Here is a 230,686-nt window from a genome sequence, read left to right on the forward strand (position 1 = left end):
ATCAAACTCTCAAATAAAAGTTTATCAGGCTCAGATACTATTGTTATCAAAATATCTGGCTTTATGGTTTGTTTCTTGTTTTATAAATTAACCTACTGTTTAATTTTCAAAGTTCATTTTATTAAATCAATCATTTTGTACTCATTATTTTCTTGTTCCTTGTTGAGCACATTTATTATAATAACACCTTATCCTAATATGGTCAACTACTTTTTTACATTTTTTCTTAAATTTATTAATTATTCATATTTTATAATACTATTGCGACTTTATTTTCAAATATGTAACTATTATTAATAACAATTTCCAACTATAATAATACTATATATAATTACTATTAATTTAGAAGGGAGCTATAAAATGCTTAGAAAGATACTATACTTTTTGACAATACTTTCTATATCTATTTTTTTCATTGTTGGATGTTCAAACTCACAAAAAAAACAAAACACAGACCAGAATAAAGAAATATCAACGCAAGAAGATTCTCAAAATGTTGATGATAGTAAAGATACTTCCAATATAACTGTTTCAGATGGAACAGACAGTCTATCAAATAAAGATACTGTAAACAATGATAATGAAAAATTAGACGTGTCATCTTTGGATAATACCGCTCTTGATTGGTTTTATATACCAAATACTAAACATCAAACTCCAGAAGTAAATACTGATATCAAATTTAATTTTTCTGACTATAGTGCTATATATAATGGTCCCATCAAAGATGGTCAAAAAACATTATATCTTACATTTGATGAAGGTTATGAAAATGGATATACATCAAAGATACTAGATGTTTTAAAAAAAAATAAAGTAAAGGCTGTTTTTTTCGTTACATCTCCATACATAAAAGAAAATAAAGATTTGATAAAAAGAATGGTTGCAGAAGGTCACATAGTTGGAAGCCACAGTAAAACGCATCCTTCTATGCCAACAAAAACAAGCAATCTAAAAAGCTTTAATAATGAATTTGAAGATGTTGAAAAACTTTATAAAGATTTAACTGGAAAAAATATAGTTAAGTTTTTCAGACCTCCTATGGGTAAGTATTCAGAAAAAAGCTTAGCAATGACTAAAAATCTAGGCTATAAAACTATATTTTGGAGTTTCGCATATAGGGACTGGGACACTGAAAAACAACCATCACATGAGGAAGCCAAGAAAAAAATAATGGATAATTTACACGATGGTTCTATCTTATTACTACATGCTGTTTCTAAAACTAGTACAGAAATTCTAAGTGATTTTATATCAGATGCTAGAAAGCTAGGATACAATTTTGAACTTCTAAATTATTAACATTTAGAAGTATATTTAAAAGCTATACTTTAAGTATAATATTTATATATTAATTTACATAAACGATTTCAAATTAAATACTTCCAATAAAAAATAGATGTATAGTTTTTACATAAACAAAAGTCTTTTGATAGGTAATAACTGTGCATCTATTTTTAATTTATATAATCTTTTATTTTTAATTTATATATAAGTTTTGTTAATCTACAAGTAAAATAATATTAGTTTTTATTTGCTAAATAATGAATACTGCTACTATAGTTGTTACAATGAGTCCTGTTATAACAGGAATAAAATTCCTTTTTGCCAACTCAATAGGACTAACTCCACAAATTGCGGCTGCTGAAATAAGCCCCCAAGGAACTAGACATCCTCCACCAACCCAAATACCACTAATTTGACCTAATGCTGCTAATGCACCAACACTTGCATTAATAGCAGTTCCAAATACAGATGCAAGTGAACCAACTAATGAAATTCCAGAGAACCCAGAACCATCAAGCCCAGTTATTGCACCTACTACAGTTTCTATACCTGATACTGCAAATTTATTAAGTGGTATCGTTTGAGAAAGAGCTATCCCTATATCTGATAATAATCCTTGAGAACCAGGGGTTAATACCTTTCCAAATACACCAGTTAAAGGTGCAACTTCTCCCATGTAGAAAAACGCTGCTATTGGTATAATCGCACCAAATATCTTTATACCAAACACAAAACCATCTATTATATTTTCACACACATTTTCAAGACTATCTTTGCCGAAATTTATAGTATTTATAATAATTATTAGAAACACTGCTGTTCCTCCTAAAAGAGCTGATGCATCTCCTCCTTTTAGGTCAAACATATACATAGCAATTATATCAGCAAGAAATCCTAAAGCTACTAAAATAGTTGCTATCTTAGATTTTCCATTAAATTCTTTTACTTCTTCACTTTCAAAATCTTTAAGCTCTTCTCTAAACATTCCTTTATTGATATCCCTTTTTAATGTATAAAATGCCATCGATATCGTTACAATTCCCATTACCCAAAATAAAATCATACCATCATTTATGACATATGATACTGCTACTCCTGCTGCACCAGCTGTTATACTTGGAGCTCCCTGAATAACAAAGTCTGTAGATAAGGCAAGACCATGACCAAATAAGTTTAATGCTACTGCAACACCAATCGCTGGTAATCCAGCTCTAATAGCAACAGGTAAAAATACAGCCCCAACTAAGGCAACAGCTGGAGTTGGCCAGAAAAACCAAGAAAGAATCAACATTACAAATCCAGTTACAAAAAATGCTGTGTTAGAATTTCTTATAACTTTGGAAAATGGTCTTACCATATACTGTATGGCATTATTCGCTTCTAGAGCTTTAGATAAAGCTACCATAATTGCTATAATTAAAATAATCGGTCCCAACTCATTTAAAGATATAATAAACGAGTTAAACACTGCTGTTATAGCTCCAAAGATATTTTTTTCAAAGAATAACCCCATGAAGAAAACACCTAATATACATGGTACTATAGTATCTTTTTTCATAAGCATAGTAATTAAGATAATTACCATAAATACAATGTAAATATAATGCGCTCCTGTTAAAACCATATTATTATGTCCCCTTTTTTTAAGATAATAATATTATATGGTCTTACAAGTAAACTTGTTACTTGGTCATAGGTACATAACAATTAACATATGCAGTACTTAGCAGTACTTAATTGAGACATTTATGATTCATTTACTGGAATAGATATTTCAATAGAAAACTCTTTGTCACCTGAGTTTACATTTATACTTCCATTGTGATATGCAATTATCTTTTCACAGTTTTTTAAGCCAATTCCAAAACTTTCTACATTTTTATGAATGTTACTAACTTTGTTTTTTTGTATAATTAGCAACTTACCATCTTCAACTTTAATTAAAAATACTATTGGTCTATCCCTTCTTGCATACTTTATTATGTTAGAACATAAATTATCAAATATTCTTCTAAATTGTGTTACATCTACATAAATATGATATTGGTTATAAAGTTCATTCTCTATTTTTATATGAAACCCCTTTTCTTCCAATGTATATGAACTATCTAAAAGCAGTTGAAATATAAATTCATTTGCATTAATCTTTTCATACTTTTTAGACACTTCTTCTTCCGAATTAACAAAATGTGTAAAAAGGTCATCTGTCAAATCTTTTATCTGATATGCCTTTAATCTTACATTTTTTATATATTGCTCCAATTGCTCAGGGCTATTATACTTATGATCTTTAATTAAATCCAAATAGCAAATTACTGATGTCAATGGAGTTCTGACATCATGTGATATAGAAGTTACTATATCTTTATTTTTATTCTTCATTTCTCTTTCTTTTATAAGCTGATTATCAAGTGCTTGACTCATCTCATTAATACTAGATGCAAGTGATGATAATTCATCGTTCCCCTTAACAGGAATTCTATACTTTAAACTACCACTTTCTACTATCTTTATACCCATCTCTATTTTTCTTAGATATTTAATCTTTCTACTCAACAACAATAAAAATGTTACAATAAATGTAATTGCCATAAATGTGATAGAAACAGCATCTATAAAGTTTTGAAATCGAAATCTAAACAGTGCTACTATAACTACACTAGCTTTAATATCAGAAAATTGTATCTCATAATGTCTAGCCATAGAGCTACTATAAAATTCATTTTCTTCACTCTTATCAGGTAACTCATTTGGGTAGTACAATGTATCATAAAAAATCTTATCTCCTTCATATACTTTCATAGATACAAACCAATTGTCATTATTCCAATTTGATATATCTTCTACATCATTTGAACTTATATTTTTATCATTCACATAGATTTGAAAATCGTCCATTAACTGGTCTGCTTCTCTTTTAAAATATGTTTTACCTTCTGATACATCCTTTACTATTGACTCAACAGCAGAATAAAATGGTATATTTAAAATAAAAGCCACCCCAGCTGAGATTACTACATATACCAATAGTATGACACCCAACTTTGATGGCTTAATTTTGCTAATCAATATAGTACCCCTTTCCCCATGCAGTTTTTACATATTGTGGATTTTTCTGATCTTTCTCTAGTTTTTTTCTTAAATTTCTAATATGTACCATTATAGTATTATTTGCTGTATAAAAATATTGCTCATTCCAAATACTTTCATATATATTTTCAGACGAGAAAACTTTTTTTCTATTTTTTAGCATAAGAACTAATATGCTATATTCTATAGTTGTCAAAAATATAGTTTCTCCATCCAATATGACATCTTGAGTATCCAAATTTACACATAAACCTTTTGTTTGCAATATATTTGGCTCCTTATTCTTTTCCTTCCCCTGATATATATAATAACGTCTAAGTAGTGACTTAACTCTTGAAATTAACTCAGAATATGAAAAAGGCTTTGATAAATAGTCATCTCCTCCTGCTGAAAACCCAATAACCTTGTCGGAATCTTGAGTTTTCGCAGTTAGAAATAATATTGGAGCTGTTGTTTTTTCTCTAATCTCATTACATGCAACAAACCCTGTCTTTACTGGCATAACAACATCCAAAATAATCAAATCAATTGTACTGTCTACTAAATTTACGGCCTCTTCTCCGTTCGTCGCCATAACAACTTCATAACCTTCGCCAGTCAAAAGTATTTCTACAATTTCCCTAATTTCTGGATTATCATCAGCTACTAAAATTTTTTTTGGAATCTCTTTTATCATCGCTAAGCTCCTTTTTACTATATTTCTTAAATATTTAAAACTATATAAAATATTATACTTTATTAGTAAAAGCTTAGCAATGTCATACGTTTTAATACTTTCTACTATTGTAAGCGCTCTTAAAGTTTAATCAAAACGTATACACATATCACTTATATAAAAAATAAACTATACAATACTATCTTACATAAATAACTTCTTTTACTGACTTAACTTTTTCAGAAGACTTAACATGTGCTACAATACATACTAAACCACTTATAGCAACGAATGCATAAAAACTTATTCCTCTGCTAAGTAACATCGCTGGAACTAGTAAATGACCTGGGAAAAATATCTTAAATAATATCATAAAACTATTTTCAGATGCTCCAACAGCTCCTGGTAATGGTAAAGATGAAACAGCAATATTAAGTAATGATTGTATTGCTAATATTTCAAACACAGTATATGTTGATAGATGGAAAGCTTTGTATACAAAGAATGGTACTAAAAACATAGCTGTTATTTGCACAATAGTTATAAGTAAAATCTTAATTACTAACTTTGGATTTTGTTTTATATATTGAGCACCTTTAATATATTCTTCAATTTGAGAAGTTATCACTTTTCGTGAACCTTCAACATCTTTTATTATTCTTAGTTTTCCTAATAAATTTGTTATGGATATTATGAAGTTATTTACTAATTTTTTTGAAAATATAACTGCAATTACTCCAACAACAAGAGCAACATTCGTTATTACACCATATATCAATAAAATATTCATCCCTCTTACATTGTTTAGTATAAATTCACGTTCCATAATGAACATTATTCCGCTATATGCCAATACAACAACTTGGTGAATGACAACAATAACTAATAATATAAGTGAAGAGTAAGATATGTTTATATCATCCTTCTTCATGTAATAAACTTGTGCTGGTTGACCTCCAGATGCTGAAGGTGTAATTGAGCTAAAATAAAATCCAACAAACGCATATCCCATACATTTTAAAAAAGTAGTTTTTTGATTTAAAGCCTTCATACCTAAATATATATTTATACCTTCGCAAGCAACATATATAAACATCATTGCAAATCCAATTAATATAAACACAGGACTTGCACCTTTTAATGATTTTATTAACGATTCAATTGATTGACCTCTAAAAACAAAGTATCCAGTTATGCCCATTAGTAAAACTAAGAAGGCTACACTACCTAAGGATTTATTTCTCTTTTCAGTTTTACTTATCATAACTACATCCTTTCTGGTGTTACAAATTTGAAACCACTGGCTTTAAGTTTTGGAATAGCTATCTTTAATGCTTCAATAGTACGTTCAGGTGCTCCAACTGCCCCTCCTGAGTTTTCTCCTGCATCATGCAAACAAATTATAGAATTTTCTTTTGTTCTATCTATTAATTTATTTACTATAATCTCTACTGTGCTATCTTTACTCCAATCTTCTGCCATTACATCCCATAAGGTCATTTTTAAATTATATTTTTTAACAAATTGATTTGAAAATATATTAGTATGCCCCCATGGTGGACGATAGTAGTTTACGTCTACACCTAAATTTTTCATTATATCTGTACTTTCAATAAAATCTTTTTTAACATAATTATAACTATAAAGCCATGCATTCTTATGTTCTAGTGAATGTAAGCCAACTATGTGATTTTCTCTTAACATTCTTTTTATAATTTCAGGCTCTTTTTCAGCATTCTTTGCCACTACGAAAAACATGGCCTTTATATCATTTTCTTTTAGTACATCCAACAATTTTTCTGTATACCTTTTGTCTGGTCCATCATCAAATGTAAGAGCAATTTCATTCTTCTCAGTCATATTTTTCAATACATCTTTATTTAATAATTTATTATAATATGTAGGCATAATTGAATGGATTAAAAAAATCAAAGCAACAACTATAATTAAACCTACTACATACATTCTCTACACACTCCTTGTCCATCAAATGAAAATAAAATATTTTCTAATGTATTATTATCAAATTGTTTTTTAAGTTTTTTCATATTCAAACTCATTTCTTTAAGTTTAACATCATCATAGATTAAGTCTTTTATCTCATCTACATAGTATTTTTTATTTTTATCAAGTATTTTTCCAATTCCATTATTTAATATAAAATCAGCATTATTTATCTCTTGTTGCAAAAATGGATTGAATGCTAATATTGGAAGCTCTGAATAAATTGTTTCAAATAATGTTATTCCACCTGGTTTAGAAATAATAAGGTCAGCATTTTCCATATATTTGTATACTTCGTTAGTATAGCCTACAACCTCAATATTTTCATATCTATTGTACAATTTATAGTACATTTTTTTATTATTGCCAGTTATTACAGTAGTTTTTACTCCTTCTAAACTATTTAGCTCTTTATAAAATTGTTCTGACTTAGGTAATAAACCTAATCCTCCACCCATTATAAGGATGTTTTTTTTATCTAAATGATTTATATGTTCTATTTTTTTAAATTCTTTTTTTACAGGTATTCCATTAACTTTTATTTTATCTTCATCTATTCCTTTTAAAATAAGTTCTTCTTTAGTAGATTCACTAGCTACTAAGTAACAATCTGTATTTTTACTAATCCATTCTGAATGGCTACTTATATCTGTTATACATGTTATCAAAGGAAGATTTGAGTTATACTTTTCTTTATATCTTGATACTACTTGAGAACAAAATGGAAAAGTTGAAATAACTACTGTTGGTTGTATTTCATTAAGTAACTTGTCTAATTTAGTTAAGAAATAATCTGAAAAGGTAAATTTTATATCCTTTTTTCCATTTTCAGTACACTTGTAAAATAAATTATAAAGACTGCTTCCCCGATTTACAAGAATAGAAAAAGTTTTATACATTTTATCTGAGTAGTTAGGCATAATATATTCAAATATATCTTTAATTATTATTTCAGAATTATTAAATTTTGTTTTTATATCTTCACTTAAAGAGTTTGATGCTGAGTAATGACCCATACCAAATTTTCCTGTAAGAATTAATACTTTCATAAGATTCCCTCCTCATTAGAGCCTTTAAATACCTTTAATTACTATATTTATAAGTATAAACTTTAAATCTTTAGAAAAACCTAGTATAATTCTTAAGAAATCTTAAAGTTTTAATTAAAAAATACAAAACCCAATTAATATTGGAAGCTATCTCCTAATTAATTGGGTTTTATCTTTATATATATATTTAAATATAAATACTATTATTGTAATTATTTAAATATCTCTTATTTAATTATACTTTTAATTAATCCATAATATTATATTCTTCATATAGAGGATAATTTTCAGTTAAACCAACAACCAGTGTTCTTGCTTTAGATTCTTCATCATAAGTTAAACATAGGTCTATAGCCTCGGCAATTATTGCCATATCTTCCTCTTTCATGCCTCTAGTAGTTACAGCTGGAGTACCAAGTCTTATTCCACTTGTAACAAGTGCTCCATTTGGATCAAATGGTATTGTGTTTTTATTAGCAGTTATATAAGCATCATCTAATCTTTTTTCTGCTGCTTTACCAGTTATATTTTTATTAGTTAAATCTAATAATATTAAGTGATTATCTGTTCCTCCAGAAATCAATTTAAAATCTCTCTTAATAAGTTCTTCAGCTAAAGCTTTTGCATTTTTAGCAACCTGTTGTTGGTATGTTTTAAATTCATCACTTAAAGCTTCTTTAAAACATACTGCTTTAGATGCAATTATATGCTCAAGAGGTCCCCCTTGAATTCCAGGGAATATTGCTTTGTCTATAGCTTTAGCATATTTTTCTTTACAAAGGATAACTCCTCCACGAGGCCCTCTTAAAGTTTTATGAGTTGTTGTTGTAACAAAATCAGCTACTTCACATGGATTTTGATGAAGACCAGCAGCTACAAGACCTGCTATATGAGCCATATCTACCATAAGTAATGCTCCAACCTCATCAGCTATTTCTCTAAATTTTTTAAAATCTATCTCTCTAGGATATGCACTTGCTCCCGCAACTATCATTTTAGGTTTTACTTCGTGTGCTATTTTTCTAACATCATCAAAATCTATAAGTCCACTATCTCTATTTATTCCATATTCATAAAATTTATAATATTGACCAGAAATATTAACTGGAGCACCATGAGTTAAATGCCCACCTTGAGATAAGTTCATTCCCATAACAACATCACCTGGTTTTAGCATAGCAAAATATACACCAATATTTGCATTTGCTCCAGAATGAGGTTGAACATTAGCATGTTCTGCTCCAAATATCTTTTTAATTCTATCTATTGCAAGAGTTTCAACTTCATCTATGTACTCACATCCACCATAATATCTTTTGCCTGAGTAACCTTCTGCATACTTATTAGTAAGATGACTTCCCATAGTTTCCATTACTGGAACTGATACTATATTTTCAGATGCTATCAACTCAATATTCCTTTGTTGTCTTTTTAACTCTCTTTTCATACTTTCATAAATCTCAGGGTCCGCTTTTTTCAAGTTCTCAAACATATTACTCCTCCTAGTTATTATTTAAATTTTACTTTTACAGACATTTCATAATTTTCATTTTTATCAATATGATAATTTATTATTATAGTCTTTTATAAATTAATAGTCAAGTGTTTTACTACTTTTACATGTTTACTTTCTGTATTTTAAGTTAAAATATAATAAATAATATTGTCTAATTCTTTTAATTGGATATAATTTAAATGTGACTATTTTTAAATAAAAAAAAGATAATATAATTTATATATATATAAGGAATATTACTTAAAAATTTGATATAATTTCAATATTATGTTTTTTAATTTGGAGGTGTATTTATGAATCAAAATGAGGAACTTGAATATAAAAAAAATATTCTAAAATTAGCTCTATTTGTAGGGGAACTTATGATAAAAAATGGAGCTGAAACATCTAGGGTTGAAGACAGTGTCCTTAGAATCTGCAGGTCAAGAGGATTTTATCATGTAAATATTTTTACAACTCCTACAGTAATAATTATTTCAGATGAAAAATTTGACGGTTTTTCGTTTATGAAAACTATTCAATCAAGAGGTATAAACTTAAATAAGATTTCCTTATTAAACAGTTTTTCTCGAGAATTTGTAAATGATAAAGAGTATGATATTGATACTGCTATTGCACGTCTTTATGAAATACAAGAGGTAAAACCTTATCCTTTATGGTTGTTTTACTCTTGTACAGGAATTGCATCTGCTTGCTTTGCTTGCTTGCTTGGAGGGAATTATATATTAAATTTTATTCTTACATTTATAATAGCAATATTTGCTGCAATTACTTATGATAAAACCATGAAGATAAGTGCAATATCTGCATTTTCATGTTTAGTATCTTCTTTTTTAATAGCACTTTCAGGAGTTTTACTAGTTGAAATAGGTATTTTGAGTGACCCTAAAATGCTCATAGTTGGAGCAATAATGCCACTACTCCCAGGAGTTGCTTTTATAAAAGCCATCAGAGATTTAATATCAGGTAATTTAATATCAGGAATTTCTCGTGCTTTCGATGCTGCTATGATTATTATTGCAATTGCTTCTGGAGTCGGTTTTGTCCTTGATACATGGTATAGAATTGGAGGTTCTTTCTAATGACTGATATGTCGATGATTTTACATTTTTTATTTTCAGGCATTGCAACTGCTGGATTTGCTGTCTTTTTTAATGCACCACTTTATCTACTTCTTCCAGCTGGAATAACTGGTGGAGTTGGTTGGATTGTGTATGTATATTTATTTAATTTCACTACGAACTCAATTTTTGCGGGTTTTATAGCTGCTGCTTTGGTTTCAGCGTGTAGTGAGATATTGGCTAGAAAACTAAAGCAACCAGCTATTGTATTTGTAATTCCAGGGATTCTTCCTCTGATACCAGGAATTGGATTATACAATACAATGTTATCTTTAATTCAAAAAAATTATGATTTAGCGATGTCAAAAGGTACTGATGCACTATTTTTAAGCGCTGCAATATCGCTTGGTGTATTGGTTGTAACTTCTTTTGTAAGAACATTAAACCTTTTGAAAATACGAAAGAATTTTATTCCTCAAAGAAAATCAAAATAAAAATATAAAAATAGCAATGTACCTAAATCCTATAAATATACATTAAGCATTTATAAGAGTACATTGCTATTTTTAAATTGTAATCATTTTAAAGGTCAATTAATATTCTTGTGATTACTGGTATAAATTCTCTACTATCTCTAAATTTTTTATCATTTTTCTTTAAATACAAATAACAAATTACTGTAAGACAAATCCCAACTAATCCACTTATAGCTTCAACCCCAGAGGTCATGCCAATTGCTTCCAATATATAGTATGTTCCTATTGTTCCAACAAGAAGCGCTACAAGAGGTATTATATAAGCCATCGCAGCTGCTTTTAATACATTCATGTTATCCATACTCACTTCTACATGGTCACCAACCTTCGCACCAATTGTATTGTCTACCTCTACTAGTATCTCTTTTGACTCTGATGAGTCAGCAGTAGCACATTTTCCACAAGCAGCACAAGCTGAGTGTCTTTGCATTTTTAATTTTGCAGTTCTATCATCAACAATCTCCATAATAAATCCTTGTTGATTCATACCTAACCGCCCCCTTATTTTGTAAATTTATTTATGGTATCCATAAGTTCTTTTATCATCTCTTCAGTTTTTTCACTATCATCATGTTTGATACTTTCTGCTACACATCCTTTTATATGATTTTCCAAAATAATTGTGCCTACTCTATTTATAGCAGACCTTATAGCGGATATTTGAACTAATATATCAACACAATAACGCTCCTCTTCTACCATCTTTTGTATTCCTTTAACTTGACCTTCTATTCTTTTTAATCTTTTTATAAGAGCTTCTCGCTCATTGTTTGGTGCTAATTTTCTTTCTTCCATAAATTCACCTCATACTCTTATGATGTTCTATACAATTATGATTTACTTACCAATTTGCTTAAAATATAATACAGTTATTACTATTATAAATGCTAAAATTGATATTGCTATAGACCTGCTCTGATGCTTAGTTTGCTCCATACTTAATTTACCATTCATTTTAAACCCTGCTAATGGAAATAAAAATATAACTAATGCGTCAATTCCAAGTACAATTTGGGCTGCAATAGTCCATTTGCTCAAAAAGCAAAATATTCCACCTACACCTAAAAGAACCTCTAATATATTTATAAACTTATACGTAGGTTTTTTTATTATATATTCTTCAATTTTTTCCTTACATTCTGTACGACATGGATATATATCAGTATTGTCATCGTATTTTATAGCCAATTTATTATTTGGTGACTTTATATCCCTGTTACAGTAAAGACATTTTTTCATTTTATGTTCTCCTCATAGTATTCCTCTTAAGAAATTTTATCTAAATTATTATCGTTTCAATACTATTATACCAAATAGATACAAAAAACAAAAATAAAAGGACTCATTTTAGCTATTTCTTTTATATTACTACTTAATTTATAATAATAGTTAGACAAAATTATTTATATTTAGTTTAATTGTTATATAATCTAAAATAAGTCAAATTTGTATGAGAGGTTAAAATGAAACAAATAGAATTAGCTATTGTAAGCTTAAAAAAAGATGCTGGAAAAATTTACGAAGACCAAATAAGACAATTTCTAGGTAACAATATAAAAATAAACTTATACTCATTTGAAGAGGGAAATCTAAAATTTTTTAAAGAAAAACTAATCCTTTTATCTGCTTATTTAAAATATGATGAAATAGCAAAATTATCTCATCATGATGCTCAAATTATCGTTCCTAAGTTGACATTTGAAAAGAATAGTATAGATATGATATCTAAATTAGAAAAAAATAAAACTATTTATGTATATAATCTAAGCAAGGATATGTCTATAGAGACAATCTCTTTAATACATAGACTAGGAATAGATAATATCAATATCTTACCCTGTTATCCAGAAATAGAATTTACTCCTACAGATGCCATAATTCTAACTCCTGGAGAAAAAATCTTGCCTAATTTTAAAAATTGTGAAGTTATAGACTTAAAATATAGAATAATAGATTTAAGTTGTATTGTTGAAATTGCCACAAAAACTAAGTTAAAACATCTAATAAAAGATGACTTAATAAAAAAATATGTAGAAAAAATAATTCCTACAAGCTATAGTACAGGCGAATTATTGTTAGATGCAAATAAATTTGAAAGGCAATTTGATTTGTTGTTATCTATAATTGATGATGGAATTATATGCACAAATAATGATGGAATTATACAATTTTACAATCATATCGCTAGAAAAATTTTATCTATAAATGCAAATGAAATGATTGATGTATTTATTGGTGAATGTATAAAAGATATTAACTTTCAAAACATATTAAACAATAAAACTCTATTTTATGAGAAATTAATTAAGATAAATCATATTGACATAAATTTAGAGATTAAACATATACAATTGAATGTATTTGATGGTTTTATATTAAAGATGACTAAGTTTTCTCAATTAGAAAAAAAACAAGCTAAGCTAAGAGCACAACTAGTAAACTCTGGTAATATCAGTAAGTATACTTTTGATGACATATTAGGTTCTAGTATACAAACTATTAATACTAAAAAAATTGCCAATAAAATGGCTCAATCAAACTCATCAATCTTAATAATTGGCGAAAGTGGTACTGGTAAAGAATTATTTGCACAATCTATTCACAGTGCTTCTAAAAGAAATTGTGGACCTTTTGTAGCAGTAAATTGCAGCACTTTTCAAGAAAGTTTATTGCAAAGTGAATTATTTGGTTATGATGAAGGTGCCTTTACTGGAGCTAAAAAGGGCGGAAAAATGGGTTTATTTGAATTAGCAAACAATGGAACTATATTCTTAGATGAAATTGGTGAGATGGATTTAAATTCTCAATCTAAATTGCTCAGAGTTATACAGGAAAAACAAGTAAGGCGTATTAGTTCAAATAATGTTATTGACATTGATGTAAGAATAATTGCTGCTACTAATAGAAATTTAAAAGAACTTGTATCTAAAGGTAAATTTAGAAGAGATTTGTATTTTAGGTTAAATGTTCTTCCTCTTAAAATACATCCTCTTAGAGAAAGACCTGCTGATATATTTGAAATCTTCGAATCACTAACGTATGATATACCATGCAATTTTAATCTAAGTGACGAAGTTAAGGAAATCTTCAAAATATATAAATGGGAAGGAAATGTAAGAGAATTAAGAAACTTAGGAGAATATTTCTGTTATCTAGGAAAAGATGTTATAGAAATATGTGACTTACCTGAATATATATTAGATACTATAGATGAAAATTATAGCAAAACTGTTTGTAATAAAGTAACAGAAAAAATATCTAAATACCAATTTAATATTAATAAAGACAAAAACTTCATCAAACATGACTATAATTTTAAAAGACCATTAGATGAATATATCTTTATATTGGATAATTTAAATAAAGCTTACGATTTAAAAGAACGAATTGGTAGAAAAAGCTTATACAAAATAGCTTTAAACGAAAATAGATTTTTGACAGAACAACAAATTAGAAATATACTTTTGGAATTACAAGAATTTGGATTTGTAAATATACTTGTTGGTCGTGGTGGTTCAGTTATAACCCTTAAAGGAATCGAGTTTCTAAAAAAAATAAATGGGTTTAATAATTAAAACAGTTCAACCATTTAAACCTATTTAATTGTATTTTAATAAATTTAACAATTTTTTAAAATAACCTTTTCCAAATAAAATTAAATAAATTTAATAATTTCATATCTTCCAACCTCTGGTATTACTTAATATCACGAATTAATTTTTAATTAAATATTTTTAATATCTATTTTGGCATATTGCTTGCTAAATACTATAAGTATAAATTTAAAAATTACTGGAGGTATTTATAATGAATTACAATTTTAATGAAATTATTGATAGAGGTAATAATTTTTCAGCTAAATGGTCAGAGATGGATAAAAAATATGGTACTAATGATTTACTTCCTATGTGGGTAGCTGATATGGATTTTAAAGCTGCTCCGTGTATAATTGATGCCTTAAGACATAGGCTAGAACAAGAGATTTACGGTTATACAACAAGACCAGATTCTTACAATGAATCTATAGTGAATTGGTTGGATAAAAGACATAATTGGAAGATAAAAAGTGAATGGTTAGTTTATAGCCCAGGTGTTATCCCAGCAATAAGCCTTTTAATAAATGAGCTTACAAAAGAAAACGATAAAATAATGATACAGGAACCAGTTTACAGCCCTTTTAATAGTGTTGTAAAAAATAATAATAGAGAACTAGTTATAAGCCCACTACAAAAATTAGAAAATGGAAACTATATAATGGACTATGAAGACATTGAAAGTAAAATCAAAGATGTAAAATTGTTTATACTTTGCAATCCTCACAATCCAGTTGGAAGAGTATGGACAAAGGATGAATTAAAGAAACTAGGAGATATTTGCCTTAAATACGGTGTAAAGGTTATATCAGATGAAATACACAGTGATATTATATTTAAAAATCATAAACATATACCTATGGCATCTATATCTAAAGATTTTGAAAAAAATACAATTACTTGTATGGCACCAACTAAAACTTTTAATATAGCAGGTCTTCAATCTTCATATGTTGTACTACCTGATGAAAAAGATTATAAATTGTTAGATAATGCATTTACTAGAATTGATATAAAGAGAAATAACTGTTTTAGTTTAGTTGCAACAGAAGCTTCATATAACAATGGTGAGCCTTGGCTAGAGTCATTCTTAGAGTACTTAGAATCTAATATAGATTTTGCTATAAAATATATAAATGAAAATATGCCAAAACTTAAAGTCAGAAAACCAGAAGGTACTTATTTATTATGGGTAGATTTTAGCCAACTTGGATTAAGTGATGAAGAATTAGAAAATCTATTAGTAAAAAAAGGTAAAGTTGCCTTAAATCAAGGAAGTAGTTTTGGTATTGGAGGAAGCGGATATCAAAGAATAAACTTAGCTTGTCCAAGAAGCATGGTTGAAGAAGCTCTTATAAGAATAAAAAATGCAATTAACTAAAAACATTTAAGGAGAATTTGCGCTATGAAAATAGGTACAGAAAGAAAAAGACCTTCATTTAGATATTCGTTATTAGTAATGCTTGCGATAATAGCTTTAACATCGGTTGGTATAGTTCTATTTAAAGCTTCTATAACTACAATGTTTTTACTTTCATGGCTTATAGTAGTTCCAGCAGCTATGAGACTTGGTTATACTAATGAAGAAATAGAAGCTTTTGGATTTGAAGTTGGTAAAGATGCCTTTCAATCAAATTTAATTATACTTTCTGTTGGGGTACTAATAGCAGCTTGGATAGCTGCTGGTACAATCCCAACAGTAGTATATAGTGGTCTGACAATAATAACACCTAAGTATTTTTTACTTACAACATTAATAGTCTGTTCACTTACTTCTGTTGCTACTGGTACATCTTGGGGAACGCTTGGAACGTCTGGTATGGCAATGATGAGTATTGGTACTAGTATGGGTATTCCCCTTGGCTTAACAGCTGGTGCAGTCATATCCGGTGCTTTTTTTGGAGATAAAATGTCTCCTCTATCCGACTCTACAAATCTAGCTGCTGCGGTTTGTAAAACAGATGTAATTACTCATATGAAACACATGGTTTACACAACAGGACCTGCATATATAATATGTATCGTTTTGTACACTGTAATTGGGCTTAAGTATTCAAATAATACTATTGACTATGTTCAAATAAATCAAATCAAAGATGTATTAAATTCAAACTTTCATATTGGTTTAGTAGCAATGATTCCAATACTATTCTTATTATTACTTTTATTGTTACAAAAGCCTCCTATTATATCTATATTAAGTTCAGCTATTATGGGGCTTATTATAGCTGTAATTCAAGAAGGAGAAAAAATAGGTGATGTCTTAAATTACATGTTATCAGGATTTACTATAGACACAGGATTTATTTATGCTGATAAATTATTAAATCGTGGTGGAATAATGAGTATGGCTGAAACCGTTTTACTAGTCTTTGTAGTTTTCGTTATTGCTGGAATTCTCCAAAAAACTGGATTCTTAGAAGTATTACTTCAACCAATGATAAATAAAATAGGAAAATCAAGAACTAAGTTAGTTGGCTCTACTTTCATAGTAAGCTACTTTGCAAATGCATTTAGTTCATCCATGATGTTCACATCAGTATTTGTTGGAACTTTAATGTCCCCAATATATAAGGAATTTAGGCTAAAACCACAAAATTTATCTAGAATTATAGAAGATACAGCAACCCTTGGCGGTCCATTAATACCATGGAATTCAAATGCTGTTTTCTGTGCCCAAACTCTTGGCGTAAGTCCACTTGAATTTATTCCATACTGTTTTCTAAGTTGGATTACGCCTATAATTTCATTTATTTATGGTGTCACAGGTTTTACCATGCTTACATATACAGATGATGAAATAGAAGATTTAGAAATATCTACTACTATGCAGAGAAGAGTTGATTAAAATATGCATTTTAAATACTATTACTTAATCCAAGATATTATAGGTGTATTATTGGCATTTATAGGGCTTCGAATGACCATTCTCAGTTTTAAAATAATATCGATAAAGGGTATTTCAATAAATACAATTTTAATTCTAATTAAATACTGTTTATTTACAATTGCAGGGATAAATCTATTGATATTCAATTTTGGCATTAAACATTGGATTTTAAGTATTTGTATATTAATAATATCTACAATAATAACTCCTAGAATTAAGTTATCAAAATAGAAATCATTATTAAAATCAACATTTCATAATAATAAAGAGACTGCCATTAATATTAAGACAGTCTCTTTATTATTTATTATCTATAAGTTTAGATAACTGGTGTATCAGATAGGTAATCATTACTTACATAGCCATATCCACCATTATATTTTATTTTTACCCATCCAGTAGCAAACATTTCTACAGTTTCTACCTTACTTCCATATGGAAGTTGTCCTATTTTTTCATCTTCCGTACTTGGTCCTTTTCTAACATTTAGACCATCTTTTTCTTTTACATATTTTATCTTAACATTTTCACTATTATTATTAGGTTTATTATTTGTTAGATAAGACCCACTGACATATCCAATATCGTCATTGTATTTTATCTTAACCCATCCCGTTTTTAGTACTTCTAAAACTTCTACTTCATCACCATTATTTAGATAACCTACTACAGAAGCTTCTATTGTAGCATCACTTCTTACATTTACTTTATCTGTATTAGCTACATACATTACTTTCTTACCAATACTACTTCCTTGTAAAGCTTTTAGCTCTGTAAATGCATTTTCATTTCCACCACTACCAACCTGAGTTATAGCAGTCGCCTTTTTATTTGTAAACATACTCTTTTGAGTTGCACTCAATTTATCTCCTACTATAAGTACTGGAGAATTTTCTTTTGATGCTAATACACCTACTGCTAGAGCATCTATAAGTTGATTTTGTTTTTTCATTCCATCTTTAGCTACAAATACATTATCTAAATTATTTGATGTATAAAATTTTTCTATTACTTTTCCATTTGTTTCATTTCTATCTGCTCCACCTATTCTTTCTGAATTTGGCAGACTTTGTTTTATTTTATCTGATACAGCATTAGTAGAGCCTATTATGTATGACTTACTTATATTTTTAGAGGCTATAAAATCCTTAAAACTAGACACTCCAGATGCATCAGAAACTGGAAGTATAACCATACCATTAGTAGCAGCTACAGAAGCTATACTAACTGCATCTGCAAGACCTGTATATCCATTTATAACAGCTATTTCTGATATGTCTTTTAAACCTTCTATCTTTTTAGCTATGTTCAAAGCTGTCTGATGTCTGTCACTACCACCAATTCTATCAACTGTTAGGTTATTAGATTCTAGTTGTTTTTGTACATTGTCTGATACAGAGCCAGATAGTCCAATTATATAAACTTTTTTAACACCTAATCTTTCTAATTCTTTCTTAGTTTGCAAATTTAAATTATTTTTTTCTGTAAGTAGTATTGGAGCGTTCTTTAATTTAGCAAATGGTGTAACAGATAATGCGTCTACAATAGATTCACTATTAACTATTACAGCCTCATTTGCACTACTCCAACCTTCTTTACTTACTTCAATAGCTGTCTGATATCTATCCTTTCCTATTAAAGTATTTTCTGTTGCCGTTCTTCCCATTTCATTTGCATATGATATTGATGATAAACTTAAAACTAGAGATAAACACAATACTGATGATATTGATTTTGTTAATTTCATATTAACTCCCCCTAAAATTATTGTATCTACAATTTTTATTTACTCTAAATATTATATCACAATAATTTAACCTATATCATCTATTCTAAAGCATCAATAAAATACAACTTTATTATTCTCCAAAAGTTTGAAACTTATCTAGGCTTCCATATCTATTCATTAGAATATCCCATTCATGCTCATCATAAAACTCACAATTTCCACTGCTATAGTATTTTGCTACTTCAACAACAAATCTTCCTGCACTTTCTAAATCAGAATAATTACTTGCTCCAGTTGCACATCCAGCAACTGTTGTCTCAGTTGTTATAGCAACTCCTACTACAGGTGCTTTTGTAGCTACAGCTGGCTGAAGAATACTATTTATATGATATAAACCATTTCCATATGGAGTTATATCTTGTATTGACACAGGAAATACATAAGGAAGTCTTCCTGTAGTAGTCTGCATTATATCTAATAAATCATTACTTGTTTTTAGAATATATCCTTCTTTTATTGTAGGAGATATAGCAAATCCTCTTGTATTTATAACTCTATTACCTTTAGTTGTATCTATTGATAATATAGCATCACAACTTAAATCAACTTCGTTTTCATTCATAGTTCTCATGTCAATTGGAGAATCCATAAATGGAACTGGTTTATGTTCTTTAGTAGGTGCATCTGGACATATGTGAGTTGAAACTATTACATCTCCATCAATAAAATCTCCCTTATTATGCATGTCCAATAATTTTGCTCCTACTGCTATTGCTACTAAAGCTCCATCAGCATCAGAAACCATACCTATCATTTCTGGTCTCGCTCCAATACCTCCTAGTCTTCCTAAGACACCTAATGTCTTAGCTGTTCCTCCTGATGATTTTCCATTTTTACCTTGTATTGTAAACTTTACTAAATCAGTAGACCCTTTTTCCGTACTTAAAGTTTTTACTAATATATTCTTCCCACCATAGCTTTCCAAATATTTTTTTACACATTCTCCATCTACTTCTGCGCTATCAATAATATCATAAACTTCCAAAATTTGTTTTAACATCATATTTGCTCACCATCCAATTTTATTTCTTTTATTTATAATTTTTGTGTAAATATTTTTCCTTTTATTTTTATAAATATTACAGCATTTTTTTCTTTTATTTATATCTTTATAAACTTTTTCCTATTGTTTCACTTATTTTATTTGAGCTCTTATAAACTTTTTCTTATAATCTTTCATATCTTATTTATTTTTATAAACTTCTTCCTAAGTATTTGTTTTATTTATAATTTTATAGGTATTGTATTGCTCTTTAAATTTAATTAATTTTAATTCTTCAATCAATTAAATTACTACACATCCTAATTAACTCCAATTATTTTTTTATTTAATATATCTTCTATATCTTTTAATAATTCTTCTTGTGTCATTGTTATTGAAAGTTTTAAATTTTCTTTAGAAGTTTTTATTAAAACTATCTCTTGCCCTTCTCTGATTTCTGCTGATGTAACAGGCATACTTGTGTTTTTATCAAAAGTCATAATTAAATCTGGAAACGTTGCTATTCTATTATTGTCTTTATCTATTGTCATATATTCATTCCAAAAAGTTACCTCATAACCATTTACAATCAATTTACCTACATCAAATCCACCTGTAGTTTCTAACTCTAAAGTTTCTATTGTTCCTTCTGAAACTACCTCTCCATTCAAAAATTCGACAACGTTGTTTATTGCTTTATCTTTTGATATTTCTAGACCTAAGTAGAACTCTTTACCCAAATCTATTGCATGACTTATGCCTCCTATAGCAGCATTTTCTTTTACAACAGAAGCTTTTACAGGATTTCTAGCTACAGCAACTAGTCCTTCTGCTGCTACAGCACACTGTCTAACAAGTCCTGCTGTCTTATTTAAAGAACCCTCTACAAATCCCTCTATATGATTATCAAGTTCTGGATTTCCACCAGACACAGCTTGATAAGACTTATATGTTTTATCTCTATGTAATCCAAGGCTTCCCATCAGGCCTGTTGGATGGGCTCTACCATTACAAGGTGCATCTATTAGTGGTATTTTAAGCACAGAAGACTGAAGCCATCCATTTATTGTTGCACACCCTCCATTTTCATTAGTAATAATACCTTGTATATCTAATCCTAGTTTATCAATAAATATTTTGACTGTGTTTATATAATCATCATTATCAGCATACTTAAGTGGTGCTGCTGGAGCTCCTACTGCAGATACATTTAAAACAATTTCGTCATCATGTAATTCATCTATACTTATTAGCTCTGGAAACCCATATTGTAAGGCATATTCCCCCATATCTCTTCCACTTTCCTTTGCACCGCCACCTCCTCCACCTAAAATTGTACCTCCTATTAAAGCATATTCTAATATTTCCTTAGTTAACTTCATATTAAATATCTCCTTTATTAGTTAGATTATGTAAATATATTAGTAACTATTTAAATAACTTTATGATATATTATAGTTTATTATACAAGCTTTGTATTATAATGTATAATATATAATTAATTATCAAATTTATATAATTCAAGTTATATTAAAAGAGGTGTATTTTATATTATGGATTTATTGCATCTTAAGTATTTTCAAACTGTCGCTAGAATGGAACACATAACAAAAGCATCACAAAAACTAAACATAGCACAACCAGCTTTAAGTAAAACCATATCTTCTTTAGAAAAAGAACTTGGAGTTCAGTTATTCGATAGAAAAGGAAGATATATTGTACTAAATGAGTACGGTAGATTATTTCTAAAAAGGGTGGATAGTATTTTAGATTTAGTAGAAATGTCAAAGAAAGAATTACAAGATATTTCCTTAGAAAACTCTGGTGAAGTAAAAATATTAGCTACAGCAGCTGCTAATGTATTACCACCACTTTTGAGTAACTTTAGAAAACTATATCCTAATATTACCTTTAATGTTTCACATACTCTACCATCTTCTTATAAGAAAAGTGATTTTGATTTGTATATATCTTCTTCATTTACAAAATTAAACTCAGAAAATAATATAACATTAACCTGTGAGGAAATATTATTAGGAGTTTCAATAAACCACTCTCTATCCTTAAAGGATGGGGTTTATCTAAATGAAGTTTCAGACGAAAACTTTATCGTTATAACTAAAGGTGAAAATTACAGAGAAATAATAGATATATTATGTGAATCAGCTAATTTCAAGCCAAAAATAGCCTTTGAATCCGATTCTCCATATACAATCTATGCTCTTATAAAATCACTTCAAGGAGTTGGATTTATATGTGGAAAATCATGGGGCTTATCTCGAGACCCTGAAATTAAACTATTACATATAAAAGATATTGAATTTAAAAGATATTTAAATCTTTCATGGTTTAGTGAGAATTATGCATCTAAAGCAGTCTTATTATTTAAAGACTTTCTTATAAACTATTTCAAAAATCTTTAAACCAAAGCTGGTATTATTAAAGAGGATATATCAAACAGAGTTAATAACTTTATCTTTAACGTTTGACATATCCTCCTATTTTTATTTTTTATCGAAATTGTACCTTAACATATAATGTAAAATTATATATTGTAACTATTTTTTCTGTCCTTTAAGTAGGGAATATCATTCCTATATTTTTCTATTTCATCTAGGTCAATCTCTTCTAATATATATTTTTCTCTATATGTATCTAATTGATTTATTATAGTTCCTCTAGGATTACATATTTTACTCTTTCCAAACAGTATCAAATTAGGGTCATTACTTACTAAGTTCACTCCTACTGTATAGACAGTATTTTCTAAAGCTCTTTGAGATACGTTTAAATCCCACATATCTTCATCTTGTATTCTCCATGCAGAAGGTATAAATATTATTTCAGAGCCTTTTAATGTCAATTCTCTAGCAACTTCTGGGAATCCTGCATCATAGCATATCATCACACCAAATTTACCAAAGTCTGCATCATATACATTTACTTTTTCCCCTGCTTTAAAGTATACTGCTTCCAATGACCATAGGTGATTTTTACAGTATTCCCCCATCAGATTACCCTGTCTATCGAATATAACAGCTGAGTTGAAAACATGTGTAGAGTCCTTTTCTAAAGTTCCATATGGAGATATTAGGTATACATTATTTCTTTTAGCTGCTTCTGACATTGATTCTTCTATGTATTTGTTATGTTCTCTTATTAGGTCTAATGTTTTAATTCCGCCTAAATATTCTAAGTTATATCCTGTAGCAAATAATTCTGGCAAACAAATAATATCTGCACCTTGATTTCCTAAATCATCTATCATATCTACTGCTTTTTCTATATTTTTTTTAACATCTCCAAGTACACTATGTTGTTGAATTATACCTATTTTCACTTTGCGACTCATACAAATTCCCCCTTTATTTATCTTTACTTCCAAAACATTTCATTAGTATATAATAAAGAATCATACTCACTACGATTCCATTTATTGGTGGTATTAAGAAACTTATTTTTGAAGTATAATATGATGCTGCAAAACCAATCAACCAACTTATTACTGCAATCCAATTTATTCCTTCTCTGTGTTTATAAGTTCTTCCTTGTATAAAATAATATTCACACCACATAATTCCTGCTATAGCTGGAACTGCTATTCCTAAGAAAGATAAGAATGATTGGAATTTGAATATTATACCAGTAGCTGCTATTGTTGTACCTATTAGACCTGCAACCAAAGTTAATACATTTCTCTTTACATTTGGAAAAATAGTTTTTAGTGCCAATCCACCAGAATAGGCATTTGATACATTGGTTGACCAAGATGCAAGTATTAAAATAACAAATGCTATCCATCCAAACCCTAAATTAGCCAATACTTCTGTTATATCCCAAGTAGGAGCACCCATAGACATTACACCTGCTGCAACTTGTTGGAACAATGAAATAATACCTAATCCTAAAAAACCAATTATCCAAATATCTTTTACTCCTCTTGTATATCTTAATTGGTCAGGTGATATAATCGCACCGACTATGATAAGACCAACAACCATATTTAATCCTTCAACCATGCTCATTGTTGTCTGAGGAGTGTAATTGTAAATGGCTTCAACTCCATAAGTAGAAAAAGCTTTAAAAACTCCCCAAGCCATTAATATTATAAGTGGTGGTATAACTAAGTAATTAAACTTAGCCATTGCCTTAAAACCATACAAAGCAAAAACTACCATTAATAATCCAAGTATAACTGTGACTAGTGTTAAGTTTACACTTGGAAATATTTTTTGTACTGATAATCCAGCAACTCCTGCTTGTACACCAAACCAACCAAAGCTAGTTATTCCAAGCAATAGAGATATAAGATATTTTCCACCTATCTCTCCAAATGCCCCCTTAGCTAATACATATGTATTTAACCCTTCTTTGCAACCAATATAACCTTGTATCATAATAATTGCGACTAATATTAAGTTCCCTATAATTGATGTAATAATCATATTGGAAAGAGTCATTCCTAAAATTAAGGTTCCTCCAACCATTAATTCTGATATGGCTATATTAGAGCCAAGCATATTAAATAATGGAGCTAACCATCCAACTCTTTCCTCTTTTGGAACTGGATTTAAAACTAATTCTTCTCTCTCTTGCAAGATTATCCCTCCCTTTCTTTGTAAAAGAATCTTTTCTACTTTTTTCTACATTTTTTTCATGCTTGATAGTTTTTTTTCTTTCTATAATTATAATTCTACTCTACAAAAAAGTATAATATATAGTTTATTATCAATTTGATATAATTTAAGTTATAGATAGATAAATGGTCTAAAATTATTATTTAAATTTAGACTATTCACACATAATTTAAATTTATTTCAGTTTTATTAGAATTATACTTTTTTTATTAAAATTTTATAACATATAATTTATTCTCAAATATTTTTTATAAACGCTTATAAATACTTCTAATTTCACCTATTCTAACTTATTTTTAGTGAATTTATTACAACTTTACTAATGAAATTTAGTCTAAATTTTCTGATTATTACTATAAAAATAGTTTTTCAAACAAAATTTACTTAAAAACAAATTCACGATAAAATTTTTAAATATAGTATTTTTGTTATAGTGAATATAAATATAAAGAAGGATGTGTAAGATTATGGTTAAAAGACCAAAGATAAAGATAACTTTAATAGATAAAAAAGAAAAAGGTGCTTGCCATTATGGGCATAAAATTAGTAATTCTTTTAGATTTATTTTTTATTCAAAAAGGGAGTCGCCTATTTTTTAGTGCGACATCCCCCTTTATAGGTTTCAATTGTAGAAAAGATTATCAAAAATCATATTCATAATTTTATTTATACTACCCCAACTGCAGCTAATATTATACAAATAACCATAACTGAAATTAATATCGTAGTTGTCTTGACTTTTTTTCCTAATAACCAATACATAATTCCAAATATCATAGCTGGAAGCATACATGGCATTATTTGGTCTAAGTAAGTTTGAATAGGTTCTGCCCATTCTCCACTACCTACATTAACACTAAGTTTTAGTATTACATTAGATGCAGTCATACCTCCAATTACCATAAGCCCTAGCATTGATGCTGCTTCCATAACTTTTGAGACTATATTTGAGCCACTTACATCTTTAAAAAATTGAGTTCCATACTTAAATCCTTTATCTAGACATATATAACGAATAATAAAGTGAGGAACATTTATTATTAGAAGAAATAAAATTGGACCCATTATATTCCCCTGAGAAGCTAAAGCTATACCAACTCCAGCTGCTATAAGCTTTAATGTTCCCCAGAAAAATGAATCTCCTATTCCAGAAACTGGTCCCATTAAACTTGACTTAACAGCATTTATACTCTTTGCATCAAATTCTTCATTCTTTGCATTTTCTTCTTCCATAGCTCCAGATATACCAACTAAAAGAGTACTTATATGAGGTGTAACTGACATAAATTCAAGATGTCTTTTTAAAGCTTGAGATTTTTTTTCTTTATCATCTTTATATAATCTACGGATTATTGGTGCCATCATATATGCATATGCTATATTTTGCATACGTTCGTAGTTCCAAGATGAATCTAATGTTAGAGATCTTCTAAAACATTTCCAAAAGTCTTTTCTTGTTATTTTGCTATCTGGAGAAATTGTTTCTAATTTTTTAGAATTCGTTGTCATCCACTACTACCTCCTTTTCTCCTACAAAGTTAACATATATTAGAGCTACTGCTAATCCAAATAATGCAACTCCTGTTACTGTTATTTTTAAATAAGCAACCATTATAAATCCTAATAATAAGAATGCTATCGTTTTCTTGTTAAGCATCATTCTAGCTAACATGGCAAAACCTATTGCTGGTATCACGCCTGCTGCAACATCCATACCATGAATTACATATGATGGTATAAATGAAAGTATCTTTTCTATTACTGGAACACCTAATGAGAATCCTATACCTACTATTACTGCTAGTATTAATTTATTACCTATACCAAATAATAATTGTATACGTTCTACACCTTCAATGTTACCATCTTCTGCATAACGGTCAGCAAGATGAGCTCCCCATGTAAGTACTACTGTCATTAAGAAGTTGTCTATAAGTAATACTAAAGTTGCTATAGGAACTGCAAGTACAACTGCTGCGGATACATCTTGACCAGTTAATATTACAAATGCTGTAGCAATAATAGAACCAGATACAAAGTCAGGAGGATTACTTGCTCCAACTGGGAATGCACCCATAAATACTAGTTCTAATGTTGACCCTATTACTATACCTGTACGTAAATCTCCTAGTGCTAAACCAACAAGCGGTGCAACCACTATAGGTCTATTATGCATTGTAGAACCTACAAAACAATGCATATATGCAAAGAATGCAATTAGAGTTATTAGAATAACTTGTGTAAATTCCATTTTTATCCCCCTAAAAATTATATTAATTTCATTACATTTGTAGCATCATCATCAGGAACTAATTGTACGAATACATTTACACCTTCTGAATCTAATTCTTTAATCATGTTTATATCATCCTTTGATACATGAACTGCCTTAGATATATTTTCACGATTATCATCTGATTTTGTTCCACCAAGGTTTATTGATTTAATAGATTTAACTTCTTTAGATAGTCTATAAACATCTTCTACAGATTCGCAAAGTATCAAAAGATTGTATTTATCAGTAACACCTGAATTAAGTGCTTTTATAGAATCTGCTATACTTTTCATTACAAGTTTGACATTAGATGGCTTAGCCATTTTAAGCCCTGCCATTCTTAAATCATCCTTTAATAATTCATCACTTGCTATTAGTATGCAATCTGTATTTAAAAACTTTGTCCATGTAAATGCTACTTGTCCATGTATAAGTCTGTGGTCTACCCTTACTAATTTAATCATTATAATTCCTCCCTAATTCTTTTTATTTCATCCATAAATGTTTTTACGTGTTCTGCACTAACATCTCCAAAGTCTTGGTAATTATCTTTGAAGTAACTTCCTATTATTGCCATATCCCCTATTTCAAGTTGCTTTTTTGCGTTTTCTAATGTAACTCCAGCTGCAATAACTAAAGGGAAATCTCCTACATTTTTACGGAATAATTCTATTTTTTCCATTGATGTTTCTTGCCCTGTGGCATTTTCTGTAACTGCTATAGCATCACATCTTGTCATCCCTATTTTTAAATCTTCTTCAACAGTATTTTCTGATAAAACTGGTTGGTACTTAAAACGTACCCCTCCAATTAAATAAGCTTGACATTTTGAGCGGTGTAATTTGAAAAATTCTTCTAAAGTAGCCTCATCTCTAGGTTTAACATGACCTACTACAGAATCAACTTGTACATATCTTGCATTATATCTTGTTGCTAGTTCAAATCCCATAGTATCAATGTTTAAGCAGTTTACTCCATATGGTATTGATAAATTGGCTTTTGATACATATTCAAGTATTCTTTCTAAATCATAATAATTGCCGTAGTAATTTTCTAACATTATTCCATCTACACCATTTTCTTCTAAGATACTAATTTCTTTTTTAGCTCTTTCAAAAATATCATCTGAAGTATCTCCCTTTAAGTGTATCATTGCTATAATTGGTTTTTTGTTTTTAAAAACTGATAATATTCCTTTATTGTCCATAAACTAAAATACCTCTTCTTCTTCATTTATTTGTAATGTTACATTTTGTATTCCCATTCTAGATTCTTTTGCTAACTGTTCTGCATCTTCAGTTGTTAATTTATCAGAAAATCTTGTAAGAAGCTCTAATACCATATTTAAGTTCATTCCTGAAAATAACTTAACATTATGTAACTTAGTTAACCTTAACATAGCAGTACATACACTTGCTCCGTATAAATCAGATAAAATTATATATTCACATTCTTTATCTTCTACTATTGTTTTTTCTAACTCTAAAGCAAAATCTGAAGCGCTTTGTCCAGGATATAAACTGTATGAATTAACGCAATTTGCTAAATCTCCTACTATCATTTTCACTGAATCTAAAAGCCCTTTTGAAAAGTCTCCATGAGACGCTAATATTATTTTTCTCATATTTATTCCTCTCCTAAGTGTAAATTATATTTCTGCTGATACTGCATATTTATACTTATCACTTCTTATAAATTGTTCATTGTAATATAAAACATCATTATTCTCTGTATATACTAATTGTCTTACTTTTAATAATGGCATATTGCTTGCACATTTAAGGTGGTCAGAATATTCTTTGTTTGAGTGTTTTACTTCAAATATATTTTCCACACGATTAGGCAATGTACTTATATTGTTGGATATAACTTCCATTAAAGACTTATCTTCCAGCTCTTCTTTTAATAAAAACATGTAATCTATTCTAAAGAAATCAACTTCAAAAATAACAGGTACTTCATCTATTAATCGAAGTCTTTTAATACATATTATCTTCTCTTCTAGTTCAATATTTAAAGCTTCAGCCACCTGCTTATCAGCTTTTTTTATTAAAATAGAGATTATCTTAGTACTTGGTTTTGCATTAATACGATGACAAGAATTAGTGAAACTATTTCCCGCACATGTTGCTTCTATTCTCTCTGGTATAGTTACATAAGTTCCTTTTCCACGCTTTTTACATAATATATCTTCTTTTACAAGTTCATTAAGCGCATTTCTCACAGTTATACGACTTATATTAAACTCCTTACATAAGTCTACTTCAGATGGAAGTTTATCTCCTGGTTTATATATACCAGCTGCTATTTGTTTTTTTATATTGTCATATAGTTGTTGGTACAAAGGAATAAATGAATTTACCTCTAAGTCCATTTCTTTTTTATGCTTTTTTTCATCCATTTTAGTCACCTCCTCATGTAGTATTTTTATAACATTATATAACAAGTTCTTTATTACATATTATAACAACTTGAAATCGTTGTCAATTTATTTTTAAATAATTTTTAATTTGGTAATTTTTTGATTTTTTTGTCTAATATGATATTTTATTGTTTGTAGTATCAGGTAGGAATAGTTTGACTTTTACTAATCTAACAGAATTCTTTTTTAGGATTGTGTAAACAATAGTTAATGGTACTTTTAATTGACAATTATTACTATTAGATAGTATAAAAAAAAGACGTCGCCCTATTTTTTAGTGCGACAGTCTTTTATATATTATTTCTTATTCATATATTACTCTTTATCTTTTATATCAACTTTTATACTTAATTCATCCAATTGCTCATCATCTGCTACTGTAGGAGCATTTGTCATAGGACAAACAGCATTTTGATTTTTAGGGAATGCAATAACTTCTCTTATATTTTCCGCTCCTGCAAGCAACATAACAAGTCTATCAAGCCCAAAAGCTAGTCCAGCATGAGGAGGAGTTCCATATTTGAATGCTTCTAATAAGTAACCAAACTTCTCATTAGCTCTTTCTTCTGTAAAACCAAGTGCTTTAAACATTCTTGATTGAACATCTGAATTTGATATTCTAACACTTCCTCCACCTATTTCATATCCATTTAATACAATATCATAAGCTTTAGCTCTTAAAGATGATTTATCTCCATCTTCTAGTTTATCTAAATCTTCATCCATAGGTGATGTAAATGGGTGATGCATTGCTGCAAACTTACCTGTTTCTTCATCTTCTTCAAAAACCGGGAATTCAGTTACCCATAATAAGTTATATACATTCTTATCTAGTATATTAAGTCTATTTGCCACTTCAAGTCTAACTTGTCCTAAAGCATCAAATACTACTGAGTTTTTATCAGCTACAAATAAAAGTAAATCTCCTACTTCTGCATTCATTCTTGTAAGTATAGCATTCATTTCCTCTTCACTAAAGAATTTTGCTATCGGAGAAGTTACTCCATCTTGACCTACTTTCATCCAAGCAAGTCCTTTTGCTCTATATGTTTTAGCATGTTCTTCTAATGAAGATATTTGTTTTCTAGTAAAATCGTCAGCTTTTCCTTTTACATTTATACCTCTCACACTTTTTCCTGGTTGTGTAGCATCAGCAAACACCTTAAATCCACAATTACAAACAACATCAGATATATCTGTTAGCTCATAACCAAATCTAGTGTCTGGTTTGTCTGAACCATATCTAGCCATAGCTTCTGCATAAGTCATTTTAGGAAGTGGAAGTGTCAATTCTACATTTAAAACTTCTTTAAATATAACTTCAAGCAAACCTTCAATCATACTCATAACATCTTCTTGTTCAACAAAAGACATTTCACAGTCTATTTGTGTAAATTCTGGTTGTCTATCAGCTCTTAGGTCTTCATCTCTAAAACACTTAACTATTTGGAAATATCTATCCATTCCACTTACCATTAATAATTGTTTGTATAATTGTGGTGATTGTGGTAATGCATAAAATTTCCCTGGATTAACTCTACTTGGTACAAGATAATCTCTTGCTCCTTCTGGTGTTGGAGCAATTAAAAATGGTGTTTCTATTTCACAAAATCTATTATTTGATAAGTAATTTCTTGTAATATTCATTACTTTGTGTCTTAATTTTAAATTTCTTTGCATAGATGACTTTCTAAGGTCTAAGTATCTATATTTTAGTCTTAGTGCTTCTGAAACATCATCATCATCTTTTATATAAATAGGTGGAGTTTCTGATTTATTTAAAAGTCTAAGTTCAGTTGCAAATATCTCTATATCCCCAGTTGGCATGTTAGGGTTTTTAGACTGTCTTTCACATACTTTTCCTTTTACTGCTATTACAAACTCAGCACCTAATTTTTCAGCTTTTTCAAAAGCTTCTTTATCTACATCTGTGTCAAAAACTATTTGGCATAATCCACTTGTATCTCTTAAATCAACAAATACAAGTCCTCCTAAGTTTCTTTTTTTCTGTACCCATCCCATAAGTACAACTTCTTCATTTATGTTTTTTTCTCTCAACTCTCCACAGTAGTGAGTTCTCTTTAAACCCTTTAAAGTTTCCAAGATACTACCTCCATTTTATTTAATTTTAATGCTATATATTTATCTAATACACAAAACATCATACTTTCTTATTTTACAGCTTTTGCTTTAATTCTTCAACTAATGTACTTAATTTTACAGTAGTTTGCTCTGATGTTTTCATATTTTTTAATGTTGCAGTGTCATTTTTTAACTCGTCATCACCAATTACTATTGTAAATTTTGAATTTATTTTATCTGAATACTTAAATTGTGCTTTTACACTTCTTTCTATATGGTCTTTATCCGCACTTATATGATTTTGTCTCAAATCTTTCAACAATTTAAAGCTTCTTGTATTTGCTTCTTCACCTATAGTTACTATAAATATGTCTGTAGATTGAGGGTTTTCTATTTCAATTCCATTGCCTTCAAGTGTAAGTAAAAGTCTTTCAATACCTAGTCCAAATCCAATTCCACTTATACCTTTTGGACCCCCTAGTTGTTCAACAAGACCATCATATCTACCTCCACCACATACAGTACTTTGAGCACCTATATCATTAGATATAATTTCAAAAGCAGTTTTTCTATAGTAATCTAATCCTCTAACTATTGTTTTGTCAATTACAAAGTTTATATTCATTTCCTTTAAGTATTCTTGAAGTTTATCAAAGTGAGCTTTACAATCATCACACAAATGGTCTGCAATAAATGGTATATCTTTGATATTTTCTTTACATGTAGGGTTTTTACAGTCTATAACCCTCATTGGATTTTTTTCTCTTCTCTCATTACAAGTCTCACATAATATATCTGCTTTTGAATCAAGATATTCTTTTAATAAAGCATTGTACTCTTTTCTACAAACTGGACAACCCACTGAATTTATACTCACTACCAAATCATTTAATCCAACTTCATTAAAAAATTGAACAGCTAGTGCTATTATTTCAGCATCCATTGAAGGAGTATCACTTCCAAGTGCTTCTATACCAAATTGATGAAATTGTCTCTGTCTACCAGCTTGTGGTCTTTCGTATCTAAAACAAGGTGTAACATAAAATAATTTTGTTGGTTGAGTATCTGCATATAATTTATTCTCTATAAATGCTCTGACTACACCAGCTGTACCCTCTGGCTTTAGAGTAATTTCTCTATCCCCTTTATCTTTAAAAGAATACATTTCTTTTTGAACTATATCTGTAGTATCTCCAACACTTCTCTTAAAAAGTTCTGTATGTTCAAATATAGGAGTTACCATTTCCTCATACCCATATAAAGCACATATTTCTCTAAATTTATTTTCTACATAACGCCATTTATAAGCCTCTTTTGGAGTTATGTCTTTAGTTCCTCTGGGAGCTTTAGTCAACATTTTTATATACCTCTTCTTTCTTCCTTTTTATCATTTCATCTACTCTATCAATGTATTGTTCAACATTCTTTACATTTTCTACTCTTTCAATTCTATCTTCATCTACATAAACAAATTTTGATATAGCACCTGCACCCAAGGCATAGTTGCTTTGTTTTTCCTCCATAATTTGTATATTGTAAATACACTCATATCCTTCTTTAGCATAACCTATATTTTCTAAGTTACCTAGCATATGTTTTTGTCTGTACATATAATATGGATTAAGTCCCATATCCTTAGCATATTTCATTGATAAATCTATCATTTTTATCATTTCTTCATACTGAGTTAAATGTTCTTTGTACTTATCCATATTTATATTTAGGTTAGAAGCTCTTTTTATAGCTAATGTATGAACTGTAAGACTTTCAGGAGAAAGTTTTTTTATTTCCTCTAATGTATTTCTTACCATGTCTAAGTCTTCATCTATAAGTCCTAAAATTATATCCATATTTATATTGTCAAATCCCATATTTCGAGCCATAATAAAACAATCTGCTAAATCAGAAACTTTATGTTCTCTTCCAATTTTAACCAAAGTCTCATCATTCATAGTTTGAGGATTTATACTAATTCTACTTACATTGTGTTTTTTTAATACACTTAATTTTTCTTTGGTAATAGTATCTGGTCTACCTGCTTCTACCGTAAACTCTTTAATTTTGCTTAAATCCAATTCTCTAAATAGAGCATTTATAAGTAAATCCAATTCTTCCTCATCCAATGTAGTAGGAGTTCCACCACCGATATATAGAGTTTCAATTTCTTTATTAGTATCCTCAATAACCTTGGCAAATCCTTTAATTTCTTCAATCAATTTATAAACATATTCTCTTTTTAAATGGCCAAATTGCTTTAATGAGTTTGAGGGAAATGAACAGTATACACATCTAGTTGGGCAGAATGGAATACTTACATAAAGAGAAATTTTATTTTTATCTATTGGATACATAAATAAGCGTTCTCTTTTAGCTATTTCAAGAGCTAAATCTATTTTCTCATCCATTATAAAATAGTTATCTTTTAAAATAGTTCTTATACTATTATCATCTAGTTTTTCATCCATCAGATTGTGGACAATTTTGACTGGTCTGATACCAGTCAAAATGCCCCATGGAACATAAGAATTAAATATTTGTTTAAGTACTATAAACATACTTTTTTTAATACTTTCTTTGCATAATTTTCTAATCTTTCTCTTACTTTCATTATCTAGTCTATCTAAAAACTCTTCAATCGTCTTATTATTACAAAATCCATTTAAAAACTCAGTATTTATATCTTTAATATTTTGCATTGATTCATACTTTAAGTTACCACCTTCATAATACTCAGTAATTGAAAGTAAAGTATCATTTTCATAAACCAATCTATTTATTAAGTATCTTGACTCCATACTATTGCTACAATCAGCAAAGTCATTAAATTTAAATTCACTAGTAAACAATTTTATAAGTTCTGCTACTTCATACTTATAATCATGTCCTTTTAAAAAAACATCCAACATCAACTTAACTCCTTCTATTAAACACTAGAAGAACCCCCTCACTGATACAGTTATTAAATATTTGATACTATTTTTAAATATTAATATAAAATTACATGTAAGGATTTGTCTTCTTTTCAACACCTAGAGTACTAGTTGGTCCATGACCAGGGTATACTCTAACAGCATCTTCATATTTACATAATTTTTTAAGTGATTTCTCCATTTGGTGGAAATCTCCACTATATAAATCAGTTCTACCAATACTTCCAGCAAACAACGTATCTCCTGTGAACATGTCATCTTCAACTCTTATACACATACACCCTTGTGTATGACCTGGAGTATGCAAGAAAGTCATTTTTAGTTCACCAAGTTCAAGCTTATCTTTATCATTTACATATATATCTGCATCAAATTCTTGTGCACCACATCTCATTGTATAACTTAAGTTTTTATTTTTATCATTTAATAATTCTTTTTCATCAATATGTGCAACTACCTTAGCACCAGTCTTCTCTTTAATATCTTTAACATACCCTATATGGTCACCATGTCCATGAGTAAGAATTATATATTCAACATTCAATCCATTTTCTTTTACAAAGCTTAATGTATCTACTAAACTTCCTCCTGGGTCTATAACTACACATTTTTTAGTTTTTTCATCACCTAATACATAAGTGTTTACTCCAAAATAACTATCTACAAATTTTTTTATAACCATTAAAGTTTTCCCCCTTAAAAAGATTTACTTGAGTCTAATAGTATTGTTACTGGTCCATCATTAGTTAATTCTACCATCATATGAGCTCCAAATTGACCTGTACCTACTGTTACACCTTTATCTTTGGCTTTTTTTACAAATTCTTCATACAAATCATTTGCAAGCTCTGGTCTAGCTGCGTTACTAAATCCAGGTCTTCTTCCTTTTCTACAGTCTCCATATAAAGTAAATTGAGATACTACTAAAAGTTCTCCACCTATGTCCATTAGAGATAAATTCATCTTATCATTTTCATCTTCAAAAATTCTTAGGTTTAATATTTTATCAATCATGTAGTCTACATCACTTGATTTATCATCATGAGTTACTCCCAACAGTACTAGCAACCCCTTATTTACTTGACCTATAATGTTTTCATCTACTGTAACTTTAGATGAAGATACTCTTTGTACTACTGCTCTCATATTTTCCTCCCTATTATTTTAACTCTAATTTGTCATTCTATAAATACTTTCTACACCAGGAATTGCTTTTAATTTTTTCATTAGAATTTTCAATTCCTCCGTGTCATTAACTTCTACAAGTAGATTTATACTTACAATACTATCTTTTCCTTTTCTTGCATTTATTCCATTTAAGCTAAGTTTATCCATTGCAACAATATGAGTTATTTCATTAACAATTCCTCTTCTGTCAGCAGCCTTTATTTGAATCTCAGCTTCAAACTTGCCTTTACCTGCTGAACTCCATGAAACTTCCACTAATCTATTTTGGAAGAAATCTCCATTATTATTTGCATTTGGACAATCCGCTCTGTGTATAGCTACACCTCTACCTTTAGTGATATACCCCACAATCTCATCTCCTGGAAGTGGATTACAACATTTAGCAAACCTTACTAAGATATTATCAAGTCCTTTTACTATAATACCTTGTGATGAATTTTTCTTTCTCTTTTTGCTGTATTCTGTTTCACTCATATTGTGTTTATTTAAATCTTCTTCTTGCATCTGTTGTTCTTTTTTTACTTTTTTAATTTCTTTTAAATACAAATCTTTTACTTTAGATACAACTTGAGATGACATTATACCACCATAACCTACAGTTGCAACTAAATCTTCAACACTTGGCTGATTAAATTTCTTGGCAACTAGTGCCATGTATTTTTCAACAAGAGGGTCTTTCTGTGGTATATCATGTTTCTTAAATTCTCTTTCTAATATGGTATTCCCACGGTCAACATTTTCTTCTCTTCTTTCTTTCTTGAAAAATTGTCTAATTCTACTCTTTGCATTTGGTGTTTTTACTATGTTAAGCCAGTCTCGACTTGGACCATTAGAATTAGATGATGTAAGTACTTCAACAATATTACCATTTTGAAGCTTATAATCAATAGGTACTATTCTTCCGTCAATTTTTGCTCCAACACATTTATTTCCTACATTTGTATGAACTCTATAGGCAAAATCTATAGGAGTTGATTCTGCTGGTAATTCAATTACATCTCCTCGTGGAGTAAATACATAAACCTGACTATTAAATACATCTTCTTTAAGTGCATCCATAAATTCTTGTGGGTCTTTTAAATCTTTTTCCCACTCCATCATTTGTCTTAACCACTGAAGTTTCTCTTCAACTTTTACTTCTTTGCCAGAAATACCTTCTTTATATTTCCAGTGTGCTGCAATACCATTTTCTGCTATATTATGCATTTCATGAGTCCTTATTTGTATCTCTAAAGGCTCTCCATCAGGCCCTACAACAGTAGTGTGTAATGATTGGTACATATTTGGCTTTGGCATTGCTATATAGTCTTTAAATCTACCTGGAATAGGTCTCCATAATGTATGAACTATACCAAGTACAGCATAACAGTCTTTTACATTATCTACTAGTATTCTTACGGCTGTTAAATCAAAAATTTCTTCAAAAGTCTTGTGTTTTTTCTGCATTTTTCTATAAATGCTGTAAAAATGCTTTGGTCTACCATATACATCACATGGTATACTTAAATCTTTAAACTTATCTTTAAGAAGCTCAACAATCCCTTGTATATAGTCTTCTCTTTGACTTCTCTTCATTGACACTCTATCAACTAATTCATAGTACCCTTCTGGGTCCATAAACCTTAATGCTCTGTCTTCTAGTTCCCACTTTATCTTAGATATACCTAATCTGTGGGCTATACCTCCATAAATCTCTAGTGTTTCTTTTGCTTTATACTTTGCTTTTTCTGGAGGCATGTATTTTAATGTTCTCATATTATGCAATCTATCAGCAAGCTTTATAAGTATAACCCTTATATCTTTTGCCATTGCTAGAAACATTTTTCTTAAATTTTCAGATTGAGTTTCTTCTTTTGAACGATATTTTATCTGACCAAGTTTTGTTACTCCATCAACTAAATCCGCTACTTCTTTCCCAAATTCTTTTGTTATGTCTTCATAGGTATATTCTGTATCTTCTACAACATCGTGAAGCAAACCTGCTGTTATAGTTTCAATATCTAATTCCATCTCTATTAAAATATTTGCCACTGCCAATGGATGAATAAAGTATGGTTCCCCAGATTTTCTATATTGTCCATCATGCGCTTTTTTTGCAAGATTGTAGGCTTTTTCAACCTTTTCAAAATTTGCATTAGGTGCATAAACTTTTATCTTTTCAATTATTTCTTGTAATTCTTTATCATGCATATAACCACCTATTTTGTATAAAATTTTAATATATATGAAAATAGTTGGTGCTATACCAACTATTGTAAAAGTACTAGTATTTTATAAGAGAATTAACATCATAGTTAGATAACTTTTCTCTCCCATTTAAGAATTCTAGCTCAATTAAAAATTGCATAGAAACTACTTCTCCACCTAATTTTTCTACAAGCTTAGCAGCAGCTTCCATAGTTCCACCAGTAGCCAATAAATCGTCTACTATTGCCACTTTTTGACCTTTTTTAATTGCATCTTTATGTATTTCTAAAGTATCCGTACCATACTCTAATCCATACTCATAACTCTCAACTTCTCCAGGTAACTTTCCAGGTTTTCTAATTGGAATAAATCCTACTCCTAATGCATATGCTACAGGTGTACCCATCAAAAATCCTCTTGCTTCTGGCCCTACTACTAAATCCACACCTTTGCTTTTCAATTCTCCAGCCATAGAATCTACTGCATATTTAAATGCCTCTCCATCTTTAAATAGAGTTGTAACATCTTTAAAATCTATACCTGGCTTTGGGAAATCATCAATATTCCTTATAAAGTTTTTTAAATCCATGGGAAACGCCTCCTAATAACTGCTATTGTATTGTTTTTCTAATTTTTTTAGATTATTGAGTATTAAACTCTCATTTAAATCTAATTTTTTCTGTGGTTTTGGCAATATTCTTATGAATACAGAATTTTTTTCATAATTTAAATTAAAGTCAAGTAAATTTAATTCTCTAAACACATTCAATATCGTAAAAAACTTTAATGGAATTACATTAAAAGTTCCCTTTATATTTACCATATCTAAATCAATTTCTTTTTTTATAAGTGCTTGTTTATAAATTGTTATAAATTCATCTCTTGATGGAACTATATTACTAACTACATTCTTTAAATATAATAGGTCTGTTTTATTATAATATTTTATAATTTCACTTTCTTCTCTTTTATTCTCATATATATACGAATATTCGCCTTTATTGTATAAATAATCATAAAGAATAATATTATTATATCTTTTTAAGTCTATTTTATCAATATTAGGAGAAAATATAAGCTCTAATTTATCAGTATTTTTGTTAATATCTTCAATAATATTGTAATTTATGTTAAAATCCAAGTCTATGAGTGATACATCTGATATGGCTCTATAGAATCCATTTATAGAATTAGATATTATCAATGTCTCTTGTTCAAAATAATCAAATATATTTATATCTGTATTTCCATCAAACAATTCAAAACCAGACTCAGATATATTATACAAGCTTTGTGAATCTTTTGGTATTATTTTTGACATTAATTTTAGCGAAAGTTTGTCATTACTTGCACTTTTAGGTCGAGCTAATCTAATATCTTTAAGTAAAAACTGCACTTTCCTATTTCCCATATAGTTATTTTCATCTAGTTGGAACAATACATCGACTTTATCTCCTACCTTATACAATGATTTTAAATGACTCATATTGAACCCTATACATTCATAGCACTTTTCATTTTCTACGCTTAATTTCAAATGTTGTTGATTTTTACCTATGATTTTTAAATCTTTTAGAATATAATTTCTAACTATAAATCTAGGATTAGGATTATTTAATCCAAATGGTTCTAATTTATGTAATTCCTCCACAAGATTTAAACTTATTACATTTTCTTGTAGTTCAAATTCAACATTTACATTTTCTATCATATCATCTTCAGTCAAATTATAATCTGCAAACTTATTTATTTCATTAGCCAAAGCTTCCACATTTTCTGAATTTAAAGACAATCCCGCTGCTTGTTCATGCCCACCAAACTTAGTCATTAAGTCTTTGCACTTTACAAGAGCCTCAAATATATTAAATCCTTTTATTGACCTTGCTGAGCCAGTAGCTTCTCCATGTTCTACACCTAAAAGAATCGTTGGTTTGTAGTATTTTTCAGTCAACTTAGATGCTACAATTCCTATTATTCCATGTTGCCAACCTTCTTTAGCTAGAACTAATACTTTATCATCATTATATCTGCTATTAGACTTTAACATTTCCTCAGCTTCATGATACATCTGAGCCTCTATCATCTGTCTTTCGTTATTTTTTTCTTCCAATATATTAGCTATTTCAACAGCTTCATCTTTAGATTGAGTAGTAAATAACTCAACACCCAAATAAGAATATCCTAAACGTCCTGATGCATTTATTCTAGGCCCAATTGCAAAACCTATATGAGAAGAACCTATTTTATCACTTTCTACACCACAAACTTTTATAAGCTCTCTTAATCCAATATTTTTGCCTTCTTTCATTAATTTTAAACCATTTTTTACAATTATTCTATTTTCATCCACAAGTGGAACAATATCACAGATAGTTGCCAATGTTACTATTTCTAAATAATCGTACATGCTAGCCTTAAAATCTTCTTTTGGAGTAAGTGCTTGTATCATTTTAAATGCTACACCACATCCACATAGTGCATCAAATGGATAGTTACAATCTTCTTGCTTTGGATTTATTACTGCAAAAGCTGAGGGAATTTCATTTTGGCATTCATGATGGTCTGTTATTATAACATCTATACCCAAATTATTTGCTAGATTAACCTCAGATACTGATGTAATTCCACAATCAACACTTATAATCAAATCACATCCCCTAGAGCTTATAAGCTTTATAGCATCTTCATTTATACCATAGCCTTCTTCTAGTCTATTTGGAATATAGTAATCCACATGATATCCTATACTATTAAAATATAAGCATAAAATAGAAGTAGAAGATACGCCATCAACATCATAATCCCCATAAATCCAAATTTTTTCTTTTTTATCAATAGCTAACTTTATTCTATCTACAGCCTTTTGCATATCTTTCATTAATAAAGGGTCTCTTAAATAGTCTAAAGATGGATTCATGAATATTTCTGAATCTTTTTCAGTATATATACCTCTATTTTTTAAAATTTGGCAGATTTCCGGGGAAATATTAAGTTTTTTGCTAAATTCACTTTCCTCTATCTTCCCTTTGTATTTCAGTGTCCATTTTTTCAAATTTAATTCCCCCTAATCTTTTTTGTATTTTGACCTAATACTTCTTATAACTAAGCATAGCCCTATTATAAAAGAAATAAAGAACCCTGCTATAGCAGTAAATTTTATCCATATATTATTTTCTATATTTGGTGATGCAATTATAAGTGAAGAACCTACTATAATCGATGCTAACACTAAACTCAGTGATATTTGAGACGTTAACTCTAGTATACAATTTTCTAATCTTATCATTTTAACATCTTCAATTTGCATTTTTATATTATTTCTTTCTACATTTCTTAAGATTGCTTTTAACTGTTTTGGAATAGTTTTTACATCAAGTAATATCTCTTCTACATTTTGTCTTGAGTTTAAAACTACATTCTTTGGATTGAATTTATTTTTATAATGATGCTTCATAAATTCTTTTCCCATAGAGCCAAGAGAAAAATCTGTATTTAAAGTTCTACTTGTACCCTCTAATGTTATAATAGTCTTTGCAAGTGTTACAAACTGTGCAGGCATAATTATCTTATACTGTCTAAAAAATCTAAACAATTCATTTAATATATCTGTCACATTTATCTTTTCTATAGAGATATCATAATAGTAATGTATTAGATACAGTAAATCCTGTCTAAGACCTTTAACATCAGCTTCTCCATTTAATGCATCCATTTCTATTAACAAGTATATTATTTTATCAACATTTTTTTCTACACCAGCTAATGCAATTTCATTTAATTGGTTCAAAGTTTTGTTATCAATAATTCCAATCATTCCAAAGTCTATATATGCTATCTTGTTTTTACCAACTATAAATATATTACCTGGATGTGGGTCTGCATGAAAAAAACCATGTGACAATACCTGTATAAAAAAAGACCTAACACCTATTTCAACAATAGTTTTTGTATTGTAGCCTAATTTTCTTATTTTTTCTACATCACTTAACTTTGTACCTTTAACTTTCTCCATTACTAAGATTCTCTTACTGTTATATTCTGAATATACTTTTGGTATATATACTTCATCACTATTTTTAAATATCCTAGAAAATTTAGTTGCATTTATAGATTCAAAATTGTAGTCAAGTTCTCTCATTAATTGAGTTTGAAATTCTTCTATCATTTGTTCTAAATCTAAATTAAAGTCTTTTTTTAAGTCTTTTAATGTATGCGCAATAGTTCTAAGAATCTCCAAGTCAGATTTTATTATCTTCTCTATATTAGGTCTTTGAATTTTTACAATTACTTCTTCTCCTGTTTTAAGTATTCCTTCATAAACTTGACCAATTGAAGCTGCTGCTATTGGTTCTTCTTTAAATTCTGAGAATACTTCCTCTATGCTTAATCCTACTTCTTCTTTAAATATTTCAATGGCTATATTTGAATCAAACTTCTCTACATCATCTCTAAGCTTTGATATTTCATCAATTATATCTTGGTCTAACAAGTCTTTTCTTGTACTCAATATTTGACCTATTTTTACATATGTAGGTCCTAGTTCTTCTAAGACTCTTTTCATTCTCTCACCAGTTGTCATATTTTTTATTTCTTCTGGTGGGTCAAATAGTGGTATTTTATATGCTATGCCCTCTATATTTAATCTTTCTACAATAAAGCTAAAACCATACTTTATCAAAATATATCCAATTTCTCTATATCTCTTTAAATTCCTATAACTTATTCTCAAATTTTTTCACTCCTAGAATAGGTATACCCAAAAACTTACACCTTAATTTATCTATGCCTACGACATTATTTTACTAATTGATATACTAATATCTTATATCCTCTTTAATATTTAATTTTATCACATATACTAGTAATTTTATTAAATTTCTTTAACTCAGTTAATTTTTATTTTTGACATTTCATACCTATTCTAAACAACTGCTTTCTCAAAATTAAAATAAATTAGTGGTTGCCTCAAAACAAATTTAAGCATGTTTTGAAACAACCACTCTTTAATTATTATTTTTGATTCTGTGCTGCTTCTAAATACCATTGATATGACTCATCAATATATTTTTTATCTTCTTCAGTAAGTTCTCTAACTACTTTTCCAGGAGAACCCATTATTAAAACTCCTGGTGGAAACTTTTTATTAGATGTAATTAATGTACCTGCTCCTATTAAAGTGTATTCTCCTATTTCAGCATTATCTAGTATTATTGAACCCATTCCAATTAAAACATTATCACTAATCTTGCAACCATGAACTATTGACCTATGTCCTACTGTCACATTATTCCCAATTACAGTATTTTCATCTCCATGTACTATTGAACAATCTTGTATATTAGTATTTTCTCCAATAGTTATTGGCCCTTCATCTCCTCTAACTACTGCATTGTACCATACACTTGAATCTTTACCGATTTTAACATTTCCAATTATATCTGCTGATTTTGCTACAAAGACACTTTCATCAATTAAAGGTTTATCTTCTAAATAATCTCTAATCATATATAAACAACTCCTCTAAGATATAAATTTAATTATTTGCTCCTTCTAACATTAATTTTGCTTGTATCATAATAGAACATTCTGTACGCTTTCTTTGCATTTCACAGCCCAACTCATATGGTTTTGATATATCATTGTTGAAATTTATTGCATTGGCATGACATCCACCTGAACAATAGAACTTATTCCAACATTTTTTACACTCTTCCTTAGTATATACATGAGCTTCTCTAAATGTATTTTTTAACTTTTCTGGAAGTACAATTTCTTTATCCAATATATTTGCCATTTTAAATTCTTCATTTCCAACAAATTGATGACATGGGTATATGTCTCCACTTGGTGTTACAGAAAGATACTCATTTCCAGCACCACATCCAGTTATTCTCTTTATTACACATGGTCCTTGATTTAAATCTATCATAAAATGGAAAAATTTAAATCCATCTCCTTGTAATTGTCTATCTGCATACTCTACAGCAAATTTCTCATATTCATCAAATATCTTTGGTAAATCTTCCTCCCTAAGTGCATATGGATTACTTTCATCTCCAACAACTGGCTCTACAGATGTTAATTTAAATCCTAAATCTGCAAAATGCATAACATCTTTAGAAAAATCTAAGTTATCTCTTGTAAATGTACCTCTTATATAATAATACTTATCTTTTGCTCTTCCTTCTACAAGTTTTTTAAATCTTGGCAATGTAATATCATAACTACCTTTGTCATTTAAAGTTGGTCTCATATTATCATTGACTTCTTTTCTTCCATCTAAACTTAAAACTACATTATGCATATTTTCATTTATATAATCTATAATTTCATCATTTAACAGCACACCATTTGTAGTTATTGTAAATCTTATATTTTTATTATAATCCTTTTCAATACTTTTTCCATACTCAACTAATTGCTTTACAACTTCAAAGTTCATTAGAGGCTCTCCACCAAAGAAATCTATCTCTAAGTTTTTTCTACTTCCTGAATTGGCAATCAAATAATCTATTGCTGCTTTACCAACTTCAAAACTCATAAGTTCTTTTTCTCCACCGAAATCCCCTTGAGCAGCAAAACAATACTTACATTTCAAATTACAATCATGGGCTACATTTAAACATAGTGCTTTTACTACAGGCTCTCTATGTACAAAACTTGGATGATATTGATATGTATCTTCTGTATATAAAAGACCTTCTTTTTCTAAATTTAATATTTCTTCATATGCTTCATTTATTTTTTCTTCTTGATATTTAGATTTTAATATATCTAGCACTTCTTCTTTACTTTTGTCTTTATAAAAATCTAATAAATCGTATGCAACATCATCTAATACATGAACAGCTCCTCCATTCACATCTAAAACGATATTATATCCATTCATAGAAAATTTATGTATTATACTCATAACCTACCTCCTAAACTACTATCTATACTAAAGTTTTTTACTGTTTTAATTAAACTTTACCCTTCATTATATCATACAGTTTGCTTAAAATACATACAATACAAAAATGACTTACTACTAGTAAGTCATTTCAATGGATACACTATATCCCCCTAAATTAGCACACTTATACATTACAAAATAAAGTATATTATGTGCTCATAAAATAAAATATTTGTTCATAATTGCTTGTTTTATATTTATTAAAGTATAACAATTTCTTTTTTATAATAATTATATGTAAGTAATTTACTTGTTTTATATTTATTAAAGCATAATATTTTTTTATAATGATTTCATATGAATAATTGCTTGTTTTTAATTTATCTTTTTTAAATTCTTAATTTCTTTTGGTACCTTAGGTTGATGTATAATCCATGGACAAGTGCTATTTGCTGACAAAATTGCAGTACTCAGTGCTAATGAACTAGCACACTTCATAATTTTCACAATAAACTTTTTCATAATTTAATTCTCCCTCATACACATTTTACTTATACTTTTTTTAGATTTTAATTTACCTAATACTAGCATTATACAAATCCAAAACATTGCAAAAGCACTATATATAAAGTAATCCATAAACACATTTAATGAAAAACTTGAAACTGTCATTAACAAGACTACTGTAGATATAGATATAGCAATTTTTTTATAAGTTAACTTTTCTACCTCACTTATAGGATTACTTTTATGCTCTACTGGACACATAATACAAATTCCAATCCAACTAATACTAGCAATAATCATAATAATATTTTTAAATAAATCTACATTTAGATTTTCTATAATAAATATTGTAGATAAAATTATAAAAACAAAGGTTAATAGACATCTAAAATAGTTATTTGCATGATACCCTCCAGAAAATTGTCTTATTGGACAGTAACATATTAAAAAAAATAATATATATGTAAATTTCCCAAATAAAAAACCTAAGAGTAGTATGGTCGTTATATTAACTATAAAAGCAATTAATATTTCAAATCCATAAGAATACACCCTAGATTCATTGCTATCTATCATATTTTTATAAATTAAAACAGATGTCATTTTATCAGCATATCTCTTAAACATTATTACCTCCAGAAAAAAATTTTACATATATAGAATAGCGTCTTTTTTGAGAAAATTCAATATATTTTTCAAAACTAGTTATTGAAATTGTAAAACTGGTCAAAAAAAGACCTATATAATCATTTTGTTATTTTTTATATAATAAAAAAGTTATAATAAAAGAGTTTTATTAAGCTTTATATGCATAAAAGCACATAACTTATAGCGTATAAGTTGTGTGCTTTTATTTTTATTATAAATCTTTAATTTTATATTTATTTTTATGATATATCTTAGCTTTGCTTTTACTTTCATAATATATATGTTTAACTTTGTTTTTGCTTTACATATTGGAGTGCTTTTCTATTCTGTTTTACTGCCTCTAAACAAACTTTTTCTGTTTGATTTTCTACATATTCCAAAGCTCTGTAATTCTGTTTTACTGCTTCTAAGCATAGCTTTTCTGTTTGATTTTTAACATATTTCAGCATTCTATAGTCTTGTCTTACTGCTCTTAAACAAACATCCTCTGTTTGTTCTTTTACATATTTAAGTGCCTCAAAACTTTGATTTACTGCTTCCAAGCAAACTTTTTCTGTTTGCTCTTTTACATATTGTATAGCACTGTAATTTTCTTTTACTGCCTCTATACACATTAATTCTGTTTGCTCTTCTATATATTTAAGAATATTTCCATTTTGCTTTACTGCCTCTACACATATTTTTTCTGTTAGTACCTTTATATAGCTCAATATCTCTTTTATTTCAAAGTCTTTAAATGAGCCCCTTATAGCTTCTATACATATTTCTTCGGTCTGTTTCTTTACATATTGTAATACTTTTCCATTCTGTCTTACTGCCTCTAAGCAAATGTCCTCTGTCTGCTCTTTTACATATTGTAGTGATCTTCCATCATTTCTTACTGCCTCTAAACAGATTTCTTCTGTCTGCTTATTTACATATTGAAGAGCCATATAACTTCGTCTTACTGCTTCTATACATATTTTTTCTGTCTGTTCATTTACATAATACAAGGCAAAATCATTTTGCTTTACTGCTTCTATACATATTTCTTCTGTCTGTTCTTCTACACAAGGCAATGCACTATAGTTTTCCTTTACTGCTTCTAAACATATACTATCATTTTGTTCCTTAACATAAGCTAAAGACTTTCCATCTTTTTTTACTGCTTCTAAGCATATTGTTGGAGTTTGCTCTTTTATATCCTTTAATATTTCTGCCACATCATTTTTTGATGCCCTTTCTATTAATTCTAAGCATACTTCTTCTGTCTGCTCTTCTACAAATCTAAAAACTTCCATAACATCATGAGTTGATGCACTTCTTATAGCCTCAATTAATATATTTTCTGTCTTGTCATTTATGTAATATAAGGCTCTGTAATTCTGTTTTACTGCTTCTATACATATAGCTTCGGTTTGATTTGTTATGTATTTGAGAGCTTTATAAGTCTGTTTTACTGCCTCCATACATACCCTATCAGTCTTATCTTTTACAAATTCTATTATTGTACCATCTTGCCTTACTGCTAGTAAACACATTTCTTCAGTTTGATTTTCTATGTCTTTTAATTCTCTATAGTCATATTTCACTCTGCTTAAGTCATTTAAATGCACATTATTATCTTCTTCTGAATTATCCTCATTAATTTCTATATCATCCTCAAATTCTTCATCATCTAAATAGTCATCTTTTTCTGGCAAAAACATAGATTTAATTTTATTTTTTATATCCATAAAATTAACCTCCTTTAATACGATTTTATCATTAAAGTAAAGCATTTTTAAGTATTTATTTAATTAATTTTATATTAAGTTCTTTTAAAAGTCCATTCATTGTTGATAGATTCTATTTTATATTAATAATTTAATTATAAACATGCGGGGTAATAAAGTTAATAGTGGACATTTTCCATCCCATTAGTGTACACTATTTATATTTAATACTCATTTATAGTTATTTTTTTCAATTTTTTCATCATTTACTATATCATATTCATTTAATTTATGATATTATTTAAATATAATATAAGTTTTATAAAGTATATTAAATATATTATAAGATGGAGGTCGAGTAATTTTGAAAGGAAACATAGTACAATATAATTTTGCAGATATAGAGGAAGAAGTATATTCATTGGATTATGCTATAGCATGGAATACAGACGAGGAAAACGTAAACATTATACCATTTACAAATAAATTCTGTAAAGAATCTATAGAATCTTTTTGTTTAGGTAAAATTGACAACTTTGTTGAAATATTAAATGAAGGCTTTGTTGAAAATCATCATTATGTACATTTAGATAAGATGGTAAGTGTTCCTAAGAAAAAAGTTAATTTAGTATATCAACAAGACACATATGGTTCTCTTTTAAGAGATAGCAATAGTAATCTTATTCCTGTAAAAATAACTTCAGAACAATCTAAGTCTATATCAAATAAGGTTGATTTATTTTGTGCTGGTGAAGAAAAATGTTTAATTAATATATTACTAAAGGCTGACCCATCATATGTTTTGGATGTAGATAGCATAAAAGATAAGGACATCTTAAATTTAGGTTATAAATCTATTGATAGATACAAAGAATACAACTTTGATGATGATAAGATTTTAATATTTTTTATCAATAAAAAGCGTTATTCTGTAATTATGAAAAAAACAAATAATTCTAGTGGAGATTTAGCTACTAGAAACAATCTTATTAAGGAGTTATTTGCTAATAAAGCAGGAAATATCAACTAATCTTAGAATTTTAATGTGCTACTTTTTAATTAAATAATAATATACAAAGTGGGAGTAGAAAAATCTACTCCCACTTATTTATAATAAACAAATAAATCCATAAATCTATTGAGTGATTATAATTTTTAGATTGTACTAACTTACATTTTTAAATTTACATTTTAAAATTTAAGGTGCACTTTCTATTCTAAACTTTAATCTCTACATCAATATCATCAACTGTAACAACTTACAATTAAATCTTTAATAATCAAACCTTAGACCATATATATTAAAACTCAAATTAAATTTAGGATTTATTTGGATATCACATTAAAATTATACATTCATATTCAATATCTTAAGTTCTTAATTTATTTTACCCTTAATTCTATTATTAAATACTTTTAATTATTTTTCAATACAATATCAAATTTTAACATTAATAATTTTAAGTTTAAATTTATTTCGTAAATCCAGATACTTTCCACACTCCACCATCATTTATAACATCAATATTAATGTCAGAAAAACCTAATTTTCCACCAGCCTTTTCTACCCCATCATTAGCAAATATTACATTATAACTTTTTTTATCTTTTTCTTCTTCTTCTCCTAAATCCATTTTTTCTATATATACAATTGTATCGCTATTAATATAATCTGGTAAATTCATTTCAAATCTAGTATCATTAAAAAGTTTACGATTATCCAAATTAATAAATAAAGTACTTATCTGACTTTCTACATCCATAGTTGCTAACAACTCATTTGTATTATTTTCTTCCATAGCCTTAAGATGCATTCTTATTAAATCTTCATTACTCATTTTTGATATATCCTTATATAGAGAATTAGTTTTATCTATACAGTTATCAACTATCCACACATTTAAATCTTCTTTTTTTACTTCTTTAAAAGTATGTCTTTTTAAACTAATAGCCTTTCCTTCATGTCTGCCTGAATCAATGTATGCTCCTACAATCCTTCCATCATGTCTTATTACAATTCCTCTAGCATCTAATAAAGGTTCAAATGAGTCTGGTAATGGTTCAATTAAGCTATATATCTCAGCAGTAATGTCATTTGAATTTAAATTAGAAAAATCTAATCCTATATCTTTAGACAGTTCCATATTATAAGCCCAATATATTTTCTCTGTTGTATTTTCTGATGAATATTTAAAATTGTTGGGAAGTGTTTTTCTTTGAGACGATATAAGAAAACTTGGTGTCCAACTATACTTTTTAAAAAGTTCATTCACATCATTAGGAACTTTTGTATTTTGAGGTTTAAATTCATCAAGAGAGTTTATTAACCTGAAAAAATCATATGGTAAGTTAAATTTCTCATTATTGTATTTAATCTCTCCAAAATTATGTAGATTATCATATGAGTAGTTTATAATTTTTTGCTCATTATTGCTATTATAAAAACTTATCTTTTGATTCTTTACAGCTACCCCACTCATATCTCTATCCTCAAAATCAGTTACCTTACTCATAAAACTTAATATCTCATTTATTAATTTTTCATCTGTAACTACAATTGGTTCATAGTTTTTTTCAGCCTCTCTATTAAACTTATGATAAATTTCTATTCTCTTTGTATCTTTCAAATCTGAATATATTTTGTTGTACTGCTTATTATCTATTAAGCTACGTTCTGTACTTAAAAATAATATTACAAAAGCTAAGACAGGTAAAATTATGATAAATAGTTTTGTTTTTGTAATTTTCAAATTGTATACCTCCATTAAATATATACTCTTTAAACCATTCACCCTTAATATATATTACCATATTTCAAGAGTACATCCACATAACATTAATACATATTCAGGTGCAATTACCTAAAAAATAAGTCTACAAAAAACACAAACTATAATTAAGGTATTATAAATTTTAATTTATAATAATAAAAAAGCCATAGCGTATAAAATAAACTATGGCTTTTCTTTACTTATTGAGTTATTCATATTATTTATAACATATCTACATGGATATTTTATATAATATAAGTTTGTAAATTACATATTATATATTTTATAAATTACATGTTAAAAGTTGTTTCAATATATCTTTTTATTTCTTCAGCAGTACCCATATTAAGTACTTCATCAGCTAATTTTTTCATATCGGCTTCTTTAACTGAAGTTATTAATTTTCTAGCAGGAAGTATTGATATTGGAGACATAGAAAACTCGTCTAATCCCATACCTAAAAGTATTGGTATCATTTTTTGGTCTCCAGCAGATTCTCCACACATACCTGCCCACTTACCTTCTTTATGTGCATTATCTATAACTGTCTTTATAAGTCTTAAAACAGCTGGATTAAATTGATTGTAAAGATAGCTTATCTTTTGGTTCATTCTATCAACTGCACAAGTATATTGGATTAAATCATTAGTTCCTATTGAGAAGAAATCTACATGTTTAGCAAGTACATCAGATATTACAGCAGCAGATGGTACTTCTATCATCATACCGATTTCTACATCTTTAGCATAAGCTATACCTTCAGAATCAAGTTCTGCTAACACTTCTTTTACAACTTCTTTAGCTTGTAATAATTCTTCTAAAGATGAAATCATAGGGAACATTATTCTCAATCTTCCATGAACACTTGCTCTATATAACGCTCTTAATTGAGTCTTAAATATATCTGTTCTATCTAAACAAAGTCTTATTGCTCTGTAACCTAAAAATGGATTCATTTCAGGTTCCATAGTCAAGTAACTTAACTCTTTATCTCCACCTATATCTAATGTTCTTATAACTATAGGTTTACCTTCCATTCCTTCTAATACAGCTTTGTAAGCTTCATATTGTATTTCCTCAGTTGGGAAAGAATCTCTATCCATATATAAAAATTCTGTTCTATAAAGACCAACACCTTCAGCATCATTCTTTATTAGACCTTCTATATCATTAGGAGTTCCTATGTTACCAGCTAATTCCACATGCTTCCCATCAAGAGTTACTGATTGCTTTCCTTTTAATAATTGTAATGCTTTTCTTTCTTCTTCATATTTAGCTTTTAACTCAGTATATTTGTTTATAGTATCTTCATCTGGATTAACGATTACTTCACCAGTATCTCCATTGAAAACTACAAAATCTCCATCTTTAACGTTTGAAGTTATATCACTTAGTCCAACGATTGCAGCGATTTCTAAAGTTCTAGACATTATAGCTGTATGAGAAGTTCTTCCACCTATATCAGTTAAAAATCCTAAAACCATTTTTTTGTTCATAGTTGCTGTATCTGATGGAGTTAAATCATGTGCTATTAATACTACTTCTTCACTTAAAGCAGATAAATCAACAACTTTGATTCCTAATATATGTCTAAGTATTCTATTTGTAACGTCTTTTATGTCTGCTGCTCTTTCTTTCATGTATTCATTGTCCATAGACTCAAACATGCTAACAAACATTTCTTTTATTTCATTTAAAGCATATTCTGCATTTACATTTTCAGTTTTGATTTTATCAATTGCAGAACCAATTAATTCTGGGTCTTCTAAAACTAATAAATGTGCTTCAAATATTTCTGCTTCTTCTTCTCCTAATTCTTGAGAAGCCTTTTCCTTAACTTTTATTAATTCTTCTTTAGAAACTACAACTGCATTTTCTAATTTAGCAACTTCCGCTTCAACATTATCTATAGATTTTTTCTCAATTACTAATTCACTATGCTCTACTACTAACGCTTTCCCTAAAGCAATACCAGGAGAAGCTCCTATTCCTTTGTAAGCCATAACCCTACCTCCTAAAAATATCTTCTGTATTTTGATTACAAATTTATAATTAAAAATATCTTACTTATTTCATCATTTAAAATATTTGTATTTTCATACCCAATTAACAATAATCTTAATCTTCTGATTAAATAAACATGAAAGTAACAAAGAAACTAAATATTTACAAACTTTTGTCTGTATATTTTTAATGTTTCTCTGTTACTTTTACTCTAAGCAATGATTAGATTATAAATACCAAATTTTTAGAAACTATTATATCTACTCTCCAAATCCACTTTCAACTAATTCAACCATTGCTGCTAAAGCTACTGCTTCATCTTCTCCATTTACAACTAATTTTAATTCTTCTCCTTGAGCTAAACCTAAACTCATTATTCCCATGATTGATTTTGCATTTACAGTTTTGTCTTTTGCTACAACTTCTACTGTTGATTTAAACTCAGCAGCCTTCTTAACAAACATTCCTGCTGGTCTAGCATGTAATCCACTTGCATTTTTGATACTAACTACTTTTTCCATTTTTTAAATCCTCCTATAAACCTAACATTTTATATTTTTTAAAATTGTTTTCCTATTTTTTACTTTAATGGCACTTAGTGGTACTTTTTTGTCCTATGGTACTTTTTTGTTCCCACTAGTGCTACAAAAATATTATACTACTAATATACACTTTTTTCGAGTATAATTACAAATTTTTTTTTGTTTTTTATTTAACTTTGATTTTTTAAGTCTTTTATAATACAATTTGTCAATAATTTTGTGTTTTTGTTCTTTTTAATACTAATTTTAGGTCTAATTTCAAAATTTGATGCTAAATTCTTATTAGAATCAATATTTGTATTTACAACATCTATAACCTTGTTAAAATCATATAATTTTACCCTATTTATACTATTTTCTTCAAGTTTTTTCTCATATACACAGTAAAATAAATCTTTATATGAAAAATTTTTGGGTAAACCAAGTGTCTCACCAAGCTTTGGTATTACATTTTCCATAACAGTTCTAAGCGAAACATCTCTTTTTATATTCAATAAGTTACAAATACATTGTATTGTTTCATTACTCATTCTTCTAAATCTATCAAAACAATACTCTTCATCGTACTTATATTCTACATCAAAGTAATATTTAATACCATCGCATCTTTCATAAGCTTTCATAGTATCTAAATATCCTAATCGAATATTTTTTTCTACATTATCTCTATCTTTATTAAGAGAGCCACCTAAATATTCTGATGGTATTATGGTTTTTATATTTATATTCTGATGTTTGTTTAGGTTCATTTTTCCAAGAAAATCATCAATTAACCTAATTACAACAACATCTTCATATCCTTTATCTTCTAAAAGCCCTATTGGCATATTATCACAAAACATTCCATCCAAATACAATTTATCATCCATTACATTTGTTTGGAAAATAGGCAAACTAGAACTAGCAATTAAGTAGTCAACCAATCTCCCTTGTGGCATATCTTCTATATACAATGGATGAGGATTAATTTTTTTATCCCACCAAACCGTAACAAGTCCAAAGTCTTTTTTTGATTTTCTTATTATATCTTCATTTAATGTAGTTTCCATTAAGTGTCTTAATGGGCTTATATCTATACCTTCATTTTTTCTGGCTTTATTTATAAGTTCAAAAACTGCATTGATATTTTTCGTAGTGAAATCTACATTTTTAAATCTCTCATAGCTTTCTTTGTCAATATTCATAAAATGAGTATAATCATAGTTTAGCCAGATATCTTCCATTACCTCAATATCATTTTGAATTATATATGCTCCATTTAAAGCCCCAATTGATGTTCCTGTTACTCCTTGAAATTCTATACCAAGTTCTCTTAAAGCTTTATATGCGCCTATTTGATAAGCTCCTTTTGTTCCTCCACCTTCTAAAACTAATCCTTTCATATTATCACCTACTATTTAAAGCGTTCCTGATTTATATTCCTCAGCAAATATTAATTCAAAAAACTACTTTTAGTTATTGGAGAAAAATAAAATTGCACAAATTTATTTTTATTTTATCAAAAAAATATTCAAAAGTATATATTTTTAATATTTTTTATATGGTTAACTTTTTCTTTATAAATTTAGATAAATTATTAACATTCAACGTATTTTTTCATAGCCATATTTATTTATATACCCAAAGAATCTATTACTAATTTATCTATTTTTATCTGCAATTTTTCTACTTTTTCTTTATCTATTTTTTCATTTAATAAAATTGATATTATTTGTTTTGATAAATCCTCTATTTCTTCATAATTATTATCTCTAAAAATTCTTATCTTCATAACCTTATTAGGATAATAATCATATATATTTTTACTCATTTTTTTGGCTGTTATTTTAAAGTATTTATCATATACACTAGAATTTAAAATTCCAACTAAATATTCATATGAAAATTTATCTAAATACTCATCTTTTATGAAAAAAGAATATACATCTGCACTTGAAAAATTATTATCATAATCTATAGCAAATCTATTTTCTTTGGATTTATATGGATACATTATCTTTTTTCTTTCGAAAAAAAGCTTTTCTCTACCCCATTGAAGTTCATACCACTTTCTTATTCCACTTTTACATTCTCTTCTATTTTCTAATTTTGTCTTATATACTCCTATAATTTCATCAAGTATTTTCTTGTTTTTAACCTCATCATCTATATCATTTGAGTATATTAGCTTATATTCACTCTTCTCTACTACATACTTGTTTATATTTTTGCTTTTTATCCAATCTTTTAAAAGCTTCTCATCTACAAAATCTAATTTTGAATCCCCTTCACTTAAAATAAATGCTTTATCACATCCTGTAATTATACCTTGAAAGCTTACAGCTATATCTTCTAGGCTATATTTACCTTTTTCTTGTATTTTATTATAAAAAGATTCATTATCCTTATTTACAATTATCCATTCATCAGAAAGCAAGTTTTGATTTATATTAAAATATTCAAATTTACTACTGTTTAAAAGTTCTTCTAGTGTTTTAAATTTATTTATAGATACATCTTCATTCTTTATTCTAAATATATCTATAGGTGTATCATTCAATTTTTTTTTATTAAAAGTAAGAATGCAACTAGAAACACCTATGTTTTTAAATATATTTGCACCCAAAAAATCTACTATTTCTTTAATATTAACATTTGACTTAATATAATCTCTCAAATCTTTTCCCGATAAACTTTCTAAGAAATACCTTGGAGTTATAACACTTCCTGTTCCTCCACATTTTAAGATATCTATAATCTTTTTATAAAAACAAAAATATAAGTCAGCTTTATCTTTATAAACCTCACTGTATTTTTCTAAAAGAAATTTTTTATATTTTTTTTCAAGTTTTTTATGTCCAATATACGGAGGATTACCGACTATGTAATCAAACTTATATCGCCAGTTTTTCTTTAGACTATCACAACAAAATAGGTTGATTTTAATATCGTCATATTTTAAATCAGTTCTTGTCTTTTTGTTTTTTAAGCTATCTTTTAGTATATTTATAGCATTTTCATCAATATCAGCACCATATATACAATGGTTTAATATATGATTGTGTATATTATCAATCTTCCAATAATTTTCATCGTATTTATTTTTTAATTCATAAATATTTTTTTCAAATAAGTCATATAAAATATCATATACTTCTAAAAGAAAGTTTCCACATCCACAAGATATGTCAAGAATTCTCGGATATGGATTTTTAATTATATCGTGATTTCTCAAGGTTTTTTTAACAATATAATCGACAATGATTTTAGGTGTATAGTATATTCCACCTGCTTTTTTAGTATCTACATCTAAACTATTCTCATACTCTTTAGATAATAGAAAGTTATCTTGAGATATATCATCCATAACTGAAAACCTCCAACTATTAGCTAAGCTAAAAATTTATTATTCTAATATCTGTCTTATAGATTTTCTTGATAAAAGTTTATAGATTTCTTTTTCTATCTCTAGTAATTCCTGATTTACCTTGCAACCTTTTAAACAATTACTACAATTAGATACATATCTAGTACATTTATTTATATATATTTTCCCATCTATTATTTCTACAATCGTTCTCAAACTTATTGTATCCAATGATACATTTAACATGTATTTCTTTCCATCTTCTTTATTAAAAGTAAGTAAGTTATTTGCACAAAGTTTTCTAAGTAGTTTATATAATGTTAATATTGGTATATCTTCATTTTTTAATATTGTTTTGACATCTATTGGATTGTTTTCTCCATTATTAAATATAGCTCTTACAATTCTTATTGCATAATCTACGTCTTCTGAAATCATTATTCCACCTCCTCAACTGCCATATATTCTTTCAAAAGACTCTCTTCTAAACTTATATTACTTTTTCCAGTAAGAAGTTCCTTGTAACTACATTCATCTATTGGTTTAGAAAATACATAACCTTGTATAAAATTACATCCCATACCATTTAAAACTTTAACTTGTTCCATATCCTCTACACCTTCACATATAACAGTTAAATTTAAATCATGCGAAAGATTAACAATGGCTTTTATCATAACCTTTGTTTTTGAGTTAGTCACTATATCTAATATAAGTGACCTATCAATTTTTATAACATCTACTGGTATCCCCTTAAGATTGACAAAATTTGAGTTACCTATACCAAAGTCATCCAATGATATATTCATACCTAGAGATTTAATTTCATAAAGTCTCTCACTAATAAACTTTACATCATTTAAAGCTGTTGTTTCTGTTATTTCTATTTCTACAAGTTTTCTAGGAACATTATATGTATCAAACATTGACTTAAAAAAATCTACTAAATCATTCTTATAAAGTTCTACTCTAGATAAATTTATTGAAACTGGTAAAACATTTATCCCTTCTGAAATCCACTTATCAATAGTAATAAAAACTTCCTCAATCACCCATCTACCAATATTATTTATCAAACCACTTTTCTCAGCTATAGGTATAAAATTATTTGGAGCAACTATACCTAAAGTTGGATGAATCCATCTTATTAATGCTTCTGAACCTATAATTTTATTTGTTCTTGAATCAAATTTAGGCTGGTAGTGAATTATGAACTCTTTGTTTTTAATAGCTAAAAATAAATCTTGTTCTATTTTCATAAGTGATTTTATTTCTTTTTCCATAGCATCATCAAATTCCACATATTCTATATGCTTTAATCCTTTTGATTTAATTCTTGCCATATCAGCATTGTCTATAGCTTTTTTTATGTCAATTTCATTACTATTAAATTTATAAATACCAATAGAAGCTTCAATATTTATATTCATTTTAAAACTATCTATCTGACTCAAGGTCACAATTTTATTTTTAATAAGGTTTACCAAATTATGAATCTTTTCATCTCTATCTTCAAGTTTTATTATTAATACAAAAACATCGCTTTTTAACTTTCCATAAATAGCTTCATTTCCAAAATAATTTTTTAAGTTGTTTGAGATATTGTCTAATACTTCATCCCCTAGCTTATAACCATATATATCATTTATAAGTTTAAGTCTACATAAATCAAAGCATGCTAACACACAATTTTCTCTCTTATTAGCAAATATATAGCTTTGAATATGTTCTAAAAAATTATCATTCTTAGTAATGTTTATAAGTTTATCTGAATTACTTGTGACATCTAAATTAATTTCATCTTCATATGTCTTAACCTTAAGGTATGAAATAAACATACTTATGCTAAATAAGATTAATAAAATCAAAATTTGACTCTTAATGTCTATTCCAATATGCCTTGTAAGTAAAACTATTCCTAAAATCCCAATTATAATAAAAACTATTTTATTTAACCAACAAATTTTCATTATATTTTTTTTATTCATATAAATTCCCCTATATTATTTTTTAAATTATTTTATGAGCAAACTTTTTCTATATTCTATATTAATTATAAGGCACAATTGATAGTAAATCAATCTAACTTAAAATCACATATAAATAACTCTATTTCTACGATTTTATTTCTCTATTTTTTGCAAATATCAACTAATTTTGACAAAAAAACTATGAAATCAGACATATATAAAGTAGTCTGTAGTTTCATAGTTCTTAAATCTAAATAGTATTTTTAGTATGAAATCATACTTTTAATATAATTCACACCTTTGTATTTTTAATTTAATTTTTACATTCAGATAATAATTAAATTATTTATTTCCCTTAGAATCCAAATATGAAAGTATACCTTGAACAATTCCCTCTGTAAGTTGCTCTTGATATTTCTCATTTATTATTTTTTGCTCTTCTGAAGGCGTTGTTAAAAAACCACACTCTATTAATATAGCTGGCATATTTGATTCTCTAAGTACTTCAAAATTATTTTCAATTATTCCTCTATCCCTTACTTTAACATAAGATACTATTGTACTTTGAACTGTTTGTGCAAGTTCTTTTGAGCCATCTGTAGCTTTATTTCTATACCATGTTTCTATACCTGTTGCTGTATTTCCATTTTTTTCTGCATTTAAGTGTATAGAAACAAGTACATCCGCAGAGCTATTTTTTGCTAAGTTTACTCTATCCATCAATGATACATATGTATCATCAGTTCTAGATACAACTACTTGAATGTCTTTTTGCTTAGCTAATTTATTTGCTAATTTCTTTGAAATTTGTAAAGTGAGGTCTTTTTCATATCTGTTACTAGTTTTACTTTGAGTTCCTTTATCATTTCCTCCATGACCTGGATCTATAAATACAGTATATTTTTTGTTTTTATTTTCATTTTCATCACCAAGGTCAAATTGTTCTGAGTCAACTTTTTGTTGTTGATTTGTTTTATTATTTTTATCCATCCCTTTGACCAAAGCTACTACACCTTGAGTAGCCTTAAATGCAATAAATAAAAATAATACTGTAAAGCAAATCAGTAGTACTAACTTTTTTTTATTTATTTTTCTTTTTTTTCTGTTCAGATGGCTGGTATTTTTAGATTTGTTTCTTGAATTATTGTTATTATTGCTTTTTGACATTTCTTCACCCTTCTTGGTATAGATTTTTACATTTTTTCATATTATTAGTGTTATTTTACCACCAAGAAGTTTTTTTTTCAATAATTTAAAATACTCTACAATCTAAAAACTGAAATTTCTTAATTATCCGCCTAGAGTGACATCTTGTGTATCATACCAACTAAAGGCATCTTTTATATCATCACCTTTGAAATCTGGCCAATAATTATCTATAACATAAAAGTCTGCATAAATTGATTGCACAGGCAGGAAACCGCTTAATCTACGTCTTCCACCCCATCTAATTATCAAGTCCAGTCTTGACACATCAAATGACTGTATGTAATCCTGTATGTTATTCTTATTTACATTTTCTACTCCTGATATATTATTTAAATCCCAATACCATCCATAATTTACCAGTAAGTTTGCTCTTATCTGTCCGTCTTTAGCTTGAATTCGATTTGTATATGGTAATAATTCTTCTGGGAACATTGGAGATTTTGTGTTTCCAACAACTAGTAAGGCTGCACCTTCTTCTATTAGTATATTTGCTGCATCAATACATGCTTTTGTAAACGCTTTTGTCTGAACTGATGGACGTCTTGTATTATCAGTTGTAAACCCATAAAAAGTTACTTCTTCACAACCTAAATCTCTACATAATCTATAAGATTCTAGTCCAGGATCTATTCCACTTTCATATCCTCTATCCTTTGTCATTCCATTTTGACTTGCCCATCTTCTATTTCCATCTGGTATAATTCCTACATGTTTTGGTACTCTCATTTCTAATCACCTCTTAATAGGTATTATTATCAAAATATTACATTATTAATCAAAACTGTAACATTAAATACATTTATTTTTATATAATTATGTAGTAAACTAAATTAAGATAGAGTTAAAAAACTTGGAGGTTTCTCATGAAAAAAATTTTAATGTTGTTTTTTTCAATAATCTTATCCTTTGGAATGGTTAGTTGTTCTTCAAGTAGCGATTATAAAAACGTTTCTACATCAAAAATTGAAAAAGCATTAAAGTCTTCTGATTTACTTATAAAAGAATCAAAAATTTTTGATGCAAAAGAATTTAATTATTTTAATGATGTGGAAGAAGACATTACACAAGGTTTTGTAATCAATTCTTCTGAAAAATTATATCTAGAAGATATCATTGTCATAAAAACTGATGATGTAAATAAAATCTATAAAACTCTAGAAAATTATAAAAAAGACATGATTCAAGCACCTTTTGGAGAAGGACATGGAGAAAAAAGCAATTCTGAAATAGCAAACAATACTATCGTTGAAAAAGCAGGTAAATATGTTTATTTGATTTCTGCTGAAAATGCATCTCAAATAGAGGAAAAGATATTAAGTATTATAAAAAAATAGATATTAGTTATCTAATATCTACCAAATATCAATGTAATTTTCATTTTAATAATATTGTTTAATGAAAATTACATTGATATTTCTTTATTTCAATTCCTTTAAAATAATCTTTTTCATTTAGACCCCCATCATAGATGGCTATCCAATTTTTATGACTTCTTTTATCTTATCTACAACACCATTTTCAGTATTTCTTTTTGCTCTGAATCTAGCAATTTCTTTCAAATACTCATTGGCATTCTCCATGGCATAGCTATGATAAGCACTCTTCATCATTTCTACATCATTCAATTGGTCACCAAATACCATAGTTTCTTCATATTTTATATCTAACATTCTTTGTACTTTTTTTATGGCACTTCCTTTATTTGCACCTTTTGCAGTTAAATCAAGCCACTCTACCCCAGAAATACATACTTGAGCTCTATCAGAAAACTGGTCAAAGTAGATACTATTGTTATGTTCTGCACCTTTGAAATCAAATATAGCTATCTTTAATATATCACCTTCTACTTTAGTCAAGTCATCTACAACTTTAAACTTTGCATAGTAAGTACTAACTTCTTCTATAAACGCTTCATCTTTGCTCTCTATATAGGCGTATTGTTTACCACTCATTACAATTTTTTTCCCTTTTATACTTCTTGTTGTCTCTATGATTTCATTTACTAACTCTTTATCCAAAGGATTTGATAATATTTCTTTTCCTTTATATACTACTAATGTTCCATTTTCTGAGATAAACATCATATCATCTTTTATATCTTCAAATTTTTTTATAAGATTTTGATACTGCCTGCCACTTGCAGCAGAAAACATTATCCCCCTCTCTCTTAATTTTTTAAATACTTTATAAAACTCTGGATTTATTTCGCTCTTTTCATCTAACAAAGTTCCATCTAAGTCTGTTGCTATTAATTTTATCATACATTTCCTCCCCCAAATTATATAATTTATAATTATTTTTTATTAATTTTTATCAGTTTAATTTTTCAATTCCTATTATACACCAAAAATTCTAAATTACAATTTACACCTTTTGTAAGATAATATAACTACATTCAGGAAAATATTTTTTTCAATATATACATCAACTTATAAAAATTTAAATCTTTATGTAATTATATTCCAAGAAAATTAATAATAACTACACGCTTCCTTCTATAAAATATTATAAAAATAATTATATTATGACAATCTTATGCTAATTTATTGTGTTTTTTATTGCTTATGTAACAATTTTTTAATATAATTAACTATGTGTAATTAAAAAATTTAGAAAGTAGGGGATATTATTGTCAGGACTCAAAAAGTTCGTTATATTTCTAGCCCTTTTAGTCATAGCATTTCCTGTTAGTGTATACGGATATGTTTTTACTAAATTAAAAACTATCCAAGATGATAGTATAAATACAGAGGCTCTTAGCAGTAATGACTATAAAAATGAAGAAGATATTACAAATATATTATTATTAGGTACAGATGCAAGACCAGGTGAAGAAGTTTCTCGTTCTGATGCCATGATGATATTAACTATTGATAATAAAAATAAAAGTCTTAAATTAACTTCATTAAATAGAGATACGTATGTCAATATACCAGGACATGGAGAACAAAAATTAACACATGCTTATGTATATGGTCAAGCTAATTTATTAATAGAAACTATAGAAGAAAATTTCCAACTCGATATACAGAATTATGCTGTAGTTGACTTTTTTTCTTTTATGGATATAGTTGATGCTCTAGGAGGGGTTACTGTTACAGTTGATAAGAGTGAAATAAGAGAATTAAACAAATTTATACCTGAAACTTACAAATGGAATAAAAGCTCTGACAAAGGCTCTCTTGAGTATATAAGAAGTTCAGGCGAGCAAAAACTAAATGGATATCAAACACTTGCATTTTCTCGTATAAGAAAAAATGATAGTACAGATGAGAGAGATAGAAGACAAAGAAGTGTTATACAAAGTTTAATAAATGGTGTTAAGGATTTACCAGTTACCAAATATCCTAATCTAGTTAATACTATACTTCCATATGTTAAAACTAATATGAGTCCTAATGAAATAATTTCTCTAGGAACAAAACTTTTAAGTATTGGAAACTTAGACTTAAAATCAATGGAATTCCCTCTTTCTACTGAAAATGGTAGAAAAATTGGTAGTGCAGGCTATGTAATTCCTTTTGAAGAGTATGAATTAGATGCAATGCACGATTTCATATTTGAAGATATTATGGTTGAAGAGTAAAATATTTATTTAAAGTAATAAAAAATCATGTACAGAATTTGACAGTAAGTGCATACCTTTCAAGAAGCAAATTATTTTGTAATTGACAGGTGTGTACTTATTTTTATTGTAAAAAATATACAAACCCTATTTTTCTTTAAAATTTTAATTAATTTTTTACATGATATACTACACATACTTTTAATTATATATAAATTGACAAATTTTCTTATAAATTATATCATTGTCTTTTTTTTGTAACTGAAACAAGTATTGAATATATCTCAATACTTTAATATAATTAAGTGTATGCTATTAAAAAATATACAGGAAAAAGAAGAAAGAAGGGGTACTTTTGTCAAAATTAAAGAAATTTGTTATACTACTGGCTTTCTTGGTAGTAATATTCCCTATAAGCGTCTATGGATATTTTTATTATAAATTATCTACTATTCATGACTCGAGCATAAATAGTGATTTATTAAATAATAATGACCATAAAAATGAAAATGGAATAACTAACATACTACTTATGGGAACAGATGCTAGACCAGATGAAGATTCTTCAAGGTCAGATGCTATGATGATATTAACTATTGATAACAAACATAATGATATCAAACTTACATCATTGGCTCGTGATAGCTATGTAGACATCCCTGGTCATGGTAAACAAAAACTTACTCATGCCTATGCTTATGGACAAGCTGATTTGTTAATACAAACAATTGAAGAGAACTTTAATGTTGATATTCAAAATTATGCTTGTGTTAATTTCGAATCATTTATGTATATAATTGATGCTATTGGTGGCGTTGAAGTTACAATTGAAAAAGGAGAAATAAGTGAATTAAATAAATTTATTCCTGAAACTTATGGTTGGAATAAAAGTGATGATAAAGGTAGCATACAATATATTAGGAAATCTGGAGTACAAACTTTAAATGGATATCAAGCATTATCTTTTGCACGTATCAGACATAATGATACTGCCTTTGCAAGAGATGGAAGACAAAGAGAGATTATACAAGCTATAATCAAGAAAACAGAAACTTTACCTGTTACTAAATATCCAAGTTTATTAGATGCTGTTCTTCCATATGTTAAAACTAATATGAAGCCTAATGCAATACTTTCTCTAGGAGCTCAAGTTTTAAAAATGGGCGACTTAAATATTAAACAATTTGAATTCCCTATTGATGATGAAATTCATAGTACAGGTGGTATATATGGAAAAGCTGGTTGGGTTCTTAGATTTGACCCAGATACTTTAGATATATTACACGATTTTATATTTAATGATATAGAATTTAAACAATAATAACAATAAAAAACATTTAACGCAAATATTATTATAGAATATAAGATTAAATATATAAAAAGAACTATATTACATAATTATTTTCAAGTTATTATCCATGCTTGATTATAAAATGTATATAGTTCTTTTTTTACTTTCTACTTTAATTTAATACTTTTTAATTTAACATTTTCCAATTTGATACTTTTATTTTAATTTGCCTTTATAGCATTTATAATATAGTATCTTTATTAAATTCTTACTATTGAACTAGGTTTAATAAACTGTTTAATGCAGTTTGATTTATTCCATCTCCAGCTTCATATACTAGGCTTGTCTTTTTAGGCTCTAGAGCAGTTTTCTGAGCAGATGTTACACTATTTCCAAGCATAACTACTGGTGATTTTAATTTTGCTGCTAAAGGTCCTGATGTTAATGCATCTACTAACTGATTACTCTTACTTACAAACATTGATGAATATTCAGCATTTGGATAGAATTTCTGTATTACTTTTCCATTTGTTTCTTCTCTATTTTCTCCAGCTATTCTATTTTTAGATACATCATTTGTAATAACTTTATCTAATTTATTTATTACTGAATCAGATATACTTAAATTACCACCTATAAAATATGCATCTTTTACATTTAAATCTGATACCCAATTATAGATTTCATCACTTACATTATCTTTTGATACTAATACGATTGGCTGTTTTTCTTCTCCTGCTTTTGAAGCTATAGAAAGAGAATCTGCTTCACCTGTACCACTTGTTATATATAGTTTGTCTACTGGATTAGTCTTTGCTAATTCTTTTGCTATTAAAAGAGATGTGCTATATCTATCTGAGCCACCCACTCTGTTTATTGATACATTTGATAATGTATCTTTTATCTCACTTTCAACTTTATCTCCAATAGAATTATTTCCTCCTATTAAGATAACTTTACTTGGATTAAGTCTTTTTATTTCATTTTTAGTAGATGTTGGTATATCACCCTTATTTACTAATAATATAGGTGCATCATTTGCAGTAGCAAGTGGAGTTGATGTTATACCATCGACTATAGAATATCCATTTACTAATACTACTGTATCTGAATTTGTAGCCCATCCTTTTTTACTTATTGCAACTGCTGTATCATATCTTTCAGCACCTCTTAATTTTTCCACCTTGACATTAGATGGTGGAGTCACTGGCTGTTCATTACTGTCAGAGTACAAGCTCTTTAAATCATTTTGTATAGATGTACTATTTGCTATATCTTTAGCTGAAAAATACATACTACCCTTTATTTCACTATATTTTCTATTTAATGTTACTTGCTTCACTATTTCTTTTGCTATGTTTTGCCCATTATAACTTGATTGCCCTTGTTTATATATACCTTGTCCTATGTATAAGTCTACATTTGTTCCTTTTACTTCATTTGCCCACCATGAAACTAATTTAGAGTAGTCTGCGGCTTTAAGACCAATTGGCCAGTAAAGTTGTGGAACTACATAATCAACTAATCCTTGTTTTATCCATGCTCTTGTATCTGCATATGTACCTACATAACTTTCATTACCTGATGTATCTGAACCTGTTGGGTCACTACTCTTGTTTCTCCATATTCCAGCTGGACTCACACCAAATACAACTTCAGGCTTTATACTCTTTATAGATGCCTTTACATCTCTAAGTAGAGTATTTACATTTTCTCTTCTCCAATTGTCTTTGTTTTGTCCTTGTCCATATTTTTGATATGTAGCAGTATCGTTGAAACTTACTCCTGGATAGAAATAATCATCAAAATGAACACCATCTATATCATAATTTTGAACTACCTCTGCTATACTATCAACTATGTACTTTCTAACTTCTGGTAAACCTGGGTCATAGTAATACTTATTTCCATGTTTAACTACCCAACTTGGATTTTTCTTTGCTGGATGGTTTGCTGGCAATTTATCTATGCTCTCATCTGCCATAGTTATTCTGTATGGATTAAACCATGCATGGAATTCCATTCCTCTTTTATGTGCTTCTTCTATTAAAAATGGTAATGGGTCATATCCAGGGTCTTTACCTTGAGTACCTGTAAGATATTCAGACCATGTGTTTATCTTTGATTTATATAAAGCATCTGATTTTGGTCTTACTTGAACCACTGCTGTGTTTATTCCTGCACTTTTTAATTTGTCTAATAAGTCTGTGTATTCCTTTTTTTGCTTGGCTTCATTATTTTTAGTCTTAGGCCAATCTAAGTTATAAACTGTAGATATCCAAGCAGCTCTCATTTCCTTATCATTTGACGAATCAGCAAATGAACTTACACTACACATTGTAAGTGTCATTACCAACGATAATAGTAATATACTTGTCTTTTTCATTTCATCCCCCTTAATTTCTTAAATTTATTTTTTTCTACAATATACTCCTTACTAAGTATATCTAAAGTTCATATTATCTGTCAAATATTGAATAATATAGTTAATATTTATATTTAATATTTAATTATAATATGAAATAATTTATTATAAAAAAAACAGCAAAGAAATTTATATTCTTTGCTGTTTTTATAACGTTCATCACTATTTTAATATTAATTAATACTTCACTTTCTATGTAAAACATTAAACATAACTATATTTAATGTTAATATTCAATCCTATGTAAATTAAATCTATTATTATTGTAAAACACGTGTAGCAGTTATAAGTCTTCTAGCATAATTAGTTCCTGGAGCCATACTAGTAACTTTTACTACATCTCCTGTTTGTGGTGAATGTATAAATTTAGAATCTCCTATATACAACCCAACATGATTTATTGAACCACCTGAACCAAAGAAAACTAAATCTCCTGCTTTTAATTCTGCTCTAGATACTTTCTTTCCTACTGTTGCTTGTGATCTTGATACTCTTGGTAAATTAACTCCTGCTCCATTTTTGTAAACATACGAAGTGAACCCAGAACAATCAAAAGAGTTTGGTCCAGTTGCTCCCCATCTATATGGTTTACCTTGTTGCTTAAATGCTAAGTTTAAAACATTTTGTACCTTTGCGTCTACATTTCCACCTTCAATAGTTAAATAATCTCCATTTACCCATCCTGTAACATTGTCAACTGTTCTTATTTTTATCCATCCATTTGAATGTAGTTCTAAAACTTCAACTTTGTCACCTGTGTTTATCTTTCCTACTATTGCATCATTTGCACTAGCTCCACTTCTCATGTTTAAGAAATCACATTGATCTACTGTCGCATTCATAGGTGAATTAGATAACTCTGCTGCACTAGCTGTTATTGCTCCTGCCTCTACTGTAACAACTCCTGCTATTAACACCATTGCTATAAATTTTTTCAATATATGTTTTTTATTTTTAATATTCATCATAATCTCAAATACCTAATCCTTTCGAAAATTTAACATTTTGTTCCTTCGTTTCCAATTCCTAATTAACATTCTAACTTACATCAAAATAAATTGCAACCTTTTTTGTAATCTTTTTGTAATCTTTTTGTAATCTTTTGTTTCTTTTTAGTATCTATTTGTTTCTTTTTGCTCCCCCTGGTTACAAATTAGAAATATATTCTACTTCTCTCGAGTTGTTGCAATTTCTTTGATATTAGCATCTTCTGGTTTAATGTAAGTTGGTACTAATTTTCTCATGACACCATCTATTTTTTCAGTTTCTTCATTGTTTGTAATTTCTTTTAAAAGTTTTAAGTATTTTGTTATTTTTTCTCTATCAACATCTATTGGCCTACCAATAAAAATCTTTTTATGCTCTGTATCTAACAGACCTTCTTCTGACATAAGAAGTTCTTCATACAATTTTTCTCCTGGTCTAAGACCAGAAAATTCAATTTTTACATCAACATCTGGTTCAAGCCCACTAAATTTTATTAAATTTTTTGCTAAATCCAATATTTTTACAGGCTCTCCCATATCAAGTACAAATACTTCTCCACCTTTAGCCATAGCTCCAGCCTGTATAACAAGCCCTACAGCCTCTGGTATTGTCATAAAATATCTAATAATATCTGGATGTGTAACAGTTACTGGTCCACCATCTTCAATCTGCTTCTTAAAAAGGGGAATTACACTTCCATTACTTCCAAGTACATTTCCAAATCTAACTGCAACAAACTCAGTCTGACTTTCATCATTCATTGTCTGTATAATCATCTCGGCAGCTCTTTTAGTAGCTCCCATTATATTTGTCGGATTTACAGCTTTGTCTGTAGATATAAGGACAAACTTCTTAGCTCTATATTTTGAAGATAAACCTGCTATATTTAAAGTTCCAAATATATTATTCTTTATAGCCTCACCAGGGCTTGACTCCATAAGAGGAACATGTTTATGAGCTGCTGCATGGAATACCACTTCTGGCTTATATTTATTAAATATTTCATCCATTCTTTTTTCTTCTCTTATTGAAGCTATTATTGCTTTTAAATCCAACTTATTTTTATATTTTCTAAGCAATTCTTGCTGTATTGCATAAGCATTATTTTCATAATTATCAACTATAATAAGCTCTTTAGGATTAAACCCTGCAATCTGTCTGCAAAGCTCTGAACCAATTGAGCCTCCTCCTCCAGTTACAAGGATTACTTTTCCTTCAATATAGTTACTTATCTCTTTTAAATTTGTTCTTATAGGCTCTCTACCCAATAAGTCTTCTATTTCTACCTCTCTAATCTGTTTTATATCAACTTTTCCATCTATAATTTCATAAATTCCTGGTATTGTCTTTATTTTACAATTAGTATTCTTACACATATCAATAATTTCTTTTTTTCTGTGTTTTTCTATGTTGGCAATAGAAAAAATTATTTCATCTACTTTATATTCTTCAACTATATCATTTATCTTTGAAGTTGTTCCTACAATCTTTACATTATGAATTATTCTTCCGATTTTATTTTTATCATCATCGATTATAGCTACTGCTACTTTTTTAAGTTCTGGATTTCGCTTTAATTCTTGTATAACCATCTCTCCAGCATCTCCTGCTCCAATTATAAGAATGTTAGAAACCTTCCCTCTAGAGTATGTCTTATTCATGACTATTCTTATAGCCCTGTAGCCTATTCTCACTCCACTTGTAAACATTATAATAAATATCGTATTTAATACATAAAGCATTATAGGATAATCGAGTCCCAATATTCTATTTATCACATAAGCTGGAATTAGATAAGCTAAAGTTGCAATAAAAATCGAAATAATTTCTTCTTCTCCTGCATATCTCCACAATGTGTTGTAACACTTAAACAATCTAAATGACACTATATGGAGTCCAATATATATACAAACTGAAATTATTACATTATTAACATTGAATACATCTAAATTGCCTGTCAAACTCAAAGACATTCGAAATGCTACTAGCACGCTACAAATATCTAGAATTAATAATGATAGTTGTCTAAATTTATATTTTTTTAAAAGCTTATTAAAAAAGCTTTCTTTCTCTAAATCTATACTTTCTCGCATAACTAGAAGCCCTCCATTAAACAGCAAAAGCTACGCACCTAAGCATAGCCAACAACATCTATCTTTTGCTGTATTTTTCAATTCTTATTTTTTATATTTATCTAATATAGAGTCGTATATTTTTTCTATATCATTAAAATTTAAATTAACTTCATAATTTTCTCTAACAAACTTACGCCCTTTTTTACCCATATTAAGTCTAAGCTCATCATTTTCCATTAGTTTTATTATAGCATTTTTTATTTCTTCTGGTTGCTTTGGCTCTACAATTAGCCCCGTTTCATTTTCCAATACAGATTCTGGATGCCCACCTACATTTGTAACAATAACAGGAACTTCACAAGACTCTGATTCTATTGCAGCTACACCAAAACCCTCTCTCAAAGAAGGAAATACTGTTACATCAAAAGAATTAAAAGTCTTACTGACATCCTCTGGAGATATTCTACCTAAAAATTGAACATTATCTTCCACGCCTAATTCCTTAGTCAGATTCACTAAGTTATCCATTTGACTTCCAGAACCACCTATTTTTAAAATTATTTTCTTTTCTTTATATTCATCTTTCAACATCTTAAATGCTTGTACTAAATATTCAATTCCATATTTTTTTTCCAAACTCTTTATAATTCCTATTACAAAAGCATCTTCTTTTTCTACTTCCATAGGTTTAAATCTATCCATATCTACTCCGAAAAAGGTTACATCTACATGCTTAGTTGTATATTTATTAGCTTCTTTAGCCATGTCTCTACTATTTGAAAATATATAATCTGCTTTTCTAAAGTTATGTTTTATAATTTGTTTTTGTATAAAACCATTGTTTGGGAAATCATAAATATCAGTACCCCAAACAGAAATAATATATGGATGATACCCAAGTAAACTACCTATAAATCCATAACTACTTGCATATTGTGCATGAAGTATATCTGGCTTTATTTCATTTACTAGTTTCTTTATTTGTTTTATTGAACCTAAGTATCCTGTTTTTTTAGAAATATTTTCATTTTTCAGTTCTTCTACATTAGAACCAAAGTCATAAATTTTAATTCCTTCCATGTGACCTCCATTTAAAGAGATAACATGAATGTTGTATCCTTTATTTTTAAAAAAACTACACCATTTTAAAGTATGAGGATTTGACCCATCAGCCAAATAACAAACAGTCTTCATAATATTTACCTTCCTATCGAATAATACTCAATACCTAGTTCTTTCATATCTTCAAGCTTGTAACAATTTCTTCCATCTAGAACTAAAGGATTTTTCATCTTTTCCTTATACTTATGTATATCATAATTTAAGACATCTTTCCACTCTGTCATTATAAAACATATCTCTGCATCTTCTATTGTATCATCTATAGATTTAGCATAAAGTATAGAATCCCCAAATATTTTCTTAGTATTTTCAACTCCTATTGGGTCAAATGCAGTAACTTTTGCTCCTCTTTCAAGTAAATATTTTATATTTGGAATAGATGGGGCTTCTCTTATATCATCAGTATCTGGCTTAAATGTTAATCCTAAAACAGCAACTTTCATATCTTGAAAGCTCTCTACTAGTTTAGATGCCTTTCTAACTAATTTAAGTTTTTGACTTTCATTCACTTCTATAGCAGCCTTTACTGTTTTTAATTCATAACCGTTATGCTCAGACAGCCAATGAAGGGCTTTTGTATCTTTAGGGAAACAAGAACCTCCATAACCTATACCTGCTTTTAAGAATTTACTTCCTATTCTATCATCATAACTCATTCCTAAAGCGACATCTTCCACATTAGCACCTGCTATCTCACAAAGATTTGCAATATCATTCATAAAAGATATCTTAAGTGCTAAAAAGTTATTTGATGCATATTTTATCATTTCAGCACTATTTCTATTAGTTACTATTATAGGTTGATTAAAAGGTTTATAAATTTCTTCCAGTATTCCTCTTGCCCACTCACTTTCCACTCCTATAACAATTCTTGAAGCATGTAAAGTATCTCTTACTGCACTACCTTGTGATAAAAACTCTGGATTAGATGCAAGTTCAACTTTTACATCATTTTTTAAGTTTTTATTTATATAATCTTCTATTTCTTCATTTGTTCCAATTGGTACTGTAGATTTTATTACTACTAAAGTATCTTTTGTTACAGTTTCAGCTATTTGCTTTGCAACTGCCTTTATATAATCTAAATTAGCTGAACCATCACTTCTTTCTGGAGTTCCTACAGCTATTAGTATTATATCTACATCTTCATAAGCTTTTTTATAATCTGTAGTATAATCTATTCTTCCTTTTTCATAATTTCTAACCATAAGTTCTTCTAGGCCTTCTTCATATATAGGTGCTATCCCAAGTTGCATTGATTTAACTTTATGTTCATCTATATCAACACAAATTACATTTTCATTGCCTACCTCTGCTAGACAAACACCTGTTACTAGCCCTACATATCCAGTCCCAGCTATAGCTATTTTCATTTTTTTACCTCCAAGTATATAAAACTTATACTCTTTTTTTAATGGCATTAAAAACATAGAAACAAAATACATATAGGCTTTTTGGTAAACTTAAATTTTCAACATTTCTATAGGTATTCCAAGTTCGTTTTAATGCTTTTATCTTATTGCTTGATATAGAATTTCCAACTAGCCTATAATTCACTAAATCTTCCTGAATTCCATATGCATATTTTTCCTTTTTAAGTAATTGTAACCAAGTTGCAGTATCTTGTCCTCTTCTTACTAAAGGCATACTAAATTCACCTATGACATCCCTATCAATGACTACAGTAGAACACCCTATTATAGTATTTTTAAGTAATCCTTCATAGTCAATCTTTTTAGGTGCTCTTGCAACTTTACTCGTTTTTGTTCCATCTTGTCTCATATATCTATAAGATGTAAAAGAAAACCCGATATTTTCTTTTAACATATATCCTATCTGAATTTCTAACTTTTTACTATCCCATAAATCATCACTATCTACAAATGCAATAAATCGACCTTCCGCATTTTCAATACCAACATTCCTAGATACTGCAGCTCCAGAATTTTTTTCAAGCTTTATATATTTTATTCTAGCATCTTCTTTTTGAAAACTTTTTATAATTTCACTTGAATTGTCCTTAGAACAATCATCCACTAATAAAAGCTGCCAATTTTTATAAGTTTGATTTTGGATTGACTTTATTGTCTCTGATAAAAACTCTTCTGAATTATATACAGGAGTAATTATCGATACTAAAGGCTCATTCATATTTTTACTCTCCTTATATAGCAACTAGCAGTACTATACCAACAAGTTTACTTAGATACTAACTTTCTTTGTCCAATATATTTGTAATATCCTAATGGGAACAACACTAAATACAATAATTTATCAGATATTTTTTTGATTTCGCCAAAATAATGACTGTCAGATAACAATGAGTATCTAGCTAAATTTATGTAATTCTTTATCCACATATATGGATATCTACCTAAAGGATATGTATTTTGATTTATTAAATATAAAAACTCTAATGCTCTACCTTTTAATGCATTTTTATTTAATATATTCTTAGTCAAACCATCATCCAAATAATCTCTTATTATCATAGGTTTGTTTACACATTTAACTTTATAGTATTTAGACATTTCATTCCATACTACACTTTCTGGTAAAAATCTCACTTCTTTTCTTTCTGGAAAAGGAAATTTTATAAGCTCATCAGTTACAAATACAATGCTTTTATCTCCCTTAACACCATATTTAAAATATAGGTCTGCAAAGTGACATATTTTTTTATCCTCAGGCATTTCTGTGCCTATTAAATCTCCGCTTGGGTATACACAAAGTCCAACAACCCCACTAAATCCTTCTTTATTTTCTACAGAATTCCATTCATCATTAGCAATTTCAAGAGAATCTTTAATTAAACCATCATCACTATCTACAATGAAAAATAGTTCTCCATCTGCATTTTTCACACCTAAATTTATTGCAGTATGTTTTCCTCCATTTTCTTTGTATATATATCTTATATTTAATTTATCTTCTGATATAAATTTTTCAACTAATTCTTTAGTACCGTCGCTACTTCCATCATCGACAATCAACCATTCAAAGTCGTTGAAATCATATGTTTGAGCTTTTAAATCATTGTACAAATTTTCAAGTAAATGAGCTCTATTGTATGTTGGAGTAAATACAGTAAATTTATATTTATACATTAATTAAATCTTCCTCTCTATCTAACTTTTTTTAATTCCATTTATTCCATAATTAATAAAGTAGTATATAGCTTTGTATAGAGGTATTTTTTCTATATTTCTATATATATTCCAAGTCCACATAGCAGCCTTTATCTTATTACCACTAAGGGAGTTACTAGATTTTCTATATAATGCTAAAACTTCATTTATTCCATGAGCGATATGTCCTCTTTTCAATATAGATAACCACAAGACATAATCTTCATGTCTTACACCACTCATCTTAATTTCAAAATCCAGTTTAGACTTATCAATTACAACAGTAAGACATCCCAAAATATTTCCCTTTAATAACCTTCTGTAATCCACATTAGGTGGCACTTTTATTACTTTATTTAACTTTTTATCATTTTCGTCCATCAGTTCATATGAAGTAAATGAGATTACATAGTCATTTTCTAACATAAAGTTTACTTGTTTTTCTAACTTACTACTATTCCACTGGTCATCACTATCTAAAAAAGCTATAAATTGTCCTGTCGCATTACTTAATGCTAGATTTCTAGCATTAGAGACACCCTTATTAGTCTCAGTCTTTATGCATTTTATTCTACTATCCTGTTGCATATAAGATTTGACTATATTAGGACTATTATCTGTTGAGCAATCATCAATAATTAACATTTCCCATTCTTGATAAGTTTGGTTTAATACTGATTTTATGGTTGCTTCAATAAATTTTTCAGAATTATACATGGGAGTAATTATAGATACTAAATTCTTCTTCATATTACCTTCCTCATCATTTATAAAATATTTATTTAATTTTACTTAATACACAATCATATATCCTCTTGCAGTTCTTATTGTCATTATATCTGAAAAACTTATTTCTTTCATTTTTTTGGTTATCCATAACCTCAAAATTATTTTCAATAATATCAATAAGTTTATTCACAGCTTCATCATTATTATAAGCCAAAGACCCAAACATTTCGCTTTTTAAATCTATATACGAATCAACTTTTTCCATATATTCATCTAAATCAAATTGATAAAATAAAATAGGTCTGTTCATATATAGAAAGTCTATGGCAACACTTGAATAATCAGTTATGTTTACAGCTGATTTTCTTATTTCATTTGCTAGAGTTACCCCTTTATCTAAAAATACAATTCGTTTACCAGTTATGTTTTCTTTTATGTCATCTATAAACTCATGCATAAGATGATGCATATAAATTTTTACATTTATATCTTTCTCATCTAATATTTTATTTAATTTATCATCATTCAAGAAATTCATTATATTTTTAAAATAATCTGTATCTGTAAATTTTCCTGAACTAAATTTTATCCAGTCTCTCCATGTAGGAGTATATAATATATCTCGTGTTTGTGCAACTTCATTTGTTGGTAAATTGTCATATCTTGCATTTCCAATTATATAAACTGAGTCATCTAACATTCCCCAATCATTTACCATGACATTTCTTTCAAACTCAGAACTTGCTGTAACTATATTATAGCTTTTATATAGGTTATCTATAATATTTTTGAACTTTTTATTCATTGGTTTTCTCTTTTTAAAACTTATAGTTCCATGATTTAAGAACACTTTTATCGTCTTTTTATGAAAATAATTAAGAACAGGTACAGCAAAGTTATAAGGTGCTATATCTGCTGATGGCGCATGTGAAAATACTATAGCTTTTGAATTGTAATAATATAGATAGTTTTTTACACTTCCTCTTATTAATTTTTTGCCTGGAATTTTATCAAATACTTTACTGTCTTTATTTACTACCCAATAAGTTTCTACATCATTATGCTCTTTCAACATATACTCATAAAAGAACTTGGAATTATCATTGTATATATCTCCTGAATGTCCACCTATAAGCCAGATATTTCTACCATTAAACTTATGCTTACTAAATGGATACATAAAAAAAGCCAAAAGCATATTTATTAAAAATTTAACCTTGTCCATAAACACCATCCTCATTATAACTTATACTGTCTAAATCCATTAATTCTTCCTTTTATAGTGGCACTATGATAATCTCTGTTGGAACTCAATATAAGACCGCCTATATTTCTTACAAGTTTTGATGCCATAACCTTTACAAACTTATAATTCTTTCTATAGACTATTTCTTTTTTGCAAATGGCTCCAAAACCTCTTCCATAGTTATAATCTTTTTGATACTTTTCTTTAGATTTAGAATGTTTTTTTGCAGGATGGTAAATTATATCATTCCCAAAGTATTTTCCTTTAAATCCTAAACTCAATAAGTTTAAAACATAATCTATCTCTTCACCAGCACCAAAATCTCCACCAACACCTAATTTTTCATCAAATCTTGTATATTCTTTCTCTCCATAATCAACAAAAAAAGTTATGGATGTTATAGTATTTAAAACGTTGGAACTTGTGATATCACAAGTTCCATCATACATTTTCTTAAATGCATCAATTTTATTTGCATCCATAGTTTTACAACTGTATATTTTATAATCTTTATTTTTATTAAAGAAGTTTATAACTTTTTCTAATGTATCATTTTCGTAGACACAGTCATCATCAGGAAAACCTATAATTTGCCCTTTAGCATTGTCTATTCCTACATTTCTATTATAACTTAATCCCATCTTATCGCTTTTTATATACTTTATATCTAACTTATCAACGTATTTATCAACTATCTCCCTAACTTTGCTATTATCGTTTTGATCTACTACTATAAGTTCAAAGTTTTTGTAAGTTTGATTTTCTAGGCTGTCCATAAGTAAATATATATCATCATATCTATTTAATGTTGGCATTATTAATGATATTAACATTACTACCTCCTACTTTTCACTTTCCACAAATCTACCTCTCTTTTATCGTTTAATATTACTTCTTTTATTAGTAATACTATTGCAAAACTAAATGAAGCTTCTAATAATAAATTTTCTGCAAAAGAGTATATTAAAAATAGAAATAAAGCTACTAAATACTCTTTTTTATCTTTTTCTATAAAGCTTTCTATACCTTTATACATCAAATACATAAATAATATGCAAGCAACTACTCCTAGTACACTAATTATATATATATAAGAACTATCTAATGGATTAGTTGCTTTTATAGCAGCGCTATATGAATTTCCAAAAGGTTTCATAAAATTTCCCTCTTGAGATAAGTATACATTCCAAAACTTAGGTCTACTTGCTAATAATCTATTTAGTACACTACTTTTAGAAAACATTATACCAATAAGTACACTAGATAAAGTAAGTATTATCGGCGATGTCTTTATAAGCATTGGTAGTCCTTTTACTTTTTTTAGGTCTATCAATCTTATTATTTCTACAAATATTAATCCTGCTAATATAGTAAAAAAACCAGTTCTACTATATGTAGTTTGATAAACAAAAAATGCAGATCCAAATAAAATTATTCTATCCCATTTATTATAGTTTTTATATCTTAAGAATATATATGCTGCATATATAGTAACCATATGATAAAATACCCCATTTGGATTACCAAGTCCAAAATCCATTCTTGTAACAAGCGTATCTAATTTTCCTATATATCTATAGTGGACTTCCTGATTAAATACTAATGAAGGAAATAAATTAAATAATAATATAGCTCCTATTAAAAAACATGCAGATATTATTAAATAACTTTTAACTATATATTTATCATCTATTTGTTTAGCTGATACAGCTAGCAAAACAATTAATAATATAGCCCCTTCTCTATTTAATATATAAAGTAATACACAGGCTCCAACTAGCACCATTTCTGTTATACTTTTTCTCTTATCAAATAAAAAAAGTAGCATTAGTATTCCTATTGAAGAATAAAATAACGCTGATTTAATCATCCCTATACTCATATCTGGGTCAATAAATGATATCATATACTTTCTAAGTAATATGATAAACAAAACAAATATATAAAGATATTTTTTAATCATAATATTTCTATCATCGTTTAAAGTCTTCATTTCACTTTCTCCCTTTTAGCTTCGTAAAGTATTACTTGCAAATATTTTACAACACTTCCATATCTTATTTACACCTGTTAAGTGCTTGCTTTCTAAGAAATAATTTCTTTTCTTAGCCCAACTTTTTCCCCACCAATGTATTCCATAAGTATTTTCTGTAATACATTCTGGTGTAAAGTCTTCTTTAAATCCAAAAGGATAAAAATATTCTTTATCATAGACACGGATGCCTTCTTCATAGTTATTTTGGTCAATCTTTTTATAATTTTTTTCCATAAGATAAGTCATAACCTTTGGTATTGTAAACAATGAAGAAGTAAGCACCTCTTTTTCGTAGTACTCTAATAAATCTTTAAAAAAAGGATGTCCTTTTTCTACACCTACTATGGCTGCATTCATGTATTCTCCATCATCTTCATATCCACATATAAGCCTATTATTTTCTAAAAGAGGAGTTATATCCTTTAATATTTGCATATCTGTATCCATATAAACTCCACCTTGTTCATAGAGTACTCTTATTCTTGTATAATCTGATATGAATGCCCAAAGCTTTCTTTTATAACATTCTTCCAAAAACTTATTTCCTTTTATTTCTTTCTCTATATCAAAGTTTTTTTCATTCCACTCTACTATCTCATATTCTGGAAGTTTCTCTTTCCAGGAATTTATACATATATTTTCTATATTTCCTTTTGGTCCACCAAACCATACATAATGTATTTTTTTAGGAATCAAATTAACACCTCCTACATATATTCTTGTCTATCTTCTTCTTTTAATTGCTCTACTATCTTTTTGACATCTTGAGCTTTATCTTTTCTACAAACCATAACTGCATCATTTGTAGATACTACTATTAAATCACTAATACCTATTGTCGATATTAATTTGTCATCTGAATATATAATTGAGTTTTTAGTATCTATAGTAATATTTTCACCTCTTTTGATGTTACCTTCATCATCAGTTGGATATATTGCACCTAGAGAGTCCCAAGAACCAACGTCATTCCACCCAAAATCACCAGGAACTACTATAACATCATTACTTCTTTCCATAATACCATAATCTATAGAAATTGATTGTATTGTTGGATATATTTCTTTTATTTTTCCTATTTCATCTTCTGTTCCTAAGTAATTACTGATTTCCTCTAATTTTTCATATACTTTTGGTAAGTATCTCTTAAAATCTTCCAATATCTTAGATACTTTCCATACGAACATTCCACTATTCCATACATATTTTTTAGAGTTTACATATTCTTTAGCAATTTCATAGTTTGGCTTTTCTACGAACTCCACTACCTCATATGCAACATTTTCTATTGTGTTTTCTCTATTAAAATTTATGTATCCATATCCTGTTGATGGAAATGTAGGAGTTATCCCAATAGTTACTAGTTTATCATTATTTTCTGCTATATAGATAGCTTTTTCTAAAATAGATTTAAATTCTTTTTCATCTTTTATATAATGGTCAGCTGGATATACACACATAACACCATCACCATATTTTTTCATTATGTTAAAGGCTGCAAAACCTATAGCTGCTGCCGTATTTCTGGCACATGGTTCTGGCAAGATATTGCTATCTAAACATTTATCTTTTACTGTATCCTTTAAAGCTTCCAATTGCTTCTCATTAGTTACTATAAATAAATCCTCTTTTTTTGCTAGAGAATCTATTCTATTTATAGTTTCATTTATTAAAGCATCTTCTCCACTTAAATTTATAAGCTGTTTAGGTACTTCTTGTCTACTAAGTGGCCAGAAACGAGTCCCTCCTCCACCAGCCATTATGACATTGTATGCTTTCATTATTTATCTCCCCTTAGCTCTTTATATAGAATCCACCACATTTAATATATAAGATATTAAATTATTCAACTTAGATTCTACATCTTCTTGGTTGTCTGAATTTGCTCCAAAGTAAAATTTAATTTTAGGTTCTGTACCTGAAGGTCTTATAGCTATCCAAGAACCATCTTCAAGTAAAAATTTAAGTACATCTGATTTAGGTAAATCATCGACCCCATCTTTATAATCTAAAATCTTATCTACTTTTACATCAGCCACATTATCTATTTTAACACTTCTAAAGTAAAGCATCATCTCTTTTATTTTTTTTATTCCATCTATGCCTTTTAAAGTAACTGACTTTAAGTCCTCTTTGTAGTATCCAAATTTATTATATGTATCTATCAAAGCTTCATACAAATTCATACCTTTTGAAAAATAATATGCTGCCATTTCACATATCATAAGTGAAGATACAACACCATCTTTGTCTCTAGCATGAGTTCCAATTAAGTAACCATAGCTTTCCTCATATCCCATTATAAAGCTTCTATCATTACTTTCTTTAAACGCTTTTATTTTTTCTCCAATAAATTTGAATCCTGTTAAAGTATTTAAACAATCTACATTATAAGCCTTTGCTATTTTTGCACCTAGTTCTGATGTAACTATAGTTTTTATTATTGTAGGATTGTTTTTAGGAAGTTTATTTTCTTCAACTAAACTCTCTAATATATATCTAACTAAAAGTGAGCCAACTTGGTTTCCATTTAATACTACATACTCACCACTAGAATCTTTTACAACAACACCTACTCTGTCACAATCAGGGTCTGTTCCTATTATCAAATCCGTACCATTACTCTTTGCCATTTCAATAGCTATATTAAATACTGACTTTTCTTCAGGATTAGGATACTTGACTGTTGAAAAATTAGAATCTGGCAATTCTTGCTCCTTAACCACCATTACATTTTCAAAGCCACATTCATTTAAGACTCTTCTTACTGGTTTATTTCCAGTTCCATGAATAGGTGTATATATTATTTTTAATTTTTTTCCATATTCACCTATTGTATTTTGTCTTAAAACTTGCTTCTTAACAGCCTTTATAAACTCATCATCTACTTCATTATCTAATATAGTTATTAAATTTTTAGATAAAGCTTCTTCAAAATCTGCACTTTTAATAATACTGTAATCATCAATCTTATTAACTTCTGCAATTATATCATTTGCCATATCTATACAGATTTGACCACCATCTGAGTCATATACCTTATATCCATTGTACTCTTTAGGATTATGGCTTGCTGTTATTACTATTCCCATAGCACACTTTAAATATCTAACAGCAAAAGAAAGTTCTGGTGTAGGTTTTAATTCTTCAAAAATATAAGCCTTTACACCATATGCACTTAAAGTTTTAGCTACTTCTATACAAAACTCTCTTGACATGTATCTACTATCATGTGCTATAATAATTCCTTTTTGCTTTCCTTCTTCACCTTGTGTCTTCATAATATAATTTAAAATTCCAAGTGTTGCACGTCTAACAGTATAAATATTTATTCTATTAGTTCCCGCTCCTATTATACCCCTTAGACCACCTGTCCCAAATTCTAAATTTTTATAGAATCTATCTTGTATTTCTTTTTCATCATCCTTTATATTTAATAGCTCTTCTTTGGTTTGTTCATCAAAATAAGGAGAATTTAACCACATCTCATAATTGTTTTTATAATCCATATTTTCATCCTTTCTGACTCTATTTTAATTTTTTAAGATAAATGTCTATCTTTTAAGTAGTTTTTGTTTTCCTTTTCTCAAAAACTCAAAAGCTAAATCCATTTCTTCTACCTTAAATAAAACTATCAATATTGTATATACAGAAGCCCCACCTAATACTCCAGCTCCAACTGATATAATTTCTTTAATTGTTCCTGCACCTATAAATGCATATAGATTGTTATATATCAATAAAGTGACTACTGCCATCACACCTGATGCTACCAAACTTTTAAGGCCAGTCTTTATGATTTTATCTCCTCCAAAATATCCATTTTTCTTTTTAAGAGATATAAACAATAATATAACTGTAATTATATTAGATGTACTAGTTGATATAGCAATACCTGCATGACCAAGTGGTCTTATCAATATTAAATTAAGAACTATATTTATTATTAAGGCTATACTTCCATTTATCATTGGTGTTTTTGTATCTGAAAGAGAATAGAAGGCTCTATATAAGACATCTCTTACCCCACAAGCCAATAATCCTAGCGAATATAATCTAAGAGCTATAGATGTAAGGTCTGTTGATAAGGCGTCAAACTTACCTCTTTGGAATAATATTCTAACAAGAGGTTCTGCCAATATAATAGCTCCTATAGATATCGGAAGCACCACCAATATAATACAATTTGATGATTTTACAATAGTACTTATAAATCCTTCTTTATTATCTTTACCTGACATTTTTGCCAGCTTAGGATATATAACGGTTATTATAGATGTAACAAATAATGCCATAACAAACTCATTCAGTCTATTTGCATAGTTAAGAGCGGACAACTTCCCATCCCCTAAAGTAGTTGCCAATAACCTGTCAACAAATATATTTAACTGTCCAACAGCTACACCTATTAACATAGGCAGGACTAGATTCACTAGTTCTTTTATGGACTCATCCTTTAAATTTATATATGGTTTATACTTGTAGGACTTCTTAAATGCAAATGGAAGTTGAAACAATAGCTGACTTGCCATAGCAACCAGTGCTCCTGCTGGTAGTATCCATATATTTTTTCCTGCACTTAGTGCTATTGCTACTATTATTATGATATTATATGGAATTCCTATAAGTCCAGGAATTACAAAACTGTCATTCACCTGTAAAAATGAACTAAATATTTTACTTCCACTCAAGAACAAAACTCCTGAAATCATTATTTTAGTAAATAATATTGCTGCTTGAAACTTAGCAGGGTCACTTCTAAATCCTGCTGCAAATACTGTAACAAATTGCTCTGTAAATAAAAGCCCAAAAATAGCTATTATTATAGCCATTATATAGCATATATTTAAAACATTATTAGTAAATTTTAAGGCACCTTCATCTCCGAGTCTTTTCTTCGTCTCAAAGTACATAGGTATATAAGTTGTAGCAATTGCAGAACCTATGACTGCTATGATTAAACCAGGTATATTTAGTGTTAATACAAATACATCTGCATACATACCTGTTCCATAGAAATTTGCAAGTACAAGTTCTCTAAGGAAACCTAATACTTTTGAAAACATAGTGGCGGCCATAATCCACAATGCTGCTTTAGCTGTTTTTGACATTTTATTTCTCCTTATCTAATTTAAACTCTAAAAGTAGAACTTTTAAAACTGCTTATAAACATTATTCTAATTAAGTAAATTTAACCTATGAAAAGCTTCCTTATAAATTAAATACTATATTGACTCATATCTAAGTGCCCTAAATGTAATCAATAGTAATAATAGTATTAATATTATACAAGATAAGAATGTTAGATTAAATATACTCTTAAGTAAACTATAATTACCTACTGTATACCCAACTTCAATTACATCACTTATGTTGTTATCTTTCAAGAATTTATCTTGTGCACGACTTAAATTATCACTACAAATCAGTATTGGCATATTTTCTTTAGCCGATACTACTCCCAAAGAAATATATTCGTTTACATCAGCTCTACTTCCAAAGTCTAATCTAGCAGTATAGATTTTATTTATATCTTTTACATCATAAAACTTCTTTATTAAATCGATATTTGTCGCTGACTTATTTATTTGCTTTATACCTTCTATATTCTTTAAGCTAGAATCAATATCTGCAATAAACTCTTTTGAATCACCTAAGGCATATATTTTTTCAAGGTTTTTACCTTTTAAGAAATCAATTTGTTCTTCAAAACCTTCATCTTGAGCCCATATTATTGGCATTCCACTTTTAGCTGCATAAGAATACACAGATATGGCATTTTCTAATCCTGTAGTTGAGCTAAGTAAAAATGCTTTATCGAATCCTACTGTTCTGTACATTTCTCTAGCTATCTTTAAAGATGTATCATATCTGTCTTTTCCTCTTATTCTTTCTACTTTCATTCCCATTTTTTCTATATTACGTTCAGCATCTTTAGATACTGCCTTTAAACCACCTATTATCGTAACCTTCTCTGGACCTAGTTCTTTTAGATAATTTCTTGTTACTCTACCAAGATTTTTACTCTTAGTTACAACTATTGGAGCATTTTTTGCATATGCTAAAGGTGTTGCACTTATACTATCTACAATTGACTCTTCATTTACAAGAATTACTTCTTTAGAATTCTTAAATGCTCTTTTATTTAATTCTGTTGAAATCTCTGGTATACTACCTTCTATCAACTCTTTTTTAGGATTTGCATCTGCAAATACTCCTATCGTACTAGAAATAGAGATTAGCAAAACTAACGATAATATAGTAGAAAATTTTTTAATCATAAGTTCTCATTCCTTTTCTTTTTTGTATTTTTTGACAATAAAAAAGCTCTTTTTAAAGAGCTTTTTCATTGATTAGTAATCTAATATTTTAAAATTATCTAGCTCCGTCTCCTGTCAATACTACTTTAACAGTTTTAAAGAGTATCTTAAAGTCAAGTAATATACTCCTATTTTTTATATAGTAAATATCTTCTTTAAGTTTTTCTTCAGGAGTGATTTCGTATCCACCATTTACTTGTGCCCAACCTGTAAGTCCAGGTTTTATAGCAAGCCTGTTGATAAATCCAGGTATTTCCTCATTAAATTGAACAGTAAAGTTTGGTCTCTCTGGTCTAGGGCCTATCAAGCCCATGTCCCCCTTTAATATATTAAACAGCTGTGGAATCTCATCAATTCTAGTTTTCCTAATAAACTTTCCAACCTTAGTTATTCTAGGATCATCTTTTTCAGCCCATTGTGCGCCAAATTTTTCTGCGTCTGTTCTCATAGATCTCAATTTATATATATAGAATCTTCTCCCGCATTTTCCTAGTCTTTCTTGCTTATAAGTTATTGGTCCTTTGTCCTCTATTTTAATAAGAATTCCAAATATTGCTATTAAAGGTAAACCTACTACAAGCCCTAATATCGATAAAACTAAATCCATAACTCTTTGGTACAAGTCAAATAAAACTGTCCCTTTTACTATGCTATAGTCAATCTCACTTGCAATTTCTTTATCTGCCCCTGGATAGCTTGTAACTTTAGGTATTTCACATTCATCATTAGTATATCCAGACATAGTTACCTCCATATTGGAATAAAAAATTTTTAAATTCTCAATTTCAACGTATTTCTATCTTATTTTTGACTTATTTCTATATTATACTCAATAATGAGCAGTTTATCAATACAATAAACGTCATTGTAAATAATTTGATTCTTTGCAAAAATATATCATCTCTTGCTATATTTTATATTATAACAGGAGATGATATATTTTGCTTTAATATTTTTTATTTTATTTTACTGTATCTTCTATTCCTATTCCAATTTGAGTTCCCATTGTTTTTACTTTTTCTGTTGTATTTAACTTATCCATGTCACTTTTGTTGTCTATAAATGCACATTCAACAAGTATTGCTGGATAATTATTGTTTCTTAAAACATATAGGTAATCATTTCCATTTGCAAGTGTTCTTGTTTTGATTCCTCTATTTTTCATGTTAAATTTTTCTAGTATTCTTTTTAAGATATTTGATGCAGCAGTCTTAGTTGTTCCACCATTTTTATCTTTTACTTTGTAAAAAATTTCCACACCATTACCTGCTCCATTAGATGCATTGTAATGTATACTTGTAAATAAATCTGGCTTTATAGTATTTGATAATGTTGTTCTTTCTCCTAAAGCCATCGTTTTATCTGTATCTCTTGTCATAACAACATTTATACCTTTTGAACGTAAGTATTCAGTAGTTGCTAAAGCTGTATTAAGAGTATATTTCTTTTCTTGAGCTCCACCATTTAGTCCACTAGTTGCACCTGAATCAGAACCCCCATGACCTGGGTCTATCACTACAGTCTTTCCTGCTGCTGAACCAGAATTATCTGGTTCTGTTGGTGCATTGTGTTTTGATAAACTAGATGCTATAGAGCTTATAACACTCTCTTTCATTCCATCACCAATTTGATATACTGTTCCTGCTGTTTTTTCTGATAAGTTTGTACTATGATATGCAGAAACGTAAGTTTTTGGAGTTATAAGTATTGGAGATTTCAACTTAGCTGCTAAAGGTCCTGCTGTTATTGAGTCAACTATTATGTCAGATTTTGCAACTAACATTGCACTCAACTCTTTATCTGGATAGAAAGTCTTAATTACCTTTGCATTAGTTTCATGTCTATCAGCTCCAGACACTCTGTTTTTTGAAGTTGCATTTTTTGCTATCTTAGATATTTGGTCTATAATTTTTGATGATAAACTTTGGTCTCCACCTATGTAGTAAGCTTCTTCTAAACCTTGTGAAGATAACCAATTATATGTACTTTCTGGTACAGAATCTTTATTAGCTAATATTATAGGTTGTTGGTCTTCACCTGCTTTTGATGAAATATTAAGAGCATCATACTCACCAGCATATCCATTTGCTATATATATCTTATTAACATCATGATACTTATCGATTTCTTTTGCTATAAGTAAAGATGTTTCATGTCTATCAACTCCACCAATACGAGTTACATTTACATCTACAGCAGATTTAATTTGAGATACTGCCTTCTGTGAAACTGAACCATCATCACCTATGATTATTACATCACTTGGATTTAGACGTTTTAATTCTGCCTTTGTGCTTTCTGGTATATCATCTTTGTTTGCAAGTAATATTGGTGCATCATATGTAGAAGCAAGTGGAGTAGCTGTTATTCCATCTGCTGCTAGTTCTCCATTAACTATTACAACCTTACTAGCTCCATCTTTCCATCCTTGTTTACTTATCTCAACAGCTGTCTCAAATCTAGTAGCTCCTGCAAGTTTTTTTACTGGTGCAGAAGTTTTTCTCATATATTCATTTACTGCTTTTGTCGAGTTAGCATCACTTATTATAAATTCTTGTGTAACATCATAATCTTTAAGATTTAATCCCATAGATTCTAAGTCTTCTTTGTTTAAAACTTTCTGTTCATCTTTACCATTTACTTTTATGCTTTGAAGTTCCCATACATTTAAATATTCTGGGTCTTTATTGTAATTTATTACACCTTCATATGCATCTGTCTTTTCATTGTAATTTAAAGTAGCTTCAAGTGGCATATCATAACACATAAAATTTAATGTTATTGAATCAGCGTTTAATTTTTCCTTAAATTTTACACTTGCATTCGATTTACTTCCTAACACTACACTTTTTCTTTGTAAATTTATATTAATATCTGAATTAGATTCTGTATTTGCAGTAGTATTTTCTGCTGCTAAAGCCACGTTTGGTGCCACCATTGCTATAGACAACATTCCTGTTGCTAATAATTTTGTTCTTTTTCTCATTGTATCCCCCCTAGATTTTTAGATCTTTAAATCTTATTTAATTCTTCTTGAACTTGTTTTATATTACATAAATTCAATATTATGTAAATCTTTTTTCATTATAGCACAAAAGATTACAAATTGTAATCTTTTTGTAATCTTTTATGGCATGTTTTTTTAATTTTCGCTAGGGAAAAACCGGATTATTCCTGAGAATTTCTGCATATTTGAACAAATTAAAGAAATATTTTTTTAAACAAAATACTACATTAAATTTTAATAAATATTTTCTTTTTATACATAAACGACATTATTATAACCCAAAACAATACATACAAGAGAGAAAATACAAGAGAATCCCACGTTGTACCTGCCCAAGGTGTTATAAGTTCATATGTAGTCCATTCCACCAAGGTAGTGGGATAATCTACTTTATCAGTAAGTTTTGGTAAATTCCAAAACACATGACTCAATATCTCAAGACACATATATGTAAAAATAGGGCTACTTCCAAGTGCTATTATTGGAGTAAATATTTTGCTTTTATTTTTGATGTCACATATAAAGTAAAATATTGCCAATAAAATACCATAACTTCCAGCCATTAAAAGTACAAATGAGCTTGACCATAATCTCTTATTAAATGGAAAATATTGATTAAAAGCAAAAGCACATGTAAGTAAAATGATACTCATAATTAATATTTTAAAGAATTTTTTATACTCTCCTATATTTTCTTTTAGAAGTACACATCCCATAGTACAGCCCAACATTCCTGAGGAAATAGCTACTATACTTGTTAAAAATCCGTCTGGTTCAAACTCTGGCTTGTACAAATGTCCTTTAAAAAAATGGAAATCCACTAATTGTGCAAGAGAACCTTCTAATTCAAATCCATAAGGTTTTGCAACTATGTAATACCCCACTATAATAAATGCAGATATACACAAGAAAGTAATTATAGTTGCAGTGCTTCCTACATTTAGCTTTTTTAGTAGTAAATACACTAAACTAGTTACAAGATACACTAGCCCCATACGTTGAAGCACTCCAAGTATTCTCACAGTACTTAAGTCATGATTTCCTAGGTAATTTAAGAAAAATCCAAACAACATTAGTAAAATACTTCTCTTAAATATACTTAGTATTATTCGTATTGTAGACTTATTATTCTTTAGTTTACTGTTTATTGATATTGGAATTGTAACACCTAAAGATATAACAAAGAAAGGGAATGCAAAATCTGCAAGTGTTACACCATGCCATATAGCATGTCTTAGTTGTGGATACATTCTCATCCAAGTCCCAGGATTATTGCAAACTATCATGAGGGCTATTGATAGCCCTCTTATTATATCTATTGATTTAACTCTACTTTTTATAGTTTTTGTATTTAATTTACCTTCAAATCCACTCTCCATATTACCTCCCCCAAGATTTAACTTTATATTTAGCTTTAGCTATGATTCTATCTAACTATATATCTTCATACATAAGTCTAAAATATAGTTCTCTTAAATATACATCTTTTTAGTTAAGAAATTTCTTTAGAAATCCAAGTTTATCTAGTATGTCTTGTATTTTATTGACTTTCTGACTTATAGAATCTATAGCTTTTTCAATAGAATCAACCTTAGCCTCTAAATCCTCGACCTGATTAACCTTTTTGTCTATAGTACCATGATTAGTTATATCACTATTAGATGAATTATCTATAAGTTTTCCTATATATCCATCATTAATCAATTTTGTATCATTAGCAGATGCTAATATCATCAACGTATCTATATCTGAATTTCTAGTATTTTCTATAACTCTACCATTTTTGTCACGAACTGACAATATAGATATTGTATCATGATTATTAAATCCACCTTCACCAATATTTCTCACTATAACATTTACTAAAGTAGCATAGTTATTTACCTCACCATTAGGCATATCAACAGTGATAGTCTTTGAACAATCCCCTTTTATATTCACAGTTATTGGTTTATTTGTTACCATTCTAAAAGCTTCATTTACAGTATCCTCTTTTGGATTAAAGTTAATAATGTCATTAGGACTTGCAATATTTATCATATTAGTTAATTCTTCAACAGTTTTAGCTTCAAAGATAGTCTTATCTTGTAAAGTCTTAATCTCATTAAAAGCTTCTTCATTTCCATTTCCACCAACTTGTGTTACAGTACTTAATTTTTTAGTACTAAGTACATCCCTTTGCTTTGTATTTAGTTTATCACCGACCAAAACAACAGGTGATTCATTTTTTGCTGCCAATACTCCAACTGCCAATGAATCAATAAGTTGATTTTCATTTTTACTTCCATCTTTGGTTACATATAGATTATTTAAATCTACATCAGAATAAAACTTTTCTATAACCTTAGCATTAGTCTCATTTCTATCTTTTCCACTCAATCTTTCTGCATTAGGGAGGCTCTTTTCTACAGCTCTTGAAACAGAATTTGTACCTCCAACTACATATGCTTTTATAACTTTCTCATCTTTTATAAATTTTTCAAATGGTTCTACTCCATCTTTAGGACTAGATAAAACTACAGGCATATTATTTTGAGCAGATGGTGCTCCAACACTTACAGCATCACTTAGCCCTTTTTCCCCATTCACAACAGCTATCTCCTTAACATCTTTAATATCTTTTAGTTTATTTGCTAAAAGTAATGAAGTCTCATATCTATCATTACCACTAATTCTTTCCACATTTAATCCATCATTTTTTAATTGATTCTCTATATCCTTATTTAACACAGCAGTCCCACCAATTAAATAAATATCCTTAGCTCCCAAACGCTTTAGCTCTGTTTTAGTTCTATCATCCAGTTTATTACTTTCTGTTAAAAGTATTGGAGCTCCTTTAGCTTTTGCAAATGGTGTAGCTGAAAGAGCATCAGCTAAAGAACTATCATTCACTAATACAGCATTATTACTTGAACTATATGCTTTTTGACTTATCTTTACAGCAGTTTCATATCTCCCTTCACCTATTAATTTTTCTTCTGTAAGTGCATATGACGAAGTTATAGAAATCCCACTTAAAGTAAGCGCTATTGTCAATATTGTTAAAATAGTTTTTGGTGCTTTCATTTTATTACCCCCTTATTTCGTTTAAAATCTTACTATCTTATATTATAGAGTATCTTTACACTATTTTACAGTTTAAAATTATTACATTTTTCTCTATAGAAAATTTCTCAAGAAATAAGCCCCAACCATATTAACGGTTAGGGCTTATTTCTTTTATATATCTTTAAAGCTATATTAAATATTTTTTAAATTACAAAATATCTAACATTATTATTTTCCTAAAAGACTATTTAATTCATTAAAAGCACTTTCATTTCCATTTCCACCAACTCTAATTGGAGTTTCAATCTTCTTAGATTTAAGTACAGTCTTTTGACTTTCATCTAATTTATTTCCAACCAAAACAACTGGAGAATCTGTCTTAGCACCCAATGCTCCTACTGCTAGTCCATCTATTAAGTCACCTTGACTTTTTGAACCATCTTTAACAACAAAAGCATATTTTAAATCTGAATTAGTATAGAACTTATCTATTATCTTAGCATTAGTTTCATTTCTATTACTTCCTGCAAGTCTTGTTGGATTTGAAAGCTTACTTTCTAAGTTTGATGATAAAGTAGCTGTACCACCAATTATATAAGTCTTACTTATTTTTGATGAATTTAAAAACTCATCAGCACCTTGTAACTCACTCTTTTCATTAGTAAGTATTATTGGCATATTGTTGTCAGCTGCTGCTGCACCAACACTTATTGCATCCGCAAGTCCATTGACACCATTTGCCACTGCAACTTGTGAAACTGATTTTATACTATTTAGCTTTTGAGCTAGTGATATACTAGTCTTGTATCTATCACTACCACTAATTCTCTCTATTGATATACCCATATTGCTAAGTTGAGTTTGTATATTCTTGCTTAAAGAGTTTTCTCCACCTATTAGATAAACTTTTTTAGTTCCTAATCTTTGTAATTCAGCTTTAGTTTTTGAATCTAAGTTATCTTTTCCTGTTAAAAGGATTGGAGAATCAATTGCTGCTGTAAATGGTGTAGCTGTTAAAGCATCCACTATTGCATTTCCATTTACTAATACTGCATTTTGTGAAGAATTCCATCCTTTTTGACTAACTTTAACTGCTGTTTCATATCTATCTGCTCCAGTTAAAGATTCTCCTGAAGTAGCTTGTCCAGAAGATGTTTTTGTTATAGCTTTTATAACAAAGTTACAAGGAGAGAACTCATTGTATGTATTTATATCTTCAAATTTATTATTTTGAAGTATGTAACTTTCACCTAAGTTTGCTTTAGCTTCATATAAATAATATGCATCTATATTAGTCTCATATGCTAAAGTAGACTTTTCTTTGTTAGGATTTGCTGTGTTGTCTATAACTACTACTATAGCTCCTTTTCCTTTTGGTAGGTTATAAGAGTTAGTAGCTACATTTATGTATCCAGAGTATGATACTGTTCCATTTGCAAGTTTTGTCATTGAGTTATTTTGAGGAACTCCATTTACTACTGGTGCATAGTATACTTCATATTTTGCTCCTACAGAGTCTGTTTCAAACATAACTGAGTCAAGTTTTTCAGAATCTCTACTAAAATCAAATACATTTGCTGCTGTTATCTTATTTGACATTATCTTGCTAAGACCAGCGTATTCAAGTTGGTACATTTTTTTGTCACTATCTGGTTTTGATACTGATTTCATTGCATAGTTATCTGTATCTGTAAGTAAAGTTTTATCTTCATAGGAAATCCAGAAGAATCCTTTCATAGAATTGAACTCTCCCCAGCTACTTTTTACTAACCATGCTCCATTTGATTCTGGTTTTACATCAGATGCAAAGTTATCCTTTGAATAATTGTCATCCCATCCTACTATTGCTACAGAATGGTTTAAAGGAGCTCTCTTATTTGTACAATTATATGCTGTTTCATCATCATTAAAATAATTTGAATAATGAGCATATCCTGATGTCACTGAGCCATATTGCATTATAGCATTTTTTACAGTTTCTTTATCTTTTCCAAGACGAATAACATCTGTCACATTAAACTGTGTAGGTGCAGTATCCATATTTGAAGGTCTAGTTGCACCTTGCTCTTCAGATTTAAGATTATATGGTATATCCTTATCTAATTTAGGCCCTGCCCATGCTGTCAAATATCCTATAGCTGTTACATTTGAACTACCTGTCATATCTGTTAAGTTCCATCCATGTGTTCCACCAGTTGACCACCATCTAAAGTGTTCTTCTGAAAGGTCATAAGTTCCATATCCTTTTAACTTTAAATATGATTCTAAAGTTGACATACCAGAAAATGCCCAGCATGTATTAAGGTCTCCCTGATTTTTTGCTGGTGTAGTCAATCCTAAATTCATTGGATTGTATGCTGCACTTGCTTTGTACGATGATGGAAGAGTGATTCTTCCCTTATTTTGAAGTATTGTACCTTCCATTTCATGTGGAACTGGTATTACTCCATTATATTTTGCTGTGTCTCCATTTTTGACATCTTCTAGGTATTGAAGATAGCTTTCAGAATACTCTGCAGTTTCTACTCCATCTAGAGTTTTATTGTTTTCTGCTGAGACAGGTATTGTTGACACTATTAAAAAGCAAACTGTCAACAATGCCAGTAGGCTTGACAATTTTTTTGATTTATACTTTCTCATATTTACCCCCTTGTATGTATTTAATTTTTATTATATCAGATTTCTAAATTTAGGTCATATTTTATTTTGATAAAATATAGATTCTTGCTGCATATTAGTTGAATAATATTATAATTTTATTTTTTATTATATTTTACAATATATTGATTGGTTAATGAATGTGTTATACTAAAATGTGTTAGTATCTTTAAAGATAGTTTTATATTTTGTTGATTTAGGAGGGTTATATTTGATTTTAAAAAAACATAAGGAGACAATATTATATTTATTTTTTGGAGCATTTACTACCCTTGTAAATATAGTTTCATATTTATTTTTTACTAGAGTTATTTCATTTAACTTTATGGTTGCAAATGCTTTGGCTTGGATAATTGCTGTTTTATTTGCTTATGTTACTAATAAGTTTTTTGTGTTTGAAAGTAAGAAAGTCGAGATAAAGTTTTTGTTTAAGGAGTTTTTGTCTTTTGTTAGTTTTAGGTTGATTTCTGGTATTATTGAAATGGTTATTATGTATATAATGATTGATTTGCTATTTGTAAATGATATTATAGTTAAAGTCTTTACTAATGTAGTTGTTATAGTTTTAAATTATTTATTTAGTAAAATGATAATTTTTAGAAAATAAAAAGTAGACTACTAGAAATAGTAATCTACTTTTAAAATTTTATTTAGTCTTTAAAATCCATCATCAGTTACATTTGATCTTCCCCATCTAGAAACTTTATTAGTTGAAGTATTTATTTCAACAATTTCTATATATGACCCATTTTTAGCCTTTTCTACAAATGAACCATCTGACTTTGATGCTAAATCCCAACTTCTTACACTAATCTTTTCTCCTACATACATAGCAGAAGGTTTGTCTTCTACAACTCTATAATAAATTTTATATCTTGAACTCTTAGGTTCACTGGATATTGTCACTCTTACATGGTCTTTTTCAGGTATTGAACAAGGTTTTGTACTAACAGACAATCCACGTGCTCTTTCATCATTATATTCAGTATCATTAGTTGTTGGTTTCTTTCCACTAATTGCAGGTTGCTCATTACCATTTACTAAATCAATCTTTCCAGAATTTTTTATTACAACACCTGGCGCATTATTTGATATTTTTGTTATATCTCCATCATTTTCTATATATACATCTTTAGCATCAGCATCTATAGTTATAATCCATACATCTCCATCACTTGTATTCTCTATCTTACATCCATTTTTAGAATAAATATCTATACCTTGTATACTACCTTCATTAATCAAAGTACCTTTTTTTATGTTATCTATTCTTATGTCGTCAGATATTTCACCAAAGTTCTTTACGTCTCCATTAGGCATATCTATAGTTATAGATTTTTTAAATACTCCATCAAATTCTATAGTTATAGCTTTATTTGTTTCTACTTTAAATGAATCAGTTATACTAGTATCTTTCTCAGGCTCAAATATTATTACATCATTAGCATCAGCCTTTTTTATAGCAACATTTAACTCATCTATTGTTTCTACAGTATATTTAGTCTTCTCTTGCATATCTATTATGTTTTTTACAGCATCTTCATTACCTAAACCACCAATTTGAGTAACTTTGTCTATAATCTTAGTATTTAAAACATCCTTTTGAGCAGTATCTAACTTATTTCCTGCTAATATTATTGGAGAACTATTTTTAGACGCTAAGACACCTACTGCTAAAGAATCTATTAAATCATTCTTATTCTTTGTACCATCTTTTGTCACATAAATATTTTTTATATCCGTATCTTTATAAAATTCTTCTATAATCTTTGCATTTGTCTCACTTCTACTACTACCTGCTATTCTCGTTGCATTTGGTAGATTTCTTTCTACAGAACTAGAAATAGAGTATGTACCACCTATAACATATGATTTTTCTATATCTTTACTATCTATAAAATTGTCAGCTACTTCAGTCCCATTATTTGAATCAGAAAGTATTATTGGCATATTTTCTTGAGCAGCTATAGCTCCAATACTTACTGCGTCAGCAAGCCCCTTCTCTCCATTTACTACAACTATTTTAGATATAGATTTTTCCTTATCTAGCTTTTCAGCTAATTTTAAAGAAGTATCGTATCTACTATTTCCTGATATTCTTTCAAAATTTATATTTTCTTCAGTCAACTGCTTTTCAATATTTGAACTTAATGCAATTGAACCACCTATCAAATATACATTTTTTACACCAAGTCTTTTTAATTCTGCTTTAGTTCTACTGTCTAATTTATTACTTTGAGTTAATAATATTGGTGCATCTTTTGCTTTTGCAAATGGAGTAGCTGATAAAGCATCTGCTATTGAATTATCATTTACTAGCACAGCGTTCTCAGATTTTGTCCATCCAGCTTGACTTATTTTTATTGCTGTTTCCCATCTTCCAGAACCTGTTAATGTATCTTTTGTAGATGCATTAGATGTATTTCCATACAATGTGACAGTTAAAAATGTTATAGTTAACAAAGAGACTATTTTTTTTGATATTTTCATTAATTCTTACCTCCTAATTCTTTCATAATATTTTATGGAGCATGTACATACTGTATTTTATTTGTAGCTAACTCATCAAAATGAGATTTTACTGAATGATATCCTATAGCATAATGCCCACTTTCAGGATTCCATTTTTTATATGCATTCATTGCACTTAATAACTTCTCCTCTTGACTAGGTAATACCTCCCATACTTCTACATTTGGATTAACTTTTTTAAAATCATTATAATCATATGGCTCTACATAAAATCTTAAGTCTTTTATTTTGCCTTCTTTATATAACTCTAATGTAGCTTCTCCTAATGCTCTATGGTCTTCATGTATACCACTAGCCTTAAAGGGAGTAACAGTCTTTACCTTTGCATCTGGATATTCTTTTAAGTACTTAAGAATTATTTCCCTTGCTTTTTCTTTATTTAGCTCACCATCATGAGCTCTATTATCTTCTATATGTATATTACTTTCTTTTACACCCATTGCTTCACAACTATCCTTAAATTCTTCATCTCTATCTTTTGAAAATTCACTTTCTGATAGAGAATACTTATGCACATCTTTAATATGATAAGAACAAGACCCTCCATCATCTAATACTTTTCTTATTATTGATTTGCTACCATCTGTACATAATATAACATGTGTATCACTTTTTTCAACATGTTCAATTATGGCACTACCCATACTTAAGGTTTCATCATCTTGATGTGGTGTAAAAAATAAAGTTGCATCTACCACTACTATATCCTCCTATTTCATAAAATGTTATAATTTACAATAAACAGCATAACTATAGAAAAAGATTCCTCTGTTTATTAAGGAATCTTTTCCACAGTATAAGTTATTACCAACCTAGTATCTTAGCTATCTTTTGTATTACTGTCAATTCAACTCCATTACCTATTTGAGTTACTTCTGCACCAAGATTTAATTTTTTATCAAGAGCATTTTTTTGTGAGTCTGTTATATCAGTTTTAGCTAGAAGTATTGGACCGTTACCTGCAGCTAGAGGTCCTGCTGCCAATGCATCTACTAGCATACCATTATTTCCATATCCATCTTTTGCTATATATAATTTATCTAATTTATCATAGTATGTCTCTATAACCTTAGCATTAGTATCATGTCTTGTTTCTCCTTCAACTCTTTGCACTTTTCTATCTTTATCAATATCAATAAGTTGATTTTCAATTTGGCTAGATATATTATTAGAACCACCAACTATGCCAATCTCTTTTCCATCCATCAACTTGATGGCTTCTGCTGAGAGATCATTCCAACCATTTACTATTATAGGAGCCTTAAGTTCAGCAGCTTTAGCAGCTATACTCATAGCATCAGCTTCACCTTTTGCACCTACTACAAATGCATCTTTAAAAGAACCCATAGCTTTTGCTACTGCTACTGAAGTTGTATGTCTATCATCTCCAGCTAATCTTTCAACATTCTTAGTTATTGATTCTAATTGCTTTTTAGCTGTGTTTGATACTGCTGACTCTCCTCCAACTATATATATTTTAGCTGATGGGCTTTTCTTAATTATATCTTTTATATAGTCTAAAGTTACTTTTGGTATTTCATTATCAGCTGCTAATAATATAGGAGCTTTTTTAGATTGAGCTAGTGGTGTAGCTGCTAACCCATCAACTAATTTATTTGAATTAACTATAACTACATTATCAGTGTATTTTGTTTGTTTTGCTATAGCTACTGCAGTCGCATATCTATCGTCTCCAGCTATTAATTTAACTTTTGAATTTCCTTCTAATGCTGATTTAGTGTCTTTTAACTCTTTTTCGTTAGTACTTTCTACAGTAAGTTCTATCGCTTTTCCAGATGCATCAGTATATTTAACAGTAAATTTATACTTTCCTGTTTCTGAATCTTTTGCTGAAATATCACTAATTGATTTTGATGTACCATTTACTACCATATTACCTTGAACAGTTAATCTATATCCATCATATAAATCTTGTGGTGAAACTGTATTTAAATCACTATTTTTTATAGTTATTTCAGCTAATTGAATATCATCAATATTTTTAGCTCCTGCTACACCTAATTTATTTATTTTATTTACTTTAAAACCTTCTGCAGAAGGATCTAAATTTATCCCAGTTGAATCAACTGGATTTACTGTTAAATCAACCTTTTCATCACCAACACCCACTGCTATAGTTTTAGAAGTTATTACATCTGTTTTATCTTTTAGAGTTATTACCAACTTATCTGTTGTACTATCATATGAAGCCTCTACAGTTGCTACTCCATAAAGCCCACTAACATTAGTTTTAGCTTTTTCTGTTATTGAATTAGCTTCAGCTGAAAGGTCTGCTGAATTTTCATACTTTTCAATTGCTTCTGCAACTACTTCATTTGCACTATTTATTGTATGACCTTTGTCTGTTATAGTTACAAGAAGCTCTTTATTTTCTCCCAAAGCATTTACTAATTTTTCTAATTCATCTATATTAGTTATTATTTTTAATTGTGATGAAGTTTCACCAACTTTTATTTCATATATTGGTTGTCCAACTTGAGAACCTCCAGTATATTTTTGAGACATTAGGTCTCTAACTTTTGAAACTAACTCTGTAGCTTCTTTTTTAGTTATTGTTTGTTTTTTTACCTGTGTAGTTTCCGCAGCAAAAACTGGAGCTACTGATGTACTTATAATTGCAGCTGCCATAACTACTGAAAGATTTTTTCTATTCATGGTGTTTTCCCCCTAAAAAATTCAGTTTTTTATCAATTTTTCCTTATTTACCAATTATAATATATATCTTACATTATTTCAATAAATAGGATGTATTGTAATAATTAACCATTTACTATAAAATTCATTTTAATACTTTATTTTATAGATATTTATGTATACAAAAAAGTAACAAAATTGTAATTTTTTTTTATAATCCAGTTTATAACTAATAGACTTTTCATCTTCTTTATAGTATAATATTAAATGGAAGAAAGAAATTTCAAGCATCTCTTTTTTCCGTATTTCTCACACAGAAAAAGAAGCTGATTTTCAGCTTCTTTTTCATTTATATAGATTTAATAATTTAATTGTAATTTCAATATATAAAATTCAAAATACTTGCTTAATCTTAATATTTAACAACAATTACACAAGTAATTTTTTAGTTGAATTTATATAAGTATTGTACTGTTGCTTCCCTTATATTTTTATTTAAATCTTCAAACATATCATATCCTTCTAAAGCATATTCTTTAAATGGGTCTTTTTGTGCATAAGTTTTAAGACCTATATACTGTCTTAACTGTTCCATAGCATCTATATGATCTATCCAGTATTGGTCGACTACTTTTAAAAGTACTGTCTTTTCTAACTCAACAACCTTATCAATACCAACCATCATCTTTTTCAAGTCATATACTCTTTTGGAAATTTCATAAGTACTATCAATTATTTCTTGAACACTTTTTTTATCTACACCAGGTATTAGTAACGTATCTGCTGGCATAAATGTACTATATAAATATTTAAAATATCCATAATAATCTCTTTTTCTTCCAATTAAATAAGTTTCTCCTGCTTCTTGTATGATATCCTTAACCATTTTTTGTATGTCTTCTTGGATATCCTCATCATTTAACACTTTATTTCTTTCATTATATATAACTTTTCTTTGTTCATTAATAGTATCATCATATTTAAGGACATTTTTTCTTATTTCAAAGTTTTTACCTTCTACCCCTTTTTGTGCTCTTTCTATAGCTCTTGTAAGTGCTTTACTTTCAATAGCTATATTTTCCTTTGAACTCGTTCTCTTCATAAGTTTCTCTATAGTTTTTCCACCATAAAGCTTTATTACATCATCTTCAAGACTTACAAAAAACTTTGATGTTCCAGGGTCTCCTTGACGACCAGAACGACCTCTAAGCTGATTATCAATTCTTCTTGATTCATGTCTTTCTGTCCCAATAACATAAAGACCACCTAAGTTTTTAACTTGTTGTTCTTCTTCTTTATCTCCTGCACCTAGAGAAATATCTGTACCTCTACCTGCCATATTTGTAGCAATAGTTATAGCATCTAACTTCCCAGCTTTAGAAATTATTTCGGCTTCTTTATCATGTTGCTTTGCATTTAGTACTTGATGCTTAATACCTTGCTTTTTAAGCATTTTAGATAACTTTTCAGACTTTTCAACAGAGACTGTTCCTACAAGTATTGGCTGTCTAGTTTTATGTATCCTTATTATTTCTTCTACAACAGCATTATACTTTTCTTCTTCTGTCTTAAACACCTTATCATGTAAATCTCCTCTAATAACGGGTTTATTAGTTGGTATTTGGACAACATTTAACTTATAAATTGACTCAAATTCCCCTTCTTCTGTCTTTGCAGTACCAGTCATACCAGAAAGTTTTTCATATAGTCTAAAGAAGTTTTGATAAGTAACAGTAGCCATAGTCTTAGATTCATTTTTTATCTCAACACCTTCTTTGGCTTCTATAGCTTGGTGAAGTCCATCTGTATATCTTCTTCCATCCATTACTCTTCCTGTAAATTCGTCAACTATCATTACTTCTCCATTTGAAATAACATAGTCAACATCTTTCTCCATAAGCTTATATCCTCTTAAAGCTTGGTTTATATGATGATATAATTCTATGTTCTTTATATCAGTAAGGTTTGTTATACCAAAAAATGACTCAGCTTTACTTATACCACTTGCTGTTAAAGCTATAGTTTTATCTTTTCTATCCATTTCAAAGTCTTCTTCTTTAACAGTTTTTATAAAGCTATTTGCCAATTCGTAAAGTTTTAAATCTTCATCACCATCTCCTGCAATAATAAGAGGAGTTCTAGCTTCATCTATTAATATTGAGTCTACCTCATCTACTATGGCAAAGTTTAGTTCTCTTTGTACTTTATAGGATAAATCTGGCACCATATTATCTCTTAAATAGTCAAATCCAAATTCACTATTTGTACCATAAGTTATATCACATTTATATTGTTGTTTTCTTATATTTGGGTCTTGGTTAGCTATAATTACTCCTACTGTCATACCAAGAGATTCATAAACTGGGCGCATAAGCTCTTTATCACGTTCTGCTAAATAATCATTTACTGTGATTACATGTACACCTTTACCTGTAAGTGCATTTAGATATACTGGTGCTACTTCAACTAGAGTTTTACCTTCACCAGTTTTCATCTCTGCTATCTTACCTTGATGTATTACTATGCCACCAATTAACTGCACTCTATATTGACGCATTCCTAATTTTCTTTTTGATACTTCTCTTACCACAGCAAATGCTTCTGGAAGTATATCATCTAAAGTTTCACCTTTTTCAAGCCTTCCTTTAAATATATCTGTCATATCTTTAAGTTTTTCATCTGATAGATTTTTCATACTATCTTCTAGTGCATCTATTTTATCTACTATAACATTTAATTTTTTTATTTCTTGTTCATCTGCTTTGTCAAGTATTGCATCTATAACTGACATATAAGTACCTCCTTTTCTATTGTCCAATTACTATTATACATTAAAAATCCATAATAGTAGACAATTATTTTGATTTATAGTATAATGATTTTACTTAAATAAATTAAACATCTTTTTATTTAGGTATTTCTCACATAAAATAGAGGCTATTTATAGCCTCTATTTTATTTTGTATTTATTTTTTATTGTAAAAAAGACTCCTCATAAGAGAAGTCTTTTTATATTTAAAGTTTTATTAAAACTTATATTACATATCTAATAAATCTTTCATTTTGCTTATTACTGAACTAGCTATACCTTTACCAACTTGAACTAAGTTCTTTCCACCATCATCATGAACTGATTTACTTACACCTACATTTTGGTCTGCAGATAAACTATCAGTAGCTAATACTATTGGAGCTGGAGAAACAGTTCCATTAGCGTTTTTACCATCATAAGTAGAACCAAAGTTAGCTGCAACTGGAGCTGCTGCTAAAGCATCTACTAATTGATCTTCTTTAGTAGAACCATCTTTTGCTACGAAGTAGTTTGTTACACTTCCTTTTTCAAAGTAATCAGTTTCCTTCATTACTTCTGCATTTGTAGCTTGTCTATCATCTCCACTCGTTCTATTAGGCTCTTTTCCAGTAGCATCATCTATAGATTTTTCTACATCTTTAGATACACTGTTTTCTCCACCTATTATATCAACTTGTGCATTATTTAAGAAATCTTCTGTTTCATTATTTATAGTCTTAGCTTTTCCATCTACAACTACGATTGGAGTAGCATCTCCATCTACAACATCTAAATCTCCATTAGATTTCTTTAATTGAGAAGCAACTGGAGCTATACTCATAGCATCTGCTAATCCAGTACCACCAACTACAAATGCTTTATCATTATCAAGACCTACTTCGTCAGCTATTGCTAAAGAAGTTTCATATCTGTCATCACCAGATAATCTTGTAACTTTAAGTCCCATATCTTTTAATTCATTTTCTACTTCTTTAGATATAGAGTTAACTCCACCAGCTAAATAAACTTTTTTAGAAGTGTTTATACCACTTGTAGATTTTAAATCCATAACTCTTTTTATTTCAGATTTAACATTTGAATCTAATTTATCTTTTGAAGTTAATAATAATGGAGCATGTTTTTCTGATGCTAAAGGTGATGCAACAAGACCATCAACTATAGCTTGAGAACCAACTAAAACTACTGTATCAGTTGCTGAATCAGTTATAGCATGCTTATCATCAGAATTATAGTATTTGTTACTTAACTCTATAGCTGTTTCTATTCTATCTTCTCCAGCTACAGTTACAACATTTGAGTAACTATTATTATATGTTCTTAAATCATCTATATAATCTTTCATATCTTTTATCTTATCTGATTTAAGAACTAATTTAACAGGAGTATTTTCTACATCTGTTGCTCCTTTAGTATCTAATCTCTTTCCTTCTGGATAAAGAGCTACTTGATATCTACCACTTACTAATTGTACTAAATTTCCATATCCCTCTTCACTAGTTAACTCTTTATATATATCATCTAATTTATCTTCATCAAATACATATTTTTTAGCTAAATCTTCAGCACTTGTACTAGTACTTGAATCTATATCTATTGTTGATTCTTTTGCATTTATAACTTTTACAACTGTATCACCTTTATCAGTTTGAGGATCAACAACTATATTAGATGCATTAACAGTAGAACCTGTTGTATCAAGTACAAGTGAACCTTTAGAAACATATTCTTTACCTGCATCAAGAACTACAGTACCTGTTGTAGCAGCAAAAGCTTTAGCCGCTGCCCATGTTCCTTTTGTATTAGCTGCATATTTATAATCATCTAAAGCTGTTATATCTGCTTTTGGAGTTGCTGTAAGTTTAAATCCTGCTCCATCTGCAGCTTTTGCAAAATCAATTAAATCTTTAGCATATACAGTTTTTGTTGTAACTTTTGTGTTAGTAGAATCTGCCTCTACCAAACCAGGCGTAGTTTCTGTTGCTGGCTTAGCAATTACTGTATTTTCAAACTTAGTTATTAATGCATCTATTTCTTCTTCAGTATGAACTTTCTTAGAAGCATCATATGATATATTAAATGACACTAAATCTCCATCACCTAAATTATCTAATTTTGAATCAACAAGATTGTATAAACTAGTTGCTGCTTCTTTTTTCTTGCTTGCTGTAGTATAATCATTTTCATAGTCATATGTTGCAATTGTCTTATCTTTATCATAGATTACACTTAAATCAGTTATTGATCCATTTATGATACCCGCTTGTATTTTTTTTAGCGTATCTTTGTAGTCTTTTTGAACAGTTATATACTCATTTTTTACCTCTGCAGCAAAAACAGGAGCAGCTGAAGCTAAAACTGTTAAACCTGACATAGCTATTGCTATATTTTTCTTATTCATTTCTTAAATTCCTCCCAACATTATATTAAATTACATCTCTTTATTATGTACATAGAATAATCATCCATATATTCCTAATATTTCTCACATCTCTATAATAATCCATTTTTATTCTTTTTGCAAGCTATTTTTTTAAATTATTATTTTCTCCATATATATGAATTTTTATACCCAAAACTTCAAGATGTAACAAACTAATAAATTTAATTTTATTTATTTAGAAATTCTTGAGTTGCATAAACTTGTCCATCTTGTAATATATATAATCCAAATCCAGTGTACACAAAGTTACTATTTAACATGTTCTCGTTATATTTATCAGACTTTTTCCAAACTGTAAATATTACATTTGCCACTTCTCTAGCATCTTTTGTTGTATAAGTACTCTTTGTAGTAAGTGGAACAAAAGCTATATTTTCTTCACTTCTCATCCCACTAGAAAATACTTCAGCAGCATTTTTACCATTTATTACATGTGCAAATTCTCCTTTATCAGCCATATATCTAGACCAATAATTTGCCATTCCTTGTAAGTTTTTAGATACTTGTAATGGTTCTTTACCTTTTTCTTTTCTATAAGAATTTACCAAATCATACATTTCACTAGAAACCATCATCTTAAACTCAGCACTATTCATGTCATTAGTCTTATATTCAAGTACATTTACCTCTACTGATATTGATGTAGTTTTTCCACCAATATCAGTAGCCTTTATAGTCACTTTATATTTACCAACCTTATCAGTATTAACTTCTCCTGTAAGTTCTGGTTTTAATCCATTCCCTTTGTTATCTTTCGCAACTATATTAAGTTTACTTATATCAAACTTATCTCCTTGATAAATATTTAAATTCCCAACTGTTATTGTTGGTGCACTTGCGTCTAATGATGATGCACTCAAACATTGTTCTAATGTCTTTTCATCTATACCACCTAATGCTGTAACTTTATCAGCACTTCTAAGTACAGACTTATCACTACTTTCATCAACTAATACAATAGGTGCATTTTTAGCTATAGAAGAACCAGCAACTGCGTCCACTAATTGGAAGCCTTTAGAAATATAAAATTCCTTTGCTGAGCTGTAAAAATGTTTTATGACTTTTTTATTAGTCTCAAATCTATCTTCGCCAGCCAATCTAACTGCATTAGTTTTTTTAACTAAATCATTACTTATTATCTCTTCTGAACCAAGAGCATAACATTGTACACCTTCCTTTATCTCAAATGGTACACTTTTCCCATCAGTTAAAATTATAGGCGCACCATCTCTTGATGCTACTGATGATGCACTCATAGCATCTGCTTCACCTGTATACCCGTTAGTTATAAACACCTTATCTATAGGCTTTATTGAAGCTATTTCTTTTGCTATAAGATAACTTGTTTCTATTCTATCATTACCACCTATTCTTTTAACTTCTATGCCTTTTTGCTTTAATTTGTTTTCAACTGATTTTCCTATCGAATCTTCAGTCCCTATTATATAAGCTTTCTTTACATCTTTTAACATTTTTTCTGTATCTGATGGTATATTATTTCTTTGTGATATTAATATAGGTGCTTTAACTGCTCCTGCTAATCCACTTGCACTAAGTCCATCTGCTAAAGTATTGTCTGTATTTACTAGTACTACATTTTCATATGTTTGCTTCTGTGCAATTTTGGCAGCTGTCTCATATCTATCTTTCCCTTGTATCTTCTCTATACTTGAAAGTGCATTGATATTTATTGCCCCTGCCATTATTAATGATACTGTCAATCCTATTGATAATATTCTCTTATTTACCTTCATAAAACTCCTCCTACCAATCTTTTAATAATTCAACTCATTATAAATTACATCCTCAGTAGTTATTCCCTTAAAATTTATAAATGTCTAAAATAAAAAACATCTAAAATACCATAATCTATAAAGCAATAACAAAATAGACTACAAAAAGTACTTTAGATGTGATTTTAAATTTTATGATACCAGTAAATTAATAAAAAAACAAGATTTATGGTAGTTTTTTACAAACTACCTTCGTTACCATTTAAAAATTCTTGAGTAGCATGTACCTGACCATCAGATAATATATAAAGTCCAAATCCAGTACTAGAAAAATCATCACTAAGCATATTTGCATTGTATTCTGATGACTTCTTCCACACTTCGAATACAGTCTTTGCCAAATCTTTTGCATCTTGAGTAGTTTGAACATTCTTAGAATTAATATAAATATATGCTATATTTTCCTCGCTTCTCATTCCAAACTCAGAAAATACTTGTGGAGCATTTTTACCATCTATATAATGTGCAAAAACTTTTTTATCCATCATATACTTAGACCATGCACTTGCCATTCCTTCTAGCCTACTAGATACTACTAAAGGTTCTTTACCTTTTTCTTTTCTATAAGAATTAATTAAGTTATACATTTCAGTAGACACCATCTTTTTAAATTCTAGACTATTATAATCATGAGTTTTATCATCTAGCACTTTTATTTCTATTCTTTTTTCTGTACTTTTTCCCCATTCATCTGTAGCCTTTAGTGTCAATATATATGTACCTACTCTATTTGTATCTATAAATCCATCAATTTCTATTGGTAAAACCTTCCCAGTGTTATCTTTAGCTACTATATTCAATTTACTACTATCAAATTTTTCACCTTTATATATCTCTGTAACTCCTATTGTAATTGTTGGATGTTGTCCATTTGACTTTGATGCGCTTATACATTGTTCTATTACCTTGTCACTTAACTCACCTATAGAAGTTATATGTTTAGCTCCTTCTAACACAACTTTGCTACTACCATCATTTACTAATACCATCGGAAAATCTTTAGTTAATGGTGCAGCTGCTATAGCATCTACTAATTGATAGCCATCTGATACATAGAATACATCTGAATTTTTATAAAAGTAGTCTATTACCTTCTCGTTAGTTTCAAATCGGTCAGTTCCTTCTATTCTTACTGAGTTTGTATTCTTAACTATAGCACTACTCATTATTTCTTCTGAGCCTATACAATATGATTGTATACTTTTAACATTAAAAGGCACACTCTTCCCATCTGTAAGTATGATTGGAACTCCATCTCTAGTAGCTACTGATGATACACTCATTGCATCTGCTTCTCCACTGTAGGCATTAGTTAATAGTACCTTATCCACTTTTTTTATAGTTGCTATTTCTTTAGCTATTAGATAACTTGTTTTTAGTCTATCTTCTCCACCAATTCTCTTGACTTCTATATTTTTAGAATTTAATTCTTTTTCTACTGATTTACTTATAGTATCTTCTGTACCTATTATGTATGCTTTTTTGATATTTTTTAAACATCTATTTGTATCTGTTGGTATCTTGTTTTTTTGTGTAAATAATATTGGTGCTTTTTTGGCACCTGACAACCCGCTTGCACTTAATCCATCTGCAAGCGATTTTTCTGTATTCACTAAAATTACTGTTTCATAAGTTTGTCTATCAGCTATCTTTGCTGCTGTTTCATATCTATCTTTACCATATATTTTTTCTACTGATGATGATGCATTTACATTTTTAAAGCTCACCAATATTAATGATACTGCTAGGCCTAATGATAATATTTTTTTGTTCATTTTCATATCCCCCTGATGATTTTTATATTTTATATTTATAAAAGAAGTACTGTTTCTTTATTTTTCCTTTATTTTCTATACATTATAAAGTATATCCTATATAAATATCTTTCGTCTAGATATTAATATCCTATTTCGTCAAAATTTATATAAATTATTTTTAGGTATATTTTTAATATTTTAAGACACAATCTATGTATAAAAACTATTTTATATAATAGTCTGAGGTTAAGATTATACTCTGTTTTAACTAGATTTTTACTAAAATAACTTAAACAAAAAATAAGAATGTACTTTAGGTATATAAATTTATATATCTAAATACATTCTTATTATAGTTATTCTTAATATAGTTATTTTGATTCGATTAGGCTCTTAATCTTATCTACTACTGATGAAGCTATTCCTCCACCCACTTCAAACAACTTAGATGAATTTTTATTTTTTAATGATGATTCTTGTGATTTATCTAACGTATTTGTAGCAAGTACAACTGGTGAATTATTCTTAGCTGCTAATGGACCAACTGCTAAAGCATCTATAAGCTTATCTTGATTAGCAACTATAACCCCATCCAATTTTGACTGAGAATAGAATTTATCTATTACTTTAGCATTTGTCTCTTGTCTATTTTGACCTGCAACTCTATTTTTTGATACATCTTTATTTGCTATTTTTCCGACTTGTTCAATAGCCTTGTTAGATATTTTCTCTACTCCACCAATAAAGTATACATTTGACACCTTGTTTGATTTAATAAATTGTTCTGCTTCATTATCTACACCATCTTTTTGTGTAAGTACTATTGGAGTTTTTTCCTTACCAGCTAATGATGCTATTGATAATGAATCTGCTTCTCCATTTCCTGCCCCTATATACAGCTTGCCTACATTATTCGTCTTATCAATTTCTTTTGCTATATTAATAGAAGTTTGATATCTTGTATCTCCACCTATTCTTTGCACTGATATTTTTGAATTTACGCTTTTAATAGCTTCAACAACTGAATTTGGCATTGAGTTATTTCCACCTATTACAATTACTTTTGATGGATTTAATCTTTTTAGTTCCTCTACAGTTTTTTGAGGAAGTTTATCATTTGAGGATAAAAGAATTGGTGAATTTTTTACACTGGCAAGTGGTGTAGCAGTAAGCCCATCCACCATACTTCTGTCTTCTCCATTTACTATCACAACTGTATCTGATTTTGTCCATCCACTTTGAGATATTTTAACAGCAGTCTCAAATCTATCAGCACCTTTTAATTTTTTTACTGTGACATTAGATGTAGAATCACTTGAACTTCCTCCGCCAGAGTTTCCACCACTAGATGAACCACCTGAATTGCTTCCTCCACCATTATTGCCACCACTATTATCTGGTGGTAATTCGTCTGGTTTAGATAATTCATTTTCAACTATATACTCTAAGCTTTTTGGAAGTGTAACCTCTACATATTTATTTACTGTAGCTGTTCTTCCTTTACTTGTTTTTTGTGATAATCCAAGTTTTAGTATTATATTTGAGCCACTTTCTTCTGTTTCTTTGCTTACAACAGAATATTTTACTCTAATATTGTTTAACAGGTACTCAAGTGCTTCACTTTTCTCAACCTTATACTTTTCAGGGTCGTTTTTACTAGCTCCAGTTCCTCCTATTGGTTTTACTTCATTCTCATTGATAAGAGTAAATATTAAACCTTCACCAGAATCTATACTTTCATAATCAATTGTTTTATTGTTGTAAGTTACAATTTTTAAAGCTGGCTTATCACCTGTTCCATTCCCCAAAACTTTATAGCCAGCATTTGAATTACTGCCAGATTTTTTTACAGATATTCTTCCTATGTTTAAGCTACTTTCATTTAGCAAATCTTCATTTGATGTAACATATATATCTAATGTTGTTATATTATTTGCTTTATCATATTTTGAAACACAATTAGCATTTGCATTTCCACTTTTTATCTGAGCGTCTATATTATCAGCCCACTTAATCTTTTGTCCTTGCTCGTTATCTGCTACTTCCACTTCACCTTGTACTTTTATACTAGCTTGAAATGAATATACTATATTTTCTACTGAATCCACAGATATATCTATAGTATTTACTTTTTCATATGTTTTTGCCCCTTGTAATACTGGAGCTGCATATGCACATGTAGCACTACCAGTTACAGCTACTGCCATAGTCGACACTGCTAAAGTTCTTATAAGAGATTTTCCTTTACTCATAACACCCTTCCTTATCTACCATTAGCTAGGTGGATACAATCAAATATCCACCCAGCCTTATTTATTTAATTTATACTATCTTAATTTTATATCTATATCCATGTACTATATTTACTTCATATTTTATATTTTATATTTAATTCTTCAAAATTTTATTAGCTATTAATATTAACTATTGAATTCCATCAGTATTATTTTGTTAGATTTAAACTTCTATTACCTATTTATCTCTAACAATATTACCTTTTACTTTATTATTTATAGATATAATCTTCTTGTTGCTAACATCAATAGTATTTTTTGTAGATTTTCTCGCTTTACTATTACTATCAGTAAGGCTTATAGCCTTTAACTCATCATAATTTTTAGCTTCTACAGATACATACATTGTATCACTTACAAATCTTTGACCTATTGGAGTATCTCCTTGAAGTTCATTATATCTATATAATTCTGCCTTAACCCTATCACTTAAAGAATCAAAGCTTTCTTTTGGCATATAGTAAACCCATGTACCTTTACTTATTTCACCTAATTCACCTTTTTCTGGTATCTCTGCAAATAAGAGTGCTTCTCCAGATATAGTTTTATTGTTTTTATCTATAAGTAATGGTAAATTAAATGCTGGATTTCCACTGTATTCTCCTGTAATTACTATTGAACCATCTGGAATCTTAGCTTCTTCATTTTCACTTGTATTAGGGTCATCACTTTGATATACATAATCTTCTACTAGTTTTCCAATTCCATTAGTACGAGTTTGGTCTACACTATTTACTGTTCCAATCTCTATATTGTCACCTGGAGGCCCAATTATATCCAACTCTGCAACTTCTATATTAGACTTATTGTTTGATATTAGTTTTACATATCTAGCTTGGTATGTCCAAAGTTTACCATCTTTATTAAATGTAACTCTAGCTTCATTATCTTGGTCTTTTCCTCCACCAACTAAGTCTTGTCCATATTCAAAAGTTCCTTGGCTAACATCTTCCCAATTCTTTTTATCATTACTTACTTGTATCTTGTAATTAGTTAAAGGGTTGTATGTTGTACTAGTATCTTTTCTAAGGTTGAATAATCCTTTTAATGAGAACTTTCTAGCTTCAGTTTTTGGCTTTGTATATTTTAACCCTACTATAGGCAATGTCTCTTTCATGTCTACTATTATATATGGATTTTCTTCTACATTTATATCTGGGTCTTTTTGTGGGTCTTTGTTCCACTCAGCTTTACTAATTCTCTTTCCTTTATATGTTGTACTTGCATCATTATCCTTTATATTATCAATTTCTGGATTTTGTAATGGTCCATGTGAGTCATTTTCAGTTCTAACATCACCATCAGAAACAGTGTTTGTTATAAATGACCATGCTGACTTGTTTATTTTTCCTTCATCTGATAATTTTACAGTCCCAACTTCAAACTCATCTGTTGGATTTAGATGATAATCGTACGCAACTACTTTATATGTAAATGCTCTATTATTAAGAGGAGATATATTATCAGTAAATTTAGCTTGACTATTTCCTTTTGCATCCACAAATCCTACTGTTCTGTATTTTACTTGAGTTCCATTCTCACCATCTAAATAGTTTCCATCACTTCTTATTATCTCATATCCTAATATCTTATCTTTGTCTTTATCAACATCTAGGTCTATAGATATTTTATTAGATTTAACTAGAGAACCACTTTGTACTCCATCAGCAAAGCCAGCACTTACTTTAGTATCTTCTGCCATACTTACTATATTTTCATTTAAAATCTTTCTTCTAGCTTCATCATTTATATATTGTATCTTTCTAGTCTCTTTTTCGTACTTTTTACTATCCATTATACTGTTTAGCTCTGGTGTAATTTCTACTCCCCATGCCTTAAAGTAATCTCTTAAATCTTTTTCAACAACACTTGATGCCATTGCCACTAACATTTGGTCTTTTGGTAAGTTGTTTATTGGGTCACCACTTGAAAGTGCTCTGTATTTTCTTGAAATTTTAGCATAGAATGTGTCATTGCTTAAATCAGCATCTGAGTTATTCTTTAACATTGAACCAGTAAAGTCATTGTCATAAGCTAAATGTAATTGCCACAACATTCCAAGTCTCTCAAATACATTACTCGGTATACCTAAACTGTTTGAAGTTACATGTTCATATATCTTGTCCATTGTTGAACCTTCAAGTCTTGAATGTGTCTTATCATCAAATGTTTGAGCAAGTAAAGCAAGTACATTATTACTAGTTTCGCTATATGTCATCTTACCAATGTCTGTAACATGTCCTATCTCATGACCTATTCCCCATCCAAATAAACTTCCTCCTGTAGCTTTTCCACTAGCATCTATTTGGAAAGGTACTCCATTCATAAGCCCTGGAACTGAACCATACTCTACTCCTACATGTAAACCAGAAGCATACATAAATGCTCCAATAAACATTCTTTGATATTTTATGTTCATACGAGATTTAGGAGCCATATCATTTTTAGTTATGTCAAATTCATTGTCATCTACAGTTCCATTACCATCTAAGTCTTGTGTCTTAAATACTCCTCTTTCAGAATATATTAAATCCATCATCTGTTCCCATGCAAGCATACTATTGTATAATCTATCTACTTGTGTATTTAAATCAGAATTTCCTTTTGATATTCCTTGATATACAGCTGTTGCTGGAACATTTAGTGTAACTTTATCACTTTCAATATCTGTAGTGTTTAATACACCAGTTGTTTCTGAATATCCATATGAATTACCAATATTCGTTCCTGGATAATATGGTTCTCCCTTTATATCATTCTTATATTTAGTTAATTCTTCTATATAGGCTCTTATCTTTTTCTTAGATTCAGAAACTCCTTCAGGACTCTTATCATTTATCATTCCATTTAAGTTAAGATGTGGTATCTTAGTAGCCCCTGCTACACGTACCTTTATATCTCCACCACTTTGAGTATCATAAGGGTATCTTATGTACAAGCTTCCTCCACACTCTACATCTAAACTATGAAGCTTACTTAACTGAATTACATTTTTACCAGTGTTAAGATTTATTTCTCCACTCTTATATGCACCAGACTCTCCATAGTATTGTGTATATATTAGTTTAGGAGTTCTACCACTTTTACTTCCAACATATATCGTGATTTCATCTCCAGCTCTAGCAGCTACACCCAATGCCTGCCAGTCATTTCCCATACCTAGATTATTAGACTTAACAGTATAGTTTCCGCTCTTATCTTTGTATTTTCCTGAAACATTTATATCTTGATTTACAGTTGTTATATCAGTAAGTGTAGCTCTATCATTATATAAGTCTTGTGCTAGCTTTAATTCTCTATCAATAATTGTCTTATATGGATGATATTCTCCACTAGCTTTATCTGGAGTATTAAGTCTATCTTTTAATTCAGTTATTTTTTCTTGAGTTACATCTTCTTTTAATTCAACTTGTAGGTCATCCATAAATAGATTTCTTACATCATCTTCTATACTGTCATATTCATAGAACTTAAGCTCTGATATATTAGACTTATATGAATATGATGAACAAACACTAACTTGTATTTTAGTAGCATTTATTGGTTCCTTTAATCTTACCATTACATATCTATTATTATTTACAGGGTCTGTCTTTGTTTCAAAAGGTACATCTCCCAGGTTATGTAATTGACCATTTTCATCCCAGTATTGTATTTCAAAGTCATTAATTGTCTTATCAGAAACATCAAAACGAGGTGTAGCCATAAAAGTATCCATAGTATAAGCTTTATCGAAAGTTATGATTGGTCCTCTATTCGTTCCTTCAGCTGCATTATATCTTGGGAATGTCCAGTGTGTTGTAAAGTCTCCATCTACTATATTAAATTTATTAAATGGATTTTTATCACTATATTCACTTTTGTCATATCCAGCTGGATAAGTAACATCTACTATATGATTTGTTGGTATTCCAGAACCTGCATCTAACTTAGGAGTATTAATTAGTCTATAGTTAGGTGTTGTTGGAGCATCCACACTTTCAGTTGTTCCTATATATGTTTTAGACATTCCACTAGTGCCTAAATGATTAGTAGCTGTCATTCTAACTTCATATGTTGTATTATCCTTAAGCCCTTCTATTTTTAAACTTGTTCCACGAATAAGTTTGTCATTATATTTTGTCCAAGAACCATTAGAATTTTTTTCTCTATAATATAAATCAAAGTCTTTAGCTTGTTTATGATTTTTCCAACTTACATCAAGAGCCTTAAATCTACCTTTGACATTTATACCTTCTGGTGGTTCTGGCTTTGTATCTGGAACAACTTGAAATTCTATTATACTATCTGGACTAAATTGTATAGGCTTATAGTTTGAGTCTACATTTTCTGGAACTCCATCCAAGTTTTCTGCTGTTGCATCTTTGTATCCACTACTCCAATCTCCATTTAAAGACTGTATGCTAACTCTATATAATCCATATGCTTGTATATCTCTAACATCTATAGTATTTTTACTAGTTTGTAATTTTTTAGTCGATAATACTTTTCCTTTACTGTCAATCGTATCTAATGTAAGTTCGTATGCAGATACGTTTGCTTCGTTATTCCAATAAAAAGATACCTTTTCATTTCCAACAGCAGTACTAGTAGATATTTTATTGATTTTAGGTATATTCATATCTGGTTTTGGTATTTCTTTATATACATTATTTAAAAATTCAACTTTAGATATTTCTGCAAGATTTCTATCATTTGCTGTTGTAGCTGTTATTTTTATTGTTATCTTTTTTACTGCTACTTGTTTACCAAGATTTATTACTATATCGCTATCTTGAACTTCTGCATATGTTTCTACTGCTGACCTACCGTATGTAGATGTTGTAGAACTATCATCTTTGCTGATATTGTCTTCTTGTTTTGATGTATCTTTGTCTGAATCAGACTTATCTGTTGATGAATTTTCTTTATCATTATTTTCTTTATCGTTATTTTCTTTATCAGTTGTATTTGAAGTTGAATCTTCTTTATCATTTTTTTCTTCTTGATTACTGTCTAAGTTATTATTATCAGGCTGCTCTATATTTTCATCTTTATTACTTGTTTCTTCTTGTTCATTGTTTACTTCTTCTTGCTTCTGTTCCTCTTTCAAAGTTTCCACATATTCTTTATTTTCATAAGGAACCTGTTGAACATTACCATCTTTATCTGTAACTTCAACTATTCCTTTTGCTGGAGCATTCCCTTCAGGTGCTTTTATATTTATGACTTCCATATTAAGTGCTTCTGATAAAGCTATATCCATTACTGCTGGTTTTTCTTCTGATATCTTATCACCTGCATTTGCTGGAGATATTTTAACTCCACTATTCTCTCCACTGAATAAATCCTCTACAGTACCCTGAATATTTGTATCACTGTTTTTTTCTAATGTTACTTTACTTGTATCTACTATAGGATTGGTAGATACTATACTCTCTAGGCTTTTTGCATCTTCACTTTGCCCTAAATTTTTCTGAACATAATCTAGGTCAGCAATATCTACCTTTCCATCTCTATTTAAATCATATTCACTTTTATTTGAATTTATATTTTTCAATACATCCTCATAATCACTCTTATCCACTTTTCCATCATTATTTACATCGCCCATCAAGAATAGTTCATAGTTTAAAGGTTGATTTTTATCATCTACACTTGCTCTATTGCTTAATAAAACTCTTTGTGAATAACTTGATATATCAATGTCTTTAATTTCCTTACTATTAAAGCCTCCTCCAGATACTTCTACATTGTATTTTCCAACAGGTAAATTATTAAATACAATATTATAATATGATATATTCTCATCTTTATTTTTTATTTCACTTCTACTTGCAGATAATTTTTTTATAGTATATTCTATGTTATCTGCCCCAATATTTAATATTCCTGAATCTTTTTCTCCAAGCTTTATTATTCCACTATTATTACTATCATCTTTTAATTCCAATTGTATATTGGTTATACTTTCTGATTCATTATTTTTTATTGGAAGTGAAAAATTTAAATCTACTTCAAGATTCCCCTTTAACTTCTCTGTAACTGATTTTTCAACTGCCCTTAACTTCCCCTCTAATATAGGTTCTGCAAAAACGTTTAGTGGTGCACTACACATTGATACTGCTAGCACACAAGATATTGCTTTTTTCATGAAACAACAATCCTCCCTCAATAAATTTCTAATCTCTCATGAATTTAAATACTATAGTTTCAGACAATAAAAAAAGACACTCAAAGAGAATCTTAATTATAAAATAAAAAGACTTTACTCTTTTTAGCAACTGGCTGATATGGCTTTAAAAGCTTTAATCCCTATAGTTTTGCGTCATTAGATTTCCCTAATTTTGCCATTTAATTTTCACTACTTTCTTACCCATTTTATACCATATTTAAACTTTTTGATACAATTTTTTTCTACTAAATTATAAAAAAATAACATTTATATTATTATATTAATATAAATGTTATTTTCCATTATAATTTTATTATTTATATATTATTTTATCACAACTATCATTTTGTATATATTTTTATTATTCTTTATATCTTCCATAAAACTCATGTGTTGCGTATATATTCTTATCTCCTGTTATGGCTATTCCAAATCCCATTATTTCATATCCTTTATGTAGCATATTGGTACCTTCTTCAGGATTTGTCTTCCACTCATTAAAAATAAAATTTCCTATATCATCTGCATCTCTATTTGTGTAAACAGGTTTATCTGGAATTTTATATTTAATTATATTTTCACCCTGAACTGCAACATATCCAGGCTTAATCGCGCTCCAGTCTAAGTACTTTAAAAAAGTAGAATATGAATTTTTCCCATTTATTGTATGAGATAAAGTCTTCTTATTTGCCATTAAATTAGACCAATCATTTGCTAATCCCTCTAATCTACTTGCTACAACTAACTCTTTTACTCCATTTTCTTTTCTGTATTGTTTTGTAAGAGCATATACTTTTCCCTTTATTCTGTCCTTAAATGCTCTATCATTTGGATTATAGTATAATCCTTGTTGATTTGGAGAAGCTTGATTTATACACTGTTTGATTATATTCTGATTTATTCCTCCAAGTACTGTAAGTTTGTCTGCTCCACTTAAAATACTTTTATTGCTACCATTTTCCACTAAGACTACAGGAGCATTTTTTGCTATTGTAGAAGCGACTAATGCATCTGTCAATTGTAGACCCTTGCTTAAGTAAAACTCTTTACTGTTTTTATAAAACTCTTGTATAACTCTCTTATTGGTGTCAAACCTATCTGTTCCACCTAGCCTAACGGAATTTGTACTTTTGACCAATTCATCACTTATTATCTCACTAGAACCAAGTGCATAACTCTTTAATCCTGTTGTATCAAATCCTACACTATTTCCATCTGTAAGTATTATAGGTACTCCATCTCTTGCAGCTACTGGCGATGCACTTATCGCATCTGCTTCTCCTGTAACTCCATTAGCTATAATTACTTTATCAATAGGCTTGATTTCTTTAATTTTCTCAGCTATTTTTACGCTCGTATCAAATCTATTCTCACCAAATATTCTTTGTACAGCCTTCTTTTTAGAAAGTAATTGATTTTCAATATTTTTACTTATTGTCGATTCTGAACCTATTATATATACAGTGTTTGCTTTGTTCAGTCTTTCCATAGTAGTACTTGGAATTTGATTTTGTTTTGTCATTAAAATAGGCGCATTTAAGGCTCCAGCTAAACCACTTGCACTAAGACCATCTGCCAAGCTATTATCTGAATTAATTAGTATTGCTGTATTATAGTTTTGTTTATCCGCTATTTTTGCCGCTGTTTCATACCTATCATTACCTTTTATTTGCTCAACTGATGTCAACGCATTTACTATAGGAGTATTTACCATTACTAAAGATAGTGTAAGTCCTATAGCTAATATCTTTCTACTATTCTTCATATTATTATTTACCCCCAATATATTTTTCATATTTTTTTATCAATATTTTTGTCTATTCTCAATAAAAAGTTACAGTTTTGTTACCATATTTTATATATAATACCATAGTTATCCATATAACTCAAACACTATAATTAAAGTTTTTATTCTCCATAAATTCAAAACATTATAACTTATTTTATTTAATTAAGTAATAAATTCAAAATAATATATGTTAATAAGGTGTTTAATCATTATAAACAATATCATTTATAATAATTTTTTTATAATATTAATTTTACAGTATTATAATCAAAAAATAAGAAAATAAGGTACCTCAAATCAATTCTAAATGAGATACCTTATTTTTATTATTTTTATTTCATTATTTGTATATATTTTATATTGTAGACATCATATCTTATCTAAGCATCTTGTATAATTTTATATTATAGACATTATATCTTATCTAAACACCTTGTATAATTTTATATTATAGACATTATATCTTATCTAAACACCTTGTATAATTTTATATTATCTAAACAAGCTTATAACATCAGATCTTATATATTATTAGTTCTTAGTAAATAAGTTTATTTTTTCTGCTATTTTTTCAATAGCATTTTTAGCTATTCCTTCACCTATTTGTACTAACTTAGTAGCATTTTTAAGTCTTAACTCAACTACTTCTTCTTGTGACTTAGAAAGTTCTTCTGTAGTTAATACTATTGGTGCTTTTGAACTAGCTGCAAGTGGTGCTGCTGTCAAGGCATCAATTAATGACATTTGCAGATGAAGATAGAAAAAAATATCTTTATCAGTAGATAATCCTAGAGAGGGTATAACTTAAGTAGAGATTAAAGATACTATGGATTTAGTCGTATCTAAAAATATAATAAGTATGAAATAGTAAACTAAACTGTATGTAAGTTTGTGTAAATAAAACTTACATACAACTTTAACTTATTATAAAAAATTAGGTACTGATTAATATAAATACCTAATCGTTAATTTAAGTATATGATATAATTTGCTAAAATCATACATTATATTTAAACCTCTACAATAATTGATTCATTTATAATTGCATCACAATTAGTGAAATACTTAATATTTTTATAGCTTTCATAATTAGTAATAGCCATGATAACAACATCTTGTAAACCACGTGATTTAATTAAATCTTTATCAAATGATATTAGCTTATCCCCTTTTTTTACTTTATCTCCTTTTTTGACAAAAAGGTCAAATCCTTCACCATTCAAAGAAACTGTCTCAATGCCAACATGAAGCAAAATATCCATACCGTTTGATAATTTCAATCCAACTGCATGCTTACTATCATCCATAGTCAAACTTATTTCACCATTACATGGTGAAACTATTAATCCATCATTAGGATATATAGCTAATCCATCCCCTAAAACTTTAGATGAGAAAACAGGATCATTTACCTCAACTATAGGTATTACTTTACCAGAAACAAATGCATGTATTGATGTCTTACTCCTATTTTTCTTGAAAATTGATAACATATTATTAAGCTCATCTCCCAACATAATATTAATCTTTTTTATATAGAACCATTGATTCATATGGCCTTAACTTCATAGAACTATTTAAAATACTATTACTATAGTTTGACAAAATATTTTTATATTTGTCTAAGTCTTTAACATCTAATACAACTTCGTTTTCTTCACCATAGAAATTATTTATAACAATCAGTGACTCATTTTCAAAAGTTCTTTCATATGCAAATATAGAATCGCTATCCTCTAACAATGGCTTGAAATCTCCATACGCTACTACATCTAGCTCTTTTCTTAAAGTAATCATTTTTTTATAATAATATAAAATCGAATCTTTATCTTTTAAATTTTTATCAACATTAATATCCCTATAATTATCAATTACTTGAATCCATGGAGTTCCACTACTAAATCCAGAATTAGTAGTATCATCCCACTGCACTGGAGTTCTAGAGTTATCCCTTGACCTTTCTTGTAAAATCTTATATATCTCTGCTTCATTAATATCTTTTGACCTTAATATTTCATAATAATTTAAACTTTCTACATCCACATATTGATTTATATCATTAAAATATGCGTTAGTCATACCTATTTCTTCACCCTGATAAACATATGGTGTTCCTCTTAAAAAGTGAATCATTGTTCCTAGCATCTTCGCTGACTCTTTATAATATTGTTTATCATCACCAAATCTGGATATAATACGTGGTTGATCATGGTTACTCCAGAAAACAGCTTGCCATCCATTATTATTTTGCATACCTAGTTGCCACTCATTTAAAAGATTTTTTAGCATCATAAAGTCACAATCTTGTAGATCCCATTTGTTTTGATTCTTATAATCTACTTTAAGATGATGGAAGTTAAAGCACATAGACAACTCTTTTTCATCTGGATTAGAATACTTGATACAGTTATCAATAGATGTAGATGACATCTCCCCTACAGTTAGCATATTTCTCTTTACCATTCCACTTTCTATACACATTTCTTTTAATAATTCATGTACCCTACGTCCATCAGTGTAGAAACGTCTTCCATCACCTTCATAATCATCCTCATATTTTTCAGGTTTAGATATTAGATTTACAACATCAAATCTAAATCCTTTAATTCCTTTATTCATCCAGAATTTTAATACATTAACCAATTCTTTTCTTACAGATGGGTTTTCCCAATTTAAATCTGCCTGTGTTTTGTCAAATAAGTGTAAATAATACTCATCGAATTTTTCAACATATTCCCATGCTGAACCACCAAACTTAGAAATCCAATTTGTAGGAGCCTTATGATCTACACCCTTTTTAAATATATAAAAATCCTTATAATATGGATCACCTTCAAGTGCTTTTTTAAACCATTGATGCTCTGTAGATGTATGGTTAAACACCATATCAAGCATTATTTTTATTTCTCTTTGGTCTGCTTCTTTTATTAAATTTTCTAGATCTTTCATAGTTCCATATGACGGATCTATATTATAATAATCAGCTACATCATATCCATTATCTTTTTGAGGTGATACAAAAAATGGTGTTATCCATACATAATCTACTCCTAAGTTTTTAAGATAATCCAATTTTTCTGTAATCCCATTTAAATCTCCAATACCATTACCATTAGTATCATTAAATGATTTTGGGTATATCTGATATACTGTACTTTTTTTAAAATCTAACATAACTCCCCCTTCTACTGTGCACATATTTATATTTAATAATTAATTTTTACTCCATTTAATACATTTAAAAATATTACAAAAACAACAATATATTGGTAAACTACCAATACTGTATCATCCTTTAAAGTTTTGCTCAGTTTTGCTCCTAGACTTCCACCTAGTATAGCCGCCGGAATTATAAATACTAACAAACTTAAATCATATCTTGCATATCCGACAGATAAACCTATTGAAGCTAACTTAGATAGTTGCGAAAATAATATTATAATTATAGAATATACTGTTGTTTCTTTTATAGGTATCCCAAAGAAAAGCATAATAATCGCAATATTAATTGGACCACCACCGATTCCAAGTAATGTAGATAATAAACCTAAAAACCCACCAACCAACACATACCATTTAATATCTTTAAGCTCTAAAGATTTCCACGATTTTTTAGTATACAAATATGCAAATCCTAAAGATATTATTGTTAATATTATTTGAATTCCCATAACTGTATTTTCTGAACTACATATCTTTAGCAAAGTTTGAAATAATGTATTTCCAATCCCCCCTCCAATTACTGATGCACTAGAAATCGCTATAGTTAACTTATAATTTATATTAATTCCGTTTTTTATTTGCTTAATTGTAGATACAATAGCCATTGTAAAGACAGCCACACTTGAATAAAATGATATTTCTGATAATGAGTGTACGCCAATAGCATCAAATAATGGTTTTATTATGACACCTCCTCCCATGCCAGATACAGCACCTACAGTATTAGCAAAAATAATAACAAAAAAATAAATTAATCCAATATGCAATATATTTCACTTCCTTCTTTGTATTAGATAATACGATTTAGTGAATTTAAGATATATGCTAAAACATCGTTATATCCACAATATGTATTATCCTTATTTATGTACATAGATTTTTGCATTCTTTTACATCCTCCATTACATAATCTGACATATTCACAATTTTTACAGATTTGCGTGAGTTCTTCTTTATTATTAATAAATTGTTGTGCCTTTTTATTATTGAATATCTCTTTAAGAGAATCTTTAGTTATATCTCCTATCTTATATTCATCTAACACATAAAAATCACATGGATATACCCCACCATCAGCTTCTATAACATACTGTATTTGACACTGTCCCGACATGCCACATGTTCCTGTTCTACCTCTTGTTAATAAATTAGCTATATTATCAATTAGTCCAATACTAATATAATTTCCTTTTTTATATTCTTCTTCCCATAATGGGTATATTTGTTTGTAAAAACTTGAAAATCTTTCAGGTTTTAATGCATGTTTTGACTCATTTGAACAATCTAAATCATTTAGACATGGTATAAATTGAATATATTTAATATTATTATCAATAATAAACGAGAATACTTTTTTAGGATATCTCGCAATATTATTAGTCAAAACACATAATATATTGTAGTCAATAGAATTTTTATCAAACATCTCCTTTGTTTTAATAACTTGATTAAATGTTCCTTTTTGATTAGCATCAACCCTATTTTCATTATGATTATTTGACATGCAATCAATAGATAGTCCCACAATAAATCTATTTTCTTTTAAAAATTGACACCACTCCTCATTAATTAAAGTTCCATTTGTTTGAATAACATATTGAACTTTAACCTTACTATTTTTAGTATTTACATATTCAACAAATAATCTAAAAAAGTCTATCCCAGCAAGAGTTGGTTCGCCTCCTTGAAAGGCGAATGTGATAATGTCATTCTCTTCTAGATCTCTATATACATTATCAATTAATTTTTTCATTGTACTATCATTCATTATTCCATAAGATTTAATTTTTCTTGCATCGCTTACATCAGCATAAAAACAATACTTGCATCTTAAATTGCATAATGATGATGCTGGTTTTATAAGTACTGATAAATGCTTCATATATTGTTCTACCCCCTCTTTTTCATCTATACTAATTTTAATATCATAAAATTTACTATAATTATTAAATTGCCTCTATATTAAATTAACTAAAATAGTTAATCACAATATAAAGGCGATTTATTTATCTACATATGTTACACTAATTCATAAGGATGTCTACGCTTTAATTCTTCTACCGCATCTCCACCACGACCTGTTACCTCTAACCTTTTTATGTATTCTTTTAAATGACCTTTGGCATGATGTGGACCACCTTCTCTTATTACAGTCCACAATGGATCTACTTGATTATCCATTGTCATCATCATTTCATCATGCCAATTACTCAATCTATAAACTGCTTCCTTACAAATCTCCGGATGCTCTTTTGCTATATTGTTAGTTTCATATGGATCTTTTTCTAGATCAAATAACATTTCTTTAGGGAATAGATAATATCCATCATGGTATGTTCTTATGTACATATAGTTCTCAAAACGAACTGCTCTCTGACAAACATGAGCCATTTGCCCTATTATCAATTCATCATGCCCTGTTTCAATATCTTCAAATATACTTGATGCATAACTTTCACCATCCCATATACATGGTTTGTCAACATCTACTATATCAGCTACTGTTGGGCATAAGTCAAGGTTATAGTGAAGACCTTTATCCTCCACACCTTTTCTAGAACCAGGCCATTTAATAATCATTGGAATATTCGTTGTTGCCTTATCAGCAGTAGCATGCTCTGCATAAATAGCAAGTTCTCCTAAATTCTCTCCATGGTCAGCAGTTACTATAATCGCTGTATCCTCATAGATACCATTTTCTTTTAGCTTTTCTATTATTTTACCAACATGATAGTCTGCATAATGAATACCAATGTCATATCCATCAATAAATGTTCTTAAATCCTCAAAGTTTGTTAATTTACCAAGTGCTCTTGGCATTTCTGGCTTTGGATTGTCATGGTAAGAATATAGTTCTTGTGATGTATGGGGCCCAACAGCCTTCATATGTTTCTCTAATAGTTCCTCTGTATAAAAATCTTTTAATGGTTCATTTTCAAAAGGATTTCCATACTCACTAGGTGCTCTATATGGTGTATGTGGATCCCAATAGTTCACATATAAAAACCAGTCATCATCATCTGCATTTCTATCTAACCAAGCTTGTATTGTTGGACTTATTTCTTCTGCTGACGCTCTTCCTCTTCTACCAGTATTGTATATTTCATCAAAACCAGCGTAGAATGACCAAGTTGAATGTCTCTCACCAAATGGGCTTATTAATGCTGTTTTCATTCCTTTTTTCCTAAATATTGCTGGTAAGCATTCTTTAGAAAGTCTGTCTTCCATATCTCTATTAATACCTTCGTATCTGAAATCGGCTGCAACACCGCCATGATTAACTACTCCAGTATGTATGCCAAAACGTCCAGTCATTAAAGCTGTTCTTGATGGTAAACATGGTGCGTCTGAACAGTGATAGTTGCTAAATCTTACACCCTCACTAGCTATTTCATCAATATTCGGTGATGTATTTCTATGATACCCATAGCACCCTAAATGATCTGGTCTTAATGAATCGATATCTATTAATAATACTCTCATGTCTAATTCTCCTTATTCCTCTTAACTATTTAATACCTCTGTAAATTCAAGTTCTCCTGATAATTCTTTCTTTTTATATACTGCTGCTGTAAGGAAGAATGGCACTATTATAGCTACAACCATCGCACCTGTAAATATCAGCCAATACTGAGGTTGGATACTTAAAATTGCAGGTAAACCTCCAACACCTATACTATTTGCCATTGTTCCAAAAGCATTGGCTACAGCACAAGCACATGCTGCACCTATCATAGAACAATAGAATGGGAACTTGTATCTTAAATTTACTCCATACATTGCTGGTTCAGTAACACCCAGGTATCCTGATATTGTTGATGGAATAGATATTTCTCTTTCTTCTGTGTTTTTATTCATAACTGCAATAGCTAAACTAGATGATGCTTGTGCAATATTACTTAGCGCTACTAGTGGGAATAATGGTGTAGCACCTAAAGTTGCTATAAGCTGTAAATTTACTGCATTAAATACATAATGTACCCCTGTAATTACAATAGGTGCATATAATAATCCAAACAAGAACGCAAATATTATACTATATGGACCTGTAATTGCAGAACCAACCATATTCCCTATACCATCACCAATAAAACGTCCTACTGGTCCAATAAATGCATGTGCTAATATTACTGATGTTAATAATGTTATAAACGGAACAAAAATCATTGATATAACACTTGGTATAACCTTTTTTAATCCTATTTCCATATAGCTCATTGTCAGAGCTGCTAATACTGCTGGAATAACTTGACTTTGATATCCTACTCTAGCTAGTTGAACAAATCCAAAATCCCAATATAATAATTCACCTGTAGCTAATTGAGCTGGTGGTAATAATTGAGGTGATATTAATGTTAATCCTAATACTATACCTAGTATTTGACTTGTACCCATCTTCTTAGATACTGACCATGTAATACCTACTGGTAAGAAGTGGAATATAGCTTGGGCTGGTAACCATAAAAACTGATACACACCATTCCAAAATACACTTTTTGAAGCTAATGTAGCCCCTCCAAACTGTATATCTCCAATAATATTTCTAAATCCTAATATTAGACCACCTGCTATTATAGCTGGTAATAATGGTATGAATATTTCAGCTAATGAACCTAGTAATCTTTGGAATAAATTTTTTTTAGAACTGTCATTTTTTGATGCTGACTTATGATCTGGATTCATTTTATTTACGTCAATAAATTTTTTGTATACTTTTTCTACCTCTGGCCCTATTACTACTTGAAATTGACCACCATTATGAAGACAACCTTTTACAAATTTAAATTCTTTAATCTTATCTTTGTTAACAATTGATTCATCTTTAAGTACGAATCTTAGTCTTGTTACACAATGTGTAACAGAAATTATATTACTTTCCCCTCCAACATAATCATGAAGTTGCTTTAGTTGAGTATCTGTATGCTTCATATTTCTCCCCCTAAGATAATTATAGTTCAAAAACATCTTAATCTAGTATATACCAGTTGGTATATACTAATTATATACGTTTTCCTGAAGCTGTACAACTATTTTTTTTGTAAATATTGTAATTATTTAGTATACTATATAATGTAAATTAAGGTAGTAGAGAGGTGAATAGAAATATGAACAAGTATTTTTCTATATATACGGACTTAAAAGAACAAATAATTGATGGTGATTATCCTGTAAGAAGTTATTTGCCAAGTGAACAAACTTTAGCTGAGAATTATGATACATCAAGGGAAACGGTTAGAAAGGCACTTAGATTATTATCGGATGAGGGGTATATACAAAAAAAACCACGTAAGGGAAATATGATTATAGATGCAAAAAAATTTGTACTATCTGCATCAAATCTATCTAGCTATAAAGAATTTGCAGAATCTCAAAGCGAACTCGAAATCGAAAGCTCAACCATTGTCCTTGATTTTAATACAATTCCATGTCCTCAATTCTTAAAGGATAGATTTGAGACAAAAAAATTACCAGAAATTCATTATATTTTAAGGCAGCGTAAAATAAATAATGAAACTATAATCCTTGATAAAGATTATTTAGTAAGAAACATAGTTCCTAATTTAACAAAAGATATAGCAGAGGATTCTCTATATGATTATATAGAAAAAAAATTACGCTTAAATTTAAGCTATGCTCGAAAAGAAATTACTGTTGAACCTGTAACTAAAGAGGACAAACAGTATATGGATTTAAATGGTGATACTCATGTTGTAGTTATACGAAGCGAAGTATACCTTGAAGATACACGATTTATCCAGCATACTGAATCTCGACATAGAATTGATAAATTTAGAATTGTGGAGTTTGCCAGAAGAAGAAGTACTTAGATAAAATACAAAAAATTAGGAAGTATATCAAAATAGTCAATTATTTTGATATACTTCTCATCCCTTGTATGTATATATTCCTTATTATTTCAACAGAGCTTAGTGATGAATTACATCATGGGTGTTATTTTAAGGAAGGTTTCATTCGCGCAGATGGAGACAAAAAAAATAAAAAAGGATACCTCATTAATGATAAAAGAACCATTTTGAGATACCCTCTTACAAACAACTAAATCAATACTTTTCTATCTTTCACACTCTTGATTTGCAACTGTACAAGAAGTCTTACAAGCTGATTGACAAGAAGTTTGACACTCTCCACATCCACCTTTTGCAGCACTTTGCTTTAAAGTAGCTTGAGATAAAGTTTTTACATGTTTATTTTCCATTTTCAACGCCTCCATTTCTAATTGTTTCCTATTGATTATATCACAAAACCACTTTAATATAAACTCTATTTAAAGTTGACACCCAATACGCCTCCAATACCTCCTGCTGCTGATATAAGCAATAACTTATAAATCATTCCTACTTCAAATACGAAGCTCTCTTGTGCTAAAAACACAGTCAAAAAAATACACACTATGTACAAAAGTCCAACTAAAAGCCCATACATAAGTCCCTTTTCTTGCATGTGTTTTGAAGTGTAAAAACCGCCTATAGCTGCAGAAATAGTAGTTATAAATGATGCAACCATAGTTATATTATCTCCACCAATATCTGTAAATGTCAAAAATAAGTTATACACTAATAAAACAGCCAAAGTTATTATATATGCATATCCCAAACCTTTAAAAATATAATTAGATTTTCCCATAAAAAAACCTCCTCTCAAATTAATATATATTCGAGAAAAGGCTTTTAAATTACTATTTTACTGTTCTTCTATTTCTTCTTTTCTAGATTGAACTGTACCTATAGCCCATTTTTCAAATGGAACTTTAGTTCTATTTGGTCCTAATTCTAATATTACAACATCATCTTCAACTTTAGCTACATTAGCTACTATTCCACCTATTGTAATGACTTTGTCTCCTACACCTAGGCTACTTCTCATTTCTTTTAATTGTTTGTCTTTTTTCTTTTGAGGTCTAATCATTAGGAAATAAAAGATTGCTATTACTACTATCCATAGACCTACACTCATCATTATTTGTTGCTGTGGCATTAATTTTTCACTCCTTTGTAAATTATACTCTTTTGTAAATCATAATAAATGTTTATATAACAATTTACTTTCTTTAGCTTTGAGTACTATTGAATATTATATATTAAAATGATTATAATTAATAGTGCAAAACCTATATTTCATACCCATATTTTGCAAAAAATTCATTTCTAAAATCAAGTAATCTATCTTCCATTATCGCTTGTCTTATTTGTTTCATTAAATTTAGTAAAAATTGAAGATTATGAGTAGTTATCAATCTTGCACCCAATATTTCATTTGCTTTTACAAGATGTCTTATATAAGCTCTTGAATAATTTTTGCAAGCGTAACAATCACATTCAGGGTCAAGTGGAGTAAAGTCTTCAGCATAAGTTGCATTTCTAACCACTACTTTACCTTGACTAGTCATTGCAGTTCCATTTCTAGCTATACGAGTAGGTAAAACGCAGTCAAACATATCTACTCCTCTTATAACACCTTCTACCAAATCATCTGGACTACCAACTCCCATTAAGTATCTTGGTTTGTCCTTTGGCATAAATGGAGTTGTGTGTTCTAGTACATCGTACATAAGTGGTTTTGGTTCTCCAACACTAAGTCCACCAATTGCATATCCAGGTAAATCAATACTTGTTATTTCTTTTGCTGATTGCTCTCTTAAATCTTTATACATTCCACCTTGTATTATACCAAATAAAGCTTGCTTGTCTGTATTATTATGGGCATCTTTACATCTTTTTAACCATCTTGTTGTTCTTTCTAATGAATTCTTTACATACTCTCTATCTGCTGGGTATGGTGCACATTCATCAAATGCCATCATTATGTCTGAGCCTAACGCATTTTGTATTTCCATAGCTTTTTCTGGAGTTAAAAAATGTTTTGAACCATCTAGATGTGACCTAAATTCTACGCCTTCTTCTTTTATCTTTCTTAAAGGCCCTAAGCTAAATACTTGAAATCCTCCACTATCTGTAAGTATTGGCTTATCCCAGTTCATAAACTTATGAAGTCCACCAGCTTTTTTTATAAGTTCATGTCCTGGTCTCATATATAGATGATAAGTGTTGCTAAGTATTATTTGTGAACCAATCTCTTTTAATTCTTCTGGTGTCATAGATTTTACTGTTGCTTGAGTCCCAACAGGCATAAATATTGGTGTTTCTATAATTCCATGTGGTGTGTGTAATCTTCCAATCCTTGCACCACTTTGTTTACAAGTTTTTATCAGTTCGTATCTTACTGCGTACATAAATTTCTCCTTAATAATTTTTATTTCTAGTTATTCCATAATATATATTTTTACTAATCTAAACATCTAATATATTTTCTAAATAGATTTATCTTTATCTTCTTTGCTTTGTTGTTCTTTGATTGCTTCTTCATCATGGATACTCGTTATATTAAGAGCACTCTTGTCTTTTGTTACTAAAAACTTTTTTATAGCAAATAGTCCTGCAATAGCTATAACTCCAATTAAAACATCTATCATCCCTTCATTTTTAGGAAGTAATAACATTTTTCTGGCTATAGCATATAGTAGTGCCTCAATAAATGCTCCTGGTATGTGAAGTGATAGCATTACTACAAGCTCAACACCTATCACTAAAAGTAATATTTGTGCTAGGAAATCATTAAGCTGACTGTATTGTACTGGATTTTGAAAATCAACTATATATGCTCCCCACATAAGTCTTAATACATCTATTGTACCTAAAAATACTGCTATCAGAACTACTACTGCTAATACACGTTCAAATATAAAAGCAATCTTTAATATAGGGTTATTCTTTTTTTGTTTTTGTAAACTATGCATCTATTACCTCCCTACTTTATAATCATAGCATCTCCAAAACTGAAGAATCTATATCTTTCTTTTACTGCTTCATTATATGCATTTAATACATTATCTTTTCCACAAATAGCACTTACTAACATGATTAAGGTAGACTCTGGTAGATGGAAATTAGTTATAAGTCTATCCAAAACCTTAAATTTATAACTTGGATATATAAATATGTCTGTCCAACCACTAGTTTCTTTCATCTTGCCATTTTCATCACAAGCTGATTCTATAGTCCTACAACTAGTAGTTCCAACACATACTACATTGTTCCCACTTTCTTTTGCTCTGTTTATTTTGTCAGCTGCATCTTGACTGACCATATAATATTCTGAATGCATCTTATGATTTAAAACATCATCTACTTTTACTGGCCTAAAAGTACCTAAACCAACGTGTAAAGTTATAAATGCTATATCTACACCTTTTTCTTTTATTTCATTTAATAATTCTTCTGTAAAGTGTAGACCTGCTGTAGGTGCCGCTGCTGAGCCATTATGTTTTGAATAAACAGTTTGGTATCTTTCTTTTTCCTCTAATCTAGCAGTTATATATGGAGGAAGTGGCATATTTCCAAGCTCATCTAAAATCTCCTCGAAAATTCCATCATAATGAAACTTTATAATTCTTGAACCTTCATCTGATAAATCTACAACTTCTCCAATCAATTTTCCATTTCCAAAGGAAAACTTAGTTCCTACTTTTGCTCTTTTACCTGGTTTTACTAAAGCTTGCCAAGTATCTTCTTCTGTTCTTTTTAATAATAAAAATTCAATTTTTCCACCAGTCTCAAGTTTTTCCCCTATTAATCTAGCAGGTATAACTCTAGTGTTATTTAAAACTAAACAGTCTCCTGGATTTAAATATTCTATTATGTCTCTAAATACTTTATGCTCAATTTCTCCTGTTTCTTTATCTAATACCATCAATCTTGAACTAGCTCTGTCTTCTATAGGAACTTGAGCTATAAGTTCCTGTGGTAAATCAAATTTAAAATCACTTGTTTTCAATGTCAAACTTCCTCTCTTAAAATTTCTCTAGCTACAATAATATCAAAAAAACAACTTATTTTCTACAATATTACCAGAATATATCAATAAATCCCTATTTTTAACATACAGTATATCCACAATATATAGATATTTTTCCACGATATGCACGTCTTATCCACAATATATAGATACAGTACACACATTTTCCCTTGTATTTATCCACAGTATCTACAGATATAATTACCATTTTGTGGATATATTTGAATTTTTACCCATTTTAGAAATATTTTAATTTAATGATTATTTGTTTAATTAATACCTCTTTTTGTATTTTTATCTATCACTAGGATAAGGTATTTTTAGATGTTCATAGGCTAGGGGCATGGCTACTCTACCTCTAGGTCCTCTATTTATAAACCCTAGTTGAAGCAAATATGGCTCATACACATCTTCTATTGTATTTCTATCTTCACCAATTGAAGCTGCTAACGTATCAAGACCTACCGGGCCACCCCTAAATTTTTCTATTATAGTCATAAGAAGCTTTTCATCCACAAAATCAAGACCTAAATTATCAACTCCCAAAAGTTCAAGAGCATCCTTTGCAACTTCATCAGTTATCCTTCCATCAGCTCTAACCTGTGCAAAATCTCTAACTCTTTTTAGTAATCTATTTGCTATTCTTGGAGTCCCTCTTGAACGTTTTGCAAGCTCTAAAGCTCCTTGAGATTGTATTTCTGCATCTAAAATATTTGATGACCTAAGCACTATTTTTGAAAGTTCATCAACTGTATAATAATCTAATTTACAAATAACACCAAATCTATCTCTAAGTGGATTTGTAAGCATACCAGCTCTTGTAGTAGCTCCAATAAGTGTAAACTTAGGAAGGTCAAGCCTTATACTTCTTGCAGATGGTCCTTTTCCAATTATTATATCTAAACAAAAATCTTCCATTGCTGGATACAAGACTTCTTCAACACTCCTATTGATTCTATGTATCTCATCTATAAATAAAACATCATTTTCATTCAAATTTGTAAGTATAGCTGCTAAGTCCCCTGCTCTTTCTATTGCGGGTCCTGATGTAATCCTCAAATTTACTCCCATCTCATTAGCTATTATACTCGCTAGCGTAGTTTTTCCAAGCCCTGGTGGTCCATATAAAAGTACATGGTCTAACTGCTCATTTCTTGATTTTGCTGCCTCTATAAATATACTAAGTTGCTCTTTGGATTTTTCTTGACCTAAATAATCTTCTAGTGTCTTTGGTCTTAAACTATTTTCTATATCTATATCTTCCATCTTCATGGTAGATGTTATTATCCTATTTTCATCTTCAAAATCTTGCATCTATACCCCTCCTTCCATAATTTTGGAAATCTACTTTATTTTAAATATTATTTTACATTTACAAATTAAATGCTATTTCATAGATTTACTCATTATATATGTAAGTGCTTTTTTTATAATGTCTTCTGTATTCATCCCATCTTTTTTACATTTTTGAACTGCCTCTTTTGATTCTGCTAAGGTATATCCCAAAGCTACAAGTGCATCTATAGATTCATCTTGAGATATTAAAGTAGGTTTTTGTGATAATAATGTTGGTTCAAATTCTATATTATTTTTATCCACTTTATCCTTAAGTTCTAAAACAATTCTCTCTGCTGTCTTTTTACCAACGCCTGGAGCCTTAGATAGTTTCCCAACATCTTCGCTCAAAATATAAGCTCCTAGTTGTGCTGGTGATGCAAATGATAGTATTGAAAGCCCCACCTTAGGCCCTATTTTTGACACAGATGTAAGCAATTCAAACATCTTTAATTCTTCCCTACTTGCAAAACCACAAAGACTCATATCATCTTCTCTTACTATTAGTTTAGTATATATTTTTGCAGTATTTCCTATTTGCAAATTCATTATTGTATTGGATGACACATTTATCTTATATCCTATATCATTGTTTTCAACAACTATACTGTCTATATATATCTCTTCTACTGTACCTTTTATATAACTATACATACTTCCCACCTATATTCTTTAGAGTTTTTTCAAGTTTATTTGAATGAGCATGGCAAATAGCCACAGCTAGAGCATCTGCAACATCATCTGGTTTTGGAACTTTTTTTAAACTTAAAAATGAGGTTACCATCTGTTGAACTTGTGCTTTATCTGCTCTACCATATCCAACTACACCTTGTTTTACTTGAAGTGGAGTGTATTCATATATTGGTTTACCATTATGTGCACAAGCAAGCATAGTAACTCCTCTAGCCTGTGCTACTGTTATAGCAGTTTTTACATTCTTGTTAAAGAATAGTTCTTCCATTCCAACTTCATCTATATTGTAATTCTTTACTATTGTATCAATTCCTTTATATACGAGTTCTAACCTCTTAGAGATATCCATATGCGCAGGTGTTGTTACTGCTCCATAATCTATTACTTTAAATTTACTATTTTTATATTCAATTATACCATATCCAACTATGGCTATACCTGGGTCAATCCCCAATATCATCATTTTAAAAAATTCCTCCTAAAAATAAAAGAAATACCAAAATGTATTTCTCATAAAAACTTATGTTCTAAATCATTATACCATAAATAATATTAACAAATAATAAAATGGTTTATGTTAAATATAAAATCAAATAAAAAAGTTATATCAAAGCAAACTTATCACTTCAATATAACTTTTATATTTAGTACAAATAAATTATTGTATTTTAATAGGCATTAAATATAGTTTAAATCTTAATATTAACTTGCAAAATCTTCTAATCTTGAATAGGCATCTTCCTCTGTATCCATAACTACACCTTTTTTAAGTTCATCTTGAACGGTCTTAGGAAGTGAATCTACTCTTATTTTTGTTTTTTCTACTAATGTTTTATTTCCACTATCATCGTATTTATACAATGCTATATTTCCATTATCATTTTCAATTGTATATTTACCTTTTATAGTATTGTTCATTGCTTGTACATCTTTATTATCACTGTTTTTAGATTCTACCAATATGATTTCATTTTTATCCATACTCTTTATTTTTTTAGTTGGATATTCTTGTTTAAAATATGATACTATTTCTGATTTTGTCTTATCTAATAATGACTCTGGAACTACTCCAGCCATTGTAAGTACTCTCTTATAGTTAGTTTCGTTTTCGCCTTCGCCTTGAAGCCAAACTTCGCAGTTTTTATTTAATCCAAAAGCTTCTTTTGATTCTTCACTCATATTCGCACTAGTACTTACAACTTTACCAGTTTGAACTCCATTGTTTTTTAATTTTGTTCCTATATAAACTCCACTACTTAATACAAAGACTCCTACTAGTACTAATGCAGATATTTTCCAAGGAAATAATTCTTTTTTCTTCTTTTCAAACATTGATTACGCCTCCTTTTTCTATTATTTTCTCCAAGCTGTAAGTTTTTATACAATTTAGGTAAATTTTAGAAGAAAATATATCTGTATTTCAAATTATTCTAAAAATAGATATTTTCTAAAAGGAAGTTTTCTCTTAAATGTTATATTCTTGCAATTATATGGACATAATTTATAATAAATAATAGTTTAGGAGGTAATAACTTTGGAAAGAATCAATTGTAATGTAACTAACTGCTCACATAATAACAGCCATATATGTTATGCAGATAAAATTTTTATAAATGGTGAACAAGCTCATAATGATAGACATACTTGCTGTAGTTCGTTTTTAGATGAGTCTATTTATAGTAATCTATCTAACAATGTTAACAATAGAAATTGTGAAGAATTAGTTTGTAGTGTCAAGACTTGTAAGTACAATAAAGATGGTAGCTTATGTAATCTTGATAATATATTAGTCGCTCCTGAAACTGATAGAGTAAATCTTTACACTGAAACATGTTGTTCTAGTTTTAAATGTAAATAAGTAAAATATAAATAATATAAGGGTGTCAAAGTTAATCAAAGCAATATACTGTAGAGTATCTACAGGTATTAGTTCGATTATACTTGACACCCTTATTTATTTTAAATAAAATCTCATTGCTATAGTTCTGCATATAATATTATAATTGTAATTAAATTTGATAAATTTCTATAAATTGGTATAATCAATATGTAAATTAAGTTTAAGGTGATATAGTTAATTATGAAAGAAAATATCAGATATATAGTATTATATAATGTTATATTAACTAGAAATGAGGTATTTATGAGTACATTTTATATTCAATTTCTTTATTTTGTAATTTATAGTTTTATAGGATGGTGTTGTGAGACTACATATTGTTCTGTTTTGCAAAAACAATTTGTAAATAGAGGTTTTTTAAATGGACCCTTTTGTCCTATATATGGATTTGGGGCACTAGCAATAGTAGCTACACTGACTCCTTTTGTTCATAATATTCCCTTATTATTTGTATTTAGTATAATTATAACCAGCATAATGGAGTATTTTACAAGTTTTGTATTAGAAAAACTATTTAATATGAAGTGGTGGGATTATTCCAATCACAAGTTCAACATTCATGGAAGAGTTTGCTTAGAAAATTCACTTATGTTTGGTGTATTATCATTAATTGTAATGCTGATAATACATCCTATTGTAGTTGATTTCATAGATTATATTCCTAAAAATATACTATTTATTCTTGGTATATCTATAGAAATTTATTTTGTTTTAGATTTAATAATTACAGTACACACAATTTTACAATTAAATGGTAAATTAAAACAAATCCATCTTATAATTAAGGAATTAAAAGATAAAAAAGAATACTACAAAATCATTACACAAGAAACTATTGAGAATAAGCTTGAGACTTTGGTTGAAAATAGACTTGAGACTTTAGAGGATAGATTTGAAATATTAAAAGAAAGAGAAAATTATCGTTATGCTAAAAACAGAATTGAAGAACTTAAAAACAAACTTAATACTCTACTATCTAGCCACAAATTGCTTCATAGACGTATTATTAAAGCGTTCCCTAATATAAGCTCTAATAAGCATAAAGATATTTTAAATAAAATCAAAGAAGATATTAAATCAATCAAAAAAAAATAAATAATCTAAATCATATGCCATATTGTAATATAAATATTTATAAATACAAATAAGAGGCTGTCTCAAAATAGAGATAAGCCTCTTTTTCATTGTTGAAATGATGAAATAAAAGATTTTCTTCTAACCCATTAATACTTCAACAGCTTCTCTAAGTGTGCTAACTTCTCCAACATTGCCAGGGAAAATTATATATGGCATATTAGGAAATTTACTTTCTTCTCCTGTCATCCATACTGGTATACCAGGTTTTATTTGACCCATTACAGTAGCTTTTTTTACTTTTAGTGCCTTAGTTCCAACATCACTAGATGTAATTCCACCTTTTGCTATAATAAAATTTGGTCTTACATTAAGCATACCAACTATACTAGTCACAGCATCTGAAATTTCTACAGAAACCATAAGTTGTTTATCTTTATCATTCGTATCTAAATCAAAACGCTCACGTCTAGTATACACAGCAACAGTCTTTCCATTAGTTATTTTCTCTTCTACAACTTGTATAACTCTTTTTACTTCATTTTTCAAGCCATTTTCCTGCAAAACTAAATGTTGATTAAACTCTATAAATTCTATAGGATGCTTACAATTTTTAAGTTCTTCTAGTTGCTGAGTAGTTTTATTTACATGTGAACCAACAAGTATAATACCTCCATTAGTATTATCTTTTAATACTAATTCCTCTTTAGTAAGTAATTCCTTATCACTTACCCCACCAAGTACCTTTGTTATAGCAGCAGCGCTTCTAAATATAAATTCTTTACCACTATTTACTGCACGTATAAACGCAATTGTAAATACCTTTACATCTACATAATCTATTGCATTTACAATGATTTTGTTGAAGTTCTTAGCCATTTTAAGCTTTTCTGTTATACTATCAATATTTAGACTTCTAAGTTCCTCTAATGAAACGTATATCATATCACTAGATTTATATTCTCCATTTGTTTTTTCTTCACACCATTCTCCTATATCGGAAGATTTATAGCCAAAGGATTTATCTTTTGCAAATTCAGTCATTCCCGCTGGTACAAGCATCTCTCCTTCTTTTACATAATGTACATTGTCTATGGTAAATCTTCCACCTTCTTTGAAAAATGGCATTATTATTTCACCATCAAATAGTTTCCCTGATAATTTTTCCACCTCATTTTTCAACAAATTAGTTTCAAGAGGATAATGTCCCCTCATTGTTGAATCACTTCGGCTTATAATAATAAAATCTTGATTAACTTTTTGAGAAATATCCACAATATTTTTTGAAATTTCCTTATGCACTTCTGTTGTTTGAGCAACTGTAAATCCCCTTGAGTTAGTAAGTATAAAAAACATACTATTTTCTTCATCAAAGCCTTGTTCTATGCTACTCTTATCCCAATCAGTATATACAGAAACATCATGAACTGTTTGTACTCCAGTTGGGTCATCATCTAATACAATAATCTTTCTATTTAAATTTTTAAGTTCATTTACAAGTAATTTATTTAATTTATCTTCATCTACGGTCTTAAAAGTATCAAGTATATCTATGTTAATTGAATTGACTTCTCTCACTAAAAATCCCCCTTTATGTAATTTATTATAGTATGCTTATGTTTAGTATTTATATTTTTTATAAACCTGGAAGTGGTACAATACCGTTTATAACACTAAGTAATAAAACCATTATAAATGCTGTAACACCAGCAATTGTACCTCCTATTGTCCATGAATTTAAAGTATCCTTAACTGACAAGCCACTAAATCTTGAAAGTACCCAGAATCCAGAATCGTTTGGAAGAGAGAAACCAACACCACCAGCACATATAGCAAGCCCTACTAAAACTGGTGACATACCAGTTGCTAAAATAGTAGGTCCTAAAATTGATGATGTAGTCACTAGTGCTACAGTAGCAGAACCCTGAGAAATTCTAAGCAATGCACTTAATAAGAATCCAAGTACCACAACTGATATACTAAGTCCAGACATAGTGTCAACTAAGAAGTTTCCTATTCCACTAGCATTTATAACACTACCAAATGCTCCTCCTGAGCCTGTTATTAATAATATCAATCCTGCTGAATCAGCAGCTTCAATAACAACATCTCCCATAGGCTTACTTATGTACTTCTTCAAAAATACTATTGCTACCAATATTCCAAGCAATATTGCTATATTCTTATCCCCTATAAATGCAAGTATTCCACTCATTTTAGAACCTTTTTCTAAAAACATACTAAATACGTTTGATACAAGTATAAGAAGTATTGGAAATAATAAAGAAAACATAGAAACTCCAAAACCTGGCACTTTATCAGAGTTATCATTTTCAAGTTCAATACTCTCTTTTCCTTGTTCTAAATTTTTTTCTTTATTATTTTCGTCAATTACATAAGCTGGATACTTTTCAAAACGTTTTCCATAAATCCATCCTCCTGCAAGAGCTGCTGGAAATGCAACAATTATGGAATAAAGTATAAAACTGCCTACATTTGCATTTACATTTGCTGCAACAGCTAAAGGCCCTGGTGTTGGTATTACAAGTGCATGACCTACTATTGTACCAACTCCTAATGCACACACAAAAACCATAAGAGATTTCTTGGTTACTCTTGAAACATATTTAATTATAGGCATCATTATAACAAATGCTGCATCCATAAACACTGGAATTGAAATTAAAAATCCTGCTGTAGTTATAGCTAATGCACTATTTTTTTCTCCAGTTCTAGCCAGCAATCCCTTTGCAATAGATTCTGTTGCTCTTGATTCTGAAAGTATATTTCCAAATATTATTCCAAGCCCAATTACAATACCAATACTACCTAATGTACTTCCAAATCCAGTTGATATTGTAGTTGAAATTTCATTTATAGGCATCTTAACCATAAATCCTGTAATTATAGATGTTATAAGCAAAGCCAAAAATGGATTTACTTTAAACTTAATAATCGACACAAGCAAAATTCCTATAGATATAATAAATGCTATCAAAAGTCCATATCCTGTAATCATAATCTTTTCCCCTTTATAATTTACTTTATTATCTCTTAACCTTATTTTTTCTTTTATTATGATACCGTAACTCTATTGTCTTTGTATAATATAATCTAAATCTAATTTTAATAATACATACCTACTATCCCATCAATATATTTGCCATTAGTTATTGTGTTTTTTTATTTCAACACCTGCTAATTTTTCAAAATATTGAGCTATTCCACCATGGTCATCTTCTAAATGTCCATGTACTTTTAATGTTTGCATAATTTCTAATAGCTGACTTGTCATAGGTAGTGGCACATCCAAATTGTGTGCTGTCTGCATTACATTTTTTATATCTTTTAGATTGATAGATATTTTTCCACCTGGTTTAAAATCACGATTCATAATCATTGGTATTTTTGCATCCAATATTGTACTGCCAGCTAGACCTCCTCTTATTGCCTTGTACACTTTTTCTGGGTCTGCTCCTGCTTTGGCTGCAAGTACAAATGCTTCAGATACTGCTGCTATTGTAAGATTAACTATTACTTGATTTGTAAGTTTTGTAACACTTCCACTGCCATTGTCTCCAATTAAAATAGATGAACTTCCCATTATATTAAAAAATGGCTCTACTTTTTTATATACTTCTTCTTTACCACCAGCCATAAAAGCAAGTGTTCCATCAATTGCTTTTGGTTCACCTCCACTTACTGGTGAATCTATAAATTCTAAGTTCATTTGCTTTAATTTTTCTGCACATGACATAGATTCTGTAGGAGTAACTGAACTCATATCTACAATTATACTGCCCTCTTTTAAAGAGTTTGTTAAACCATCAGCTCCAAATAATATATCTTGAACAATGGCTCCATTTGGAAGTATTGTAAATACAATTTCACACTCTTCACCTATTTCTGAAAGACTTGCATATTTTGCACCATATGATACAAGCTCATCTACAGCAGATTTATTAATATCATATACTAAAAGATTGCATCCACCTTTTATTAAATTCTTAGCCATTGGTTTTCCCATTATTCCTAATCCAATAAATCCTAACTTCATTATATATCCCTCCATATTTTCACATTTTTGAAAACGTTTTTTATGATTTAAAGTATACTACACACCAGTATACCGGTCAATATAAAATATAAAAGTATTTATTTTAACAATAAAACATTCTTTTTAGCCTTCTATAATAGAATTCAACTCTTATTACCATATTTAATACACACTATTTATGTTAAATAATACACACTATTTCCATATTATATTTAATCATACTTTATATTAATTATTTTTATCAATAATTAAGTATCATTCAACTAAACATTTATTTATATAGTCCAATATATAATTTAAATTTCAAAGGATTGACCTTAATTTTACTATGTTGTATTCTTAACATTATATAAGTTTTTGTATTTTCACATTGTTTAGGGGGTATAAAATATGGCTACATTTAAAAGATTACAAGAACAAGCATATGACTATTTAAAAGAATTAATACTATCTGGTGAAATAATAGAAAATGAAATATATTCTGAAACAAAGCTTGCGAGTGAAATAGGTATCTCAAGAACGCCTATAAGAGATGCTCTTCAAAGACTCAGCCAAGATGGTTTTATAGATATAATTCCAAGTAAGGGTTTTAAAATTCATCAAATCACAGCTAATGAAATTGTAGAGATATTTCAAATACGCTCCGCAATAGAAGGGTTTTGCACTTTTTTAATTACAAGTCAATACAAAGAGTCTAGAGCAATTGAAACTATAGATAAATTAAAGTATCTTTTAGATAAACAAAAAGACATTGTATCAAGTGATAAGAATTTAAATACATTTGCAGAATACGATACTCTATTTCACACAACAATCGTCTCATATGCTCAAAATACTGAATTTGATAAGATGTTCAACAGCTATATGTACAGAATAAAAAAATTAGCTCTTGATTCACTATCACATGAGGGAAGACTAGAAACAACATTAAAAGAACATACAGATATTTTTAATAATATATCTAACGGATGTACTGAAGATATTTATAAAACAACACTTATTCATATGGAAACTCCTAAATACATCAATTTAGAAGATTTTTGTAATAATAAATTATTTTAATAATCTATTTATATTTACTAAAATTTTATTTATCTTAAATCAATTTCTTATTTATAAAAAATACTCTATAATTATAGTGTAACTACTATTATTTTAAGGAGTGATTTTTTTGAACAAAGATACTGTAACTAATGAAACTATCGACAAAGATTATGCTATTGAAGAAGTTCGTATGGCCTGTAAACACTTTGGTGATTTATATTTTTATTTTACCAAAGTATTAGTTGAGGAATTTGGAAATGAAAAAACTGCTGAAATATTGAAAAAAGTTTTGTTTGAAAGATCAGAAGAAAGAGCTATTGCTATGAGAGAAAGAGCCAATGAAAATGGAGATGAATTGATTGCTGACAATATTGCTAGTATAACTGATGTTCCATTTTTAGGTTGGGTTCCTGAATTTGAAGAGTTACACTGTCCTTATGGAGCTTCCTGGCTTTCACGCTTTGAAGAAAATCCTTGGTTTAAGGAATTTGCATCCCTTTATTGTGATGTTACTGATACCACTGTTGCTGAGGTATTTACAGGAGATACATCACATAAAATAACAAAAAATATTCTATGGGGAGATAAAATTTGTGAGAGAATATATTTTCATGATGATAATATATCTCAAGGTAAATATACTTATGGAACCAGAAACTGCAAGTAAATAATTTAATTTTTCTATATTTTTATACTATATTTTGTACTTTTTCATATAAATATTATAACTAGTCTTTTATTTTACTTTTGTTTAACTTAAAGATAATTTACTTTTAACTTCTATGAATTATTATATAAGTAATAAAAAATTTATCTTTATAAAATTATAGTCTTTAGGTTTATAATTTACATAATATTTATGCTCTTTATAAAACTTTTTAGAAGCTTCTATTGTTATACTATAAAACTATCTTGAGAAAGGCTGATTAAATGTTTAATAAAATATATGAAAAAAAAGAATTTATAGTTTTTCAAGTTAAAAACGGTTATGTAGTTTATAATACTAGAAAGAATTTTGAAGAAGGTCATACACATTTAAAACATTTTGAAGCAGCAAAAACAGCTATTGACTTAGCTATAAACAAAAAAATTCCTCGAAGTAAAGACGGATATTATCTAACTAGTTTAATTCGCATAAGTGACGATTGTTATTACATCAATAAGTTAAGTGAGTTATTATATGTCAGAGAACAAAAAGGTAAAAAAGAAAAATACTGCAATTCTAGTTATCAGATATAACAAGATTAGTTGTCAAATATAAATATTTTAAGCTTAAAGCTAAAGAGTATCAGTAAGTTTATAAAAAAATAACTTTGCTGATACTCTTTTTAATTATAACATTAGTAATTTAAGTTATAGCTATTATATAAACATATATTTTTTTATTCAGATTCTGTATCTGCAAATTGGCTATTATAAAGCTTCTCATAAAATCCGCCTTTTTCCATTAATTCATCGTGATTACCTTGCTCTATAATACTTCCATTATTCATAACCAAAATCAAATCAGCATTACGAATTGTAGAAAGTCTATGTGCTATAACAAAACTAGTTCTACCATTCATAAGATTTCTCATTGCCTTTTGAAGCATCAATTCTAACCTAGTATCAACAGAGCTAGTAGCCTCATCTAATATCAATATCGAAGGGTCTGATATAAAGGCTCTAGCTATAGTTAAAAGCTGTTTTTCTCCAAGCGATATATTAGATGCTTCTTCATTTAAAAACATATTATATCCATCTGGAAGTGTAGTTATAAAGTGATGTACATTTGCTACTTTTGCTGCTTGTATAATTTCTTCCTTAGTAGCTCCAAATCTACCATATTCTATATTTTCAAAAATAGTACCATTAAATAGCCATGTATCTTGAAGTACCATTCCAAACATTGAACGTAAATCTTCACGTCTCATATCTCTAATATCTACTCCATCAACTTTAATAGCTCCTCCCTTTACATCATAAAATCTCATCAATAAGTTTATTAATGTTGTTTTACCTGCTCCAGTAGGGCCAACAATAGCTACCATTTGACCACTTTTTATTTCTACATTTAAATCTTCTATTAAAGTTTCACTTTCTCCATAGCCAAAATTTACATGTTCAAATGTGACATTTCCTTGTACATTTTCTATCTTAATTGGATTTTCAACATCAGGAATTTCCTCTTCTTCATCCAAAATTTCAAATACACGCTCTATTGCTGCAAAAGAAGATTGTATTACAGTTGATAATTGTGTCATCTGTGAAAGAGGCTGATTTATTTGCCATATGTAACGTACAAATGCTTGTAAATTTCCAACTGTTATCCCTCCACTCACTGCATATATAGAGCCAACTACTGCTACTGCTGCAATTCCAAAATAAGTTACTAATGAAACCATTGGATTCATCATACTTGATATAAACTGTGCCTTAAATCCATTTTCACAAAGTTCTTGATTTACTTTTTTAAATTCTTCTATAGAGTCTTCTTCTTTTCCATATAATTTTATTTCATTAAATCCAGTATACATCTCTTGTACTTTTCCATTTAATTTTCCAAGAGCATTTTGTTGTAATGAAAATCTATTTTGTGATTTTTTTACTATGAACTTAGATACAAAATAACTAATTGGAATTATAAAAAGAGCTATAAATGCCATATATACATTAATTGTAAACATCATGGAAATTGCCAAAATTATTACTAAAATTGAGTTGATAATTTGCATAAAACTCTGCTGTAAAGCATTTGATATTGTATCTACATCATTTGATATACGGCTTAGTACATCTCCAAAACTATTGCTGTCAAAGTAACTAATAGGCAATTTTCTTATCTTATTTTCTACTTCATTTCTTAAGTCTCTCATTGTATTTTGAATAGCATTTGTAAGTAAAAAACTTGAAGCATACGTAAAAATTGCATTAGCAACATATATACATGCTAAGAGTGCCAAAATTTTTACTACATAGTTAAAATTCACAGATGCTCCTGGTATTCCTTTTGCTATACGAATTACATCTTTAGTTAATTGTGTTATTATTAATCCCTCTGTTTTAGGAGCAATTGCATTCATAGTAGCTGCTAAAATTATACATATAATAGCTATAATAAATGAAAATTTATATTGCTTTACAAATGGAAGAAGTCTACCAATTGTTTTTTTAAAACCTTTAGACTTTTTCATTATTCCAATTCCTCCTTTTTCAACTGAGATGTTGCAATTTCATAGTATATTTCACAATTTTTCAATAATTCTTTATGAGTTCCCATTCCAACAACTTTTCCTTCATTTAGTACTATAATTTTATCAGCATCAATAATTGAGCTAATTCTCTGTGCAACAATCAATACAATTGCATTTTTTGTTTCTTTTTTTAGCTTAGAACGAAGTATTGCATCAGTCTTAAAATCTAACGCAGAAAAGCTATCATCAAATATATATATTTCAGGCTTTCTTATAATAGCTCTGGCAATAGAAAGTCTTTGCTTTTGACCTCCAGATACATTAGATCCACCTTCACTAATTAATTCATCAAATTTTCTAGGTTTTTTTGATATAAACTCATATGCCTGTGCAACTTTGGCTGAATGTTCTAATTCTGATGTTCCTGCTTTATTTTTACCAAATCTAATATTATTTGCTATACTACCAGTAAAAAGCAATGCTTTCTGAGGTATAAATCCTATTTTTTTTCTTAAAGCCTTTAAGTCATATTCCCTTATATCTACTCCATTTATCTTAATGCTACCTTCTGTTACATCATAAAATCTAGGTATCAAGTTAATTAGAGTACTCTTTCCACTACCAGTACTACCTATAAAGGCAACTGTTTCACCTGTCTTTGCAGTAAACGAAATATCTTTAAGCACAGAGGCCTCTCCATCTGGATAAGTAAATGTTACATTGTCAAATTCTATAAGTCCTTTATTTTCAGTATCTTTTACTCCCTTTTTAGGATTTTTTATAAATGGCTCTTCTTCTAAAATTTCTTTTATTCTATTTGCTGAAACTTCTGCTCTTGGATACATGATAAATACCATTGAAAAAAGCATAATTGAAAACATAGCATGGAAAAGATATTCCAAAAATGCAACTAATTGTCCAACTTGAATTTCTCCAATATTTATTTTCTCACTGGAAATCCAAAACACAGCTAAAACAGCTATATTTAATAGTAAAAAGAATGCGGGTTGAGTAATTGACATAAGTTTAAACAATTTTTTAGAAACATTAGCATAATATGTATTTGTTTCTTCAAATCTTTTTGTCTCATAGTCATCATTCCCAAATGCTCTGATTACCCTTATTCCAGTTAAATTTTCTCTTGATATAAGGTTTAGTTTATCCAGTCCTTTTTGTTGTTTGGATGATATTGATTGAGAAACTTTTGCTATTATTGCTACTCCAATAATTATAAAAGGCACTGATATAGCTAATACCAAGGAAAGCTCTACACTTGTTCTAATTGTCATGATTATACTTATAATAAACATGACTGGAGTTAATAAAGCTGTTCTAAGAAGTATATTTACAAATTGTTGAATTTGAAATGCATCATTTGTAGTTCTTGTAATCATTGAAGAAATCCCAAATTTATTGTATTCAGTGTGTGAAAACTCTTGAGATTTTTTAAATATATCATTTCTTATATCTCTAGTTACTCCTGTTGATATTTTTGCAGAACAATAACCCAATAATACACTACCTACAACTCCTATAATAGAAATAACAACTATTACTATTCCCATTTGTTTTATGTAAGTTGTGTTTTGATTTGCAATACCATTATCAATTATTTTAGCTATTATTGTTGGTATACCTAATTCAACTAATGCAAAACTAAATATAGCCAGTATATTTAATCCTATTAATAACTTATAATTTTTTAAATAATTTAAAATTAATTTCATATTCTACTCCTTTCTAAATTTTTGAGACAGTGTAATTATTATGTAATAATACCAAGCTTATGAATACTTGCTTTTATAAAAAAAGGAGAAAAGAGTTAGTGCACTCTCTTCTCCAGCATATTCTTTCTAATACACCCTCCGATAAGTCGCTTATATGTTACCATATTTGACAAGTAATGTCAATTCATATATAATTTAAGTTTTTAAATACTTTATTTTATAAAATGATAACAAGCCAGCACATACTTTATACTTGTTTTTTACTATATTCTAATTTTACAAGTTGTTCTAAATTACTAACTTTTTTAAGATTTAAATTTGTTCTCTGTATTCCAGTTTTAAATAATGGAATTCCTCTACCTAATATTGTTGGCAATACATATACAAAATAATCATCAATTAGATTATCTTTTATAAATAATTCTACTATTTCACTTCCTCCAATTATCCAGATATCTTTTCCTTCTTTCTCTGCTCTAATTTGTTCAATTAGTTTTTTAGGTTCCAAATTTGTATACTTTACATTTTCAGTAACTCCACTAGTAGTCTTTGAATACACATAACATTCTTTCCCTTCATAAAACCATTCATTTGGGCTTAGTTCATTTATTATTTGTGTATATGTTGAATTTCCCATAATAACTGTACCAATTGTATCGTAAAAAGTATTATAGTCTTCTTGTTGAGAATCTGAAGCTACTTCATCTAAAAAAGCTACACTACCATCTTCTTCTGCTATATAACCATCTAAACTCATTGCAATATAAAGTACTACTTTTCTCATATTTATTACCTCCAAAATTTATAATATAAGTTTTTTATGCTAAAACAAAATTTTCACTCACTTAAAATACCCTATTAAATAAAACTCAAACAGTTTTAAGTAAAACCACAAAGTAAAACATTATTATATATACAGTTTAATAATCACATAATTTTACAGCTAATAAATATATTGAAAATTCTAATTAATCTAAATAAATATTGCTCTAAATTCATACTAGTTCTATAATATAATTAGAAGATATTTATATTATAGAACTAATCTTATCATAATATTTTATTAATATCATAAAATCAAGACCTATGATTGATTTTACTTTTATTGAAAGGTGGTAAACAACATGAAAATTTCAGAAATTGCTACACCAAGCTTTTTACTAGATTTAGACCAGTTAGAAGAAAATATAAATACAATACAACAAATTTGTACAAAGAACAACAAACAGCTTTGGCCTATGCTTAAAACGCATAAAAGCACATATATTGCAAAACTTCAAAAAGATGCAGGTGCTGCTGGATTTCTTGTTGGAACTCTTGATGAAGCTGAAGCTTTGATAAATGCTGGCTTTAAAGATATTATGTTGGCTTACCCTTACATGGGAGATGCAAATATAAACAGGGTAGTAACTATGGCTTCAAAAATAAATTTAATATGTGCTACAGATAATATAGAATGTGCAAAAGCTTACAGTAGGGCTTTTTCTCTAGCTAAAATTGAATGTAAACTACTTCTTATTGTAGATTGCGGATTACACCGTTTTGGTGTTGAACCAGAAAAAGTAGTCGAACTTGCTACTGAAATTTCAAAACTAGAAAGTATAAATATTGTTGGAATAAGCTCACATCCAGGTCAAGTATACGGTTGTAGTTCTCCAGAAGGTGTGCCAGATGTTTGTATTCAAGAAGATTCTACTATGGAGAAAGCATCTAAATTATTAACTGATAATGGCTTTAATATAGATATTGTAGCTTCTGGAAGCACTCCAACAGTTGAAACTGAGGCTGCTTCTAAAACTATCACTGCTGTAAGACCTGGAAACTATGTATATTATGATGCTATACAAATAGGTCTAGGATGTGCTACTGAAAAGATGTGTGCTCTTACTGTTGTATGTACTGTAATCTCAAAAAATAGTAATGGATATTATTTAGTTGATTGCGGAAGTAAATGTCTTGGATTAGATAAGGGTGCACATGGAAATAGTAGTATTGTTGGATATGGTAGAGTTTGTGAGCATCCAGAACTTACTATTGATTCACTTTCAGAAGAAGTTGGTAAAATTAAAGTAAATGGAGAAACTGATATAAAAATAGGTGATAGAATAAGAATTATACCTAATCACTCTTGTTCTACTGCAAACTTAACTAGTAATTTACTAGGCTTTAGAGGAGATACAATAGAAAAAGTCATTGAAGTAGATATACGCGAAAATTCAAAACATATTGTACTTTAAAAATACATTTATTTTGATATTAGCATGAAAGTATATTTAGTCTAAAATTAATGTTAATGTTGTAAAAAGAAAAATATAAATTCTAGAAATATAAATTTAAAAGAAGTTTACCAAAATAAATTTTTAGTAAACTTCTTTTTTAATTAATATACATATTAATTACTATATATTAATTGCTGTACATCAATTCTTGTATATATTAATTCTTATACACACTTTATAATTAAGTCATAATTTTATTTTTTTTACATTAGTCCCATAACAGTAAGTAAAACTCTTACTATCAACATTCCCACTACTGCATCAAATATAGGAACTGCCAACAACAACATTCTATACTTAGTACTAGCATTTGCTACAAGTACTATTCTCGCATAATGACCAACTAGAGTACCCATTAGCATACATGGCATAATTAATATAGTTGCTTGTGGTGCAGTAATTAGACCTTGTGCAAATAAGTTTGCAGCTGTTGCTGCTCCTGCTGCCTTAGCAAAGAAAGCTGCTATCAAGACTACAACTGATTCCCCAGGTAATCCAAAAATACCCATTACTGGACCAAAAATACTTCCTAAAATATCAACCAAGCCAGTTAATTGTAGAAACTGTACTATTACATATCCCATTACCATGGCTGGTAATATTTGTTCAACTCCTATGTAAAAACCTTTTTTTGCTCCTCCCATAAAAGTTTCAACAATAGTTTTCTTAACTTTATTATTTGCAATTGTATTTCCAGAAGTTTGTTGACTCATACTACGCAACCTCCTTCTTCTTTTTATTTTTCATTTTTATAATTAATCTAACTAAATTAGCTCCAAGCATCTTACAGAATATCTCTATAAGTATTATCGGACCTATTGCCAATAATGCTATTGGTAAAAGTGGAGCTTGAGTATTTATTGTATTTAATATAACTGCTGAACCAGCATATTGATAAGCTACAAATATAGTTCTTTCATCATCTGTTATTTCTCCACTTTCATATAATCCTTTTGTCATTATTGAAGCTACATCTGAACTAGTAAATGAAGATACAAACGCTATACCAGCTACTCCAGGTATGCCAAGTAATGGTTTAAGTAATGGATTAAATATCTTTGATGCAGCTTGCATTCCTCCCATAGATTCCACCACATCAATAAGTCCTACAGCAAAACATACAGTTGGTATTAGAGTAAGTGCAAATAAAAATCCATCTTTTGCACCAGTACCACCTTTTCCCATAAAGTTTATACCGTCTGAGATAGTACCAAATGAACCAGTTAAGTTAGCAAAATCTAATGCTTTTAGAAATCCTTGTCCATTCTGAAAAATTCCAGAAAATAGTATTATCAATATAAATAAAGACACATACCCTTTCCATGTTACTTTATTCTCTCTATCCGTTGTGTCCATATTAAATCCTCCTTTTATATTTCAAATTTATCCAAATTTAAAATAACTTCAGAAATTAATTTTACCCTTTCAAACATAGAATCAACTAATGCATATTCTCTCGATGTATGATTCCATTCTCCCTTTACACCAAATGAACATATTGTAGGAACTTTTCCAATAGTTAAATAACTGGCATCTGAACTTCCTCCAAGTTTTTTAGCATTTATTTCTCCAAAGCCATTTTCTTTTGACACTGTATTTACAAACTCATAAAATTTCATAACATCTTCTGTAGTTTCAAATGCCATCATTTCATTGACAATCTTAACTTCTGTAGAAGTACCCTCTATATAAGTTTCTTTACAGATTTCTTCAATTCTTTTTTTAACATTTTCTGCTTCTTCAACTTTTTCAAATCTAATATCTATTTCTATATTACAATCTTGTGGAATAGAATTTGGTACTCTTCCACCTTTAATAACACTTACAGTAACTGTAGTTCCAAGTTCAAGATTTGTTAATCTTTGTATTTTTAATATTTTATTAGCCATTTCTTCTATTGCATTTCTTCCACCTTCAAAGTCATTTCCTGCATGTGTTTCTACGCCTTTTACATGTACATTACATCCAATTCTTCCTTTTCTACCTACACATAAGCTATTATCTACTAATCCAGTTTCCATATTGAATGCACAAAGACCACCTTGTCCTTCTTTTAGCATAATTTCTCCACCTGCTGAATCCCTATGCCCTGTCTCCTCATCTCCTGAAAATACTATTTTTATTGGTCTTTCATTATATCCTATTTTATTTAAAGCCTTGATTACATATAAAGAAATTACTATTCCACCTTTCATATCCAAAACACCTGGTCCATAAGCTTTTCCATCTTCTATCTTAAATGGATTTTCTCCAAATGTACCTATTTCAAAGACAGTATCCATATGACCTGAAAAAATTATTGGTTTTCCATTTCTATTAGAACCAAGTGTACCTACTAATGTATTACCATTGTTTCCAACATCTATTAAATTACAATCTAAACCTTCTTTTTCAAATTCAGTCTTTAATTTTTCAGCTAATATATTTACACTTTCTTTGCAATTTGTATAACTCTCAGTATTAACAATATCTTTCCATAAAGAAATTATTTCTTCTCTATTTTCATCAACAAATTTAGAAATATCATTTAAATATGTGCTCATAATATCCTCCTTTATTTTATAAAAAATATAATTTTGTCTTAAAAATAAGGTTCACATTTTTAGAATTTTTAAAAGACTAGTCCTTAATTACAAAATAACATATTTTTTTCCGTCAGTCAACATTTTTTCAGTATTTTCTATATTTTCTGATTTTTCTTGCATTTATTTTTAGACGGTAAAAATAAATTGACTCTTTTTATCTACTATTATAAAATGAGGATATAAATCGGTAATTAGTTACAAGACTTTATAAATTTTAATGGAGGCTTTATGAAATATAAGATTGGTTTTTTAACAGCATCTTATTTTCTGTCAGATAATTTTAAACATGTACTTGAAGAATTAAAAGATGTTTGTGAAGTTACATTTATTGAACTTAAAGGTAAAAATTATTTTAATGATTTACTAAGAATATACAATGAACAAGTAGATAATTTTGATGCCTTTGTTTGTAGTGGTATAATACCATATAGTGAATTGACACTAAAAATAGAGAATATAAAAGTACCTATAAACTTCTTAAAACTTGATGAAAGAGACTTTTACAAATACTTATTTAAACTTTTAAACAGTCAAAAAGACATTGATTTTACAAAATCATTTATGGATTTTTTAAGAGAAGATAACAATTATTATGATATATATTCCTTGATGGATTCTAATAATTGCCCATATACAATCAAAGATTTCAATATTCCACAGCCTGTATATGATTTTAAAAAATTAAATGACAAATTATTAGAGATACACCTTGACTTATTAAAAAACAATAAAATTAACATTTCCTTTACTCGAAACTATGTCATAAGCTGCGAATTAAATAGATTGGGATATAATTGCATTTACATGGTTCCCTCTACAGAATCAATCTTAAACACATTTAAATCTGTGATAAACGAAATAACATTGAAAAATTTGGATAAAAATAAATCTGCAACTTGTATAATTACAATAAATAGCTCAGAGTATATAAATGATGACCTAATATTTAAAAATGATGAGATACAAAATCAAATATACAACACTATCTTAAATTCTTTATCAACAAATGGATTCTATGGAGTTCAAGTCAAAAAAAATGACATGAAAATAGAAATACATACTACTAAAGAAATGCTAAATAATATGACTAAGGACTATACAGAATTTTTTATTTCAGAAGACTTAAAAGAAATTAAGTATAGCTTAAATATTGGTTGGGGAATTGGCAACACAAATATTCATGCAGAACAGAACGCTCGTCAGGCAAATAGTAAATCAGCTTCTCTAGGTGGAAATTGCACATTTATAGTAAATGACACTAATAATATAATAGGACCTTTATATTCAAATAAAAATTCTAATGACCTTGAAGAAAGTTCAATAGCCAATAAAGTTGCTTCTTTCATTCCTTTATCTAATGTAAATGTATCTAAAATTATGAGTATGATTAATGATAGAAATTCAAATAATGTATCAGCGGAAATATTATCAGACTATATGAATATAACTCTTAGGAGTGCAAATAGAATCTTAAGTATCTTATATAAGGCTGGTATCGCAACTATTGTAAACACAAAGCTGGATAATCAAAGAGGTAGACCAAAGAAAATATACAAAGTTGATTTCTTATCTTTTTTAGATAATATCTAGAGATTGAAGTCTAAATTAGTAGCTTTTTTAATAAAAATAACATTTTTCCACTAATTCTCAATAAGCAAAGTTTTTGAATCTGAATATGCAAAATGCCAGAATCCTCATAAACACTATGTTTTTATCAATTCTGGCATTCTTTTTTATTCCGCTATCAGAATTTAAACCAATGATGCTAAAGTAAGCTTTTGCTTTTACCTTACTTCATCAGCATGAAAAATGTATCTTGAACGTACCTCAAACTCTTTATAGAAAGCAAGTTCATTCCTTACTCATTTTTTGAGAGTTGCTTGTTTTTTTGGTATATTTTATTCCATCCTATTAGTAATAAAATAATAAATACACAGGTATCTATAAAAAGAATAACTGTAACGTTCTTGACAATATTGTAGACAAAAAATATTGAGAATACTTCTACGGATAAAGCTACAAAACATAAAAAGTTCGTCAAATAATCTGCAATAGTGTCACTATAGAAAGCTCGTATTTGTAACCATCTACATATAAATGAGCGTAAAATAAATCTGAACACAACACAAATAATTGGATAAGCATAAATAAATTTTTTATTTACACTATTGACTACACCATTATTCCATTGCACAGGAATTTGAGCTGGCAGTTTTGGAAATGCTATGATTGCAATTAGCAAACAAGCAATGGTAATAATTCCCCATGTAACATTTCCTCCCCATATATATAAGAAACTTACAGAGTCCAGTTTTTTCTTCAACTTCCTTAATTGTCATTTTTAAACAGCACCTTTCGATTTATTGAATTACCTAATATCTTTCTTTTTTATTACTCTAAGTCTTCTTTAATGTTTTATTTCATTATTTGATTCGCCAATATTCCATTATCAATAATACCACACTTTGTAACAATCGCCTCCTTGTGTGCATCTAAAACTGCTTGATTATTATATAAAATACAGTATAAACATGGTTTACAGTCAAGTATTTTTATCATTTTTTTTATTCTATTAAAAAAAGCATCGCAAATAAATGCCATGCCTTTCTATTAATTTAGTCTTTTCATGTCTTTCTCAGTCCAAAAGTCAAATTAGCCTGTCTTATAGTAAAATTGATAAAAGATATAACAGGTGATATAAGATTTTCTATCATATTAAATAATTAATTGCCCACTTCTCACAATCCCAAATTTTATTAACTATATCATTATAAAATTCTGGCTCATGGCATACTAAAATTATACTGCCTTCATATGATATTAAAGCTTTTTTTAGTTCTTCCTTTGCTTCAGAATCTAAGTGGTTTGTTGGCTCATCTAGTATTAATATATTACTAGGATTATTTATAAGTTTACATAACCTTACTTTAGCTTGTTCTCCACCACTTAATATAGAAAGCTTACTTTCTATATGTTGATTAGTCAACCCACATCTTGATAGCATTTTTCTTATTTCATATCTTGTGTATGTTGGAAATTCATACCACACCTCATCAATAAGTTTTTTATCACTTATTTCTTTAACTTCCTGTTCAAAATATCCAACATTTTGTTCTTCTCCTACTTCAATACTTCCACTTATTGGTTTATTTATTCCAATCAAGCTTTTTAATAAGGTTGATTTTCCTATACCATTTGCACCTATTAAAGCTATCTTTTCTCCTCTTTCCATAATTAAATTTATAGGTTTACTTAGTGCTGTTTCATATCCTATAACTAATTTCTTAGCTTCAAATATCATCTTCCCAGATTTTTTGGATATTTTAAAGTCAAAGTGAGGTCTTACTTTTTCTGTTGATATACTTATTCTTTCTATTTTATCTAATTTTTTCTGTCTTGATTTTGCCATCTTACTGGTTGATGCTCTAACTTTATTTTTTGCAATATATTCTTCTAACTTTGATATTTCTCTAATCTGTTTTTCTTGAGCTATTCTTAAATTTCTCTTATTTTCTTCATACATCTTTTGGAAATTTTCATAATTGCCAATATATCTTGTCAATGTCATATTTTCAAGATGACACACCACATTTACAACACTATTCAAAAACTCCAAATCATGCGATATCAATATGAATGCATTTTCATAATTTTGAAGATATTTTCTTAACCATTCTATATGTTCTTCATCCAAATAGTTTGTAGGTTCATCTAAAAGCAATATATCTGGTTCATCTAACAATAGTTTACTTAATAATACCTTTGTCCTTTGACCTCCGCTCAATTCTGAAACATCTCTATCAAGTCCAATATGTCTAAACCCAAGACCTAAGGCAATTGAATCTATCTTTGAATCAATATTATAAAATTCATTGTTATTTAAAAAATCTTGTATATTTGCAACTTTTTCAAGAGACTTATTTATCTCATGTTCATTCATTTCTCCCATTTTACTGTATATACTATTCATTTCACTTTCCATATCAAAAAGTTCCTTAAAAGATTCTCTTAAAATATCTTTTATTGTATTCCCTTTTTCTAGTTTAGTATGTTGATCCATATATCCAACTCTTACTTTGCTACTCCATTGTATATCACCACTATCTGGAATCAGTTGACTTGTTATTATATTCATAAATGTAGACTTTCCCTCACCATTTTTTCCAACAAGACCTACATGTTCCCCTCTTAACAGTCTAAAAGATATGTCTTTAAATAATGTTCTATCTCCAAATCCATAACTGATATTATTTACATTTAAAATACTCATTGTTCTATTCCTCTTCTTAAAATTTAGAAATTCCTCAATAAAATCATATCATTTAAATAGATTATACCTCAAGTTCATAAACAAATCTGTACTAATTTTGTACGAAAAAAGAGACTTTGTTGAAAAGTCTCTTCTTAATTTTTTGTTATATAAATCTATCTTTAAAACATTAATATTCTATTTTCAATCACTTTTTTCTTCTCTTATTATTCGTCTTATACTATGCTCAGTTAAATAATAGTCCTTTGTAAGTTCTTTAACAGAAATACCTTTATTGTACTTATCAAGTATTTCTTTATTTCTTTCTTTCAAGATATTTCTTGAACCACTATTTTCTCCCCAAGCTTTTTTATTTTCAGACTTTCGTGGTATATATAAATAACTACCATCTGTATATTCTTGAATTAATTCAAGTATCTCTTCTGGCAATATATTTTGTGCTTTTTCATACTTCATAGTACTCTGCTCCCATCTACATTTTAAATTGTAAATAAAAGCAAAGACTGCACAAAAACAATTTAGCCTAAATATTATCTTGATTTATTAGGCTCTAAACAAAGTTTTATTGCAATTGCATTTTGCAGTCTTTGCTTAGAGCCAACTGAAATTATAATATCGTTACTCTCTTTCATGTTACAAACTCCCTTTCTATCTAATTTAAACTATTACATATTACTAGCTTTAGCTATTATATCTTTTGCAAATCTAACAGCTTCAGATATCTCTTGCTCATCTGGATGACTTTGAGACTCTTCATGACCTTTTAATTGCTCACGAATATGTTCATTTTCAGGATGAAGTTTTATCACTTCTTCATATTTAACCTTTAAACCTTCTGCAATCTTTCCTTGGCATATAAATGACCCAACTATTTCATTATCCTTTGAAAAGACATCTTTCACTTTGTTCATGATGCTAATTCCATAGTTTCCCTTTGTACTTGCTCCCATTGTTCCAAATAAAGCTAGCTTTTTGTTATGAATATTTTCAAAGACTAGTTTTGAATTTTTATCACAAATTCCTTTGTCCACCCAATATCCTAAGAATATTATATCATATTTTTCATAGTCAACATTATTATCAATTACTTCACTGATATTTTTAATTTCTTTTTCGCCTTGAATTGCATCATATATAGATTGAGCAATTTTTTTAGTATTTCCAGTTAAACTTGAATATAAAATTAAACTTTTCATGATATATCCTCCTATATATTAAGTATTTATCTAAAATTTCTTAATACCATTAAATTTTTAATCACTATAAGATTTTATTAATCTAATATACAACCAAATTGAGAATGTGTCTGCAATGCATCTACACATTTTTTATTGCAGTAGCAACACTTCTTAATATCATCTACTCTTCCTTCTCTTACTTTCTGCAACCAATCACTGTCTGCCAATAGTTGTCTAGACATAGCAACCATATCTACTCTGTTATTTGATATAACATTTTCTATGAAGTCTGGACTAGATAGCTTACCAACACCACAAACTGGAAGAGTTGTGTGTTTTTTAACTTCATCAGCTAAACACAAAAAGCATCCTTCATCTTTAAAATAAGGATGATTATTGACTGGTATGGTGTCTTCTAGTTTGGAATGATTTGCTAATGTTACATGAAAACTATTTACACCAAGTGATTCAAATTTTTTTACAAAATGCTCCACTTCAGAAAATAAAACTCCTGCATTACCATAATGAGGATTTTCTTGTCTAACTGCAAGCTTATAATCTATTGGAATATCCTTCATGTCATTACGAATACTACTAATTATTTCACTTGCAAATCTACTTCTATTATCATAGCTTCCACCATATTCATCAGTTCTATTATTGTATATACTGGATGAAAAGCTTCCTATAAGTCTATCTCCATGAATTTGAATCATATCAAATCCTGCTTTTTTTGCATTTAATGTTGTTACCCTAAACATCTCTATAATATTTTTTATTTCCTCTTTTGGCATATTTGTTACATAATCATTTACTCCATCATCCATAATTTTTTTTATTTCATCATGTGAAGTAATTCCCAATTTCATGGTATTTCTGATTAAATTCATGTCATAATCTGAACAAAATATTTGTGCTGAAACTTTCGCCCCTGAATCATGTATTGCATCTACAATTTTTTTGTACTCTCTAATTCCATCTTCATTTGATAAGCTTAGAGCCATTTTATGAAAACTAGGTCTAACAGATACATCTCCTATCGTAATCAAAGCTACACCTGATTTAGCAATTTTACAAAACTTGTCAATTCGTTCTTCCAAATTAAGACCCATACTTGTAGGTGCAAAAGATACTCTATTTTTTAATTCTAAATTTCCGATTTTAATTGACTTTAATAAGTTGCAATACATCCTATTCTTCCTCCACTGTTGCCTTTATATCTTTTACTGTATGTAATTTTTTTACTAGGTCTTTGTATCCTTCATCCAAAAACTCTTTTTTTATATTACTATCCCATTTTGAAAATATGTTTTTTATATCTCCTAGTACTTCTTCACCCTTATCTGTTACTCTCAATTGAAAAGCTCTACTATCATTAGGATTTTGAATCTTTTCTATGTAACCATCTTGTTCTAATCTAGATATAGTTCTTGTAGTATGAGCTTTATCCACCTCGAATTCTGTAGAGACATCATTCAAAGAACAATTCCTATTCTTGTTGATATAAATTAAATAAAAATATAAACCATTCGTAAGCTTATATGGCTTTAGACATTTTTCACAATAAAGTTTAAAGTTCCTTTGAAGATAACAAATAATATACGACAAACTCTCATGCTGTAACTTTTTAAAATCCATTCTTAATTTCCCCTCTATAATTCTAATGCAATATATTTGACTATATCAACTATATTATATTAAATCCTTGATACAGTCAAGAATATTTTGCCTTATAACTGTATAATTTTATACTCCCTTATAAAATTATCATAAAATATAATTGTGGTTTAGTTAGAATTTGTAATTTTTTATATACATCATACATAAATATATTTTATATAAAAGTTTATATTTTCAAACAAGAAATTTTTCGAAAATTGTCTAAATTCAGTAAAAATATGGTAATATATACATAAGCAATATAAATCTATAAAAGGGAGTGTTACATATGATATCTAATAAAATGCAAATTTTAGTTGCAAACAGCTCTGTTATAAGAGCCATGTTTGAAGAGGGAAAAAAACTATCCGATATGTACGGAGAAGAAAATGTTTTTGATTTTAGTATAGGAAATCCAAGTGTTGAGCCTCCAGAAACTATTAAAGCAGTTATAAGCGATATTTTAAATGAAGAATCTCCAAATCTAGTTCATGGATATATGAACAACTCAGGATACGAAGATGTAAGAGATGCTATTGCCAAGCACATAAATAAGAAAGATGGATTAAACCTTACAAGAGATAACTTAATTATGACTTGTGGTGCTGCTGGTGGTCTAAATATTATTTTGAAAACTCTTTTAAATCCTGATGATGAAGTTATTGCTTTTGCACCATATTTTGGTGAGTATAAAAATTATACAGAAAACTATGATGGAAAGTTAATAGAAGTCCCTACAAATATAGAAACTTTTGAACCAGATTTAGATGCTCTAAAAAATGCTATTACTCCAAAGACAAGAGCTCTAATAATAAACACTCCAAACAATCCTACTGGTGTTATTTATTCTGAAGAATTGCTAAAAAATCTTGGAGAGTTACTAGACACAAAACAAAAAGAATTTAATACAAATATATATTTAATTTCTGATGAACCATATAGAGAAATAATTTATGATGGTGCTAAAGTTCCTTGTATATTAAAATACTATAAAAATTCATTTATAGGATACTCTTATAGTAAATCATTGTCTCTACCTGGTGAACGTATAGGATATATTGTGGCTAATGGAGAAATGGATGATTTTGATGATGTTATGTCTTCATTAAATGTTGCAAATAGAATACTTGGATTTGTAAATGCTCCTTCTCTTTTTCAAAGAGTTATTGCAAGAAGCTTAGATGCAGAAGTTGATGTAAATATTTACAAGAAGAACTTTGACCTTTTATATAATAGCTTAATAGAAATGGGATTTTCTTGTGTTAAACCTAGTGGTACATTCTATTTATTCCCAAAAGCTCCAATTGAAGATGATAAAAAATTCTGTGCTGATGCTAAACAATTTAATTTACTATTAGTTCCAGGCTCTTCTTTTGGTTGCCCAGGACACTTTAGAGTATCATATTGTGTATCTTATGATAAGGTTAAGAGTTCCCTACCAGCATTTGAAAAATTAGCTAAATTGTACAATTTAAAATAATTAAATAAATATAATTACAAATAATTAGCTACCTTAGTGTAGAATTTTATATTCTATATTAAGGTAGCTTATAATTTTATATCTTATGTTTATATACCATTTTATACCAATGTACTTGAATATTGTAGTTTATAGTACTAATATAAATTACAAGGAGGTGTTTGATTTGAAAAAAGGTTATGTTTATATAATACTAACTACCATATTTTTTAGTTCAATGGAAATTAGTCTAAAAACTGTTACTAATGACTTTAATCCCATACAAATAACTTTATCAAGATTTTTTGTTGGTGGATTAGTCTTACTACCTTTTGCTATAAAAAGATTAAAATCCCTTAGTATTTCTATTACAAAATCAGATTTAAAATACTTTGCTTTTTTAGGTTTTATGTGTGTTGTAGTAAGTATGTCATTGTACCAGTTAGCTGTACTAAACACAAAAGCATCTGTAGTTGCTGTCTTATTTAGTTGTAATCCAGTATTTGTGATGCTTCTAGCTTATTTAATTCTAAAGGAAAAAATCTATAGGCACAATATAATTTCACTTATATTAGAAGTACTTGGAATTATAATTATTATAAATCCACTGCATACAAGATTAACTTTTAGTGGTATATTCTTAACACTATCTTCTGCCATTATTTTTTCAATGTACACTGTTTTTGGTAAAAGAAAAACATTAAAATTTGGTGGAATAGTTGTGACTTGTTTCAGTTTTATATTAGGTAGTTTAGAAATGCTTGTATTAGTTCTACTTACTAAGATTAATTTTATATCAAATATGTTAAATAAAAATGGGCTCCATGTATTTGCAAATATACCTATTTTTAGTGGTTATACCTTACACAACATACCTACTATGATTTACGTATTTGTATTTGTTACAGGTGTTGGTTATGCACTTTATTTTATGGCAATGGAAGCTACATCTACTAGCCTTACATCTTTAGTATTTTTCTTTAAGCCTGTAATATCTCCAATACTGGCATTACTAATTCTTAAAGAATTTATTCCTACTAATATGATTATAGGAATTCTATTGATAGTGATTGGTTCAATAGTTTCTATTATACCTACAATAATGACTCAAGCTCATAATAAACATATTGAGTCATTATATAAAAGTCAGCAATAAATCATCACATAAAAAATATACATAAGATTAAATTGATTAGTTTTACACACAATATAAAAGGTTGTGTCTCAAAATGAACTTTTTAGTTCATGAGGCACTCTTTTTGTATGAAATCAAATATATTTTTATCATTTCAACAATGAAAAAGAGGCTTATCTCTATTTTGAGACAGCCCCTTAATGTTTTTATATAAATTTTTTATTTTACTAAGTTTTGTAAAAAGCTATAAGTTTGTGGACAAGCTGCTTTTAATTTACTATTTGTGTCTTGATTTAAGTAGTAATATGCAAATGCTTCAGCAAAGAATTCTTCTGGATATACACCTAAATAATTTACATTTCCTAAAGAACGTCCTTCTTTAGCAAATATTTGTTTAAATTGTGCTGATTTAGAAATATCATTCAATGCAAGATGGTCTACTGCATGTGCTGTTTCATGTAATTCTAAGTTTATTGCATCATGACCTTTACCTTTGTTACTAAATCCTATTCTAAGAGCTACTGTACTTCCACCTAAACCAGGAACATCATCCCAAGTTTTACCAGTATTTTCCCATCCCTTAGGAACTACACCTTTTAAATAAGCATATTCTTTTTCATCTGTTAATTTTCCACTTAATAATTTTATTTTTAAGTTATCTTGTTTTAATACATTTAGATATTTTCCATCTATATTTGCAAGTCTATTTATCATAGCATTAGCTTCATTTTTATCGTAATTTCCACTTGGAAGAACCACTATTTGACTAAGTGTTTCTTTATTGTTTTGTAAAGTTGCACTATCTGCATGTGCACTTACTGGAACTGAACTTATTAAGAATATTGATATTATAGCGATTAATAATTTTTTACTTGTTTTCATATTATTCCCTCCTTTGAGTTAGGCCGGGAGTAATAAATTTCAAAATAAAAAAGATACCCAAGAGTATCTTTGTATATACAAAAAGAAATTTTTACTCTTTTCGGCAACTGGCTGGCATAGTTTACTTAAACTTTAGCCCCTATAGCTTTGCGTGACTAGGTTTCCCTAGTTTTGCCTCATTTAATTTTATATTTATATTATATCTTATATCCTTCTCTTTGTCTATAGTTTTCTGGATTTTTTTTCTAAAAAACGATTATTTTTTTACATAATACTCCAAAAAAAAATATCTTCTAACAATATTCGCACTTAATAATATTGTTTTAGAAGATATTTTTTAATATTACTTATATTTTTATAATGTTAGGGTCTAATTGATATTTTTCTTTCTTCTCAATATAATAAGTCCTACAATAGCTCCTAACCCCAAAAGTATTTCTACAGTAATTGTAGTACTATCCCCTGTCTTTGGTGGCACTGGTGGATTTACTACAGTATTATCTTTTCCTGTATTATTCTTTTCCTGTGGCACTGGTGGGTTTACTACCTCTGGTATTGGAACAATTTGTTTAACAGGCTTTTCTATTGCATCTTCTGATGGTGGTATTGATGGATTTACTACCTCTGGTATTGGTGGATTTACCACATTTTCTGATGGTGGTACTGGTGGATTTATTGTTGCTTCCTCTGTATCAGATGGTCTTGATGGTTTACTTGGCTTATCTGTACTTGGTGGCACTGGTGGATTTACTGTTGGTTCATCTGTATCTGGTGGTACTGGTGGATTTACTGGAATATTTTCTTGTTTTACATTTTCTATATTTCCAATATCCACAATTTTACCAATATTTTTTCTATCAATTTCCACCTTTATTTTATCCTTTAATTTTTCATATCCACTTGGAGCCATGGTCTCCACTAAATAATATGTTCCTGGATTTTTGACACTAGATTCAATTATACCATCTTCATTACTAACTAAATCCTTAACTACTACTATTCCAAATGTATTTTCCAAATTAAACTTTGCACCTTCAAGAGCACTTTTATCTGAACTGTCTACTTTTTTAGCTTCAAAAGCATACCCTTGTTTAGTAGTTTCTACTCCAGGAGGACTTGAACCATTAATCTGAGCTACATTTTGTATAGTCTCTCCTACTTTTACATCTGTAAAATCTGCATCAAATGTAACCCAACCTTGTACAGGTTCACCTTCTTTTATCTGCTTAAATTCATATTTATTTACTAATCTTATAGTATTTTTCTCATCTCCAGCTTCTTTTTTAAGTTCAAGATTATCAGAGTATTTTATATTAGATATTTTTAATACTGGATTTACTTCATCTAAAATATTTACTTGCCCTGCATCATAAACACCATAGGTTGACATGTTTATTTTATACTTAACTATTTGGTTATCATTGCCATCTAATACCTTTTTATCAACCTCTTTTTTGGCACTTATTAATCCAGAGTTCTTCTTAAAACTTATCTCGTCTCTTTTATCTACTTGACTATTATTTGCATCAAGAACAGCTCTATTTGTATAACTATCTTCAATACTAATAACTTTTAATGTATATGCTATAAAAAACTTTGATTCAACTTCTTCTTCACTAAGATTAATTGTAAATCCAGTTATAACTTTTTCTACTTGACCACTTTCATTTCTTTTTTCTTCTGTTTTATATGAAATATTATTTGCAATTTTTTCTTTACTCCAAGGAGTCCAGCCACCATTCATTGGAACTTCTACAACTCTAAAATCATGCCCAGCTTCTCCAGCAGTAGTTAATCTCATACCTTCTGGTATATTATCTGTTATAACCACATTACTTATTGGTGATTTGTCATCATTTATTGAAATTTGATAGTTGATTACTTGACCTACTTGAGTAATATTTGTTGCTCCTGAATGTCCCTTAGTCAAAAGATAATCATTTCCCCTATCAAATACACTTACAGTAGCATCATCTTCTTGCAATTTCTTACCAGCAGATTCTAATCTAGCTATATTCTTATATTTGTTACCATGTTTCGCATTTTCATCACTAATTCTAGCCTTATACTTAACAGTATACGCTTTGTCTATGTCTCCAAAATTAACTGAAATAGAATTTTCACCTTGTTCAATATTAAAATCACTTACTTCTTTTCCATTGCTTGCCACTACACTTACAGAATCTTTTATTAATGTCATTCCTTCAGGAAGCTCATCATATAAAGTAATGTCTTTTAATTCTTCCTCTTTTTCATTTACTTGTATACTATAATTTACATCTTTATTTTTAACTGGCATAAATACAGTAGTTGACTCTCTTCCTTCAACAAGCTTTTTAAGTGTTCCTTTAGCTTCTTCAATGTCTTCTTTATCGCCAGGCTTTATTTCTATATCTACATCTCCACTTCCACTTTCTATCTTTCCAGTAGTTTCAATATGAATTTTTGCACTTGTCTCTTCATCAACTTTATTCACATATGCTTCTAATCCAATTTTTCCTTGCATTACACTTTGACCATTGGGTAATTCTCTAAATGTAAGTGTATACTCTCCATTACTCTCTGTTTTATCAAAACATTCACTTGTATAATCTAAATTAACTTTATTAAACACATCTGGAACCTTAAAAGTTATTGAGTCACCTGCTTGTATCCCTTTTGATGTTGGAGTATAAGTTAATTTAAATGTAATTTTTTTCATTGACTCTGTTTCTATTGTATTATTATTAATTTTTACAACAAATCCATACTCTTCATTCTCTTCATTAAGTTCTTCTTCTAAAGTTTTAAGTAAATTTTCATCCTCTATTGGAGTTTGTTGTGGCTTCTTATTTTCTTCTTGTTTATCTCCTTCTGGAGTTTGTTCTGGCTTTTTATTTTCTTCTTGTTTATCTCCTTCTGGAGTCTGTTCTGGTTTTTTATCTTCTTCTTGTTTATCTCCTTCTGGAGCTTGTTCTGGCTTCTTATTTTCTTCTTGTTTATCTCCTTCTGGAGTCTGTTCTGGTTTCTTATTTTCTTCTTGTTTGTCTCCTCCTGGAGTCTGTTCTGGCTTCTTATTTTCTTCTTGTTTTCCATCTCCAGTTGGTGAATTATTTGAATTACTTTGGATAGACCCACTTCCTTCTAATTCTGACGCATAAGATACAGCTGGATATATTGTAGTAACTATCATACTTAAAATCATAATTAAACTGATTAATAATGCCTTCTTATTTCCTTTCCTCATATAGATTGCTCCCCTCTAATCTATTCGCACTTTTGTAAAGTTCTATAAATACATAATATAATTTAATTTCTTTTATCAAAAAACTATACAAAAAAAGCTATGAAATAAATAAAATTTATATTCATAGCCGGTTGCACCACTGACTCTGTATATCCATAAGGTGCCCAGTAATAGGATATACTTCAACGTCTCTATAATTTTTTTATAAAAATAATTAAAAATTATTATATTCAAATTAAATATAGTTATATATCTATTATATTATGTCTATATTTTATTGTCTATATTTTTTACATTTTTTCCCTTTATTTTTTAATCATCATTAAATGAAATCTTTATCTACAACAATGACACAATTATATTCAGGATTCATCTCCTTAACTAGTTTTGTTATATCTTCTTTTAAATCTTCTTCTGACATACCTTTGGAGAATTCAGAAGGATTAACTACTATATCAAATACTAAATTTTTCTTACTTCCTTTTCCAACTATCCTAAAATCATGCATAGATTTTATAAGACTATTTTTCTTAAGTATTTCTTCAAGTTCTCTTTTTGCTGATATAACTTCTTCATCATCAAGACATATAGGGTCCATATGAATTACCAAATATATATCCAACTTTTCAGATATTTCTCTCTCAGCAGTATCTATAATTTCATGAATTTCCATTATATCTATATTCGACGGAATTTCTGCATGTATAGATGCAATACATCTTCCAACTCCATAATTATGGATTATTAAATCATGTGTACCTATTATATGTTCATAAGATAATAATAATTCTAAAATAGATTTGACCATTTCTTCATCTGGAGCTTCTCCAAGAAGAGGATTTATAGTATCTTTTACAAGAGAAAATCCCGCATAAAGTATTACTAATGATACTACAATACCTACATATCCATCTATGGGCAAATTAGTAAATCTCGCCAAAATAAAAGATATAACTACACAGCTTGATGTAAATACATCTCCCAAAGCATCTAATGACACTGCTTTTAATGCTGATGAATTAATTTTATTTCCCATAAATTTATTAAAACGGCTCAACCATATTTTAACCATTATAGATGCAATTAAAAGTATAAGTGGCACTAATTCAAACTTTATAGGAACTGGATTTGTTATTCTTTCTATAGACGATTTCACAAATTGAAGTCCAACCAACATAACCATAAATGCTACTATCAATGCTGATAGATATTCTATTCTACCATGTCCAAAAGGATGTTCTTTGTCAGCTGGTTTACTTGCTAGTTTAAACCCTATCATAGTTATTGCTGAAGATGCCATATCCGAAAGATTATTAAATGCATCTGCCATTATAGCTATACTTGATGTAAGCATACCTATAGATACCTTTACTATAAATAAAACTAAATTAGATATTATACCTACTATTCCTGCTACATAACCATACTTGTTTCTAACACTTGCACTTTGGACATTTTCACTATCTTTAATAAATGTTTTAACTAGGATTTTTGAAAACACGAAACTACCTCCTTGTTTCATATTTTATGCACAAGTCTAAATTTTTATATCACTATTTATGATAACACAATTTAAATATAAAATTCCTGAAATTTACTCTATCCTAGCAAAATTTTCTTAAAGATTAATCTTTTACTTATTCACGGTTGAACATTCATTCATTATTGAACATTCACTTCTATAATTTTTCTTACTTTTATTAGTAGGCATTTTAGTTGGTGCTTTAGTAGCTACTAAGGCAGATACAATCATTATTAGTACACCTATTAATTTTATAAAAGAGAATGCTTCTCCTAATATAAACCATCCTATCAAAACAGATATTACTAACTCTATAGAACTTACAACTCCTGCAACTGAAAGTTCTATACCCATTTCTATTCCACCAACATAACATATGTATGCAAGTGCTGCTGGGAAAACTCCTATTCCTATAATTAATATTAAAGTACTAATATCAGTTACATGAGATATTATTAACCATGGTTTTGCTATTGGTGTTATAAATATTGAACCAAATAGGAATCCATAAATTATTATTGTAAAGCTAGAGCATTCTTTTAGCGCTCCTTTATTTATTATAGGCATGCATGCATATGTTAATGATGCCCCCAAACCTAATAAGAATCCAAATACATTTATTTCTGCAAATTCAAATCTTCCACCTAAAACTGCAACTATAGCACCTATAAAACATAATAGTATTGATAACCTTTTCATCTTGTTGATATTTTCTTTATATACTATATTTGAAAATAATGCTACAAATAGAGGTGAAGTGTAAAGCAGGACTGCAGCTATAGATATTCCTACACTACTTATAGCTTTAAAGTAACAAACATTAAAAGCTACCTGGCATATTATTCCACTTAATATTGAAAGCCCTATCACTTTTTTACTTGTTTTAAAAACTTCTGGTTTTTTTAATACACTGTATATAGATATCACTAGAAATCCTATAAAAGCTCTTGTAAAAGTAATTTGTTCTACTGTAAGCCCTCTCGCTATTAGATTACTTGAAAATAATCCAGTTGTTGCAAACAATGATCCAGCACAACCAATTAAAATATATCCTTTTTTCATGCAAATTCCCCCTTAAACTATTTCTCTTTATATAATTTAAGCAATTATAATGCCAACATTGAAAACTCTATAATTATTATTTTCAAGCTTAACTGATAAATAAAATTTGCTTATTCTTCTAAAAAGCAATATAATCAATTCATAATTGAATTATGTAATAATTTATATAATTCATTTTTGAATCACACTATAATTTACATAATTTATTTTTGAATTATATTACATCTTATTTAATTCATTTTTGAATTATTATTGTTTATATTCTACAAGTTTTAATTCATTTCTAATTTAAATTATGCTTTTTTATAAATTTTTAATTATTTGGAGGAGGTCAAAATGAAATATCCAAAAGATTTTTTTGAAAATATTTTAGAATTTTCACACGATGAGATATCAGTTTGTGACAAAAACGGAATAACATTATACTGTAATAAATCATTTGAGAACAACTATGGGTTAACAAGAGATGAAGTTTTAGGTAAAAGTGTTATGTATATACAAGAAAAAGGTTGTTTATTTCAGACTCCAGTAACAGAAGTAATAAGAACAAAAAAAGCGGTATCATTAGAACAACAATCTAAAACTGGTATAAAATTGATAATTACTGCAACTCCTTTATTTGATGAAAATGGAGATATCGAATATATAATAGAAAATTGTAGAGATATAACAGAATTAAACAATATAAAAGACAAATTAGAAGCTTCAAAAAAGACTATTGAAATGTATAAAAATGAAGTTGAAATGTACCATAGAAGTACAATACATATATTTGATGATATTGTTTTTAAAAGTGAATCTATGAAATCTATTTTTAAAACAGTTGACCAAATATCAAATTCAAACGTGAATATATTGATTTTAGGTGAGTCTGGGACTGGAAAAACCTCTTTAGCTAGATATATTCACTCTAAAAGTGATAGGAAAGAAGGCCCTTTTATAACTATAAACTGTACTACCATATCCCCTTCACTATTGGAGTCAGAGCTTTTTGGTTATACAAAAGGTGCTTTTACAGGTGCTAATAGCAAAGGTAAAATTGGACTTGTAGAATTGGCAGATGGCGGTACTTTGTTTTTAGATGAAATTGGTGATATTCCTCCTGGTCTTCAGGCTAAATTCCTCCAATTAGCTCAAGATAAAAAATTTATACAAGTTGGTGGTGTAAAAGAAAAAAAAGTTGATATTAGAATCATTTCAGCAACTAATGTGGATTTGTTTGGTCTTGTAAAAGAAAAACTGTTTAGAGAAGATTTATATTATAGGTTAAATGTTGTAAACATTAAAATCCCACCACTTAGAGAACGTATTGAGGACTTACCACTACTTATAGATACTCTATTTAAAAAGTACAATCATAAACTAAATATGAATAAGACTATCTCTAAGTCATTAATAGATAAACTTTCGCTTTATAGATTTCCAGGCAATATTAGAGAGTTAGAAAACTTGATACAGAACTTACTCATAACATCTAATAGTGAAAACATAAATTCTCTGCCTTTATCACTTGCATATATAGATTCAGATTTTGATGGAAACACATCTGAATCATTTAGTAATAAAAGTTTAGATGAATTATTATCTGAGTATGAAGGAGAAATTATAAGAAAAGTACATAGTAAAACTAAAAGTTCTTATAAACTAGCAAGCTATCTAAATATTTCTCAACCAAAAGCATATAGACTTATAAAGAAATATGTAAAATAATTTTTTCTTTTCATTAAATAAAAAGTTACTAATTATTTTTGAAAGAATTTATTATAAATGATAATATACTTCTCTCATGTTGAAAACAATTGTTTTGAATGTATATTAATACCTAAGTTAAAAAACAAAAATAGATAGTATATAATTAACTTAGTCTTGGATAGTATTCCTTACTAACTATCCAAGGCTAGTTTTTATTTAATTTATACTGTATTTTTTTAATATAAGACTCTATTTATATGACCTAATAAGTTTATTATTTTTCAACATTCTAAATGTAAATTTAACTATCTCATTAGATAATAAAATAGTCGATGCAAATAATATTACCTTTATCCACATATCAAACTCTAGTGACACTGAATTGAAGAAACTTTGGAATACTTGGGTAAATATTATTTGAATCACACCTGTCACAACTATTACTTGTAATGCTAATTTATTTTTAAATAGATTTGGTATTGTACTGTTTAATCCAAATTCTCTACAATTTAATGCATTAAAAAGAGCACTGAATGCAAATAAGGAAAATATAACAGTACCTTGTTCTTCTGGAGTTGCTCCCAATATGTTGAAAGCTGATTGTGTAAATACAATTGTAATCATAAGGATAGCATTTATAATAATATTTACAGACATAGACCTAGCTATTATTCCAGAATGTCTATTTATTGGTTTTCTTTTCAATACATAATCTCTAACAGGCTCTAATCCTAATGCTAACGCTGGAGGACCATCCATTATTATGTTTACCCATAATAATTGTATTGTGGTAAAAGGCATATCTTTACCAGTAAGTTGAGATATTATAGCAATTATAAATGCTACTATATTTACAGTAAGCTGGAACTGTATAAACCTTTGAAAGTTTTCATATATACCTCTTCCCCATTTTATTCCCTCTACTATGGTACTGAAACTGTCATCAGTCAATATTATATCAGCTGCATTTTTAGAAACTTCTGTTCCAGAAATACCCATTGCAATTCCCACATCTGCTTGACTAAGTGCAGGAGCATCATTTATACCATCACCTGTCACAGCTACGACTTCTCCACTCTTTTGAAGTGCTGAAACTATTCTCATTTTTGTATCTGGCTTGCTTCTTGCAACGATTGATATTCCCTTGATTTCTTTTCTTAATTCTTCATCTGTAAGCACATCTATATAAGTAGCTTCGACAGCTTTTTTTCCATCATTTAATAGCCCTAACTCATCTCCAATAGCAGTAGCTGTATTGATGTTATCCCCTGTAAGCATTTTTACATCTACCCCAGCACTAAAAGCTTTATCAATAGAATCTTTAACACCTTCTCTTAGTGGGTCTACTATTCCTACAAATCCGCTAAAAATTAAATTTTCTTCTTTTTCATAGCCTCTTGGATTTCCTATTAAATTCAATTCTCCTTCTGATGTTATTGCTACCTCTGTGCGAGATTTAGTCATTTTTTTGTAGGCAAACCCTAAGGTTCTCATAGATTTAATTTGTAACTTTCTAATTTCATCTAAAATACTTTTTTCTATTCTTGGAGTTATTGGAACAATATTTTTACCTTGCTGTACATAAGAACATTTCTTCAGTAATACTTCTGGAGCTCCTTTTGAAAGCAATATATCTGAGTCATCTTGACGAATTAATGTCGACATTTTCTTTTCTTCTGAGCTAAATGGTATTTGTGAGATTAAATAAGTTTGCTTTCTCATTTCAGTATAATCTTTATCATTATGGTATAAAAGTAATGCACACTCTGTTGCACTTCCTATATATTTAAATGAATTTTCTTCTTTTTCTATATCTGCTGTTGAGTTTACTATACAATTTTCTTCAAAATAGCTATTACTCTTATATTCTCCACCACTTACATATTTACCATCAATATAAGCTACTTCTACCATCATTTTATTTTGTGTCAAAGTGCCAGTCTTATCAGAACATATTACAGAAACAGAACCTATAGTTTCACAGGCTTCTTTCTTTGTTACTAATGCATTTATCTTTGCCATCTTTTGCATTGTTATGGCTAAAGTAATATTTATCATAGTTGGCAAACCTTCTGGTACTGTTGCAACTATTAAAGCAATACAAACCATATATGCATTTTTAGCAGGCTCTAATGATTGTAAAAAAGATAAAATACTGCTTGTATCTAAAATTAGCAGACCTCTTCTTTGCATTTGTATAATCATAAACATACATAATAATGTAGCTATTACACCTGATATACCTGCTATTTTAGCACCTAACTTACCTAATTTAATTTGTAACGGAGTTTGCTGTTCTTCATTTGATAAATTTTGTGCTATCTTGCCCATCTCCGTTTTATCACCAATACAAGTAACAACCATTATTCCTCTACCATATGCTACAAGAGTTCCTCCAAATACCATATTTATTTGCTTTGCAGGTATTGTATCTTGTTCAATTATTTCTGTTTTAGAATAAACTACTTCCATATCTAATATGGCATCAGCATTTTTAGCTACATCATCAGACTCTCCTGTAAGCATATCTTCTCTAAGCTTTAAATTTATAGACTGTATAAGTCTCCCATCTGCTGGTATCATATCTCCAGTTTCTATATATACAATATCTCCAGGAACTAAATTGTCTTTTGATATTTTAATTATCTTACCATTTCTAAGTGCTTTTACTTCTATGTTTTCTGTTAATTTTGATAAGGCATGAGCTGCCTTTTTGGATTTTCCTTCGGTTATTATACCTATGGAAATCCCAATAAAAATAGCCCCTAAAATCCCTAATGCATCATGAAGTTCTCCTACAAAAGAACTTATTACTGCTGCCCCCAGGAGAATTAATATCATTGGCTCTGTCAGACTTTCTCCCAACTCGTCCCAAAATGTTCGTCCTTCTTTTATCGTAAATTCATTTAATCCATATCTAAGTTTCCTTTCTTCTACCTCATTATCAGCAAGTCCAACTTCTGGATTTGTCTTTAAGTATTTTAAGACTTCTTTGGTAGGTTTATTATAATACCTCATAACTTTATCCCCCTTGTTAATTATCTATAGAGAATTATATGCTTATGATAGCTTGTATATTACTTTTCAAAAAAAATAAGGTGTTGATTAATCAACACCTTATAGTGGTTATATATTATTAGGTTTTATGTTATAGGCTTTATAGGTTATGAGCTATATAAATCAATATACTTAATCTTCAAAATATCCTTCTGGGTACAATGGGAATTTAGCTATAAGTTCCTGAGCTTCTACTTTACATTCATCTAATACTTCTTTATTATCAATATTTTCTGATACCTTATTCATTATTCCTGCTATTTGTACAACTTCTTTTTCTTTAAGACCTCTTTGAGATATTGATGTAAGACCAATACGAACACCACTAGTTACAAATGGTGATTGTGGGTCATCAGGTATAACATTTTTGTTAACTGTTATTCCTACATATTCAAGAGCCTTTTCAAATTGCTTTCCTGTCAAATTTTTACTTCTTAAATCAACCATTACTATATGATTATCAGTTCCACCACTTACTATACTAAATCCATGAGAAATAAGTTCAGCTGCCAAAGTTTTAGCATTCACTACTACTTGCTCCATTATCTTACGAAACTCATCTGTCCCTAAATACAATAGCGAAAACGTTTTTGCTGCAACTGTGTTAAGATGTATAGAACCTAATGTCCCTGGGAAAACACCTTTATCAAGCTTCTTTGCATGTTCAGCTTTACAAAGTATAATACCACTTCTTGGTCCACAGAAAGTTTTTGTTGTAGATGAAGAAACAAAATCTGCATAAGGTACAGGACTAGGTATTACTTTTGCCGCCACCAAACCTGCAACATGAGCCATATCTACCATAAAATAAGCTCCTACTTCTTTTGCAACATTTGAGATTCTTTCATAATCTATCAACCTTGGATATGAACTTGCTCCTGCAATTATAAGTTTTGGTTTACACTCTTTTGCCTTCGCTTCAAGAGCATCATAATCTATACGACCAGTATTTGAATCAACCCCATAAAATTCATATTTATAAATATCATGTAAGAAGTTTACTGTACTACCATGTGTTAAGTGTCCCCCTTGGTCAAGACGCATACTTAAAACAGTATCATTTGGTTTTAATATTGCTGAATATACACAATAATTGGCTGTGGAACCTGAGTAAGGCTGTACATTTACATGTTCTGCTCCAAATATTTCTTTTGCACGTTTTATTGCTAGAGTTTCAAGTTTATCTGCTTCTTCAGAGCCTGCCTGAAAACGAGCCCCTGGATAGCCTTCTTCTGTTTTATTTGTAAATACACATCCACTTAATTCAAGTACTTCTGTTGGTGCTGTACTTTCAGAAGCTATCATCTCAATATTATGCTCTTGTCTAACCAACTCATCAGCTACAATCTTATATAACTCTGGGTCTGAAATTTTTGTTGTTTTTAACATAATAATCCTCCTCTTAATTAAAGTATATTTTTTTTAGTTTAATCTTTATTAATAAATTTATTATAAAGGTCTATAAAATGTAAGATATTCCTCCACCAGGTCCTAATGGTATGCCAATGCCCATGAATAGTAATAATATTATTATTTCTATTAATGTAAATACTACTGAGTATGGAATCATATTCGATATGACAGTACCTATACCTATATCTTTATCATACTTTCTAGCAAAAGCTAATATTACTGGGAAATATGGGAAAAGTGGACTTATTGGATTTGTTGAAGCATCTCCAATACGATAAGCTATTTGAGTTAATGCTGGATTAAAATCTAGTAACATAAACATAGGAACAAATATAGGTGCTAGAATTGCCCATTTTGCAGAAGCACTTCCGACAAATAAATTGATAAATCCAGATAATAATATAAATCCTATTATCAATCCATAACTAGGTATGCCCGATTCTGCTAAAGCTTTTGCCCCTGTTATTGATAAAATTGTTCCTAAGTTACTAAGATTAAATAAATTAATAAACTGAGATGCTATAAATGCTAGGACTATATACCCTCCCATATCACTCATACTACTGCCCATCATAGACACTAATTCTTTGTCATTCTTTATCTTATTACTTACTTTTCCATACACTAATCCTGGAGTTAAAAATATAATAGTAATTATTGGAACTATACCTTTCATTAAAGGTGCATTACTAGATAATATAGAACCAGTTTCTGGATCTTTCATAAATGCATTTTCACCTATGCATAAGGCAACTATCACTACTACTACAACTAACAATGATAATAAAGCGTACTTTATACCCTTATTTTCAAGTTCACTCAATTTCTGTATATCCTTATCATTTGTTGAATCATTATATTTTGAAAAACGAGGAGCTATAAATTTTTCAGTTACAAATGCTCCTGCAAAAGTTAAAACTATCGCTGATATAAAAGCAAAATAAAGGTTCATTGCTGGATTACCTTGGTAAGATGGGTCCATCATTTGAGCTGCTGGTATTGTAAACCCAGCTAACAATACATCTGTAGTACTAAGCATAACATTTGCTGCAAATCCCCCTGCAACACCTGCAAAAGCTGCAAACATACCTACAAGAGGATGTCTTCCAATTCCTAAAAACACAAGTGCTGCAAGTGGTGGTAATATTATAAATCCTACATCTGCTGCTGTATGTGATAACATACCTGCAAATACAATTGCTACAGTTACAAGTTTTTGCGGAACTTTACTTATCCCCTTTTTCATTAACACTTCCATAAATCCAGATTTCTCAGCAACACCTGCTCCAAGCATTGTAACCAATACTAATCCTAATGGAGCAAATGACTGGAAGTTTGTAACTATACTACCTAAATATGATTGAATCTGCTCTTTCTCTAGTAGATTTACTACCTTTACAACTTCTTTTGTAGAAGGATGTATTTCTTCTACTCCTAAACTAGATATAACTGCTGACAATATTAAAACAATTATGCATAGTAATAAAAATATGGTTACTGGGTCTGGAAGTTTATTTCCTGCTCTCTCTACAACATTTAATGCTCTCATCAATAATCCACTATCTTTGTTTTTTTCCTGTGAATTAATTTTCCTCAAACTAATCACCCCCATAAACTTTATCTCCAGAAATGCTCTATCTTAAATTTTATTTTTTTAATTTATCCATATAATTTATAACAGACTGACATAGTACATTTGTGCCTACTAATATAGAATTTTTATCAGCTTTAAATTTAGGATTATGCCACTGATACATACAATCTTGTTCTTTGTTGCCTACTCCTAACCAGTAAAAAAATCCTGGTGCTTTTTCCATAAATATAGAAAAATCTTCTCCTCCTGTAGAAGGTATTGGATCAACTATAGCATCTTCTGAATACAAATCACACACAGACTTACAAGCTATTGTATACATCTCTTTACTGTTTATAACGGCTGGTAGATCAAATAAATAATCTAGCTTTGCAGTTGCTTGATATCCACGAGCTATCTCACAAACTATATTTTCCAAATTTTCAGATATTTTCTTTCGTACTTCATTACTAAAGCTTCTACATGTCCCTGTCATATCTACATTTTCTGAAATTACATTATTTGCAGTTCCTCCATTTATAGTACCTATTGATATAACAGCTGGTTCTAATGGACTTATGTTTCTGCTTACTATGGTTTGAATACCCATTATAATTGCACTTGATGCTACTATAGGATCTATTGTTCTATTTGGTATACCTCCATGACCTCCAAAACCATTTACTTCTATCCTAATAGTATCTACTGCTGCCATTAATCCACCTAACTTAACACCCACTTTTCCACAAGGTATATCTGGGTGATTATGAAGACCAAATATAGCATCAACTTTTGGATTTTCCATTACTCCTCGTTCAACTAGCATCTTCGCACCTTTATTGACTTCTTCTGCTGGTTGAAATATAAACTTTACATTTCCATGGAGACTATCTTTAATGTGAGACAATACATATGCACATCCTACAAGGCAAGATGTATGTATATCATGTCCACATGCATGCATTATACCATCATATTTTGATTTGTATTCAATATCAACCTCTTCATATATTGGTAAAGCATCAATATCGCCTCTTAATGCTACTGTAGGACCATCATACTTTCCTTTTAATAATCCTACTACTCCTGTCTCCATTCCCAGGTCTAATATCTCTATACCTAAACTTACTAATAAATTTTTTATAGCTTTTGTAGTCCTAAATTCTTTAAAACTTAATTCGGGGTGCATATGAATATCTGTAAAAAAATCTAAAATATCTTCTTTATACTTTTCTGAGATTAAAATAAGTTCATGCATACTAACACCTCTCCAAAATTTTATTTTTTGATTTTTTGCTAATTTAACTACAAATTATATAAGTTACTAATATTTATAAAGATAGTTTTTATAAATTTAATTTTGTTTATATATATATTTTACTATATTATTTTAATTAAATATATTATCATATTTTGCAATTTATTTAACTATTTTGACTTTTTAAATTCAGATTATATAAAAAGTTTCTTTAACTAGAAAATATTAATAAGTGGCTCTATTCCTGACTTTGTGTTGATTTCTGTCTACATGTAATTGCTTTATATACCATACAAACTAAAATTAAAAGTCCCATATAACCTGTATATGGATATAAAATATTTACTAGTTTACCAAATGGTAAAAATCCACCTATACAAGCTAAAATAGCTATTACTGTTGTTACCAATTTAAATTTAGGATGCTCATCTTCAACAATTCTATTAGTTACAGACCATAAAAGTGGAACAGCTGTTGTATAAATACCTAATATAAGTGCAACTGAGAAACATACACCTATAATAGGAGCTATATTATCCGCTAAATAAAGTGATGGTATTTCTTTCATGTACAAGTTTCCTATATCTGAAATCATAGCCAAATACATAACTATACCAGCAGTCATAAATACAACTCCACCTAATAAACCTCCCCAGAAAGCATCCTTTTTACTTTCAATAGAAGCTCCCATTCCTGTTAAAAAGACAATCATTACAATAATATTTAATGTATTATATATTACACCTGAAATGATTGGACTTTCTGATGCTTTTGTAACTTCAATATTTTTCATAGCTTCTCCAACCATAGATAAACCATCAAAATGCTTAAATAAGCTTATTAATCCAACAGCAATTGTAAATACTGCTATCACTGGTCCAATACGACCAAGTATACTTACTAATTTTTCTAGACCCATAGATACTGTAATCAAGGTAGCAACAGCCATCAACACTCTTCCAAAATAAGGATTTATACCATAATATTCAGTTAAAGTTGAGCCTGCACCTGAAATCATTACTATAAGAATCCCAAATAAAAATATTGGACTAAACCATTCGTAAAATTTTCCTAAAATCTTCCCACAATAAAAAGTGTAAATTCTTGTTGGTTCTTTAAGTTTTAATTCTCTACCTCTAGTTATAACTTCAGCACCAAGAAATGAAAATAACACCATTGATATTAACGCCCCAATCAGCCCCATATACCCTTGTGAGGCAAAAAATTGGAGTATTTCTTGACCAGTAGCAAATCCAGAACCAATTGCTGTTGCTAAATAAGCACCCGCAATACAGATAATATTTTTCACATTGACTTTGTCTGACATATTAAATTACCTCCATTATAAAGTTACCTTCTTTAACAAATATAAATTCATAGTAAATTAAATGAAAATTCTGTCTTTTCAGAATAGTATTTGACTTACTTTTTTTATTTTTATATCTTTTTATTTTTATTTATATATATTTTTTTATATAAATAGGTACAGCTTTTATAAGGTTTAATATTATTAAATATATTTAAAGCGCTTTAATTTTTATTATAATTAAAGTATACTTACTCAGACATATTCAAACAATTATCTATATTGACTTTTTATTTATCAATTTCGATTTTTAGTATTCAATTTATAAACTTTTGGAGTTACTCCTTTTTCTATCTTAAAGTTTTTATAGAAGTTATTCAGACTATTATATCCAACTATTTCTGCAATCTCATTTATACTTTTTGTAGTATTTTCAAGTAAATCAATAGATTTTTCTATTCTTATATGATTTAGATATGATATAAAAGTCGTATTCAAATTACTTTTAAAAATCCTAGATATATTAGATGGATTGGTTAAAAATAATTTAGCACAATCATTTAACTTTAAGTCATCACTATAATTTAGATTTATATATTCCAGTATTTCATTTAATAAATCATTATTAGTATATTGATATCCGATAATCTTTTCTACAGACTTAGTAAATTCTTTCATATCTAATGGTTTAAGGAGTATATCTTTCACATTTAATCTCAAAGCTTTTTGAGCATATTCAAAATAGTCAAAAGCAGTTATTACTACAAAATTTATTTTTTTAGATAGGTAAGATGTTTTTTCTATTACTTCTAACCCATTGTATATTGGCATTTGAATATCTATAAAAACTATGTCTGGCTCTAAATCAATTATTTTCTCTACTGCTTCATCGCCGGATGTTGCTTTATCAACAATTTTTATTGGCATATCTTTCATTTCTATAAAGTGTGTTATTATTTTTAGAACAGCTTCTTCATCATCTATTATTAGTGCTCTTCTCATGAGAATTCCTCCCTTTTAGCTTAATAATATAAAAAAGCAAGATATATAAAACAACATAAAAACATCTAATATATTTCTTAATATTTATAAAACTTATTAATTTTATATAAGTTCTATACATACTCCTTATAATTTTCAATAGGAATTTTAATCATTATGTAAGTCCCCTCATTATCACTTGACTTTATATCCATATCAAAATTATTTCCATAAGCAGATGTAAATTTTGTATATATTAGAGACAAACCATGACCATTATTACTACGAATACCTGCCTTTATTTTGTCTATACTATTTTCTTCTAAGATAGTTCCATTATTATGAATTTCTATAATAGCATACTGGGAATCTACTCTAGCAATTATTTCTATTCTCTTTTTTGAATCAATATCTCTAAACCCATGTGTAAATGCATTCTCTACAATAGGTTGCATAAAGTTAAAAGGTACAGAAAGGTTATATAGCTTCCTTGGAATAAGGTACTTTACTTTAAGTTCATCTCCATAACGCAATTTCTGTAAATTCAAATAATTTTTAATATATAATATTTCAGATTCTAATTCTACAAATCGTAAATCAGACCTCATTGTATATCTAAACATTTTTGATAAATCTATTATTGCACTATACAAATCATAACTACCATCATCAAGTGCTATGCTTGCCATTGAATTTAGAGTATTAAATAAAAAATGATGATTTATTCTTAAGTTAGTAACCATATCTTGAGCTACCTTTAAATTCATTTCAAGTTGTTCTCCATAGTGATATGTTCTTGCAATAGTTTTCTCTTTTTCCTGTAAATCCTTTCTTATATCATTAAATGAACAAAAATTTATTATGTTTTTAGATATTTGTTTCAAAAGACGTTTTATACTTCTAGCAGCACCTTCTGGTATATCATATAAATTACTATGTGTTGTATCTAAATTTAAATCAGATAATAATACATATCCTCCTCTTATAACACCTATACTATTATTTTTGTATAATATAGGTATATTATATATAGTTATCCCATACTTACATACAAATTGGTTGCTACTTTTTTGATTCATACAATCACAATTTTGAGGAAATTTCATAGGATTACATTTTTCAAAACAAAATAGTGGAAAATAAGGATTTTTTAAAACTATATTCCATGAATCATCATATATAATCAATGGAATTCTAAATGGGTCTATAAATTGACCACGAATTGATTCTACAGCCGCATACAAATTTAAAGTACTTTCGCTATAATTTATTAAAGTCTTCTTCAAATAATTATTAGGATTAATATCTATAACTTCACTCTCTCCTACATCATCTACATTATTGGAAACAATAAGCTCTTTTATTAGTCTATCTCCTGTATTTATAGACTCATGTGTGCTACCAGATTCTATATAAAAAATCATACCTTGGGAAAATGGCTTCCAAACTCCATTTATAATATACAATCCCTCTCCTTCTAAAATATATATCATCTGTTCTTGCCCATAATGAACATGATTAAAATGTTTTTTACCTGGCATGGTAACTGCAATGTATATATTCATAGCTTGTTTTGGGTTATTCTCATCATAAGTATGTTTCCATTCAATATATCCCCACTCAGTATTTTGAATTTTCATAAAAAAACCCTTTCTGTTTATAGATTATTTATATTCATTTATCTTTAAATAAATTAGTAAATAAAAATGTGCACATACTCTTTCATATGATAGCTATACTATATCAATATTCATTAGTTTGTACACATTATTATATTAATTATTATTTTTTAAATTATTTATAGCTTACTTTATTATTTAAAGTATATATTTCAATTATTATTTAATAACAGAAACACCCATATATGGTCTTAAAACTTCTGGAACTATTACAGAACCATCCGCTTGTTGGTAATTTTCCAATATAGCCGCTACACTTCTTCCAATAGCCAATCCAGAACCATTTAATGTATGTGCATATTCGGCTTTAGAATTTTTATCTCTTTTAAATTTTATTCCAGCTCTTCTAGCTTGAAAATCTTCACAGTTTGAACAAGATGAAATTTCAACATATCTGTTGTAGCTTGGCATCCAAACTTCTACATCATATTTAAAAGAAGCTGTAAAACCTAAGTCACCTGTACATATTTTTACTACTCTATATGGTAAGTTTAATAATTGTAGCATAGTCTCAGCATTATTAGTTAATTTTTCTAATTCATTGTAAGATTCTTCTGGTGCTACTATTTTTACCATTTCTACTTTATTAAATTGATGTTGTCTTACCAAACCTCTTGTATCCCTTCCAGCAGAACCAGCTTCTGACCTAAAACAAGGAGTATATGCCGTATAATTTATTGGTAATTGCTCAAATTTAAGTATTTCATTAGCATGTATATTAGTTAAGGGAACTTCTGATGTTGGAATTAAAAAGTAATCTAATCCTTCTATCTTGAACATATCCTCTTCAAACTTAGGTAGTTGCCCTGTACCCAAAAAACTATTTCTATTTGCCATAAATGGTGGAATAATTTCTGTGTATCCATTTACTGTTGTATTTGTATCTAGATAAAAATTTAATAATGCCCTTTCTAATCTAGCTCCTAATCCCTTATAAAGAGTGAATCTTGAACCAGTTATTTTCCCAGCTGTTTCAAAATCAAGTATACCTAACTCAGTTCCTATTTCCCAATGAGCTTTAGATTCAAAATCAAAGCTAGTCGTCTTACCCCAAGTTCTCACTTCAACATTATCTTCATCAGTTTCCCCTTGTGGTACTTCTGGATGTGGTACATTTGGAATTCTCATTAACAAATATTCCATCTTGTCCTCTACATCTTTAAGATTTTGGTCTATAACTTTAATCTTGTCAGATAACTCTTTTAGTTTAGCTTTTTCATCTTCTACATCTTTACCTTCTTTTATAAGATTTGGTATATTTTTAGATGCAATATTTAACTCATTTTTCATAACCTCAACTTCTTGAAGAATTTTTCTTCTTTCATCATCTAACTTAACTACTTCATCAAGATTAAAGGCTTTTTCACCCCTTCTTTCCATTGCTTTCCTTATACAATCTAAGTTTTCTCTTATTCTTTTTATATCAAGCATTTTTTCCTCCTCAATACTTTAAGATTGGATGTTATCTCTTAATCTCAGTTAACTTTGATAATAGTATATTTGCTTAAGGTTAAGAAATCTTTTTCTGTCTTATCCGAACCTATTATTTTTATTTAGTTATATTTTACTCACTTTTTTACATATTGTCAAATTATATTTAATTAAATTAATATTATTTAACTTTTTATCATTAACCTTACTTTTACTTTCATTATAATTATACTAATTTTAGCAATCAATTATCTATTTTGACTTTTTCTTTATCAATCTTATATAGTTATCAATTTTTATATAAATTTTTTTACCTTATGATATAATTCTTTATATACTCTTTGTCAGATTTTAGAATAGGAGGATTTTAATTAGTAATTCAAGTATAGGCAGAAAATTGACTTTATGTAGAAAAAAATGGGCATTCTGGAGACGAAGTTGCTTATATACTTAAAGGAAGTGTTGAGCTTAGTTTGGAAGATGATATATTTGAATTAAATGAAGGTGATAGTGTAAAAATACCTTTTGGTATGAGACATAAGTGGGGAAATCCAAATGAAGTTGAAAGTAAGGTAATCTACATAGTAGTGTCCTAAAAATATAAATTTTCAAGGTAGAATTAATAAAATTATGGCAATGACCCTTTAGACCTAATAAGCTAACCATTCAGTCATATATAATATTATTAATTCTACCTATTTTATTAGATTAGATTTTATTTTTACATAATATTTTTTTACGCAATATTTTTACACAATCTCTAAAATAATATAATTCATATCTATTTTAATGAATATAATACTTCCCCTTCTACTATTGTTTGTAAAACTTTAATATCTTTTATTTTAAGAGGGTCAACTGTAAGTGGATTTTCATCTAGTATTATTAAATTAGCTAGTTTACCTTCTTTGATTGAACCCTTTTTATCTTCTTCAAAATATTGATATGCCGCATTTATAGTAACACCCTTTAAAGCTTCCAATGGGCTTATCTTTTCATTTTCACCTATCAATACTCCTTTTTTTGTAATTCTATTAACCGCACACCATATTGTTTCAAGCATATTAGGTGCTATTACAGGTGTATCTTGATGTAAAGTATAAATCAAACCTTTTTCTATAGTTGTTTTAAGAGGACTAATCTTGAATGCTCTACCTTCTCCAAGATTTTTAATATGAATATCTCCCCAGTAGTATGTGTGAGCTACAAAATATGATGGTATCATGTTTATTTTTTTCATTTCATCAACTTGGTCTTCTCTTACAGTTTGAGCATGTATCATCACAGGTCTCATATCATCTTTGATATTTTTTTCCTTTATAACTTTTTCAAATGAATTTATTAGTTGGTCTGCTGCTGCATCTCCATTACAATGAGTTAAAAGTTGCATTTTTTCTTCTACTGAAATTTTTATAAGTTTCTCTACTTCCTCATCTTTATATATAGGATACCCACAATAACCATCTTCTGAATTTTCATATGGTTTCGTTAACCATGCTGTCTTTCCTTGAGGAGAACCATCCAAAAATATCTTATATCCTCCTATTTTAAATCTATTTACATATTTCTTTACAAAATTTTTATTATCATCTTTCACAGATTTACTATTTTTTAAATCTATATATCCTACAATATCCATTTTTAGTCTATTTTGATTTGACATTAATTTTAAAAGATTAAATTGATTATCTGCCATTAATCCTTCTTGCGCTGTTGTAATACCATAACTTAAGTAAATATCTTGTACTTTTTCAATTAGATTACAAATTTCATCTAATGATGGTTGTTTTATTTTAGAGGATACTTTAAAAAATGCATTTTCCTCCAAATATCCATTTGGCTCTTTACTCCCTTTGACTCTGCCTATATGTCCTCCTTCTGGGTCTTGTGTTTCATGAGTAACACCTAATTTTTTTAATCCTAAAGTATTTGCAACTCCCATATGACCAGAAGCGTGTGAAATTAGTATTGGGTTTTCTAAAGACGCACTATCTAATAAATCTTTATCTGGATGCATATTTTCTTCTAAAAAATTGTTATCATAGGAAAACCCAATTATCCATTCACCCTTTTTTATATCCTTTGAATCTTTAAAATCTTGTATTTTCTTTACTATATCTTTAAAGCTAGTTGCATCTTCTAAAGGAACTAATCTTAGTGTAGTAGCAAAAGCTGTCAAATGACTGTGTGAATCTATAAAGGAAGGCATCAATGTTTTTCCCTGTAAATCTATGACTTCTGTTTCATCATTTTTTAAAACTAAAATTTCTTCTTTTGTTCCTATTTTTTTTATTATTTTATCTTTTATAAGAATAGCATCTCCACATATTGAATCTTCCATTGTAATGATATTTCCATTATAATAAATTTTTTCTTTCATAAAATTCTCCTTAAACTGATGTATAAACTCTATAAATTTATATAAATACTTTATATTTTTTACAGTTTTATTTCCTTTTTCATCCTGCTCTATTTTGATAAATTTATTTTATTGTTTTCTAATTAATTATTCGTATTTCATTAAGCTTATTTTTTCATATATTAATATATGAAAATCTCATTTTTAATTATTGTTCACCAAGAAATAAATACTATTCATTATAAATATGATAATTTAATAGTCATTATAATTAATATAAAGAATTATTATATGCTTATAGAAGAAGATACTTAGCATGAATTATTTTTTTGTATAATTGTAATTTGCTAAATCATGATGTATCATTTTAAATATACAGTTGCATCATTATTTACAAGATAAGATACTTTTTTCTCAAATAAAACTTGATGTAATCTGTTGAAATCAACAAATTCAAATATTTTTTAGGAGGTTTTTATGAACAAAGAAAATAAAAATGTAAGAATTGCCGTTGTTCAGGCATCACCAATTATAATGGACTTAGATAAAACTGTTGAAAAAGCATTAGAATTAATTAAAGAAGCTGGTAGAAAAGGGGCAAATATAGTAGTTTTCCCAGAAGCATTTATACCTGCATATCCAAGAGGACTTTCATTTGGATTTGTTGTTGGAAGTAGAACAATGAAAGGTAGAGAAGATTGGAAAAGATACTATGATAATTCTGTACCAGTACCTAGTGCTACAACAGATTTATTAGGAAAAGCGGCCCAAGAAGCAGGGGTATATCTATCAATGGGAATAACAGAAAGAGATGGAAACGATATAAATTGCACTCTTTATTGCACAAACTTATTTTTCTCACCAGAAGGTAAACTTATTGGTAAACATAGAAAGCTTAAACCTACAGGAACAGAAAGATGCATTTGGGGTGAAGGTGATGGAAGCACTCTTACAGTTGTTGATACTCCATATGGAAAAATGGGTTCATTAATTTGTTGGGAAAACTATATGCCATTAGCTAGAACAGCTCTTTATGCTAAAGGTGTAAAACTTTATATAGCTCCTACTGCTGATTCAAGAGAAGAGTGGCAATCAACTATGAAACATATTGCTTTAGAAGGAAGATGCTTCGTTATTGGATGCAATCAATATGTTGAAAAAAATATGTACCCAACTGACCTTAACTATTATAGAGAACTTGATGCAGAACCAGAGATTATGTGTCCAGGTGGAAGTTGTATAGTTGACCCTTTTGGAAAATATGTAGCAGGTCCTGTTTTCAATAAAGAAGAAGTATTAATAGCTGATTTAGATTTAGAACAAATAGTTCTTAGTAGACTAGATTTTGATTCAGAAGGTCACTATTCAAGACCTGATGTATTTGAATTAATTGTTCACGAATAGTCTTTTTATCCAAAAGCTTTACATAAGTTTTTTACATAAAAATTAAAATGAGATACTCTTAAATAAAATAAATTTAAGACATCTCATTTTTTATTTTATGATTTGATATTATAGTTTTACATTAAAACTTATTTAACTATATATTAAAAATCAATTATATATTCAACATTAGTTAACTTAACTATAAACCTAACCTTAACTACAAACCTAAATCAACTACTGTTCTTCCTACATGCTTTCCTTCTATTATTGAATCTATACTCTTACTCAATTCATTTAATGATACTACAGATACCATGTCATCTAAATCTTCTAGCTTCCATTCATTTGATAATAAATCCCATATTTTTAATCTTAAATTCATTGGGCATTCTACAGAATCTATACCATATAAAGTAACACCTTTTAATATAAATGGATATACTGAACTTGTAAAATCAATTCCACCTGCATTACCACATGTTGTAACTGCTCCACAATAATTAGTTGTCTTTATTGCTGTTGATAAAGTATTTCCTCCTACTGTATCTATTACTCCAGCCCATCTTGGTCTAAGTAGAGGTCTCCCTGAATTATCATCTACTTCTGATCTATGTATAACATCTTTAACTCCTAGCTTTAATAATGTTTCTTTTTGTTCTTCCAATTTTCCTGTTGAAACCACAACTGAATAGCCTAATTTAACTAATATTTTAGTTGCAATCACAGCAACTCCTCCAGTACCACCAGTAACTAGTACATCTCCCATATCTTTGTCTACAGTATTTACAAATTTATATACAGATAAAGCTGCTGTAAATCCTGCTGTACCATAATCCATTGCTTCTTTTAAAGAAAGATTATTTGGAAGTTTGACAACCCAATTAGAAGGAACTCTTATATATTCTGAAAAACCTCCAGATGTATTCATACCTAAATCATAACCTGTTACTAAAACTTCATCCCCAACTTTAAAATCATCACAACTACTAAATTCTACTACACCAGATGCATCTATTCCTGGAGTATGAGGATATTTTCTAGTGACACCCTTATTTCCATTTGCTGAAAGTGCATCCTTGTAATTTAATGAAGAATATCTTACTTTTATTAGAACATCTCCTTCTGGTAGTGCATCTATATCTCTTTCTATTATATTTCTCTTAAAACTTCCTTCTTCTTCTGTAATATATAGTGATTTAAAATTTTTACTCATAAATTTCCTCCCAATACATTTAGTTTTATGTTAAACTAATTATAGTTGAAAAATAGTTTTATGTCAAACTACTTTTTATTTCAAATCACTTCAAATAATTTAAAGATTGGAGATTAATTTATGGAAGATAAATATATCATACATTTTATAAGTAAAACAAAAGCTAATATGCTTAAATTTATTGAAAATAGACTCAATAAAAATGGTTTAAATGAATTGTTGCCTACACATGGAAATATACTCACTGCACTTTATGAAAATAATGGAATACTTACAATGAAAGAAATTGCAACTAAAATAGGAAAAGACAAATCTACTGTTACAGTATTAGTTAATAAACTTATAAACCTCGGATATATAGAAAGACAAAAGTGCGATAGTGATAAACGTATTACATATATAAAACTTACAGAAAAAGCAATGCTAATAGAGGATACATTCAATAGTATTTCATCGCAGGTTAAAGAAACAGCCTACTGTAACATTACAGAAAAGGAAAAGCAAGAATTCCTTAGAATCTTAAAAAAAATCAATAATAATTTCAAAAATGCTGACTAAATTGAGCATAATTATATCTCGTCTTGGAATAATAAATAAAAAGAATCAAATATTGTAAAAATTTATTGTTAATAGAGAGGTATAATATGAATTTAAAAGACAGTAAAACTAAAGAAAATTTATTAAGAGCTTTTGCAGGTGAAAGCCAGGCTAGAAATAGATATAATATTTCTGCATCTGTAGCAAAAAAAGAAGGATTATATATAATAGAATCTTTATTTAATTATACTGCTGACCAAGAAAAGTCACATGCAAAACAATTTTTTACTAAATTAAAAGAATTTGCTGGAGAAAATATAAGTATATCAGGAGCATATCCTGTAGATTTATATGATAAGACAGCTCAACACCTTAAAGCTGCACAACATAATGAGCTTCAAGAGTGGGATGATGTATATAAAAACTTTGGAAAAACAGCACGTGAAGAAGGTTTTGAAGCTATAGCTAAATTATTTGAAAATATAGCTGAAATAGAAAAAGTTCATGGTGATAGATTTGGTAGATATGCTACTGATTTAGAAGAAGGTACTTTATTTAGAAGAAATGAAGATATCCAATGGATATGTACAAACTGTGGACATATTCATATTGGTAAAGAAGCTCCAAAAGCTTGCCCTGTTTGTCTTCATCCACAAGGGTATTTCTTAGACTTTAAAAATTCATTATTTGAATAAATAAAAATAATCTACTGTATTTAAGCAATTTATTATATTGATACTAACCAATTTTATAAATATTAAATTATTTGAATAATAAAATGAACCATAGAGATTATTATAACTATACTCTTTCTATAATTTATAATAATTCAATATGGTTCATTTTGTAATTTCTTAGAAACTATAATCTATCTATATCTACTTATAATAAGTAATTTACAATAACCTACTATGATAACTTAATACTTATATCATTTATTTCTTTCATTAGGTCAATTTCAACAATTTTAACTACATCCTTTTCAAATTTCACTTGTTTATAATCCAAGCATCCTATTACAAATGGAACACCAAACTTTCTAAACAAATAAATTCTTCCATTTTCATTGTATATTGATTTAAAATTTTCTTCTATTATATTGACTATCAATTTTAATTCTTCAAATGTTATTGTGGATTTAACTAAAAATTTCTCTATTATGCTCAATATAAGTAATTCTTTTTTACCTATACTCTGCTCTTTTTTATACAAATTTTGAAATATTTCTTTTGTATATTTACATATAGCTTCCTTCTCAAAAATAAAGTCAATATCAAACTCTTTATTGGTATCTTTTTTTGTAAACATGTTTGCAATATCATCAAGAGATGTTTCTTCTTTCATAGATAGTATTAACTCTATTCTTTCTAGTATCTTATCTCTTGGAAAAAAAGTCTCTTGACCTGTAAAAGCTGATTTTTTTATAAACCATTCTTCTGGTATTATATTTTTTCTTTTCCATCTATATAGCTGCCCATAAGATATATTAGTTTTGCTTAATAAATCTTTCTTAGATATCAATTCTTCCATAATTTTTCTAGCCCACCTTTGTACTGTTTTTTACACTCGAATTATCTGAAACTAACAACTTATCACTGTATTCAATATTTTCAACATCACAATTGCTTACTAAAGATATGCTTTTTCCTCGTATATCTTTTATTGAAACATCTTCTAATTCAATAGTATCTCCCTCTATCAAATTGCATTTAAATTTGCCTGAAAAAATGTTAATAAATTTAATTCCAAATGTAAAAATATCTTTACTTCTACCTATTTCTATATTAGTTGCTCCTATCTCTTTACAATAAGAGCCTCCTCCTGAATAGATATATATGTTTTCTCCATTTAAAAGACCATCACATTTTATTGCTCCATGAACCTTTATATCTTCACATTCTATATTTTCTTTATTTTTCATTTCACCATAAACTTTTATATCCTGTGCATAAATACTTTCACTTACAATTAATTGACCTTTTACTGTAACATTATTACACTTTAAGTTTCCATTAATTTTCTGTTGAGCAGTTATAATCAAGTCATCTACTTCTGCATCTCCATCTATACTAAGTTGCCCATTAACTCTTACACGTTCAGCTTTAAGATTACCTTTTATAGTAGCCTTTCCATTTACTACAAAGTTTTTTATACTAATGTCTCCATCAAACTTTACATCTCCAAATACCTTTACTTCATTACATTTGATATTTCCTTTTGACCTAGCACTTCCCATAATGTTTATACTTTCATATTCCCCACTATTGATAAATCCTTCTCCAAGTATTTTTATAGATCCATTTTCCATATTATTACCTCATTCTAAATTTTATTTTAAACGTAAATATTACTTATCTTTATTTAGATTTACTTTTTCATTATTTAGATTTACTTTTCCATTTACATTCTTTATTTCAATAACTATTGAGCTTTCATCAATATCTATACTTTCACTATACTCCAAACTCTCAATATAACATCCTTTACCTATTTTAACATTTTTACCTCTTACAATTTTAACTTCACTATTTTCTAAGCTGATTTCATCTGCTTCTATAACATTTGCTAATAATCTACTTTCTGTGTATTTTTTAACTGATAGTAGACCTAGATTTCTAAGATTAGAAGATACTTTTTCAAAATCCCCACTCTTTTTTTCGGCTCTATAAAATCTTTTACAATAATCACCATGTCCCTTTTTTATATTTACACTGCTTGCACCAACTTCGTTTAAATTAGAAGTTCCATGCAAACTTATCTTAAGCTCTTCACAATTTAAAAATCCATCACAATCCAAAATTCCACTTAAGTCAACACTTTCACATTCTATGCTCTTATTGATTTTTAGACATCCTTCTCCGCTAATAATATCTGACTTTAAGTTTCCTCCAACATTGATAATTCCTCCAGATTTAACTTTACTTGATTTTATGTCTCCAGTACATTTAAGAAATCCAAATATTGTCACTTGTGATGCCAATATATTGCCTTCAATTTTACTCAATCCTGCTGTAAAAAATTCATTACATTCCGTTGTTCCAATCACTTTTGCCGAACCTGAAGAATCAAATTTATTACATTTTATATTTCCATCTATTTTTCCTGTACCTGCTATATTAACTTCATCAAAAATTCCGCCTTTACATTTTCCCATTCCATTAAAATTTAGTGAACGTAATTCTCCATCCATAATGATTTCCTTTCAATAACTTATTTTGTTCTTGAATATAATATAACAAAACATTGTTACGTTGTCAAGTATAACAATCTTGATGAATAAAACAATGCTCCTTTAAAGACAGATAAATAAAAAAAATAATAGAGAAGATATTTTATATGAACTATGAATTCTTCTTTCTTAGATTTCCAATTCAAATAAAATACTCCTCTATTATTTAACTATTTATATATTTGTCTCGTAACTCTCTAAACTTTATAATCTACCAATGAACTTCTATAATCTACATATTGATAAATTTCTCGATTACACCAGCCAGTCTATCCATATCTTTCGGATACACTTCTCCTATACTTCCTATTCTAAAGGTATCTATGTCAGTCAATTTACCTGGATAAATAACAAATCCATTTTCTTTTAAATAAGTGTAGAATTCCATAAATTCAAATTTTGCATTCTTAGGATATAGGAAAGTTGTTATTACAGGTGATTGAGCATCATCATTCACCAATGTATCAAACCCTAGAGATTTTAATCTTGAAGATATTGTAAATTGATTTTCTTTATATCTAGCATATCTTTTTTCGACAGAACCTTCTTCTTCTAGCTCTAGTAATGCTTGATAAAAAGCTCTTACAACATGTGTAGGAGAAGTAAATCTCCATTTACCATTATTATTCTCCATAGTTTCCCACTGAGCGTATACATCAAGAGATAAAGATTTAGCAATTCCCTTGCATTTAGCTAATTCGTCTCTGTTAGCTATTATAAAACCAAATCCTGGAACTCCTTGTATACATTTATTAGAACTACTCACTAGAAAATCTATATTAAAGTCTTCAACATCAATTTCAATTCCACCAAAACTACTCATTGCATCAACTATGTAAACCTTATTATATTCTTTTGCAAGTTTACCTACATCTTTTATAGGATTTAATCTACCTGTAGTAGTTTCACAATGAACCATTGATATATGTGTAATATCTTTATTTTCTTTCAATAAATTTTCCACTCTATTTAGGTCAACTGCTTCTACATCACTAAATGTACAATCAACATATTCTATATTTAAATAACTGCATATATCCTTCATTCTCTTTCCATATGCTCCATTTGCAATTACAAGAAGTTTGCCATTCTTTGGAATAGTGCTTCCTATTGTAGCTTCCACTGAGAAAGTACCACTACCTTGCATTAATACACTTGTGTATTTTTCTGTATTCTTTGTAGCTAAAGACACTAATCTTCTTCTAACATCTTGTACCAAATCATTATACTCAACATCCCATGTACACCAATCTTTTAACATAGATGCTCTTACTGATTTAGTAGTAGATAATGGTCCTGGTGTAAGTAATATATAGTCATTTTCTGGTACAAAATCTGATTTAATTGTTTCATTTTCTATTTTTACTAAAACATCTTCTAATTCTGCCATAGTTTCTATAACAAAATGTGCTCCTGCTTCTTTAAACTTCTTTGAAACTGCTTCCATCTTAATTTTTAATTCTTCTTTATCCATATTTTCTACTTCTTCTTGTGTAAGACCTAATTCACTTGAACCTTTTATTACAGCAACACTCCACATTCCTGCATTTATACCTTCTTTTACATCACTTAATGTATCTCCTACTTTTACCATGGCACTCATTGGAGATACGCCCAAAGCTTCAGCATTTTTATAACACATCCAAGGATATGGTCTTCCTTGAGATACTTCTGATGGTGTTACAAGAAAATCTGGCGAATATCCCTTTTTAGCTGCATTTGGTTCAACTATATTCATCATTTCTCTTGTATAACCTGTTGTAGAACCTATTTTTAATCCATTTTGTCTTAATCTCTCAATAGTTTCAACAACATGAGGAATTGGAGTTGTATACTCTTCTAGAGTTTCAAATAACATAGGTTCAAATTCAGCATAAAGTTTGTTTACATCTTCCTCTGTTGGAAATCCTCCAAAATTCTCTGCCCAAATATTTTTTATCCTATCCATTTCACACATTTCTCTTATATGGTCTATTTTTAATTTCCCCATAGGTTTTCTTGCTTCTTCCATTGTTACATCTATGCCTCTTCTTTTAAATATCTCTATAAATACATTGAGAGGTGCAAAACATCCATAATCTACTGTTGTTCCAGCCCAGTCAAATACTACTGCCTTTATTTTTTCTCCATATAACTTTTTCATATTTATAACCTCCATAGATTCTCAGTTAGAATTTTTGTGTTTTTAGTTGTTTTTACTTTTAAAGTATAACTTTTTCATGTTAATTATACATCATATTTAGGTTAAATGTATATTAAATTTATGTTTTTAGTTGTTTTTAATTGATTCTGCTTGTTTTCAATATCTAATATAAAAATTCCACTAAAACTCTACACAAAAAATTAAAATTTGTAATCTTCTTTCTAGGTTAAATATATGAATTTGTTAAATTTTATAAATTTATTACTTCTATTTTGCTTCTATCCATGTTATATTTGATTCATTTAATTTATCTTTCCATTCACTTGGAGGTTCTGCGTCACAAATAACAAAATCTAATTCATTCAAATCAGCTATCTTGTACATACTGACAATTCCAATCTTAGAACTATCACATAATACAAAACTTTCCTTTGAATTTCTTATATACTCTTTTGACAATAACGCTTTATTTTGTTCTATGCTACTAATTCCAAAGCTATCAATTACACCTTCACTAGATATAAATGCTTTATCTACATATAAGTTTTTCATAGCATCTATTGACATTTGACATGCTGTTCTTTGATGTTTTAAATTTACTTTACCACCAATAAATATAACCTCTCCATCAAATATGCCTTGGTTTTCATATGAAATCAACTTTGATAGCACAGGATAAGAACTAGTAATAACCTTTAGATTTTTTACAGAAACTATGTAATCCACAATTTGTAAATTAGTAGTCCCTTCATCTATTACAATTGATTCATTATCATTCACAAATTTAGCTGCATACTTAGCAATACTTTGTTTCTTTTCTAAATTAGTACTATTTCTTTTTACATGTTCTGGCTCAATTACTCCATAATTTATTTTTACAGCACCACCATAAACCTTCTTCAACTTATTTTCACTTTCTAATTCTTCCAAATACCTTCTTATTGTTTCTGATGATACTTCTAGTTTTTTTACTAATTCTTTAGTATTTACCTTTCCTTTTGCATCTAACAGTTCTAATATTTCTTTTTTTCTATCTATTGAATTTAAAGACAATTAAGTTCCCCTCCTAAATATGTATTCTACTTTTATAAAATTATAATTAACATCTACGTTCATAAAGTAATTCTAATCTATGACAAAAGATATTTCACTCAATTAAAGATAGTATATCTTACAATAGATATTACTATTAATTTATATAGCATGCAATCTTTCATTCATACTTTAAATTTTTCACTATTTTATATATTTACACAACTAAGTTATATCTCTTTACAATAAAAAAATCCATCAAATATCAATATTAGATGGACTTTATAATCTTTTATTATGTAAATTAATAATTAAACATTTAGTCATTAATTTATTTTCTTGTCTCTAAGAATTTTACTAAATTATTTACAGTAGACATATCTTTTCTTTCTAAATCAGTTGGTTGAAGTTCTATTCCAAGTCTATTTTCAATCTCAAGTAAAACTTCAATTATAGCTAATGAGTCTAAAAGCTCTGTTTCAAATAAGTTAAGGTCTAAATCATCTCTTATCTCATCAGTTCCTAATACATCTTCAAATATTTCTATAACTGTTTCCTGCATAAATTTGCCTCCTTAAAATTAAGCTAAATATCCTGAGAATATCAATAATCCAAAACATACAATATGGAATGTAATGAAAATTTGAACTCTCTCAAACCATTTTTCTTTTTTATGCTTCTTATAAAATTTAGATTTTCTCTGATATATATCAGTTAAGACAAGTGCTAAGCCTTGATACACACCATAAGCAATGTAAAACCAAGTTAGTCCATGCCAAAATCCCATTGTTATCATTGTTATCATCTGAGCTACATGAGCAGCAGTAGTTCTTTTCTTAAATCTTTTCTTTCTCATTGAAGACATAACAAATCTTGAAAAAATATAATCTCCAAACCATCTTGAAAGACTTATATGCCATCTTGTCCAAAACTCTTTCATATCTTTACTTATAAATGGTTTATCAAAGTTTATAGGTACTTGTATTCCAAATATATATCCTGTCCCTATAGCAAATAAACTGTATCCTGCAAAATCAAAGAACAGGTATAAACTATATGCATACATATAACTTAAAACATTTATAAACCTCATATCTTTAGGTATTATTGACACCCAATATGTATTTATCAAAAATGCTATAACAAATTTATAACCTACTCCCATAACAATGTTTTTTATTCCAGGCAATAAGTATTCTTCTATATACTCTTTTCTAGATATTTCCTTCTCTAAATCCTGTTCAAATCGTCTTGACCTGTCAATAGGTCCAGAACTCAGTGTTGGAAAAAATAACATAAAATAAAGCATATTTGAAATCTTAACCTCTTTTATAGCACCATCATAAATTTCAATAACCATTTGTATAGCCCTGAAATTTAAGTATGATATTCCAATAAATCCAATCAATCCAAAAGATGTAGCTGGAGATATTTTATTAATTATTATTGGAAGCATTGATGCAAACAAAAAGCCCCAATATATATATTTATTTTTAGTTTTTCTTCTTACATATTCGTATCCTTTGACTATTATTACTTCTAAAATGATAAATATCAACAAGTATTTAAATTGAACATCTATTCCTACAATCAAAAATATCATAAATAAACTTGCCAACATACCATAATACTTTATATTTTTACCCATTAAGCCCAAAATCACTGCTGGTATTGATGTTAATAATAATATGTAAAGATAAAAATAATCTCCATACTGTGAAAAAATCATTAAATTTCCTCCATAAGTTTCTTTCTGTCTATTTTACCATTGATATTTGTTGGAAACTCGGAAATTATTGCAATATTTCTTGGAATCATATACGAAGGTATATACTTTCCTAGTTCCTTTTTTATCATCATCCCATTTTTGATATTACCTAAATCATTTTTCTCATTTAACTCAACAATACCTTTTAAATAAGCAATTTTTTCATCCTTATATATTGGTAAAACTACTGCATTTTTTACATTATGAACTTTTCTCAAATTATTTTCTATATCTTCTATTTCAATCCTAAATCCATTTAACTTGATTTGAAAATCTTTTCTTCCACAATAATATATATTTCCATCTAAGAGATATCCCATATCACCAGTTTTATAAGCTCTCCATTTTACACCATCTATTTCATCATAGAAAAATACTTCATCAGTCTTCTCTTTATTATTGAAGTAACCTTTGGAAACTGATGGTCCAACTATTATAATCTCACCTTTTTCATTTTCTTTCAGCTCATTTCCATTTTCATCAAGTATTTTTATTTTACAATTTTGCATAGGATATCCAACTGGAAGACTCTTTTCATCATCTATAGCTTCTTGAGTCATGTCATTTACACTTACGCCAACAGTGGCTTCAGTTGGTCCATATCCATTGATAACTCTTGTATTTGGAAATCTACTTATAAGCTCTTTAGTAAGATTCTTTGAAAGTGCTTCTCCTATAAATATCATTGATTCAAGCTTAGGAAGCATCTTACTATTAAACTCTTTTTCTGTTACACATACACCTGCAAAAGAAGGAGTTGATACCCATACTGCAATATTAGACTCGCCAAATTGTCTGAATAGCTCTTTATAATCTGCTAGCACATCTTTTGATATTGAAAATAATGTAGCTCCATGAACAAGACCAGGGTATATTGTTGTCACTGAAAGATCAAAAGAATATGCTGCTTGATTCATTATTACTTTTTCACTTCCATCTATATTTAAATATGGGCTTATCCAATCTACAAAACTATCTAAGTTATTTGAGCTTATTTGAACTCCTTTTGGCTTTCCTGTACTACCTGATGTAAATAGTATATATGCATTTTCATCATCTTTTACCCAGTTTTCTTTATCTAATGACTTTCCTTTATATTCACTTATTATATCATTTAATTTATCCTTATCAATTATATTGATATCGCCAAAATCTTTTTCATCACTAAAGTTAAACAACACCTTTGGTTTTACTTCCTTAGTAACTTCAAAAACTCTATCTAATGGAAAGCTAATATCAAGAGGAACATACGCTCTACCTGATTTTAAAGCTCCTATCATACACGCCATTATCATATTTTCTTTATTACCATAGATTACTATAGGAGTATCTTCTTCTTTGTATACATTTTTTAGAAATACTGATATAGCATCTGAACATTCATTTAAATCTTTATAAGAAAGTTTATCTCCATTACATGTCAAAGCTATTCTATCTGTATTTGAATATTTTTTTATTCCTTCAATAATTTTCATATAAAAATTCTCCTTTAAAATCCATTATAAATAAATGGCAACTCTTTAAATGGTGTAAATGTTAAAACACCTATTGCCAATATTATAATCATAGTTAAACAAATACTAGTTACTAATTCTTTATTGCTCTTTAAATATTTTAAATAATCTCTCACAGACATCTACCCATCCTTTCGTTCCAAGATGCATTACATCTCTTAAATAATATTTTTCTGTCCCTTTGTCTTTAAGATTCATAACTTCAAAGCCTTTACTTTCTGCTATGTTCTGCGCCTTATCATAAAACTGATTTCTTTCTTTCTCAGAAATACCAGTTAAATCATAAAATTTGCCCATACTTGGAATTAATACAACAACTGGTTTAATATCTAAGTCCCTACATACATTTAATAAAAGCTTATAACTTTCAAATTCCTTAGATGTTACTAAGTTTACACCCTTATCTCTTCCTCTATATTGCTCTAGACCATCTTTAAAATGTTCATTGTAATAATACTTGTCAATGTTTAGAGGATTATTACCTACTCTCTTTTTAGCATCTTCAATAGCTTTCTTTTTCTCATGTGACCAATTTATAGGTTTTTTTCTTCCTTCTTTTTTGTGTTTATCTAGCCTAATTAATTTCTTGTAAAGTATCCCTTTTTCTTTAAGCTCTATACAGTATTTTCTCCCTTGAAAATAAGGCTCTAACAACGCCTTCTCAGCTTTTTCATACACTGTCTTAGGTTCATATAGCTTGGCATACAATGCTTCTGCCTTATATTCGTCACTACCCCATAAAAGCTTACTTGATTTTTTTACATATTCATTCTTATTTTGTTTAGATATCTTTGGATTATCTAAAAAACGATAAAATTGTATTGGTGAAAACCTAGACTGATAATGGTGACTTGTAACTCCATCTTTTTCCATAAACCATTGCATAGAAATTAACAAGACAACCTTCTTATTATCAATATTAGGATTCATACTTCCTAACACTGCAGCATCTTGTAATGTCTGAGTATAAGCTCTACCAATTGCAAACACCTTATTTTTACTCCTATCTGTATTAAAATAGTACTTTGGATGTTGTTTTGTTGAATTACTAAGTTCTGATGACCCCAAAATCATAATATCTTTTTCTCTTAAAAAATGATTATTTGCTGTAACACCTTTATCCTTTATATCACTTAAAGTATCATCCATAATTGGAAGTAGATTTTTCTCCCTCAAAAGTTCATCAGTTTTAGAATCAAGAAATTTGTCTAACCCAAATAAAAATACTACGCCTATTATAAATGGTGTAATAAAGTATATCAATTTTCTCATATTTTCTCTCCTCTAAAAATATTCAAATTTATGTTATTATTAATCATATTAGTTTTAATGTATATATTCAACTACAAAATTGTAATAAAATCTCCAAAACTTTTTTTTATTCTGTTACAAATTTGTAAAAAAAAAGAAGAAAATAACTGAAAAAGGAATCTTTTTAGTGATTTTCTTCTTTTTATAATTTGACATTTTAATACTTAATTATGTATACAATTTAACTTATTTTAAAATTAAATTTATTCAAAAGTATATCTTAGCCCCCATTGCGTTCTTATTTCATCCATTAAATTCATGACATATATAGATGATTCTAAAGTATTTGCTTTTATTTTATTTGATATACAATTGTTAACATATTCAATCTCATACTTTAAAGCTTTTTCTGTGTCACCATATTCTAGAGTTTCAACTCTTCCACTATCTGTATAAGTTATTGTAGCCTTTGATGCTCTTGGAAAATTCTGATGCAATAGTTCCAGGACCCAATATAGCCCAATTTATATTCTCCATATTTACCACCTCATATACTATATATTATTATATGCTTTTAAATAAATTACAGACTGTCAGCTGGATAAACAATCTTCCCTTGTCTTCTTATCTCATCCATAATCCCCATTACTATCTTTGAATTTTCATGTGAGTTTATATCAGACTCTATTTTGTTATTATTTATAAGAGTTGTAAACTCAATAAGTTCATGGTATATTCCTTCTATTTCTCTAGGTTTCTCTTCTTCTTTTTCCTTTAAAATAGATATATCTTCTTCAGTTCCATCTTTATATCTAATAACTACCTTTTCAAACAGATTAAGTTTTTCAATTATTATACTTCCCTTTTCTCCTTGTATCTCAGATGGTATGTAAGAATCAGCTATTTTAGAGTACTCAACTACTGCATCCATATCGTCATATTGGAATATAGCTAAACCTTCTCCATCTACTCCAGTTTGAAGTATATGAGAAAATGCTTTTACACATTTTGGAGCGCCAAATAGATTCACCATAGGGTGTATGCAGTACACTCCAATATCCATCAATGAACCATTTGACAGTTCTTTTTTAAATGCATTTTCTATAATTCCATTTTTATATTTATCATATCTTGAAGAATACTGACAATAGCTTCCAAAGAATCTTCTTATTTTACCTATCTTATGTAAATTTTCTTTAACTGCTTTAAAATTTGGAACATATGTAATTCTCATAGCTTCCATAAGCAATACATTATTGTCCCTTGCAACCTTTATCATTAATTTTACTTCTTCTAAGTTAGATGCTAATGATTTTTCACACAACACATGTTTTTTGTGTTTTAAACAGGTAATAGCTTGTTTTGAATGCATCGCGTTTGGAGAAGCTATGTATATAGCATCTATATCATCTGATTTAGCCATGGTTTCTAAATCATCAAAAAACAGACTTGCCCCATGTATCTTTCCAAATTCCTTAGCTTTTTCTAAATCTCTTGAATATACAGCAACCAGTTCAAACTCTTCAACCCTAGATGCAGCTCTTAAAAATAGTTTTGATATATTACTTGTACCAATAATACAAAATCTTATTTTACTCACCATTCAAACACTCCTTATTTTTTATAATTTATTTTAACTAAGTAATACTCTATAATAAATAATACTCTATATAAACGTTTGAAACTTATTAAAATATTAACTTCATCAAATAAAAAAGAAAGCTAACTTTAAATGATTTCAACATTTTAGCATAGCTTTCTTTTAACTACAATCTAAACTTATCTTATACTTCTAAAGTTATATTATATCTCTATTTCCTCTCAAGAATTTTATAGTAAAAATTTCATCCACAAACAATGCTATCAATAATATAGTTGCTATAATTGGCCAATAAGGCATTATTAAACTATACAAATTATCAACTACATACACTTGAAGATACCTTACTCCAATAAAAGTCAATATAGTCCAGTACATAGAAAATTTTACACATATTATCCCTCTATTATTGTACTTATAGTCTGAATAATCCCAATATACTTTATTAAAATATACCTTCATAATTATACCTGTGATATACTCTACTGTTGTTGGCACTACTAAACATAGTAAAAGCAATGCAAATATATTATTTGGGTCAATAAACCTTGAGACCTCTATTATAATAGACATTGCAATTGCATACATTGGCTTAAATGGACCATTTAAAAATCCATCTTCTTGAAAATGACCTTGAGTAAAATAACTATATAAATTTTCAATTATCCAACCTATAAAACCATACAAGAAAAAATTAAATAAAAAATATAATAGAGAACCTACACTATCCATGAATATTCCTCCTAATTGTTTATAATTATTTTTTCTCATATCCATGGATTTATTCTAAATCAAAGAAATTAAATTTAAATTCTTTGATTTAATATTTCATATTATAGGCTACAACATTCTTTAGAATCTAAACTTTTCAGGTATTCTCTAACTTCCAATAAATTTTCAAGTATCTTATGTGATTGTGCTTTAATTTGTTCATCTGGCTCTTTTAAGTCCGGTACGTTTATACATTTTATACCACCATTATAAGCAGCCTCTACTCCCATAGGGGAATCCTCTATAACAATGCAATTTTTTGGATTAACATTTATCTTTTTAGCTGCTTTTAAGAATATTTCTGGATTTGGTTTAGAATTTACAACATCATCTCCACAAACTATAGCATCAAAGTATTCTTTTAAATTTGCCTTAGCCAATCTTTTAACTGCTCTTTCTCTTTTTGTAGATGTTGCAACTGCCATTTTATATCCATTTTTCTTTAAAAAAGATATTAATTCATTAACTCCTAATTTAATAGGAGCTCCTTCTCTATCCATAAATTCAATCATATTTTTAGTTTTCTCATCATACAAATCTATTATTGGCACAGAGCTATCGTATATCTTAGTAAGACCTTCTATTATCCCTTTACGATTTCTTCCCATAACAGATGTATATATTTCTTTAGTCATAGTATATCCATACTTTTCAAATGTCTCTATCCAAAATTCAAGAGATATTCTCTCTGAATCAAACAAAACTCCATCCATATCAAAAATAATTCCTTCTACTTTTTGCATACAATTCCTCCAATATTTTTTGATATAATTATATTACACTTTTTATGATTAATTTTACAACCCTCAATTTATCCAATTCTAATATAGTGAAATTGTAATTTTCAAAAGTTACACTTTGATTTACTTTAATGTTTGAACCAAGCATATAGGATATCCAACCTCCTATACTATCAAATCCATCATGCTCTATATCAAGACCAAAATACTTATTAATATCATTGATTGATTCAGTTCCATCAACCAAGTAAGAACTTGTTCCTATTTTCTTAATATGAGTTTCTTCTTTATCAAATTCATCTTGAATTTCTCCAACTATCTCTTCCAGTATATCTTCAATTGTTACTACACCAGATGTGCCACCATATTCATCTACCACTATAGCAAGTTGGAGCTTTTCTTTTCTTAATTTCTCAAGAGCCTTATCTATAGTCCAATTTTCTGATATATATATAATATCTCTAAGCATTTCTCCTAGTTCAATTTTATTTCTGCTTATTTTTTGATTATACAAATCTCTTATATGTACAAATCCTAATATATCATCCTTATTTTTCTTACATACTGGATACCTAGTAACACCTTCATCTCTCAAAATAGATAATATCTTTTCCTCTGAGTCACTTTCATATATACAGACCATATCAGTTCTAGGTACCATTATTTCTCTAATTTTCTTTTCTTCAAATTCAAAAATATTGTCAACTAATCTTTGCTCTGATTCATCTATAAGCCCGCTTTTATAACTTTCTTCCACTAATAATCTTATTTCATCACCTGTATGTGGTTCATCAACTTCATCAGCTTGTGAATATCCAAATGGTTTAAGAAATAAATCAGTACTTAGATTGAAAAAGTATATTATTGGGTATGTCAATTTATAAAATCCAATCAGCAAAAAAGATGTACTTAGCATTATTCTCTCTGTATTATAAAGTGCTAAGGCTTTAGGAACAAGCTCCCCTATTACAACTTCTACCATTGTTATAATTAAAAAGGAAATAGAAATTGATATTGTATATATAACACTTTCACTAAGATTAAATATACTTATTATTGGCAATATTAACTCTTTAACTGTAGATTCTCCCATCCACCCTAGTGCAAGCGAACAAAGTGTTATCCCAAGTTGACATGCAGAAAGATAGGAATTTAGATTATCTTTTATTATTTTACATCTTTTAGCATTATTATTACCTTCAGCCATCATAGTATCTATCCTAGAACTACGAAGCTTTACCATAGCAAATTCACAAGCTACAAAAAATGCATTTATTAAAACAAGTACTATTATAAGTGTTACATTTAATAACTCCCGCATAAAATATTGGCCCTTATAACATAAGAAATTTATAAGAACTCAAAGTTCCCCCCTTATATTTATAAAATTTAATTTATAATATATATTCTATCATATTTATTAATATATCTTATTTTATTACAAATAATTTTAAATACAAAATTACCCCTCTTAATATTTATGATGGGTTGTCTCATATATTAAGAGGGGCTAATTAAATTTTACGTATGGGCAATATAAATTTTAGTGGTCTTTTACAGGACTTTTTTCAGTTTCACTTGTTATTCCTAATTCTTCTTTTTCAATATTCCACTTTTCAAGACCATATTTAGATATTTTAACAGCTTCAGCTAGACCTCTCCCAAGTCTTTTTATGGTATTCATGCCTACTTCGTCATCTTTTGCACCTTGTTCCTTTGCATCTTTACTCCAAATACTAGCACCAGTGTATCCTCCAATAAGTCCTCCTGTTACCAATACCTCATGCATTAAAAAGAAATTTATTATTGGTAATCTGGCCATTTCTTGTCCACCATATCTAGTTCCACCAGTAGTTATAGCAGCTCCTACTTTATTTTGCAAATTACATCCATGTACTAAATACATATGTCTTAATCTATTTAACACAGCAGTCAATTGAGCAGTTATTCCCATATCATAAACAGGAGAACCTATTATAAATCCATCTGCTTCTAGCAATTTTTTCTCTAGTTCGCCCATATCATCTTGTATAGTACATTTTTCTGCTTTTCTCATACAAGCATCACAATGTATACATGGACCTATATTTTTTCCTCTTACAGTCCAAAAGTCAACTTCTATACCTGGTATTTCTTTAGCTTCCTCTAAAGCTTGTAGTATTGCATATTCAGTTGCTCCTTTTCTTGGACTTCCACATATTCCTAGTATCTTAGCCATAACTCTATACCTCCCACAAATTTTAATTTAAGCCTCTATTTTTATATCATTAGACTTATTCGATTTTATTGATAATATATATTTAATTATCATCGCTACAATAAATACTGATACTATACAAGAATTTCCAACTAAAGTTCTAATAATCTCTGGAAACTTTTCCAAAGTCTGAGGAACTGAAGTTATACCTATACTTAAAGTAATTGAAACTCCTGCTATAAGATTGTTATCTGACGTAAATCCACATTGACTTATCATATCATAACCAGCCATAGCAATTGATGAAAATACGATTAAAGTGACCCCTCCTATTATGCATGAAGGTATAGTCGTTATGATTGCTCCCAATAATGGTGAAAATCCAACTAAAATTAATACTACTCCTGTAATTGACAATACAAATCTACTAGTAACTTTATTTATAGCTACGATTGCAGCATTTTGACCAAATACTCCTGTTGGTATTGAACTAAATACAGATGCAATTATAGATGTTAATGCATTTCCCATTGTAGCAGACTCTAATTCTTTATCTGTAACCTCTCTATTCATAGCTCCCATTGTAGCAATTGTTGCTGCTCCCATCATATCAGCTATAGCTACCATAAATAAAATGGCAAACATTAATATTAAATCAAGTCTAAACTCTAGACCAAATGCCAATGGTTTTGGAAAAGAAAATATTGGTGTCCCTTGAATTGCAGAAAAATCAACCAATCCAAATGCAAGTGACACTAAATAACCAAATATTATACCTATTAAAATTGCAGCATCTTGAACCAAACCCTTGCCAAATTTCATAAGCAAAATTATAGCTATAACAACTATAAGCCCTATTGCAAAATTTATAGGTTCTCCAAATGTGGCTGAGCCTTCTCCCCCAGCTAAATTTTTTACAGCAGTTGGAAATAGACTAATACCCATACAAGCAATCATTGTACCTGCTATAATTGGAGTAAATAAATGTCTTATCTTCTTAATTCCAAAGGCTATAAAAAACACTACTATTGCTCCTCCAATTTGAGCTCCAAAAAGAGCTTTAAGTCCGTATTTGCCAGCCACTGAAAGACAGGCTCCTAAAAATACGTAATTTGTTCCCATTATTACAGGAAGCTTTGAACCCAGCCTATGCCCTTTAAATAGTGGTATTGAGTACAATTGTAGTAAAGTTGCTATTCCAGCTACCAACATAGCACCTTGCATAAGCATAGTTGACATCTGTTTATCAAGCCCTACTATATTCGATATAAGCATAGCTGGAACCATATTACCAGCTATCATTGAAACAAAATGCTGTAATCCTAAAGGTAAAGCTTCTTTTAAAGGCGGTTTTCCCTCTAGATGAAATTTTGATGTATCGTGCTCTTTCATAAAATAAATCCTCCCATAAATTTTATTTTTCTTTACGACCATGAATTTATTAACAATTAATTTTGAGCTATACACATCTTAATCTAGTTAATTCTTAACTTAAATGATATTTATTTTAACTAAAGTATTATTTATGTATAGTTGTTCAGTGCACTTAATCTTATTATTTATATTCTCTAAGCTTATACTTTTTATTGACATCATGCTCTGCTCTTACAAACTCTAAATTTCCTTCTCCCATTAATTCAGACATTCTTTTCTTTCTATCACTTAGCCAGTCTTTATCAATATTTTTATAGTACTTATAATCTGTCCAATATATTATTGATGTTATTTCTTCTGGATTACTTTCACTAATCCATATCTCAGAACCAGCAAATCCTTCTAATAATTCTAGACCTTTAACCCAAATCTCATAATCTAATTGTAAGTACTTTTCTATTAATTCAGTATTTATCCTAAAAGTTAGTTCTTCAATAAATAAAGGTCTTTCAAATGATTTTAATTTCATATTATATACTTCCCTCTTTAATATTTGACTACTTTTTTATTCAAATGATTTTTTATTTAAATACTTTCAACATAATGCTCTTACATATAATTACTTTTTATTTACTTCTTATAATTTTACTTTCTAACAGGAGGTATGTGTATTGCTTTACCTACTATTCCCATAGTAGCTTCTGCAAAAGCTTCTGGTAAAGTTGGATGTCCATGCATAGTACTGGCAACTTCTTCAACTGTCAACATTGCTTTCATCGCAATTACAGCTTCATGAATTAAATCACTAGCATTGGGCCCTATGATATGAACACCATATATTGTAGTCTTATCTTTTGAAGCAATTACCTTAACCATACCATCTGAATCATTCATTGTAAGAGCCTTTCCATTGCCAGAAAACTGAAATTTGCTAACGACATAGTCTAAGTTTTTATTTTTGGCTTCTTCTTCAGACAATCCAACTGTAGATACCTCTGGAAAAGTAAAAATGGAATTTGGTACTAAATCATAATCTACACTTGTTTTTTCCCCTACAATTCGTTCAACAGCTACTTTGCCTTCTTCAGATGCAACATGTGCAAGCATTATTCCTCCAATCACATCTCCAATTGCATAAATACCTGGTACAGACGTACAGTAATTTTCATCAACTTTTATTCCCTTTTTATCATATTTGATGCCTAAATTATCTAGATTTAGTCCTTCTACATCTAACTCTCTTCCTGTAGATACAAGTACATTATTACAAGCAATCTTTGTTTTTTCTCCATTCTTATTTATATCTACTACTAGTTCTTTATCACTCTTAAATATTTCTTCTACTTTTGATGAAAGTAGTATTTTAATCCCCCTTTTATTAAGTAGTTTAGTTAATCTATTAGATACCTCATTATCAACCATAGGAATTATATTATCCAAGAACTCAACTATAGTTACATCTGAACCAAATTCATTTAAAATTCCTGCAAACTCAATTCCTATAACTCCTCCTCCAATTATTACTACTTTCTGAGGCAAATTAGTTATTTCTAAAGCTTCTTTACTTGTTATTACTCCCTCTAAATCAATTCCTTTAATAGGAGGCTTAGAAGATTTTGAACCAGATGCAATTAAAATATTTTTTCCTTTAATTATCTTCTTTGAACCATCATCTAATTTTATTTCTACAGAATCCTTACCTATTAACTTTGCTTCCCCCTTTTCTACAGTCACTTTATTTGCTTTTAATAATCCTTTTACACCACTAGTTAATGTCTTAACTATATGTTTCTTTCTTTTCTGCACTTTTTCCAAGTCTAATTTGTATTTATCAACTTTTATCCCATATTCTTCAGCATGATTAAAATAATTTAAAACCTGTGCATCTTTAAATAGTGTCTTTGTAGGAATACAACCTGTATTTAGGCAAGTACCTCCAAATTCATTTTTTTCTACAATTACAACTTTTAACCCCAGTTGAGCTCCTCGAATCGCTGCAACATACCCACCTGGGCCACCACCAATTACGATTAAATCAGTGTTCATATTTATTTTTCCTCCTTTTAAGTTATAGATATTAATATCTATAATTAAAATTTTAGTATCAATATTTATAGCTTGTTAAATCTACTTGATTTTTAATACCATAGCAAAGTTTCTGACGTGTAAAAATAAAATTATTTCTATGCATTCCTACTGTCAATAATTCCGAATGTGGATGTTCTAAGTAGCTATAAGCTGTTGTACAACCTGGAGTCATTTTTCCACCAACAAATACCATAGAATAATTCATAAAATATTCGTCTAATAATTCATTTTCAATTAGATGAGTACAATATGAAGGAGATTCTATACACATTTTTTCTATCCCTAGACTTTTAAGTACATAAAGTAATATCTTAGAGTCTGGAGTACTATCTTTACCAGTTACAATTACAGGACAAACATCAAAATCTTTGTATAATTCTTCAAATTTATAATCATCAACATCCTTAATTGAATTAAAGCTTCCTATACATCTGTGTTTTAAAGGAGAATTTTCTTTTATATAATCCCAACCATTTGGAGATGTAGCTATAACCATTTTATATTCCTGACTCTTATCAACTCTAAATGTATAATGGTCAAATGGAATATCTGTAGCATCAAAAGAAACTACTACTCCACATGGCTGATATTTTTTATTTAAATAGTCTTTTCTTTGCTGTGTCAAACTTTCATCAAATACATGACATGTTATCCCAGGTTCATTTTGCAACGTTCTAGCCCCTATAATCACAGCATCTGAATATGCTCTTAGAACATTTAAAACCCAAAAATCTGCCAAGGCTCCATCTGGATCAACAAAATTATTTTTTCCAATTAAAGGTCCTGCTTTATTGTCTTCATATGCCATTTTTCCATCGGATGAAAGCACCATAGATGAAAATATATATGGTCTTTTATCTTTTGATTTTGGAAAAAACAACTCCGTATAATACTCTAAAGCATCTGGTATACAGACATTTTCATTAGATTCTTCTTTTATAGTGTCTAATATCTTTTCATTTCTATTTAATACATTTATTTTTAAATTATTTTTTGGTATGTTGAAAAACTCAAGCTTATTCATACTTTGACCGCCCTCTCCCAAGTATTTTTTACAATCCATAAATTCTTTTTCCCCATTGTACATTTCCTAGACCAACATCCTCTATTAACTTACTTGATATTTTTTGAGTTTCATATATTACTTTTTCTTCATCTATATTAACTATCTTGTTATTATCCATAACTACTTTTCCATCTATAATAGAAGTTTCTATATTATTTGGAGTAGATGAATATATTAATGAACTAATTGGGTCGTGAACTGGTATAGAAATTGCACTTTTATATGGATTATAAATTATAATATCAGCATTTTTTCCTATCTCTATTGACCCTAAGCAGTCTAATTTATTTATGGATTTTGCTCCTCCAAGTGTTGCCATTTCCAGCACACTTGACGAAGGTAAAAGCTTTGCATCTCTATGAGTAACTTTTTGTAATAATGTAGTCATTTTCATTACTTCTAACATATTTTGAGTATCATTACTCGCTGAACCATCGCAAGCTAAACTTATAGTTAATCCATTTTCAATAAGCTTTGGAATTGGTGCTACTCCTGCCGCTAAAACCATATTAGATACTGGATTATGAGATATTTTAACATCATATTTTTTAAATAGTTCTATGTCTTCATCTGACATTTGTATGCAGTGAACTGCAATAAAGTCAGGTCCTAAAATTCCTACTTTTTCAAGATATGGTACAGTCTTCATACCTCTATCTTCTAAACAGTATTTATCATCGTCCTCAGTTTCAAGTAAATGCATAGTTATTGGAATATGAAGCTCATTGGCTATATTTCTCATTTCTTTGTATCCTTCTTCTGTGTTATCCCATATAATTCCAGGAGCTAATGCTAAACTTATTCTCGAGTGGTCTCTATATTTTTTCTCTAATCTTCTAACATCATCAAAAAACTTTTGTTCTGTATCATGATAAGTACAGCCAAATTCTTTTGGAAATTTACTTGTGTCTGTAAACCCTCTACCAAGTATTCCTCTTATTCCTAAGTCTTCAAATGCTTGAATTATGCTATCATCAAGCCCTTCTTTTCCATGGCAGTACATATAGTCAAGTATAGTAGTTGTGCCTGTTCTAATTGCTTCTATACATCCTGTTAAGGCTGCATAATAGCAACATTCTTCATCTATTTTATGTATAGCCCTTCTAACAGAGCTATCAAGCCAGTCTAACAACAGTTTATCTCTTCCTAATCCCTTTAACAAAGTCTGAAATAGATGAGAATGAGTATTTATAAATCCAGGTAAAACAAATTTACCTCTAGCATCTATAATTTTTTCAGAGATGTATTCTTCTAGTAAATTCGTCTTTCCTATATCAATTATCTTGTTCTTTTCAATTATTATACAAGCATCATTTAGTATTTCCCTCTCATTATTCATTGAAATTAGATAAGCGTTTTTAATTATCAAATCTACTTTTCTCATGCAGTAACCTCCATATAATTTTTTGCTATGTCTTGATTTTGACAGATAGTTTGGAGAGAAAAAATCTTTCGAGAAACGCATAACAAACTATCTGTCAGATTACTGGTGTACTATAAAATTATTTTACATATATTTTAATTACATCCATCTAAAATCCAAAAGATTTTGTGTAACTTCTTGAAGAAAACGTGCTCCAGGTGCTCCGTCTACTACTCTATGGTCATGAGTTAAACTCATATTCATTATTAAACCAGCATAAAATGCACCATCTTTTACAAGAACTTTTTCTATTATACTTCCAATACCTAAAATTGCACTTTCTGGTGTATTTAACACTGGGGTAAAGTATGTTATTCCAAACATCCCTAAGTTAGTTATAGTGATAGTTCCATTACTCATTTCATCAGAATTTAACTTGTTATTTTTAGCTCTTTCACTTAAATCACTTAGTTCAATACATATTGTTTTTAAATCTTTTAAATTTGCATTTTTTATTATAGGTACCACCAAGCCATTTGGAATGTCTACAGCTACACCTATATTAATTTCGTTACTTATTTTAAAATGATTTTCATCAACTATTTGCGTTCTAAGTTTAGGATGATTTTCAAGAGCTTCAGCTACAGCCTTTATTATAAGAGCTGTATAACTTAATTTAACTCCTACTTTTTTATACTTTTCTTTCAATCCTTTATATATTTTTGATAAGCTAGTAATTTCTAATTCAGTGGCAATTGTAGTTTGAGCTGTTGTCAACAAACTCTCATGCATTTTTTTTGCTATTACATTTTGCATTGGTGTCATCTTAGTTACCAAATCATTTTCCCCTATATTTACCTTAATGTTATTAACGTGAGAAATAGGAGTAACTTCTTGCCGTACTTCTTTTTCTACTACTTTATTTTTATTGACTTTCATAACTTCTTCTACTGAATTACTGTTCATAAAATTTTTCAAATCATCAATTGTTATTGCACCATGTATTCCTGTTCCCTCTATATTTGAATAGTTAATTCCTTTTTCCTCAGCTATTTTTTTAGCTCTCGGAGTTATTCTTTTCTCTATATTTAAACCTTTTGCCTTAGTTGTATTTTCTAAATTTAAAATATCTGCCTCTTTTTCATTATCAGTTTTATCTATCAAATCAAATCCACTAATATCTTCATTAGCTTCTGCAATTATACAAATTAGTTCTCCACAATTAGCAATATCGCCCTCTTCAAAAAATATTTTTCTCAATACCCCACTTTCTGGCGCTTCAACAGTATTAGTAATCTTATCAGTTTCAACTTCTAAAATTTCATCACCCTTATTTACTACGCTTCCTTCTTCAATCAACCATGTGCCAATTGTTCCTTCCTCCATAGAAAGACCAAACTTAGGCATCTTAACCTCTGTAATCATTGTTTATCCTCCCCTGACTAATATTGCATAACTTCCTTACAAGCCTTAATTAGATTTTCTAATTTTGGTAAAACAAAATCTTCTAAAACTGGTGCATATGCTACTGGAGCATCAATTGATGTAACTCTTTTTATCGGTGCACTTAGGTACTCAAATACATCTTCATTTATCATTGCAGATATTTCAGCTGCCCATCCTCCAACTCTTGGACCTTCTTGAGCAATAACCAATCGACTAGTTTTCGCAACTGACTCTACTATAGTTTTTTTATCATAAGGAAATACAGTTCTAAGGTCGATTATCTCTACATCAATCCCTTCTTTTTCAAGTTGAATTGCTGCTTTATGTGCTAATCCTAACATCATTTGAGTAGCTACTATAGTAATATCACTTCCAGTTTTCTCAATCTCAGCTTCATATAGAGGAATCTCATATGGCTCAACTGGCACTTCCCCTTTGACATTGTATAGCATCTTATGTTCTAAAAATAATACAGGATTATCGTTTTTTATAGCTGAAAGCAACATCCCTTTAGCTTCATAAGGTGTTGTTGGTGAAACTACTACAAGTCCAGGAGTGTTCATAAACCATGACTCTGCACAAACTGAATGATGATATGCACAGCGTATACCACCTCCCTGTACAGCACGAACAGTAATTGGACAATGTGCTTTTCCTTGGAACATAAAATTTAATTTTGCTGCATTATTTACAAGTTGGTCAAAACAAACTCCCAAAAAATCTGCAAACATTATCTCTGGAACTGGTCTTAACCCACAAAGTGCTGCACCATTTGATAATCCTAATATAGCTGATTCTGATAACGCTGTATCTTTTATTCGATTTGGCCATTTAGCCATTATTCCTTTGGTAATTCCAAAATCTCCACCCATTTTAGCTACATCTTCACCTAGTATAAAAACTCTATCATCATTTTCCATAGCTTGATGAAGTGCTTCATTTATTGCCATTCCATATGAAAGTTTTCTTCCCATTATCTTATCTCCACCTCTCTATCAACATATGTGTGTGTAACTGCATCTTTAATATCTGGTGATGGACTCTCCAATGAGAATCTCAGCATTTCTTGAACATCAGCCTCTATTTCTTCTTCTATTTGCTTAAGTGATTCATCTGACATGCCTTCTCTTTCAATAAGTATCTTTCTAGTTAATTTTATTGGGTCCCTATCTTTCCAATACTTAACTTCTTTTTCTGGTCTATATGCTGCTGGGTCTCCTGCAAAATGACCTTGCCAACGATAAGTAAGAAACTCTATTAAAGTTGGACCTTCACCTTTTCTTGCCCTATCTGCTGCTATTTCCACTATCTCAATTACTGCTTCTACATCATTTCCATCTACCCTAAAACTTGGAATCTCATATCCCTCACCCCAAGTTTTTAACTCTTTTTGAGGATGTGAATCTGTATAGTGTGTAGATATAGCATATTGATTATTAAGTAGGCAATATATTATAGGAAGCTTCCATGTTGCTGCCATATTAAGACTTTCGTGGCAAGCTCCTTCTCCTAAAGTTCCATCTCCTAGAAATACTGCTGTAACATCATCTGTTTCTTTATACACAGATGCAAAAGCTGTACCAAGACAAGTTACCATAGTTGAACCTTGTATTCCATTAAATCCCATATTTCTACATTCAATATCATTTATATGCATTGAACCGCCTCTACCACCATTTATCCCTGTAGCCTTAGCAAAAATTTCTGCCATTACAAGTTTTGGGTCAGTACCACAAAGTGCTATAGTTCCATGACCTCTATGGTCTGGAAATTTATAATCTGTTTTTCTAAGTGCATCAACTATACCTGCTTGACAAGCCTCTTGCCCTATACTTAAATGAACAAATCCTGGTATTGTTCCATTGGCAGCATATATTTCTATTACTTCTTCAAATCTTCGAATCATAACCATGTCACGGTATAATTTTTCTAATCTTAACTTACCTAATGCCATCTTATCTCCCCCTGAATCAATAAATTTTTAAATTGTTTATTTTAAGAAACTTTTTTCGAGTACTGAATAATTTATTTCTCCTGCCGAAAATGATTTTCCAGTGTTTATATTATGTATTTGTATTTTGCCTATTGAATGTACATCATGGTCTACATAGAAAAAGTCTCTTCCTGCCTTCACAAATACATCTTCAAACAATTCCCCATAATTTGGAGATGACGTTTTCCCTGCTAACTGGTGTATAGTCTTTGCAATGGCAGTATCAGTTGAATCTACCCAAAACTCAGTTTCACTACCATAAATCAATGCATCATTTATTCTTCCCATAGTCTTAAGTTCATCTTTTACTATAGGTGCTATTGGTGCTTTTCCTCTCGCAAGTACAATTTGACCTGCATCAAAGTTTTTTTCAAACATCTTATGACATACTTGCTCAATGATTCTTGCTGATACTTGCATTGATGCTACAATACATGTACTTGGTGAAATTAATATATATGTGTCTTCTGGTTTTACTTTACAAGCATTTGCAACCTCTAAGACTGTTTCATTATTGGGATATTTTATATCTTGGATACATAAAACTGCCTCATGATAAGTATCTTTATATGGAGTCATTTCAAAATACCAGTCTGATTCAACTCTTGCTAAAGCTCTTGCTGGTCCTGACCCAATAGTTGCAAATTCACCTTCTCCAAGTTTCCATCCAGCAATCTGTGAACCCATACATGCAATCAATGGTTTATCTATAAATACTTCAACTGCTGAGAAAGAATATTCATCATTTAATTTAAAATCTCCTAATGACACTGTTCCTAGGTCACCTATAGAAGCCCTAGTAAATAAAACACCTGCTTTCCAGCTTCCACTACAATTTAAGCCCATATCAATTATAGTTGCTCCACAATCCATCTTAATAATTTCACATCCCAATGCTTCTGCATCTTCTATTATCTCTCTCACTACCACCATAGCTTTCTTGTTTAAACTTATCATCTTTATACCTCTCAATATATATTTTTATGCTTTCTTACCACATACATCAATTGCAGCTCCCATTATTGGACTTGCTTCATCAGATGCTAAGAAAGTTACAACTTTTGATACTTCTTCCACTTGCAACATTTCTTCAAGCGGTATCGTAACTGCATCATCATAGTTAAATCTTTTTCTTGTATATTCAGTGTTAGTCATCCCTAAATATATCGCATTTACATTGATTCCATACTCTTTTACTTCTTCAGATAATGTTTGAGTAAAACTTACCATTCCTCCTTTAGAAGCAGCATATGCTCCAAAGCCTGGAAAAAAGTGTTTTGCTGCTGTAGAGCTAATATTTATTATTTTTCCATACTTTTTATCAATCATTGTTCTAAGGACAGCCTTAGTACAATAAAAAGTTCCACTTAAATTAGTCTTTATCTGAGCATCCCAATCTTCAATTGTAGTATCAACTACTGGAGCTGATTTATGGAGAGCAACATTATTAATCAATACATCTACACTCTCAAATTTATCTATTACCTCACTAAAACAAACTTCTACATCTTTAGGTTTACTTACATCACAAACTGAAACAAAAGCTTTACCTCCAGATTTAATGATTTGTTCTGCAACATTATCCAATTTGCTTTTGGTTCTACCAATTAAGACTACTATTGCTCCTTCGATAGCAAAATCTAAAGCAAATCCTGCTCCTAACCCCTGCCCTGCTCCTGTTATCACAACAACCTTATCTTTAAACCTTAAATTCAAAATTCATCACACCCTCTACATTTATATAATTTAAACTTACATTTAGAAAAAGGTCTTACATTTTAATATCTAAAGTATTTTAAATAAATATCTTTTTACTTTGTATAACTAATTTCTTTTGTATAAAGCAACATTAAATATTTATATTATCTAGTAAAATACTTTTCTTTATTGGCAAACTATAAAAATCACAATTTAATGCGTTTGCTACTGCATTTGCTACTGCTGGTGCTGATGGTACAACAGAACATTCACCTATACTCTTAGCTCCAAATGGACCTCCAGGTTCTCCACATTCTATCAGGCCAACTTTTATTTGGGGCATTTCACTAGCCTTTATCATATGATACGAGCGAAATGAATTAGCTTTTATTTTTCCTCTATTGTCAAATTCAAGTGCTTCAGTCAACGCATATCCTATTCCCATTTGAATTGCTCCTTCAATCTGACCTTCTACAGACATTGGGTTTAAAGCTTTCCCTACATCATGAACTGCAACATATTCCAAAACTCTTACACTTGCCAGTTTAGTATCGACCTCAACTTTAGCAAAATGTACACCATATGAACTTGCTCCAGTTTGAGATGCAAAAGTTTCAGCTCCTATAATCTCTCTTAAACTTACCTTTTGAGCATGTATCATGACATCACATAAAGTGGCTTGTTTGTTGTTATTTTTGATAGAATAGACTCTCTCATCCTTAAATTCTATATATTCTTCATCCTCTTTTAAAAGTTGGGATGCTTCCTTTAAAAGTTCTTTTTTTACTGAATTTGCTACTTTTAAAGCTGCATTTCCAGATACAAAAACTCCTCTGCTTGCGTAATCTCCTAAATTCCATGGTGATGCTTCTGTATCTGCCTGTATACATTCTATTTTTTCCTGGCTTATTCCAAGTACTTCAGATATAATTTGTACTTGAACACTTACAGATGCATTTCCCATATCATGAGTACCTGTATATAATACAGCTGAACCATCTTCATTCATTTTCAACATTAAAGCTGTTATATCTCTATGTGCTCCAAAGCATCCATTTCCATGTGAACCAACTGCCATACCTACACCAATCAAAAATCTACCATTTGATTCATTTTGCTGTCTAATTTGTTTTTTCCAGTCAAACATTTCAGCACCTTTTTTTATACAATCTATTGGTCTTGGATTTCCATGAGGACTTTTAAATCTTTGATCTATTCCATCTGGTTCGACTAAGTTCTTAAGCTGTAAATCTAAAATATCCATATTTAGTTTTTTTGCAATTTTATTTAGTTGGGATTGTTGAGCAAAAAAAGCTTGTGGAGAACCATACCCTCTCATTGCTCCTGCAATTGGTGTGTTTGTATACACTGGTATCCCCGTATATCTCATATTTTCAATCTTATATGCTTTAAACACTTTATGACTCATTGCTCCAATTACATTTAAAGCACTTGATGCATATGCACCTGTATTTGTCAGAACTTTCATATCTTGTGCTATAACTTGACCATCCTTCATAACACCCGTTTTTAGATATACAACTGCGCCATGTCTAGTTCTTGTCGAAGCAATAGTTTCTCTCCTGTTAAGTTCTAGTTTGACTGGCCTACCTGACAGTTTTGCTAATAATGCTACAATTGGCTCAATTGTAATCTCTAATTTACCTCCAAAAGCTCCTCCAATAGCTGGACTTACTAGTCTAACTTTATTCATTGGTAATCCAAATAAATTAGATAAGATTATCCTAAATCCAAAAGTGTTTTGATTAGGACTATAAACAGTAAGTTTCCCACTGTAATCATAATCTGCAATCGCCACATGAGTTTCTATTGCACCATGATGTATAGCTGGAAGTGTATACTTATCTTCAAAAATATAATCAGCTTTTTTCATGGCTTCTTCAATATTTCCACACTGCTGTACATTTACTGCAAGCTTGTTTCCCCCTTTATGTATTGGATATGCACCCTCTTGTATTGCTTCTTCTGGATTAAATACTGAGGGTAATTCTTCATATTCAACCTCAATAAGCTTCAATGCTTTTTCAGCCGTTTGTAAATCTTCAGCTGCAACGGCTGCAACTTTATCACCCACAAAACGAACAGTATCATCAAAGATATGTTCAACCTCTGGCAACTCATGTTCATAAAATCTCATGGCACTATTAAAGGCTTTTTGAGGTGAGTTTTTATAAGTGGCTATAGCTTTTACACCTTCTAATTTCTCAGCTTTTGATGTGTCTATTTTTTTAATTTTTGCATGCGCTATAGGGCTGAATAAAACCTTAGCATAAAGCATATTTGGAATTTTCATATCTGCAGTATATCTAAGTTGGCCAGTAGCTTTAAGTACAGCATCTCTTATTGGGACTCTTTCACCAATAACTTTAAAATTATTACTCACAGGTTATACCCCCCATCCTTTTTGCTGATAAAAGTATAGCCTCAACAATTTTTACATATCCTGTACATCTGCAAAGATTATTGTCTATAGACTTTCTAACATCTTCCTCAGAAGGATTTGGATTTTTATCTAACAGGGCTTTTGCCGACATTATCATCCCTGGAGTGCAATACCCACATTGAACAGCTCCACAATCAATAAATGCTTGTTGAATTGGATGTATATTGATACCATCTGACAACCCTTCAATTGTCAATATCTTTTTCCCAACTGCATTTCTTGCTAGAATCAAACATGAATTAACTGCTTCTCCATCTAAAATTATTTTACAAGCTCCACAATCACCAGTACTACATCCACACTTACTTCCAGTTAAATTAAACACTTCTCTTAAAACATAAAGTAAAGTCCAACTTTTTTTTATACTCACCTCTCTCAATCTGCCATTTATATCAAGCTCAATAACATCTATAATCTCCACCTTCTCTCCACATAATTTAATTTTTAATATTTTCTATGAAATTTAATCTTTGATTAATAATTTATCCAAGTTATTTACACTCATTTGACAAGTAAAATCCATAATTACTGTTAAAAAAGGAGGAGCAAGGCGCTCCTCCTGGATATCCTTTCAGATTATACTTTTATTAAAATGAGTATCATATCTTTTGATTATTTAGTTTTTTAAGGTTTTTGGGTAAAAAAAATAGAAGCAAGGCGCTCCTTCTTGGATATCCTTTCAGATTATATTCTGCTCAAATGCAAGCTATTAGGTTTCCTTCAAAGTTCAATCCTATTTTTGGTAAAAAAAATAGAAGCAAGGCGCTCCTTCTTGGATATCCTTTAGAATTACGTTCTCTAAGCTTTACAACTTACTTTACTTTCCACTACATCCTCTTTTTCCTTAGGCAATACGATATTTAGTATTAAAGATAATAGAGCTGTTCCAGATATACCAGTCATTAAAGTGACTACAATGCTTGGTAAAAATGCTAATGCAGCTTGATTAAAATAACCACCCATACCAATGCCCAGCGAAACTGCTAAAATTGTTATGTTACGATTTGTCATCTTTCCCATTCCAATAACCTTAATACCTGATGATGCAATTGTTCCAAACATCATAACTAATGTACCTCCAATAACTGGGTCTGGTGTTAAAGCTAATATTTGGGCAAACTTTGGGAAAAATGCTAATATACCTAACATTACTCCCCCAAGTGCTACTATGTACCTACTTGCAACTCCTGTCATACAAATTATTCCTATGTTTGGACTACCTGATATGACTGGAAGCCCATTAAACAAAGCTGCAAAACAACTTCCAACTCCATCTGCTCTAACAGCTCTCATCAATTCTTTTTGCGTAGGTAGACGGTTTTCAACAGAACTAACAACCCCTGTCGTATCTCCTATTATTTCCATAACTGTCACAATATGAATTGTACATATGGTTATAATAGCGCCCAAGTTGAACTCCAATCCCCAGTATATAGGCTTTGGCACTGCAAACCAATTTGCTTGTGCCATACTAGAAAAGTCAACCATACCAAATATTACTGCTACTACATAGCCTATTACTATTGAAATTATTATGGATGCTACTTTGAGAAAACCTTTTCCAAATTGATTTAAAATAAGTGTCAACAACAATGTAAATACAGCTAAAGAAAAATTAGCAACTACATTAGGTCCATGAGCATCAAAAGATACTGCATAGTCAAATGAAGAGCTCATAAGTGATAAACCTACTGCCAAAACAACACTTCCTGTAACTGTAGGTGTAAAATATTTATGTAAATATTTTACTGCAAGAGGTCCTACTAAAGTTAAAACTAGACTTCCTACAAGTACTGCTCCAAAAGCTCCAGCAATACCAACATCATTATTTGTACTTAAGGCAATTAATGGTGCTACAAAGGTGAAACTTCCACCAGTAACAATTGGCAACCGTGACCCTATTGGTCCAATTCCCATAGATTGCAGTATGGTGCTCACCCCTGCAATCAACATCGAACATTGAATCAAAAATGCAGTCTCACTTAGTGAGAGACCCATGCCCACAGCTACTAAAATGGCACCCGACATAGTACCTGCAAAAGCAGAAAAAACATGTTGCATACTAAGTGGTATTGCTGTTAGAAGCTTTGGCTTGTCATTAAATCCATACTTGTAATTTTCCATATCTTACCCCTTATCGCTCCCGCCATTGCCGCCAAATGTATGGAGCCATGTAATAAATTATTAGTAACCTTAAAAGTTAGAGCCTAATAAATATTGCACAGTTACATTATGAAGTTTTAGTAATACATTTTGAAATTAGAAAAGCTCTAATTTAAGGAGTGGCGGAGGATTAGTTACTAAAAAAATAAAACGTTTGCTTTTAGCATTATTTTTATTTTTTGTAAGCTAGGTAATTAATCCGATTTTTAATTGTATTATACAGTCACGATTTTAGACTGTCAAGATTATTCTGATAATTTAATTTTAGTTTTATTTAGAATTATTAAAGTAAAAATAATAATCAATCTGTAGAATAAAATCAGTATTAAAACACTTTAATTTTTAAATTTACGTTATTTTTTTATCAATATTCGTTTTAATATTTATTTCTATAAAATATATGCAACCTCTTATTTTCGCCATATAACGCTATTTCAGTAAATATAATAAATAATAAATAGTAACTAACATTTATTAAATATCATAAAAATCTTAATTATTGGATAAATATAAATATTTTATCGTTTATTTAATTAAATTAGACATAGTATATATATTTTATAATATAATATTATTTTAATATATATAAAAAGTAATAACTATTTTTTATTATTTTCTCATTCTCTGATATTGAAACTCTCTTTTGCTAGATATTTTTTTAACATTTTCTAGAAGAAGTTTATCTTTATCTACTTACAAAAAATTTCTTTTTCAAAATTATAACCATTTATTTTCCCAATTTTTCTACATATTTCAATAAATAAAAATCTCAATTTTTTTATTATAAAAGTAAATTATTTTTTGTACATTTCTTATTGTACATGCTTTTTATTGTCCATATAAATTAAGATTTAATACTATTATAAAAAAACGAAGAGTGATTTTTATTTAAATAATATTCAAACTTCGTTTTTTTACTATCTATTTATTTAATTTCTAAATTTTTATTATTTTTTAATATTTTATCTTTTTAATACTTCACCACATTGATTTTTAGTAACTTTACCTTCTTCTAATGCAATTTTCCCATTTACAATTACATATTCAACACCTCTAGCTAATAACTGTGGATTTGAGAAGTCAATCTCTTCAGACCTAGGGTAGCTGTAGTTTTCCATATCAATTACTGTTATATCAGCTATTTTACCCTCTTTAAGTATACCTCTATCCTTTATTTTAAACTGGTTAGCTGGCAATGAAGTTACCCTTCTTACTACTTCTTCCAATCTAACACCTGATTTTTTATACATATCAAAGAAAATTGGAAATGCCCCTCTTCTTTGAAGCTCAAACCATGACATATCTCCACCTACACTAAACAAACAATCTGAACCAACCATAACAAATGGATTATTTATTATCTTTTTATCATGTAATTTATCAGGAAAATCTCCCCTGTACATTCCTCCTAGGCAAAATATAAGTTCTTCATCTCCATCTAAAAGTAAATCTAGTAATAACTTATTCTCATCTATACCTTTTTGTATAGCTATTTCACGTATTGATTTCTTTTCCATATCAATATTATTGGTATTTAGAAGTATTATACTTCCTCTATCTCCAAGTATAAATGCCTCTTTTAATATCAGGGCTCTTCCTTCTTCATTCCTAAGGGCATCCATAACGCCATCCATACCTAATTCAAACAAACTAGATGATATTGCCATAATAAATTGAAGTACTCTTTTTTTCTTCATACAATGTCCAGAACTTCTTGGTACTGTATCAACCATAATATCAACACCATTGTCTCTAGCATTTAATATCTCATCAAATGCATCTAGTTCAACTGGGCTTAAATGGGATACTTGTACTCTAGCTCCACTTTTTTCACCAACTTCTATAGTTTCTTTTACTGCATTATATCTTCCTATGTAATCCCTAATATGAGACGTATATATACCATCATGTTCTTTTATTAGTTTTGCAATCTCAACTAATTCATCAATATCAGCATACTTACTTGGTATATATGCCAATCCAGTAGATATTCCAAAAGCCCCACTTTTCATACCATCATTTATTATCTCTGTAATTTCTATTTTTTCTTCTTCTGTAGGTGGTCTATCTTTAGACCCTCCCATAACACTCCATCTTATAGTGCCATGACCCAATAGAAATCCCATATTAATAGCTATTCCACTATTAGATATAAGGTCACAATATCCTGTAAAACTATTCCAATGCTTATTTTTATCTATAAGATACTTTTTTTCTTCTTCAAGTAATAGACCATTCTTATACATATATTCATATACATTTTCAGAAGAATATGGTGTTATAGAATGACCACAATTACCATTTATAGTTGTTGTAACACCTTGTTTTAGGAATTTTTCAAATTTACCATCTAATATTGCTACTATTTCTTCATGAACATGAGGGTCAATAAATCCAGGTGTTACAACTCTTTTATGACAATCTATCATTTTATTTGTATCATCATTTATCTCAGAATCTATTCTCACTATTAAGTTATTTTTTATCGCTATATCTCCATAAAAACCATTTTGTCCAGTACCATCTACTATAAATCCATTTTTTAAAACTAAATCATATACCACATTATTCACCCCTTAAAATATAATTTTATTGCAGTAGCCTTTACTATAATTCTTTATATTTTAAACTTTTTACTTTTTTAATTTTACTAGCCTCTAAGTTTATCTTTTTTACTAGTCCTTAAGTTTATCTTTATGCATAACTCTTGCAATCAATATAGTACCAAATACACATATAAGAACTACTAAAGACTGTGGTATTATACCTTGCTTTGATAATATAATAGTTAATACAGCTATTACAATTGCTACTAATCCTAGCTTTTTATCTTGTAAAAAAACTTGTCCAAATACTGACCCAAACAAAGCTGGTAAAATTAAATTCAATTTTTCTACTACTTCAGGTGGTATTTTAGACAATACACTTCCTCCTAAAATTACTCCAAAAGTCAAAATACTTATATTTACTAGAATAGATACAGCTATTCCTATAGTAGATATTATTGAACCCTCTTCAGTTCCTGATTCAACTTCTGCTGCTTTTTGAGCTGCTATTGAACATGGCAGTCTCATATTAGATATATTTCCAGAAAGAAAGCTCATATAAGTTCCTGGTATTCCTAAAATTGGTGAATAAGAAACTGGCTCTATTATGTAGTTTGGTGCACTCATACTAACGATTGCCATTGTACTTGCTAATAATGCTGATATTGGAGGCATAAGACCAAATCCAAAACTTAAAATTATTCCAGGAACTAATGCTGCTATAATACCTAAAGATAATGTCAATCTCCCATACCTTATCATAAAAGGTAAGTACTCTTCGTTGTATATAGATTTTACTTTACTCATAAAACTCCCCCCTTATATTATTGAACCTATTATCATTCCACTAAACATTGATATGGTAAGACCCCACTCTCTCAGCCATTTTATATTTTTCTTTTTTTCAATCATACATAGTATTACCATTATTATCATCCCACTTATACAAGCAATTGTTCCATTATCAAAACGCAATACTCTATCAGCATTTAAGTATGCAAATGAACCTAACATTGCTCCTACAGATATTATTGGTATAAATGATTTCTTACCACTAGAAATAACATTCGTTATTTTATCTAACTTATGCCCAAATAATAATGTAAATATTATCCACCCTAAAGAACCTAATATCATAGTCCAAACTGCATTTGTAAATGCTACTTTTGTCATCTCAGGAGAACCCAAAGTTATCCCTAGTGCATCTGTTCCAAATCCAGCTGACATAGATTCAAAAATTACAGAACCTATAAATGATAATCTCATCCATGCTATAGGTCCACCCATAGTTACTATAAGTGAAACCATCCCAGCAAATATAGTCATTGATGGGCCTATAGCTGAAATAGCACTACTCTTAACAGCTGATTTTATTTGCTTGTCAGTTATCCCCATCGTCTTCCCAACTTTACAAGATTTTATAGCAAATACAAGAGATTGTACTACTACTATTGACACAGCTACTGTACTTGCTATCCACAAAAGTGGATGATTGGCTAATTTTAAATAATCCATTGCAAAAAACCTCCCTATAAATCCTCAAATTTTATTAAAATATTTAAACCTTATTTCCAGACCTTATTCAACACTCTAAGTATGTTTCCACCCAACACCTTTTCTATTTCCTCATCACTATATCCATGTTTTACTAAATATCTAACAATATTTTTTGAAGTTTCAGTTGGATTTTCAAGACCTTTCACATACTCTACTTTAGGATGTTCCTTTGTGCCAGTTATCTTTTTTATATCAAATTTAGCAGCTAACACTGAATGTAATTTAACATGGTCACCGTATACTGTATCCGGTCCAAAAGCTACATGGTCTATCCCTACTAAACTTTTAATATACTCAAAATGTTCCATAAATGACTCTATTGAATGTTCTTTGTTTTTTTCAGTTATTGTAGTATGTGGTGCTGCTTCTACACCTATAACCCCACCCTTTTTAGCACATGCTATTAGTACTTCATCTGGAGTCAATCTCTTTGTGTTCCATAGACTTCTTGCCCCAACATGACTCAATATTATTGGGTCTTTACTGTGTTCTATAACATCAAGTGTCGTTTGAACTCCAACATGAGAACAATCTATAGCCATTCCAATCTTATTCATTCTTTCAACAGCTTTTCTACCAAAATTCGTAAGTCCACCATCTTTTTCTTCTTTCAATCCTGAACCCAATGCATTAGATTCGCTGTATGTTATACCCATTAACCTTATGCCAAATCCATATAGAATATCTATTCTATCAAGTTCATTTTCTATTGGTGCAGCTCCTTCTAGGGTAGGTATCAAAGCTACTTTTCCTTCTTTTTTTGCTATATATATATCTTCTACTTTTTCACACTTTATAACAAAATCTTGATGAGCTAAGTCACATAATCTCATACCTAAATCAATTAATATATCATCCCATTTCCATCCTGAATTAGATGTTATTGTACATACACCATCCATTAAATTATCAAATATAGCATCATAATACCCTCTTGATAATGCCTCATAAGCACATCTTTGTTTACCTTCTCTATTGTATTCAAATATATCTCTTTCTAAATATTCTGGAAATAAAACAGGATGTTCATGTAAAGATATAAATACTTTTTCATCTACAATACTTTTAACCTTTGCTTCTTGAATATCATCTAACTCAATAAGATACTCATCAACTCTCTTGTCTCCCTTACACATTTCAATAGATGAAATATCTTTTCCCTTTTCCAAATAACTATAGGCTTCATATCCTTTATAAGCTGATTTCATAATAATTTCCTCCAAGTTCTACAATTTTTTATATTTACACTATAGAGCAATTAACATGCCAAAATATAAATTTTAATTGTATACTCAATTATTATAAAAATAAAAACAGTAATAAATTGACGATTTACTACTGTTTATTAGAAATGTTTTTTTATTTTTAATTCACTATTTTAAAAATTATATTAATATTCAAAATTATCTTTATTTATTTCAAACTATTATAGGGGATTTTTAAGGTGTTTTTTTCTTTTGACACCCTATATTTTCCCCTTTATTTTTACATACGATATAAAATTTTTACCTTCATTAGTTATAAAGCTACCCTGTTTTTTTATACCAGATAATAACAATCCATGATTTTTTAATTTATCTATTCTCTGTCTTATTTGGTCTACACTCAAGATAACATCTTTTTCTTTTAAGATTTCTTGTAATTTATTTCTTCCTAATGATATATTTTTATTATTCCAAATTTCTATATTCTTCAATATACAAATACTTTCATTTAAAGAATTCGATTGTTTAAAATCCAAAATAATTGAATCAAACTTTTCATTGACTAAAATATTATTTTCTTCAAATTTAAATTGTTCTGGTAAATGTTCATAGTCCACGATATCTTCTTCTACTATAGTATCAATATAATATATTAAATTTTTAAGCTCTCTTACGTTGCCTGGCCACTTATATAATTTTAATGCCTCTATTGATTTTTCTGTAAAACATTTATTACTGTTTATTTCATTTAAAAAATACTCACTTATAAGAGGTACATCTTCTTTTCGCTCTCTAAGTTTAGGTATTTCTATATGTAGTACATTAATCCTATAATATAAATCTTCTCTAAAAGAACCTTCTTTAATTTTCTGTTTTAAATTTTTATTTGTTGCAGCTATAATTCTAACATCTATTGGTATGATTTTACTTCCACCCATTCTCATAACTTCTTTTTCTTGTAAAACTCTTAAAAGCCTTTGTTGTACATCTAAGGATATGTCACCTATTTCATCTAAAAAAATTGTCCCTGTATGAGCTCTTTCAAATATCCCCATTTTTCCACCTTTTATTGCTCCTGTAAAGCTTCCTTCTTCATAGCCAAAAAGTTCACTTTCAATAAGAGTATCTGATAAAGAAGATAAGTTAACTGCAATAAATGGTTTATTCTTTCTCAGAGATTCATTATGTATTGCTTGAGCAAATATCTCTTTTCCAGTTCCATTTTCTCCAAGTATTAAAACTGAAAAATCTGTAGCTGCTATTTTCCTTGCAATATTAATCTTTTCTTTTATTATCTTACTTTCACCCACAACATTCTCAAATGTGTACTTTGATACGAATCCTTTTGTCTGAAATTTATTATAGATTTTATCTTCAAGTGTTTGTATATCACTTATGTCTTTAATACTTATAATACTCTTTACACGTTCATGATTTTCGTATACATTTACCTTATTAATTATAAGTTTTTTATTATTTAGATTTACTACTTCATCATTAACTTCATCCTCTTGAAAAAACATTTTTTTAACAACCTTGTCACTAAACAAATCCATAAAGTTATTAGATATAATTTTATTTTGGTCTATTCCAACTAGATTTGAGAATATTTTATTACAGTATATAAATTTGCCTAATTTATCAATAGAGGCTATTCCTTCATCAATAATCTCTAAGAAACTCTTCATAGTTTTGTTCATAGTTGTATAATACCTATATCCACTTACAGTATCTTCATTATATTTTTCTTTAATAATATGTAATTTATCTATTGATATATTAAGTTTTGTAAAAATTTCTATGACTGTATTTATATCGATTATTTTATCACCTATATCAATTATTTGTTTTACATTTTGTGGCACATTATTTCTACTACCTGTAATAATTCCAACCTCGCAATTTACCTTATCACACCCTGGATAATATGGTATAAGATTAATATGAATTAAACCTAACTTTTTAATTATCTTAGCTGTTTCATCTGCTGACTCCTTATAATCATCTATAACCATAACTTCAGAATCATTTTCTATGCTAATTATCTGATTTATATGTTCAATATTTATTGTACGATGTATTATCACAATAGGTATATTTTTATCAATATTATTGTGTATATATTCTTTTATATCATTATCTGAACATACTATTAATTCATACTTTAATATCTCTATATTTATTTTATCTATGTAAACCATATTATCTATATTGCAAAATTCTCCAAAAATATTTTCTAATTGTTCTGAGATATCCATATTTATTTTGTCATCAGTTGATACAAATAAAATATTATGTTTTTTCATATCACCACCTCCTGCTTACTGAATATAGAAAACAACAATTTGGTTTATTGTAGCACTTTTTGAAAAAATTTTAAATCTTAAAAGTCATATTTTATGCTATTTGGTAATATTTTCTACCAAAAAAAATAAAGGAGGTGTCTCAAAATGAACTTTTTAATTTATGAGGCACTCTTTTTTGTATGAAATCAACTAATCAACTATATTTTCATCATTTCAACAATGAAAAAGAGGCCTTTCTCTATTTTGAGACAGCCCCTTTTATATAACATCATCATATCTTTAATTATTAATAAAATATTTCTATTCCTCTAAAAACTGTAAAAATTCTTGATTAAATAATTTAAGCTCATCATAGAATATAGCATGACCGCTATACTCAAAAGTATATAAAACTGAGTCTTCTATCCTTTCATTCATAAAAACTGCAAATTCATATGGGCAAACTTGGTCTAATTTTCCATGGAATATACCTGTAGGCACTCTTACACATTTTAAATCATTAAATAGTTCTTCATCTCTTAAAGCTACAGCTGTTCCAATTGTTCCTATCCCTGATGCACTAAAACCAATATCATTAAACCACCTTCTAAAACTTTCTGATGGATTTGATGCAAACACTTTTTCCCCAAAATTAGTTACCATTTCAGGTCTATCTGTACATGCTTGAGCTATTAACTTATTAACATCTTCACGTGTCATACCATATGGAAATTCTGGATGCCTTTTTACAAATGATGGTGCCGCAGCAGCAGCTAAGACTAGTTTTGATACTCCATATCCATTAAATAAACTCATATATCTAAGTACAATTGCTCCACCCATTGAAAATCCCACAAGAGTAAAATCTTCTAATCCAATAGCATGTACCACCTTATAAATATCATCAGCCATCTGACTATAAGTATATCCTCCTGCTGTTGCATCAGAGTTACCAAAACCTCTTAAATCAATTGAAACTGTTCTGTAGCCAAGTTTTGGCAGTATATTAGTTTGATATTCAAATATCTTATGTCCTAATGGCCAGCCATGTATAAATAGAACTGTTTTTTTAGCCTTTGGATTTAAATCATACACTGCTATATTTATGTCATTCACACGTACATAATACATATCATTAGCAACTCCCTTCAAGAAAATGTATGATAGTTGTTTTATATATATGAATAAAATAGTTAATAATTAAACATTATATTCTATTTACAGTACTTTTCTATTGCTTTTTTAAACAAACCTACATGAACCTTTTCATCTAAAATTATTCTATTTAATATAGCTTTTATATAAGGGTCTTCAATAATACTTATATCCTTATAATAATTCTCAATAGCCACATACTCTAAATGTAAATCCGATTTTAATCTACTACAAATAGAATCTCCATAAAATACAAAACCACCATTCCAATATGCACCACATGAACTTGAAGAACCTCTATATATAGGATTTCCACCTAATAATCTTATAGTTTTTGCTAATATCTCCATATGTAACATTTCTGTTATAGATATATTTATCCACATTTCATTTAACTCTTTATAATTTTCATCTAAATCAAAGTTATGGTATAAGTACTGATTTACACTTGTAAATTCACTTGATACACCAGCATAATCATCCATTAATAGTTCTGCATAATACTTATTTTTTCCCAATACTTTTATTTCTGGGTATGGCTCGTCACTTGAGTATCCCTTTCTCTTATGCATATCATAGTGTGCATCATTCATGGTATCTCCTCCTTTAGATTTAAATATTGATATTAATTATATGCATCAAAGCTTTAACATATGCTTTTATTAGGATGGTTAGGGTTTAATAAATAACTTAAATTAATAAAAAATCCATGCTAATAGAAATTAACATGGATTCATATTTATCTTTATATTTGTGCAATTATTTTCTATCTCTATTCATCTTTTCCTGCTACTGATAATTCTTTAATAACAATTGAAGGTGAACCTATACTGCTCATTGGAAATTCTAAGTCATTCCCTATAACTTCAATATCTTTTAATAAATCAAAGTAATTACCAGCTACTGTAATTTGTTCTACTGGAAATGATTTTTTACCATCTTTAATATAAAAACCTTTAGCTGCTAAAGAAAAATCTCCTGTTACTGAATTTGCACCTGAATGAAGCCCTGCAAAACTAGTAACCATCAAACCTTCCCCTACTTCTTTCATAATATCATCTAAAGATATATTTCCTTTCTCTATATATAAATTAGTTGGATATATACTTATAGGTGATGCATATGAAGCTTTTATTCCATTTCCCGTAGTCTTTACTTTTGCTTTATTAGCGGTCTTTAAATTATGAAGTAATGTCATAAGTTTACCATTTGAAATAACTTCTTTTTTAAAAGTAGCTACACCCTCATCATCAAAAGGAGTAGATGCCATACCATTTTCTAAAAGTGGGTCATCAACTATTGTAACTATAGGAGACGCTATCATTTCTCCTTCTCTATCTTTCAACAAAGATAATCCTTTTTGAGCTGAGTCTGCATTAAATATTCCAGAAAATGTACTAAGTAAAGATACCATTGCTTCATTAAATAATATAGTTTTATATTTGCCTGATGGTATACTCTTTCCGCCTATTTTAGATAACGCATTTTCAACTCCGAGCTTTGCTATTTCCTTTGGATTTATTTCTTCAATAGTAGTTGCTATATTGTATCCTACTCCATCATATTTTTGTCCATTGTCTTGTATAACTGGTACTACAAACCCTATAAGCAGATTAGTTTTATTACTTAACTCTAATCCTTTAGTATTATATATGCCACTACTTGCTACTGAATAAGATATAGTACAACTAGATAAGTTTACTACCTTATCTGAATAAGCTTTAGTCTCTTCTTCCATTTGTAAAGCTAATTCAATCAACTTATCTGCTTCTAAATTTTCTAGTTCCTTAGAATAAGTCTTTACTTCATTATAGTATTTGTCGCCTTCATATATAAATTGTACATCTTCATTTTCGATAGCTCTTACCCCATCTTTTACATTTTTTATCAACATATCAACAGCTTTATCATCTAAAATTTCTGTATAAGAATATCCTATCTTCCCACTTATCTTTCCTCTAAATGATAAGCCAAATGATTTATCAAGATTGTATTTTTCAACTTCTTCTTCATATATATTTATAATTAGATTTTCCACTGTGGAATAATACACTTCACACTCTTCAAAGCCTTCATTTAGAGCTTTCTTAAATAGTAAATCTTTAAAATTTTTAAGTTCCATACTTATTCCTCCTATCTTCCACCTACAGTAATTTCTTTTACTCTTATCATAGGTTGACCTACGTTGGTTGGTATACTTCCTGATACTGAACCACACATACCTTGAGCTTGTTCTAAGTTATCCCCAACCATGTCTATATTCATAAGTACATCACTACCTTTTCCAATTAAACTAGCTCCTCTAACTGCTTCTTTTATTTCTCCATTTTTTATTAAATAACCTTCTGAAACTGCAAAATTAAACTCTCCTGTTACAGGATTTACAGAGCCTCCACCCATTTTTTTGGCATATAGACCATCTGATATTGACTTTATAATATCCTTTGGCTTATCTTCTCCAGCAGCAATATAAGTATTAGTCATTCTCGAAGTAGGAGCAAATTTATAACTCTGTCTACGAGAACTTCCTGTAGGCTTCATTCCCATTCGTCTACCATTAAGTTTATCTATCATATAAGACTTTAAAATTCCATTTTCGATTAAGATATTTTTTTGAGTTTTGTTTCCTTCATCATCTATGTTCATAGAACCCCAATAGTTTGGTATTGTCCCATCATCTATCGCTGTAATTTTTGTAGATGCAATTTGTTGACCTAATTTATCTGCAAATACAGAATTTCCTTTTGCAACTGCTGTAGCTTCCAAAGAGTGTCCACAAGCTTCATGAAATATTACTCCTCCAAATCCATTATCTATTGCCACCATCATATTACCTGCTGGGCAGTTTTTTGCATGTAGCATAGTATGTGCTACTCTAGCAGATTCTCTTCCATAGTATTCTGGGTCTATATCTTCAAATATTTCAAATCCTTTACACCCTCCAGGTCCTTCAAATCCCGTTTGATTTTCATTACCTTTAGATGCAATTGAACTTATTCCCAATCTAGTTCTTATTCTTCTATCTTCCACATAAATTCCTTCAGTATTTGCAATTAGTACTTTTTGGTCTTTATCTGAATAAGTTACATTTACTTGTGATATATCACTACTAAATTCTTTTGCACTTTTATATGCAATTTTCATGACATTTACTTTATCTATATTACCTATTGAATT

At 28.9% G+C, this 230,686-nt stretch carries 186 protein-coding genes, 2 pseudogenes and 3 riboswitches (1 of these 191 cut by a window edge); of the genes and pseudogenes, 28 read left to right on the forward strand and 160 right to left on the reverse strand.

Translation table 11 applies throughout. From position 1 onward, the window contains the following. Positions 1 to 360 precede the first annotated feature (360 nt). A complete protein-coding gene (pdaA, locus tag KGF46_RS06830; protein WP_227861882.1) occupies positions 361 to 1,302 on the forward strand; it encodes a delta-lactam-biosynthetic de-N-acetylase in 942 nt (313 codons plus the stop codon). Positions 1,303 to 1,537: 235 nt separating this feature from the next. Here the strand turns inward: pdaA and KGF46_RS06835 are convergent, their stop codons facing one another. The 7 genes from KGF46_RS06835 to glyA (KGF46_RS06865) all read right to left on the reverse strand — a co-directional run bounded on the left by KGF46_RS06835 (position 1,538) and on the right by glyA (KGF46_RS06865) (position 9,577). Next, positions 1,538 to 2,911: a hypothetical protein gene (locus KGF46_RS06835; protein WP_227827489.1), complete on the reverse strand. Its 1,374-nt coding sequence runs from the start codon at positions 2,909 to 2,911 to the stop codon at positions 1,538 to 1,540. 122 nt (positions 2,912 to 3,033) lie between these two features. Beyond that, complete coding sequence (locus KGF46_RS06840; RefSeq protein ID WP_227854608.1) at positions 3,034 to 4,356, reverse strand: sensor histidine kinase; 1,323 nt, start codon at positions 4,354 to 4,356, stop codon at positions 3,034 to 3,036. After that, positions 4,349 to 5,053, reverse strand: a complete 705-nt coding sequence (locus tag KGF46_RS06845) for a response regulator transcription factor (protein ID WP_227854609.1) — start codon at positions 5,051 to 5,053, stop codon at positions 4,349 to 4,351. Before KGF46_RS06845 ends, KGF46_RS06840 begins: the two co-directional genes overlap by 8 nt. Positions 5,054 to 5,231: 178 nt before the next feature. Next, entirely contained in the window at positions 5,232 to 6,296 is a 1,065-nt protein-coding gene (locus tag KGF46_RS06850) for a lysylphosphatidylglycerol synthase transmembrane domain-containing protein (RefSeq protein ID WP_227842606.1), read from the reverse strand. A gap of 2 nt (positions 6,297 to 6,298) precedes the next feature. Beyond that, positions 6,299 to 6,997 (reverse strand): polysaccharide deacetylase family protein, encoded by a 699-nt coding sequence (locus KGF46_RS06855; RefSeq protein ID WP_227861883.1) that lies wholly within the window; start codon positions 6,995 to 6,997, stop codon positions 6,299 to 6,301. Continuing rightward, positions 6,988 to 8,085 carry an MGDG synthase family glycosyltransferase gene (locus KGF46_RS06860; protein ID WP_227827494.1) on the reverse strand — a complete coding sequence of 366 codons (1,098 nt, stop codon included), beginning with the start codon at positions 8,083 to 8,085 and terminating at the stop codon, positions 6,988 to 6,990. Before KGF46_RS06860 ends, KGF46_RS06855 begins: the two co-directional genes overlap by 10 nt. Positions 8,086 to 8,332: 247 nt before the next feature. After that, a complete protein-coding gene (gene glyA, locus KGF46_RS06865; protein ID WP_227827495.1) occupies positions 8,333 to 9,577 on the reverse strand; it encodes a serine hydroxymethyltransferase in 1,245 nt (414 codons plus the stop codon). 317 nt (positions 9,578 to 9,894) lie between these two features. On the opposite strand from glyA (KGF46_RS06865), the gene KGF46_RS06870 reads away from it, so the two are divergent. Together KGF46_RS06870 and KGF46_RS06875 are read left to right on the forward strand one after the other, a co-directional pair. Continuing rightward, positions 9,895 to 10,683, forward strand: a complete 789-nt coding sequence (locus KGF46_RS06870) for a threonine/serine exporter family protein (RefSeq protein ID WP_227827496.1) — start codon at positions 9,895 to 9,897, stop codon at positions 10,681 to 10,683. Then, positions 10,683 to 11,156 carry a threonine/serine exporter family protein gene (locus KGF46_RS06875; protein WP_227434511.1) on the forward strand — a complete coding sequence of 158 codons (474 nt, stop codon included), beginning with the start codon at positions 10,683 to 10,685 and terminating at the stop codon, positions 11,154 to 11,156. Before KGF46_RS06870 ends, KGF46_RS06875 begins: the two co-directional genes overlap by 1 nt. Before the next feature lie 88 nt (positions 11,157 to 11,244). Here the strand turns inward: KGF46_RS06875 and KGF46_RS06880 are convergent, their stop codons facing one another. From KGF46_RS06880 to KGF46_RS06890, 3 genes are read right to left on the reverse strand one after another with little or no spacing between them, the layout of a single operon-like run. Beyond that, complete coding sequence (locus tag KGF46_RS06880; protein ID WP_227827497.1) at positions 11,245 to 11,685, reverse strand: SoxR reducing system RseC family protein; 441 nt, start codon at positions 11,683 to 11,685, stop codon at positions 11,245 to 11,247. Between the two features lie 14 nt (positions 11,686 to 11,699). Continuing rightward, positions 11,700 to 11,993, reverse strand: a complete 294-nt coding sequence (locus KGF46_RS06885; protein ID WP_227434509.1) for a metal-sensitive transcriptional regulator — start codon at positions 11,991 to 11,993, stop codon at positions 11,700 to 11,702. 42 nt (positions 11,994 to 12,035) lie between these two features. After that, on the reverse strand, positions 12,036 to 12,437 hold the full coding sequence (locus KGF46_RS06890; RefSeq protein ID WP_227827499.1) for a hypothetical protein: 402 nt from the start codon (positions 12,435 to 12,437) through the stop codon (positions 12,036 to 12,038). A 224-nt stretch (positions 12,438 to 12,661) separates the two neighbouring features. Between KGF46_RS06890 and KGF46_RS06895 the strand changes: the two genes are divergently transcribed. The 3 genes from KGF46_RS06895 to nhaC all read left to right on the forward strand — a co-directional run bounded on the left by KGF46_RS06895 (position 12,662) and on the right by nhaC (position 17,639). Beyond that, positions 12,662 to 14,773, forward strand: a complete 2,112-nt coding sequence (locus KGF46_RS06895) for a sigma 54-interacting transcriptional regulator (protein WP_227827500.1) — start codon at positions 12,662 to 12,664, stop codon at positions 14,771 to 14,773. Between the two features lie 232 nt (positions 14,774 to 15,005). Continuing rightward, positions 15,006 to 16,172 (forward strand): MalY/PatB family protein, encoded by a 1,167-nt coding sequence (locus KGF46_RS06900; RefSeq protein WP_227827501.1) that lies wholly within the window; start codon positions 15,006 to 15,008, stop codon positions 16,170 to 16,172. 24 nt (positions 16,173 to 16,196) lie between these two features. Next, positions 16,197 to 17,639, forward strand: coding sequence for a Na+/H+ antiporter NhaC (gene nhaC / locus KGF46_RS06905; protein ID WP_227861884.1), 1,443 nt, complete (start codon positions 16,197 to 16,199; stop codon positions 17,637 to 17,639). Between the two features lie 361 nt (positions 17,640 to 18,000). Here nhaC and KGF46_RS06910 read toward each other — a convergent pair whose 3' ends face one another. From KGF46_RS06910 to KGF46_RS06920, 3 genes are all read right to left on the reverse strand, one after another. Beyond that, positions 18,001 to 19,428: a cell wall-binding repeat-containing protein gene (locus tag KGF46_RS06910; protein ID WP_227861885.1), complete on the reverse strand. Its 1,428-nt coding sequence runs from the start codon at positions 19,426 to 19,428 to the stop codon at positions 18,001 to 18,003. A gap of 112 nt (positions 19,429 to 19,540) precedes the next feature. Then, positions 19,541 to 20,473: a DUF1177 domain-containing protein gene (locus KGF46_RS06915; protein ID WP_227827504.1), complete on the reverse strand. Its 933-nt coding sequence runs from the start codon at positions 20,471 to 20,473 to the stop codon at positions 19,541 to 19,543. 299 nt (positions 20,474 to 20,772) lie between these two features. Continuing rightward, entirely contained in the window at positions 20,773 to 21,834 is a 1,062-nt protein-coding gene (locus KGF46_RS06920) for a DUF917 family protein (protein ID WP_227827505.1), read from the reverse strand. Between the two features lie 171 nt (positions 21,835 to 22,005). On the opposite strand from KGF46_RS06920, the gene KGF46_RS06925 reads away from it, so the two are divergent. Continuing rightward, entirely contained in the window at positions 22,006 to 22,875 is an 870-nt protein-coding gene (locus tag KGF46_RS06925) for a LysR family transcriptional regulator (protein WP_227827506.1), read from the forward strand. Between the two features lie 122 nt (positions 22,876 to 22,997). Here KGF46_RS06925 and KGF46_RS06930 read toward each other — a convergent pair whose 3' ends face one another. Both KGF46_RS06930 and KGF46_RS06935 read right to left on the reverse strand, forming a co-directional pair. Next, a complete protein-coding gene (locus tag KGF46_RS06930; protein WP_227827507.1) occupies positions 22,998 to 23,804 on the reverse strand; it encodes a nitrilase-related carbon-nitrogen hydrolase in 807 nt (268 codons plus the stop codon). A gap of 13 nt (positions 23,805 to 23,817) precedes the next feature. After that, complete coding sequence (locus KGF46_RS06935) at positions 23,818 to 25,050, reverse strand: cytosine permease (protein WP_227434502.1); 1,233 nt, start codon at positions 25,048 to 25,050, stop codon at positions 23,818 to 23,820. Between the two features lie 506 nt (positions 25,051 to 25,556). Between KGF46_RS06935 and KGF46_RS20020 the strand changes: the two genes are divergently transcribed. After that, the gene (locus tag KGF46_RS20020; protein ID WP_255619150.1) at positions 25,557 to 25,688 is read left to right on the forward strand and encodes a hypothetical protein; all 132 of its coding nucleotides are present in this window, start codon (positions 25,557 to 25,559) and stop codon (positions 25,686 to 25,688) included. 67 nt (positions 25,689 to 25,755) lie between these two features. Here the strand turns inward: KGF46_RS20020 and KGF46_RS06940 are convergent, their stop codons facing one another. The 20 genes from KGF46_RS06940 to KGF46_RS07035 form a co-directional block, all read right to left on the reverse strand. Further along, positions 25,756 to 26,598, reverse strand: a complete 843-nt coding sequence (locus tag KGF46_RS06940) for a PTS system mannose/fructose/sorbose family transporter subunit IID (protein ID WP_227850197.1) — start codon at positions 26,596 to 26,598, stop codon at positions 25,756 to 25,758. Next, positions 26,582 to 27,340, reverse strand: a complete 759-nt coding sequence (locus KGF46_RS06945; protein WP_227827510.1) for a PTS mannose/fructose/sorbose/N-acetylgalactosamine transporter subunit IIC — start codon at positions 27,338 to 27,340, stop codon at positions 26,582 to 26,584. The genes KGF46_RS06940 and KGF46_RS06945 overlap by 17 nt, the downstream gene beginning before the upstream one ends. 17 nt (positions 27,341 to 27,357) lie before the next feature. Continuing rightward, complete coding sequence (locus tag KGF46_RS06950) at positions 27,358 to 27,828, reverse strand: PTS sugar transporter subunit IIB (RefSeq protein WP_227434498.1); 471 nt, start codon at positions 27,826 to 27,828, stop codon at positions 27,358 to 27,360. Further along, on the reverse strand, positions 27,828 to 28,571 hold the full coding sequence (locus tag KGF46_RS06955) for a BtpA/SgcQ family protein (RefSeq protein ID WP_227854612.1): 744 nt from the start codon (positions 28,569 to 28,571) through the stop codon (positions 27,828 to 27,830). Before KGF46_RS06955 ends, KGF46_RS06950 begins: the two co-directional genes overlap by 1 nt. A gap of 3 nt (positions 28,572 to 28,574) precedes the next feature. Then, positions 28,575 to 28,988, reverse strand: a complete 414-nt coding sequence (locus tag KGF46_RS06960; protein ID WP_227434496.1) for a PTS sugar transporter subunit IIA — start codon at positions 28,986 to 28,988, stop codon at positions 28,575 to 28,577. A 24-nt stretch (positions 28,989 to 29,012) separates the two neighbouring features. Beyond that, positions 29,013 to 29,765 (reverse strand): GntR family transcriptional regulator, encoded by a 753-nt coding sequence (locus tag KGF46_RS06965; RefSeq protein WP_227850199.1) that lies wholly within the window; start codon positions 29,763 to 29,765, stop codon positions 29,013 to 29,015. A gap of 336 nt (positions 29,766 to 30,101) precedes the next feature. Then, a complete protein-coding gene (aspS, locus tag KGF46_RS06970) occupies positions 30,102 to 31,889 on the reverse strand; it encodes an aspartate--tRNA ligase (RefSeq protein ID WP_227840125.1) in 1,788 nt (595 codons plus the stop codon). A gap of 73 nt (positions 31,890 to 31,962) precedes the next feature. Beyond that, positions 31,963 to 33,225, reverse strand: a complete 1,263-nt coding sequence (hisS, locus tag KGF46_RS06975; protein ID WP_227827514.1) for a histidine--tRNA ligase — start codon at positions 33,223 to 33,225, stop codon at positions 31,963 to 31,965. Next, positions 33,215 to 34,774, reverse strand: a complete 1,560-nt coding sequence (locus KGF46_RS06980) for a coproporphyrinogen III oxidase (protein WP_227861886.1) — start codon at positions 34,772 to 34,774, stop codon at positions 33,215 to 33,217. The genes hisS and KGF46_RS06980 overlap by 11 nt, the downstream gene beginning before the upstream one ends. A gap of 91 nt (positions 34,775 to 34,865) precedes the next feature. Next, the gene (locus KGF46_RS06985) at positions 34,866 to 35,480 is read right to left on the reverse strand and encodes an MBL fold metallo-hydrolase (protein WP_227827516.1); all 615 of its coding nucleotides are present in this window, start codon (positions 35,478 to 35,480) and stop codon (positions 34,866 to 34,868) included. A gap of 14 nt (positions 35,481 to 35,494) precedes the next feature. Further along, a complete protein-coding gene (gene dtd, locus KGF46_RS06990) occupies positions 35,495 to 35,944 on the reverse strand; it encodes a D-aminoacyl-tRNA deacylase (RefSeq protein ID WP_227827517.1) in 450 nt (149 codons plus the stop codon). Positions 35,945 to 35,968: 24 nt separating this feature from the next. After that, positions 35,969 to 38,176 carry a RelA/SpoT family protein gene (locus KGF46_RS06995; protein ID WP_227827518.1) on the reverse strand — a complete coding sequence of 736 codons (2,208 nt, stop codon included), beginning with the start codon at positions 38,174 to 38,176 and terminating at the stop codon, positions 35,969 to 35,971. A gap of 73 nt (positions 38,177 to 38,249) precedes the next feature. Further along, positions 38,250 to 38,762, reverse strand: coding sequence for an adenine phosphoribosyltransferase (locus KGF46_RS07000; RefSeq protein WP_227827519.1), 513 nt, complete (start codon positions 38,760 to 38,762; stop codon positions 38,250 to 38,252). A 12-nt stretch (positions 38,763 to 38,774) separates the two neighbouring features. Further along, a complete protein-coding gene (recJ, locus tag KGF46_RS07005) occupies positions 38,775 to 41,225 on the reverse strand; it encodes a single-stranded-DNA-specific exonuclease RecJ (protein WP_227827520.1) in 2,451 nt (816 codons plus the stop codon). 12 nt (positions 41,226 to 41,237) lie between these two features. Further along, on the reverse strand, positions 41,238 to 42,902 hold the full coding sequence (locus KGF46_RS07010) for an ABC1 kinase family protein (protein WP_227827521.1): 1,665 nt from the start codon (positions 42,900 to 42,902) through the stop codon (positions 41,238 to 41,240). 281 nt (positions 42,903 to 43,183) lie between these two features. Further along, the gene (locus KGF46_RS07015) at positions 43,184 to 43,678 is read right to left on the reverse strand and encodes a gamma carbonic anhydrase family protein (RefSeq protein ID WP_227824277.1); all 495 of its coding nucleotides are present in this window, start codon (positions 43,676 to 43,678) and stop codon (positions 43,184 to 43,186) included. Positions 43,679 to 43,706: 28 nt separating this feature from the next. Next, positions 43,707 to 45,086 carry a thioether cross-link-forming SCIFF peptide maturase gene (gene scfB / locus KGF46_RS07020; RefSeq protein WP_227840120.1) on the reverse strand — a complete coding sequence of 460 codons (1,380 nt, stop codon included), beginning with the start codon at positions 45,084 to 45,086 and terminating at the stop codon, positions 43,707 to 43,709. A 357-nt stretch (positions 45,087 to 45,443) separates the two neighbouring features. Continuing rightward, on the reverse strand, positions 45,444 to 45,590 hold the full coding sequence (locus tag KGF46_RS07025; RefSeq protein WP_227434483.1) for a cyclic lactone autoinducer peptide: 147 nt from the start codon (positions 45,588 to 45,590) through the stop codon (positions 45,444 to 45,446). A 3-nt stretch (positions 45,591 to 45,593) separates the two neighbouring features. After that, positions 45,594 to 46,202, reverse strand: coding sequence for an accessory gene regulator ArgB-like protein (locus KGF46_RS07030; protein WP_227827523.1), 609 nt, complete (start codon positions 46,200 to 46,202; stop codon positions 45,594 to 45,596). Between the two features lie 305 nt (positions 46,203 to 46,507). Further along, positions 46,508 to 47,938: a DUF4116 domain-containing protein gene (locus tag KGF46_RS07035; protein ID WP_227842598.1), complete on the reverse strand. Its 1,431-nt coding sequence runs from the start codon at positions 47,936 to 47,938 to the stop codon at positions 46,508 to 46,510. A gap of 343 nt (positions 47,939 to 48,281) precedes the next feature. On the opposite strand from KGF46_RS07035, the gene KGF46_RS07040 reads away from it, so the two are divergent. Beyond that, positions 48,282 to 48,947: a hypothetical protein gene (locus KGF46_RS07040; RefSeq protein WP_227840118.1), complete on the forward strand. Its 666-nt coding sequence runs from the start codon at positions 48,282 to 48,284 to the stop codon at positions 48,945 to 48,947. Between the two features lie 442 nt (positions 48,948 to 49,389). Here KGF46_RS07040 and KGF46_RS07045 read toward each other — a convergent pair whose 3' ends face one another. From KGF46_RS07045 to KGF46_RS07085, 9 genes are all read right to left on the reverse strand, one after another. Continuing rightward, complete coding sequence (locus KGF46_RS07045; protein ID WP_227854616.1) at positions 49,390 to 50,667, reverse strand: DUF4830 domain-containing protein; 1,278 nt, start codon at positions 50,665 to 50,667, stop codon at positions 49,390 to 49,392. A gap of 311 nt (positions 50,668 to 50,978) precedes the next feature. Further along, a complete protein-coding gene (gene ptsP, locus KGF46_RS07050; RefSeq protein WP_227842596.1) occupies positions 50,979 to 52,691 on the reverse strand; it encodes a phosphoenolpyruvate--protein phosphotransferase in 1,713 nt (570 codons plus the stop codon). Positions 52,692 to 52,952: 261 nt separating this feature from the next. Beyond that, positions 52,953 to 53,213, reverse strand: coding sequence for an HPr family phosphocarrier protein (locus KGF46_RS07055; protein ID WP_227827528.1), 261 nt, complete (start codon positions 53,211 to 53,213; stop codon positions 52,953 to 52,955). 191 nt (positions 53,214 to 53,404) lie between these two features. Further along, positions 53,405 to 54,616, reverse strand: a complete 1,212-nt coding sequence (locus KGF46_RS07060; RefSeq protein WP_227827529.1) for a patatin-like phospholipase family protein — start codon at positions 54,614 to 54,616, stop codon at positions 53,405 to 53,407. 230 nt (positions 54,617 to 54,846) lie between these two features. Beyond that, a complete protein-coding gene (locus KGF46_RS07065) occupies positions 54,847 to 56,580 on the reverse strand; it encodes an Eco57I restriction-modification methylase domain-containing protein (protein WP_227827530.1) in 1,734 nt (577 codons plus the stop codon). A gap of 39 nt (positions 56,581 to 56,619) precedes the next feature. Next, the gene (locus KGF46_RS07070; protein ID WP_227434474.1) at positions 56,620 to 57,018 is read right to left on the reverse strand and encodes an RrF2 family transcriptional regulator; all 399 of its coding nucleotides are present in this window, start codon (positions 57,016 to 57,018) and stop codon (positions 56,620 to 56,622) included. Then, entirely contained in the window at positions 57,018 to 58,568 is a 1,551-nt protein-coding gene (locus KGF46_RS07075) for a putative bifunctional diguanylate cyclase/phosphodiesterase (protein WP_227861887.1), read from the reverse strand. The genes KGF46_RS07070 and KGF46_RS07075 overlap by 1 nt, the downstream gene beginning before the upstream one ends. Before the next feature lie 324 nt (positions 58,569 to 58,892). After that, positions 58,893 to 59,717 (reverse strand): N-acetylmuramoyl-L-alanine amidase, encoded by an 825-nt coding sequence (locus tag KGF46_RS07080; RefSeq protein WP_227827533.1) that lies wholly within the window; start codon positions 59,715 to 59,717, stop codon positions 58,893 to 58,895. 123 nt (positions 59,718 to 59,840) lie between these two features. Then, on the reverse strand, positions 59,841 to 60,485 hold the full coding sequence (locus KGF46_RS07085) for an undecaprenyl diphosphate synthase family protein (RefSeq protein WP_227842595.1): 645 nt from the start codon (positions 60,483 to 60,485) through the stop codon (positions 59,841 to 59,843). 137 nt (positions 60,486 to 60,622) lie between these two features. On the opposite strand from KGF46_RS07085, the gene KGF46_RS07090 reads away from it, so the two are divergent. Then, positions 60,623 to 61,093, forward strand: coding sequence for a DUF4358 domain-containing protein (locus KGF46_RS07090; protein ID WP_227827535.1), 471 nt, complete (start codon positions 60,623 to 60,625; stop codon positions 61,091 to 61,093). Positions 61,094 to 61,231: 138 nt separating this feature from the next. Here the strand turns inward: KGF46_RS07090 and KGF46_RS07095 are convergent, their stop codons facing one another. Next, positions 61,232 to 62,020: an HAD family hydrolase gene (locus KGF46_RS07095; RefSeq protein WP_227856451.1), complete on the reverse strand. Its 789-nt coding sequence runs from the start codon at positions 62,018 to 62,020 to the stop codon at positions 61,232 to 61,234. A gap of 368 nt (positions 62,021 to 62,388) precedes the next feature. Here KGF46_RS07095 and KGF46_RS07100 point away from each other — a divergent pair, with 368 nt between their 5' ends. Next, the gene (locus KGF46_RS07100; protein ID WP_227827537.1) at positions 62,389 to 63,345 is read left to right on the forward strand and encodes an LCP family protein; all 957 of its coding nucleotides are present in this window, start codon (positions 62,389 to 62,391) and stop codon (positions 63,343 to 63,345) included. A gap of 334 nt (positions 63,346 to 63,679) precedes the next feature. Next, the gene (locus KGF46_RS07105; RefSeq protein WP_227827538.1) at positions 63,680 to 64,645 is read left to right on the forward strand and encodes an LCP family protein; all 966 of its coding nucleotides are present in this window, start codon (positions 63,680 to 63,682) and stop codon (positions 64,643 to 64,645) included. Positions 64,646 to 64,886: 241 nt separating this feature from the next. On the opposite strand, the gene KGF46_RS07110 is transcribed toward KGF46_RS07105, so the two are convergent. The 21 genes from KGF46_RS07110 to KGF46_RS07210 all read right to left on the reverse strand — a co-directional run bounded on the left by KGF46_RS07110 (position 64,887) and on the right by KGF46_RS07210 (position 93,377). Beyond that, positions 64,887 to 67,001 carry a cell wall-binding glycosyl-hydrolase Cwp19 gene (locus KGF46_RS07110; protein ID WP_227842593.1) on the reverse strand — a complete coding sequence of 705 codons (2,115 nt, stop codon included), beginning with the start codon at positions 66,999 to 67,001 and terminating at the stop codon, positions 64,887 to 64,889. A gap of 299 nt (positions 67,002 to 67,300) precedes the next feature. Next, positions 67,301 to 68,005 carry an SH3 domain-containing C40 family peptidase gene (locus KGF46_RS07115; RefSeq protein ID WP_227854619.1) on the reverse strand — a complete coding sequence of 235 codons (705 nt, stop codon included), beginning with the start codon at positions 68,003 to 68,005 and terminating at the stop codon, positions 67,301 to 67,303. 201 nt (positions 68,006 to 68,206) lie between these two features. Next, positions 68,207 to 70,120 carry a polysaccharide biosynthesis protein gene (locus tag KGF46_RS07120; RefSeq protein WP_227827541.1) on the reverse strand — a complete coding sequence of 638 codons (1,914 nt, stop codon included), beginning with the start codon at positions 70,118 to 70,120 and terminating at the stop codon, positions 68,207 to 68,209. Between the two features lie 84 nt (positions 70,121 to 70,204). Beyond that, a complete protein-coding gene (locus KGF46_RS07125) occupies positions 70,205 to 71,296 on the reverse strand; it encodes a glycosyltransferase family 4 protein (RefSeq protein ID WP_227827542.1) in 1,092 nt (363 codons plus the stop codon). Positions 71,297 to 71,301: 5 nt separating this feature from the next. Then, positions 71,302 to 72,669 carry a UDP-glucose dehydrogenase family protein gene (locus tag KGF46_RS07130; RefSeq protein WP_413894728.1) on the reverse strand — a complete coding sequence of 456 codons (1,368 nt, stop codon included), beginning with the start codon at positions 72,667 to 72,669 and terminating at the stop codon, positions 71,302 to 71,304. After that, entirely contained in the window at positions 72,623 to 73,375 is a 753-nt protein-coding gene (locus tag KGF46_RS07135) for a glycosyltransferase family 2 protein (protein WP_227827543.1), read from the reverse strand. The genes KGF46_RS07130 and KGF46_RS07135 overlap by 47 nt, the downstream gene beginning before the upstream one ends. Positions 73,376 to 73,422: 47 nt before the next feature. Further along, on the reverse strand, positions 73,423 to 74,331 hold the full coding sequence (locus KGF46_RS07140) for a glycosyltransferase family A protein (RefSeq protein ID WP_227827544.1): 909 nt from the start codon (positions 74,329 to 74,331) through the stop codon (positions 73,423 to 73,425). A gap of 21 nt (positions 74,332 to 74,352) precedes the next feature. Next, a complete protein-coding gene (locus tag KGF46_RS07145) occupies positions 74,353 to 75,102 on the reverse strand; it encodes a glycosyltransferase family 2 protein (protein ID WP_227827545.1) in 750 nt (249 codons plus the stop codon). Positions 75,103 to 75,130: 28 nt separating this feature from the next. Next, on the reverse strand, positions 75,131 to 76,306 hold the full coding sequence (locus tag KGF46_RS07150) for a CDP-glycerol glycerophosphotransferase family protein (RefSeq protein ID WP_227839527.1): 1,176 nt from the start codon (positions 76,304 to 76,306) through the stop codon (positions 75,131 to 75,133). 14 nt (positions 76,307 to 76,320) lie between these two features. Then, on the reverse strand, positions 76,321 to 77,160 hold the full coding sequence (locus KGF46_RS07155; protein WP_227856449.1) for a glycosyltransferase family 2 protein: 840 nt from the start codon (positions 77,158 to 77,160) through the stop codon (positions 76,321 to 76,323). A gap of 2 nt (positions 77,161 to 77,162) precedes the next feature. After that, positions 77,163 to 78,320 (reverse strand): polysaccharide polymerase, encoded by a 1,158-nt coding sequence (locus KGF46_RS07160; protein ID WP_227854621.1) that lies wholly within the window; start codon positions 78,318 to 78,320, stop codon positions 77,163 to 77,165. A 15-nt stretch (positions 78,321 to 78,335) separates the two neighbouring features. Beyond that, complete coding sequence (locus tag KGF46_RS07165) at positions 78,336 to 79,058, reverse strand: glycosyltransferase (protein ID WP_227827549.1); 723 nt, start codon at positions 79,056 to 79,058, stop codon at positions 78,336 to 78,338. A gap of 11 nt (positions 79,059 to 79,069) precedes the next feature. Then, positions 79,070 to 80,143 carry a mannose-1-phosphate guanylyltransferase gene (locus KGF46_RS07170; RefSeq protein WP_227839523.1) on the reverse strand — a complete coding sequence of 358 codons (1,074 nt, stop codon included), beginning with the start codon at positions 80,141 to 80,143 and terminating at the stop codon, positions 79,070 to 79,072. Positions 80,144 to 80,164: 21 nt separating this feature from the next. Next, positions 80,165 to 81,871 (reverse strand): phospho-sugar mutase, encoded by a 1,707-nt coding sequence (locus tag KGF46_RS07175; RefSeq protein ID WP_227861888.1) that lies wholly within the window; start codon positions 81,869 to 81,871, stop codon positions 80,165 to 80,167. 45 nt (positions 81,872 to 81,916) lie between these two features. Further along, complete coding sequence (gene murJ, locus KGF46_RS07180; protein ID WP_227842587.1) at positions 81,917 to 83,473, reverse strand: murein biosynthesis integral membrane protein MurJ; 1,557 nt, start codon at positions 83,471 to 83,473, stop codon at positions 81,917 to 81,919. A 114-nt stretch (positions 83,474 to 83,587) separates the two neighbouring features. Next, positions 83,588 to 84,643 (reverse strand): cell wall-binding protein Cwp7, encoded by a 1,056-nt coding sequence (locus KGF46_RS07185; protein ID WP_227827553.1) that lies wholly within the window; start codon positions 84,641 to 84,643, stop codon positions 83,588 to 83,590. A gap of 94 nt (positions 84,644 to 84,737) precedes the next feature. Further along, a complete protein-coding gene (locus tag KGF46_RS07190; RefSeq protein ID WP_227827554.1) occupies positions 84,738 to 85,424 on the reverse strand; it encodes a sugar transferase in 687 nt (228 codons plus the stop codon). Positions 85,425 to 85,643: 219 nt separating this feature from the next. Beyond that, positions 85,644 to 87,668: an N-acetylmuramoyl-L-alanine amidase gene (locus tag KGF46_RS07195; protein ID WP_227842586.1), complete on the reverse strand. Its 2,025-nt coding sequence runs from the start codon at positions 87,666 to 87,668 to the stop codon at positions 85,644 to 85,646. Positions 87,669 to 87,916: 248 nt separating this feature from the next. Next, positions 87,917 to 89,068: an acyltransferase family protein gene (locus KGF46_RS07200; RefSeq protein ID WP_227842585.1), complete on the reverse strand. Its 1,152-nt coding sequence runs from the start codon at positions 89,066 to 89,068 to the stop codon at positions 87,917 to 87,919. Between the two features lie 109 nt (positions 89,069 to 89,177). Next, positions 89,178 to 90,755 (reverse strand): cell wall-binding repeat-containing protein, encoded by a 1,578-nt coding sequence (locus KGF46_RS07205; protein WP_227842584.1) that lies wholly within the window; start codon positions 90,753 to 90,755, stop codon positions 89,178 to 89,180. Positions 90,756 to 90,965: 210 nt separating this feature from the next. Then, the gene (locus KGF46_RS07210; RefSeq protein WP_227861889.1) at positions 90,966 to 93,377 is read right to left on the reverse strand and encodes a cell wall-binding cysteine protease Cwp84; all 2,412 of its coding nucleotides are present in this window, start codon (positions 93,375 to 93,377) and stop codon (positions 90,966 to 90,968) included. Between the two features lie 229 nt (positions 93,378 to 93,606). On the opposite strand from KGF46_RS07210, the gene KGF46_RS07215 reads away from it, so the two are divergent. Beyond that, the gene (locus KGF46_RS07215) at positions 93,607 to 94,002 is read left to right on the forward strand and encodes a GtrA family protein (protein ID WP_227861890.1); all 396 of its coding nucleotides are present in this window, start codon (positions 93,607 to 93,609) and stop codon (positions 94,000 to 94,002) included. 50 nt (positions 94,003 to 94,052) lie between these two features. Here KGF46_RS07215 and KGF46_RS07220 read toward each other — a convergent pair whose 3' ends face one another. The 17 genes and pseudogenes from KGF46_RS07220 to treB form a co-directional block, all read right to left on the reverse strand. Next, on the reverse strand, positions 94,053 to 95,885 hold the full coding sequence (locus tag KGF46_RS07220) for a cell wall-binding repeat-containing protein (RefSeq protein WP_227861891.1): 1,833 nt from the start codon (positions 95,883 to 95,885) through the stop codon (positions 94,053 to 94,055). Positions 95,886 to 95,917: 32 nt separating this feature from the next. After that, entirely contained in the window at positions 95,918 to 96,625 is a 708-nt protein-coding gene (locus KGF46_RS07225; RefSeq protein ID WP_227861892.1) for a PIG-L family deacetylase, read from the reverse strand. Positions 96,626 to 96,731: 106 nt separating this feature from the next. Continuing rightward, positions 96,732 to 98,603 (reverse strand): cell wall-binding repeat-containing protein, encoded by a 1,872-nt coding sequence (locus KGF46_RS07230; RefSeq protein ID WP_227861893.1) that lies wholly within the window; start codon positions 98,601 to 98,603, stop codon positions 96,732 to 96,734. A 424-nt stretch (positions 98,604 to 99,027) separates the two neighbouring features. Then, positions 99,028 to 101,373 carry a preprotein translocase subunit SecA gene (secA, locus tag KGF46_RS07235; protein WP_227861894.1) on the reverse strand — a complete coding sequence of 782 codons (2,346 nt, stop codon included), beginning with the start codon at positions 101,371 to 101,373 and terminating at the stop codon, positions 99,028 to 99,030. A gap of 247 nt (positions 101,374 to 101,620) precedes the next feature. Then, complete coding sequence (slpA, locus tag KGF46_RS07240; RefSeq protein ID WP_227861895.1) at positions 101,621 to 103,792, reverse strand: S-layer protein SlpA; 2,172 nt, start codon at positions 103,790 to 103,792, stop codon at positions 101,621 to 101,623. Between the two features lie 209 nt (positions 103,793 to 104,001). Further along, a complete protein-coding gene (locus tag KGF46_RS07245) occupies positions 104,002 to 105,588 on the reverse strand; it encodes a cell wall-binding repeat-containing protein (protein ID WP_227861896.1) in 1,587 nt (528 codons plus the stop codon). A gap of 218 nt (positions 105,589 to 105,806) precedes the next feature. Continuing rightward, complete coding sequence (locus tag KGF46_RS07250; RefSeq protein ID WP_227861897.1) at positions 105,807 to 107,408, reverse strand: cell wall-binding repeat-containing protein; 1,602 nt, start codon at positions 107,406 to 107,408, stop codon at positions 105,807 to 105,809. Between the two features lie 347 nt (positions 107,409 to 107,755). Further along, positions 107,756 to 109,636 (reverse strand): cell wall-binding repeat-containing protein, encoded by a 1,881-nt coding sequence (locus KGF46_RS07255; RefSeq protein WP_227861898.1) that lies wholly within the window; start codon positions 109,634 to 109,636, stop codon positions 107,756 to 107,758. A 220-nt stretch (positions 109,637 to 109,856) separates the two neighbouring features. After that, positions 109,857 to 115,811, reverse strand: coding sequence for a M60 family metallopeptidase (locus KGF46_RS07260; protein WP_227861899.1), 5,955 nt, complete (start codon positions 115,809 to 115,811; stop codon positions 109,857 to 109,859). 122 nt (positions 115,812 to 115,933) lie between these two features. Next, positions 115,934 to 116,019, reverse strand: a riboswitch (cyclic di-GMP riboswitch). Between the two features lie 174 nt (positions 116,020 to 116,193). After that, entirely contained in the window at positions 116,194 to 117,597 is a 1,404-nt protein-coding gene (locus KGF46_RS07265; RefSeq protein WP_227861900.1) for a cell wall-binding protein Cwp9, read from the reverse strand. A 555-nt stretch (positions 117,598 to 118,152) separates the two neighbouring features. Next, positions 118,153 to 118,359 (reverse strand): annotated as a pseudogene (locus tag KGF46_RS07270) (cell wall-binding repeat-containing protein); the annotation flags it as partial. Between the two features lie 272 nt (positions 118,360 to 118,631). Continuing rightward, positions 118,632 to 119,114 carry a glucose PTS transporter subunit IIA gene (locus tag KGF46_RS07275; protein WP_227861901.1) on the reverse strand — a complete coding sequence of 161 codons (483 nt, stop codon included), beginning with the start codon at positions 119,112 to 119,114 and terminating at the stop codon, positions 118,632 to 118,634. A 28-nt stretch (positions 119,115 to 119,142) separates the two neighbouring features. Continuing rightward, positions 119,143 to 120,795 carry an alpha,alpha-phosphotrehalase gene (gene treC, locus KGF46_RS07280; RefSeq protein WP_227827570.1) on the reverse strand — a complete coding sequence of 551 codons (1,653 nt, stop codon included), beginning with the start codon at positions 120,793 to 120,795 and terminating at the stop codon, positions 119,143 to 119,145. A 32-nt stretch (positions 120,796 to 120,827) separates the two neighbouring features. After that, the gene (locus tag KGF46_RS07285; protein WP_227827571.1) at positions 120,828 to 121,610 is read right to left on the reverse strand and encodes a sulfite exporter TauE/SafE family protein; all 783 of its coding nucleotides are present in this window, start codon (positions 121,608 to 121,610) and stop codon (positions 120,828 to 120,830) included. Between the two features lie 23 nt (positions 121,611 to 121,633). Next, on the reverse strand, positions 121,634 to 122,725 hold the full coding sequence (locus KGF46_RS07290; protein WP_227827572.1) for a radical SAM/SPASM domain-containing protein: 1,092 nt from the start codon (positions 122,723 to 122,725) through the stop codon (positions 121,634 to 121,636). 137 nt (positions 122,726 to 122,862) lie between these two features. Then, positions 122,863 to 124,326, reverse strand: coding sequence for a sulfatase (locus KGF46_RS07295; RefSeq protein WP_227827573.1), 1,464 nt, complete (start codon positions 124,324 to 124,326; stop codon positions 122,863 to 122,865). Between the two features lie 21 nt (positions 124,327 to 124,347). After that, positions 124,348 to 125,772 (reverse strand): PTS trehalose transporter subunit IIBC, encoded by a 1,425-nt coding sequence (gene treB / locus KGF46_RS07300; protein ID WP_227827574.1) that lies wholly within the window; start codon positions 125,770 to 125,772, stop codon positions 124,348 to 124,350. A gap of 176 nt (positions 125,773 to 125,948) precedes the next feature. On the opposite strand from treB, the gene treR reads away from it, so the two are divergent. Continuing rightward, positions 125,949 to 126,671, forward strand: a complete 723-nt coding sequence (gene treR, locus KGF46_RS07305; RefSeq protein WP_227827575.1) for a trehalose operon repressor — start codon at positions 125,949 to 125,951, stop codon at positions 126,669 to 126,671. Between the two features lie 245 nt (positions 126,672 to 126,916). On the opposite strand, the gene scfA is transcribed toward treR, so the two are convergent. The 10 genes from scfA to KGF46_RS07355 form a co-directional block, all read right to left on the reverse strand. Beyond that, a complete protein-coding gene (gene scfA / locus KGF46_RS07310) occupies positions 126,917 to 127,060 on the reverse strand; it encodes a six-cysteine ranthipeptide SCIFF (protein WP_009891067.1) in 144 nt (47 codons plus the stop codon). Positions 127,061 to 127,125: 65 nt separating this feature from the next. Then, positions 127,126 to 127,488, reverse strand: coding sequence for a TIGR04086 family membrane protein (locus KGF46_RS07315; protein WP_227827576.1), 363 nt, complete (start codon positions 127,486 to 127,488; stop codon positions 127,126 to 127,128). Between the two features lie 57 nt (positions 127,489 to 127,545). After that, positions 127,546 to 127,839 (reverse strand): preprotein translocase subunit YajC, encoded by a 294-nt coding sequence (yajC, locus tag KGF46_RS07320; RefSeq protein WP_227827577.1) that lies wholly within the window; start codon positions 127,837 to 127,839, stop codon positions 127,546 to 127,548. A 133-nt stretch (positions 127,840 to 127,972) separates the two neighbouring features. Then, entirely contained in the window at positions 127,973 to 129,094 is a 1,122-nt protein-coding gene (gene tgt, locus KGF46_RS07325) for a tRNA guanosine(34) transglycosylase Tgt (RefSeq protein WP_227861902.1), read from the reverse strand. A gap of 78 nt (positions 129,095 to 129,172) precedes the next feature. Next, positions 129,173 to 129,658, reverse strand: coding sequence for a phosphate-starvation-inducible PsiE family protein (locus KGF46_RS07330; protein WP_227482100.1), 486 nt, complete (start codon positions 129,656 to 129,658; stop codon positions 129,173 to 129,175). 11 nt (positions 129,659 to 129,669) lie between these two features. After that, positions 129,670 to 130,695: a tRNA preQ1(34) S-adenosylmethionine ribosyltransferase-isomerase QueA gene (gene queA / locus KGF46_RS07335; protein WP_227827579.1), complete on the reverse strand. Its 1,026-nt coding sequence runs from the start codon at positions 130,693 to 130,695 to the stop codon at positions 129,670 to 129,672. Between the two features lie 315 nt (positions 130,696 to 131,010). After that, positions 131,011 to 132,030, reverse strand: a complete 1,020-nt coding sequence (gene ruvB, locus KGF46_RS07340; protein WP_227827580.1) for a Holliday junction branch migration DNA helicase RuvB — start codon at positions 132,028 to 132,030, stop codon at positions 131,011 to 131,013. A gap of 72 nt (positions 132,031 to 132,102) precedes the next feature. Next, positions 132,103 to 132,705: a Holliday junction branch migration protein RuvA gene (ruvA, locus tag KGF46_RS07345; RefSeq protein ID WP_227827581.1), complete on the reverse strand. Its 603-nt coding sequence runs from the start codon at positions 132,703 to 132,705 to the stop codon at positions 132,103 to 132,105. Beyond that, positions 132,698 to 133,207, reverse strand: coding sequence for a crossover junction endodeoxyribonuclease RuvC (gene ruvC / locus KGF46_RS07350; protein WP_227827582.1), 510 nt, complete (start codon positions 133,205 to 133,207; stop codon positions 132,698 to 132,700). The genes ruvA and ruvC overlap by 8 nt, the downstream gene beginning before the upstream one ends. 239 nt (positions 133,208 to 133,446) lie before the next feature. Beyond that, positions 133,447 to 134,076 carry a hypothetical protein gene (locus tag KGF46_RS07355; RefSeq protein ID WP_227827583.1) on the reverse strand — a complete coding sequence of 210 codons (630 nt, stop codon included), beginning with the start codon at positions 134,074 to 134,076 and terminating at the stop codon, positions 133,447 to 133,449. Between the two features lie 202 nt (positions 134,077 to 134,278). Between KGF46_RS07355 and KGF46_RS07360 the strand changes: the two genes are divergently transcribed. Further along, positions 134,279 to 134,602, forward strand: coding sequence for a DUF1540 domain-containing protein (locus tag KGF46_RS07360; RefSeq protein ID WP_227827584.1), 324 nt, complete (start codon positions 134,279 to 134,281; stop codon positions 134,600 to 134,602). A gap of 285 nt (positions 134,603 to 134,887) precedes the next feature. Further along, positions 134,888 to 135,739, forward strand: a complete 852-nt coding sequence (locus KGF46_RS07365; protein WP_227827585.1) for a putative ABC transporter permease — start codon at positions 134,888 to 134,890, stop codon at positions 135,737 to 135,739. A 120-nt stretch (positions 135,740 to 135,859) separates the two neighbouring features. Here KGF46_RS07365 and KGF46_RS07370 read toward each other — a convergent pair whose 3' ends face one another. The 3 genes from KGF46_RS07370 to garR form a co-directional block, all read right to left on the reverse strand. Beyond that, positions 135,860 to 137,296 carry a four-carbon acid sugar kinase family protein gene (locus KGF46_RS07370; protein WP_227850216.1) on the reverse strand — a complete coding sequence of 479 codons (1,437 nt, stop codon included), beginning with the start codon at positions 137,294 to 137,296 and terminating at the stop codon, positions 135,860 to 135,862. A 58-nt stretch (positions 137,297 to 137,354) separates the two neighbouring features. Further along, positions 137,355 to 138,737, reverse strand: coding sequence for a gluconate:H+ symporter (locus KGF46_RS07375; protein ID WP_227861064.1), 1,383 nt, complete (start codon positions 138,735 to 138,737; stop codon positions 137,355 to 137,357). Positions 138,738 to 138,884: 147 nt separating this feature from the next. Further along, complete coding sequence (gene garR / locus KGF46_RS07380; protein WP_227861903.1) at positions 138,885 to 139,775, reverse strand: 2-hydroxy-3-oxopropionate reductase; 891 nt, start codon at positions 139,773 to 139,775, stop codon at positions 138,885 to 138,887. A gap of 390 nt (positions 139,776 to 140,165) precedes the next feature. Here garR and KGF46_RS07385 point away from each other — a divergent pair, with 390 nt between their 5' ends. The 3 genes from KGF46_RS07385 to KGF46_RS07395 all read left to right on the forward strand — a co-directional run bounded on the left by KGF46_RS07385 (position 140,166) and on the right by KGF46_RS07395 (position 142,058). Then, positions 140,166 to 140,837 carry a GntR family transcriptional regulator gene (locus KGF46_RS07385; RefSeq protein ID WP_227861904.1) on the forward strand — a complete coding sequence of 224 codons (672 nt, stop codon included), beginning with the start codon at positions 140,166 to 140,168 and terminating at the stop codon, positions 140,835 to 140,837. 100 nt (positions 140,838 to 140,937) lie between these two features. Further along, positions 140,938 to 141,486 carry a hypothetical protein gene (locus tag KGF46_RS07390; RefSeq protein WP_227827590.1) on the forward strand — a complete coding sequence of 183 codons (549 nt, stop codon included), beginning with the start codon at positions 140,938 to 140,940 and terminating at the stop codon, positions 141,484 to 141,486. 263 nt (positions 141,487 to 141,749) lie between these two features. Then, entirely contained in the window at positions 141,750 to 142,058 is a 309-nt protein-coding gene (locus KGF46_RS07395) for a hypothetical protein (protein WP_227827591.1), read from the forward strand. 143 nt (positions 142,059 to 142,201) lie between these two features. Here KGF46_RS07395 and KGF46_RS07400 read toward each other — a convergent pair whose 3' ends face one another. The 3 genes from KGF46_RS07400 to KGF46_RS07410 all read right to left on the reverse strand — a co-directional run bounded on the left by KGF46_RS07400 (position 142,202) and on the right by KGF46_RS07410 (position 146,503). Further along, positions 142,202 to 143,992 carry an ABC transporter ATP-binding protein gene (locus tag KGF46_RS07400; protein ID WP_227842567.1) on the reverse strand — a complete coding sequence of 597 codons (1,791 nt, stop codon included), beginning with the start codon at positions 143,990 to 143,992 and terminating at the stop codon, positions 142,202 to 142,204. Continuing rightward, entirely contained in the window at positions 143,992 to 145,719 is a 1,728-nt protein-coding gene (locus KGF46_RS07405) for an ABC transporter ATP-binding protein (protein ID WP_227861905.1), read from the reverse strand. The genes KGF46_RS07400 and KGF46_RS07405 overlap by 1 nt, the downstream gene beginning before the upstream one ends. Positions 145,720 to 145,966: 247 nt before the next feature. Further along, on the reverse strand, positions 145,967 to 146,503 hold the full coding sequence (locus KGF46_RS07410) for a dihydrofolate reductase family protein (protein WP_227827594.1): 537 nt from the start codon (positions 146,501 to 146,503) through the stop codon (positions 145,967 to 145,969). A gap of 340 nt (positions 146,504 to 146,843) precedes the next feature. On the opposite strand from KGF46_RS07410, the gene KGF46_RS07415 reads away from it, so the two are divergent. Next, a complete protein-coding gene (locus KGF46_RS07415) occupies positions 146,844 to 147,956 on the forward strand; it encodes an alanine racemase (protein WP_227827595.1) in 1,113 nt (370 codons plus the stop codon). A gap of 245 nt (positions 147,957 to 148,201) precedes the next feature. Here KGF46_RS07415 and KGF46_RS07420 read toward each other — a convergent pair whose 3' ends face one another. The 3 genes from KGF46_RS07420 to KGF46_RS07430 are packed head-to-tail and all read right to left on the reverse strand — an operon-like array spanning position 148,202 to position 150,541. Continuing rightward, positions 148,202 to 148,711, reverse strand: coding sequence for a nucleoside recognition domain-containing protein (locus tag KGF46_RS07420; RefSeq protein WP_227827596.1), 510 nt, complete (start codon positions 148,709 to 148,711; stop codon positions 148,202 to 148,204). 1 nt (position 148,712) lies between these two features. Beyond that, complete coding sequence (locus tag KGF46_RS07425) at positions 148,713 to 149,354, reverse strand: nucleoside recognition domain-containing protein (RefSeq protein ID WP_227827597.1); 642 nt, start codon at positions 149,352 to 149,354, stop codon at positions 148,713 to 148,715. A 14-nt stretch (positions 149,355 to 149,368) separates the two neighbouring features. Next, the gene (locus tag KGF46_RS07430) at positions 149,369 to 150,541 is read right to left on the reverse strand and encodes a M20 family metallopeptidase (protein ID WP_227827598.1); all 1,173 of its coding nucleotides are present in this window, start codon (positions 150,539 to 150,541) and stop codon (positions 149,369 to 149,371) included. Between the two features lie 270 nt (positions 150,542 to 150,811). Here KGF46_RS07430 and KGF46_RS07435 point away from each other — a divergent pair, with 270 nt between their 5' ends. Then, positions 150,812 to 152,173 (forward strand): hypothetical protein, encoded by a 1,362-nt coding sequence (locus tag KGF46_RS07435; protein ID WP_227827599.1) that lies wholly within the window; start codon positions 150,812 to 150,814, stop codon positions 152,171 to 152,173. A 268-nt stretch (positions 152,174 to 152,441) separates the two neighbouring features. Here KGF46_RS07435 and KGF46_RS07440 read toward each other — a convergent pair whose 3' ends face one another. The 6 genes from KGF46_RS07440 to bilQ all read right to left on the reverse strand — a co-directional run bounded on the left by KGF46_RS07440 (position 152,442) and on the right by bilQ (position 157,669). After that, positions 152,442 to 152,906 (reverse strand): DUF1648 domain-containing protein, encoded by a 465-nt coding sequence (locus KGF46_RS07440; protein WP_227850218.1) that lies wholly within the window; start codon positions 152,904 to 152,906, stop codon positions 152,442 to 152,444. Between the two features lie 387 nt (positions 152,907 to 153,293). After that, on the reverse strand, positions 153,294 to 154,853 hold the full coding sequence (locus KGF46_RS07445) for an ABC-F family ATP-binding cassette domain-containing protein (RefSeq protein WP_227861906.1): 1,560 nt from the start codon (positions 154,851 to 154,853) through the stop codon (positions 153,294 to 153,296). A gap of 183 nt (positions 154,854 to 155,036) precedes the next feature. Beyond that, positions 155,037 to 155,309 (reverse strand): CD3324 family protein, encoded by a 273-nt coding sequence (locus KGF46_RS07450; RefSeq protein ID WP_227856431.1) that lies wholly within the window; start codon positions 155,307 to 155,309, stop codon positions 155,037 to 155,039. Positions 155,310 to 155,518: 209 nt separating this feature from the next. Continuing rightward, on the reverse strand, positions 155,519 to 156,049 hold the full coding sequence (gene bilS / locus KGF46_RS07455) for a flavodoxin family protein BilS (RefSeq protein ID WP_227856430.1): 531 nt from the start codon (positions 156,047 to 156,049) through the stop codon (positions 155,519 to 155,521). Positions 156,050 to 156,126: 77 nt separating this feature from the next. Continuing rightward, the gene (bilR, locus tag KGF46_RS07460) at positions 156,127 to 157,221 is read right to left on the reverse strand and encodes a bilirubin reductase (RefSeq protein ID WP_227861907.1); all 1,095 of its coding nucleotides are present in this window, start codon (positions 157,219 to 157,221) and stop codon (positions 156,127 to 156,129) included. A 1-nt stretch (position 157,222) separates the two neighbouring features. Continuing rightward, on the reverse strand, positions 157,223 to 157,669 hold the full coding sequence (gene bilQ, locus KGF46_RS07465) for a bilirubin utilization transcriptional regulator BilQ (protein WP_227827606.1): 447 nt from the start codon (positions 157,667 to 157,669) through the stop codon (positions 157,223 to 157,225). 310 nt (positions 157,670 to 157,979) lie between these two features. Between bilQ and KGF46_RS07470 the strand changes: the two genes are divergently transcribed. Together KGF46_RS07470 and KGF46_RS07475 are read left to right on the forward strand one after the other, a co-directional pair. Then, positions 157,980 to 159,170 (forward strand): pyridoxal phosphate-dependent aminotransferase, encoded by a 1,191-nt coding sequence (locus KGF46_RS07470; RefSeq protein ID WP_227827607.1) that lies wholly within the window; start codon positions 157,980 to 157,982, stop codon positions 159,168 to 159,170. Between the two features lie 166 nt (positions 159,171 to 159,336). Beyond that, positions 159,337 to 160,305, forward strand: a complete 969-nt coding sequence (locus KGF46_RS07475; RefSeq protein WP_227827608.1) for a DMT family transporter — start codon at positions 159,337 to 159,339, stop codon at positions 160,303 to 160,305. A gap of 198 nt (positions 160,306 to 160,503) precedes the next feature. Here the strand turns inward: KGF46_RS07475 and KGF46_RS07480 are convergent, their stop codons facing one another. The 4 genes from KGF46_RS07480 to KGF46_RS07495 all read right to left on the reverse strand — a co-directional run bounded on the left by KGF46_RS07480 (position 160,504) and on the right by KGF46_RS07495 (position 166,976). Next, positions 160,504 to 161,166: an anthrax toxin lethal factor-related metalloendopeptidase gene (locus tag KGF46_RS07480; protein ID WP_227827609.1), complete on the reverse strand. Its 663-nt coding sequence runs from the start codon at positions 161,164 to 161,166 to the stop codon at positions 160,504 to 160,506. Between the two features lie 99 nt (positions 161,167 to 161,265). Beyond that, positions 161,266 to 161,352, reverse strand: a riboswitch (cyclic di-GMP riboswitch). A 184-nt stretch (positions 161,353 to 161,536) separates the two neighbouring features. After that, a complete protein-coding gene (locus KGF46_RS07485; protein ID WP_227861908.1) occupies positions 161,537 to 164,392 on the reverse strand; it encodes an SrtB-anchored collagen-binding adhesin in 2,856 nt (951 codons plus the stop codon). 116 nt (positions 164,393 to 164,508) lie between these two features. Beyond that, positions 164,509 to 164,594, reverse strand: a riboswitch (cyclic di-GMP riboswitch). Between the two features lie 120 nt (positions 164,595 to 164,714). Continuing rightward, positions 164,715 to 165,893: a cation diffusion facilitator family transporter gene (locus tag KGF46_RS07490; RefSeq protein WP_227827611.1), complete on the reverse strand. Its 1,179-nt coding sequence runs from the start codon at positions 165,891 to 165,893 to the stop codon at positions 164,715 to 164,717. Between the two features lie 132 nt (positions 165,894 to 166,025). Continuing rightward, positions 166,026 to 166,976 carry a DMT family transporter gene (locus KGF46_RS07495; RefSeq protein ID WP_227861060.1) on the reverse strand — a complete coding sequence of 317 codons (951 nt, stop codon included), beginning with the start codon at positions 166,974 to 166,976 and terminating at the stop codon, positions 166,026 to 166,028. 336 nt (positions 166,977 to 167,312) lie between these two features. Between KGF46_RS07495 and KGF46_RS07500 the strand changes: the two genes are divergently transcribed. After that, positions 167,313 to 168,686 carry a sigma-54 interaction domain-containing protein gene (locus KGF46_RS07500; RefSeq protein ID WP_227827613.1) on the forward strand — a complete coding sequence of 458 codons (1,374 nt, stop codon included), beginning with the start codon at positions 167,313 to 167,315 and terminating at the stop codon, positions 168,684 to 168,686. A gap of 231 nt (positions 168,687 to 168,917) precedes the next feature. Here KGF46_RS07500 and KGF46_RS07505 read toward each other — a convergent pair whose 3' ends face one another. The 8 genes from KGF46_RS07505 to serS form a co-directional block, all read right to left on the reverse strand. Then, positions 168,918 to 171,686, reverse strand: coding sequence for a calcium-translocating P-type ATPase, PMCA-type (locus KGF46_RS07505; RefSeq protein ID WP_227827614.1), 2,769 nt, complete (start codon positions 171,684 to 171,686; stop codon positions 168,918 to 168,920). Positions 171,687 to 171,857: 171 nt separating this feature from the next. Beyond that, positions 171,858 to 173,114, reverse strand: a complete 1,257-nt coding sequence (gene glyA, locus KGF46_RS07510; RefSeq protein ID WP_227850222.1) for a serine hydroxymethyltransferase — start codon at positions 173,112 to 173,114, stop codon at positions 171,858 to 171,860. A gap of 70 nt (positions 173,115 to 173,184) precedes the next feature. Further along, positions 173,185 to 174,687, reverse strand: coding sequence for an AbgT family transporter (locus KGF46_RS07515; protein WP_227827689.1), 1,503 nt, complete (start codon positions 174,685 to 174,687; stop codon positions 173,185 to 173,187). A gap of 97 nt (positions 174,688 to 174,784) precedes the next feature. Next, positions 174,785 to 175,969 carry a M20 family metallopeptidase gene (locus KGF46_RS07520; RefSeq protein WP_227827616.1) on the reverse strand — a complete coding sequence of 395 codons (1,185 nt, stop codon included), beginning with the start codon at positions 175,967 to 175,969 and terminating at the stop codon, positions 174,785 to 174,787. A gap of 238 nt (positions 175,970 to 176,207) precedes the next feature. Next, entirely contained in the window at positions 176,208 to 177,296 is a 1,089-nt protein-coding gene (locus tag KGF46_RS07525) for a hypothetical protein (RefSeq protein ID WP_227827617.1), read from the reverse strand. Positions 177,297 to 177,572: 276 nt separating this feature from the next. Then, the gene (locus tag KGF46_RS07530; protein WP_227827618.1) at positions 177,573 to 178,277 is read right to left on the reverse strand and encodes a response regulator transcription factor; all 705 of its coding nucleotides are present in this window, start codon (positions 178,275 to 178,277) and stop codon (positions 177,573 to 177,575) included. 113 nt (positions 178,278 to 178,390) lie between these two features. Beyond that, positions 178,391 to 179,896, reverse strand: coding sequence for a histidine kinase (locus KGF46_RS07535; RefSeq protein WP_227861909.1), 1,506 nt, complete (start codon positions 179,894 to 179,896; stop codon positions 178,391 to 178,393). A gap of 198 nt (positions 179,897 to 180,094) precedes the next feature. Continuing rightward, the gene (serS, locus tag KGF46_RS07540) at positions 180,095 to 181,366 is read right to left on the reverse strand and encodes a serine--tRNA ligase (protein ID WP_227842559.1); all 1,272 of its coding nucleotides are present in this window, start codon (positions 181,364 to 181,366) and stop codon (positions 180,095 to 180,097) included. A gap of 431 nt (positions 181,367 to 181,797) precedes the next feature. On the opposite strand from serS, the pseudogene KGF46_RS07545 reads away from it, so the two are divergent. Next, positions 181,798 to 181,962, forward strand: a pseudogene (locus KGF46_RS07545) (cupin domain-containing protein); the annotation flags it as partial. 185 nt (positions 181,963 to 182,147) lie between these two features. Here the strand turns inward: KGF46_RS07545 and KGF46_RS07550 are convergent. Beyond that, positions 182,148 to 183,746: an amidohydrolase gene (locus tag KGF46_RS07550; protein WP_227827621.1), complete on the reverse strand. Its 1,599-nt coding sequence runs from the start codon at positions 183,744 to 183,746 to the stop codon at positions 182,148 to 182,150. Positions 183,747 to 184,202: 456 nt separating this feature from the next. On the opposite strand from KGF46_RS07550, the gene KGF46_RS07555 reads away from it, so the two are divergent. Continuing rightward, complete coding sequence (locus KGF46_RS07555; RefSeq protein ID WP_227827622.1) at positions 184,203 to 185,129, forward strand: carbon-nitrogen hydrolase family protein; 927 nt, start codon at positions 184,203 to 184,205, stop codon at positions 185,127 to 185,129. A 199-nt stretch (positions 185,130 to 185,328) separates the two neighbouring features. On the opposite strand, the gene KGF46_RS07560 is transcribed toward KGF46_RS07555, so the two are convergent. After that, entirely contained in the window at positions 185,329 to 186,324 is a 996-nt protein-coding gene (locus KGF46_RS07560; RefSeq protein ID WP_227827623.1) for a YhdH/YhfP family quinone oxidoreductase, read from the reverse strand. A gap of 120 nt (positions 186,325 to 186,444) precedes the next feature. Here KGF46_RS07560 and KGF46_RS07565 point away from each other — a divergent pair, with 120 nt between their 5' ends. Continuing rightward, a complete protein-coding gene (locus tag KGF46_RS07565; RefSeq protein WP_227827624.1) occupies positions 186,445 to 186,882 on the forward strand; it encodes a MarR family winged helix-turn-helix transcriptional regulator in 438 nt (145 codons plus the stop codon). 86 nt (positions 186,883 to 186,968) lie between these two features. Continuing rightward, complete coding sequence (gene rbr, locus KGF46_RS07570; protein ID WP_227434375.1) at positions 186,969 to 187,556, forward strand: rubrerythrin; 588 nt, start codon at positions 186,969 to 186,971, stop codon at positions 187,554 to 187,556. Between the two features lie 214 nt (positions 187,557 to 187,770). Here the strand turns inward: rbr and KGF46_RS07575 are convergent, their stop codons facing one another. From KGF46_RS07575 to KGF46_RS07760, 38 genes are all read right to left on the reverse strand, one after another. Further along, on the reverse strand, positions 187,771 to 188,391 hold the full coding sequence (locus KGF46_RS07575) for a YhbD family protein (RefSeq protein ID WP_227827625.1): 621 nt from the start codon (positions 188,389 to 188,391) through the stop codon (positions 187,771 to 187,773). A gap of 7 nt (positions 188,392 to 188,398) precedes the next feature. After that, complete coding sequence (locus KGF46_RS07580; RefSeq protein ID WP_227827626.1) at positions 188,399 to 189,169, reverse strand: polymer-forming cytoskeletal protein; 771 nt, start codon at positions 189,167 to 189,169, stop codon at positions 188,399 to 188,401. A gap of 39 nt (positions 189,170 to 189,208) precedes the next feature. Then, the gene (locus KGF46_RS07585; protein ID WP_227827627.1) at positions 189,209 to 190,051 is read right to left on the reverse strand and encodes a hypothetical protein; all 843 of its coding nucleotides are present in this window, start codon (positions 190,049 to 190,051) and stop codon (positions 189,209 to 189,211) included. A gap of 271 nt (positions 190,052 to 190,322) precedes the next feature. Next, positions 190,323 to 192,233 carry a 2-aminoethylphosphonate--pyruvate transaminase gene (phnW, locus tag KGF46_RS20340; protein ID WP_227827628.1) on the reverse strand — a complete coding sequence of 637 codons (1,911 nt, stop codon included), beginning with the start codon at positions 192,231 to 192,233 and terminating at the stop codon, positions 190,323 to 190,325. 267 nt (positions 192,234 to 192,500) lie between these two features. Continuing rightward, positions 192,501 to 193,286: a DeoR/GlpR family DNA-binding transcription regulator gene (locus tag KGF46_RS07595; RefSeq protein ID WP_227827629.1), complete on the reverse strand. Its 786-nt coding sequence runs from the start codon at positions 193,284 to 193,286 to the stop codon at positions 192,501 to 192,503. A 310-nt stretch (positions 193,287 to 193,596) separates the two neighbouring features. Next, positions 193,597 to 193,827: a D-alanine--poly(phosphoribitol) ligase subunit DltC gene (dltC, locus tag KGF46_RS07600; RefSeq protein WP_227434367.1), complete on the reverse strand. Its 231-nt coding sequence runs from the start codon at positions 193,825 to 193,827 to the stop codon at positions 193,597 to 193,599. An 18-nt stretch (positions 193,828 to 193,845) separates the two neighbouring features. Continuing rightward, complete coding sequence (gene dltB / locus KGF46_RS07605) at positions 193,846 to 194,994, reverse strand: D-alanyl-lipoteichoic acid biosynthesis protein DltB (protein WP_227850225.1); 1,149 nt, start codon at positions 194,992 to 194,994, stop codon at positions 193,846 to 193,848. Then, positions 194,994 to 196,508 carry a D-alanine--poly(phosphoribitol) ligase gene (locus KGF46_RS07610; protein WP_227850226.1) on the reverse strand — a complete coding sequence of 505 codons (1,515 nt, stop codon included), beginning with the start codon at positions 196,506 to 196,508 and terminating at the stop codon, positions 194,994 to 194,996. The genes dltB and KGF46_RS07610 overlap by 1 nt, the downstream gene beginning before the upstream one ends. Before the next feature lie 14 nt (positions 196,509 to 196,522). Next, positions 196,523 to 196,663: a hypothetical protein gene (locus KGF46_RS07615; protein ID WP_227434522.1), complete on the reverse strand. Its 141-nt coding sequence runs from the start codon at positions 196,661 to 196,663 to the stop codon at positions 196,523 to 196,525. Next, positions 196,629 to 197,819: a D-alanyl-lipoteichoic acid biosynthesis protein DltD gene (gene dltD / locus KGF46_RS07620; protein WP_227861910.1), complete on the reverse strand. Its 1,191-nt coding sequence runs from the start codon at positions 197,817 to 197,819 to the stop codon at positions 196,629 to 196,631. Before dltD ends, KGF46_RS07615 begins: the two co-directional genes overlap by 35 nt. 242 nt (positions 197,820 to 198,061) lie before the next feature. Next, positions 198,062 to 198,295 (reverse strand): hypothetical protein, encoded by a 234-nt coding sequence (locus tag KGF46_RS07625; protein ID WP_227827633.1) that lies wholly within the window; start codon positions 198,293 to 198,295, stop codon positions 198,062 to 198,064. An 86-nt stretch (positions 198,296 to 198,381) separates the two neighbouring features. Beyond that, positions 198,382 to 199,401, reverse strand: coding sequence for a Gfo/Idh/MocA family protein (locus KGF46_RS07630; protein ID WP_227827634.1), 1,020 nt, complete (start codon positions 199,399 to 199,401; stop codon positions 198,382 to 198,384). A 195-nt stretch (positions 199,402 to 199,596) separates the two neighbouring features. After that, entirely contained in the window at positions 199,597 to 200,130 is a 534-nt protein-coding gene (locus KGF46_RS07635) for a putative ABC transporter permease (RefSeq protein WP_227827635.1), read from the reverse strand. A 101-nt stretch (positions 200,131 to 200,231) separates the two neighbouring features. Next, a complete protein-coding gene (locus tag KGF46_RS07640; protein WP_227827636.1) occupies positions 200,232 to 200,912 on the reverse strand; it encodes an HAD family hydrolase in 681 nt (226 codons plus the stop codon). Between the two features lie 28 nt (positions 200,913 to 200,940). After that, positions 200,941 to 202,230: a hemolysin family protein gene (locus tag KGF46_RS07645; protein WP_227827637.1), complete on the reverse strand. Its 1,290-nt coding sequence runs from the start codon at positions 202,228 to 202,230 to the stop codon at positions 200,941 to 200,943. A gap of 222 nt (positions 202,231 to 202,452) precedes the next feature. Next, the gene (locus tag KGF46_RS07650; RefSeq protein WP_227827638.1) at positions 202,453 to 203,127 is read right to left on the reverse strand and encodes a flavodoxin family protein; all 675 of its coding nucleotides are present in this window, start codon (positions 203,125 to 203,127) and stop codon (positions 202,453 to 202,455) included. A gap of 27 nt (positions 203,128 to 203,154) precedes the next feature. Beyond that, positions 203,155 to 204,498, reverse strand: coding sequence for a uracil-xanthine permease family protein (locus KGF46_RS07655; protein WP_227827639.1), 1,344 nt, complete (start codon positions 204,496 to 204,498; stop codon positions 203,155 to 203,157). A gap of 163 nt (positions 204,499 to 204,661) precedes the next feature. After that, positions 204,662 to 205,009 (reverse strand): TIGR03792 family protein, encoded by a 348-nt coding sequence (locus KGF46_RS07660; RefSeq protein ID WP_227827640.1) that lies wholly within the window; start codon positions 205,007 to 205,009, stop codon positions 204,662 to 204,664. 116 nt (positions 205,010 to 205,125) lie between these two features. Next, positions 205,126 to 206,526, reverse strand: coding sequence for a dihydrolipoyl dehydrogenase (lpdA, locus tag KGF46_RS07665; RefSeq protein WP_227842552.1), 1,401 nt, complete (start codon positions 206,524 to 206,526; stop codon positions 205,126 to 205,128). Between the two features lie 58 nt (positions 206,527 to 206,584). Continuing rightward, positions 206,585 to 207,631: a dihydrofolate reductase family protein gene (locus tag KGF46_RS07670; RefSeq protein ID WP_227850230.1), complete on the reverse strand. Its 1,047-nt coding sequence runs from the start codon at positions 207,629 to 207,631 to the stop codon at positions 206,585 to 206,587. After that, the gene (locus KGF46_RS07675; RefSeq protein WP_227827643.1) at positions 207,621 to 209,018 is read right to left on the reverse strand and encodes an amidohydrolase family protein; all 1,398 of its coding nucleotides are present in this window, start codon (positions 209,016 to 209,018) and stop codon (positions 207,621 to 207,623) included. Before KGF46_RS07675 ends, KGF46_RS07670 begins: the two co-directional genes overlap by 11 nt. Before the next feature lie 138 nt (positions 209,019 to 209,156). Further along, a complete protein-coding gene (locus KGF46_RS07680; protein WP_227842550.1) occupies positions 209,157 to 210,422 on the reverse strand; it encodes a dihydrolipoamide acetyltransferase family protein in 1,266 nt (421 codons plus the stop codon). 17 nt (positions 210,423 to 210,439) lie between these two features. Then, on the reverse strand, positions 210,440 to 211,417 hold the full coding sequence (locus tag KGF46_RS07685; RefSeq protein ID WP_227842549.1) for an alpha-ketoacid dehydrogenase subunit beta: 978 nt from the start codon (positions 211,415 to 211,417) through the stop codon (positions 210,440 to 210,442). Further along, on the reverse strand, positions 211,417 to 212,397 hold the full coding sequence (locus tag KGF46_RS07690) for a thiamine pyrophosphate-dependent dehydrogenase E1 component subunit alpha (RefSeq protein WP_227842548.1): 981 nt from the start codon (positions 212,395 to 212,397) through the stop codon (positions 211,417 to 211,419). Before KGF46_RS07690 ends, KGF46_RS07685 begins: the two co-directional genes overlap by 1 nt. Before the next feature lie 36 nt (positions 212,398 to 212,433). Next, positions 212,434 to 213,393, reverse strand: a complete 960-nt coding sequence (gene mch / locus KGF46_RS07695) for a methenyltetrahydromethanopterin cyclohydrolase (RefSeq protein WP_227827647.1) — start codon at positions 213,391 to 213,393, stop codon at positions 212,434 to 212,436. Between the two features lie 24 nt (positions 213,394 to 213,417). Further along, complete coding sequence (locus tag KGF46_RS07700) at positions 213,418 to 214,152, reverse strand: SDR family NAD(P)-dependent oxidoreductase (protein WP_227827648.1); 735 nt, start codon at positions 214,150 to 214,152, stop codon at positions 213,418 to 213,420. Between the two features lie 133 nt (positions 214,153 to 214,285). Beyond that, a complete protein-coding gene (locus tag KGF46_RS07705) occupies positions 214,286 to 216,538 on the reverse strand; it encodes a xanthine dehydrogenase family protein molybdopterin-binding subunit (protein WP_227842547.1) in 2,253 nt (750 codons plus the stop codon). Further along, positions 216,531 to 217,019 carry a (2Fe-2S)-binding protein gene (locus KGF46_RS07710; RefSeq protein ID WP_413840514.1) on the reverse strand — a complete coding sequence of 163 codons (489 nt, stop codon included), beginning with the start codon at positions 217,017 to 217,019 and terminating at the stop codon, positions 216,531 to 216,533. The genes KGF46_RS07705 and KGF46_RS07710 overlap by 8 nt, the downstream gene beginning before the upstream one ends. A gap of 377 nt (positions 217,020 to 217,396) precedes the next feature. Beyond that, complete coding sequence (locus tag KGF46_RS07715) at positions 217,397 to 218,722, reverse strand: uracil-xanthine permease family protein (protein WP_227827650.1); 1,326 nt, start codon at positions 218,720 to 218,722, stop codon at positions 217,397 to 217,399. A 1,001-nt stretch (positions 218,723 to 219,723) separates the two neighbouring features. After that, on the reverse strand, positions 219,724 to 221,325 hold the full coding sequence (locus KGF46_RS07720; protein ID WP_227827651.1) for an N-acyl-D-amino-acid deacylase family protein: 1,602 nt from the start codon (positions 221,323 to 221,325) through the stop codon (positions 219,724 to 219,726). Positions 221,326 to 221,436: 111 nt separating this feature from the next. Further along, positions 221,437 to 222,114 carry a hypothetical protein gene (locus KGF46_RS07725; RefSeq protein ID WP_227827652.1) on the reverse strand — a complete coding sequence of 226 codons (678 nt, stop codon included), beginning with the start codon at positions 222,112 to 222,114 and terminating at the stop codon, positions 221,437 to 221,439. A gap of 12 nt (positions 222,115 to 222,126) precedes the next feature. Then, on the reverse strand, positions 222,127 to 222,822 hold the full coding sequence (locus KGF46_RS07730) for a DUF5058 family protein (protein WP_227827653.1): 696 nt from the start codon (positions 222,820 to 222,822) through the stop codon (positions 222,127 to 222,129). A gap of 50 nt (positions 222,823 to 222,872) precedes the next feature. Next, positions 222,873 to 224,072, reverse strand: coding sequence for a dipeptidase (locus KGF46_RS07735; protein ID WP_227842546.1), 1,200 nt, complete (start codon positions 224,070 to 224,072; stop codon positions 222,873 to 222,875). Positions 224,073 to 224,329: 257 nt separating this feature from the next. Then, entirely contained in the window at positions 224,330 to 226,375 is a 2,046-nt protein-coding gene (locus KGF46_RS07740; RefSeq protein ID WP_227827655.1) for a sigma-54 interaction domain-containing protein, read from the reverse strand. A 300-nt stretch (positions 226,376 to 226,675) separates the two neighbouring features. Further along, complete coding sequence (locus KGF46_RS07745) at positions 226,676 to 227,485, reverse strand: alpha/beta fold hydrolase (RefSeq protein ID WP_227827656.1); 810 nt, start codon at positions 227,483 to 227,485, stop codon at positions 226,676 to 226,678. An 83-nt stretch (positions 227,486 to 227,568) separates the two neighbouring features. Then, a complete protein-coding gene (locus tag KGF46_RS07750) occupies positions 227,569 to 228,102 on the reverse strand; it encodes a ferritin-like domain-containing protein (protein ID WP_227827657.1) in 534 nt (177 codons plus the stop codon). A 179-nt stretch (positions 228,103 to 228,281) separates the two neighbouring features. Beyond that, positions 228,282 to 229,631 carry a TldD/PmbA family protein gene (locus tag KGF46_RS07755; protein ID WP_227827658.1) on the reverse strand — a complete coding sequence of 450 codons (1,350 nt, stop codon included), beginning with the start codon at positions 229,629 to 229,631 and terminating at the stop codon, positions 228,282 to 228,284. Positions 229,632 to 229,642: 11 nt separating this feature from the next. Next, on the reverse strand, positions 229,643 to 230,686 hold the 3' portion of the coding sequence (locus KGF46_RS07760; protein ID WP_227827659.1) for a TldD/PmbA family protein. 339 nt of this gene lie beyond the right edge of the window; only the last 1,044 of its 1,383 coding nucleotides appear in the window; the start codon falls outside the window, past its right edge; the stop codon is at positions 229,643 to 229,645.

It is taken from the genome of Clostridioides sp. ZZV14-6153, assembly GCF_020657855.1.
GTDB lineage: Bacteria > Bacillota > Clostridia > Peptostreptococcales > Peptostreptococcaceae > Clostridioides.

What these genes read in the sequence shown, in the direction of transcription:
- pdaA (WP_227861882.1), top strand. Translation starts at nt 361, where the DNA reads ATGCTTAGAAAGATACTATACTTTTTGACAATACTTTCTATATCTATT.
- KGF46_RS06835 (WP_227827489.1), bottom strand. Translation starts at nt 2,911, where the DNA reads ATGGTTTTAACAGGAGCGCATTATATTTACATTGTATTTATGGTAATT.
- KGF46_RS06845 (WP_227854609.1), bottom strand. Translation starts at nt 5,053, where the DNA reads ATGATAAAAGAGATTCCAAAAAAAATTTTAGTAGCTGATGATAATCCA.
- KGF46_RS06850 (WP_227842606.1), bottom strand. Translation starts at nt 6,296, where the DNA reads ATGATAAGTAAAACTGAAAAGAGAAATAAATCCTTAGGTAGTGTAGCC.
- KGF46_RS06855 (WP_227861883.1), bottom strand. Translation starts at nt 6,997, where the DNA reads ATGTATGTAGTAGGTTTAATTATAGTTGTTGCTTTGATTTTTTTAATC.
- KGF46_RS06860 (WP_227827494.1), bottom strand. Translation starts at nt 8,085, where the DNA reads ATGAAAGTATTAATTCTTACAGGAAAATTTGGTATGGGTCATTACTCA.
- glyA (WP_227827495.1), bottom strand. Translation starts at nt 9,577, where the DNA reads ATGTTTGAGAACTTGAAAAAAGCGGACCCTGAGATTTATGAAAGTATG.
- KGF46_RS06870 (WP_227827496.1), top strand. Translation starts at nt 9,895, where the DNA reads ATGAATCAAAATGAGGAACTTGAATATAAAAAAAATATTCTAAAATTA.
- KGF46_RS06875 (WP_227434511.1), top strand. Translation starts at nt 10,683, where the DNA reads ATGACTGATATGTCGATGATTTTACATTTTTTATTTTCAGGCATTGCA.
- KGF46_RS06880 (WP_227827497.1), bottom strand. Translation starts at nt 11,685, where the DNA reads ATGAATCAACAAGGATTTATTATGGAGATTGTTGATGATAGAACTGCA.
- KGF46_RS06885 (WP_227434509.1), bottom strand. Translation starts at nt 11,993, where the DNA reads ATGGAAGAAAGAAAATTAGCACCAAACAATGAGCGAGAAGCTCTTATA.
- KGF46_RS06890 (WP_227827499.1), bottom strand. Translation starts at nt 12,437, where the DNA reads ATGAAAAAATGTCTTTACTGTAACAGGGATATAAAGTCACCAAATAAT.
- KGF46_RS06895 (WP_227827500.1), top strand. Translation starts at nt 12,662, where the DNA reads ATGAAACAAATAGAATTAGCTATTGTAAGCTTAAAAAAAGATGCTGGA.
- KGF46_RS06900 (WP_227827501.1), top strand. Translation starts at nt 15,006, where the DNA reads ATGAATTACAATTTTAATGAAATTATTGATAGAGGTAATAATTTTTCA.
- nhaC (WP_227861884.1), top strand. Translation starts at nt 16,197, where the DNA reads ATGAAAATAGGTACAGAAAGAAAAAGACCTTCATTTAGATATTCGTTA.
- KGF46_RS06910 (WP_227861885.1), bottom strand. Translation starts at nt 19,428, where the DNA reads ATGAAATTAACAAAATCAATATCATCAGTATTGTGTTTATCTCTAGTT.
- KGF46_RS06915 (WP_227827504.1), bottom strand. Translation starts at nt 20,473, where the DNA reads ATGATGTTAAAACAAATTTTGGAAGTTTATGATATTATTGATAGCGCA.
- KGF46_RS06920 (WP_227827505.1), bottom strand. Translation starts at nt 21,834, where the DNA reads ATGAAGTTAACTAAGGAAATATTAGAATATGCTTTAATAGGAGGTACA.
- KGF46_RS06925 (WP_227827506.1), top strand. Translation starts at nt 22,006, where the DNA reads ATGGATTTATTGCATCTTAAGTATTTTCAAACTGTCGCTAGAATGGAA.
- KGF46_RS06930 (WP_227827507.1), bottom strand. Translation starts at nt 23,804, where the DNA reads ATGAGTCGCAAAGTGAAAATAGGTATAATTCAACAACATAGTGTACTT.
- KGF46_RS20020 (WP_255619150.1), top strand. Translation starts at nt 25,557, where the DNA reads ATGGTTAAAAGACCAAAGATAAAGATAACTTTAATAGATAAAAAAGAA.
- KGF46_RS06940 (WP_227850197.1), bottom strand. Translation starts at nt 26,598, where the DNA reads ATGACAACGAATTCTAAAAAATTAGAAACAATTTCTCCAGATAGCAAA.
- KGF46_RS06945 (WP_227827510.1), bottom strand. Translation starts at nt 27,340, where the DNA reads ATGGAATTTACACAAGTTATTCTAATAACTCTAATTGCATTCTTTGCA.
- KGF46_RS06950 (WP_227434498.1), bottom strand. Translation starts at nt 27,828, where the DNA reads ATGATTAAATTAGTAAGGGTAGACCACAGACTTATACATGGACAAGTA.
- KGF46_RS06955 (WP_227854612.1), bottom strand. Translation starts at nt 28,571, where the DNA reads ATGGACAATAAAGGAATATTATCAGTTTTTAAAAACAAAAAACCAATT.
- KGF46_RS06960 (WP_227434496.1), bottom strand. Translation starts at nt 28,988, where the DNA reads ATGAGAAAAATAATATTAGCGTCTCATGGAGACTTTTCAAAAGGGCTT.
- KGF46_RS06965 (WP_227850199.1), bottom strand. Translation starts at nt 29,765, where the DNA reads ATGGATGAAAAAAAGCATAAAAAAGAAATGGACTTAGAGGTAAATTCA.
- hisS (WP_227827514.1), bottom strand. Translation starts at nt 33,225, where the DNA reads ATGTTGACTAAAGCTCCCAGAGGAACTAAAGACATAACTCCAAAAGAG.
- KGF46_RS06980 (WP_227861886.1), bottom strand. Translation starts at nt 34,774, where the DNA reads ATGTTGGATGTTTTTTTAAAAGGACATGATTATAAGTATGAAGTAGCA.
- KGF46_RS06985 (WP_227827516.1), bottom strand. Translation starts at nt 35,480, where the DNA reads ATGGTTATAAAAAAATTTGTAGATAGTTATTTTGGAGTAAACACTTAT.
- dtd (WP_227827517.1), bottom strand. Translation starts at nt 35,944, where the DNA reads ATGAGAGCAGTAGTACAAAGAGTATCTTCATCTAAAGTTACAGTAGAT.
- KGF46_RS06995 (WP_227827518.1), bottom strand. Translation starts at nt 38,176, where the DNA reads ATGCATGATAAAGAATTACAAGAAATAATTGAAAAGATAAAAGTTTAT.
- KGF46_RS07000 (WP_227827519.1), bottom strand. Translation starts at nt 38,762, where the DNA reads ATGGATTTAAAAAACTTTATAAGGAATATTGATGATTTCCCAAAGCCA.
- KGF46_RS07015 (WP_227824277.1), bottom strand. Translation starts at nt 43,678, where the DNA reads ATGATTAGAGATTATTTAGAAGATAAACCTTTAATTGATGAAAGTGTC.
- scfB (WP_227840120.1), bottom strand. Translation starts at nt 45,086, where the DNA reads ATGAGTATAATACATAAATTTTCTATGAATGGATATAATATCGTTTTA.
- KGF46_RS07025 (WP_227434483.1), bottom strand. Translation starts at nt 45,590, where the DNA reads ATGAAAAAGTTTATTGTGAAAATTATGAAGTGTGCTAGTTCATTAGCA.
- KGF46_RS07030 (WP_227827523.1), bottom strand. Translation starts at nt 46,202, where the DNA reads ATGTTTAAGAGATATGCTGATAAAATGACATCTGTTTTAATTTATAAA.
- KGF46_RS07035 (WP_227842598.1), bottom strand. Translation starts at nt 47,938, where the DNA reads ATGGATATAAAAAATAAAATTAAATCTATGTTTTTGCCAGAAAAAGAT.
- ptsP (WP_227842596.1), bottom strand. Translation starts at nt 52,691, where the DNA reads ATGGCTTACAAAGGAATAGGAGCTTCTCCTGGTATTGCTTTAGGGAAA.
- KGF46_RS07055 (WP_227827528.1), bottom strand. Translation starts at nt 53,213, where the DNA reads ATGGAAAAAGTAGTTAGTATCAAAAATGCAAGTGGATTACATGCTAGA.
- KGF46_RS07060 (WP_227827529.1), bottom strand. Translation starts at nt 54,616, where the DNA reads ATGAAAGGATTAGTTTTAGAAGGTGGAGGAACAAAAGGAGCTTATCAA.
- KGF46_RS07065 (WP_227827530.1), bottom strand. Translation starts at nt 56,580, where the DNA reads ATGGATGATATATCTCAAGATAACTTTCTATTATCTAAAGAGTATGAG.
- KGF46_RS07070 (WP_227434474.1), bottom strand. Translation starts at nt 57,018, where the DNA reads ATGATTTCAGAAGACGTAGATTATGCAATAAGAATTGTAAGAGCTATA.
- KGF46_RS07075 (WP_227861887.1), bottom strand. Translation starts at nt 58,568, where the DNA reads ATGAATAAAAAAAATATAATGAAAATTTGTTGGTTAAATAAAATAGTT.
- KGF46_RS07080 (WP_227827533.1), bottom strand. Translation starts at nt 59,717, where the DNA reads ATGTCAAAAAGCAATAATAACAATAATTCAAGAAACAAATCTAAAAAT.
- KGF46_RS07085 (WP_227842595.1), bottom strand. Translation starts at nt 60,485, where the DNA reads ATGAGAGTACCAAAACATGTAGGAATTATACCAGATGGAAATAGAAGA.
- KGF46_RS07090 (WP_227827535.1), top strand. Translation starts at nt 60,623, where the DNA reads ATGAAAAAAATTTTAATGTTGTTTTTTTCAATAATCTTATCCTTTGGA.
- KGF46_RS07095 (WP_227856451.1), bottom strand. Translation starts at nt 62,020, where the DNA reads ATGATAAAATTAATAGCAACAGACTTAGATGGAACTTTGTTAGATGAA.
- KGF46_RS07110 (WP_227842593.1), bottom strand. Translation starts at nt 67,001, where the DNA reads ATGAAAAAGACAAGTATATTACTATTATCGTTGGTAATGACACTTACA.
- KGF46_RS07115 (WP_227854619.1), bottom strand. Translation starts at nt 68,005, where the DNA reads ATGAATATTAAAAATAAAAAACATATATTGAAAAAATTTATAGCAATG.
- KGF46_RS07120 (WP_227827541.1), bottom strand. Translation starts at nt 70,120, where the DNA reads ATGCGAGAAAGTATAGATTTAGAGAAAGAAAGCTTTTTTAATAAGCTT.
- KGF46_RS07125 (WP_227827542.1), bottom strand. Translation starts at nt 71,296, where the DNA reads ATGAAGACTGTTTGTTATTTGGCTGATGGGTCAAATCCTCATACTTTA.
- KGF46_RS07130 (WP_413894728.1), bottom strand. Translation starts at nt 72,669, where the DNA reads ATGTATTTTGTTTCTATGTTTTTAATGCCATTAAAAAAAGAGTATAAG.
- KGF46_RS07135 (WP_227827543.1), bottom strand. Translation starts at nt 73,375, where the DNA reads ATGAATGAGCCTTTAGTATCGATAATTACTCCTGTATATAATTCAGAA.
- KGF46_RS07140 (WP_227827544.1), bottom strand. Translation starts at nt 74,331, where the DNA reads ATGTATAAATATAAATTTACTGTATTTACTCCAACATACAATAGAGCT.
- KGF46_RS07145 (WP_227827545.1), bottom strand. Translation starts at nt 75,102, where the DNA reads ATGAAGAAGAATTTAGTATCTATAATTACTCCCATGTATAATTCTGAA.
- KGF46_RS07150 (WP_227839527.1), bottom strand. Translation starts at nt 76,306, where the DNA reads ATGGACAAGGTTAAATTTTTAATAAATATGCTTTTGGCTTTTTTTATG.
- KGF46_RS07155 (WP_227856449.1), bottom strand. Translation starts at nt 77,160, where the DNA reads ATGTTAATATCATTAATAATGCCAACATTAAATAGATATGATGATATA.
- KGF46_RS07160 (WP_227854621.1), bottom strand. Translation starts at nt 78,320, where the DNA reads ATGAAGACTTTAAACGATGATAGAAATATTATGATTAAAAAATATCTT.
- KGF46_RS07170 (WP_227839523.1), bottom strand. Translation starts at nt 80,143, where the DNA reads ATGAAAGCATACAATGTCATAATGGCTGGTGGAGGAGGGACTCGTTTC.
- KGF46_RS07175 (WP_227861888.1), bottom strand. Translation starts at nt 81,871, where the DNA reads ATGGATTATAAAAACAATTATGAGATGTGGTTAAATTCTCCTTATTTT.
- murJ (WP_227842587.1), bottom strand. Translation starts at nt 83,473, where the DNA reads ATGTCAAAAACAGCTAAAGCAGCATTGTGGATTATGGCCGCCACTATG.
- KGF46_RS07185 (WP_227827553.1), bottom strand. Translation starts at nt 84,643, where the DNA reads ATGATTAAAAAATTTTCTACTATATTATCGTTAGTTTTGCTAATCTCT.
- KGF46_RS07190 (WP_227827554.1), bottom strand. Translation starts at nt 85,424, where the DNA reads ATGTCTGGATATACTAATGATGAATGTGAAATACCTAAAGTTACAAGC.
- KGF46_RS07195 (WP_227842586.1), bottom strand. Translation starts at nt 87,668, where the DNA reads ATGAGAAAAAGAACAAAATTATTAGCAACAGGAATGTTGTCTATAGCA.
- KGF46_RS07200 (WP_227842585.1), bottom strand. Translation starts at nt 89,068, where the DNA reads ATGGAGAGTGGATTTGAAGGTAAATTAAATACAAAAACTATAAAAAGT.
- KGF46_RS07205 (WP_227842584.1), bottom strand. Translation starts at nt 90,755, where the DNA reads ATGAAAGCACCAAAAACTATTTTAACAATATTGACAATAGCGCTTACT.
- KGF46_RS07210 (WP_227861889.1), bottom strand. Translation starts at nt 93,377, where the DNA reads ATGAGAAAGTATAAATCAAAAAAATTGTCAAGCCTACTGGCATTGTTG.
- KGF46_RS07220 (WP_227861891.1), bottom strand. Translation starts at nt 95,885, where the DNA reads ATGAAAATATCAAAAAAAATAGTCTCTTTGTTAACTATAACATTTTTA.
- KGF46_RS07230 (WP_227861893.1), bottom strand. Translation starts at nt 98,603, where the DNA reads ATGAATAGAAAAAATCTTTCAGTAGTTATGGCAGCTGCAATTATAAGT.
- secA (WP_227861894.1), bottom strand. Translation starts at nt 101,373, where the DNA reads ATGTCAGTTATAGATGCAATACTTGACAAAGCAGATGAACAAGAAATA.
- slpA (WP_227861895.1), bottom strand. Translation starts at nt 103,792, where the DNA reads ATGAATAAGAAAAATATAGCAATAGCTATGTCAGGTTTAACAGTTTTA.
- KGF46_RS07245 (WP_227861896.1), bottom strand. Translation starts at nt 105,588, where the DNA reads ATGAAGGTAAATAAGAGAATATTATCAATAGGATTGACAGTATCATTA.
- KGF46_RS07250 (WP_227861897.1), bottom strand. Translation starts at nt 107,408, where the DNA reads ATGAAAATGAACAAAAAAATATTATCATTAGGCCTAGCAGTATCATTA.
- KGF46_RS07255 (WP_227861898.1), bottom strand. Translation starts at nt 109,636, where the DNA reads ATGAGTAAAGGAAAATCTCTTATAAGAACTTTAGCAGTGTCGACTATG.
- KGF46_RS07260 (WP_227861899.1), bottom strand. Translation starts at nt 115,811, where the DNA reads ATGAAAAAAGCAATATCTTGTGTGCTAGCAGTATCAATGTGTAGTGCA.
- KGF46_RS07265 (WP_227861900.1), bottom strand. Translation starts at nt 117,597, where the DNA reads ATGAAGAATAGTAGAAAGATATTAGCTATAGGACTTACACTATCTTTA.
- KGF46_RS07275 (WP_227861901.1), bottom strand. Translation starts at nt 119,114, where the DNA reads ATGTTATCAATTTTCAAGAAAAATAGGAGTAAGACATCAATACATGCA.
- treC (WP_227827570.1), bottom strand. Translation starts at nt 120,795, where the DNA reads ATGTTAGATTTTAAAAAAAGTACAGTATATCAGATATACCCAAAATCA.
- KGF46_RS07290 (WP_227827572.1), bottom strand. Translation starts at nt 122,725, where the DNA reads ATGAAGCATTTATCAGTACTTATAAAACCAGCATCATCATTATGCAAT.
- KGF46_RS07295 (WP_227827573.1), bottom strand. Translation starts at nt 124,326, where the DNA reads ATGAGAGTATTATTAATAGATATCGATTCATTAAGACCAGATCATTTA.
- treB (WP_227827574.1), bottom strand. Translation starts at nt 125,772, where the DNA reads ATGAAGCATACAGATACTCAACTAAAGCAACTTCATGATTATGTTGGA.
- treR (WP_227827575.1), top strand. Translation starts at nt 125,949, where the DNA reads ATGAACAAGTATTTTTCTATATATACGGACTTAAAAGAACAAATAATT.
- scfA (WP_009891067.1), bottom strand. Translation starts at nt 127,060, where the DNA reads ATGGAAAATAAACATGTAAAAACTTTATCTCAAGCTACTTTAAAGCAA.
- KGF46_RS07315 (WP_227827576.1), bottom strand. Translation starts at nt 127,488, where the DNA reads ATGGGAAAATCTAATTATATTTTTAAAGGTTTGGGATATGCATATATA.
- yajC (WP_227827577.1), bottom strand. Translation starts at nt 127,839, where the DNA reads ATGCCACAGCAACAAATAATGATGAGTGTAGGTCTATGGATAGTAGTA.
- tgt (WP_227861902.1), bottom strand. Translation starts at nt 129,094, where the DNA reads ATGTACGCAGTAAGATACGAACTGATAAAAACTTGTAAACAAAGTGGT.
- KGF46_RS07330 (WP_227482100.1), bottom strand. Translation starts at nt 129,658, where the DNA reads ATGCATAGTTTACAAAAACAAAAAAAGAATAACCCTATATTAAAGATT.
- ruvB (WP_227827580.1), bottom strand. Translation starts at nt 132,030, where the DNA reads ATGCAAGATTTTGAAGATGAAAATAGGATAATAACATCTACCATGAAG.
- ruvA (WP_227827581.1), bottom strand. Translation starts at nt 132,705, where the DNA reads ATGTATAGTTATATAAAAGGTACAGTAGAAGAGATATATATAGACAGT.
- ruvC (WP_227827582.1), bottom strand. Translation starts at nt 133,207, where the DNA reads ATGATGATATTGGGGATTGACCCAGGTATAGCCATAGTTGGATATGGT.
- KGF46_RS07355 (WP_227827583.1), bottom strand. Translation starts at nt 134,076, where the DNA reads ATGTTTGAAAAGAAGAAAAAAGAATTATTTCCTTGGAAAATATCTGCA.
- KGF46_RS07365 (WP_227827585.1), top strand. Translation starts at nt 134,888, where the DNA reads ATGAGTACATTTTATATTCAATTTCTTTATTTTGTAATTTATAGTTTT.
- KGF46_RS07375 (WP_227861064.1), bottom strand. Translation starts at nt 138,737, where the DNA reads ATGATTACAGGATATGGACTTTTGATAGCATTTATTATATCTATAGGA.
- garR (WP_227861903.1), bottom strand. Translation starts at nt 139,775, where the DNA reads ATGAAGTTAGGATTTATTGGATTAGGAATAATGGGAAAACCAATGGCT.
- KGF46_RS07385 (WP_227861904.1), top strand. Translation starts at nt 140,166, where the DNA reads ATGGCTACATTTAAAAGATTACAAGAACAAGCATATGACTATTTAAAA.
- KGF46_RS07395 (WP_227827591.1), top strand. Translation starts at nt 141,750, where the DNA reads ATGTTTAATAAAATATATGAAAAAAAAGAATTTATAGTTTTTCAAGTT.
- KGF46_RS07400 (WP_227842567.1), bottom strand. Translation starts at nt 143,992, where the DNA reads ATGAAAAAGTCTAAAGGTTTTAAAAAAACAATTGGTAGACTTCTTCCA.
- KGF46_RS07405 (WP_227861905.1), bottom strand. Translation starts at nt 145,719, where the DNA reads ATGAAATTAATTTTAAATTATTTAAAAAATTATAAGTTATTAATAGGA.
- KGF46_RS07410 (WP_227827594.1), bottom strand. Translation starts at nt 146,503, where the DNA reads ATGAGAAAAGTAGTACTTTATATTGCAATGAGTTTAGATGGTTATATA.
- KGF46_RS07415 (WP_227827595.1), top strand. Translation starts at nt 146,844, where the DNA reads ATGAAAATTTCAGAAATTGCTACACCAAGCTTTTTACTAGATTTAGAC.
- KGF46_RS07420 (WP_227827596.1), bottom strand. Translation starts at nt 148,711, where the DNA reads ATGAGTCAACAAACTTCTGGAAATACAATTGCAAATAATAAAGTTAAG.
- KGF46_RS07425 (WP_227827597.1), bottom strand. Translation starts at nt 149,354, where the DNA reads ATGGACACAACGGATAGAGAGAATAAAGTAACATGGAAAGGGTATGTG.
- KGF46_RS07430 (WP_227827598.1), bottom strand. Translation starts at nt 150,541, where the DNA reads ATGAGCACATATTTAAATGATATTTCTAAATTTGTTGATGAAAATAGA.
- KGF46_RS07435 (WP_227827599.1), top strand. Translation starts at nt 150,812, where the DNA reads ATGAAATATAAGATTGGTTTTTTAACAGCATCTTATTTTCTGTCAGAT.
- KGF46_RS07445 (WP_227861906.1), bottom strand. Translation starts at nt 154,853, where the DNA reads ATGAGTATTTTAAATGTAAATAATATCAGTTATGGATTTGGAGATAGA.
- KGF46_RS07450 (WP_227856431.1), bottom strand. Translation starts at nt 155,309, where the DNA reads ATGAAGTATGAAAAAGCACAAAATATATTGCCAGAAGAGATACTTGAA.
- bilS (WP_227856430.1), bottom strand. Translation starts at nt 156,049, where the DNA reads ATGAAAAGTTTAATTTTATATTCAAGTTTAACTGGAAATACTAAAAAA.
- bilR (WP_227861907.1), bottom strand. Translation starts at nt 157,221, where the DNA reads ATGTATTGCAACTTATTAAAGTCAATTAAAATCGGAAATTTAGAATTA.
- bilQ (WP_227827606.1), bottom strand. Translation starts at nt 157,669, where the DNA reads ATGGATTTTAAAAAGTTACAGCATGAGAGTTTGTCGTATATTATTTGT.
- KGF46_RS07470 (WP_227827607.1), top strand. Translation starts at nt 157,980, where the DNA reads ATGATATCTAATAAAATGCAAATTTTAGTTGCAAACAGCTCTGTTATA.
- KGF46_RS07480 (WP_227827609.1), bottom strand. Translation starts at nt 161,166, where the DNA reads ATGAAAACAAGTAAAAAATTATTAATCGCTATAATATCAATATTCTTA.
- KGF46_RS07485 (WP_227861908.1), bottom strand. Translation starts at nt 164,392, where the DNA reads ATGAGGAAAGGAAATAAGAAGGCATTATTAATCAGTTTAATTATGATT.
- KGF46_RS07495 (WP_227861060.1), bottom strand. Translation starts at nt 166,976, where the DNA reads ATGAAAAAAGGATATATTTTAATTGGTTGTGCTGGATCATTGTTTGCA.
- KGF46_RS07500 (WP_227827613.1), top strand. Translation starts at nt 167,313, where the DNA reads ATGAAATATCCAAAAGATTTTTTTGAAAATATTTTAGAATTTTCACAC.
- KGF46_RS07505 (WP_227827614.1), bottom strand. Translation starts at nt 171,686, where the DNA reads ATGAGGTATTATAATAAACCTACCAAAGAAGTCTTAAAATACTTAAAG.
- glyA (WP_227850222.1), bottom strand. Translation starts at nt 173,114, where the DNA reads ATGTTAAAAACAACAAAAATTTCAGACCCAGAGTTATATAAGATTGTA.
- KGF46_RS07515 (WP_227827689.1), bottom strand. Translation starts at nt 174,687, where the DNA reads ATGAGAGCATTAAATGTTGTAGAGAGAGCAGGAAATAAACTTCCAGAC.
- KGF46_RS07520 (WP_227827616.1), bottom strand. Translation starts at nt 175,969, where the DNA reads ATGCATGAACTTATTTTAATCTCAGAAAAGTATAAAGAAGATATTTTA.
- KGF46_RS07525 (WP_227827617.1), bottom strand. Translation starts at nt 177,296, where the DNA reads ATGTCAGACAAAGTCAATGTGAAAAATATTATCTGTATTGCGGGTGCT.
- KGF46_RS07530 (WP_227827618.1), bottom strand. Translation starts at nt 178,277, where the DNA reads ATGAGAAGAGCACTAATAATAGATGATGAAGAAGCTGTTCTAAAAATA.
- KGF46_RS07535 (WP_227861909.1), bottom strand. Translation starts at nt 179,896, where the DNA reads ATGAAAATTCAAAATACTGAGTGGGGATATATTGAATGGAAACATACT.
- serS (WP_227842559.1), bottom strand. Translation starts at nt 181,366, where the DNA reads ATGCTTGATATAAAAAGAATAAGAGAAAACTTAGATTGTATAAGGAAA.
- KGF46_RS07550 (WP_227827621.1), bottom strand. Translation starts at nt 183,746, where the DNA reads ATGAAAGAAAAAATTTATTATAATGGAAATATCATTACAATGGAAGAT.
- KGF46_RS07555 (WP_227827622.1), top strand. Translation starts at nt 184,203, where the DNA reads ATGAACAAAGAAAATAAAAATGTAAGAATTGCCGTTGTTCAGGCATCA.
- KGF46_RS07560 (WP_227827623.1), bottom strand. Translation starts at nt 186,324, where the DNA reads ATGAGTAAAAATTTTAAATCACTATATATTACAGAAGAAGAAGGAAGT.
- KGF46_RS07565 (WP_227827624.1), top strand. Translation starts at nt 186,445, where the DNA reads ATGGAAGATAAATATATCATACATTTTATAAGTAAAACAAAAGCTAAT.
- rbr (WP_227434375.1), top strand. Translation starts at nt 186,969, where the DNA reads ATGAATTTAAAAGACAGTAAAACTAAAGAAAATTTATTAAGAGCTTTT.
- KGF46_RS07575 (WP_227827625.1), bottom strand. Translation starts at nt 188,391, where the DNA reads ATGGAAGAATTGATATCTAAGAAAGATTTATTAAGCAAAACTAATATA.
- KGF46_RS07580 (WP_227827626.1), bottom strand. Translation starts at nt 189,169, where the DNA reads ATGGAAAATGGATCTATAAAAATACTTGGAGAAGGATTTATCAATAGT.
- KGF46_RS07585 (WP_227827627.1), bottom strand. Translation starts at nt 190,051, where the DNA reads ATGGATGGAGAATTACGTTCACTAAATTTTAATGGAATGGGAAAATGT.
- phnW (WP_227827628.1), bottom strand. Translation starts at nt 192,233, where the DNA reads ATGAAAAAGTTATATGGAGAAAAAATAAAGGCAGTAGTATTTGACTGG.
- dltC (WP_227434367.1), bottom strand. Translation starts at nt 193,827, where the DNA reads ATGCAGGAAACAGTTATAGAAATATTTGAAGATGTATTAGGAACTGAT.
- dltB (WP_227850225.1), bottom strand. Translation starts at nt 194,994, where the DNA reads ATGATTTTTTCACAGTATGGAGATTATTTTTATCTTTACATATTATTA.
- KGF46_RS07610 (WP_227850226.1), bottom strand. Translation starts at nt 196,508, where the DNA reads ATGAAAATTATTGAAGGAATAAAAAAATATTCAAATACAGATAGAATA.
- dltD (WP_227861910.1), bottom strand. Translation starts at nt 197,819, where the DNA reads ATGAGAAAATTGATATACTTTATTACACCATTTATAATAGGCGTAGTA.
- KGF46_RS07630 (WP_227827634.1), bottom strand. Translation starts at nt 199,401, where the DNA reads ATGGTGAGTAAAATAAGATTTTGTATTATTGGTACAAGTAATATATCA.
- KGF46_RS07635 (WP_227827635.1), bottom strand. Translation starts at nt 200,130, where the DNA reads ATGGATAGTGTAGGTTCTCTATTATATTTTTTATTTAATTTTTTCTTG.
- KGF46_RS07640 (WP_227827636.1), bottom strand. Translation starts at nt 200,912, where the DNA reads ATGCAAAAAGTAGAAGGAATTATTTTTGATATGGATGGAGTTTTGTTT.
- KGF46_RS07645 (WP_227827637.1), bottom strand. Translation starts at nt 202,230, where the DNA reads ATGCGGGAGTTATTAAATGTAACACTTATAATAGTACTTGTTTTAATA.
- KGF46_RS07650 (WP_227827638.1), bottom strand. Translation starts at nt 203,127, where the DNA reads ATGGCTAAGATACTAGGAATATGTGGAAGTCCAAGAAAAGGAGCAACT.
- KGF46_RS07655 (WP_227827639.1), bottom strand. Translation starts at nt 204,498, where the DNA reads ATGAAAGAGCACGATACATCAAAATTTCATCTAGAGGGAAAACCGCCT.
- KGF46_RS07660 (WP_227827640.1), bottom strand. Translation starts at nt 205,009, where the DNA reads ATGAAATTAAAATCATTTGAAAGACCTTTATTTATTGAAGAACTAACT.
- lpdA (WP_227842552.1), bottom strand. Translation starts at nt 206,526, where the DNA reads ATGAACACTGATTTAATCGTAATTGGTGGTGGCCCAGGTGGGTATGTT.
- KGF46_RS07670 (WP_227850230.1), bottom strand. Translation starts at nt 207,631, where the DNA reads ATGGATTGTAAAAAATACTTGGGAGAGGGCGGTCAAAGTATGAATAAG.
- KGF46_RS07675 (WP_227827643.1), bottom strand. Translation starts at nt 209,018, where the DNA reads ATGAGAAAAGTAGATTTGATAATTAAAAACGCTTATCTAATTTCAATG.
- KGF46_RS07680 (WP_227842550.1), bottom strand. Translation starts at nt 210,422, where the DNA reads ATGATTACAGAGGTTAAGATGCCTAAGTTTGGTCTTTCTATGGAGGAA.
- KGF46_RS07685 (WP_227842549.1), bottom strand. Translation starts at nt 211,417, where the DNA reads ATGGGAAGAAAACTTTCATATGGAATGGCAATAAATGAAGCACTTCAT.
- KGF46_RS07690 (WP_227842548.1), bottom strand. Translation starts at nt 212,397, where the DNA reads ATGGCATTAGGTAAGTTAAGATTAGAAAAATTATACCGTGACATGGTT.
- mch (WP_227827647.1), bottom strand. Translation starts at nt 213,393, where the DNA reads ATGATAAGTTTAAACAAGAAAGCTATGGTGGTAGTGAGAGAGATAATA.
- KGF46_RS07715 (WP_227827650.1), bottom strand. Translation starts at nt 218,722, where the DNA reads ATGGAAAATTACAAGTATGGATTTAATGACAAGCCAAAGCTTCTAACA.
- KGF46_RS07725 (WP_227827652.1), bottom strand. Translation starts at nt 222,114, where the DNA reads ATGAGTAAAGTAAAATCTATATACAACGAAGAGTACTTACCTTTTATG.
- KGF46_RS07730 (WP_227827653.1), bottom strand. Translation starts at nt 222,822, where the DNA reads ATGGATTATTTAAAATTAGCCAATCATCCACTTTTGTGGATAGCAAGT.
- KGF46_RS07735 (WP_227842546.1), bottom strand. Translation starts at nt 224,072, where the DNA reads ATGAAATCAGCTTATAAAGGATATGAAGCCTATAGTTATTTGGAAAAG.
- KGF46_RS07740 (WP_227827655.1), bottom strand. Translation starts at nt 226,375, where the DNA reads ATGAAAAAACATAATATTTTATTTGTATCAACTGATGACAAAATAAAT.
- KGF46_RS07745 (WP_227827656.1), bottom strand. Translation starts at nt 227,485, where the DNA reads ATGTATTATGTACGTGTGAATGACATAAATATAGCAGTGTATGATTTA.
- KGF46_RS07750 (WP_227827657.1), bottom strand. Translation starts at nt 228,102, where the DNA reads ATGAATGATGCACACTATGATATGCATAAGAGAAAGGGATACTCAAGT.
- KGF46_RS07755 (WP_227827658.1), bottom strand. Translation starts at nt 229,631, where the DNA reads ATGGAACTTAAAAATTTTAAAGATTTACTATTTAAGAAAGCTCTAAAT.